A 161,914-nucleotide genomic window follows, 5' to 3' on the forward strand; every position below is an offset into this window, starting at 1 on the left:
CACAAGCAGCCGTCTGGCCCTCACAAAATGGGCCAGCGTCAACACCAGCAGTGGCAAGTCGACCCAGCATGCACTAACAGTAAACACGGATCACCCCATGGGGGCAGACCAATCCCACCTGCCCAGAAAGCATTCCAGACCTGATCAACTATTGAGCGAATTTCACCTGTGAACATGCTTCAATTTCCACCTGCTATTCCGAATCGAATTTGACATTACGCCAGTGCGTTATGTTAAAGAATACATCTCGAAATCTGGGGGGGCTGTGTCAGAATAATATGAGTTCCAATGAAGCGTTCGGTCGTGTCGTAAAGATTTTCATCACAGGGCAAGATCCGCGCAGTCTTCGCACTGTCGAGCTCGACAACTGGACAGGCGTTGCTATCACGGGGCAACCCGAGTTCTTCAAGCGAGCGCTTCAGGATGAAGTCCTTAGCCGTTCGTGCGTTTATCTTCTCATCAGATCTGGCGCTGAGGATGATTTGCCCGCAATTTATGTTGGTGAAAGTGACGAATTCTCGCAACGCTATACGAACAGCAAGTTTCCAATCGCGTTTGATACCTTCCTGATCTTCACCAGCAAGGACGACAATCTGACGCGTGCCCACGTCAAATGGCTGGAAGAGAAGCTCTGGGCTATTTTAAAAGATAATAGTGGGAAGGCACTCGTTGCCAATTCTAACCGGCCGACCGGCTCAAATTTGCCACGCGCAGACATTGCAACTATGCAAACCTATCTTCGCAACATGATCTATGTGCTTGAGGCACTTGGCTACGACTTATTCTCAGTGCAGGAGCGTATTACAGCTTCCCCGGCACCAATAAACCAAAGTGAAGTATCGGAAATAGCGCCGTTTGATCTTTATGCAACGCTACCGAACAGAAAAAACGAGAAGGCATTTTTACGCTATGAAGATGGTGCTTACACTCTCAAGGCTGGCTCAAAAATAAACGCCAGGGCTACAGATAGTTTACCGTTAAATGTCAGAAAGCTGCGTGAACAATTAATGGCTGATGGCGGCCTTATTTCACATGGGGAATATCTGGAGTTGACCCGCGATATTCCGTTTTCCAAGCCTTCACCAGCTTCATCTCTCGTAAAAGGTCGCAGCTCAACTGGATATCAGGATTGGCTGCGTGTTAGTGATGATCTGCCTTTAGGGACTTTTTTGGGAGTGATGACAAGTGTTGACAGCACCGTTGCTTTACACCGAGAGACTTGAGTAGTTTGGCGGTGGTGTCATCAAAGTTCGAGCGTAAAATCCTGAACGTGCAAAATTTGCGGATAAACCATTAGAATTTCCCAAATAGGCCATTGAAGCAATCAATCGCTTCGTTTAGAACCTCGGTATACGAGGCTCAGGCCTCCCGGTGATGCACCCGTAGCTCAGCTGGATAGAGTGCTGCCCTCCGAAGGCAGAGGTCACAGGTTCGAATCCTGTCGGGTGCGCCATTTCAGTCATTTAGCCGGTAAACATCATCCCCTCTTATTTCCGACCTCCGTGATATTGCTTGGTGTTACAAGCGCAAATGGTATCCGCTGTTGCCGAAGCAATTATCGGCCTTATGATCGGTATTTGTTTTCTGAATGCCTATCTTAAACAAAGCCAAAGGCGAAGCTGCTTGAGAGACGAATGAAAAAGTTAATCGGAATTGTCGTTTTTGCACTTTGGCTTATCCCAACAATTGCAACGGCCGCAACTGACTCTGAAATTGTGACCGAGATGGCCGAACAGTGTTGGCAATTGCCGGAAGATGCGAACTACAGCCGTGCGTCTGCAACTTTCGAAGTTACTTATGACGGAAATGGCCAACTGACGCGCATTTTAACAGTGGAGTTTCAGCCGGTTAGAAAAGCGGGACGAGAGTTTGCTGTTTCGGCACAGGATGCCATTTTAAAGTGCGCCAGCAAAACCTCGGTGCGTTCACGGACTGTGCGGGTCATTATGCGATATGTTGAGCAGAAAACAGATGGTCCTCTGATCATGAAAAGGTCGCTGCGCTAATTTAATATCAAAGATGATCCTTTGCCGCTTGCGATAAAAGCGCAAAAGAAAAGGCGGGAATGTCCCGCCTTTGTTTGTTTTATCCGACATGCAAACCGGGCGCTTCCTGCCCGGTGCTTTCGACATATTCGGTGTAACCACCACCATATTGCTGAATGCCATCGGAAGTGAGTTCCAGAACTCGATTAGACAGAGCTGCCAGAAAACGGCGATCATGCGATACAAACAGCATTGTGCCTTCATAAGCTGAAAGCGCCTTGATCAGCATTTCCTTTGTGTCGAGATCAAGATGGTTTGTCGGCTCATCAAGCACGAGGAAATTCGGCGGATCAAACAGCATTGCCGCCATCACCAGGCGCGCTTTTTCACCACCGGACAGCACACGGCATTTCTTTTCAATATCATCGCCGGAAAAACCAAAACAGCCAGCCAATGCCCGTAAAGGTGCCTGTCCTGCCTTTGGAAAACGCTGCTCCAGCCATTCAAGAATGGTGCTTTCACCATCCAGAATATCCATGGCGTGCTGCGCGAAATAGCCAAGTTTCACGCTCGCACCAAGATTCACAATGCCCTGATCCGGCTCGGTTGCACCCGTCACAAGTTTAAGCAGCGTTGACTTGCCTGCTCCGTTCACGCCCATAATGCACCAGCGTTCGCGGCGCCGAACCATAAAATCCAGACCATCATAGATCGTTCGGCTTCCATAGGTTTTGCTGACGCCCTTAAGGCTGACCACATCTTCGCCTGAGCGCGGTGCAGGAGCGAAGTCAAAAGCAACCGTCTGGCGGCGGCGCGGTGGTTCCACACGGTCGATCTTTTCGAGTTTCTTGACACGGCTTTGCACCTGCGAAGCATGTGATGCACGCGCTTTGAAACGCTCGATAAACTTGATTTCCTTGGCGAGCATTGCCTGCTGGCGCTCGAATTGCGCCTGCTGCTGCTTTTCGTTGAGTGCGCGCTGGCCTTCATAAAAGGCATAATCCCCCGCATAAGAGGTCAGCGACCCGGCATCAATTTCGATAATCTTGGTCACGATGCGGTTCATGAATTCGCGGTCATGCGATGTCATGAGCAGCGCGCCATCATAGTTTTTAAGAAAGGATTCGAGCCAGATCAAGCTTTCGAGATCAAGGTGGTTGCTTGGCTCGTCAAGCAGCATAACATCCGGGCGCATCAGCAGAATACGGGCAAGCGCCACGCGCATCTTCCAGCCGCCGGACAGCTTGCCGACATCGCCATCCATCATTTCCTGACTAAAACTAAGCCCTGCCAGAACTTCACGCGCACGGCCATCCAGCCCGTAACCGTCAAGCTCTTCATAACGAGCCTGCACCTCGCCATAACGCTCGATAATGGCATCTATCTCATCAAGACGATCGGGGTCGCACATGGCGGCTTCAAGTTCGCGCAATTCAGCCGCGACACTGCTTACCGGCCCTGCCCCGTCCATCACTTCGGCAACAGCCGAACGCCCACCCATTTCACCAACATTCTGGTTGAAATAGCCAATCGTTACACCTTTTTCGACATTGACCTGCCCTTCGTCAGGCAGATCTTCGCCGGTAATCATGCGGAAAAGCGTTGTCTTGCCAGCACCATTCGGCCCGACGAGGCCAATCTTCTCGCCGCGGTTCAAAGCGGCTGAAGCTTCGATAAACAGAATGCGATGGCTATTGGACTTGCTGATATTGTCTAAACGGATCATATGCGCGGGAGGCCTTGTGAAAACTCGGCATCCCTATGACATGGCTTGACGCCGCTGTCACGCGGCGCTGCGCAGCTTGCAGCTATTCTTTGCTTACGGAATATGATGCAGCCATTTTTCAGTCGCGAATTTTTCTTCCACGAGCTGCTCTGCTGCGGCAAATTCCTCCGGCGTAATCGTGCCGCTTACACCGCCATTAAGCGAGATGAATGTCTCCGTCATACGATCAATGACCTCGCGGCGCGGCAGGCCGGTCTGACTGCGGACAGGATCGACGCGCTTGGCGGCGCTGGCCGTGCCCTTGTCAGAGAGTTTTTCACGGCCGATCCGCAGGACCTTCACCATCTTTTCTGCATCCATATCATAAGCCATCGTGACATGATGCAGAACGGTTCCACCGGAATAACGCTTTTGAGCGGCTCCTCCGATCTTGCCTTTCGAACTCGCAATATCGTTGAGCGGCTTATAAAAAGCGTCAATTCCAAGCGAGTTGAGGGATTTCAGCACCCATTCATCAAGAAATGCATAGGAATCGGCAAAACTCATATCGCGGACCAAATCCCCAGGCGCATAAAGTGAATAGGTGATCGTATTGCCAGGTTCGACAAACATAGCACCGCCGCCGGTTACGCGACGCACCGTTTCCACGCCCATTTCTTCGGCCGAATCCATGTCCACTTCATTACGCAGTGACTGAAATGCACCAATGATGATTGAAGGACGCTCCCACTCCCAAAAGCGCAATGTGGGTGCACGGCGCCCGGCAGCAACTTCGCGCGCCAGAACCTCATCAAGCGCCAGATGCATTGTCGGGCTGAGTGGCGGAATATCAATGATCTGCCATTCGTAATCGCGCCATGTCCTTGCAACGCCGAGAGCGCGACGAACCGCAATGGTCACCGCCTCCGGGCTGAAACCAATCATGAAGGCATCGGGACGAAGCCCTTTGCGCACGGCATCCGCGATTTCTTCAGCGCACGCCGTTGCAGGCAGGCCATTCAATGCATTGCGAATATCATCAAGGGCTTCGCCGGGTTCGAGGAAAAAATCACCGGCAACCTGTACGTTGCAGAGTTTATTGTCCTGAACCTCCAGATCGATAACGACCAGCTTTCCACCGTGGACCTTATATTCACCATGCATTTCAAACGACCTTACTGACGAGAAACCTTCAGGTGCACTGTTGCGGATTCAAGACAGAAAGGAAACTGCGGCAACGGAATTTTACAATCATTTCTCTCAAATAAAACGACGCGTGCATCAAATTCAGATAGATAGAGACGTGAATTATCGTTCACTCTATATTCAATATGCGGGTTCTATATTTTTCAGCAGATCAATACTCAAACAATGGTGTTCGCATGCAGCTCTTCTGTCTAACAAACTCAGCCTGATTGCAGGCATATCAGCCTTCATCGCATCCATGTATGTGCTCGCGCCTGCCTCCGCAGAAGCAGCGCGTCTACAAAAATGTGCATCGGAAAACGGCATTTGCCAATTGCCTTACCCGACCGAGGTTATTTACGGCGCTGATGGGCAGGGTACATCGCGCTTTATCGACCGCCCGGAAGTTCGCTGTTCGAACCGCGTTTTTGGAGATCCTGCGCCTAAGAGAAGAAAAAGTTGCTCATATGTCGTGCGTGAGCGTTACGAGGATCGTCGTGATGATCGACGTAACGACTGGCGTGGTGGTAGACGAGACAACCGGGGCCGTAGTCAATGGCAGCAATGCGCCAAAGAAAATGGCTTTTGCGATTTTTATGGCCGCAAGCTCGTTCGTTATGGTGCGAAAGGGCGTTTCGTAGAACGCGTTTTCCGTGACGGCGTACCATGTAACAATCAGACTTTCGGTGATCCGGCGCGGGGTCAGGGAAAAGCCTGCTATATTCAAAATTGAAGTTAAAAAGGCGGACTTGGGGCGCTGATCTGATCCAATCAGATCGAAATGCGCTCTAAGTCCGCCTTTTTCAAATGCCATCAGTCAATAAATAAGATAGCGACTTAAAGAGAAGCTAATCGCGATTCAGCCGTTTTATCAAAAGCTTTCTGCAAACCGGAATCACGGCCATAAACATCGTTGTAAAAACGAACGGTGCCTGATGCATCAGGCCATGCGGTGAAATAGGCAATATAAACCGGAACAGGATCAGCGACTTTGATGCCGCGCTCATCCTTGCCGAAATATTTGCTCAGGTCTGCAACAGGCTTACCAAGAACCGCCGCCGCCATATCACGCGGACGCTCTAGACGAATACAGCCATGGCTTAAGGCACGCATGTCGCGGCTGAAATAAGATTTTGCCGGTGTGTCATGCATATAAATATCATGGGCATTTGGGAACAAAATCTTGAGTTCACCCAAAGCGTTATCAAGGCTTGGCTTCTGTCTGATGCCAACATGGGCTTTGCCTGCGGCAACGGCATTCCAATTAACCGCACTTGCCGAAACCTTCTTGCCGCCAACATAAACTTCATAGCCATTGCGGTCGAGATAGCTGTTATCGCGCATCACTTTGGGCAACATTTCATTCAGGATGATTGAGCGCGGCACACCCCACGATGGGTTGAACACAACGGTCTGCACCTTATTGTAGAAAAAATAGGTCTGATGCGTTGGTGAACCGATCACGACATTCATTGCCAGCTTTTCTTTGCCGTTTTCGAAATATTCAGCGCGATAGGATGGCTGATTGACCATCACATAGCGCGATCCGAAATCATGTGGCAGCCAGCGCAGACGTTCCATCGAATAGAGAATACGATCGCGCTTGATCGAATCTTGCTCACCCTGAAGCGCTGCAATCGTATTTTTGCCGATGATGCCATCAGGCGTGCTGCCCGAAAGCCTTTGATAATCCTTAATGGCCGTGGTCAGCTCCGGGTCGTAAATGGTTGTATCGGCATGGGCCTGCAACACATCGCGATGCTGTTCGATATAGCTCGACGGTGCATGATGCGTAATAAGCGCCACAACCTTGGCCAGCTGATCGCTGGTATCTCCCGGACGAATGGCTTTATCGAGTGAAATGCGAATTGGTTCGCCTGCTGGCGCCTCTGAGTTCGCCAGTTCGCGCTTCAGGGCCGAATAGGCTTCATTGTTTGGCTGAAAGCTTTTCAGATAGGCGACCGGATCAGTTTCCGTCGCCAAACGAGCAAGGACCGCCTTTGGATCGACGCGCTTACGCGGCAGGTCGTGAAAGCCACTCAAGCGGTCAGCAACAATACGCCCCTCGCCTGCGTCGATTGCATAACGCAGCGCGCGCGCTGACATGCGGATTTCAAAATCCGTGAGTTTTTGTTGGCGTTCTGCAAGCTGCGATTCATCAAAATGATCGCCGGGAATTGAAACTTCATATTCCTCGGGGTTGAACCCATCTTCATCCGACTGCGCAAAGAACGCGGCGACGCTGCGCGCCTTATCAAGAGCCTTATTATCGGCTGACCAGAGGAATTTGCGGTTTTCAGAATAGAAGCTGACGATGGCGTCCGCGATCTGCTTTTCTGCTTTCACATTAACAGTCTTGAGATAATCCGCCGCCGCATCAAAAGCTAGTTCAGCCGGTGTTTCTGTCACCTTTTTTGTTGGGCCAATCGGCGACATGCCTGATGTCAGAGGATCTGTTTGCGCAGCAGCGACAGCTGCGGTCACCTGCATATCGAGCGCGCTGAAATCGACATTAATCAAGGCGTCCGGCTTGTAATCGTATATCTGCGGTCCCTTAACCGTCACACGCTGTGCGGGCGGTATGGCGGCTCTGGGCACGGAAACCGGCTTTGCAATCTTGGGTGCCGGTGCGGCCTGCACTGGCGGTTGAACCGGTTGGGCTTGCTGCTGACGGCGCTGCTGGAACAGCTCAAGCAGCGAATTTGCTGCCTGCGCCTGCGCTGTCGAGAAAAGTGTCGATGCGGCCAGTGCGAAAGCCATCGCTTTGCGGACATAAGGACCGCGTTTGCGATTATCTTCAATGTTCCGATTCAAATTTCTGGAGAACTGCATTCCAACCGCCAATTCAGCACAACCGCTATAGCGGCCTGCGTCAATCTTCGCCCATAGAATTGATGAATCTCGTATAGAATCTTTTAACGTTAACGCAATCTCCTCATTTTTTTTCGGGCAGTTCTATCAATTTTTCTTGAGAAGCGTTTTTGCAGACACATACGAAACGATTAATTCCGGATCTGCACAAAGTGCCGCAGTGGAATCCACCCAGCATCACGCTAAAAGCCCGGCGAGAATATGTAACTGGCAAGCACGCGAGGTACCACAATGGCAGAAGCAGGCGCCGCTGATCTTTTTCCACTTGGCAAAGACAACACTCCTTATCGCAAACTGACATCTGATCATGTTTCGGTCGATATGTTTAAGGGACAGGAAGTTCTGAGCGTTGATGCTGAAGGCCTGCGCATTCTGTCGGAAGCTGCCTTTGCGGATATCAATCACCTGCTGCGCCCCGGCCATTTGCAGCAACTTGCCAATATCATGAAAGACCCGGAAGCCACCGATAATGACCGCTTCGTGGCTTATGACCTGCTGAAAAATGCCAATATTGCGGCCGGCGGTGTGTTGCCCATGTGCCAGGACACCGGCACAGCAATCATCATGGGTAAAAAAGGCCGTCGCGTCTGGACAGAAGGCGGTGATGCTGATGCGCTCGCTGCCGGCGTTCTGGATGCCTATAACAAGAAGAACCTGCGTTATTCGCAGCTCGCCCCGTTATCGATGTTCGAAGAAAAGAACACCAGGAACAATCTGCCTGCGCAGATCGACATTTATGAAGAGGGCGAAGACGCCTATAAATTCCTGTTTGTTGCCAAGGGCGGCGGCTCTGCCAACAAGACGTTCTTGTATCAGGGCACACCATCGTTGCTGACGCATGACCGCCTGATTGATTTCCTTAAGGATAAGATCTTAAGCCTCGGCACTGCGGCCTGCCCACCGTATCACCTGGCAATCGTTATCGGCGGAACCTCCGCTGAAATGAACCTCAAGACGGTGAAGCTCGCATCCACGCGCTATCTCGACAGTCTCCCAACCAAGGGTTCGGAAGACGGTCATGCTTTCCGCGATCTGGAGATGGAAGCTGAAATCCATAAGCTGACACAGTCGCTTGGCGTCGGTGCACAGTTTGGCGGCAAGTATTTCTGCCACGATGTACGCGTTATCCGCCTGCCCCGCCATGGCGCATCGCTGCCAATTGGTCTGGGTGTCTCCTGCTCTGCCGACCGGCAGGCCAAAGGCAAAATCACGAAAGACGGTATCTTCCTTGAGAAACTCGAAACCAATCCCGCGCAGTATATGCCAGAGATTGACGAGGAAAAGCTCTCATCGCATGTGGTCAAAATTGACCTCAACCAGCCCATGGAGCAGATACTTAAGGAACTGTCGAAACACCCTGTAAAGACACAGCTTTCTTTGACTGGCTCAATCATCGTCGCACGCGATCTGGCGCATGCGAAAATCCGCGAACGGCTGGAAAACGGCGAACCTATGCCGGATTATTTCAAGAACCACCCGATTTATTATGCAGGCCCAGCCAAGACGCCAACCGGTTATGCATCCGGCTCCTTTGGGCCAACGACGGCTGGCCGCATGGATTCTTATGTCGATCAGTTCCAGTCATTTGGCGGTTCGATGGTGATGCTCGCCAAGGGCAATCGCTCGCGTCAGGTCCGTGAAGCGTGTGGCAGACATGGCGGCTTCTATCTGGGTTCGATTGGTGGCCCTGCTGCCCGCCTTGCTCAGGACTGCATCAAGAAGGTTGAGGTGGTCGAGTATCCAGAGCTCGGCATGGAAGCCATATGGCGCATTGAAGTGGTCGATTTTCCAGCCTTTATCGTCATCGACGACAAAGGCAATGACTTTTTCAAAGAGCTCAATCTCGGTTAAAAATGGGGCGTTTATCGCCCCTTTTTTTATTTCGGGTCGCGTTTCAGCCCCTTTTCCACAAGCTCGTCCAGATAGGTTTGCCAGAGAGTATCCTTCTGAGTGCCCAGCTTGTGCAGATAAGTCCACGAGAACAGTCCGGTATCGTGCATGTCATCAAAAGTAATACGGACGGCATAGTTGCCGACCGGGTCCATACGCATGATTTCCACATTGCGCTTGCCGCCCACCGTGACCCGTTGTTCTGGTGAATGGCCCTGCACTTCTGCCGAAGGAGAGAGCACACGCAAGAATTCTGCTGTCAGCTCAAAACGCTCACCGTTTTCGAAAGCCACCGTCAAAAGCTTGCGATCCTTCGACACCCGCAACTCGGTCGGCCAGACATCACTCATAATTGTTCTCCGTCATTCCCGCTGCGTTTGATTCTGCAATATACAGGATGACAGTCACATAAACTGGACAAACTCCTCAAGGGAACTTATCTCTTGAAGAGGGGTGACTTTGCAGCGTTTTGAAACAATGGCTTATTCTATGAATCAATCTCAGACATTGCCTGCTGTTTCTTCGACCGGAGATATGATTGATCCGTTTGGACGCGCTGTCACCTATTTGCGCGTTTCAGTGACAGATCGCTGTGATTTCCGCTGCACCTATTGCATGGCAGAGCATATGACGTTTCTGCCGAAAAAAGACCTGCTGACGCTCGAAGAACTGGATCGGATTTGCAGCGCCTTTATCGATAAGGGTGTGCGCAAGTTGCGCCTGACAGGCGGTGAGCCGCTTGTTCGCAAAAACATCATGCATCTGATCCGCGGGCTGTCGCGTCACCTCAAAACCGGCGCATTGGACGAGCTGACGCTCACAACCAACGGGTCGCAACTTGTCCGTTATGCTGATGAACTCGCAGAATGTGGTGTAAAGCGTATCAATGTCTCGATGGACACGCTTGATCCTGATAAATTCCGTACTATTACCCGCTGGGGTGATCTTAATCGCGTCATTGAAGGTATCGACGCTGCGCAGAAGGCCGGTCTTCGCATTAAAATCAACGCTGTTGCGCTGAAAAACTTCAATGAGTTTGAAATTCCAGAGCTGATCCGCTGGGCGCATGGTCGTGACATGGACATGACGCTGATCGAAACCATGCCGATGGGTGAAATAGAGATTGATCGCACGGATCAATATCTGCCGCTTTCGCAGCTTCGTGTCGATCTTGGCAAGCAGTTCACACTAACCGACAATTCCTATCATACCGGTGGCCCTGCCCGCTATGTCACCATAAAAGAAACGGGTGGCCGGCTCGGTTTTATCACACCCCTTACGCATAATTTCTGCGAAAGCTGCAACCGTGTGCGTCTGACATGCACAGGCATGCTTTATATGTGTCTTGGTCAGAACGATGATGCGGATCTGCGCACCGCAGTGCGTGCAAGCGAAAGTGACAGCGTTCTCAATGATGCGATTGACGAGGCCATTTCACGCAAGCCCAAGGGCCATGATTTCATCATTGATCGCGACCATAATCGCCCGGCCGTTGCACGCCACATGAGCCTGACTGGCGGATAAATAATTTAAATCAATTCGCAACACATATGCATTGGACGTTATCTAAATCATAAGGTAGCGATAGAAAGTCCCAAAATCGGATTTTATATTGTGCCGCAAACTGCAAATTTTCGTGCAAGCATTTTCATGCTTCTCGCCATGGGGACATTCACCATCGGCGATTCAATTACCAAATATTTGCTGATCCATATGAACAGTGGTCAGTACATGTTCATTCGAGGAATATTTGCAACAACGGCAATCGGCCTGCTCGCATGGCGCAACGGAGCGCTTCGCAACATGTCGATGGATAAGATGACGTTGCTGCGTGTACTGGGCGAAGTGCTGGCAACAGTCACATATATCTATTCGCTCGGGCATCTTTCACAGGCTTTCTGTTCAGCCGTATTTCAGGCAACGCCCTTGGTTGTGACCGTTGGCGCCGTGCTTTTTCTGAATGAAAAAGTCGGCTGGCGGCGCTGGATGTGTATCTCATTCGGGTTGATCGGGGTTCTGATTATCATTCGTCCTGGCGCTGACACCTCAACAACGCTTGCCGCCGTGGGGATTTTGCTTTCCAGTGTCTGCTTTGCAGCGATGCGCGATATTGCGACACGCCGCGTCCCGGCACATGTGCCGACACTTTATCTCTCAACGCTCACTGCCGGTGCCATTGCACTCACAGGTGGAGCACTCATAGTGCCTATGGGCGGCTGGCAACCCATCGGCCTTGAGCCAATTCTTTTCATGGCTGTGGCGGCAGCACTTTTGCTGGTTGGCTATCACTTTATCATTTTGGCGATGCGTGAAGGTGAAATTTCATTTGTTTCGCCATTCCGCTATTCGAGCCTGCTTTGGGCGATTCTTCTAAGCACTGTGATCTTCAATGAGGCGCCAGACACTTATACAATCCTCGGATCAATTCTTGTCGTCAGCAGCGGTATTTATATGGTGTACCGCGAAAATGTTCTCAAAAAGCGGGAACACTATAAAAGCACACTGGCTGCTGCGCCCACGGGAGTAGAACCCACGTGACAGGAAAGACGCACCGTATCGCAGGTGCCATTATTGCCGGAGGCCAGTCCAGCCGCATGCAGGCGGGCGGTGTGCCGGGTGATAAATTTTTGCAAAAGCTCGGCACAAAGACAGTTCTTGAACATGTTGCAAAGCGCCTTTCACCGCAGGTCGATCAGCTTTTTCTAAACGCCAATGGCGATCATGGCCGTCTTCCAAAACTAGGGATACCTGTGACAGCGGACTCCATTTCCGCGCATGGTGGGCCACTTGTGGGGCTCAAGACAGCATTGGAATATGCCGCCGGTTTCCCGTTGCTCCTGAGTGTTGCAGCCGACTGCCCCTTTCTGCCGCTTGACCTTGTATCGCGGCTTTACGAGCAGCAAGCAAAAACCGGTGCCAGCATTGTGCTTGCGTGTTCCAATGGCCGTGTTCATCCGACTTGCGGGCTTTGGAAAACAGAGCTGCTGCAACCGCTTATTGACTGGCTGGCACGCACCGAAACGGCCAGTGTGCTTGCTTTCGCGCAAAATGTCGGTTTTGAAGAGGTGGTGTTTGCGCTCGTGGCACTTACATCCAATGGCGCAGTTTATGACCCCTTCTTCAACATCAACAGACCTGAAGATCTTGAGGTAGCAAAGCTGCTGATTGAGGCCATCCAATGACCCATAAACTGTTCGGAATCACCGGTTGGAAAAATGCTGGCAAAACCACACTGACGGAAAGCCTCGTTCAGGCGCTGACCAAACGTGGCTATCGCATCTCGACGGTAAAACACGCTCATCATAATTTTGATATTGATCATATCGGGACAGATTCCTGGCGGCACCGCAATGCTGGCGCTGCGGAAGTCGCAATCGTTTCATCTGCACGTTATGCGATCATGCATGAAAATCTTGGCGAAGAAGAGCCGTCATTACCAGTCATTGTCAGCAAGCTGGCCCCCTGCGATCTGGTTCTGATTGAAGGCTACAAAAACGAACCTCATAAGAAGATCGAACTTAGGCGTATTGGCAGCCACGAAGGGCCACCGCTTTGCGATAGCGATTCCAGCATTGTTGCCATTGCCAGCGATCATATGCAAAGCCATGAAAGATTACCGGTGTTTCATCTTGATCAAATCGAAGAAATTGCAGACTTCATTCAACAATTGATGGAGCTTTGAGGTTTTCACTAACAATTGATTATATCGACACGGAAAACACTGAAAAATATCTTTCGATCATGCCTTTTCTTTGGAAAATCCCTTTTTACGCTAAAAATTAAATTACTCAAACCGTCTTGCCATTCGATGAAAAATGGTGGGATTATGGGGTTATGGGCGGATGGATGGGCATAAGTGCGAATAATTATTGCGCGTTATCAGCTCTAGCATCTAATTATAGAAATCAGGGATCACATTGTCAGACCTGCGACCGAACAATCCTCGTCGATAATGCTCCTTAAATGCGGCTGAACCAGAAAAATAATCAGGGAGCCAGCCGAAACAAAACGAGAGGACTAAGAATGCGCGTTATTAAGCGTATCGCTGCGGCGACATCAATAGCAGCACTTGCAATTACTCTTGGCAGCATGAGCGCTGGCATTGCCAATGCTCAGGAGCCTCTGAAGCTTAAGATTGGTACAGAAGGCGCTTACCCTCCCTTCAACTTCATTCAGCCAGATGGCACGCTTTCCGGTTTCGACGTAGATATTGCCAGGGCACTTTGCGATGAAATGAAAGCCCAATGTGAATTCGTAACCCAGGATTGGGATGGCGCCATCCCTGCCCTTCAGTCGGGCAAGTTCGATGCCTTTATTGCCTCGATGTCCATCACGGATGAACGCAAGAAGCAGGTCGATTTCTCCAACAAGTACTACAACACCCCTCCCGGCATTGCGGCTCCGAAAGACACCGACATCAAAGGCGTGACCAAGGAAGACCTCGCTGGCAAGACCATTGGCGTGCAGGGATCAACCACGCATGCCAATTACTCGGAAAAAACCTTTACCGACAGCACGATCAAAGCCTATCCAACGGCCGAAGAATATCGTCTGGATCTTGCAAACGGTCGACTTGATGCCGTCAACGACGACAGCGTGACGCTTTCCGAGTGGCTCAAGACCCCAGATGGTGCATGCTGCAAGATGGTCGGCACGTTCCCGCCGGTGATCGAGATTCACGGTCCGGGTGCAGGCGTTGCATTCAAAAAAGGCCGCCCGGAACTCATCGAAAAATTCAATGAAGCCATCAAGGCAATCCGCGCCAACGGCAAGTACAAAGAAATCAATGACAAGTACTTCGATTTCGACGCCTACGGTGCAGAAAACTAAAATTTCTTAATATCAGACGCCGGTTTACGCCCACGTAAACCGGCGTAACTATTTGGGCTATAATGAGAAACTTTCAAAAGTTGTCAAATCGCATTTTCGCAATCGATTTGAAGCCCTCAGAAAGAGATTAGGCGCATGGAACATTACGCCACATTGTTAAGCTTTGGCCCTGGGGGATGGGGTAAAAGTATCGCTTGGGGATTTGTCGTCACAATCAGTCTGGCCCTTGCAACCTTGCCCGTCGGTCTTGTTCTGGGTTTTATTGTGGCTTTAGGAAAGCAGTCGAGTGAACGCTCGATGCGACTGGCCAGCAATATCTACACCACTATTTTTCGTGGCCTGCCGGAGCTCCTGACGCTTTTTCTCGTCTATTTCGGTGCGTCGCTTTTGCTCCAGCAATTGCTCACCTTTTTCAATATCAATGCGAATATTGAGATCAATGCTTTTGTAGCGGGCATGATTGCGCTTGGCTTTGTGTTTTCATCCTATTCGAGTGAAGTGTTTCTGTCGGCTTTCCGCGCCATTCCACGCGGACAATATGAAGGTGGTTATGCCGTCGGTCTTTCCTATTGGCAGACCATGCGCAAAGTCATTTTTCCGCAATTGATCCGCATTGCCCTTCCCGGCCTCGCCAATCTCTGGCTGGTTCTGCTTAAAGACACATCTTTGGTGTCCGTCATCACATTGTCGGATATTTTACGTCAGACATCGATTGCCGCACGCGTCACCAAAGAGCCCTTCCTGTTTTTTGGCGTGGCTTGTCTGCTTTATCTTGGACTTGCGATTATCTCGTCCTATTTCATAAACCGCATCGCTCGCTGGGCCGATGCCAGTAACAATGCATCGCGGGGAGCATGATTATGAGTGAAGTCATCTCTGCAGGCACTACAAAAGTTCTGGCACCGCCCCCCGTTGCAAAAGTTTGGACACGCACACGAATTGCCGGACATATCATCGTTGCCTTCTGGGCTTTGATGTTCCTCGGTCTTGCAATTTATCTCTATAACAGCTGGCGCATTGATCTTTTTGAGACCTATGGACCGCGCTATTGGTCGGGGCTTCTCGTTACCCTGCAACTGGTTGCTATTTCCATCGTGATTGGAGCGATTTTGTCGCTACCGATTACGGCTGCGCGTATGTCCAAAAACCGTTGGCTGCGCAGCCTTGCGTTTGGCTACGTCTATTTCTTTCGCGGTACACCGCTTCTGGCTCAAACCTTCCTGATCTACTACGGCTTTGGCACATTCCGCCCTTTTCTTGAAAGCGTCGGTCTTTGGGTGTTCTTCCGTGATGCGTGGAATTGCGCGATCCTCGCCTTCTCGCTGAACACGGCCGCCTATCAGGCAGAAATCCTGCGCGGGGCCATTCAAAGCGTTGGACTCGGCCAATGGGAAGGCGCTGCAGCGCTCGGCATTTCCAAACGCGTGACTTTTGTTAAAGTGATCCTGCCACAGGCTCTGATCGTTGCTCTGCGCCCTTATGGCAACGAAATCATTCTGATGATCAAGGGATCGGCTATTGTCGCGATCATCACTGTGCTCGATCTTATGGGAGAGACGCGCCGCGCTTATTCGCGCACATTCGACTTTCAGACCTATATCTGGGCGGCAGTCATCTATTTGATTATCGTTGAGTGCCTGCGACATGTCTGGGATTTCCTAGAAAGGCGCCTGACACGGCATTTGATCCGCTGAGATTACGAATAAAGAAAATTTATCGCCCCCGTTCGCCTTGCAGCTACCGGGGGCGATCTGCTTTAAATACATAGCTCTCTTAAGCGCAACGCACGTCTTTCAATCGCAAATCGACAGGCTTAATCATGCTGAAAATCTGGGGTCGAACCAATTCCACCAATGTCAAAAAGGTGCTTTGGATAGCTGAAGAACTCGGGCTCGACTATGAGCAGATCAATTTAGGCGGGCAGTTTGGTGGCCTGCAGGAGGCGAGTTTCCTCGCTCGTAACCCAAATGGTCTCATTCCGCTCCTCGAAGATGGTGACACAACACTCTGGGAATCCAATGTGATCGTTCGCTATCTTGCTGCAACGCATGCAAAGAGCGGCCTTTGGATTGAAGCCCCTGCCGAACGTGCGCAGGCGGAAAAGTGGATGGATTGGGCATCCTCCACGCTTTATGCGGATTTTCGCAATGTGATGGCAAATTTGATCCGGCTTCCCGAAGACAAGCGCGACAAGGCCGTTGCGCAGCGCGGAATTGAGGGCCTGACGCGATCGCTCAAGATTGCAGATCATGCTCTTTCCCAGCAAAAATGGCTATCGGGGGAAAGTTTCGGCATTGGTGACATACCACTTGGTTGCTATGTCTATGCTTGGTTCGCGTTTCCGATCACACGTCCGTCAATGCCTCATCTAGAAGATTGGTATCAGCGCCTTTCGCAGCGCGCGGCCTATCGGAAAACCGTGATGACGCCCCTGACCTAACCGCGGCACTTGCACAGCGACATATATTTATCCCTGCTTTTAAGCATTCTTATATTCCCTCTCGGAGGTAACAGACAATGACTGCAATTAAAGTAGCCTTCCTCGGCCTCGGCGTCATGGGGTATCCGATGGCAGGCCACCTCAAAAACAAAGGTGGCTATGACGTTACGGTCTATAACCGGACAGATGCGAAGGCGATCAAATGGGCAGAACAGTTTAACGGCAAGCATGCAGCCGCTCCGGCGGAAGCAGCGAAAGATGCCGATTTCATTTTCTGCTGTGTTGGCAATGATGATGATCTGCGAGAAGTGACGGTGGGGGCGAATGGCGCCTTCTCCACCATGAAAAAAGAAGCGATCTTCATCGACAATACAACGGCTTCCGCAGAGGTTGCGCGCGAGCTCGACGCAGAAGCGCAATCGCGCGGCTTTCATTTCATAGACGCCCCGGTTTCCGGCGGTCAGGCAGGTGCTGAAAACGGCGTTCTCACTGTAATGGTCGGCGCAGAGGAACCAATTTTCGACCGTGCCAAGCCAATCATCGAAGCCTATGCGCGCTCAGTTGGGTTGATGGGACCTGTCGGCTCTGGTCAGTTGGCGAAGATGGTCAATCAGATTTGCATCGCCGGTCTCATGCAAGGGCTGGCCGAGGGCATTCACTTCGGTAAGAAGGCCGGCCTCGACATAGAAAAACTGATTGCGGTCATTTCCAAAGGGGCAGCTGGCTCGTGGCAGATGGAAAATCGCCATCGCACCATGAATGAAGGCAAATATGACTTTGGCTTTGCGGTCGACTGGATGCGCAAGGATTTGGGAATTTGCCTTGACGAAGCAGACCGAAACGGTGCGCTTTTGCCCGTCACAGCGCTTGTTGATCAGTTCTATAAGGAAGTCCAGAAAAACGGTGGCGGACGCTGGGATACATCGTCACTGCTTGCACGCCTTGAGCAATAAAACGCTGCTCTGAACAAAAAAGCCCGGCTTCGAGCCGGGCTTTTTTGTCGACATTAAACGATCAGAACTTGACCTTGGCCGTCAGCGACAAAGCGCCCACGAAATCGTTTCCAAAATCGCCCTTAGAACCAGTCGGATTGAACTTACCATTGATATAAGTGTCGTCCATTTCACCGGACGTCAGCCAGCCAGCGGCACCAGCAAGACGAACTTCGAAATTATCCGTCGCCTTGTAGTTTGTTCCGAGACCAAACAGCCAAACGTCTGTCTGCGATGTAAGCCCGGTTGTCGTCCCGCGATCCCACGTAACCGTTGCAGCCGCAGACCACTGTTCATTGAACTTATGACCGACACCACCACTGACAGTCCAGCCATCCTGATAGTAGAGGTTCAGGTTGGTGATATTTGTTCCCTTAGGAATAACAACACCCGGTGCCAGCTGAAGGTTTGAAGAAGAATTGAATGCAACCTTCTCGACGCTTGACCAATCAGTCCATTTGACCGAACCGAAAGCAAGCCAATCCGGGGCAATACCGGTCTGGAACTTGAATTCCACTGACTGTGGCGTCGAGACATCGCCAGCAACGCTAATCGGAAGCCCACGCCCGGTAATCGGGCTTAGAGCCAGATTATCAATAGTGCCTTCAAGGGTGTATTTCACCTCCGACTGGTACACAACGCTTGCGCGGATTGCATATTCAGGGAGTTCATAGGCAGCGCCAATACGCCAGCCGAATGACTTATCTTCCACATCAAGCGAAGCCACACGGAACGAGCCACCAAAAGCCGATCCCGGTGGGATCATGCGCGTCTGCTCGCCACTAAGCTCCTGATAACTAACGCCACCGAGAAGGCGGAAAAAACCTTTTTCACCTGCGGAGAACCTGTACGAGCAGTTCAGACCATAATCATGTGAAGAAATTTTTTGCTCAATGGCCGTAAACATACGCACTGTGTCAGTGCCAACGTCGGTATGAATACCCCAAGGCTGGCGGTACTGTGCAGCACAAGCGAGGTCGTTTGTCAGATCAACCTTAGCTGAAAATTTGGGAACCCAATAACTCTTGGCTTCATCAACTTCAGTACCATAAGGCTGTCTGGTGATTGGGTTAATGCCCCCAGTTGCTGCCCCCACGGCCGAACCACGAATATTCTTGAGCTTACGTTGCGGGGCAACAAACGTTCCTGTCGTATCAACGACCGTGCCCTGCTCAAACAGGATATCAAAATCCTGCGAACTACGCTCCAGGCCGCTTGCATGTGCAACAACCGCACTTCCAAGCAGCGCAGTCGCAATACCCGCTATTTTCAGGCTGTTGGCCTTCATGAAATGTCCTCCCAAACAAAATAACGTGAACCCGAAACTTTTACTTTGACGCAAACGTAAATCAGGAATGATTCAAGCTGCAAGATGCATAAATGGAACAGGTTCGGCCTATCGGAGCCTAGGTTTATCGAAAACCCCAAAATAATGGGAGCGAGCAGGAATTCTGCTAAGTTTCCTGGAGATAAACGTTCGAGAATTGCCAATTTCGGCCACTTTTAAGCCCTTTTCCCGCCTTGTTGCTAAAGCGCAACATCAGTAAAAAACAATCGAAACCGTGGTTCGATGAGGGCACAGGCTCCTTGAAAGGGGCCATTTACCAACATGTTTAACGAAAACACCCGGCAACACAGAGCTGCCGGGTGCTTGATTCGATTTAGGCTTCAGCTGGAAGCCTGAATCAGCCTGCTTCGCGGATACGTGCCTGAGCCGTCGCGACGCGTGCGGCAGCATCCTTTAGTTCGGTCAAGCGTTCACGTTCGGCCCGAACGACCTCTTCCTTGGCATTGGCCACAAACTTCTCATTCGAGAGCTTCTTCTCGATTTTTTCCATTTCGGCGGCAATTTTACCCGCCTCCTTGGCCATACGCACTGCTTCAGCCGTAAGATCAATCAGGCTGCCAAGCGGCAGGCAGATCGTCGCTTCACCATGTACCAACTGGGCAGAACCTTTTGGCGCTTCCTGTGCAAATGATACGCTTTCAACGCGTGCCAGACGCTTGATTGCCGCATCGTGACGCGCAAACCGATCAACAGTGGCGGCATTGGCCTCGAGGACCACAATCGGAGCGACCGCGCGCGCAGGAACATTCATCTCTGCACGAACAGAGCGAATCCCCATAACAAGATCAACCAGCCAGTTGATATCGGTGGCGGAGTCTCCATCCTCGAACGTCAATTCCGGCCATTTCGCCAAAGCAAGAACCGTATCACGCTTTTCTCCCTCGCCTGCGGTCAGCGTCCAGAGCTCTTCGGTCATGAACGGCATAAATGGATGTAAAATCTTGTAGATTTCATCCAGACAGTAAGCAGCCGTTGCCTGTGCTTCCGCCTTGGCCAGTTCATCTTCACCCATGAAAATCGGTTTGAGCAATTCAAGATACCAGTCGCAAAACTGGTTCCAGACAAAACGATAAGCAGCGCCTGCCGCTTCATTGAAACGATAATTTGCAATACCATCCGTAACAGCAGCAGCTGCTTTGGTCAGTTCAGTCAAAATCCAGCGATTGACGGCAAGCTTTGCATCAGCCGGCTTGAAATTCGGGTCAAGCTTTACGCCGTTCATCTGTGCAAAACGCGTGGCATTCCAGAGCTTGGTACCAAAATTGCGATAGCCTGCAATCCGATCTGGATCGAGCTTCACGTCACGGCCTTGCGCCGCCATGATGGCAAGGGTGAAGCGCAACGCATCCGCGCCGTACTCGTCCATGAGTTCCAGCGGATCAATGACATTGCCCTTGGACTTGGACATTTTGGCGCCGTGCTTGTCGCGCACGAGTGCATGAAGATAGACCGTATGGAACGGAACCTCCTCCATGAAATGCAAGCCCATCATCATCATGCGGGCGACCCAGAAGAACAGAATATCGAAACCCGTTACCACAACACTTGTTGGATAATAAGTTGCGAGCTCAGGCGTTTTGTCGGGCCAGCCAAGTGTGGAGAATGGCCAGAGACCCGACGAGAACCAAGTATCCAGAACATCGGTATCGCGTTCAAGTTCAACCTCTTCGCCATAATGCGCGCGCGCAGCGGCTTTGGCTTCCTCTTCGCTCTTTTCAACGAAGTATTTGCCGTCTGGGCCGTACCATGCCGGAATCTGATGTCCCCACCAGAGCTGACGTGAAACGCACCATGGCTGAATGTTTTCCATCCAGTCGAAGTAGGTCTTTTCCCAATTTTTGGGTACAATCTGCGTGCGGCCATCACGAACGGCAGCCATGGCAGGCTTCGCCAGCTCTGCGGCATTCACATACCACTGATCCGTCAGATAAGGCTCGATCGGCACGCCACCACGATCACCATGCGGAACTGCGTGGGTGTGATCTTCAATCTTTTCCAGATAGCCCTGTTCATCAAGCATTTCGACAAGGCGCTTGCGCGCAGCAAAGCGATCGAGACCTTCAAACTCGCTTATCAGCGCGTTAAGTTCGGACGTCAGTTCCAGACCTTCCAGAAAGTCAACATTGTCCTTCAGCGTGATGGCAGCCGATGGTGTCAGGATGTTGATCGCGCGCAGATCATTGCGCTTGCCGACTTCAAAATCGTTGAAGTCATGTGCCGGTGTGATCTTGACGGCACCGGAACCTGCTTCAGGATCAGCATAATCATCCGCAACAACGGGAATGAGACGGCCAACAAGCGGCAGAACAATGTTGTTGCCGACAGAGGCGTGATAACGCTCATCCTTCGGGTTTACAGCAACCCCTGTATCGCCCAGCATAGTTTCAGGACGGGTTGTTGCAACCACGATAAAGGTGTGCGGGTTTTCGGGATCAAACGGAATGTTTTCCAGCGGATAACGCAGATGCCAAAGATGGCCCTTGGTCTCACGGGATTCGACTTCAATATCGGAAATCGCGGTCAGAAGCTTTGGATCCCAATTCACGAGCCGCTTGTCACGATAAATCAGTCCCTGCTTATGAAGCGAAACAAAGACTTCGATGACAGCGCGCGACAGACCTTCGTCCATCGTGAAACGCTCACGCGACCAATCGCAGGATGCGCCGAGACGACGAAGCTGATTAGAAATCATTCCGCCCGATTCAGATTTCCATTGCCAGATACGTTCGATGAACTTTTCGCGGCCCATGGCATGACGGTTCGGCTCCTGCCGTTCCGCAAGCTGACGCTCAACCACCATTTGCGTGGCGATACCCGCATGGTCGAGGCCCGGCTGCCAGAGAACATTCTTGCCGCGCATACGCTCAAAGCGAACCATGATGTCCTGAACGGTGTTGTTCAGCGCATGGCCCATATGCAGCGAGCCCGTCACATTGGGTGGCGGAATGACGACTGCAAAAGGATCAGCGCCCGGCTTTGAACCTGCACCCGCCTTGAAAGCGCCGGCTTCTTCCCAGCGTTCAGCGATTTTCGGCTCTACAGCCGCAGCGTCATAAGTCTTCTCAAGCATAGAAATATCCGGTCTGAATTCGGAATGAATTGATTGACGGCTCAATAGCAACTAACAGCCAACAAATCACCCTAAAAGTGAAAACCCGCCTGCAAGACAGACGGGTCAAATAGTCCGCTCTGGTGCAGTTTTGTTAGCGTTCGCCACGCACCACGCGTTCGATTTCTTCGCGAACGAGCCGTTCGACGAGCGTCGGCAAATTCTTATCGAGCCAGTTTTGTAGCATCGGACGCAGAATATCAGCCGCAATATCATCGAACGAACGCCGCGGTTCTGAATGCACAGCGTGGTTTAAATCCTGAAATGCGGCAGCGACCTTTCGCTCCGTACCTTCCGATAAAATATGTGCGGCACTCTGCGGCTTCAAATCGGCAGGCGGGACTTCAACCTGCGGCTTGCGTTCTTCAACTGGTTCCGAAACCTTCAGTTCGTTCGCAATCTGCGTTTCAAGTGGAGGCATATCATCGATCCTGGCGGCAGGTTTTAAAACGTCGCTACGCTTGTCATCATTCTGTGCATCCAGAACGAAATCTTCGTCGTCGTCCGCCTCCGGTGCTTCCACTGCTCTGATTTCTTTCAGTGCCGGTTCTTGAATGGAACCACGCAGTACGGTCTCTTCAGAAAGAATGCCCGGTTCGGGCAGAGTTTCCTGAAGGGAAACAGGCTTGCGAAATTTTGCAACCTCGCTACGCGCCGAAAACGAAGGCGGGGCAACAATCGGGTGGCGGGAAACATCACTGTCTTCAATGATCCGGCGAATGGAAGCGAGAATTTCTTCCATTGACGGTTCACGCGCCGCGCTTGATGTTTGTGCCATAGCTGTCCGTCTTTCCTTATTGTCAATTGCCTGCACAGGCAAAGAATCAATGGATTAAGGGTACAGAACCTTCGATGATTTGAGAATCCCTGCACAGCCATGTGCAATCCGAACCCACAGCTTTATCAATTTATTAAGAATTATGCTTTGTTTCGAGAATCAAAAACGGCGCCCTTGGCGCCGTTCGGTAAACTTTATTGCAGCAATTGCTTAACGACCATCCGGCGTACGCAGGCCGAACCATTTGTCTTTGACTGCATTGTAATGCTCTTCCGGCTTATACTGAGCAACCTGCAACTGCATATCCTGCGCTGTCATACGACCACTGGCAGCCAGAAGTGCATAACTCGCGACAATCGAGTCATGTTCTGCTTGCACAAGCGCGATCTGAACATCAACAAGAGCATTCTGCGCATTCAAAACATCAAGTGTGGTCCGCTGACCGACCTTGCGCTCTTCGATAACACCATCAAGTGCAAGCTGAGCAGCGGCAATACCGTCGCGATTAGCCTTCACAGAAGCACGCGCTGCCTCCAGCTGCGACCAAGCAGAGCTGATTGCCTGACGAACCTGATCCTGAATAACATCAACCTCAATGCGAGCCTGCCCCAACTGTTCCTTCGCCTGACGGACCTGTGCCGATGTGCGTCCGCCGGTATAAATCGGAATGCTCACACCGAGACCGACCGATGCCGAGTTGCCATCGCCTGCATTGGTGCCGGCATAAGTGTCGAGGTGGCTTGCGCTCGCGGTCAAGCCAACAGTCGGAAGCAATGCGCCTTCCTTGGCCTTGACGTTATAGCCCTGTGCGTTAACTGCATACTGAGTTGCAAGAATGCCGGGATGAATATTCTTTGCATTCGCAAAAGCCAGTTCTGGAGAACGCGGCAGGTTTTTAGCTGCTGGTGCCAGTGAAAGGCGATCAGGCTGTGCACCGACAATCTGAACATATGTCGCTTCTGCAGACTTAACGTCAGCGCGGGCTGCATTCAATTGTGCGATAGCAGTCGAACGCTGCGCTTCCGACTGAGCAACGTCAGTGCGTGTACCTTCACCAACATCAAGACGCGCGCGCGAAGCACGAACCTGCTCGTTCATAGCTGCAAGGTTTTTCTCACGCAGCACTGCAATCTGACGAAGCTGGTACACATTCATATAAGCCTGAACAGCCGATAGGAGTGTGTTCTGTTCAGTGTTACGAAGGTTTTCGCGCTGCGCAAAGACAGTGGTTTCTGCGGCTGCGACGTTATTCTTCGTCTGAAAGCCGTCGAACAGCATCTGATTGAGCTCAATGCCGTATGTGCCGGTTGTGCGATAGCCTGAAACGGGCGACTTGCTGCGGCCAACATTATAAGACCCGGTCACCTGCGGGCGATAATTGGATTTCGCAATCGCTACGTTTTCATCCTGAATACGAACGCCAGCACGCGACGAGTTGAGTGTCGCGTTGTTCTTATAGGCTTTTACGAGAGCGCCAGTCAGCGTCTCTGACAGAGCGGCCTGTCCCGATAATACGGTGCCCGACAGAAGGATTGCTGCTGCCATAAGTCCTTTGCACGCTTTGAACACCGTATACCTCATATAAGAACAAACGAATCCACAATCGAACCGATTGGTTCGGGAAGACTTAATAACGTGTAAATTCGGTTATTTCCATCTTTCCCACCAGTGCTTTCACAAACAATTTTCACATCGTTGCAGAATTGCCCCACGCGCTGGATCAAAACTCGAACTGCTCAACGCGTTCAAAACCAGGAAGCGGACGAACTGCCGTATTGAAAACGGTGCGCCCCGAAGCAATCCCGTTTTCTTTTACGTAAAGTCGCGCAATTCCGGCATTTCCACGCCCTTCGACAACGACCAGACGGCCACCTTCTTTAAGCTGATTGAAAAGTACTTCCGGTACAAAATCAACTGCACCCTCGATGAAAATCACATCGTAGGGCGCTTCTGATGCATAACCTTTATTCAGATCACCTGAAACGATCACAACATTGTCATGGCCAAGTTCCTGCAAACGAGCCGCTGCAACAGCGGACAAAGCGGAATCACTTTCAAGGCCAATAACCGAACCTGCGAGCTCAGAAAGAATAGCCGAAGAGTATCCAGTGGCGCAGCCGACATCCAAAACGACATCGTTCTTGCTCACTTTTGCGAGCTGTACCAGCTTCGCGAAAGGCGACGGCTCCATGAGATAGCGCGGCGCAGCGCCCTCGCCTTCAAGCAACTGGTCTTCGTCGATATAGGCAAGGACCTGACGGTTTGCAGGAACAAAGACTTCACGGGGAACGGTCAGAAAAGCATCAATAACCCGAAGGTCCGTGACATCCGTTGTGCGGATCTGATTATCAACCATCTTCGTGCGAAGATCCTGGAAATCGGCTACCATAGCCATGCCTTACATCCTTCTTTATCGCGGTCATGCGATGATTGTATGTTCCGATCCCCTTTTACGACCAGCCCCTGTTGGCACGGCAAAGCCGTCCCATCGAAATTCGCTGTCGCTACGGGTACCATAAACGAGATTTGTCGTTGATGTGGCAAAAAACGGCCCTACAGTCAATCAAACACAAGAAACGCACGACCGACTGCAACACTTGGTCGCCAATCCCGCATGGTCTTAGAGCGCCGTACACCCTTTTGGGTGCAGAGCACTCTCATAAAATGCCGGGCGTGTTAAAGGTCCGGCAATTGTGCTTTGTATGTTTGTGTTACGAGACACGTACAATCAAATTTATGTCAAATGATTACGCGATCGTTGCTGGATAACCGGCAGCCTGAAGCGCATCCAACACTTGCTGCTCGGATGCAACGCTGTCCAAGGTGATCTCCTTTTTATCGAGATCAACCGTTACTTTGGCTGCTTGATCAACTTCATGCAAAGCGCTTGTAACACTTTTCGCGCAGCCGCCACATTTCATCGTTGGGATTGAAAACGTCACCATTCAAATTACTCCTTGTCTGAACTTTTTCCATGATGCAGCTTTCCATCGTGGCAAGGTCAAGCCAATAATTTGACTATGGTGCTTCGCAGCTCTCCGGTACGCTTTTTTCAATTTCTATTGGCGATTTGGTCAAAGAACCCGTCATAATCTGCATTGGCTTATATGGAGGCACTGCCTGAATGCCGGGATTGGTCAGGTTGATCGTGTAGCAGCCAGTGAATACCTGCTTCTTGCCATCCTCACTCTCCGACTCTATCGCGACCGGCATACTCCAGTAGATCTGTCCTGCGCCCGGATCTGGCTCAACCTTCCGAACGGCAACCTTTACGCTCTTCGTACCCTTATAACCTTTGACGAACTTCGCGAAGTCAGGCTCACGCCCCTCTTCCGAATAATACCCGTATGCGCGGGCATATTCCTGACGGTTAATGGCGTTATAATAGGATTCAATGAGTGCCTGTGGTGTTGAGCGATCATCACGATAATCAGGAAGAATCGCACCATCAGCTACGTCTTGTGTCTGCTCTGAGGGTTTGGTTTCCTCGACAGGGTTGACCTGCTCCTGTGCGGAAGCGGCCTTTTTCGGCCCATCCTGCGCTTGAGTGCCAGATATAAAAAAAATCGTGCTGAAAACGCCGGCAACTCCGGCAAGTATCAAAGGCTGCATGCGCTTAATCGACATTCGCTTTTCCTCTTCCAGCAATTCTTTTGTTACAGCACACCAACTTGTGTAGGCCGGTTATCGCGGCTCTCTGATTTGGCGTCTTGCAGTAATGATGTTACAACACTAACTATAGTAAAAACGTGGCAACCGAACACAAAAGCGCTTTGCCTCGGGCAGATTGAATGATTCTTCAATCGTAAACCAGCACAACACCGGAAGAGATGAAAATGGGCCGTTTCTCAGTCTTGACGCTTACCGATGCAGCCGCAGCGCGCGTTCGTGAAATCATGGCCTCCCGTGAAGGCTCTCTGGGCATTCGCGTGGGCGTGAAAAAAGGTGGCTGTGCCGGTATGGAATATACAATCGATCTCGTCACAGAGCCAAAAGCCGGTGATGATTGTGTCGAAAAGGATGATGCGAAGGTCTATATCGCGCCCGAAGCTGTGCTGTTCCTGCTGGGCACCCAAATGGACTTTGAAGTGACAACTTTGCGAACAGGATTTGTTTTCAACAATCCAAATCAGACGTCGGCTTGTGGCTGTGGTGAATCTGTTGAGATTCAGCCTGCATCAGCCGAAAGGCTGCGCCAAATTCAGGACGCTGTTTAAAGCTGGATGGATGACCAATATCTTCGGGAGTTTTTTGAAGGCTTAGGTGCGATCAGCATTCGCCGTATGTTTGGCGGCAAAGGCATTTATCACCAGGGTCTGATCGTAGCGCTCGTTGTTAACGACGAGCTGCTTTTGAAGGTGGACGCACAAACTGCGCCAGCTTTCATAGAGGCCGGATCAAGACAATGGTCATATGATAACCGAAAGAGCGGTAAGCCCGTCGCAATGCCCTATTGGAGCGTACCCGATGACGCCTTTGATGACCCGGAAATCATGGCCGACTGGGTAAAACTGGCATTTGCAGCCAGTCTTCGCTCCAGTACGAAAAACTAAAGCATTTTCTGTTTGAATTGAAACAGTGGAAATGATCTAACTATTTGGTTTTCGTCATTATTCCGCTCAAAACACTTCGCACGTTTGTGGGAAATACACTAAAAAAGCCGACCTGGTTTAACCAGATCAACTTTTATTGTCTTATGCCAGAACCCCGGTGGGGATCAGCATAAATGCTGGGATATCATTGCCGAAACCAATCGGCACCGGACCGTCATCATCATCACGATCACGACGACGCTTGTGATGATCGTTTTGCGACCTGCCGCGGCGATCATCATTTGACGTACGGATCGGATCACGGCGTTCTTTGATTTCGCTGATTACCGGCTGTGGCTCATCTGCCTGAACAATCACAGGTGTCTCGACCTTCTGCTTATCTTTCGATTTGCCCCTGGCGTCTTTACCTTTGCCACGAGCATTCTTGCCCTTGCGTGACGTATCGTCAGATTCGTCAGTTGCTGGCAAGGTCGAAAGATCACCGTCATGCCATTCAACTTTTTCGCCAATCATGGATTCGATTGCCGAGAGGTATTTCGTGTCCGAAGCAGTCACCAGCGTGAAAGCTTTGCCCGAACGGCCTGCACGCCCTGTGCGACCGATACGGTGCACATAATCTTCCGAATGGATCGGAATATCATAGTTGAAGACGTGGCTGACGTCAGGAATATCGAGGCCACGGGCTGCGACATCCGAAGCCACGAGAAGCCGCAATTTACCCTCTTTGAAACCGGCAAGCATCGCCATGCGCGCGCGCTGGTCCATATCACCATGCAGAGCACCGGCATCAAACTCGTGGCGAACAAGCGAGCGGAAGAGTTCGGATACGTCTTTTTTGCGATTGCAGAAAATGATCGCATTCTTCAACGAATCGCCTTCAGCACGAATCAAATCTCGCAGCACTGCGCGCTTGTCCCAATCCTTTTTGCCAGACTTCACAAGACGCTGGGTCACTGTTTTGGCAGTTGAGGATGCCTTTGCAACCTCAATACGCGTCGGCGAATGCAGAAACTGCTCCGTCAGCTTGGTGATTTCCGGTGGCATGGTCGCCGAGAAGAACAGCGTCTGGCGGGTGAATGGGATCAGCTTGCAAATACGCTCAATGTCAGGAATGAACCCCATATCAAGCATACGGTCAGCTTCATCGATAACCAGAATTTCAACGCCGGTCAGAAGCAGTTTACCGCGCTCGAAATGGTCAAGAAGACGACCTGGGGTCGCGATGAGTACATCTGCACCGCGCTCAAGCTTGCGTTCCTGCTCATCAAACGAGACGCCACCGATCAGCAGCGCTACATTCAAACGCTGATTGACGCCATATTTAACAAAATTCTCTTCAACTTGCGCTGCGAGCTCGCGCGTCGGTTCAAGAATAAGCGTGCGCGGCATTCGAGCACGTGCACGCCCCTTTTCCAAGAGATGAAGCATTGGCAAAACGAAAGATGCAGTCTTACCCGTGCCTGTCTGGGCGATGCCAAGCACATCCTTGCGCTCCAGCGCGGGAGGAATGGCACCTGCCTGAATAGGCGTTGGCGCGGTGTAACCCGCAGCTTCAACAGCGGCGAGCACTTTCGGGGAAAGACCGAGTTCGGCAAATGTCGTCAATGGAGGCGCAGCTCTCTTTTTTGGAAATGAATTGCACCCATCCTGTCATTGCAGCCGCGTCATCCGGCGCAGGAACCAAGGCAGAAAAGGCGTCTGCAACGCAAAAAGCGTTTTCACGTAGCATCGCCTACGTCCACAGCGTGCAAAAGTCAACTAAAATACCATCAAAGAATATAAAAATGCTTATTATTTGTATTTTATTGTGCTTCCTCCAACACCAATGCGTGAATTTACTAAAATCATAGCCAACTAATGTCTAAATTGTTCTGTTAGAATTCGCTCATCCCAAGAATGATTTTGATCAAACAAGATCGCAACCTGACTGTCCAGATCTTCGCGCACTGTGACTGATCTTACTGATTTAACCTCGTTGTTATCAGCAACCGCATTCACGGGGCGCTTTTCCGTTTCAAGCACATCCATGCGCACGGTCACATGTTTTGGCAAAAGCGCGCCACCCCACCGGCGGGGGCGAAATGGGCTGACGGGTGTCAAGGCGAGTAGAGGCGCTTCCAACGGCAGAATTGGCCCCTGTGCCGAGAGATTATAGGCGGTAGAACCCGCAGGCGTGGCAACCATCACGCCATCGCAGACAAGTTCATCAAGCCGTATCTTGCCATCAATGGTGATCCGAACCTTTGCCGCCTGATAGGATTGCCTGAAAAGCGACACTTCGTTGATTGCCAGCGCCTTGAAAGGCGGCGCATCTTCCGTCTCTGCAATCATTTCGAGCGGGCGGATCGTTTCCTTTTGTGCGGCGAGAATGCGCGTGGGCAAATCCTCAATGCTGAACTCGTTCATGAGGAAGCCGACCGAACCACGGTTCATGCCATAGACAGGCACCCCGCTATTCATGAAATCTCGCAGTGCCTGCAACATGGTGCCGTCGCCCCCGAGTGCCACGACAACATCCGCATCCTCAGCCGCAACATGCCCATAGCGCTTCACCAGCTCTTTTTGTGCAGCCAGTGATTCTTCTGTTCCAGATGGTAAAAAGTGAAGCGCCAGAGATTTATCGTTCATATTATTCGGTTCCAATGCGCCCAAAAAGATGCTGTTTCCACAGGCTTAATGGCTATCATATGCAAAACCTGCTGACTATTCCCTGCTCGATGTGAATTTTTGCTTTACACGCGCCAGAATTATGCTAATTCGACGCCAGTGCTGCCCTTATAGCTCAGTTGGTAGAGCACCTGATTTGTAATCAGGGGGTCGGGAGTTCGAGTCTCTCTGGGGGCACCACTTTAAACAGTTGTGTATGAACACTGTATTTTTTCAAAAAAAATAACTTACCCTGTAATAGATGTCAGCCATTATCGCGGCTATATTTACGCTCAATACAACTATTGCCTCCATAATAATTGTATATTAAGCTTGATGAATATATCAAATGATCACTTAGGCTGATTAATCATGCATCAACGGCGTATCTGCATTTCCGTCGTCACGAGGAACAGGCCTAAGATGCTCTGTAATCTGTTTTCGTCTTTGGCTTCTATTCAGAAGCCAAACGATACAGATGTATCCTTCCTTGTCGTCGAGAATAACGCCTCCCCTACGCTTGATGGAACCATCGAAGATTTTCGTGCGCTTATGCCAAACGATCCGATCGACTATGTTGTCGAGGTCATTTTAGGCATATCATCGGCGCGTAACCGTGCGCTGAACCACGCGATTGAACAGGGCTTTGATTATCTTGTCTATGTGGATGACGACGAGTTTGTAGAGGCAGACTGGCTCGTGAAACTTTTTTCAGAGCGTGACCGGCTTGATCTCGATATTGTCGGCTCTCCAGTAAGGCCGAAGCCATTTGATGAGAACCTGACAATTGTTCAGAAACTTGTTTGGTCGGGGATCGAACGCAGTGGCTATAAATCCGAGCGCAAGTGCCGACAGAAATGCGCAATGGGGCGTGGCGATTCGATCAAAGTTGCGACGGGAAGCTGGATGGGAAAACTGGACTTTTTCCGCGAGACCGGTTTGCGTTTTGATTCCCATTTTGGCCTGACTGGCGGCGAAGACTGGAACCTCTGGACGAAAGCAAAGTCGCTTGGCGCCAAAACCGGTTGGGCTTGTGATGCCATCGTCTACGAAACCGTACCCCCGTCTCGCCTGACACTGAGCTATCATTATCGCCGCAATCGCGATCATAATATTACCGAGTTCGGTGCGCGTTATCGGGAAAACCCCAATAAGACACTTAAAAAGCTGCCGCTCAAGATTGCAGGCCGCGGGTTAAAGTTTTTAGGCGCAAGCCTCTCCATACCGTTCAGGGGCGGCCAAGGCCTTGTTTCAGCGGCCACGGCTCTCGGTGGCGTCGTTGGTCTGTTTCAGGGGTGTTTTGGAAGAAAATCTCTTCATTACGCCAATACGACTGGTTTTTAATGCCAAATAGAAAAAGCACCACGCAATGCGAGGGGCTTCTCTGTGACTATTAGAGCATGTCACGGAAAAGTGGGGACCGCCTTCGCGGGGAAATCAGTCCAACCGGACTGATTGCTATTCCCGCCACGATCCGACAACGACATGCGTTAAAATAAGAAGATAGAGTGAGCGTATCGGGTACGATTAAGCGCAACACGCTTTAGTACCAGCCGACAGCGACCTGTGCTTCTTCCGACATGCGGTCAGCAGACCATGGTGGATCGAAGGTCATGGTGACTTCGACCATGGAAACACCTTCGACAGCTCCAACCGCGTTCTCGACCCATCCCGGCATTTCGCCTGCAACCGGACAGCCGGGAGCCGTCAGTGTCATTTCGATTTTAACCGTGCGGTCATCTTCGATGTCGATCTTGTAGATCAGACCGAGCTCGTAAATATCCGCTGGAATTTCAGGGTCATAGACCGTCTTCAACGCGCTGATGATGTCATCGGTCAGCCGAAGCAGCTCTTCCTGAGGAATAGCAGAGGCGGAAAAAACAGACTTTCCATCCGCCGATGCATTCACATCATCGGCTTTGGCTTCAGTCTGTTCCTGAACTTTTTGCTCGGTCTCGGTCATCCGAAAAACTTCCTTGCCTTTTCCAAGGCTTCTGCCAGCACGTCAACTTCAGCACGGGTGTTATACATGCCAAAAGATGCACGGCATGTAGAGGTAACGCCAAAGCGTTTCAAGAGTGGCTGTGCGCAATGCGTGCCCGCACGCACCGCGACCCCTGCCCGGTCAATAACCATCGAGACATCATGCGCGTGAATGCCATCAAGCGCAAATGAGATGATCGCACCCTTATCGGGCGCATTGCCATAAATGCGCAGTGAATTGATCTTACCCAGTTGCTCATGCGCATAGTTGCGCAAGTCTTCCTCGTGGGCTGCGATCGCATGACGGCCGATCTTTTCCATATATTCAAGCGCTGCGCCTAACCCAATCGCCTGAACGATTGGTGGTGTGCCAGCCTCAAAACGGTGGGGCGGATGATTATACGTGACGTTTTCCTCCGTCACTTCTTCGATCATTTCGCCACCGCCCTGAAACGGGCGCATCTTTTCGAGCATTTCAGCACGACCAAAGAGAACGCCGATGCCTGACGGGCCGTAAACCTTGTGGCCAGTAAACACATACCAGTCACAACCCAGTTCCTGCACATCAACTGGCATATGGACAGCACTCTGACTGCCATCGACCAGCACCGGAATACCGCGTGCATGGGCCAGTTCAACGATCTTCTTGATTGGTGTCACCGTGCCAAGCGCATTGGACATATGGGTGATTGCCACAAGCTTCGTGCGTTCGGTCAGGCGCTTTTCAAATTCCTCAATATGAAACACGCCTTCGTCATCCACCGGCGCGAAGACAAGCTTTGCACCCTGCCGCTCACGGATGAAATGCCACGGCACAATATTGGAGTGATGCTCCATGATCGACAGAAGGATTTCATCACCCTCACCGATATTGGGCATACCGTAGCCGTAAGCGACCGTGTTGATCGCTTCGGTGGCATTTTTCGTAAAGACAATTTCGTCAACAGAGCCAGCATTCAGAAAGCGGCGAACGGTTTCGCGCGACTTTTCGTAAGCATCTGTGGCAGCATTCGAAAGAAAGTGCAGGCCGCGATGCACATTTGCGTATTCATTTGCATAGGCATGTGTGACAGCGTCGATGACGCTTTGCGGCTTTTGTGCAGAAGCACCACTATCCAGATAAACAAGCGGCTTTCCATGAACCTGTCGTGACAGGATGGGGAAGTCTCTGCGGATCGCTTCAACATCATAGCGCGCTACAAGCGGATTCTTATGATCCATGACCGTTCCTTCTACCCTTGAGGCAGAAAAGGCGGAGCAAGCATGACTCCGCCTTGTTCAATCAAGCGTGGGCTGCAAGCCAGTTCGAGAGCACGTCTTCCAGCGCCTCAACCAAAGCTTCGTTTTCCAGCTCTTCTATCAGTTCGGCGATGAATGCTTTAATCAGCAAGCCGCGTGCTTCATTTTCCGGAATACCGCGCGCCATCAAATAGAAGAGGTAGTCTTTCGACAGCTCGGTAACCGTTGCACCATGGCCGCAAGCCACGTCATCAGCGAAGATTTCCAGCTCTGGCTTTGCATCGAACTCGCCATCATCCGATAGAAGCAGCGTGTTGCAGGCCATACGCGCATCGGTTTTCTGGGCGATCTGTGCAACACGGATCATGCCCTGGAAAACGCCGCGTGCGCGATCCTTGACCACGTTGCGGATAATCTGGGTCGAACGCGTGTTCTCAACCAGATGTGCAACCGTCATGGTGACATCGGTGTGGGAATCGTCTGCCAGCAGATTGAGGCCGCGAAGCTCGAAATCCGAATCTTCGCCTGCCACTGTCAGATGCACTTCCTGCCGAACCAGCTTGCCGCCAGCATTGACGATGTAAAGCGTGAGCTTCGAACCTGTGCCAATGGTTGCGTTGAACTGAGCAAGCTGCGTTGCCTGACCAAAATCACGCAGAATAACCCAGATGACATCAGCGCCATCGCCAACGCTCACATGGCTGACAGAGGTTGAGAAAGCATCGCCTTCGCCACCTGACTGACGTTCAATGATCGTTGCCTTGGCGTTCGCCCCAATTTCAACAGGAAAGCGCGTGTGGCCCTGCCCGGTCTTCTGGATGTTCTGAAGTTCAAGTGGTGCTTCAAGCTCAGTGTCAGCCGCAATCGACAATCCCCAGCCGTCGCTGACATAGGCAGCGTTGATCTGGCCAATCGTATCATCGGTTCCCCGAGTGTTAAGCTGCGAAACGAGCGAACCATCAGCAAGCCGGTCACGCACGGCAGTCAAGGTCACACCTTCCGGTGCCTTGGCTGCAAGCGTTGCACCATTGCTCACCGCAATGACAGAAGAGCCTGCCAGCAATGCGGGAAGCGCATTGGTGCCTGCACTCGGGTTGAAATCAGCAACGCCTTTGAGCAACGTTCGGAAATCCGTGTAATGCCAGCTTTCAATGCGGCGCGACGGAAGACCGTTCACTTTCAACGATTCCAGCGCATTGTCACGTGCAACCACGACATCGGCATTGCCCGGAAGCTCGCCCATACGGGTCGCGAAACTGTCGATCAGTGCGCTTTCGGCTTGCGTCCTTGGCTTTGAGGTCTGGATATTCATAATCCGCCTCCTTAGGCTACTTCGCCAATAATGTCGGCGTAGCCGTTTTCTTCAAGGTGATTTGCAAGGGTCTTGTCACCCGACTTGATGACTTGCCCCTTGTAAAGAACATGCACGCTGTCTGGAACGATATAATCAAGCAGACGCTGATAGTGGGTGATCACGATCACAGCCCGGTCTGGCGAACGCAGCGCATTCACACCATCGGAAACGATCTTCAGCGCATCAATGTCGAGGCCGGAGTCTGTTTCGTCGAGAACGCAGAGGCTTGGCTCCAGAAGCTGCATCTGAAGAATTTCAGCGCGCTTCTTTTCGCCGCCCGAGAAGCCCACATTGAGCGGACGCTTGAGCATGTCCATATCGATGTTAAGGCCGCCAGCCGCTTCCTTCACGCGCTTGATGAATTCAGGAATCTTGAGTTCTGGCTCGCCGCGCGCTTTGCGCTGGCTGTTCATGGCAACCTTGAGGAATTCCATCGTGGCAACGCCTGGGATTTCCATCGGGTACTGGAACGCAAGGAAGATACCCTTGGCAGCGCGTTCAGCAGGATCCAGTTCGAGGATCGACTCGCCATTATAAAGGATGTCGCCTTCGGTCACTTCGTAATCATCCCGACCTGCAAGGATGTAGGACAATGTCGACTTGCCGGAGCCGTTCGGGCCCATGATGGCGGCAACTTCGCCCTTGTTTACGGTGAGGTTCAGACCACGGATGATTTCGGTATCCGTGTCAGCGATTTTTGCATGAAGGTTCTTGATCTCAAGCATGGGTATAAACCTTGTTCTTGTACCAGGAAAAGGCTGGTCAGAAAAATTGGAGAAAGGCAGTTAAAGCGCGTCGGATTAACCGACGCTGCCTTCAAGCGAAATGCCAATGAGCTTCTGCGCCTCGACGGCGAATTCCATTGGCAGCTCCTGAATAACTTCCTTCACAAAACCATTGACGATGAGGGCGATTGCCTCCTCTTCCGGAATACCGCGCTGCATAACGTAGAACAGCTGGTCTTCGGAAATTTTGGAGGTGGTTGCCTCATGCTCAAACTGTGCCGTGGCGTTTTTCGCCTCGATATAGGGCACGGTATGCGCTCCGCAATCGTTGCCGATCAGGAGACTGTCGCACTGGGTGAAGTTACGGGCATTTTCAGCCTTACGATGGGCTGAAACCTGTCCGCGATAGGTGTTGCTGGAATTGCCGGCCGAAATACCCTTGGAGATGATGCGGCTCGACGTGTTCTTGCCAAGATGAATCATCTTGGTGCCGCTGTCGATCTGCTGATAACCGTTGGACACGGCAATCGAATAGAACTCACCGCGCGAATTGTCACCGCGCAGAATGCAAGACGGATATTTCCACGTTACAGCGGAGCCTGTTTCAACCTGCGTCCACGAAATCTTGGAATTATCACCACGGCAATCGCCACGCTTGGTCACAAAATTGTAGATACCGCCCTTGCCGCTGCTATCGCCCGGATACCAGTTCTGAACAGTCGAATACTTAATCTCAGCGTTTTCAAGCGCGATCAGTTCAACAACGGCTGCGTGGAGCTGGTTTTCGTCGCGCTGTGGTGCCGTGCAACCTTCGAGATAAGAGACATAAGCGCCTTCTTCCGCGATGATCAGCGTGCGTTCAAACTGGCCCGTATTTTTTTCATTGATACGGAAATAGGTCGAAAGCTCCATCGGGCAACGAACGCCCTTTGGCACATAGACGAACGAGCCATCGGTGAAGACAGCCGAATTCAGCGTCGCATAATAGTTATCCGAAACAGGAACAACTGAAGCGAGATACTTCTGAACCAGTTCAGGATGCTCGCGAATGGCTTCCGAAATCGAGCAGAAGATCACGCCTGCTTTCGCAAGCTCTGCCTTGAAAGTCGTGACAACCGAAACACTGTCGAAGACCGCATCAACGGCCACACGGCCCGATGCATAAACATTGTCCGATGGATTGCCATCAATTTCACTCGGCTCGCCCTGCTTACGCACACCAGCGAGAATTTCCTGCTCGCGCAGTGGAATACCAAGCTTTTCATATGTACGCAGCAGTTCGGGATCGACTTCATCAAGTGAAAGCGGACCCGACTGATTCTTCGGAGCGGAATAGTAATAGGCGTCCTGAAAATCGATCTTTGGATAATCGACACGCGCCCATTCCGGCTCTTCCATAGTGAGCCAGCGTTCATAGGCCTTCAGACGCCACTCCAGCATCCATTCCGGCTCGTCTTTCTTGGCCGAAATAAAGCGAATGATATCTTCGTTGAGGCCTTTAGGGGCTTTTTCGGATTCGATTTCCGTCTCAAATCCGTACTTATACTGGTCCACGTCCAAGCCGCGAACCTGATCAATGGTCTCCTGCACTGCAGGCATTGGCGTTCTCCATCCTCGTCGAATTCAAGGTCCGACAGTTGCAAACGTCAGGGCGATGATAGTCACTATCCTCGCCACAATATAGTGTGCGTGACGCTTCTTTAAAACCTCTCTAAACTAAATTTCAAGCCCAGCTTTAAATTTGCCGGTAAAATTCAAGAATAATTTACAGAGATAGGCCCGATTACGCACTTAACTGGCCTTTGAGCGTTCATGACGGGCGACGATTTTTCCCAAAACGTCAAGAAACTGATCAACAGATTCGATAGGCGCATTGGGCTCAAGCGAAACACGGATCGCTCCCGGACCGTCTTCATGGCCCATAGCAGCCAGCACATGGCTTGGACCGACCTTCCCCGAAGAACAGGCTGAGCCTGCCGAGAGCGCTATGCCGCCAAGGTCGAATGCGATTTGAACGGTTTCAGCCTTTTGCCCGTCGAGCGAGAAGAATGTTGTGTTGGGCAGCCTATCAACGGATTTGCCGTGGATCGTGGCACTTGGTGCGATCTCCATAAGCCCCGCTTCAAGCCTGTCCCGCGCTTCAAACGACCAGCCATTGCCGTTCAGGCGTGCATGCGCAATATCTGCGGCGGCACCAAAGCCTGCAATCAACGGCAGCGCTTCCGTACCCGCACGATGACCTTTTTCCTGACCACCGCCACGAACGAGCGCCTTCGGCATCATAAGATCAGAGATTGCGATCACAGCACCAACGCCCTTGGGACCACCGATCTTGTGTGAGGAGATTATCAGATAATCGCCACAACCCTCTGTCATATCGATCTTAATGCGTCCTGCGGCCTGTACCGCATCAACGACAAAGATGCCGCCTGCGGCTTTCACCGCTGCCGCAATTTCGCGTATTGGCTGAATGACGCCAGTTTCATTATTCGCGGCCTGAACAGCGACAAGTGGCAAGCCCGCGCTCTTATCGTGCGCTCTCAAAGCCAGCTCCAGAGCATCAAGACGAAGGCAACCATATTCATCAACAGGAAGAATCGTGATGTTTTCCGGTGCAAATTGCCCGCCGGCCAGCACACAAGGATGCTCGGTCGCACTGACATAAAGATGGGACAGGCGTACCGGCGAACGCCCCATCATATAGACTGGTGTTAGAAGTGTGGATGCGGCTTCGGTGGCGCCAGATGTAAAAAAGACGTGGTCAGGCCTGGCATTCACGAGGGCTGCCACACTGCGACGTGCCGATTCGACCAGCCCACGCGCCATGCGCCCCTCACGGTGAACGGAGGATGGGTTGCCCACAATGCCCAATGCTTCGATAACCGCATTGCGTGCTTCATCGAGCAAAGGCGCACTGGCATTATAATCCAGATAGAGCCTCTTGCCGGTTCCGATCACCGATACTATCTCCTAAGCAACATCATAAAGTGGCCTCAAGCGCAATTTTCTTGAATTTTCAATCCAGAAAAGCCTATTAAGCCACATCAGGTACTGAACTTTGGTCCAGTCTAACGAAATTTCCAATCGGTTTTAGAAGCGGCGCACACTCACGTCAAGTTCGCCATTTTAAAGCCGATCTTCCGATCACCAGCGGAGTACACATGCCAGAAGTCATTTTCAACGGCCCTGCCGGACGCCTTGAAGGCCGCTATCAGCCTTCGCGCGAAAAGAATGCGCCTATCGCTCTCATCCTGCATCCGCATCCGCAGTTTGGCGGAACAATGAACAACAAGATCGTCTATGATCTGTTCTACATGTTCCAGCAGCGTGGTTTTACAACGCTTCGCTTCAATTTCCGTGGCATTGGCCGCAGTCAAGGCGAGTTCGATCATGGCGCGGGCGAATTGTCAGATGCTGCCAGCGCGCTTGATTGGGTGCAGGCTCTGCACCCTGATTCCAAGAATTGCTGGGTTGCCGGTTATTCGTTCGGCGCATGGATCGGTATGCAGCTTCTGATGCGTCGCCCGGAAATCGAAGGCTTTATTTCGGTTGCACCACAGCCGAATACCTATGACTTCTCGTTCCTTGCACCTTGCCCATCATCCGGCCTGATCATTCATGGCGATCAGGACAAGGTTGCGCCGCCAAAGGATGTGCAGGGATTGGTTGATAAGCTCAAGACACAGAAGGGTATCAACATCACGCAGAACACGATGCCGGGTGCAAACCACTTCTTCTCCGGCATGGGTGATGAACTGATCGACGAATGCTCGGAATATCTGGAACGCCGACTTGCTGGCGAACTGGTTGAAATTCGTCAGAAGCGTCTACGTTAAACAAATAAAATCTGACTCTTGTTAAAGCCCGGTGATTGTTTTCACCGGGCTTTTATTTTTGGTGGAAGCGCAAGAACACCGCCTGAAACAGGCTTATCGCAACCTGTTGTGTTTGGGTATGTCAGGGGCAGCCCACGCATGGAACGCACGGCCAGATAGGCCCATGCTTCCGCTTCCATCGCATCCCCATCAAAACCGGCTTTATCCGCATCCAGCACACATGCGCCTTCGCGCTCTGCAAGTGCGGTCAGCTCCGCCATAATGGCTGCATTCTTGCGTCCGCCACCACTGATCACATAGGTCCGTGGCTTTGCAGGCAGATGCGAAGCCGAGCGCAGAATGGCGGCGGCACTCACATAGCTAAGTGTGCGCGCACCTGTTGCAACGCTTGCCTCATCTTTCGCTGGTACAGCAAAATCGCCACGGTCCAGTGACCGGCGATGGTTCCCCTTGAAAAAGGCGTGATCAAGATATCTCAGAGCCAAGAGCTTATCCACGGTGCCGCTCATGGCTGTAATACCGCCGGGGTCAAAGCTACCCTGTTGGTGCAACTCCATCCATTGGTCAATCAGCATATTGCCCGGTCCACTGTCATAGGCCATCAGTGAACCATCTTCGCCAACATAGGTGAGGTTGGATATGCCACCAATATTGACGAAAACAACCGGGCCTTCGAGACCAAACGGAAGATTGGTGGCAAGCGCTGCATGATAGGCAGGAATAAGCGGTGCACCTTCGCCGCCGTGCTGCATATCTTCGGCACGCATGTCATAGACAACAGGAATGCCGGTTTCTGCCGCCAGAAGCGGTCCATCTCCGATCTGGACAGTCAGCGCCTCACGCGGACGATGCAACACGGTTTGGCCATGAAATCCGATCACGTCAATGTCTTCTGGACTGAACGAATGTGCGTATAAAAAATCCTGTATTGCGACCGCATGAAGTAATGTCTGGTCATGTTCAAGCTGTTTAAGAACACCGGGCCGCGCATGGCGATCCGTGATGCCTCGCGCATCAACAAGCGCGGCCTTCAAACGTGCCCGAAACCCGTCCGAATAAGACGCCGCACTGGATGGCCCCCGCTCAACCCAGTTTTCGCCATCGGTGGTCAAAAGCGCAATGTCGATACCATCCATGGAAGTACCGCTCATCAACCCTATTGCGCGTTTCAAATCGACCATACCGGAGTTTCCTTGTTATTCCCGCTTGAATGATGTTAAAGGCAAAATATCATAAGGCGGTAAGCACTTGATTACTGTTATTTCCATTCTCGCCTAACCAGTCAGGAAAAGGGCATGTCCGGTTTTAAATCCGATTTTCTTCGCACGCTTTCCGAGCGCGGCTTCATTCATCAAATGTCTGATGAAACAGGCCTAGACGAATTGTTGGCCAAGGAAACTGTGACGGCTTATATTGGCTTTGATCCGACAGCGCCAAGCCTTCACGCTGGCGGTCTGATCCAGATCATGATGCTGCACTGGCTGCAACAGACCGGACACCGCCCTGTAGCTCTGATGGGCGGCGGCACTGGCATGGTGGGCGATCCATCCTTCAAGGATGAAGCGCGCAAACTGATGACGGAAGATACAATTGCTGAGAATATCGCAAGTATCAAACGCGTCTTCGCAAATTACCTGAGCTTCGGCGATGGCCCAACCGATGCGCTGATGGTCAACAATGCCGACTGGCTGCGCGACATCAACTACCTTGAATTCCTGCGTGATGTTGGCCGCCACTTCTCGGTCAATCGCATGTTGTCGTTTGATTCGGTCAAGATGCGCCTTGATCGCGAGCAGTCGCTTTCGTTCCTCGAATTCAATTATATGATCCTGCAAGCCTATGATTTTGTAGAGCTCAACAAGCGCTACGACATCCGTTTGCAAATGGGTGGCTCGGATCAATGGGGCAATATTATCAACGGGATCGATCTCGGTCACCGTATGGGAACGCCGCAGCTTTATGCCCTCACCTCGCCTTTGCTCACCACGGCATCGGGCCAGAAAATGGGCAAATCGTTGGGTGGCGCGATCTGGCTGAACGCCGATATGCTCAGCGCCTACGACTTCTGGCAGTATTGGCGCAACACGGAAGATGCTGACGTAGAACGCTTCTTGAAGCTCTATACGACATTGCCAATGGATGAAATTGCAAAGCTTGCTGCACTTGGCGGCTCGGAAATCAACGAAGCGAAGAAGATACTTGCTACCGAGATCACCGCAATCCTGCATGGGCGCGATGCTGCGGAAGAAGCGGCAGAAACCGCCCGCAAGACTTTTGAAGATGGTGAACTGTCGCAGAATCTTCCAACCGTCGGCGTTCATAAGGCGACACTCAATGACGGTATCGGCGTGCTGGCTTTGATGGTGCTTGCAGAACTTTGCACCACCAATGGTGAAGCCCGCCGTCACATCGAAGGTGGTGCCGTGCGCATCAATGATGAAACGGTCACTGATCCACGTTTGAGCATCAATGCAACAGCGCTCAACGAGCAAGGCGTCATCAAGGTGTCACTTGGCAAGAAGCGCCATGTGCTTATTCGCCCTGCGTAATCCAAACTAAAGATGAAGAAAAGCCGGGTTTTGCCCGGCTTTTCTTGTTGTGATCAGAACTCAAAAATGGAACGGAAAATACCCGGCGCGATGATTGAGATCGGATTAACAATCACCTGCGGCTGCTTGGCACTGCCTTCAAGCTTAAAAGTAATACCCAAAAGACCACGATCCCGTCCATTGCCCAAAAGCGCTCCGAAAATCGGCACTTCACCAAAAATGCGGTTTACGCCATAAGCAGGCATGAATGTGCCGGTGATCGACATATTGCCGCGCGGATCATACAGCGTTCCCTGAAAAGTCGTTCCGACTGACGGACCACGGACGACGCCTTTCGAAAGCTTCATATAGCCTTCGCCCTTTTCAATCAGAGAAAAACCGCGCTCAATATCAACCCGCGACACGTCAATATCACGTTTAGCAGCCTGGCTAAGACTGGCGCCGCCCGTATTTGGAGAGCTCGTAACAATCTTTGCCAGTCGGGGCTCATTGATGATTGCAAAATTACGAGCGTCAATCTGACCGCTTAGAGGTCCATTGCCCTGTCCCGCGAGGCCGACAGTGATCTTGCCACCGCGCATTTTGTCATAAAAATCAAAGAACCGCAAAACCGCACCGGCATCATTGGATTGTAACGATACTGATCGTGCGTCACCCTGATCATTATTCGTTGCGACAAAGGTTTCGCCAGAAGAGGTGATCGCATTGACCGAAACGCCGGAAATCTTACTTCCTGCATTCTCGTAAGAAACGGCGACATTGCGCAGCTTCTCATCGTTGAAGCCAGTGACCTCATCAATCTGCGCACTCACAATCACGCGGGGGCTTTTGCCACCCGAGGCTTCAGTCTTTTTCTGAAGGTCCGACACTTGCTTGATGATCGACCGGGCATCAAACTGCGATCCGCGCACCGTTACACGATAGCCGCCCGTTCCTTTCGTCGCTTTCACGCTCATGCGATCTGAACGCGTGAGACGTATGTCGTCGAAATCAGCAGACTGCAAATCACCGCCGACAATTGACAGATTGCCCTTCGCGCCGAAGGCATGGCCGGTCAAAACCAGATTGCGAATATCGATCTTGCTATCTGCGTCACCGCTTCTAACCAAATCGAAAGTCGCCTTGGCCGGAACCCCGCTCCCCTTGCGCCAGCCAAGCCAGGGCAAATTGATCTGCGTCTTGTTCAGATCGGCTGCAACATGCCGCTTGCCATTTTCTTCCATGCCAAGATCAACGGAAATCGGTCCAGTAAACAGGTCTTTCAATCCGGGCAACACCTTGCCACGCGCATTATCGTCAAGCTCAAGCCTGATATTCTGTTCGCGTTTAGCTGGGCCAGAGCGGTCCACAGGCTCGGTCATCGATATTTTTGCAGGTACCCCGTCAAGCTTGGCATCGGCTGAGATAAGAGCAACGGATTGATTGACCTTGATGCTGCCATTTGCATTGGTAACGGTAGAGCCTCCGACCGGCTTGGAAATGGCAAGATTCGTAAATCCAATATCAGCATCCCATGTCAGCGTGCCGGGTGGCGCTCCTTTGGAAACAGCAAAGCCGACCTTAACATGGGCTTTCACATCACCTGTCGCATCTTCCGGCTTAAAAGGAACGTTTTTGAGAACATCAATGGGCTTTTTACCGGCAATCTCGGCAATCGCCGCAGCTTCGCCCGAAACGAGCAAATCAAGTGTAGCGATTACTGGCCGTTGCGGCCCCCACGGAATAATCAGCGTTCCGTCTGAAACCATCGCTTTGCGATTATCCGGAGTATAGGCAACGCCCTTTGCCAGCTTGATTGTTGTATGCGCGCCACGCACTGAAATGCTTCCTGCAACATCGCGCACCGGCGGCAGTTCTCCGATCACATCAAAACGCGTATCGGCCACATTGAAATCGGCCTTGATCTCTTCGCCTGTCAATGGCGGCGGCAAACCGGGGCCATTAAAGCGCCCCCCTGCAAGCGAAATATCAATGCGGCTGTCTTTCAACGTGCCGCCAAAGAGGTTTTTGAGAACCCATTCACGTGCACCATCGGCAACATCGATCGGCCAGAGATGTTTTGCGTCCGCAACCGGCATTTCAGGGATGCGCAGCATGAAGATCATTTCTGGCGAACCATCGCCAAACCCCATGCTGCCCTGTCCATAAAGTTCGCCATTATTCGTCTTAATATCCAGATTAGAGAATTGAAGACGCTGTTGATTAGCCAGAAAATGGCCGGCGATCCTCACGCCGAAAGCCAATTGCGGATCATTTGATTCTGCTGGCATGCTGGTGGCGGAACTGGTCACCACTTCAAATCGATAATCAGGACCGCCGCTTTTATTTGTTTCGTCCGGTTCCGGGCCGAAAGCACCATTAAAGGCCGCAGTTAAACCACCCAACTGCAAGCGCGACGGCTTGATTTCAATTTTCCCGCTGCCAACAGAATGCTCTATCAGCAGCACCGCATTTCCGCGCACATCCGAAACGCGACCAACCTCTATATTGATGTCATCAGCGATGAGTTGCGCGGTCACGTGCTCAGGCACATCCCCATTGGCAACCTTGCCAGACAAAGCAAGGCTCGCCGTGGCTTTTAAATCGAAATGCGCAGGATTGGCTCTGTTGCCATCGATAATGGCTGCAACTTCCTCCGGTGAACCCAGATCAACCGGCAAATTGCTGATCTTGATCTGAAAGCCATCCAGATCATTCTCATGGCCTTTGCGATCTATGCTGCCATCAACCGAAATTATCTGATTATGCCATACGACACTGCCGCTCACCGAGATTTTTCCCGAATCCTCGACAAGCCGAAGCTTTTTCACGTCAATGCTTTGCTGCTGATCACCGGTTTTAAAACGGATTGTGGTGTTGAGCAGCCCGATAGCCCGAGTGTTCTGGTTCTGCAGCAATTCAAGATTGCGGCGCATAGTGGAAAAAAGCTCGCCCGAAACGGCGTCGAAATCAATATAACCCCGCTTGTCATAGGGGAGCGATTTCCAGAATCCTGCCCCCTCTTGCTCTGGTAAATCGAAGGCTGCGCCATCGATCTCAAGTTCGGCAACACGAATCTTGCCCGTCAGCAGCGGCAATGGTGCCAAGCCCAGTCGCACCGATTTGATATTTTTGATTTCAATGCCCTGTCGCGGATCATTGATCGAGACGTTATTCGCCTCCATTGCAACGAGACTGTTCTGATCAAGCGATAATCCGGCACTGCCGATCGTTGCAGATGCATCTTTTCCGAGCAGAAGGCTAAGGCTCTTTTGCGCCTCGTCGCGCAGAAGGTCGCTGTTCACGCCACCACGCAGGATCACAAACCCCACACCACCAACCAGAACCATAAGGATGCACAACGATAAAACGGCGTGCGAACACCACCGCAAAAACGAACGTCGGGGACGACATAACGGAAGCACGCCGCCCTCATCGCCTTCAATGGCGAGGCGTTCGATTCTCTTCATCTCCCGCTTCGTAAAGCGAATTTTGCGCGGTTTATCTGTCAATATTTGAGCCGAACCCGTAATTTCTGCAAATGCTCACCCCTGCAATGCGGATTATAAAAACTCCATATCTATCTGTTTTTATTCCATTTATGCATATTAGCCAAACCGTTGATCGCTTTGTTTAACACCCTCGTGTCAGATGTTGCGTGGCATGGTTCGACAGGTCTGGACAGTTGCACAAGCTCACCCTGAATGCGATAGCTTTAAATGTAAATGTAACAGGCAGTTTCCCCGTTTATCCATAAAAGAAAGGCGCAGATATGGCTCGTCCCCAAGTTGGAGATCAGGCACCCGATTTCACATTGCCTTCAGACAACAGCGATACGATCACTCTTTCATCGCTGAAGGGCAAACCGGTCGTTCTTTATTTCTATCCAAAGGATGACACTTCGGGTTGCACGAAAGAAGCCATCACCTTCTCACAGCTAACGCCGGAGTTCGACAAAATTGGCGTCCGTATCATTGGCGTCTCGCCAGACAGTGCGGAAAAGCATGCGAAATTTCGCAAAAAGCATGCGCTGCGTGTCGATCTGGCAGCAGATGAAGGCAAGACTGCGCTCGAAGCATACGGCGTATGGCTTGAGAAAAGCATGTATGGCCGGAAATATATGGGCGTTGAACGGACGACGTTTTTGATTGATGCCGATGGCCGTATCGCCAAAATATGGGAAAAAGTAAAAGTCGATGGCCATGCTCAGGCTGTGCTTGAAGCAGCGCAAGCACTTTGAGTGTGAAAGCCTCGCATAAGGTTCGTTTACCATGATAGCGTGAAGTCGAATCAACAATTGAGGATGCGAAGACAGCAGGCATGGCGCAAAAGTGGAACAAGACAGAGAAAGCAAAGCGCGAGAAAGGTCACAGTGATCCTATCGCGCCGTCTGTTTCCATAAAAAGAGCGCATATAGCATTGCTTGGCTTTATGGTTGTGTGTGCGGGCATTGGAGCAAGCATCTATAGCGGATTTGAAAAGGCTCCTGACAATGAACAGGGCCTTGATAAACCAAATAGCAAGGTTGCAGCGATCTTGAAGAGGCCGACCACGATGCAGCCATTGCCCGAAATGCCTTCAGAGGCACCTCCTGGCGTCTCCGCCCGGCCCGAACTTTTCACACCTGAAGACGCGCTTATGATTAAAACGATTGATCCTATTATCACAGGCCCCCGCGCATATAAGCCACGCGCTGGGTCCAAGAATTCCTGAAAGACACAAAAAAACCGGCACAAGGCCGGTTTTTTTAAATTTTAGCCGACCAAACTCAATCAATGTCCTCGATGAGTTCCGCACCGCCATTGATGCGATGCGCAAGGGCTGCTTCCATAAATGGTGTGACGGCACCATCCAGCACTTCCTGTGGATTGGTGCTTTCAACGCCGGTGCGCAGATCCTTGACGAGCTGATAGGGCTGCAACACATAAGACCGAATCTGATGGCCCCAACCAATATCCGTTTTGCTGGAATTGGCAGCATCTGCGGCTTCTTCACGCTTCTTCAGCTCTTCCTCGTAAAGACGCGCGCGCAGCATCGACCAGGCTTTTTCACGGTTCTTATGCTGTGAACGCTCGGCCTGACACTGCACAACGATACCCGACGCAATATGCGTAATACGCACAGCCGAATCTGTTGTGTTGACGTGCTGACCGCCCGCACCCGACGCGCGATACGTATCAATGCGAACATCGGCTTCCGTCACTTGAACATCGATATTGTCATCGATGACCGGATAGACCCAGATACTCGCAAATGACGTATGGCGACGCGCATTCGAATCGTAAGGCGAAATGCGAACCAGACGATGAACACCCGATTCCGTCTTCGCCATGCCATAGGAATTATGGCCCTTGATAAGAATCGTCGCAGACTTAATGCCAGCTTCTTCGCCGTAATGAACTTCCATTACCTCGACTTTGCGTCCGCTGCGTTCAGCCCAGCGGGTATACATGCGCAAAAGCATCGACGCCCAATCCTGACTTTCCGTACCGCCTGCACCGGCATGCACTTCAAGATAGGTATCATTTGCATCGGCTTCGCCCGAAAGCAGCATATCGATCTGGCGGCGATCGACCTCCTGTTTCAGTTCACGAATCGTATTTTCGGCATCCGTGATGATCGACTTGTCATCTTCTTCTTCGCCCATGGCGATGAGTTCAATGCTGTCGTTCAGGGTCTGCCTGAGACCATTAATGCCATTGATGCTATCTTCCAGCTGCTGGCGCTCACGCATCAACTTCTGGGCTTCCTGTGCATCATTCCAAAGCGTTGGATCTTCAGCTCTCTGATTCAGATAGCCCAGACGTTTGATTGCCTGATCCCAGTCAAAGATGCCTCCTCAGCAGGCTTATCGCCTGCTGGATTTCGTCAACCAGCGTCTCGATTTCCGCGCGCATGGGCAAATCGTTCCTTCAATTATTCTGCAATTTGTGGAGAAAACAAAACTCTTAAAGAGCCAGTCTCACACCCTGAACTGAACATGCAAAGCTGTTCAGGCGCCGCGGACCATAATTAGCACGCGGCACAGTGTAAAGGGGCAGAGGTCAGTAAAGTCCGCCCGATCCAGAATTGATGGCGCGGGTTGCCTGAGGTGACTGCGGCTGAACTGGCGAGCCTTCACGATACTGGTCCATGCCGATCACGGAATAGGTATCAGAAGGACCGGTACCCGGCTTGAATGCTTCCATGATCAGATTCGGATCGCCCTGATTTGTACGCATGCCAGTCTTCCGATTGATAGCAATCAGCGTCATGCCTTCCGGTACACGGAAATCCACTTTCGGCGTGCCAGCCAAAGCCTGCGTCATGAAATCCTTGAACACAGGAGCAGCCAAACCACCACCGGTACCACCCCGGCCAAGCGGTGTTGGCGTGTCATATCCCATGAATACACCGACAACGAGATCAGGCGTAAACCCAACAAACCATGCATCTTTTTCGTCATTGGTCGTGCCAGTCTTACCGGCGAGCGGACGGTCAAGGCTCTTAAGAATCTGGGCCGTACCGCGCTGCACAACACCTTCCATCATCGATGTAATCTGATAGGCGGTCATCGGATCAAGCACCTGATCGCGATCATCGATCAATGTCGGCTCGTCCTGATTAGACCATTGTTGAGCATTACAACCTTCGCACTTGCGCGCATCATGTTTGAACACCGTCTTGCCGTAGCGATCCTGAATGCGGTCGATCATTGACGGCGTGATGCTTTTTCCGCCATTGGCGATGACAGAATAAGCTGTAACCATGCGCAGAACTGTCGTTTCGCCGGCACCAAGCGCCATAGAAAGGACGGGCAGCATCTTGTCGTAAATACCGAAGCGCTCTGCATATTCGGCTACCGTCTTCATGCCCATGTCCTGTGCAAGGCGCACGGTCATGACGTTACGCGACTGTTCGATACCATAACGAAGCGTCGAGGGACCGGAGAACTTGCCGGAATAGTTTTTGGGAGCCCATACGCCAAGGGAGCCACCCTGATTGACCTCCAGCGGACCGTCGAGAACAACGGAGGCCGGTGTGTAGCCATTATCAAGGGCTGCTGCATAAACGAATGGCTTAAAGGACGAACCAGGCTGGCGATAGGCCTGCGTGGCACGGTTGAATTCAGACTGACCGTAGGAAAATCCGCCCACCATCGCCAGAACACGGCCCGTATGCGGGTCCATTGCAACCAATGCCCCTTGCAGCTTCGGAGGCTGCTGCAAACGGAAACGGGAATCGCCCTCACCGACTTTCGACACATAAATAATGTCGCCAGCTTTCAACACGCCTTCTGGCGATTTTGCACTTCCGCGCTTGCCATCAATGTTGGTAACACGCATTGCCCATTTCATGTCATCGGCTGAAATAAATGCGCGTTTGCGTTCCTTGCTGCGCGAGCCTGAACCTTCAACGGCAGGCTGAAGACCAATATCGGCACCGGCCGCAGAAACATTGAGCACAACAGCAAGCTGCCATTCGGGCACATCTTCATAGGACTGCATATCACCGAAGGCTGTGGCCCAATCACTGCCGATTTCGACATGTTTCACGGGACCGCGCCATCCACGCGCTTCATCATAGCGAAGCAATGCTGACTGAAGCGACTTCCGGGCTTCGACCTGTAAGGTAGGATTGAGCGTCGTCCGGACAGACAGTCCGCCTTCATAAAGTGCATCAACGCCATATTTCTGAATGATCTGGCGGCGCACCTCTTCACTGAAATATTCAGACGCAAACAGGTAATGGGTTGCTGTGCGGGTCTTCACGCCAAGCGGTTCTTTTTTGGCTTCCTCAGCTTCCTGGGTGGTGATGTAGCCGTTTTCAGCCATACGGTCGATCACCCAGTTGCGGCGTTCAATCGCGCGTTCAGGGTAACGGAACGGATGGTAATTGTTCGGACCTTTAGGAAGGGCTGCCAGATAAGCGGCATCGGCAATGCTCAACTCGCCAACGGACTTATCGAAATAGGTCAGAGCTGCACTGGCGATACCATAGGAGCCAAGACCGAAGAAAATTTCATTAAGGTAAAGCTCAAGAATACGGTCCTTGGAATAGGCCTGCTCAATGCGCATCGCAAGAATGGCTTCCTTGATCTTGCGGTCATAGGTCTGATTTGACGAAAGAAGGAAGTTCTTTGCGACCTGCTGCGTAATGGTCGAAGCACCGACCGGGCGGCGACCAGAACCTATATTCTTCAAGTTGGTGAGAACCGCACGGGTAAGACCACCAAAATCGAGACCATGATGCTCATAGAAGGTCTTGTCTTCAGCTGAGATAAAAGCAGCCTTGACGCGGTTCGGAATAGCCTGAATAGGCAAATACATGCGGCGCTCACGCGCATATTCGGCCATAAGGCTACCGTCCGATGCATGGACGCGTGTCATTACTGGCGGCTCGTATTTCGCGAGCACCTCGTAATCAGGCAAATCCTTGGTGAGACTTCCAATATAAACTGCAACGCCTCCGGCAACAATCAGAGCCAGAACCGTTCCAATTCCAAAGAAATATCCGATAAGCCTTACCATTTATCCGGAATCCCGCCTTCAGATTATCAGTAAAAACAAGGGAGCATCTTTAATGCTGCCCGCCGATCAAAAACGCTTCAACCAACAGATGGGTTAGTGACCACCAAATGCGTCAAAGGCAAGATCGTTTCCAAGTTTTTACCAATTAAACCCCCACAATACGAAAAGGGTGACAAAAATACGTAAAGCTGTTGCAACCATGCATCTTATAAGCAACGCCAGATATTAAATCCTACTGAAAACTACACTATTTCAGCCTTTTGACAAAATATCAGGACGTTTTTGAATTTCAAATGCTCTGATAGCCACCGCAATGCGGTCCGCAAGCTTCCGACGCCATTCAGGATTGCTGATCAGTTTTTCGTCTTCTGCATTCGACAAATAGCCAATTTCAATCAGAACGGACGGCACATCCGGCGCCCGCAGAACCTGAAAGCCTGCAAAACGATGCGGATTGTTGATAAGGTTGACCTCGCCTTGAAGCGCACCAATGACTTTCTCGGCAAAACTGAGCGAAAATGTATGCGTTTCGCGCCGCGTCAGATCAAGCAGGATATCGGCCACTTCAGGCTGCGCTTCAGGAGTAGCACCTCCGATGCTATCGGATTTGTTTTCTCGCTCGGCCATGGCACGCGCAACGAAATCCGACGCCTTATCGGAGATCGTATAGACCGTTGCGCCGCGAATATCGCCCTGATTGATCGTATCCGCATGGATCGAAATGAAAAGATCCGCATCATGCTGGCGCGCCAGACGCACACGTTCAGAAAGACGCAGAAACCTGTCGTCATCTCGCGTCATCAAAGCTTTGATGTTCTTCTCTTTGGCCAGTCGGTCCCGTAATTCTTTCGCAAAAGCGAGTGTCAGATCTTTTTCCTTGATACCACTGAGGCTTTCAGCGCCGCTGTCGATGCCCCCATGACCGGGATCAATCATCACAACAAACGGGCGCTTGCTATCATTTCTAAGGGGAAGTGCCGTGGCACTGGCGGCGTGCTTACGTTCCGTGGAACCGGTGGCGTCATACTGGGCCGCAAGTTTTTCCGCGAATTCACGATCCGACGATGCAACAATATCAGCAACCAGGCGATAGCCGGGCGTCGTCTCATTCGGGAGAACCTGAACATTTTCGACGTTGAAAGGACCGCGCAATGTCAGAATGAGCCGGGACCGGTTTTCACTGACCAGACCATAACGCACGCGTGAAACAATTCCCCTCGCCTCAAGGCTTTTGTCATCAAAACCGAAACGTGTTTCCGGCAAATCAAAAACCAAACGATGCGGATTGGCGAGCAACAATGTGGAAAATTTCGGCTGGCGATCAAAATTAATCACAATCCGCATGCGCAAATCATCGCCCGCCATGCGATAGGTCAGCGCCATCAGCGGTGCATCCGGCGCCGCTTTCGCTGTGGCCATTTGAAAAAAGACCGCACAAATGATCGAGAAAGCCATGAAAGCAATTCGTATGGCCGACTTTTTTTGATCATCAAAATTTTGGTTCAGACATTGCATCCGTAATCGCTATCCAAACTTTATGGAATGATTTTGAGCCCGAAGCCTTCCAAATCTACCCCTACAAAATTGTGGTTAATGAAGGCTTTTCAACCCGCATTTCGGGGACTCAATCAACCAATTTCAGCTCTATAACTACCTTTCGTCAAAATTGCGATGAGGCTGTCAACTGATATTCGTACTTGTCATCGTTCAAACGAGGCCATAAAAGCTAAAGTTAGGTTATGGCATCGCTGCCAGATTCGTTTGCCGGTTTTCAAAACGGAGCGCGAGGAAAGTCAGCGAAAACAGTGGTGTAATAAGTTCGCCACCCATTAACCCGCACAGAATTCAACGGAATACGGCTCCCCTGCCATCTCCGTTTTTTAATCGGCCGACTGCGCATGGGTACGCGCTGTCGCCAGTGCTCCAGAAGAGCAAAGAGGTCGGCCCGGCTTTTTCGGGTCATATATGAGGTCGTTTCGTTCGGAACAGCTATGGGTCAAGCAAGACTGACCATTGCAAGCCTGAAGACCGTGATCGCCACGAGGCCATCGCGCGCAGCAACAGCAGCTTTTATTCCGACGAACCCAATATCATCCGGCAGATACAGCCCAGCCAGGACGACAGCCTTCAGGGTTTCGTCCGGCGCACGCGGCTTGCGTCTTCGCGCCGGCAGGAAAGACACTAATGTCCAACAAAATGCTTATAGATGCCTCCCACCCGGAGGAGACGCGCGTTATCGTAACGCGTGGCAACAAAATTGAAGAATTCGACTTTGAGTCGGAGCATAAGAAGCAGTTAAAAGGGAATATCTATCTCGCGCGCGTTACCCGCGTCGAACCCTCGCTTCAGGCTGCATTCGTGGAATATGGCGGCAATCGCCATGGCTTCCTGGCATTTTCTGAAATCCATCCTGATTATTATCAGATTCCGGTTGCTGATCGTCTGGCGCTGCTGGAAGCGGAAGCAAAAGCCGCGCGTGCAGAAGAAGACGAAGACGAGCCAAAGGCGAAAGCCAATGATCGCTCGCGCCGTCATCGCCGTCGCGGACGTCGCGATGATCAGAATGGTGATTCGTATTCCAGCAACGCCAATAACGGTCTGCCTGCGGCAGAGCCCGTCGGGCCGGCCTTTGCAAATTATGTTCCCGGAACACCTGCCATCGCCCTGATGAAGCAGAACGGCAATGTCATTTCCGAAGCCATTGATGCCGACGATGATGACGACAACGATGTCGAAAATGAAGAAGACATGGTTGAATCGGTTGGGTCCGAAGATGCAATGGAAGAACTTCCATCGCATGGTCGCACCAATCGCCGTCAATATAACATTCAGGAAGTGATCAAGCGTCGCCAGATCATTCTGGTTCAGGTGGTCAAAGAAGAGCGCGGCAATAAAGGCGCAGCTCTCACGACTTATCTTTCACTGGCCGGTCGTTATTCGGTTCTGATGCCGAACACCGCGCGTGGCGGCGGTATTTCGCGCAAGATCACCAATCCGCAGGACCGCAAGCGCCTTAAGGAAATCGTCAAAGACCTCGAAGTGCCGCAGGGCATGGGTGTGATTTTGCGTACCGCAGGTGCAAACCGCACCAAGGCGGAAGTGAAGCGCGACTATGAATATCTGATGCGCATGTGGGAAAATGTCCGCACGCTCACCCTCCAATCGACGGCACCTTCCCTCGTCTATGAAGAAGGCAGTCTGATCAAGCGCTCGATCCGTGACCTTTATAACAAAGACATCACAGAGATCCTCGTTGCAGGTGAAACTGGCTATCGTGAAGCGAAAGACTTCATGCGGATGCTTATGCCAAGCCACGCAAAAGTTGTTCAACCTTATCGCGAACAGGTTCCCGTTTTCACACGTTATGGTCTGGAAGCACAGCTTGATCGGATGCTTCTGCCACAAGTGACGCTGAAATCAGGCGGCTACCTCATCATCAATCAGACCGAAGCGCTTGTTGCGATCGACGTAAACTCGGGGCGCTCGACCCGCGAACATTCGATTGAAGACACTGCCCTCCAGACAAATCTGGAAGCAGCTGAAGAAGTTGCGCGCCAGCTGCGTCTGCGCGACCTTGCCGGTCTGATCGTTGTTGACTTCATCGACATGGAAGAAAAGCGCAATAACCGTGCTGTCGAAAAGAAGATGAAGGACTGCCTGAAAGACGACCGCGCGCGCATTCAGGTCGGTCGCATTTCACATTTCGGCCTTCTGGAAATGTCGCGCCAGCGGATCCGCGCATCGGTTCTCGAAAGCACGATGCAGGTTTGCCAGCATTGTGGTGGCACGGGACATGTTCGCTCCGACTCGTCGATGGCGCTACATATTATTCGTGGCATTGAGGACTATCTTCTGCGTCACTCGGGCTATGACATCACTGTCCGCACCCCGGTTGCATCAGCACTTTATGTGCTGAACCATAAGCGCGAATTGTTGGCTGAACTTGAAGGCCGCTTCGGTGCCGAAATCAGCATTGATGCAGACGACAGCGTTGGTCATCAGCATTTTGTCATCGACAAAGGTGCGCCGTCGACGCGTCCAGTGACAATCCAGCCTGCGCAGCCAATTGTCTACGAAGATGATCTCAACGACCCCGACATCCCGCTTGATGAGGATGACGGCGAAGAAGAAATCAAGACCGAAGCGCAGCCGCGCGAAGAAAACAGCGAAGAAGGTGATCGCAAACGTCGCCGTCGCCGCCGCCGTCGCGGTGGTCGTGATCGCGAAAATGGTGAGCAGAACGGACAGGCTGAAACGGACTCTGACGCATCTGACGAAGATGATGAAGAGAACACGGGCACTCAGCAAAGCGCTTCACAGAGCGAAGAAGATCGTCGCAAGAAGCGTCGTCGTGGCCGCCGTGGTGGACGCAAGAACCGTCGTGAAGACGATATTCAGGTCAAAAAAATACCTGATCCGGAATTTGTCGGCTACACACCGGTTATCCCGGCTAAGGTTGAAGAAGAACCGGCGAACATCGTTGCCAGCGAAGCTGTTGCTGCAGAAGCCGTTACGGTTGATGTGGTAGAAGCGCCCGAAGCGGCCAGCGTTGAAGATACGGAAAAACCCGCAAAGCCAGCCCGCAAGCCGCGTAGTCGCAAGACTGCGAAGTCTGAAGAAGTTGCTTCTGACGATGGTGTTGCAGATGAAGCAACCAAGCCTGTCCGCAAGACACGCTCGCGCAAGAAGGCTGTTGAGGAGGAAACTCCGGCAGAAGCGCCTGCGCCTGCGGAAGCCGTTGAAACGGAAAAACCAAAGCGTCGTCCACGCAAGGCGGCAGCAAAGCCGGAGGTTGAAGAGACTGCGGTCAAGGAAACTGTTGCCGAGGCAGAAGTGGCAACCATTGCAGAGCCGCAGAAGGTTTCAGAGCCCGTTGTTACATCAAGCGACGCTGAAGAACAGAAGCCGAAGCGCGGTGGCTGGTGGCAGAAAAAGGGCTTTTTCTAAGCCCTGACAAAATTCTGATGTAGAATATAAGAAAACCGGCGGAGACGCCGGTTTTTGTTTTACAATATCGATTTAGTAGCGGTCAGACTTTCTGCTGTGGAAGCCATTCTTCGAGGCGACGAACCGCTTCCTCTATTTCTCCAAGGCTGCCTGCATAAGAAAAACGCATCGTCCGGTGCCCATCGATCGGATCAAAATCACGTCCGGGTGTTGCGGCTATGTTGGTTTCAGCGATCATGCGACGCGCAAATTGCATACTGTCATTGGTAAAGCGCGACACATCACAATAGGCGTAGAATGCGCCATCCATCGGTGCCGCGAGATTGAGCCCCATGCGCGGCAAATGCTCAAGCAGGATTTTCCGGTTCTGACGATAGCGGTCTTTGACTCGTTCAAGCTCAGCGGTCGCGTTAAACGCTTCAATTGCTGCGCGCTGCGAAAGCTCCGGTGCGGAAATATAAAGGCTCTGCCCCAGACATTCGATAGCGCGTACATCGGCATCAGGCAGAACCATCCAGCCGATGCGCCAGCCGGTCATGCAATAATATTTGGAGAACGAATTGATGATCGTTACATCGTCTGACATCTGCAATGCCGTCACATCTTCCTTCTCATAGGAAAGGCGGTGATAGATTTCATCAGAAATAACGCGGATGCCAAGATCCTGCGCGGTCTCAATGATTGCTTTGAGTTCGGGCTTGTCAATCACCGCGCCCGTTGGGTTGGCAGGGCTGGCAAAAAGCACCCCTTTCAACGGCTTTTCTGCGTGGGCTGCGGCAAGCGCCTTTGCCGTCAACGCGCCGGATGCTCCGCCCTCATTGGCAATTTCCACCACTTCAAGACCAAGAGCCTTCAGGATATTGCGATAAGCTGGATAGCCCGGACGCGTGATCGCAACGCGATCACCGGGGTCGAAATAGACGAGAAATGCTAGATTAAAGGCTGCTGACGACCCTGTGGTAATCGCAATGCGTTCCGGAGAAACCGACACACCATAGTTGTGCGCATAATGCCCGGCAATCGCTTCGCGCAGTTCAATCAGGCCAAGCGCATCCGTATAACCGATGCGGCCATCTTTCAGTGCACGCTCCGCAGCCAGCCGGACGGCTTGCGGAGCCGGGTCTGCCGGTTGCCCGACTGCCATCGAAATCATCGGATGGCCCGCAGCACGACGACGATTGGCTTCCGCCAGAACATCCATGGCGTGAAACGGTTCGACTGCGCTACGGTTGGAAAGAATATTCAACTTGGCCTCCAGAAAAGCGGTGAATGCAATTCAACTCCCCCGCCCTATAATCGCCGGATTGGTAAAGCAACAGCGCTATAGTAAAAACAGCGATGAAGTTTGATTTAAGATACTTAGAGACATATGGAAGTGCTAAGATTCGCACCAAAACCCTATTAATTATAAGCCAGATTTGAGGAGAATGAGGGGCAATATGGAAAGTATGACTGCAACTTTCTCAGCCAAAGCGATTTCCTTTCAAACTATGATGCGCCGCTCAGTGGCCGCATTTGCAGCCCTCGCTGTGGCTGTGACAGGCATATCGCCTGCAGAGGCGCAGTCGCGCGGCGGCGGAGTTCCGATTGTTCGCGATGCTGAAATTGAAGCGCTGGTTGCAGATTACGCAGCCCCCATTCTCAAAGCAGCAAAACTTGGCGGACGCGGTGTCCGCGTCATCCTGGTCAATTCGCAGAGTTTCAACGCCTTCGTTGATGGTCGCCGTATTTTTATCAATACCGGTGCAATCATGCAGGCGGAAACGCCCAATGAAATCATCGGCGTGATTGCGCATGAAGCGGGCCACATTGCAGGTGGTCATCAGGACCGGCTGCGTGAACAATTAAGCCGCGCACGCACCATGGCCGTTATCGGTATGCTTTTGGGTGTTGGGGCCGGTGTTGCAGGTGCAGCAACCGGTAGCAGTGCTGCTGCTGGTGCTGGTGGCGGCATTGCTATGGGCAGTTCTGAAATGGCAATGCGTAGCCTGCTCAGCTATCAGCGCACCGAAGAAATCACCGCAGATCGGCTGGCTGTGAATTATCTCAATGCAACAGGCCAATCCACGAAGGGTATGCTGGATACGTTCCAGCGTTTTGCATCTGCGCTTTCGCTTTCCGGCACGCAGATCGACCAGTATCGCATCAGCCACCCGCTGCCGCGCGAACGCATTGCCAATCTTGAGGAGCTTGCGAAGAAGAGCCCGAATTTCAACAAGGTCGATTCACCCGCTCTCCAGCTCCGACATGACATGGCGCGCGCCAAGATCGCAGCCTATTCCAATAATATGGGCGCATTGCAGCGCATGTTCCGCGCCAATCCCGGCGGCTTACCCGCCCGATATGGCAACGCGATTACAACTTATCTGAACGGTTCCGCACGCTCCGCAATACCAAAATTCGAAGCGCTGATTAAAGAACAACCGAAGAACCCGTATTTTCAGGAAATGATGGGAGAAGTTCTGATCAAGGCGAACAATCCAGAAGCTGCTGCCAAGGCTTTCCAGCGCGCAGTCTCGCTCGATACACGCAAATCGCCATTGCTTCGCATGAGCTATGGTCGTGCCTTGATGCTCACGGGTAACAAAACCAATATGCCTGCGGCCATCAGAGAATTGAAAGCCGGCATCGCTGCGGACCCGGAATTCCCCGGCGGATATGGGTTTCTGGCGCAAGCCTACGGCCAGTCAGGGGACATGGCACGCGCAGACCTTGCGACCGCGGACATGAACTATTATTCCGGGAACCTACAACAGGCGCAGATATTTGCGATCCGTGCGCAAAAACAGCTTAAACGGGGAACGCCCGACTGGTTGCGTGCGCAGGATATTATCAACGCAAAGGCTAAAAAATAATCAGCACAGACGCTATATCAGCTAGGCTTGGCATCGATGTCCTGCACAGCTTTTCAGCACGTAAGAAAGTGAAAGTTATGAAGAACGTGATTTTGGGCTCGATCGCTGGTGGCGTTGTTGGTGCCGCCGCCCTTGCTCTGGGTTTTTATGCAGGCAGTACAGCCAATCAGGCCGCGCCGGTAGCCCCTGTCGTCGCGACGGCTAACCCCGCAATGACCCAACAGGGCATTGAGAACATTATTCGCAACTATCTGTTGCAGAACCCTGAAATCATGGTCGAAGTGCAGACCGCGCTTGAAACCAAGCAGGCAGAGGCAGCGCAGGAACAGGTCAAGCAAATCCTGGCTTCCAGCAAAGACCAGCTCTTCAATCCAGCGCATGATGCTGTGTTTGGCAATCCAAACGGTGATGTCACTGTTTATGAGTTTTTCGATTATAACTGCGGCTACTGCAAACGTGCCCTGCCCGACATGGAAGCCATTCTCAAAAATGATCCGAATGTGCGCTTCGTGATGAAGGAATTCCCAATTCTCGGCCCGGATTCCATGCGTGCACATGTCGTGGCACAAGCTTTCAGAGCTTTGATGCCCGAAAAATACGTCGAATATCATGAGCTTCTTCTCGGTGCACAGGAACGCGCAACGGAAGCGTCTGCGATAGCTGACGCGGTCAAGCTCGGAGCGGATGAAACACAGCTTCGTGAAAAGATGAAAGATCCAGCCATCACCAAGGCTTTCCAGGCAACCTATCAGCTTGCCCAAAAGCTCAATATCACCGGAACGCCGTCTTACATCATCGGAAACGAACTTGTTCCGGGTGCAATTGGTGCCGAAGGTTTGATCGAAAGAATCGCAGCCGCACGCTCGGCAAACAAAAGCTAGCCTGATTGAGATCGCGTCTTCTTGATTTTCGAGGACGCGCAATCACTTAATCAGAGCGTATAAATGACTATTTTTGCCACATATTGCGTTCATTCCACAAAGAATAGCGGGAAAAACGCGGTGGTGAAACATTAGCATTGATTTAGAGGGTTTCAGCTTGCGTCTAAGCCCTCTATATGAAATGCGAAGTGTAGTCGAAATTTCGTAATAGGCCCGTAATCCACAACGGATGAACATGGTAAAAACGGTTTTTGTTCTGAATGGTCCCAATCTCAACCTTCTGGGGAAGCGCGAGCCGGGCATCTACGGTGTGGCAACGCTCGATGATATCGAAGCGAGCTGCAAACGCGAATCTGAACAATGGGGCCTTGCTATCGATTTTCGCCAGACCAATTATGAAGGTGAGCTGGTGAGCTGGATCCAGGAAGCAGGCGAGAAAAACGCCTATGTCCTGATCAATCCGGCTGCATACAGTCATACTTCGGTTGCTATTCACGATGCCATCCGCTCGGCCAAGGTTACGGCTGTGGAAGTGCATCTTTCTAATATTCATGCGCGTGAAGCTTTCCGGCATCACTCCTATGTCTCCGCAGTCGCCAAAGGCGTTATCTGCGGCTTTGGCGCGGAAGGATACCTGCTCGGCCTGCGCGCACTCGCGGCAATTGCCAAAGAAGAAGAAAACAACGGGCAAGCGTAAAGGGGCCTGATATGTCCAGCAAATCATCCGTCATCGACAAAGAAACAATCCGCGATCTCGCGGACATTCTCAATGAAACCGACCTGACCGACATTGAAGTCGAGCATGGCGATCTGCGTATTCGCGTTTCGCGCAAGGTAACGGTTCAGGCGGCTGCCACCGTGATGCAGGCAGCACCCGCCGCGGCCCCAGCGCCTGTCGCTGCTGTTGTTGCCGCAGAGCCAACCAAGGCAGAACTCAGCAAGAACGCTGTTCCTTCACCAATGGTCGGCACCGCCTATCTGGCGCCTGCTCCCGGCGCACGCAACTTCATCGAAGTTGGCACACAGGTTAAGGAAGGCCAGACCCTTCTGATCATCGAAGCCATGAAGACCATGAACCAGATCGCCGCTCCGCGCGCCGGTACAGTCAAGGCTATTCTGATCGAAGATGCACAGCCCGTCGAATTCGGCGAGCCGCTGGTCGTCATCGAATAAGACGACGATTTGGTCAGAAGAATTTCGGCTTATTCAATGAACGGGCAGCAAAGCGCAATGTTTCAAAAGATACTCATAGCCAATCGTGGCGAAATCGCTCTTCGCGTGCTCAGGGCTTGTAAAGAACTGGGCATCAAGACGGTCGCAGTTCATTCCACGGCAGACGCTGATGCGATGCATGTTCGCCTTGCGGACGAAAGTGTGTGCATTGGACCGCCTCCATCACGCGACAGCTATCTGAATATTCATCAAATCGTTGCCGCTTGCGAAATCACAGGCGCGGATGCAATCCATCCGGGCTACGGCTTCCTGTCGGAAAATGCTAAGTTTGCTGAAATTCTTGAAGCACACGGCATTACCTTCATCGGACCAACCTCTTCGCATATCCGTATCATGGGCGACAAGATTGAAGCCAAGCGCACGGCTAAGCGCCTTGGCATTCCAGTCGTTCCGGGTTCAGATGGCGGCGTAACCGACGAAAACGAAGCCAAGCGCATCGCAAAAGAAATCGGCTATCCGGTCATCATCAAGGCATCCGCCGGCGGTGGTGGTCGCGGCATGAAGGTTGCACGCACCGAGGAAGACCTCTCAGTCGCTCTCTCAACCGCTCGCACCGAAGCGGGTGCGGCATTTGGTGACGATGCAGTCTATATCGAGAAATACCTCGAAAAGCCGCGTCACATCGAAGTTCAGGTGATGGGCGATGGTGCAGGCAATGCAATCCATCTGGGCGAACGCGACTGCTCGTTGCAGCGCCGCCACCAGAAGGTTTGGGAAGAAGCCAATTCCCCAGCGTTGAACGCTGAAGCACGTGACAAGATTGGCATGGTCTGCGCCAATGCTGTTGCCGACATGGGCTATCGCGGTGCTGGCACGATTGAGTTCCTATATGAAAACGGCGAGTTCTATTTCATCGAAATGAACACCCGTTTGCAGGTGGAGCATCCGGTTACCGAAGCCATCACCGGCATTGATCTCGTACACGAGCAGATCCGTGTGGCAGCAGGTCTCGGTCTTTCGGTCAAGCAGGATGAAGTCCGCTTCTCCGGTCATGCCATTGAATGCCGTATCAATGCGGAAGATCCGCGTAACTTTACGCCTTCACCGGGTCTGATCACGCATTACCATACGCCGGGTGGCCTTGGCATTCGTGTGGATTCGGGCGTCTATTCCGGCTACCGCATCCCGCCTTACTATGACAGCCTCATCGGCAAGCTCATCGTTCATGGCCGCAACCGCGTTGAATGCATGATGCGTCTGCGTCGCGCACTTGATGAGTTCGTGGTCGATGGTGTCAAGACGACCCTGCCCCTGTTCCAGGACCTGATTTCCAATCAGGACATCGCCAATGGCGACTACGACATTCATTGGCTGGAAAAATATCTGGCCAAGCAGTCTGAAACACCAGGTGCATAAGTAAAGTGACCGCAGGAGCCTCCCCGGACGACTATTCAATCGACCCGGAGTTGCTCCTGCGGGCCTACGCCACCGGAGTTTTTCCGATGGCAGAAGATGCGGATGACCCGGAGATTTTCTGGGTTCGTCCTGAAAAGCGCGGCATCATCCCGCTTGATGGCTTTCACGTTCCGAAAAGCCTGCAAAAAACCATCCGGCAAGCAGTTTTTGAAATCCGTCTCGACAGCGATTTCGAGGGAGTTATCGACGGCTGCGCAAGCGGCACCGGCGAACGAGCACGCACATGGATTAACGGGCCAATTCGCGAAGCTTATGGTCAGCTTTTTGATGCCGGTCATTGCCACACCGTTGAAGCGTGGCATGAGGGTAAGCTCGTGGGTGGACTTTATGGCGTTACGCTGGGACGCGCTTTCTTTGGCGAAAGCATGTTTACGCGCAAGCGTGACGCATCAAAGGTCTGCCTCGCTTTTCTGGTGGAACATCTGAAGCGGCAGGGCTTTGTGCTGCTCGATACCCAGTTCACGACCGCGCATCTTGAGCGCTTCGGTGCGATCGAAGTCCGGCGCAAGAAATATGAAAAGCTGCTCGAAGACGCGCTTCAGGGCACAGCTTTATTCTGAATCTCAAGATTATTTGCGCTGATCAGGCGGCGGGACGTCAGAAGACTGCTTGCAGTTCTTCAGCCATACGTCATAAATCGGGTGTTCAACGGCGTTCAAGCCCGGACTATCCGCAAACATCCAGCCTGTAAAAATCCGGCGGATTTTTCGGTCAAGTGTGATTTCATCAACTTCGACAAAGGCATCTGTGCGCGGTGCCTCATTCTCAGTGCGAGAATAGCAAACCTTGGGCGTTACCTGCAGCGCACCAAATTGCACTGTCTCATTGATATAAACATCAAAGGTTGTGATGCGCCCAGTGATCTTGTCCAACCCCGAAAATTCGGCAACAGGATTGGAAATGCGCTCTGCATAGGCTGTATTAAAGCTCAATGTACCAGCGAGAGCTGTGAGCAAAGCGAGTTTCACAGCACTCATTATCCAGTTCTTTCCGTTAACAGCCGTGCCGGGAGAATGCTTCGTCAAAACGGATATCCGTACAATCTGGTTAAATATAGAGCCGCAATCGTTTCTAATCGTCAATTGTGACGATTCGTAGCCCAGCTGCAAGCAACAATGCTTCGCAAGCATCTATCCTCAGGGCTTTTGCAGTGTGACGCTAAAGAAAAAGACCGGCGGTAAACCACACGCCGATCTTTTCATAAAACTTAGCTGCCCGGTGTCCAGGCATCGTATTCGCCGGTCACGCGCGGGCGTTCCGCAGGCTGCGTTCCCGGAATCGCGATAGCACCTTTTGGACGATAAGCCAGCGGTGAACCTGTCAGGTTCTGCAAATGTGGCTTCTGCCAGTCGCGCGGCTTGTAATCTTCCTTGCTTGGCGGTGTATCAACACGGTGATGCATCCAGCCATGCCAGCCCGGAGGAATAGCACTTGCTTCCGCATAGCCATTGAAAATGACCCAGCGGCGTGTACGACCTTCAGAGTCTTTACCACCCTGATAGTAAATATTGCCGAACTCGTCTTCACCAACCCGTTCGCCTTTGCGCCAGGTATGAAAGCGGGTGCCAAGTGTCTGGCCATTCCACCATGTGAAGACTTGCGTAAGAAATTTCTTCATGACCTATCCAGATCCGTTATTGCCACAGGCAGTAAAACTACCGGGTTTTCAACGCTTATGGCCCTATCAAACGCGCAACGCAAGGGGCAAGTTGCCGCTGTCACAAGAGTATGAAGCGGCAGCAACGCGTTCCTACATGCTCCAGCCTTCAAGAGACTTTTCCATAATCAGCACCGGTTCCTTGCAATTGGGATCACCCCAATCTTCACTGCGCCCAACCCGCACATAGCCTTTGCGCTCATAGAAACGAACCGACTTTTCATTGCGCTCAATCACTTCAAGGCGCATCGTGTTCACACCCGGGAAAGCCATTTCGACTTCTGCCAGAAGCATGGTGCCGATGCCCTGCACCTGCGCTTCGGGGCGCACATAAAGCTGGTGCAGCGAGGCTTTGCCTTCTCCGGTCTGGCTTGCAAAAGCCATTCCATCGATACCGCCCTCGCCGTTATCTGCAACGATAAATTCCGAATATGGCTTCTTGAGATTGGCTTTGAGTGCTGCAACCGAGTGCCATTTTCCGGTAACGGCGTCGACCGCCTCCCGGCCAAGAACGTCATCGAAGGTCGCATGCCAAGTCGAAACCAGCAACTCGTGCACAGCCTTCAGATCGGCCTCACTGGCGCTGCGCACCCACATTATTCTTCAATCCCAAGCTTGGACTTAACCAGATCATTGACGGCCTGTGGGTTGGCCTTGCCGCCTGTCGCCTTCATCACCTGACCAACGAACCAACCCGCCATGCTTGGCTTGGCCTTGGCCTGCTCAACCTTGTCCGGGTTGGCGCTAATAATATCGTCAACGGCTTTCTCAATCGCACCGGTATCCGTGACCTGTTTCATACCGCGTTCTTCAACGAGGCTCTTCGGGTCGCCACCTTCATTCCAGACGATCTCAAAGAGTTCCTTGGCGATCTTGCCGGAAATTGTTCCGTCCTTGATCAGATCGATAATGCTGCCCAACTGCGCTGGCGAAACAGGCGATTCTTCAATGTCCTTGCCAGCCTTGTTCAATGCGCCAAGAAGATCATTGATGACCCAGTTTGCAGCCAGCTTGCCGTCACGACCCTCACTCACCGCTTCGTAATAGTCAGCAATTGCCTTTTCCGAGACGAGAATCGAAGCGTCATAAACCGAAATGCCGAGCGTTTCGACCAAGCGGTCTTTTTTGACATCGGGTAACTCAGGCAAATCAGCGGCAAGCGCATCAACGAAAGCCTGATCGAATTCGAGCGGTAGAAGGTCGGGGTCCGGGAAATAGCGATAGTCATGCGCTTCTTCTTTTGAGCGCATCGAACGGGTTTCGCCCTTTACAGGATCAAACAGGCGGGTTTCCTGATCGATTGAACCACCGTCTTCCAGAATAGCAATCTGTCGACGTGCTTCAACTTCAATCGCCTGACCAACAAAGCGGATCGAATTGACGTTCTTGATTTCGCAACGCGTGCCGAATTCACCGCCCGGACGACGAACGGAGACGTTCACATCGGCGCGCATCGAGCCTTCGTCCATATTGCCGTCACAGGTGCCGAGATAACGGACAATCGTGCGCAGCTTGGTCAGATAAGCACGTGCTTCGTCAGACGAACGCAGGTCTGGCTTGGAAACGATTTCCATCAGCGCCACACCGGAACGGTTCAGATCGACATAGGACATGGTTGGATGCTGATCGTGCAGCGACTTGCCCGCATCCTGTTCGAGATGCAGACGCTCAATGCCGATCTCAACATCTTCGAACTGGCCCTTGTTGTCAGGACCAACGGAGATCATGATCTTGCCTTCGCCAACAATCGGCTGCTTGAACTGCGAAATCTGATAGCCTTGCGGCAGATCGGGATAGAAATAGTTTTTGCGATCAAAAACCGACTTGAGATTGATCTGCGCATTCAGACCAATGCCTGTACGGACAGCCTGTTTGACGCATTCAAGATTAATCACCGGCAACATGCCTGGCATGGCAGCATCAACCAGAGATACGTTGGCATTCGGATCAGCACCAAAGGATGTGGAGGCACCGGAGAACAGCTTCGACTCGGACGTAACCTGCGCATGGACTTCCATGCCGATGACCACTTCCCAGTCGCCAGTTGCGCCAGAAATGAAACGTTTTGGTTCAGGTATACGCGTATCGATAAGGGACATGCTGGCTCGCAAATATTCGGATTGAGCTAAAAACGGATTGCATACTGGCTAGAACAAAGCCCTCAACGATGCAAGCTTTTCGGCCAATCAATTGCAGGAGATGAAACGAAAAAGGCCGCGCATTGCGCGGCCTTCTCATAAAGTGGGCGTGAAAAGAATTAAGCCTCGTCGGACTTTTCTTCTGCCTTCTTCTTAGGAGCGGCCTTCTTCTTAGGCGCAGCCTTCTTGGCTGGCTTTGCTTCCGAAGCTGCATCTTCGTCTTCTGCGGTCAGCTCTTCCTTCGAGACCTTCTTGTCGGTCACGTTGATGTTTGCGAGCAGATGGTCAACGACCTTTTCTTCGAAGATTGGCGCGCGGAGGTTCGCAACGGCATCCGGCGTCTTGCGCAGGAATTCGTAGATTTCCTTTTCCTGACCTGGGTAGCGGCGTACCTGATCAAAGACAGCGCGCTGCAGTTCTTCTTCAGAAACTTCTACGCCAGCCTTTTCGCCGATTTCGGAGAGAACCAGACCGAGACGAACGCGACGCTCAGCAAGCTTGCGATACTCTTCGCGAGCAGCTTCTTCCGTGGTTTCTTCGTCTTCGAAGGTGCGGCCAGCCTGCTGCAGGTCGAAGTTGATCTGCTGCCAGATGTTGTTGAATTCGGCTTCAACAAGCTTTTCAGGGGTTTCAAACTGGTAATCGCCATCAAGCGCGTCAAGAATCTGACGCTTTACCTTCTGACGGGTGATCTGGCCGTACTGGCTTTCGATCTGTTCGCGAACAACCTGACGCAGACGCTCAAGCGACTCAATACCGAGCTTCTTAGCGGTTTCATCGTCGAGAACGAGTTCGCCAGCCTTTTCAACGCCCTTTACGGTGATGTCGAAGGTTGCTTCCTTACCTGCGAGGTGCGCTGCACCGTATTCAGCAGGGAAAGTTACGTTGATAACCTTCTCGTCGCCGGCCTTGAGGCCAATAAGCTGCTCTTCAAAACCAGGAATGAACTGTCCCGAACCAAGAACGAGCTGCGCATCGGTGTCTGCGCCGCCTTCAAATGGTTCACCGTCGAGCTTGCCGAGATAGTCGATCGTTACGCGATCTTCGTTTTCGGCCTTACCCTTCTTTGCTTCAAAGGTACGGGTCGAAGCAGCAACGCGCTTGACCTGTTCGTCAACTTCTTCTTCCGAAATATCTACGACTTCACGGGTGACAGCGATCTTCGTGAAGTCCTTGACTTCGATCGTTGGCAGAACTTCGTAGGTCAGCGAGAAAACGAAATCGGCCTTGCCGTCGAGAACCTTTTCAGCTTCTTTTTCGTCTTCCGACATCGAAACGACGGGCTGCGTTGCCGACTTTTCGTTGCGGTCCGCAAGAATCGAACGCGACGAATCGTTGAGGATTTCGTTCACGATCTCAGCCATGAAGGACTTGCCGTAGGTCTTGCGCAGGTGTGCCGTTGGCACCTTGCCTGGACGGAAACCGTTAATCTTGGCGCGACCACGCGCAGTTTCGAGCCGCTCAGAGAGCTTGGCTTCGAGATCTCCGGCCGGAACCACGACTTTAATCTCGCGCTTCAGCCCTTCATTGAGCGTTTCGGTAACCTGCATGTTCAAACCTTCACTTCTTGTCATTGTCCCGCCGTTGCCGGCCTATGTGCCTTGTCGCGGGAGAGAAATTCTGTTGCCTTGCAGCAGTTGGTGCGGATAGAGGGACTCGAACCCCCACGGTCTCCCGCCAGAACCTAAATCTGGTGCGTCTACCAATTTCGCCATATCCGCTTCTAAGCCGAAGTGCATTCAACCGAACGCACTGAATTCGTCTCAGATATTGAACTGCCCTCGAAAGCGCGCGTCTCTATATCATTCAATTTTCCCGGTTCAAAGGAAAAAAGCCTTTTTACCGGCATTGATTTGCCAGCTCTTTCAAGCCGAAGCGCTTTCGTGCTTTCTGCCCCTATATAGCGATCCTGTCGCAAGAGCCAAGCCCCTTTTCGAAAGCAGCGATATTAATAAAGCGGCTCTTCGTAAAGCGGCACACCATTATCACGCAAAGCCTTCATGACCGCTGTGCCGTTATCGTCGATGGCAACCACCGCTGTAATGCTTAAATCTCGCTGGCTGTCTTCGATCTCACGCCCCTCACCTTCGGGCACATAATAGCGTTCTATGCCGTAACGCAGGTTGATGGTGGCATCGGAATAATCAGGGATCACATAATTTGATTCCCCATGAATCTGCACTTCATCAGAAGCGAGGTCCGTGAAAGGCACGAAAGCCGCGCGTGAAAAATGCCATATGCCGTTAGCATCCGGTTTCAGCGCCACATAGACATCGCGAGCATCGCGGGGAGGTTTTCCTTGAATACGCGTCAGCGCAATCGTCGAAATATCATAGCCGAGGATGACATAATCGCCACGCATCAAATCGCGAGGATCGACTGGCTGGGTTTGCAACACCACTTCATGGCCAGACCGCAGCACAGAGGCGCGCTTTTCAATACTCGAATATAAAATGCCTGTTTGAAGCAATGCGGCCGCAACCGCACCTGCATAAAGCCATTTGCTTTTCATAACACTCATTGCTGCACCTCCGGCCCGCGCTTTCGTCCGAACCTGTTTTCCATACGGCGCACAAAAGCAGCGAGAAGAAGCACCAGAATACCGGCTGTAAGGAAAAATCCTGACGTGCCGATCATCGAACCAACCGTCGCAAAGGCCAGATACAGCACTTCAAACGAGAAGGCCGCATAAGCAATAGAACGCAAACTGCCATTGTCGCGCCCGCATATTGCAAGCGCTCCAATAGAAAGTGCGAGAACGAAGATGCCGTAAATAACATCATGCGCTATGCCCTCGGGCGTGGAATAAGAGAACATTCTGTCAACCTGCAAGATGCCAAGCGCCAGCAATGCGAGCAGCAGACCGTAAGACGCAAGAGGATGCGCAAAGCGCGTCAGCTTCTGAAGTGCATCATGTGCGAAAGCATCGGCCAGCATGAATGCCATGCCGAACAGAAGCATCAAGCCGAGAATCATACGGTTTTCATTCTCGACATAAAGAAGTAACGCCCAGCCAAGTACAAACAGGCACCACAAATGCGCCGCATGCCGGGATCGGGTATAGCGCGCCACAGCAGCGCCAATCAGCACGAGCACCGGTCCGATCAGGCGGTAACTGAGATCACCATAATTATTGTCATATACATAGGTGGAGAGATAGAAGCAGGCCACGCCCGCACCAAACGCTGTCAGAACGGACGAGCGCAACAGCAAGGCAGCGGCTAAGACGCCACCGGTCCAGACAAGTGCTGCCAAATGCACATCGCCCGACAGATGATACATCTGACCGACAAGCGCGATACCTGCACCAAATGATGCAGCGCCAACGATATAAAGGGCCTGCGGAAGCACTTTGTCGCCACGCAATTGCCGCCATGCTCCACCGAGATAACAGGCCCAGATAAGCGCGAAGACAAGACCGATCCGCATGATGCGCGGCATGTCCTGCCAGTTGGCGGCAATCAGCATGATGACAGCGGCACCGAGCAGCAGCCCCCCCAGTGTGGCCAGCACCGAGCCAAGACTGAAGCGTGGCCCCCGTTTTTTAAGATCAACATTGAGACGCGAGGCGGTTTCGGCGTCGATAAGGCCGTCATCCTGCCAACGCTCGATCAGGCGCTCTACGGAAACTGAAAACGACAAAACAACTCCTGAACGATCTATCTGTTGATGCTAAATTTAATTCAAGTGATTGGGAACATATAGGAAACTCGCCAGCTGGCAAAGAGGCAACGCAAATCAGTTTGAGGCAAATTTGTGCCCGACCAGTCTAATCGATTTAGCGTGTGTTGCAGAACCCGCAAGGCAGCTATGCAAACTCGGGCCTGCAACTAACGAAAACAATGCGTTATATCATGAGCACAGAAAAGATGAATTGAACCACAGTTCCTCAACGATGAAGGAATAATACCATGAACCTCGTACGCTCTTACAACAACTGGCGCCGTTACCGCGATACTGTCAATGAGCTCAACCAGCTTTCGACTCGCGAACTCAACGACCTTGGCATTTCCCGCGCAGACATTCCTTATGTAGCGCGTCAGTCAAAGGCTCGCTAAACAGAATTCATTTTGCTGGGCCTGAATCCTCCTCCCATCAGGCCTGGTTTGTCGCAAAGCGCTCCTCCTCCCATGCTTTGCGATACTAAGACCGGTCTCTCCTCCTCCCAATTCCGGTCTGACAATAATGGCATCCGTCGCACCTCCTCCCGCGCCGGATGCCATTTGTTTTTGTGGTACTCTTTCGGAACTGCTGGGCTCTTCTCCCATTGAAGGCGACAGGCAAAGAAGGTAAGGGATTTGCCATGTCAAAAGATACCAATCTCTCCCCCGTACATGTCGTTGGTGGCGGTCTCGCAGGCTCCGAAGCCGCGTGGCAAATTGCGCAGGCCGGCGTGCCCGTGGTTCTGCATGAAATGCGGCCGGTTCGCGGCACAGATGCGCATAAGACGGAGCAGCTTGCAGAACTTGTCTGTTCGAACTCCTTCCGCTCTGATGATGCTGAAACCAATGCGGTCGGCGTGCTTCACGCCGAAATGCGTCTTGCCGGTTCGCTGATCATGGCGTGCGCCGACGCGCATCAGGTTCCGGCTGGTGGCGCACTCGCAGTTGATCGCGAGGGCTTTTCGCAGGCAGTGACAGCGAAACTCGAAGCGCACCCGCTGATTAGCATAGAGCGCGAAGAAATCACCGGCCTGCCCCCGGAAGAATGGGGCACAACGATTGTAGCAACCGGTCCGTTAACGGCACCAGCACTTGCGAAAGCCATTCAGGAACAAACAGGTGCTGATGCGCTCGCCTTCTTCGATGCCATTGCGCCGATCATTCACTTTGATTCGATCAATATGGATGTGTGCTGGTTCCAGTCGCGCTATGACAAGGTCGGTCCCGGCGGCACCGGCAAGGATTATATCAACTGCCCCATGGATAAGGAGCAGTATGAGGCTTTCGTTGCAGCCCTCATTGAAGGCGATACGACTGATTTCAAGGAATGGGAAGGCACGCCCTATTTCGATGGCTGCCTGCCAATCGAAGTTATGGCCGAGCGTGGTGCTGAAACACTGCGTCACGGCCCGATGAAGCCAATGGGCCTGACCAACGCGCATAATCCGACGGTCAAGGCCTATGCGGTTGTGCAGTTGCGCCAGGATAATGCGCTGGGCACGCTCTATAATATGGTCGGCTTTCAGACGAAGCTTAAGTACGGCACCCAGACCGGCATCTTCAAAATGATTCCCGGTCTTGAGAATGCCGAGTTTGCGCGTCTGGGTGGTCTGCATCGCAACACGTACCTTAACTCGCCAGTGCTGCTTGATAATGTGCTGCGGTTGAAGTCTCGCGAAAATCTGCGTTTCGCTGGCCAGATTACCGGCTGTGAAGGTTATGTCGAATCATCGGCTATTGGTCTCCTGGCCGGACGTTTTACCGCTGCTGAAAAGCTCGGCAAGACGCCTGTTGCGCCACCGCAGACCACCGCTTTTGGTGCCCTGCTCGGCCACATTACGGGAGGCCACATCGTTGCTGACGACGATGAACCCGGCAAACGCTCATTCCAGCCAATGAATGTGAATTTCGGCCTGTTTCCACCAATCGACGTACCAAAGCCGGATGGCACGCGGCTGCGCGGCAAGGAAAAGACGATTGCGAAAAAGCGCGCCTTGTCTCAACGCGCACTCAGCGATTTCAAGCAATGGCTCGATAGCGACGCATAATTTCGAAAGAGATTATAAATCAAAGTGATAAGGCGGTTTTCTTACGCAGAAAACCGCCTCTTTTTAAAAATTAGCGCGAAACATCAGCCATTGTTTGCGTATGGCTGAGAGATCGGCGACCTGATCGGCAGCTTTACCACCAAGCCGTTCAACGGACTTGAGATAAGCAGGAACAAGTGCCATCGGCAGAAATGCCAGGCCGAGACTTTTAGGCAGGTTCTTTTTGGCCTTGTCAAAAATTGCCAGGTGCTCGCGTGCAAGCGCCGTCATAACAGTGATCACGCGCTCATGCGCAGATTTATCTTCATTACCGAGGAAGGCGTCACGCGTCACGCCAACCGCCTGCAACATATCCCCAGGCACATAAAGCTGCCCACGACGACGATGAACAGGCATTAGACGCAAGAGCCCTGACACCGCCTGTGCAACACCCGCATGGCCAATCGTTTCGGTATGCTGTTGAGCAGCATCACGATCAAGAATAAACCCAGCAAGCTGGATCAGTGCCGAAGCGGTTTCGCCGCAATAGCCTTCCAGATCATTCCGGCTTGGCATCGGGTCATCGTAGAGATCGAAAATGCGCGCTTCGCAATAATTATCGAAAGCCACGCGCGGCAGATCATATTTATTGATCGTGTCGATCAGGGCTGCTGCAACCGGATGCGCATCCGCGCTTCCGCGTTCTTCACCATTGATGAGATCACGCCACCATTGCAGACGCACTTCACCGGGTAGTGGCTCATGCACCAGATCTCGAATGCGGGCAATTTCTGCGTTAAAAGCATAAAGCGCTGCCAACCCGCCACGTTTGTCTTCTGGCGCATAAAGCACTGAAAGATAACGATCCCGGTCGGCTTCGCGCAGAAGCGTCAGGCAATGGTCTTCATTCTGGTTCATGGAAATCAGTCTACCGCAATGAGTGCGGCCGCAACGGCACGATCTTCCGCAAGCAGCACATTATAGGTGCGCACAGCAGCGCCCGTGCTCATTGGATCAGACGAAATACGATGCTCGCGCAGCAAAGCGCGCACATCCTCCGGAATACGGCGCAGATCCATTCCGGTGCCTACCAGAAGAATTTCGATGTCATTTGCCTGTTCGAGAATAGCGCCGAGATCATCACACGACAGGACCGGCGGCGTGTGTGGTTGCCAGCCATGAATGCCTGACGGCAAGCACAGGATCGAGCCAATATGAGACATCTCTGCAAAGCGGAAACCGCCATTGCCATATGCATCAATGGGTGCACGGCCCGGAAAGTGAGCCTCTCGAATTTCTATGCCTTTTACCATTTTAGTTATCCAGATTGAGCGACTTCGCAAGATCGTCGCCCATTGCATCATCACCATCGGCTGCACGCGGCTTGAGACCGAACTGCACGAGCAGAGGCGCTGCAATAAAGATCGAAGAATAAGTCGCTACGATAATCCCTACACTCAAAGCCAATGCGAACATGCGAATATCAGCACCACCGAACATATAGAGCGGAACATGCGCAATGAAAGTCACAAAGGCTGTTGGTAATGTTCGCGAGAGGGTTTGATTGATGGAAGCGTCAATAATCGCAGGCAGTGGCGCACTGCTGTAGCGCTTCAAATTTTCACGCACGCGGTCATAGATCACGATCGTGTCGTTGAGCGAATAACCAATAATCGTCAGAACCGCTGCTACGCTCCAGAGATTGAATTCCATACGGAAGACAATGAACACACCCGCAAGAATGATAACGTCATGGAGCGTCGAAAGAACGGCACCGAGCGCCAGCTGCCAGCGGAATCGGATCCAGACATAGACAAAGATACCAGCCAACGACAAAAACAGCGCCAAAAGACCTGCCTGGGAGAGTTGCTCGGAAACAGTAGGCCCGACAACTTCAACACGCTGGAACGAATAATCCGGCTCAAATTCGCCGCGCAGTTTGACTGCAACTGTCTGTTCCGCATCGTCGCCAACTTCCTGACTGCCGATGATCACAAGAGCCGAGCGTGGCGATTTGGCGGGAAGAACACGTGCACTGTCAATATTAAGCTCGCTCATGCGTTCTTCAATATCAGGCAGATTTGCATCCCCGCTGCGCGCCTGCAACTCCACCATCGAGCCACCACGGAAATCAATACCGTAGTTGATGCCGATATTGACGAACAGCGCGACAACGATTGCGCATGCAAGAACCGAGATGCCAAGCGTCACGAACTGAAGACGCATAAACGGAATATGCGTAACGGTTGGAACGAGCTTCAAGCGGCGCTTCGGAATTTCTTTCGGCTTTGCGGTCCGAACCCACTGGGCGATCAGCAAACGCGTAAAGGTCAGCGTCGTAAACAGCGTCGTGAGAATACCGATTGTGACGGTGAGTGCAAAGCCATGAACCGGTCCAGAGCCCATCAAGAACAGCACCAGAGCCGCAATCATGGTCGTAAGATTGGCGTCAACAATGGTTGAAAGCGCGCGATAAAAGCCCGATTCCATTGCCTGAACGACTGAATAGCCTTTGCGGCGATCTTCGCGCACACGCTCATAAATCAGAATATTGGCATCAACCGCCATGCCAATGATCAGCACGATACCGGCCACACTGGCCAGTGAAATCGATGCGCCGATCAAGGACATGATTGCCACAAGGATAATCACGTTGACGGCGAGCGCGACCATGGCGATCACGCCAAGCACGCCATAGGACAGGATCATGAACAGGCCGACAAGAAATGCTGCAAGAAGCGCTGCGGAAACAGCGGCGCTCGCATAATCATCGCCAAGCGCAGATGCAATTGTGCGTTCTTCGAGAACCGTTACAGCCTTAGGCAACGCACCGGAGCGCAAAACCACCGACATATTATTGGCAGATTGCAGATCGAATGCGCCTGATATCTGCAATTCATCCGTATCAAGCGGCTCGCTGACAACAGGTGCAGAAACAACCTGATTGTCGACAACGATTGCGAAGCTTTTGCCGATAGCATGAGCGGTCGCAGCTGCGAGATTGCGGCGCCCCTTCTCATCAAGCGTCAGCGTGATGACGGGTTCATTATCATCTTCGGAAAGCGTGGCTTTTGCATCGATGACATCTTCACCGGTAAAAACAGGATCATTTTTTACAAGATAACCAACCGGCGGATCATCATAGGAATAAATAATCTTGCTGTCGGCTGGGGGGGCTCCGCGGATCGCATCGTCGGGTGACATGCTGTCATCAACCGCACGAAACGAAAGATTACCCCGGATACTAAGAATATCTTTTAGAAGCTGAGCGTCATAAAGGCCCGGAACTTCTACGCGAATACGGTTGCGGCCCTCTTCCTCAACGACCGGGCTCCCGTAGCCCAATTCTTCAAGGCGCTGCCGCATAATGTTTTTGGTGCGATCAAGATCGCCGCTGCCAGGATTCTGCACCTGAAGAATGAGGCGAGAACCACCAGAAAGGTCGAGCCCAAGCGCCACCTGCTTTGTCGGCAAAAATCCGGGCAGATTGGCCAGTGTTTCACGCGAGAAAAAATTAGGCGACGCTATGATGAAGCTGGCAATGATTGCCAGCCAGATCAAAGCCGATTTCCAACGTGAAAAATAAAGCATCGGGCAACAAATCCGTTTCGGCTTGTATAGATCGTGCCAGAGCGCATTTCGCGAACTGCTCTCCAGCCATGTGAAAGCACCACGGCAGCTGCCGGGACATGCACGATAATGATAGAGCCCCGGTTATGGAAACCTTACCGGGACTCCATCAGTCTAATAAAATTATTTGTTTTTGTTGTCGGCGACTGGTTCGCCCTTAACGCGCACTTCCGAAAGAGCGCTGCGCAGAACGCGGATCTTAACGCCTTCAGCGATTTCAACGTCGAGTTCGCCGTCGTCATGAACCTTCAGGACCTTACCGACGATACCACCACCGGTGACAACCGTATCACCGCGACGAACAGCAGCCAGCATTTCCTGACGCTTTTTCATCTGCGTACGCTGTGGGCGGATGATGAGGAAATACATGATCACGAAGATCAAAACGAATGGCAGAATGCTCATGAGCATATCTGGTCCAGCGGCGCCGCCGGAGGCTTGTGCAAAAGCCGGGGTTACGAACATTAGGAACTCCTCTGAAGTCTCGAAGACAAATTCTTAATGGCATTACAATGGTTAGTGCGCCAATTGCAACCGACGATGACTTTACTCAGTCAAGGTCTAACACTTTTCCTGCATGCTGTGGCATGTTAAGCCCTGAGCCTCATCATCTGAGGGTATGGAATGACGACGGAAAATATACTCAGCCAGAAACTCGATCGCCTGATCGCTGCTCTGGAACGCATAGCACCGCCACAGCCGGGCGTCCCGGACCTTGAAGTCGCCGACTGTTTCGTCTGGGCACCGGAGCGGCTGACCCTTGATCCGGTCAAGCGCGTCAACCGCGTTGATATCGCGCTCATTCGCGGCGTTGATCTTGTCCGCGATCAGCTTGTCGATAATACCCGCCGCTTTGCCAAAGGTTATCCTGCGAACAATGTTCTGCTTTGGGGCGCACGCGGGATGGGCAAGTCATCGCTCGTCAAAGCAGCGCAAGCCAGCGTCAATACGGAAATGGTTGACAAACCACCACTCAAGCTCGTTGAAATTCACCGCGAAGATATCGACAGTCTCCCTGCCCTGATGAACATCATCAAGGAAGCGCCCTATCGCTTCATTCTGTTTTGCGATGATCTGTCGTTCGATCACGACGACACGTCCTATAAGTCGTTGAAAGCAGCGCTTGAAGGCGGCGTTGAAGGCCGCCCGGACAATGTAATTTTCTATGCAACGTCCAATCGCCGCCATCTGATGCCGCGCGATATGATTGATAATGAGCGCTCGACTGCCGTTAATCCATCGGAAGCGATCGAAGAAAAGGTTTCGCTGTCGGACCGATTTGGTCTGTGGCTCGGTTTCCATAAGTGCAGTCAGGATGACTATCTGGCGATGGTCGACGGTTATGCCGCACATTACAAGCTGGATTACGATCCGCAGGCGATGCATGCAGAAGCACTGACCTGGTCAACCACACGCGGCAACCGATCTGGCCGTGTTGCGTGGCAATATATTCAGGATCTCGCTGGCCGCCTGGGTCAAGCAATTTAAACACCCAAAAAAGGCGGGTTTGAAACCCGCCTTTGTTGCTTTTTAATGAAATTCCTATCAGGATTCCAGATACTTGGATGGATTGACCGGCGAAGAATTCTTGCGCACTTCAAAGTGCAGCTTTGGCGATTTCGCGTTGCCGCTCATGCCGGATTTTGCAATGTCTTCACCGCGGCGAACCTTCTGTCCGCGCTGCACGAGGATCTGGCTGTTGTGGCCATAAACCGTCACCAGACCATTGTCGTGGCGAATCAGAACCGTCTGACCAAACTCCTTCAAGCCATCGCCCGCATAGATAACGACGCCATTTTCGGCGGCCTTAACGGCAGTGCCTTCCGGCACCATAATGTCGATGCCGTCATTGACAGACGTCCCTTCACGCTGGCCAAAGCTTGCAAGAACGCGACCGCGAACTGGCCAACGCATCTGAGAGATGCCCGTCGAAGATGGTGCTGCTGACTGATCCTTTTCAGCGTCTTCGATCACCTTATTGCTCGCTTGCGGCGGCGTATAAGGCTTCACATTGGATGCTTCATTCGGTGCAATCGAAGCTGTTTTCACAGGTGCTTCTGTAGCTGGTTTTACCGGCTGGGGTGCAACTGCTGCAACCTGTGTTGTGCCACCCGCTGCCGATGGAATTGTCAGAGACTGACCGACACGGATTGCACCATTGGTAAGACCATTCGCCTGCTTGAGCGTCTCGACCGGAACATTGTGCTTTTGCGCAATCGAATAAAGCGAATCGCCTGACTTGACCGTATAGCCACCCGCTGCAACAGTCTTCGCAGCTGCGACCGGAGCTTGCGCCGTAGGCGTCGTGACATGGTTAGCAGCCGGAAGCGGAACACCGTTTGCTGTGGCCGGTAACTGCCCAAGAACTTTGGAATTTGCGTTGACTGCAGTGCCCGCGGCACTCGCCATCTGCGTTCCAGCACTGTTTACCTTATTGGCAGCAACATTTTGCGCCTGATTAATCTGATTCTTTGTCTGTGCTGTCGCCGCGGCAACAGGTGCAGAAGAAACCGGCGGCAAACTGTTGCGCTGAACCGACCCGCTTGAAACAGGTTGCGCAGCCGCCACCGGCGCATAATTATCGCTGGCTGACTGTTGCACGACGCGCTGGTTAGGCGTGGAGCCGGTATAAAGACCATCCGTGAAGCGCATTGTATCGGCGCTGCACCCTGCACCAAAACCGGCAATCAGAACGATCGCTGCATTCCGCAGAAGACGTTCGGACGTATGCTGCAATATCGGAAAACGCATGTTCAACTCGCCCATACTCTAAAACTCACTTGGACTCATTAAAACGCGTTAATGTTACTCGCTGGTTAAGAAGGCCTCTTTCTTCGAAAAAATATTCACCAATTAAATACCATAAGCACGAAAAGCCATTCCGACGCGAAATCGCCAGAGCTTCGCAGTCGTCATAAAACCGAGGAAAGGCCTTCAATAAATGGCTGATAGCGCACAGGCATAATATTTTCCTGCTCAAAGCGGCTCCCAACCTTTGCGATGCGCGTCATAACCTGCTGGCCGTCGCCGGGCCCGATCGGTGCGATAAGCACACCGTGCGTTGCCAGAAGCTCAACGAAATGACGCGGAATATCTTCGCAGGCAAGCCATATCACGATGCGATCAAACGGCCCGCCGGGCATGCCATGGCGTCCATCGGCGTGTTTAACCATGATATTTTCACGCTTGAGCGTTACAAATTGCTGCAAGGCGCGGTCACATAATTTGCGATAACGCTCAACAGTCGTGACACGGCCCGAAAGCGTCGCCATGACTGCCGCTGTAAAACCGGAGCCGGTGCCGATTTCCAAAACACGATGGCCCGACTCGAGTTGCAAAGCCGCAATCACGCGAGCCTGATCATCGATGCCTTCGATATACTCTCCGCAATCAAGCGGCACAGTCCGCTGGCTGAATGCCATATGTCCCCACGCCGACCCCATAAAGCTCTGTCGCGGCGTTAATTCAATGGCTGCAAAGAGGCGGGGATCATTGATTCCCCGCGCTCGCATACGCATGACGAAGGATGCAAATCCTTCCCTGTCCGAAAGCTGCGGGCGTTCAGACACAGCCTGATTCATGCTTCAACCCCAAGTGCCTTGCTCAGATCAGCCCGAACCTTATGCGCTGTCAGATCAAGCTGAAGCGGTGTTACAGATATATGATCATTGCGAATAGCAGCTATATCGCTGTCGACAGCAACTTCAGATTTGGCGCGGCGAAACTGCAACCAGAAATAGGGAAAGCCACGACCGTCTCGGCGCTCATCAAGACGGGCATCATGGCTGAGTTTGCCCTGCCCGGTCACGCATGTGCCTTTCACGTCGTCGGGATCGCAATTCGGGAAGTTAATATTGAGCAGCACGCCCTCCGGCCAGCCGGCCTCAATCAACTTTTTGATAAGAGCAGGCGCATGAGCCTCTGCTGTTTCCCACGGAACAATCCGGCGGTCGGCTTCGTATTCATACTCCTGCGAGAGTGCTATCGATTTAACGCCAAGAAGCGTGCCTTCCATGGCTCCCGCGACCGTGCCCGAATAAGTCACATCGTCGGCCATGTTGGCACCCGAATTGACACCGGACAGGATGAGGTCCGGTGCTTCCGGGAGAACATGACGCACACCCATGATCACGCAATCAGTGGGCGTGCCACGCAGTGCGAAATGGCGGTCATCGATCTGGCGCAGGCGAAGCGGCTCCGAAAGCGTCAACGAGTGTGCAAGACCGCTCTGGTCAGTCTCCGGTGCCACAACCCAGACATCATCAGAGAGCTGGCGTGCGATACGCTCCAGAACTGCGAGGCCTTCAGCATGGATACCATCATCGTTCGTCAGCAGAATTCGCACGTCGTCTCTCCTTCATTCAGGTCATTAACTGTTTAAATTCACGCGGCTTTTTCGATGCGCGTGAGGCCGCCCATATAGGGCTGCAATGCTTCAGGAATATGAACGCTGCCATCTTCCTGCTGATAATTTTCCATAACAGCAATCAGTGCACGGCCAACAGCGACACCCGAACCATTAAGCGTATGAACAAAGCGCGTGGTCTTCTCCCCTTCCGGCCGATAGCGCGCATTCATGCGACGGCCCTGAAAATCGCCGCATACCGAGCAGCTGGAGATTTCGCGATAGGCATTCTGGCCCGGCATCCAGACTTCAATGTCGTAAGTCTTCTGCGCACCAAAGCCCATGTCGCCCGTGCACAGAACCACGGTGCGGAATGGCAGACCGAGGCGTTTTAACACTTCTTCCGCACAAGCTGTCATGCGTTCATGTTCGGCGGCCGAACTTTCTGCATCGGTGATCGACACCATTTCCACTTTAAGAAACTGGTGTTGACGCAACATACCGCGCGTATCACGACCGGCAGAACCGGCTTCCGAACGGAAGCAAGGCGTTAAGGCTGTATAGCGCTGTGGCAGCGACTTGAGATCAACGATTTCGTCCGCAACCAGATTGGTCAGCGGCACTTCGGCGGTTGGAATAAGCCAGCGGCCATCGGTCGTGCGAAACAGGTCTTCCGAAAACTTCGGCAACTGACCCGTTCCATAAACAGCCTCGTCGCGCACCATCAGTGGCGGCATGGTTTCCAGATAGCCGTGCTCTGTGGTGTGCAGATCAAGCATAAACTGGCCCAAAGCACGTTCAAGACGCGCAAGTGGACCTTTCAAAACGGTAAAACGGGCACCGGCAATTTTGGCCGCGCGCTCAAAATCCATGTAACCGAGCGCCTCGCCCAACTCATAATGCTCTTTTGGTGTGAACGAGAAATTGCGTTGATTGCCAATACGGCGGATTTCAACATTATCCGCCTCATCCTTGCCGAGTGGCACATCATCTGCCGGCACATTTGGAAGGCTTGAGAGCGCGTCATTGAGTTCTTTCACCAAACGACGTTCTGTTTCCTCAGCTTCCGTGAGGAACGCCTTCAGCTCACCCACCTCGGCCTTGAGCTTATCAGCCGTTTCTGCATCCTTCTCGGCCATAGCCTTGCCGATTTCCTTGGAAGCAGCATTGCGGCGCTCCTGAGCGGCCTGAACCTTGCCAACATGCTCACGACGCTTTTCATCCAGCGCGATCAGTTCGGACGAGACGGCCCCTGCTCCGCGCTTTGCAAGCGCTGTATCGAAAGCTTCAGGGTTTTCGCGAATCCATTTGATATCGAGCATGGGAAAAGCCGTTTCTTGAAATTTAACAACAAGAGAGGCTGCCGGGTTGCAGCCTCTGTTTAGCATATGTCCGGATCAGGAAGCGCTGTCCTCAGCGTCTTCTTTCGCCTCACTCCGCTGCTTCTCAATCATCCGGGCCAATATGATGGAAATCTCGTAGAGAAGGATCGTCGGAATGGCAAGACCGATCTGGCTGGCAGGATCGGGAGGTGTGAGTACCGCAGCAACCACAAACGCGATAACAATTGCGTATTTTCGTTTGTCTTTTAGCCCTTCCGAAGTCAGCAAACCCGCACGTGTCAGAAGGCTGGTTATAACAGGCAACTGGAACACGAGACCAAAAGCAAAAATGAGCGTCATGATGAGGCTCAAATATTCAGACACTTTCGGCAGAAGCGAAATTTGCACTTCCCCGTTACCGCCGGTCTGCTGCATCGCCAGGAAGAACCACATCACCATCGGAGTGAAGAAGAAATAAACAAGCGCGCCGCCAATGAGGAACAGAATCGGCGAAGCAATCAGGAAAGGCAGGAACGCCATACGCTCATGCTTGTAGAGGCCAGGCGCAACGAATTTGTAAATCTGCGCAGCAATAATCGGGAATGCCAGAACAACGCCGCCAAACATGGCAACCTTGACCTGCGTAAAGAAGAATTCCTGCGGAGCGGTGTAGATCAGTTCAGCCTTTGAACGATCCATACCCGCCCAGTCAATTGCCCACTGATACGGCACGACGAGCAGATTGAAGAGATGTTTTGCAAAAGCAAAACAGAAAACAAAAGCAATAAAGAACGCCAAAATCGCCCAGATCAGGCGACGACGCAGTTCAATCAGGTGTTCGAGCAGAGGTGCGGCGCTCTGTTCAATTTCGGCCTCATCCCGTTTCACGCTTTGGTTCCTGTCTTTTCAGTCGTCTTTTTCGTGGGCTTGCTTGCTGCAGGCTTGGCCGCAGATACCTTCTTCGGCGCAGCAGGCTTTGCAACGGGTTCTGCTTTGGTGCTGGTCTTAGGCTTTGCCGCTGTCGCTTTCGTCTTAGCTGGCTTTTCAGCCAAACCTGCAGGCGAAGCCTTCTTGCGCGTTGCCTTTGGCTTGATCACAGCCGCCTCAACAGGCGCATCAACGGGAACCGTAGCACCAGTAGCTTCGACCGGCATTGCAACCTCGGCCACTTTTGCAGGTTCAGGCGGAGACATGGATGTTGTGGACTGAAGGCCAGCGCGAATATCTTCGCCAGCACTGCGAATCGGGTCAAACACTTCCGTCAGCTTGGAACGTGGATTGAGCTTACGCGCCTCATCAACGATAGTCTTCACATCCTCCAGTTCAGCTTCTTTCAAAGCCTCATTGAATTGATGTTTGAATTCATTCGCTGTCGAACGCATACGCGCCGTCGCTTTGCCAAAAGCTCTGAGCATCTTCGGCAAATCTTTTGGCCCAACCACCACGATCATGACGATCGCGATAATCAGCAGTTCAGACCAACCGATATCCAACATATTTTGCTACTCCGCGCTTTGATCGCGCGCGTCCCGTCTTTCGGCGGAAAACCGCACATTATTATGGAAAATATGCCGCGATTTGAACAATCACAGCACAATTTCACGACAGATCAGGACTTTGTCGTCTTTTTGACGTCGCTGACGGTTTCTTCCGCCTTGGCATCAATTGTACGTGTATCGGTCTTGGCGTCTTCCTTAGCAGCGTCTTCTTCAGACATGCCCTGCTTAAAATTCTTGATACCCTTGGCAACGTCGCCCATCAGTTCAGGAATCTTGCCACGGCCAAACAGAAGCAGCACAACTGCAAGAACGATCAGCCAGTGCCAGATAGAAAAGCTACCCATTTTATTCCTCTCATTGCCGTGAAATCACGGCTTATTCCTGTATTGCTGACTATGATTTAAGCGCTTTCAACAAATCTTTCAAACGGAAGTATGGCGGTGAGCGCTGTTAGATTGATTTTATTTGCTCAATCTCGACTTTCGAAAGTGTGCCGTATCTTATTCAAATCAAGCAAACCGCCTTCATCTTTGTTTTATGCATGCCCTGTTCCCACTTTCGGGAAACGCGCTTTTCACTCTGCACGCGGCGCAAGCAATCCCAGCCCTTCAAGATCAATATCTTCGAGTGGCTCTTCATCATCGGTTAGTTCATCCGGGTCAATATTGGGAACGGAAACACTAAATCCTGATGGTATGCGCGCTGACAAAAGCCCCGCGCCACGCAATTCTTCCAAACCCGGCAAATCCCGAATCTCCGGCAAGCCGAACTGGTCGAGAAAGGCGTCGGTCGTGCCATAAGTCACCGGGCGTCCCGGCGTCCGGCGACGACCACGGAGTTTGATCCAGCCTGTTTCCATTAGCACATCAAGCGTGCCCTTGGAGGTTTCAACACCGCGAATATCTTCAAGTTCTGCGCGTGTTACCGGCTGATGATAGGCAATGATTGCAAGCACTTCCATTGCCGCACGCGAAAGCTTGCGCTGCTGCACAGTCTCCCGGCTCAGAAGAAATCGAAGATCGGGTGCCGTGCGAAAAGCCCATGCTGCCCCCACCTGAACCAGATGAACACCACGCCCTTCATAGATTTTCTGAAGATGCAACACGATCGCGGGAATATCGGCATTGGCAGGCAGGCGCTCCGCAAGAGCCCGTTCGGAAACAGGCTCTGCTGATGCAAAGATTATGGCTTCCACCACACGGGCATTTTCCGCAAGCGCTGTAGAATCAGCCGGATGTTGACTATCGTCATCACCATCCCTTGAGATTTCCGCTTCAGACATTGTCGTCCTCATCCAGTTCGCGCAATCCATGTGCTGCGCGCATATAGATTGGCTCAAAAGGTGCATTCTGCCGTACTTCCAGTTTGCCTTCACGCACCAGTTCCAGGCTTGCGGCAAAAGAACTCGCGAGAGCGGAAGCCCTCTCCTGCGGCGTCAGCGCATAATGGATCAGAAAATGATCAAGAGCGACCCAGTCTGCACTTGCCCCCATCAGACGCACGAGCGCACCCCGCGCTTCCTTCAAAGACCATACAGTACGCTTTTCAATCTGGACATGGGAGACGGCCTGCCGCTGCCGTTGCGAGGCATAGGCTGTCAACAATTCATATAGTGAAGCCGAAAACTGGCTGGAGCGATCAACCACGACCAATTCGGGCATGCCACGGGCAAACACATCGCGGCCCAGACGATTGCGGTTTACGAGCTTTGCGGCAGCATCCCGCATGGCTTCAAGCCGCTTGAGGCGGAATTGCAGCGACGCAATCAGTTCCTCTCCAGTCGCTTCATCGTCATCGTGTTGCTTCGGGATCAGCAACTTGGATTTCAAATAAGCAAGCCACGCCGCCATTACGAGATAATCGGCGGCAAGCTCAAGCTGAAGCGCCTGCGCCTGCTCAACAAAGTGCAGATATTGTTCAGCAAGCGCCAAGATGGAAATGCGTGACAGATCAACTCGTTGATTGCGCGCAAGATGCAACAGCAGGTCAAGCGGGCCTTCAAAGCCCTGCACATCAATCAGCAGTGAAGGCTCGTTCTCAGCGCGGTCGGTTTCGCCCTGCCACAGTGTATCCATCGGCACGTTGGTACCGTCTTTGCCACTTGTGTTGGTTACCGATTGAGCCACCCGTTTTTCCTGACTGCTATTGTTCGTAGGCTGATCGACCAAGCTTCATTGTTTAAGCGACCACGCCGAACATTTGCCCAAACTCTTCGCGCAATTCTTCCTCATCCGAAAGATCGGGGTCGCCAGCATAAACCTCTGCGAGGTCGGCACGATTGCGGGATTTGCCTTCAAGCACCGGCACGCGCGCTGCAACTTTCACCAGCTCTTCCATCACACCCGCACAATAAAGAACAATGTCACAGCCCGCATTGGTAATACCTTCGGCAATATCGCCCAGATCGCCCGACAGAGCTTTCATGGAAATGTCGTCGCTGATGACCAGTCCGTCGAACTGAATGACATCGCGAATGATCGTATTGATCACCGTTGGCGACAAAGTGGATGGCCACTTTGGATCGATGCAATCGAAGATCACATGCGCTGTCATAGCCATTGGCAGATCATTCAGCGCCTTGAACGGTACAAAATCATGTGCGACCAATTCGGAAAGCGGCGCCCCCACGCGCGCCAGTTCCTTATGGGTATCGCTGAAGGCGCGGCCATGGCCCGGCATATGTTTGATGACCGGCAAGACACCGCCAGCCAGCAATCCTTCGGCAGCAGCGCGGCCCATCGCAGCAACATTATACGGGTTTTTGGAATAGGCCCGTGCCCCAATGACATCATGTGCGCCTTCAATCGGAACATCGAGAACCGGCAAACAATCAGCATTGATGCCGACTTTCAAAAGATCGAAGGCATGAAGGCGCGCATGCAGCCATGCGGCGCGAAGGCCAGCATCGGCATCGCGATCATAAATCGCACCAATTTCTGCTGCCGCAGGATAATTCGGAACAAGCGGTGGTCGAAGGCGCTGGACGCGGCCACCTTCCTGATCGACAAATATCGGTGTTTGCGGGCGGTCTGTCACATCGCGCAATTGCGCAGTTAAGTCCGCGACTTGCTCCAGACTTTCCACATTGCGTGCAAAGAGAATAAAACCCCACGGCCTTTCATTGCGGAAAAAGGCCACCTCGTCGGGCGTAAGCTTCGTTCCCGCTACACCGGCGATCCACGCCTTGCACTCTTTCATGCAACATTCCTTCGATCTGTTTGCGCTTGGGGTCTGGGGAGATTTAGACCAAAAAACTACTCTATGGTAGCATATGAAAAAGGGCGGCCAATGCCGCCCTCTTCAAAAATCATGTTTTGCAACACTTATTGCGTCACAAAGCAGCTACCGCCCGCACTCTTGAAACGGGCGCACAGTGCATTTGCTTCTTCTTTGGAGCCAGCCTGAACGCGCACGCGGTAATACGTCCCTTTGTTCGGAATGTCGGCACGCTTGATGTCCACTGCACGACCACCGATGACGCTGCCATAACGCTGCGCCATATTGGCATAAGACTTCTGTGCAAGTTCCGCAGAAGGTTGTGAGGCGATCTGGATGAAATAGCCCCCGCCCGCGGCAGACGCGACCTGCGCCGCAGCAGGTGCTGCAGCCGGTGTGCGCTGAGGAACATTGCCGACAATCGTCGTTGGTTGTGCAGCCGGACGGGACGGCACAACGGGTGCACGTACTGCTGGGGCAGCTTGTGTTTGCACAGTCGGTGCCGGTTGGGCTGCTGGCGTGTTCACCGTTGATTGCGGTGGCTGGCTGCCTGCTGCAATTGCAGCGATCTCATCCGTTTCAGCAGGCGGCGCAATCGGCGACGAATCATTTGTTGCTGTAGCCTGTTTCGGTGCGGGTTCTTGTTCCTGTGGCTGGACAATCGTGCCATCTGGACGAACGATCATGGTTTGAACTTCACGCGTCTTGATCAGCGGCGCATCCTGACCGGAACTGGCAGGCGCCTCAGCGCTTTGATTTGGCTCTGGAGAATCGTTCGTGCCAACATCATTATCCTGCGCGCCGAGATCAACGGGCTCCTCGCCCGAAGAAATCAAAGTCTGCTGTTCAGGACTATTCGGCAATGTGCCTGCAACGCGATCATAAACGGCCTTATCCTGATTAGGCACCGTCGCACCGCCCGGATTTTCCGGCTGAACCTTGATCGGCTGGTTATCGGCGCGAATCACAACAGGCTCACCCGATCCGCTGCCACCAATGAAATGATAGCCAATACCGCCAATGAGCACGGCAATGCCCGCAACACTTGCAAGAATGAGGCCACGACGCCCACGCACCGGACGGTTGAGATAAGCTTCAGATGCCCGGCCCAGATCATCTTCAGGCTGCATGGATGCACGCGTGCCCAAATCCTCACTTTTGATTGTCTGCGCGCCCTGTGCGGCCCAATGATTATAGAAATCATCCTGGCTTGCGCTTGTTCCAGATACAGTGTCCTGTGGCGCGGAATAACGGCCGTAAGCCGCGGCCGCTGCTCCGGCACCCAAGGCGGCCCCTGCCGCTACGCCGGCATTTGGCAGGTAGGACGAAGCGCTTTCACGGAAAATATCTTCAAAAGCCCGATCAGCTTCGCTTTGGACTTCTGTTTTTGCCGCAGTGTCATCAACATCGATTGTGCTGAACACTTCGGCGAACTCGGCTTCAAGATCGGTCAGTGAAGCGGCTGGATCTTCTTCGCCGTAATTCACGTCAGGCAAATCAAGCGAATGGGTTTGCTCAACCTTGCTGTCAGCCACGCTCAAAGTTTCGATTTCAGGAGCAGGTGCGGCAAAAGTGGAACGCGGATCGGCATAATTGGTAAAGGAAGGCGCTGTCGTCTGTTCCTGTTCATTATAGGTCGCATGCGCGTAAACAGGCTCGTCGGCAATTTCCGGCGCCAAATCGAGGTCGTCTTCGATGAAAAAATCTTCTTCAGTGAAGATATTCTCGTCTTCGACCACAGGCGGTGACGAAACATCACCGGAAGCTTCAAATCCAAAATCATCTTCATTGAACGAAATGTCATCAAGGCCAGACAGTTCATCCTCAGTTGCTTCGGCAGCAACAGACGTGAAACCTTGTTCGCTTTCCAGTGAGAAATCTTCGTCGAATGAGAAGTCATCAGCCAGTTCAATTGGCTCATCTTCATAGCCAGCATGAGCTGCGCGAACAGGTTCGGCTGAAAGCACGCCTGCCGTTGCGCCACCCGGTGCGAAATTGCTCAGGGTGTAATGCGGATAGACAGGTTCCTGCGATGTGCTTTGCGGTGCATCATAAGATTCAGGCGCGAAGCTTGTTGCCTGTTCTACAGGCTCATAGGCTTGCGGGTCTTCAAGCTGAGAGTTATCGAAAACAGGCTCAGCCTCTGTATATCGGGCAGGCTCTGCATAAGACGGTGCTTCTGCAACGCTGTCTTCATAGCGCGGCGCAAAAGATGCAGCCTGCTCTGGCTGATTCCCATAGGTTGACTGGTTTTCGAAGGTAGAACGTGGTTCGTCACTGAAAAGCAAATTTTCAAGCTCGTCCTCAAGCGACAAAGACTGATGAACAGGCTCGCCAGCAGCACTGCGTTCAAACGGTTCGGCTGACGGGATTTCCCAATTATCGCCAAACGCTGCATTCAATTCCGGTTCGTTCAAATATGCATCGCCATAAGGTGCTTCGGACTGTTGATCGGCAGCGGGGCGATAATCCACATCGTCCTGCGCCACATGTTGCGAAACGTAAGCCGCGCTGGCGTCTGAACGAACGGACTCCACGAACTCATAAGATTCGCCAGGTGAAAGCTGCTCGTTTGCATCGAGACCAAGATCAAGCTCTTCATCCAGCGCCAATGCGAGATCGTCTTCGGCACGCTGAGGCTCGGCACTCTGATAGGGAGGCGTGTCGTAAGATGGCGATTGCGAAAATGGTATTGCGTATTCTTCGGGCTCTGAAACGTCGCCGAAATCCCCCAACAACTCGCGTTCGAGATCAAAGGAAAGCGCATCATCAGCAGAATCAAAATTCGGCTCGCGCGCATCGTTGTTTCGCGCAATGTTGTTATCAGCAGGCGCGCCGAAATCCATGATCCGCGAAAGCTCCATTAGCGGATCGTCTTCGTGCAGCGGACGCTCGCCGTAATTACGGGAATTAGCACTGCTGTCCGTCATGGTGTGTTCCTAACTCAAACCCTGGACGTCACAAGACGTCTCGATACACTAAATTGTAGCGAGGCAATGTGGGCAAAAGTTGACGGAAGTTTTCTGCACCTGAAGGAAGATCGACGACTTGTACATTCGCTGATCTTCCATCTTTTTGACTTATCCACCCCCGCACAAAACCTTTGTTGATCTTGCGGGTAACGAAACCGTCTTAGCGCATTTCCGTCGGAGCATCTGCACCGATTATTGTCAAACCGGACGTCAGCACATCGGAAACCACCTGTACCAACCCTAGCCTTGCTAGAGACAATTCTGGATCGTTAACCTTAATAAAACGTAAGTCTGAGTTTTCTGTGCCTTTATTCCATTGCGAATGAAGTGCGCTCGCAAGATCATAAAGGTAAAAAGCCAGACGATGCGGCTCTTGATGGGTCGCGGCAGATTCGATCAGACGCGGATATTCTGCAAGCTTGCGGATAAGTGCAATTTCGCTCTCATCGGTCAGCTTGTGAAGATGTGCACCAAGCGAAACGCGATCCAGATCCGCGAGCCCGAGCTGGTCAATGGCCTGCCGGAAAACCGAATAGCAACGCGCCGAAGCATACTGCACATAAAAGACCGGGTTGTCCTTGGACTGCTCAGTCACCTTCGCAAAATCAAAATCCAGCGGCGCATCGTTCTTCCGATAAAGCATCATGAAGCGCACAGGATCGCGCCCCACCTCATCCACCACCTCGCGCAGTGTGATGAATTCACCCGAACGCTTCGACATGCGGACCGGCTCACCGTCGCGGAACAGCTTTACAAGCTGACAAAGCAGCACGGTGAGCTTCGCCTTGCCATCGGAAACAGCACGAGCAACGGCTTCGAGACGCTTGACATAGCCGCCATGATCGGCGCCCAGCACATAGATCATCTCATTAAAACCACGATCATATTTGTCTTTAAAGTAAGCAACGTCAGCCGCAAAATACGTGAAGGAGCCGTCGGACTTCATCAGCGGACGGTCAATATCATCGCCGACTTCCGTCGAGCGGAACAAGGTTTGTTCGCGATCTTCCCATTCTTCCGGCAGCTGGCCTTTTGGCGGCGGCAGTTTGCCCTTATAGACATGGCCCTTCAACGTCAGATCATTGATCGCGGCGCGAATAATACGTGCATGATCGGCGTGAAGCTTGCGTTCCGAATAGAAAACATCGTGATGAACATTGAGCGCCTCAAGATCGGCACGGATCATCGCCATCATCGCGTTGATCGTGCGCTCTTTCACCAGCACAAGCGCTTCTTCTTCGGGCATCTCCAGAAGTTTCTTGCCAAATTCCTTGGCAAGCGCCTCGCCAACCGGCACCAGATAGTCACCCGGATAAAGACCGGCTGGAATCTCGCCAATCGTCTCACCGAGCGCTTCGCGGTAACGCAGCATTGCAGAATTGGCCAACACATCGATCTGCGCGCCCGCATCGTTGATGTAGTATTCCTTGGTGACGTCGAAGCCTGCAAATTTAAGCAGATTTGCAAGCACATCACCGACGACCGCGCCACGGCAATGGCCAACATGCATCGGACCTGTGGGGTTGGCCGAAACATATTCGACATTGACCTTGGTGCCATTGCCGAGCTTCGAACGTCCAAAGTCTGTCCCTTCATTCAGCATCGCGGCCAATTCGCGCTGCCAATAGACATCTTTCAGGCGGAGATTGATAAAGCCTGGACCCGCCACATCGACGGTCGCAACGTCCGGGTCACCTTTCAGCGCTTCGGCGATTGCAGTTGCAAGCTCGCGCGGATTCTGGCCGACAGCCTTGGAAAGCACCATGGCCGCATTGGTTGCAATGTCACCATGCGTCGCGTCTCGTGGAGGTTCAACGCTGATACGCGACAAATCAAGCTCGCCGCCATCTTTCGCTTTCAGATCAATATCTTGCAACGTTTTTTTGATACGTGCGTCGAAATCTGCAAAGATATTCATGGTTCGTCCTGTCAGGCTTCCGTCCGGCAATTGTTGCGGTTTCCGGCGTTGGCTCGTCATAAAAATAGCGGAGACTTTGACGCATCTAAGCGCCACAACCCACTTCGTGAGGACCCGATTAAGCTAAATCGGGTGTATGGTCAAACAATCGTCGGTGTTCGCGCACGGCATAATTGTCAGTCATGCCGGCGAGATAGTCGGCAATACGGCGTGCCCTGCCCGCCTCATCAAGCGTTTCACAGCCCGATTGCCACTCGGCAGGCATGATGGATGGATCATTGAAGCAAATATCAAACAGATCCTGCACGATTTTATCTGCTGCATGTCTGCGCACCACGACGCTTTCATGAAAATACAGATTTTTGAACAGGAAGCGCTTGAGGACTTTTTCTTCATCCCGCATCGTCTCCGAGAAGCCAACAAGGGCACATGGCTGGGCATGCACATCTTCAAGCGTCTGCGGATTGGCGCCTGCGATGCGGCGCTGCGACTCAGCAATCACATCCTCAACCATGACGGTGATTTGCCGACGCACAAGCTCATGGCCTGTGCGTACCGGATCAAGCCCCGGATAGCGGGTTCTGACGATATCCAGAAGCCTTCTGGTCAGGGGCACCTCGTCTAAACCTGAAAGCGTCAGCAAACCGGAGCGGAGACCGTCGTCAATATCATGCGCATTATAGGCTATATCATCGGCGATTGCCGCGCATTGTGCTTCAAGGCTCGCAAAGCGCGACAATTCAAGATCATAGCGTGCATTGAAATCAAGAATTGGCAGCGGAACCGGTTCATCCGAATGACTCGCAAAAGGACCAATCAGCGGACCATTGTGTTTGACAAGCCCTTCCAGCGTTTCCCATGAGAGGTTCAAACCGTCAAAATCCGCATAACGGTGCTCAAGCTTGGTTACGATACGCAAAGACTGCGCATTGTGATCAAAGCCGCCATAGGGCTTCATGCGCTCATTCAGGGCATCTTCGCCGGTATGTCCAAAAGGCGTGTGGCCAAAATCATGCACGAGCGCTACGGCTTCGGCGAGATCTTCATCCAGCCGCAAAGCACGTGCCAGCGCGCGCGCGATCTGCGCCACTTCAATTGTGTGGGTCAGGCGGGTTCGGTAATGATCGCCTTCATGCGCGATAAAGACCTGCGTTTTATGCTTGAGACGGCGAAATGCGGTTGAGTGTATGATTCGGTCACGATCGCGCTGAAACGGCGTTCGTGTGGCGCTTTCCGGCTCCGGCACCAGCCGTCCACGGCTCAAAATCGGATTGCTGGCATAGGGTGCTCGTTCACGATAACCGAAGCCTATTCCGTCAAGTGACCCAATTCCTTCCGGGGACATTGCGATGCATTCCTCACTGTAATATGATTACGCTAAATTCAGGTAGACATTGACTTCCACACCTCGCGTTCATAGCTATCAGCTAAACATGAAGGCAAGTATGCGTTGGTCGTGAATTTCGAAAATTCCAACTGGGCAAGTGCAATTGCAAGCGGAACAAGGCAGATGACAGATATTACCGTTTCTGAATCCGCAGCCAAGCGGATCGCAAAAATTATCGGTTCTGAACCGGGCAAGACTGCGCTTCGCGTTTCGGTCGAAGGCGGCGGCTGCTCCGGCTTCTCGTACAAATATGATCTTGTAGATGATCAATCCGACGATGACATCGTTATTGAAAAGCTTGGTGCCAAGGTGCTCATCGATTCCATTTCCGTGCCTTACATGGATGGATCGGAAATCGACTTTGTTGATGATCTGATGGGACAATCGTTTCAGATCCGCAATCCGAATGCCACCGCATCCTGCGGCTGCGGAACAAGCTTTGCGATCTGATCAGGTCTATAACTTGAAAAGGGAAACCGGCCGCTCTGTGCAGCCGGTTTTTCTTTATCAGGCTTTGACGGATGAAACTGTCGCATCGATGTGATCGACCAGCGCATCCGGCAGACCAAGGCGCCCGGCAAGCATGTCCAGATATCCCCGTTCTGCACGGCTATCGGGATCAATGGTCAAGCGGGAAGCGGTGTAAAGCTCGACCTTCTGTTCTTCGGTCTGCGCGGCTGCAACCAGCGCATCAATATCGACTGGTTGGGCAAGTTCTTTCTCAAAGAAAGCTTCCGCTTCATTGTCGAGCCCAGAAATCTGCACCTTTTCCATAATGCGGACACGCTCTGCATCATTGATATGACCGTCAGCCTTTGCGGCTGCAATCATCGCCTGAATGAGTGTGAGTGCAAAACTATTGCTCATTGTGGGAGATTGCGGATGAAACGGAGAATCGGCTGGCGGTGGCGGAAGTAATTCCGGTTCTTTTGCCACTGGTTGCCCGGCTGCCTGCGGCTGCTGACCTGACTTATAATTTTTGTAAGCGAGATAGCCAAGACCGGCGATCGCTGCAATGCCGCCAGCAGTCGCTACATTACCGGCAAGCTTGCGCCCGGTTTTTGTGCCCAAAATTGCCGCGGCAATCGCCCCCGTAGCCAATGGGTTTTTCTTTGCGAGATCAGTGACCTGCCCTGCCTTGTCACGAACACTTCCTGACGTACCCGGTATTTGCGACCCCAGAAATTGGTCAAGAAGCTTTTTGGCGTCGAACATTCAAATCTCCTGTTTAGCTACGGTTTTATGGAGATAGGAACGCGAAAGCAGCAATACAAATGGCATTTGAATAATTATCGAGCCAAGGCGAAATTCTGTGATGGAGAGGGAGCAGCGCTTGCCCTCGCCGTCTCTTGCGCCTAATCATTTGATCATGAAAATCGCGACATGGAACATTAACGGCGTCAAAGCGCGCATCGAAAACCTCCAGCATTGGCTGAAGGAATCATCACCTGACATTGCCTGTCTTCAGGAGATCAAGTCGGTGGACGATCTGTTTCCCCGACTGGAGATTGAAGCGCTTGGCTATCATGTCGAGACGCATGGCCAGAAAGGCTTTAATGGCGTTGCCATTCTTTCCAAAAAATCACCTGACGAGGTCAATCGCGGCCTTCCCGGCGATGAAAGCGACGAACAGGCCCGCTTTATCGAAGCCGTCTTTTCGACTGATAAAGGCGTTCTTCGTGTCGTTTCGCTGTATCTACCCAACGGCAATCCGATCGATACGGAAAAATTTTCCTATAAGCTTTCATGGATGGAGCGCCTCGAAAACTGGGCGAAGAGCAGGCTTGAGCTGGAAGAGCCGCTGATTCTTGCAGGCGACTATAACGTGATCCCTGAACCCTATGACGCCCAAAACCCGCAACAATGGTTAGGCGACGCGCTGTTTCAGCCGCAATCACGCCAGGCTTTGCGCAGACTTGAAAATCTGGGCTTTACTGAAGCCGTGCGTGCGGCAACCGATGATGTGGGGCTCTATACATTCTGGGACTATCAGGCTGGTGCATGGCAGAAAAACAACGGCATTCGCATCGATCATCTGATGCTGTCGCCAGAAGCGGCGAACCATTTCGTTGCAACTGACATCGAAAAACATGTCCGCGCGTGGGAAAAGCCGTCAGATCATGTTCCGGTCACGGTTACATTAGCACTCTGATCATGAGGCCGATTTAAATTTATCAGAAATCGCCCTTGGCCGTCATATTGCTGGACAACGCAATTGCATTGCGACGATCCGCTTCACCAGCGATCGAGAAAGCCTGCTCCTGCATATCGCGAATCCACGAGCAATCTTCTGACGAACAGCGCTCAAAGGCAGCCGTCAGCAGGGCAAGGCCACGAACGGTCTTGCCAGCCTGAAACAGCATATTGCCAAGCATTGCCTGCGCACTTGCATTGCCCTTCTTGGCTGCAAGCTGGAACCAGCGGGCGGCCTGCATTGGGTTGGGTTCTCCACCCTCACCATCAAGAAGCATCTTGCCCAGTTCATACTGCGCAGCCGGATCACCGAAATTCGATGCAGCCTGCACATAGAGATTACGTGCAAACTTGGGGTTGGCATTGACTGGAGAACCTGGAATGCCGCGCTTCACATAGCCTGCAAGCGCAACAAGCGCATCCGCGACATAGGGTTCGTTCTCCGAACCCGGCTCCGCGCCATCACGGACGATTTTTTCGAAAATCTGATACGCTTCATAGTCGTTTTCAGCCACGCCGTCGCCATCGGCATACATCCGCGCAAGCTTCCATTTCGCGCCCTGATGGCCGCGTTCAGCAGCATAACGCAGCGCTTTGATAGCTTCGTCCTTGTGACCGCTCTTATAAGCAGAGAAACCGAACTTGAAGAGTTCGAACGGACTCCGCGACTTTTCAGAGTCATCGTTCAGGTCAAAAGCCAGTGCGCTGTTACAGGCAATCGCCAGTCCAAGTGCCGCGGCAATAAGGGGATATGAAAAACTGCGAATACGCATCACAACGCGGGTCTTTCACAATGGTTGGACGTGGAAAACATAAGTGACAAATTGCACTGTCTTTTCGTCAACAGTGCGACCTGATCTTGACCGAAAAAAGCTCGAACTTTACCAAAAAAACGATAGGAAGACCGTGCAGTCTTTTCGCTGCCCGAAAACGGATCGTTGTTAAACAATGCGTCTTTCCTCATTTCTTCCTGTCCTGATGAAACCAAAGCTTTCCGAAGTCGTTATTCACTTTCGCCTTTCCTTAGCGGTGACGCGCCTTTGTGGCGGGAAATGGGCAGAAAGCACCTTCCTGCTTTCTAACCTAAAGCAATGGTAAAGACTGTTGCTGAATCAACACAAACGGACTCTTCTCATCCCCAATAAATTGCGATGTTTTGTTTGAGCAAATTTAGATCGATTTCGCCCGGCGCTGGACTTGGGTTATGATCCCGCACGAGACGGGGGGCATCAAAAATGACCGGCAAATGGCGCAGCTACAGGCGACCCTACCAGCGAAGGAAGCCAGTGAGAGGGCGCGCTATACGCAGTATCCTCTTAACTTTGCTCATCTTTTTTACGCTTATTGCAATCATTGTATATCTTCCGGCCAACCGTCAGCCACAGGAATCGCTCTCGGGCAGCGTCTATGTGATTGATGGCGATACACTCGTTCTCAATAAGGCTCATATTCGCCTTCTGGGCATCGATGCACCGGAGATGGAGCAAAGCTGTCAGATTGCTGGTCATGACTACCTTTGCGGCAGAGACGCCCGTAATGCGCTGCGCACAAAAACCGATGGAGCAGCGATTCGGTGCGAGAAACATGGCTTCGATAAATTTGGGCGTACTCTTGGCCGATGCTATCGCGGTGAGGCCAATCTCAACCAGTGGATGGTGGAACAAGGCTGGGCTATTTCTTATGGCGACTACAGAACTGAAGAAGCCGAAGCCCGGCGCCACAAACGCGGAATATGGGCTGGTCGTTTTGAAATGCCTGATCAATGGCGCAAGGCGCATCAAAAGCCACATGCGGGAGCGGAAACCAGCCATGATGTGCCAGCGTTTGATGGAACACGCGGATTGATTGACTATATAAGGAAGATCATCTTCCGCTTTTTAAACATCTGATCCAGGGGAGTAGAATGGTCTGCATGGACCAGTTGCAACAACTCAGCCATTCCATAAAAAACTGCCGGATTTGCCGCGACACGCCTCTGTTTCTGCCGCCTTTGCCACACGAGCCCAATCCGGTCTGCATCATCTCGGATACCGCGCGCATTGCGATCTGCGGGCAGGCTCCGGGCATTCGCGTGCATAACACGTCCCTGCCCTTCAATGATCCGTCCGGTGATCGCCTGCGTCAATGGCTGGGCACAACGCGCGAGGAGTTTTATGATCCTGCGCTTTTTGCAATCGTGCCTATGGGCTTCTGTTTTCCCGGCTATGACAAGCATGGCGGCGATCTTCCGCCGCGTCGCGAATGTCGGCAGACGTGGCATGATCGCGTTTTTGCTGCGATGCCGCAGCTCGAATTCATTCTCGTTGTCGGACAATACGCGCTTGCCTATCATTTGCCTGAATGGAGAAAAACCAGCCTGACCGAAACCGTGGAGAACTGGCGCAACTTTATGGAAACGCCAAATGCTGCCGGGCGCACCGTGCTTCCACTGCCACATCCTTCATGGCGCAACAGCGGCTGGCTCAAGCGCAATCCATGGTTTGATACCGATGTCGTACCAGTACTTCAGCAAAAAATACGCAAACTCATTCATCCCGGAAAATAATTTTTATAACCCGCATTCTCAATAGAATATCTTTCCTGTAAGTTTAGACAAATACAATCGATAAGGTAATTAGTTTTACCTACACGGACAGTTCGGGAAACAATTTCTAATACCGGGACAAAAAACGCATGGACAGGCTAGACAGAAAAATACTGCGCTTATTGCAGGAAGACGCAACACTGGCAGTCGCTGATGTCGCAAAGAAGGTTGGCCTATCCACGACTCCTTGCTGGCGCCGTATTCAAAAACTTGAGGAAGATGGTGTTATCAAACGCCGCGTCGCCATTCTTGACCCGATACGGGTCAATACGCGGGTCACCGTGTTTGTTTCCGTTCGCACCAGCTCGCACAGCAATGAATGGCTCAAGCGCTTCTCGGAAGTGGTTCAGGAGTTTCCGGAGGTCATCGAGTTCTATCGCATGAGCGGTGATGTCGATTATCTGCTGCGTGTGGCAGTGCCGGATATTGCGGCCTATGACGCTTTCTACAAACGGCTGATCAGCAAGATCGAAATTCGCGATGTGTCTTCGTCTTTTGCAATGGAGCAGATCAAGTACACAACCGAATTGCCGCTTGATTACATGCTTCTGGATAAAGAGAGCAATTAAGCGATTGAAAATCAAACAAAAAGCAACGGTGCTGCATGCCAAGCACCGTTGCTTTTTTGTATTATTTACCAGCGGTAACGCCTGCCTGTTCAAACGTTGCCATGCCGCTATGGCAAAGCGCTGCGGCCTTTACAATGCCGGCTGCCAATGCGGCACCTGTGCCCTCTCCCAACCTCATGCCAAGATCGAGCAGCGGCTTTTTGCCCATTTTTTCGAGAAGCAGGCGGTGGCCCGGCTCTGCCGATACGTGGCCGAAAAGGCAATGATCCAAGGCAACAGGGTTGGCCGCATAAAGGACTGCTGCAGCAGCACTTGCCACAAAACCATCGACGATGACAGGAATTTTCTCCATGCGCGCCGCAAGAATTGCACCGGCCATAGCCGCAAGTTCACGGCCACCCAGACGGCGCAGGACTTCCAGCGGATCTTTTATATGGGCCTCGTGCAGTGCGACCGCTTTACGCACGGCGGCAAGCTTGCGCTCAAGAAGCTCGCCTGTTGATCCTGTGCCCGGACCAACCCAGTCTTCAGCTTCGCCACCAAACAACGCCAGCGCAATGGCTGCGGCAATGGTCGTGTTTCCGATTCCCATTTCGCCGATGCACAGAAGATCGGTGCCGCCCGCAATGCCTTCCATACCGAACGCCATGGTGGCCGCGCAGGTGCGCTCGTCCATGGCTGCCTCTTCAGTGATGTCAGCAGTGGGATGTTCCAGCGCAAGATCGAAAACCTTAAGGCCCAGATCATAAGCAATGCATATCTGATTGATTGCAGCGCCACCGGCGGCGAAATTCTCAACCATCTGCGCGGTCACGCTTGATGGAAAAGGCGTGATATTCTTTTCCGTCACACCATGATTGCCTGCAAAAACAGCAACCAGCGGCCGGTTGATTTGCGGCGTTGACTTGCCGGTCCATGCTGCAAGCCATGCGACGATCTCTTCAAGCTGTCCGAGCGAGCCTGCTGGCTTGGTCAATGTCACTTCTCGCGCACGTACAGCCGCTTCCGCATCAAGATCAGGTCCCGGAAGATTGCGGATAAGTTCTCGGAAATCGTCAAAAGGAAGGCCACTGGCGCTCATATCGTCTGGTCCAATCAATCAATGGAGGATGCAATATCGTCGTGCTCGTCCTATAAGCACTTACGCAATTTTTCAAATCACCTCTTTGCGCCATGCCTCAATGGCTGCAATTATTCCTTTCGGGAGCAAGCAGTTGCACAAGAAAAGCTTGTTAAGCGACACAATTCGGTCTCTCGGGTTTCTGAGCCGCTTGCCGCTGCCCGATGGCTGGTTTGAAGATGGAAGCGATTCGCTAAAAACAAGTGCGCGCGCTTTTCCACTTGCCGGTGCTGTTCTTGGAGTTCTGGCTGGCATAGGGCTGCTCATATCCGATTATCTCACCCTGCCATCAATTGTTTCGGGTTTTATCGCAGTCGGTATACTCGCCACCATGACCGGCGCACTGCATGAAGATGGTCTCGGAGACACTGCCGACGGATTTTTTGTCGCATCCACGCCAGAGCGGCGCTTGGCAATTATGAAAGATTCCCGCATTGGCACGTTTGCAGCACTTGCTCTCATTATCTCAACGGGTATCAAGGTCGCGCTGCTGGCTGCAATCATCGATCGCGCGGGTGCGTGTTCTGCGGCGCTGGCCTTAATTGGTGCGGAAGCTGCAAGTCGTGCTGCAATGCTCACACTTTGGCACGGCCTTCCCTCTGCCCGTCCCGGAGGCCTTGCCGACAATCTGGGGCGACCAAACTGGGAAACACTTGTCTGCGCCTGCTTGATTGGTCTGGTATTATTATTGGTGACTGTCGTTGCTTCCGTCGGCGTTTCCGGCTTTATCAAAGCACTGGTTATCAGCGGTGTGGTGCTTTTTGGCTTTGCAAGACTCTGCGTTGCCAGGATTGGCGGACAAACCGGCGATACGCTGGGCGCAGCACAGCAGATATGTGTGCTCACCATATTGCTTGGCCTTGTTATCTCGCTTTGATGAAACCACATTGATCCCATGAGTGCAGAAGCGATCGAATCTCCATGTGTGCTCGTCTGCGTGATAGACAGCGAAAGCGGTTTGTGCCTCGGTTGCGCACGCGCCCTTGATGAAATTGCCGGTTGGTCCGCTATGAAGCAGGACGAACGAAAGGCGATCATGGCGCTGTTACCGGCACGGCATGAAAAACTGGAAAAGAAAGAAGACTGATGGGGCGTTTGTTCTGGATCGTGATTGCAGCCATTGCAGTTGTTATTCTGCTGCTGATGGCAAACAATGATAGCGGCACAACGCTCGGCCTTGCCAATGATGCATTTGGTCAGGCTGCCTATATGGGTATTTGGGGCGTCGTGCTTGCGGCAGGCATATTGGGCTCCGGTATCAAACTCAGCGATTTCGCGCGCAATATGGCCGTTTGGGCCGTCATCATTCTTGCTCTGGTTGCCGCCTATCAATATCGCTACGAGCTTCAGGATGTCGGAAGCCGCATCACCGCCGGGCTTATTCCCGGCAGCCCGATTTCAGGGCGCGCGGCCGATGGCTCGCTCACAGTCACGCTCGCAAAATCGTCCAACGGTCATTTTGAGGTGAATGGTCGCGTCAATGATGCGCGTGTGCATTTCCTCGTCGATACCGGCGCATCGTCCGTCGTGCTTTCAAAACAAGACGCCGAGCGCGCGGGCATAGACACCTCATCGCTTTCCTATAACGTACCGATTAATACGGCCAATGGCAGAGCGACAGCCGCCAGCATAACCATTGCGACATTGCAGATTGGCGATATTGAGCGGCACAATATTCGCGCCATGGTCACGCAGGAAGGCCTGATGACCGGCAGCTTGCTCGGTATGAACTTCCTTCAAACACTGGGCGGATTCAGCGTTCGCGGCGATCAGTTGATCATGATGGATTAAGTCAGGCCGCTTCCGCACTGGCTTCCATGACGGAGGCATAGGCCTGACGCAGCACATCACTGTTTGCACCGGGCTTGGACGCGTCCGTTGACAATATCTGGCGCCAACGGCGTGCACCAGGTTGCCCCATAAACAGGCCGACCATGTGGCGGCTGATATGGGAAAGCCTGCCGCCATCCGCAATATGCCTGTCGATATAGGCGCACATTGCTTCGATGATTTCAGCCATATCGGTTGGCTTTTCGTCATCGCCATACATGAGATGATCAACATCAGCGAGAATGGCCGGATTGTGATAGGCGGCACGTCCGAGCATAATGCCATCGACATGATCACGATGCTCAACGGCCTCCTGCAGAGAGCCGACCCCCCCATTGATACCAATGAAGGACGTAGCAAGGCGTTGCTTCAAACGATAGACGCGATCATAATCAAGCGGTGGAATATCGCGGTTTTCCTTCGGTGACAAACCTTTCAACCAGGCTTTGCGCGCATGAACCCAGAGCGCGTCAGCACCAGCTTCAAGAGCCTGGTCGGCCAATGCATCAAGGGCTTCTTCCGGGTCCTGATCATCGACCCCGATCCGGCATTTAACAGTCACCGGCACGGAAACGGCTTCTTTCATGGCCGCGACGCAGCGCGCAACCACATCCGGTGTTTGCATGAGACAGGCGCCAAAAGTTCCTGATTGAACGCGATCAGACGGGCAACCGACATTCAGATTGATTTCATCATAGCCAAAGCCCGCACCAATCCGTGCTGCTTCCTGCAACTTGACCGGATCGGAGCCGCCAAGCTGGAGCGCAATCGGGTGCTCCGTGTTATCAAAACCCATAAGACGCTCGCGCGGTCCATGAATGGCCGCATCGGCCACAACCATCTCAGTATAGAGCAGCGCGCGCTTTGAAAACAGCCGATGAAAATAACGACAATGCCTGTCGGACCAGTCGAGCATAGGTGCTACGGAGAACCGGTGATCAGGATAATTGTGATTTTTATTTTTAATATCAGTCATTTAAACAATAATCCTGAGAATGCGATTCATGCAAGCTTGCTGGCTTCATATAAAATGCCCCGCTTCAAGTGGCGCAAAAAGCCACAAATGCTGCCAATGATCAAGTTGCCGGGGCGGCCATCTTATCCGAAAAGCGTTTCACACTTTTAGGGATGCGCTCTAAGATCATCATACACGATTCTGACCATGAAAGTTCGAGGCCCCGTTTTGACCGACCTGTCCCCCTTCAATAAAACCTTCGATGCTTTTCTGTTTGATATGGATGGTACTGTTCTAAGTTCAATAGCGGCAACAGAACGCGTCTGGGGACAATGGGCTATCCGCCATGGCATTGATCCGGTCACTTTTGTTCCAACCATTCATGGTGTTCGTGCGGTCGATACGGTGCGCAGGCTTGGTTTGCCGAATCTTGATCCCGATACAGAAGCCAAAATTCTGCTTGATGCCGAAATGGCTGATCTCGATGGGATTGTCGCCATTGAAGGTGCGCTGGATTTTGTTAACTCGCTTCCCGAAGACCGCTGGGCAATTGTGACATCCGCACCGATCGAGCTTGCACGTCGTCGCCTTCAAGCTGCCGGATTGCCGATGCCCAAGACAATTGTGTCTGCGGAAGACGTCGAACGGGGGAAACCAAGCCCGGAATGTTTCCAGCTTGGTGCAAAGCGCCTTGGTTTTGACCCGCATAATTGTCTGGTCTTCGAGGATGCGCCCGCCGGTATTGTTGCAGGCGAAACGGCAGGGGCAAGCGTTGTGGTGGTGACAGCAACACATCCGCATTCACCAAAGACGTCACATAGAAGCATCAACAGCTATCACGAGTTGAAGCTTTCGGTAGACGGCGATACCGGCCTTCTCTCTCTTGCTGATGCTGCTGCTTAATATTAAAAACGGCGCGCGTTAAATCACGCGCCGTCCTTCACGCCAGACGGTGCGGATAATCGGCACATGTTCGGCAATCTGCACACGAACCAGATCGCCACGCTTGCCAATCGCGATTTCTCCGCGATCATCAAGACCTGCGGCCTTTGCCGGATTGGCTGAGACAAGTTTAATCGCCTGCGGCAGGGTGATTTCATCCATCACCTCAGCCATAAAAAATGCCGCCTGCATCATGCTTGCCGGAATGTAATCTGACGAAATAATGTCAAGATGCCCTGCTTTCGCAAGTTCACGGGCCGAAACATTGCCAGAATGCGAGCCACCACGCACGACATTGGGCGCGCCCATCAGAACCGACATCCCCGCCTCTTTCGAGGCTTGCGCAGCCATATGCGTGGTCGGAAATTCTGCAACGCGAATGCCCTGTGTCTTTGCTTCCATAACATGATCCACTGTTGCATCATCATGGCTGGCAAGAACAATTCCACGTGCATTACAAGCACTCGCAATGGCCGTTCGGTTTGATACCGAATGCTGTTGTGACTGCCCCATACGCTTTTCGCAATAGCGGATAAATTCTTCTTCCGAGACCCTAAGCTTGCTCATATAGTAAAGCTTATAGGTCTCTAAATCCGTAAACTGGCGCTGTCCCGGCGCGTGATCCATCAATGACACCAGTCTGACCAGCGGATGCTCACCAAACCGTTCAAAAGCGCTACGGCAATCAGGAGCCGAAACCTCACAACGCAAATGCAGAAAATGGTCTGCGCGCAGCCGTCCTGCCTCGCGCCCTTCGGCGATGGCTGATGATAGCTTGCGCATATCATCAATACCGGTCTGCGCTTCTTCATCAAAGCCAATACGAAGAGCGTCAAAAACCGTGGTAATACCCGACGCCGCAATCTGCGCATCATGGGCCTGAACGGCCGCAATCGGATTCCAGCGCACTTTCGGACGCGGCGCATAATGCCCTTCAAGATGGTCGGTGTGTAATTCCACCAACCCCGGCGTCAGATAATCTCCCTCCATGTCTTTACCAGACACAGACGAGCCAGACGCAACATCAGCAATGATTCCATCAACGATTTTCACCGTGCCGCGGATAACCTCATCCGGCAGCACGATGCTTGCATTTTTCAGAATTAATTCCGTCGTCATCCCTTAAGGCCTCCCCACAGCCCGCGAGGACCGTTTGGGAATCTTATTACCACCGGTCATCGGATGTAGCGAATGAATCTCAAAAGGTGCACCTTTTTCCGTTTCAACAAACAAAGCAAGATTGGCAACCTCCACCGCATCGTCCAGAACAGGTGCGAAAAAATCATCAAGCACGCGCTCGACATGTGGGCGCTGTTTTTCTTCCACCGATCCGGTGAGCGTCATATGAAAACGAAACTCATCGAAAACATATGGGTACCCCCAGCGATCAAGATTTTGACGCTGCGCTTCGCTCAAGCGCTCGGGACGGCGCTTTGCAATTTCGGAATCACGCAGAGGCGCACGAAAACGGTCAAACGAGACAACAACATCATTGGCAAGCTGATTAAGCTCCGCAACCGGCTCTCCCGGCACCAGCGCAAAGAATGGACCTATACCCTGTACTCGCAGGCGTGGAATCATGAATGGCCGGCTCGACGATGCAAAATACATCAGGGCCGAAAGCAAATCGCTTTCATTATAAGCTGTATCCAGCCTGAACGGTGCCTTGAGCGTTGCGTGAAAGCCATAACGGCGCGGCTCTTCGGTCAACGCGGCGATATCTTCGGCTGCGAGTGTGCGAATCGCCGGAACCTTAACCGCCTCTCCACTAAATGCGCTGCGCCCCAGCCAGTTTGCCGCGACTTTCAGAAGCGCATCACCCGACGGCGGCGTAAAATAGATTGCGTAACGCATCGTGATTCCTCTTTTGCCGGGATCGTTACACGCCGAATGTGGCAAGTCGATAAAGGAAGATCACATCAATATTTTACATCCTGACAAATTCGTATAGGCGTATTCCCGGATAAAATTAGGAGATGACTATGGGTGGTTTTGCGTCGATCGGTGAGTGCATGATCGAGCTTTCAGGCAATGGTGACGATCAATGGCGCATGGGATATGCGGGTGATACGCTCAATACGGCCTGGTATGCGCGCGCACTCACGGATCAGGCCTTTCCTGTAGATTATGTTACTGCGTTTGGCGAAGACGAGTTCTCAAAAAAGCAGCGCGACTTTCTCACCTCCAATGGCATTGGTATTGCCCACAGCCCTGTCATCAAGGGCGTTCATCCGGGTCTTTACGCAATTACCCTGAACGGTGCCGAACGCTCCTTCACCTATTGGCGCAGTGACGCCGCAGCAAAGCGCCTCGCAAGCGATGAGAATGCGCTGAGATTAAGCCTCGCCAATCGTGATATGATCTATTTTTCCGGTATTTCGGTTGGCATTGTGTTTCCTGAGCACCGCGAAACATTGTTCGATATTTTGCGCGAGTGCCGTGCAAATGGCGCGCTTATCGCTTTTGATCCCAATTTCCGTCATCAGCTTTGGCCAGACCGCGAAGCCGCCAAAAAGATTATCAGCGCGGCGATGCAGATCGCCGATATTGCGCTGCCGACCTTTCCGGATGAGCAGGCGTTGTTTGGCGACGAAACTGCGCAAGCCTGTGCAGATCGGCTTATCGGCCTGGGTGTGAAGGAAATCGTTGTGAAAGACGGCACCGAGCCTGCGCTTATTATCGCTGACGGCAAACAGGCCCTTGTGCCTGCCGTCAAGGCCAATGCAGTTGATACGACAGGGGCCGGCGACAGTTTTAACGGCGGCTATCTTGCCGCCCGTCTTGAGGGCCTGTCACCCGTTGAGGCTGCGCGAAAAGCCCATGCGGTTGCTGCCCGTGTTGTTGAAATTCGCGGCGCACTCGCTCCAATGGAAGCAGCGCGCGCCGCGTATCTTAGCGAAATCAGTCACGCGTAAATGTGAAATGGCTCATCTGGGCGTATACCTCGCCCGGATGCAGGATCGACTGCGGCACATAAGAATATTCCAGCGAGCCAGGCCACAGCTGTGGCTCAAGGCAGAAGCCCGCATGTTTGCCGTAGGGCTTACCTGTCAGGCCAATGCAGTCATTGGCCATCGTATTGCCCGCATAGAACTGAACACCAGGTTCTGTGGTCGCAATATCAAGACGGATGCCAGAACGCGCGCCCTTGACGGAAGCGCAAGGGCGCAACGGTCCGCGCGCAGCTGTTAAGCAGAAATTGTTGTCATATTCGAGTTGCTTGCCGTTTTCATTAAACCGAATCGGACGAAATGCCCGGAAATCATAGGGCGTGTCTTTGACCGGCAGAATGCGGCCATCCGGTATCAGCGCTTCATCAACGGGCATATAGGCCTCGGCTTCGATCTTAAGCTGATGATCAAGAATATCACCCTCGCCACCATCATCGAGATTGAAATAACTGTGATGGAGAAGGCTACAGGGTGTTGGCTGGTCAGTGACGGCTTCAAGGCGGACAATCAGCGTGCCGTGTGCATTGAGCATATAAGTGCAACTTACCTTCAGATTGCCCGGAAAACCCATCTCACCATCGGCTGCGATCGTTGCAAGCGTCACGAAATCTGAGCCAGAGCCTGTAACCTTCCAGACCCGGTTGCCAAGACCATGACTTCCGCCGTGGAGATTATGAATGCCCTGAAAATTCGGCTCGACATCGTAGCCTTTACCATCAATCTCAAAATGAGCATTGCGAATGCGATTGGAAAAGCGACCCGCAATTGCGCCCAGATGCGGCGAATGTGCAGGATAATCGGCAAAGTCACGATAGCCTATAACCAACGGCGCATCGTGCCCTTCCATGCGCAGGTCCTGAATGGCTGCGCCCCATGTGATAATCTTTGCCTCAAGCGGACCATTGGCAATGGTCATCCGATAAACCGCCTGCCCGTCGGGTGCATATCCAAAAATTTCCGATGTCACTGTGCTCGCCCATTTTGATGTGTTTTCGAAAGCTGCATCAAATCCGCATCGTGAAGATGACGCAAGAGGGAACACCGCTCATTAAAACCGCCCAGCAAGACCCGGAAAACATAAGTTAATATTATTTTGTCAAATTTCAGCGTAATATAAATATATAACAAGTATTGATTTAATATTATCAACTAAATTAGGGGTTTTAGCGATGAAAGAAAATTTCAAAAATATTATGCCCTATATTTTCAGTGAAGAAGGCGGATATGCAGATGATCCCCGCGATCCCGGCGGGGCGACCAACATGGGAATTACCATAGCAACACTGTCTGCATGGAAGGGGCACCCTGTTTCTAAACTGGATGTTGAGAAACTTTCTCCGGCAGAAGCAACAAAAATCTATCAACAGCAATTCTGGAACAAGGTTGACGGCGACAAGCTGCCATCGGGGGTCGACTATGCCGTGTTTGATTTTGCGGTGAACTCCGGTCCGGGGCGGGCTGCAAAAACACTGCAAGGAATCGTCAATCAACCAGAAGATGCTGTAATCGGCGCACAAACCATTGCAGCAGTTTCCAATTATCCTCCAGAAGTCATTATCAATGCACTCTGCGATGCACGCGCAGCGTGGCTCAAGGGACTTTCCACGGCTGCAACCTTTGGCAATGGCTGGCTGGCGCGGGTGGAGCGGGTGCGCTCACGCGCGCTTGCATTGGCCGCAACGCCCCCTGCCACCGAACCCGCCCAGCCAAATGCTGACCCGCTACCGAAAGCCCGTCAAAGCGATACAGCCATCAGTACCGCGCTCAAACATCCAGAAGCGCTCGGCACTTTGGGCAGCGCAATATCAGGCCTTGCGGCAATCGCATCCGGCAATGGACCGGTGCAATATGCGCTCGCAATCATCATGCTTGCATGCACCGCCATTGGCCTTTGGTACTTCATCAAGCGGATCAGGAATGAACCCTGAACAAGCCCCTTCCGAAGGACATTTCAATTTTTTGTAATGGGCTTTATGTTGCGCTTGGCGCATTGTGCACCTTATATGCGCAATCAAAGTCCAGCGAAATGCCGGTGATCGTGGAACTATTATGACTTTCCCTATCATCGGAAAAACGCTAGATACGCGCAGATACTCAGACGCATGCCTGTTGTGGCATCGCCAAGAATAAAGGAATCGAAACTTGTCCTCTACTTTTGACAAAGTCGCCGACATCATTGCCGAAACAAGCGAAATCGACCGTGACACCATCACGCCCGATAGCCATACCATTGATGATCTTGGCATCGACAGCCTCGACTTCCTCGACATCGTATTCGCTATCGACAAAGAATTCGGCATCAAGATTCCGCTTGAACAGTGGACGCAGGAAGTTAACGAAGGTAAGGCTCCGACCGAAGAATACTTCGTTCTGAAAAACCTCTGCGCCAAGATTGACGAGCTGGTTGCAGCCAAGAAGGGCTGAACAGCCACGCAAGCTGACGGTATTAGAGCGCCTTCGATCTGATAAAATCAGATTGGCGCTCTAACTTATTTTTAACGCGCATCTTATCCGAAAACCGTTTCACACTTTTCGGGATGCGTTAAAAAGGGTGAACATCCCTGTTCGCCCTGATTCCGTTTCAGGATCAAGCGCAGCATTTACGGGCAGGCCGAACCATGCAAAGCAATAAAGTCGTCATTACCGGTATTGGCATCATCTCCTCGCTCGGCGAAGGGCTGGATGCGCATTGGAACGCTTTTTCAACGTCAGGTTCTCAACCGCGCCTCGAAAAGCAAGCCTTTGCGCCCTATACAGTTCATCCGCTTGGTGAAGTCGATTGGGGGTTACAGATACCCAAGCGTGGCGACCAGCGCCAGATGGAAACATGGCAGCGGCTCGGCACCTATGCGGCAGGCCTTGCGCTCGAAGATGCCGGTATCAAGGACAACGAAACCCTTTGCGCCAGCATGGACATGATCGTGGGAGCCGGTGGTGGTGAACGCGACATTACTGTCGATATGCAAATTCTCGAAGAAGGACGCATCAGCAATAATCGCGGCGAGATGCTCAACGAGAAGCTCTCGACAGAGTTGCGCCCTACCCTGTTTCTTGCCCAGCTTTCCAACCTGCTGGCGGGCAATATCTCCATCGTTCACAAAGTCACCGGTTCTTCGCGCACCTTCATGGGCGAGGAAGGTTCGGGTATTTCGGCTATTGAAACAGCGGCTGCCCGCATTCGTTCAGGACAGAGCACGCATGCGTTGGTCGGCGGCTCTTATAATGCTGAACATTTCGATATGATTCTCGGCCACGAGCTTGGCGGTTTGCTCAAGCATGATGGTTGGGCACCGCTCTGGGAGCGTGAAGGTTCAGCCGGTGGCGGCATGATTTCCGGTTCTGGCGGCGTGTTTCTGGTGCTCGAAAGCGCTGAACACGCGCAAAAGCGCGGTGCACGTGCCTATGCCGAGATTGCAAGCATTGAAAGCGAGCAAATCCGCCGCGATACTGCTGATCTTACAAACGCAATTCGCGATCTTGTGATTGCGGCCAATGGCGGCAAAGAGCCTCAATATGTGGTTTCGGGTGCTTCCGGCGCGCATGCTGCAACAACTGGTGAAAAGGCAGCACTTGAAGGCATCAATGCCGCCTATCGCGGGATTGCCGGTCTGACCGGTCATTTGCGTGAAGCACAGTTTCCGCTGGCGCTGGCGCTTGGAGCGATTTCTGTCTGGAAAGGTGAGGCTTTCACACCATCAAGCGCGGCTGAAAAAGCCATTGATGGAACAATCAGTGAAGCCATTGTCACCACCATCGGTGCAACACGCGCTGAAGGTGCCGCAAAGCTGGTGAGAGCATAAGATGACCAAATATACAGACCATCTCGGCCGCCCCATTGTTGCCATCACGGGTGCAGGCGTTGTTTCTTCGCTCGGACAGGGCAAGGAAGACAACTGGGCCTCTCTTACCGGTGGACGCTCGGGCATTCATGAAATCAGCCGTTTTCCGACAGAAAGCCTGAAAACGCGCTTTTCCGGCACGGTGGATTTTCTTCCTGAAAGCAATATTGGCTCGTCCGCGCTGTCTGAGGCGCTGGCGCGTCTTGCCGGTGAAGAAGCCCTCGCCCAGTCAGGTCTTTCAGTTACCAATTTTGGCGGCCCGCTTTTCCTTGCAGCCCCTCCCGTTGAGCTCGACTGGAAAAGCCGCTTTGCACTGGATGCCAGCATCAAGGATGAAGGCCCGGCAAGCTATCAGCTTCTACTGGAAGCCTGCCGTCGTACACGTCAGGATGAGCTCTTCAATACAACACAGTTCGGCTATATAGCAGAACGCCTGTCGGAAGCTTTTGGCACACGCGGTCTGCCGGTAACACTCTCGACCGCCTGCGCTTCAGGTGCAACCGCAATTCAGCTCGGCGTTGAGGCCATTCGTCGTGGCGAAAGTGACCGTGTTCTTTCGATTGGCACAGATGGTTCGGTATCGGCTGAATCGCTCATTCGCTTTTCGCTGCTCTCGGCATTGTCCACACAGAACGACAAGCCGGAAAAGGCATCCAAGCCTTTCTCCAAAGACCGTGATGGTTTTGCCATGGCCGAAGGCTCTGGTGCGCTGGTCATGGAATCGCTTGAAAGCGCGCTTGCGCGTGGCGCGAAGGTGCTTGGCATTCTTGCCGGTTGTGGCGAAAAGGCTGATGATTTCCACCGCACCCGCTCAAAGCCGGACGCTTCACCTGCAATTGGTACAGTTCGTGCCGCACTTAGTGATGCAGGCCTTACCGAAGATCAGCTTTCCTATGTCAATGCACATGGCACTTCCACACCTGAGAACGACAAGATGGAATATCTTGCGCTTTCAACTGTGTTTGGCGACCGGCTCTCTTCGATCCCTGTTTCATCGAACAAGTCGATGATCGGCCACACGCTGACCGCTGCCGGTGCGATTGAAGCGGTATTCTCATTGCTGACAATTCAGACAGGCACCTTGCCTCCAACCATCAATTACGACAACCCAGATCCGGCAATTCCGCTGGATGTGGTGCCAAATGTGAAGCGCGACGCACAGGTTTCTACCGTGCTTTCCAACTCATTTGGCTTTGGCGGACAGAATACTAGCCTTGTATTGACAGCAAATCCGAATTAATCGGGTCCAAAGTTATGTATTCTCGGTAATCCCGGTCAGCAGATCGCTTTCCGGGATTATGTCTTGAAAAGGATAAATTCATGCGCGCCTTGCAGCTTCTCGACGATCGTCGTCTTGAAATGACCGATATTGCTCCGCCACCTGCCCCCGGCAATGGTGAAGTGACAGTCCGTATCAAGGCCGTCGCACTCAACCATATTGACGTATGGGGCTGGCGCGGCATGGCATTTGCCAAGCGCAAGATGCCTCTGGTGATCGGTGCGGAAGCTTCCGGCGTCGTCGATGCAATCGGCCCCGGCGTATCCAATGTTCTGCCGGGTCAGCTTGTTTCGATCTATGGTGCGCGCACCTGTGGTCTTTGCAAGGCCTGCCGCGAAGGTCGCGACAATCTTTGTGAACATGTGGGCGGCGTTCATGGCTTCCATCTTGATGGCTTTGCCTGTGAAGCTGTCAATCTGCCAGCACGTTTGCTGGTTGCGGCGCCTCCCGGCGTTGATGCCATTGGTGCGGCTGTTGCTCCTGTTACCTTTGGTACGGTCGAGCATATGCTGTTTGACAATGCGAAGCTCCAGCCGGGTGAAACCGTTCTGGTTCAGGCCGGTGGTTCCGGTATCGGTACGGCTGCCATTCAGCTTGCCAAGAAGATGGGCTGCACGGTCATTACCACCGTTGGCTCGGACGACAAGATCGAGAAGGCCAAGGCACTCGGTGCCGATCATGTCATCAATTATCGCGTGGATCGCTTTGAAGGTGTTGTGCGCAAGCTCACCAAGAAAAAGGGCGTTGATGTTGTGTTCGAACATGTCGGTGCAGACACATGGGCAGGCTCAATGCTTTGCATGAAGCGCGGCGCACGTCTCGTCACCTGTGGTTCGACCTCTGGCGTTTCAACCAACATGAACCTGATGCAGCTTTTCCAGCAGCAGCTTAAAATCCTCGGCTCATTTGGCTGCCGCATGGAAAACATGGCTGATGCGATGCAGAAAATGGCGCAGGGCGTTGTTCATCCGGTCATCGACACCATTGTCGGCTTTGATGACATTGGCACCGCTCTGAAGCGCATGGAAGGCCGTGACGTGTTTGGCAAGATCGTGTTGCAGATCGACTAAGCCTGAATGTTCAAGATTAAGCTTCTTCTCTTCAAGTGGTCACGCAAGCTCAAGCAGTTTAACTACTGGCTTTGGGCGCAGGCCGTCTTTATCGCGCTGGCTCTGCTGCGTCTCCTGCCTGCGAAAAGCGCAATCCGCTTTTCTGCATGGTTTGCGCGCAAAGTAGGCCCACTCACGCCACGGCATAAGGTCGCGACCAACAATCTGCGTCATGCCTATCCTGAGAAGAGCGATGCTGAAATCGAAAAGATAGCCGTCGAAATGTGGGATTCGATGGCGCGTCTTTTCGCGGAATATATCTTTCTCGATGCGATCTTCGATTTTGATCCGAACGCTACAGAACCCGGCCTAATTGAAGTTGACGGCATTCCGATTTTCGAACGTCTGCGTGACGAGACAAAGCCGCACATCTTCTTCACCGCACATACCGGCAATTTCGAGCTTCTGCCAATCTGCGCCGGTACGTTCGGTCTGGATGTAACCGCCCTCTTCCGCCCGCCGAACAATCCCTATATTGCCAAGACCGTTCTCAAAGCACGTAAGACCAATATGGGGCATCTGGTGCCATCAAAAGCCGGCGCCGCGTGGTCGCTGGCGCGCGTTCTGGATGCTGATGGCAATGTCGGTATGCTGGTGGATCAGAAGTTCCAGCGTGGAGTTCCCTCGACCTTCTTCAACCGTCCGGTTAAGACCAATCCGTTGCTCGCAAAGCTCGCGCGCCAGTATGATTGCGACGTCTATCCGGCGCGCTGCATTCGCCTGCCCGGCGGGCGATACCGGCTTGAGCTGAAAGAGCGCATGGATCTGCCGCGCGATGAAAAGGGTGAGATCGATATCGCCGCGACCGCGCAACTTCTCAACGATACGGTTGAAGGCTGGGTGCGTGAATATCCTGGCCAGTGGATGTGGTTCCACAAGCGCTGGGGCTAGAAATCAATATCTGCGTTCGGCCAGCAAAGGTCGGACGCTTTTTGTTTGAATAAGGCAAGTGTTTGCCAAGGGAGACAACCATGCGTCCTATCGCTATCGCCCCATCCATTTTATCCGCCGACTTTGCGCGTCTGGGAGAAGAAGTCGATGCCGTGCTTGAAGCCGGTGCCGACTGGATTCATATCGACGTCATGGATGGGCATTTTGTACCGAATATTACGTTTGGCCCACAGGTGGTGAAAGCAATTCGCCCGCGCACGCCGGCTTTCTTCGACACGCATCTGATGATCGCGCCTTGCGATCCATATCTTGAAGCCTTTGCCGATGCAGGCTGTGACCTGATCACGGTTCATGCCGAAGCTGGCGCGCATACGCACCGCTCACTCCAGAACATCCGCGCTTTGGGCAAGAAATCCGGTCTGGCGCTCAATCCAGCTACCCCTGTCGAAGCATTGACCAACGTCATTGATGATGTTGATCTCGTACTTGTCATGACTGTTAATCCGGGCTTTGGCGGCCAGAAATTCATTGCGCCGATGCTCGATAAGATCAAACGCGTGCGCGAGATGATTGGCGACCGCCCGATTGATATTGAAGTGGATGGTGGGATTACGCCTGACACTGCCGGTTTGGTTGTTGCGGCCGGCGCCAATATTCTCGTTGCGGGTTCTGCTGTTTATAAAGGCAACTCAGTCGAGAGCTATGCCACCAACATCAAAGCTATTCGCGCAGCCGCAGAAGCAGCACGCTAAACAAGCCACTTTTCCGGTGGAATGCGTTGAGCAGAGCCTTACGCTCTGCTAAACACCGCGTATTCCCTCTAAATACCTGCAGCCCGGCAGACGGGCCGCCAAAACAGGATATGCCCATGATCCCGCGCTATTCCCGACCAGAAATGGTCGCCATCTGGTCTCCCGAAACAAAGTTTCGCATCTGGTTCGAGATCGAAGCCTATGCCTGCGAAGCGCTTGCTGAACTGGGCGTCATCCCGAAGGAAGCTGCAAAGACCATCTGGGAAAAGGGTGATGCCGCCAAGTTCGACGTTGCGCGCATCGACGAGATCGAAGCCGTCACCAAGCACGACGTCATCGCGTTCCTCACGCATCTCGCTGAATTCATCGGTCCAGACAGCCGTTTTGTGCATCAGGGTATGACCTCGTCGGACGTGCTCGACACAACGCTTAATGTGCAGCTCGTTCGTGCCGCTGACCTGCTTCTCGCAGACATGGACCGTGTGCTGGCAGCGCTTAAAAAGCGCGCATTCGAGCATAAGGATACCGTTCGTATTGGCCGCAGCCATGGCATTCATGCCGAGCCGACCACAATGGGACTGACTTTCGCCCGGTTCTACGCCGAAATGGTGCGCAACCGTGCACGCCTCGTTGCAGCACGCGCGGAAATCGCGACCGGTGCTGTATCGGGCGCTGTTGGCACCTTCGCCAATATCGACCCGCGCGTTGAAGAATATGTCTGTGAAAAGCTTGGTCTTGAAGCAGAGCCAGTTTCAACGCAGGTTATCCCGCGCGACCGTCACGCCATGTTCTTTGCAACACTCGGCGTTATTGCCTCGTCGATTGAGAACGTCGCCATCGAAATCCGCCACATGCAGCGCACGGAAGTTCTGGAAGCGGAAGAATTCTTCTCGCCCGGCCAGAAAGGCTCTTCCGCAATGCCGCACAAGCGCAACCCTGTTCTGACAGAAAACCTGACCGGCCTTGCCCGTCTGGTTCGTATGTCGGTTGTGCCTGCCATGGAAAACGTTGCTCTCTGGCATGAACGCGATATTTCGCATTCAAGCGTTGAGCGTGCGATTGGCCCGGATACCACGATCACCCTCGACTTTGCGCTCAACCGTCTGGCTGGCGTTGTCGAAAAGCTGGTGATCTATCCGGAAAACATGCTCAAAAACATGAACAAGTTCCGTGGTCTTGTGCATTCGCAGCGCGTTCTGCTGGCACTCACGCAGGCTGGCGTATCGCGTGAAGATTCCTACCGCCTCGTGCAGCGCAATGCCATGAAGGTCTGGGAACAGGGTGCAGACTTCCTCGAAGAACTGCTTGCTGATCAAGAAGTTCGTGCAGCGCTTTCCGAAGAACAGATCCGCGAAAAGTTCGATCTTGGCTATCACACGAAACACGTCGATACGATTTTCAAACGGGTTTTTGGTGAAGCATAAGCCTTCATAAAACGAATCCGAAAAAAGCCCCATGTTTCTGTAAACATGGGGCTTTTTGACATTCAAATCAGGCGCTCTTTTTGATCGTATTGATCACATTGCCCCATGGGTCTTCAAAGACGTGGTTATTACCACCACGCGTATCTTCCAATTCGACCCATGCCAAACCAGTACGATCTTTATCGCGCAAGCCAGCACCTGAACTCTGCCAGGCATTGGCACCAATGTGGTGGTGATAGCCGCCAGTGGACAGGAACACGGCCTTGTCGCCATAGGTTTGAACAGTGTCAAAGCCAAGCTGCTGATGCCAGAAGGTTTCCGCATCCTGCGCGTTGCCGACGCGCAGATGAACGTGACCGACCACTGTATTCTGTGGCGCGCCGATCCACTCACCGCCTTCGCGATCAACAACGTCGAGAAGGTTTTTGACGTCGAGCGCTTCGGTGCCCATCTTCACGCGATCACCATTCCACTGCCAGGTATCGTGTGGACGGTCGGAATAGATCTCAATGCCGTTGCCTTCGGGATCGGTCAGGTAAAAGGCCTCGCTGACATTATGATCCGAAGCACCGGCGACAGGCAGCTGCTTATCGATAGCGCGGCGTGACCAGCGTGCGAGATCGCCACGGGTCGGCAGCAGGAAAGCCGTATGGTAGAGACCAGCGCTGCGTGGATCATCAGGCTTTGCAGCCGAGAACTGCTCGATTTCCATCAACTCACGGTCGCCTGCGCCCAGTACAATAGAAGCGCCACGGCGTGTCATTTCACGTAAGCCCACGACATCGCGGTAATACTCGGCCAGCGCCTCCGCATCACGTGCCTTAAGGCCCACGCGTGCGACACGCACCGGTGTTGTCATTGCGAAAGGCAAAGGAGCGCTCTTTTCAGCAGTCGCCATATTCAGTGTATCTGTCATTTTATTCTCCTTCGGCGGCATGTCCGCACGCACGGAAAGAATATTGCTCATCACAGCAGCGCCTGCAGAACCAAGTATCGTTCTTCTGCTTATGGTCATAGCCGTGGAACCCTCTCCGTAATTATCTTCCCTCCAAAGATCACAATTTAGCGAGCGTTTCACAAGATAGCGATCAGCGAACAAGCTGTTCATCATTTGCATCACCTACGCTCGTAAAACAGCGCTATAGCCCAGCTTGAAGATGCATTGAAACAGCTCTAAATAGGGGTCATGAAAGTCAAAGACGCAGATATTCTCATTATTCCCGGCTACACCAACTCAGGCCCCGATCACTGGCAAACCCGTTGGGAGAAAAAACTCTCCACGGCAAGGCGGGTTGAACAGGCGGAATGGTCGAAGCCAGTCAAAGACGATTGGGTTGCACAGGTGGTCAAAGCCGCCAATGAAGCAACGAAGCCAGTTGTGCTCGTTGCTCATTCACTTGGCGTTGCCACAGCTGTTCATGCCATTCCGCAAATTCAGCACAAGGTTGCTGGTGCATTTTTTGTTGCACCTCCCGATGTGGCGAATGAAAAAATCCGACCGAAGCACCTCATGACATTCGGCCCTTATCCACGTGTGCGTTTGCCGTTTCCAACGATTGCCGTTGTCAGCCGCAACGACCCCTTCTCCAGCTTTGAAGCCGCAGAAGACGTGGTGAAGGATTGGGGTGCAATGTTGATTGATGCCGGTGATTCCGGCCACATCAACGCGGACTCAGGTCACGGACCATGGCCCGAAGGCACGATGGTTTTTGCAGAGTTCATGACCAATCTGCAACCACCAAAATCACATTAAATCAATATGTTGTATGCTTTTCTAAACAAAAAGATTCAATTTAACTTTTGAAAACGGCAGATGAAAAATCTGCCGCTTTTCTTTATGAACGAACAGCATCTATCAGTGTTTTTGCGCCAAGACGCAGATAGCCACCGTCATTTCCAAGTGTCAGAAACTGGAAGCCAAGCGGGATATAACGCCGCGCGAATTCTGCCGAAGGCGAATAGATACCGGCGAATTTTCCAGCGGCAGCCGCCTTGCGGGCAATTGTGCTGATTGGTTCAATGATGGCTTCGGAATTCGGATTGGCTTCGCGGCCATTGCTCCAGGCAATCGAGAAATCCGCAGGGCCAACAAAAACACCATCAATGCCACGCACATCAAGAATGGCATCCAGTGCATCATAAGCATCGCGTGTTTCAATCATCGCAAAAGCAAGTGTGTCCTGATTGGCCGTGACAAGATAGTCATTCGAGCCCGGTGCGCCGTAATCGGCATTGGCGCGGAACACGCCCCAAGAACGCTCACCTATTGGCGGATATTTCATTGAAGCGGCAAATTTGCGCGCATCTTCAACCGAGTTAATCATTGGCGCGATAATGGCTTGCGCGCCAAAATCGAGCGCACGGCTTGCCATATCGAAGCGTCCAACAGGAATACGAACAACCGGCGGCTTGCCCGCATTCAGAATCAAGCCAAGACTGCGCAGAACGCTCTGCTCATCATGGCCACCATGCTGCATATCAAGCGTGACCGCTTCAAAGGCGCTATGCGCCAGAACTTCTACAGTGAGTGCTTCCGGCAAGGATGACCATGCAGAAAGAACTGTTTCTCCGGCACGAAGACGCGAAGACAAAGACATGCTTATTCCCCATTACAAATATTCAGGGCGGAAATGCTATCTACATTTCCGCCCCGACATACTGATTAGTCTTTCTGCACTTGCTGAACTGCTTCCTCAAGGAAAGCGAACATTTTTTCACGAATGGTTTCGTCTTCCACCTTCACCCCAGCCGCATCAAAATCAGCACGCAGCTTGCGGAATACGTCTTCATCACCTGCTTCTTCAAAGTCGGCTGCGACAACGTCACGAGCATAGGCTTCTGCATCTGCGTCGTGCTTGCCCAACAGTTCTGCGGCCCAAAGACCAAGAATCTTGTTACGGCGCGCTTCTGCCTTGAAGCGAAGCTCGGCATCATGTGCAAACTTGCTTTCGAAAGCGTTGCGGCGTTCATCCATGCCAGTGGCCATTCATACAACTCCCAAGCTGTTAACTTATATAAGATCGTTATCTGTTCTCTTGCCTAAAGCTGGCAAGGAGAGCAAGATTATACAAGTGCCAAACATCACTTTCTTGATTAATATGACCGTTAAACGCTTAAAACGGGGGAACGGGTGTAAAGCAGGATTGTTAAAAGCCCACAATTGCTATACGTAGCCCGCGAGAATAGCGGCACAAGCCGATCATCACATTTTTGGAAATCCGAGAAAAGCCATGAACCGTCGCCGCCGTATTTACGAGGGCAAGGCCAAGATTCTTTATGAAGGCCCTGAACCCGGTACTCTTGTCCAGTTCTTCAAAGATGACGCAACCGCGTTCAACGCGAAGAAGCATGAAGTTGTTGACGGAAAAGGCGTGTTAAACAACCGCATCTCCGAGCACATCTTTACCCAGCTTAATCGCATTGGTATTCCAACCCACTTTATCCGCCGTCTCAACATGCGTGAGCAGCTGATCAAGGAAGTGGAAATCATCCCGCTTGAAGTCGTTGTGCGCAACGTTGCGGCTGGTTCGTTATCCAAGCGCCTTGGTCTGGAAGAAGGCACGGTTCTGCCGCGCTCGATCATCGAGTTTTATTACAAGGCAGATGCGCTTGATGACCCTATGGTCACCGAAGAGCACATCACCGCTTTCGGCTGGGCAAGCCCTGCGGAAATCGATGACATTATGGCTCTTGCCATTCGCGTCAACGATTTCCTGACCGGCCTGTTCCTCGGCATCGGCATTCAGCTTGTTGACTTCAAGATGGAATGCGGACGTCTGTTTGAAGGCGATATGATGCGCATCGTCGTTGCTGACGAAATTTCACCAGACTCAGCACGTCTTTGGGACATCAACACCAATGACAAGCTTGATAAGGACCGCTTCCGCCGCGATATGGGCGGACTGGTTGAGGCTTATCAGGAAGTGGCGCGTCGTCTCGGCATCATGAACGAGAACGAATCGCCCCGTCCTTCCGGCCCTACGCTTGTGAAGTAAAAATCCGCACAGCCCGGCAACTCGCGTTCCGGGCTGTTTTCATTGTCTTTGTTACAGATCAGCAGGAACTACCAAGTGATCAAGGCACGCGTCACCGTTACACTGAAAAACGGCGTTCTCGACCCGCAGGGCAAAGCTATTGTCGGCGCGCTCGGCAGTCTGGGCTTCGAAGGAATCAACTCAGTCCGTCAGGGCAAGGTCTTTGATCTTGAACTCGAAGGCACGGACAAGGCGAAAGCTGAAGCCGAAATCAAGGCCATGTGTGAGAAGCTGCTCGCCAACACGGTCATTGAAGATTACGCAATCGTCATCGCCTGACGCACTGCGGCTGAAACCAAGTTTTTTGCGCGCCTTCAACTCGCTTAAGCAACGATTTTGAAGGGCACTCAAATCAAAGAGACGTAAAACGCCATGAAAGCAGCAGTCGTTCTTCTTCCGGGCCTCAACCGTGACCGCGACATGATTGCGGCCATCACCAAGATTTCCGGTCAGGCACCAATCACCGTATGGCAGACAGATACTTCCATCCCTGACGATGTTGATCTGATCCTCATTCCGGGTGGTTTCTCCTATGGCGATTACCTGCGTTGCGGTGCAATTGCAGCACGTATGCCGGTGATGCAGGCTATTCGTGAGAAAGCCGACAAGGGTGTCATGGTTATCGGCGTCTGCAATGGCTTCCAGATTCTGGTTGAAGCCGGAATGCTGCCGGGTGCGCTGATGCGCAACACATCACTGAAGTTCGTCTGCCGCGAAGTGAAGCTCGAAGTCAGCAATGCAAACACCGCATTCACGCGCGGCTATCAGCCGGGCCAGATCATCCGCTGCCCGGTTGCGCATCATGACGGCAACTATTTCGCCGATGCTGAAACGCTGAAGCGCCTCGAAGGTGAAGGTCAGGTTGTGTTCCGTTATGCCGAAGACACCAACCCGAATGGTTCGGTCAATGATATTGCTGGTATCGTCAATGCACGCGGTAATGTTCTTGGCATGATGCCACATCCCGAGAACCTGATTGAAGCGGCCCATGGCGGCAGCGATGGCCGCGCGCTTTTTGCAGGCGCTCTTGGTATTGCCGCCTGAGCCTGAAAATAATTACACTCATCGCAAAACGGCCTTCGGTTAAACCCGGAGGCCGTTTTTTTATTTCCCGTTTAAACCGATACTCAATCCTCTGGCACTCTTTGAAAATTCATGCCAGCTTATGCGGTGGATACTTCCTGCGGCAACCGAATCGGGGAACGATACCGATGCAATTATATTCACGCCCTCTCTCCCCTTATTCCGCTTTTGTGCGCGGCGTTCTTTATCTCAAAGAGCTGCCATTCAAACCGCTCAATCTGTTTTACCCATTTCCTGCTGATTTTGGCGATGTGACACCGCTCAAGCGTGTTCCTGTGCTGATTACCGGCTCGGGCGAAACGCTGTTTGAAGCAATCGTCATTGCTGAATATCTTGAAGATCATTATCCGGACACGCCTGTCCTGCCCGGAAGCCCGCGCGAGCGCGCTCTGATCCGGCTTCTGGCACGTATTGCTGAAATCGATATACTCGAACCGGCAATGAAGCTCTTTATTCTTCAAAGCAAACCAGAACGAGACGCGGCAACGATCGAGCGGCTTTTCACGAAGCTGCATAAGGGCCTGAGTGTTGTTGAATCGCGCCTGACCGATCATGATTTCGCACTCAATGATGCGCCGACACTTGCCGATGCATGGCTGCTGCCCGTGCGTTTTCTCATGGAGCCACTCAAGAAGCTTTCTGGAAAAGATGATTTGCTGGCGACTTACCCAAAATTCGACACATATGCCGTGAAAGCAACGCGCGACCCTGCATTCGAACTCATATGGAATGAAATGAGTGACGGATTAAAGGCTTTCATGCCGCAACTTGCTTGAATGATCTCACCTGACACAATGTGAGCTTTTAGGGTTCGCGTTAACACCTTGTTTCTACACGCTTATCGGCTGGCCAATTTTCTGCGCTCTGCCGAACGCGTTTTGATGGAGTCTTCCTTGAAGAATAAGACCATTGCGCTTGTCGCTCTGCCTGCTCTTGCGCTTTTTTCAGCCTGCTCGCCAACGCCTGCCCCCGGCCCTGTTGCCCTTGATTCGAATAAGGCAGCGCTGCCAACCATGGAGCGCATTGCGCTCGGCGCCAACAGTTGCTGGTTTAAATCAAAGGACAAAGGCTTCCGCGGTTATGCATTAGCGCCGGAGTTGAATTCATTTACTGGCCGTCCGCGTATTCTGGTGGTTCCGTCGCGCAATCTTGCAGGGCGTCCCTTGCTCGTTGTTCAGGCCCAGGGCAATCCAGCCCGGATCGAGGCCTTTGGTCCTATGATGCAGCAGAGCCATGGCAGCCGGATCGCCACGGATATCAATCGCTGGGCATCAGGCGAAAAGGGCTGCTGACCGGATAAATAATTAGCGGATATGGAAGCGTACCTTGCGCGCTTCCATGTCAGCGTCCACCCGCGTAATACCAATATCGCGCAACTGATCGTCCGTGAGGTTCATCAATTGAATGCGGCTGCGGCGCAGCATGGCACGCAATTTCCACCATTCAACAAAGCGCTGCCAGACAGAGCGGGAAGCATAACAAAATTCGCTTTCCCGCGCGATGATTGTATCAATTGTATCTATTTCATCATGCTTAATTGACGTATATGTCATAGCAAAAAGCCTTTTATATGGGCAAAACCGCTATTTCAAGTTCGTGTGACGCTTGAATGCTCAAATACAATTGACTCAAGAACCGACACAATGCTTATATTGTGACCATGACAAATTGGCTCCCCGATCTCACCGGCAAGTCCGGTCCGCTTTATCTGCAACTCGCTGATGCGATTGAAGAGGCAATTGCTAACAACTCTTTGCCAGCGGGGCAGAAACTGCCACCCCAGCGCAACCTGGCCTTCGATCTAAAGGTGACAATCGGTACAATTGGGCGCGCTTATGCGCTTGCGCACGAACGTGGGCTTGTAACCGGCGAAGTTGGCCGCGGAACCTATGTGCTCGGCAAGGCTGATCGAAAAGATGCGCCCCTCGCCTATTCCAGCGATGGCATAGCGGGCACGCGAATTCAGGATGCCCCGCTCGACAAAGGGCGCTTTGACACGACAGCGGCACCGGATATTGGACAGAACGCGGCGCTTGAGCCACTTATCACGTCTGTTATCCGCAATTTCCCGCATGAAATCGTTAATTACACGCGGTATTTTCCGCAACACTGGCTAGAGGCCGGTCGCCAATGGCTCAATCAGGAAAATGCGCCCGCCGATGCGAGCAACATTGTGGTCACCAACGGCGCGCATGCGGGTGCAGTTGCGGCAATTACGGCCTTTACCGCACCCGGTGACAGGATCGTTTTTGAAGATCTCACTTATACACAGGTGAGCCGCTCCGTCCGAATTACCGGGCGACGCATTGCGATTGCCGCAAGCGATGAATACGGAATGATCCCGGAAGAATTTGAGCGGGTCTGCAATCAACAGCATCCGACAATGGCATTTCTGATGCCAAGCATCCACAACCCCACACTTGCAACCATGCCCTATGAGCGCCGGGTTGCAATTGCCAATATCGCAGCGCGGCACAATGTCTGGCTGATCGAAGACGACACTTACGGGGTCATGACTCGATCAAATATCCCGAAAATTGCAGACATTGCGCCAGAGCGCACCTTTCTCTTAGGCAGTCTTTCAAAAGCGGTAACGGCTGGTTTGCGTTGTGGCTGGGTGGCCTGCCCTCCGCATTGTGCGCAGCGTTTGAGGGTGACCCATAAACTGATGACTGGCGGCGTGTCCTTTCTGCTCGCTGAAACGGCTGCTCAAACCGTGCTTTCCGGTCAGGCGAATGCCCTGCTGGACAAGTGCTCTGCGGAAATCGAATGGCGCGAGCGGCTGGCCCGCGAAATCTTTGCCGGTTACGACTTCGTTTCTTCACCGCATGTGCCTATCCTCTGGTTGAAACTGCCCGAGCCCTGGCTTGCCAGCACGTTTAAAGCCGCGGCCTATGAAAACGGATTGCTGATCGATGATGAAGACGAGTTCAAAGCCGGGCGTATCGATCGGACATATCATCGGGTTCGCATCGCTTTTTCCTCGCCGGCCGACCGCAGTGATGTCGAAAATGGCTTCACAGCCCTACGTCAGCTGCTGGAAAACGAACAAGCAGGCTATGAAGGCAGCATTTGAGCCGGGAAATCGGCATTTTCCTGTCGCGCTTCCAACAGAGTTAGGTTAAAGAGGCCCCTTGAAACCTTAGGTGTCCGCCCTTCGGCAGAAGTTTCCGGGTACCGCAGCCTGCGACGGGGTCCCTCATCTCCATGACTATTTCCAATAAGCGCGATATCACGCCGGAACTTATCTCTGCCCACGGCCTCAAGCCGGACGAATACCAGCGTATTCTTGATCTGATCGGACGCGAACCAAGCTTCACGGAGCTCGGAATCTTCTCGGCAATGTGGAATGAGCATTGTTCCTACAAGTCGTCGAAGAAGTGGCTGCGGACGCTGCCAACGACTGGTCCCCGCGTACTTCAGGGCCCCGGCGAGAATGCCGGCGTTGTGGATATTGGCGATGGCGACTGTGTCGTCTTCAAGATGGAAAGCCACAACCACCCATCTTACATTGAGCCTTATCAAGGGGCTGCGACAGGCGTTGGCGGCATTCTGCGCGATGTTTTCACCATGGGCGCACGTCCGATTGCAGCCATGAATGCGCTGCGGTTCGGCGAGCCTGATCATCCGAAGACCCGCCACCTCGTTTCCGGTGTTGTTTCCGGCGTTGGCGGGTATGGCAATGCCTTCGGCGTTCCGACCGTCGGCGGCGAAGTGAATTTCGACAAGCGCTATAACGGCAATATCCTCGTCAATGCTTTTGCTGCCGGTCTTGCCAAGCATGACGGCATCTTCCTGTCAGAAGCCAAGGGCGTTGGCCTCCCGGTTGTCTATCTCGGTGCCAAGACGGGCCGTGATGGCGTGGGCGGTGCCACCATGGCATCGGCCGAGTTTGACGAATCGATTGAAGAAAAACGCCCGACCGTTCAGGTTGGTGACCCATTCACCGAGAAGTGCCTGCTCGAAGCCTGTCTTGAGCTGATGGCTTCGGGTGCGGTTATCGCTATTCAGGATATGGGCGCAGCTGGACTCACCTGTTCTGCCGTTGAAATGGGCGCCAAGGGCGACCTCGGTATCGAACTCATTCTCGATCATGTTCCAGTTCGTGAAGTGAACATGACGGCTTATGAAATGATGCTGTCAGAAAGCCAAGAGCGTATGCTCATGGTGCTCAAGCCAGACATGGAAGAAGAAGCACAAGCGATCTTCCGCAAGTGGGGCCTTGATTTTGCAATCGTCGGCAAGACCACTGATGATCTGCGCTTCCGCGTCATTCATCAGGGTGAAGAAGTTGCCAATCTGCCGATCAAGGAACTCGGCGACGAAGCTCCTGAATATGATCGTCCGTGGATGGAGCCGGGCAAGCACGCTCCGCTACCAGCAGCCAATGTGCCGCAGGTTGAAGACTATTCCGATGCGCTGCTCAAGCTCGTCGGTTCGCCGGATGGTTCGTCGCGCCGCTGGGTTTATGAGCAGTATGACACGCTCATTCAGGGCAATTCATTGCAGCTTCCGGGTGGTGACGCCGGTGTGATCCGCGTTGAAGGTCATCCCACCAAGGCACTCGCTTTCTCGTCTGACGTAACGCCACGCTATTGCGAAGCTGATCCGTTCGAAGGTGGCAAGCAGGCGGTTGCTGAATGCTGGCGCAACATTACCGCAACCGGTGCTGAGCCGCTCGCTTCGACCGACAACCTGAACTTCGGCAATCCTGAAAAGCCGGAAATCATGGGTCAGCTGGTCAAGGCAATCGAAGGTATCGGCGAAGCTTGCCGCGCGCTCGATTTCCCAATCGTTTCGGGCAACGTCTCGCTCTACAATGAAACCAATGGTGAGGCGATCCTGCCAACTCCAACCATTGCAGGTGTCGGCCTTATTCCTGACTGGTCTCAGATGGCCAAGATCGGCGGCATGCAGGATGGCGACACGCTGGTTCTGCTGGGTAGCGACGGCTCACATCTCGGTCAGTCGATCTATCTGCGTGATCTGTTTGACCGCGCGGATGGTCCGGCACCAGCCGTTGATCTTGGGCTTGAAAAGCGTACCGGCGAATTTGTTCGCTCGGCGATCCGCAATGGTCAGGTGACAGCCTGTCACGATCTATCCGACGGCGGCCTTGCTGTTGGTGTAGCTGAAATGGCAATCAAATCTGGCAAGGGCGCTGTACTTGATGCCGGTGACGGCCTGCCACATGCAACGCTCTTTGGTGAAGATCAGGCACGTTATGTCGTCGCAGCTACGCCTGAAATGGCAAAGCTGATTGCGCTCAATGCTGAAGGTGCGGGCCTGGCATTCCGCATACTTGGAACAGTTGGCGGTGATCGTCTGAAATTCGGCACGATCATCGATGTTTCGGTCGCAGACCTAACTGCTGCCTTTGAAGGCTGGTTCCCAAGCTTTATGAGCGGCGAAGCTTCGGTCGATAACTAAGCGTTATTGGTCGGCACTGTTACCAATTGACGCCCGGCCGGGAACTCTGTGCCGGGCGTTTGCTTGTCGCTCATTTAAACGTTAGACAGTTGAAGATTGACGTATCACGATGATGCGTTACGATTCGAAACGAACAAGAAGAAGCCCTGAAAGGCAGGAGATTTTGCATGGCTATGGACGCACATGAGATCGAAAAACTGATACGCGAAGGTATTCCCGGCGCAAAGGTGACGATCCGCGACCTTGCCGGAGATGGAGACCACTACGCTGCTGAAGTTGTTGCGGAAAGTTTCCGTGGCAAGTCACGCGTGCAGCAGCACCAGATGGTCTATGACGCACTTAAAGGCAATATGGGCGGCGTTCTTCATGCGCTCGCGCTCCAGACCAGCATACCAGAATAACACATCAGCGCCGCCCTTGATGCGCTTTCAGAAGGCAATATGTGGCGGCGCTATGTTACTGCGGCAAGATGTTGCCCCCAGAACAGCCTGTTTTCGCGCTAATTTGACTTGCTTTCACCTTTAGAGGGTGATTACCAAAGCTCAACTTACTATATTGGGGCAGAACCTCTCCCTACGCGGGCCGGGACTTGAACCGGCATCCTGAAAGGAATTAAAATGACCGGAATCAACGATTTCATCGACAATGAAGTGAAGACCAACGATGTTGTGCTGTTCATGAAGGGCACACCAGGTTTCCCGCAATGTGGTTTTTCCGGTCAGGTCGTGCAGATCCTCGACTATCTTGGCGTCGATTATAAGGGTGTAAACGTTCTTGCATCCGACGAAATCCGTCAGGGCATCAAGGACTATTCCAGCTGGCCAACCATTCCTCAGCTCTATGTAAAGGGCGAGTTTGTTGGCGGTTGCGACATCATCCGCGAAATGTTCCAGTCCAACGAATTGCAGACACTTTTTGCCGATAAGGGTATTGCTACCAAAGCCGCTTAAGGATTAATTATCCCCTCATACGGCTTTTAAAGCTCACCTTTTCTAAAAGGCGCCATGAAACGGCGCCTTTTCTATTGCCTGACGCATCGTCATGACAGGCATCTGTTTTATAAATTCCGACTGCTCCACCGGCGATCCTCTGACCGGTGTGCCGCTTATCGAGGACTACCCTAATGCCAACCGATATTCAGAAAAGCTCATTGGACCAACAGACGCCCGCGGGTGCACGTGGTGAATTTATTGCGCTTATTGCTGCAATCATGGCGATCAATGCGCTGGCAGTGGACATCATGTTGCCCGGTCTACCACAAATCGGCACGAGTCTCGGTATTCTATCGGAAAATCATGCTCAATATGTCATCACCGCTTATCTGCTGGGCTTTGGCGTATCACAGCTGTTTTACGGTCCGCTCAGCGATCGCTATGGCAGAAGACTTCCACTTTTTGGCGGCCTGCTGATTTACATTCTGGCAGCACTCGGCGCGGCTTTTGCCACCGATTTCACGACGCTGATCGTGCTGCGTGTTTTGCAAGGCTTCGGCGCGGCAGCAACGCGTGTCATTGCCGTTTCGGTTGTGCGTGATCGTTTTGCAGGCCGTCAGATGGCTGAGGTCATGTCACTCGTGATGATGGTGTTCATGATCCTGCCGGTGATTGCGCCTGCAACCGGCCAGCTGATCATGCTGTTTGGTGAATGGCATCTGATATTCCTATCCATGGCGGTGATGGCTGCGATCGTTGCTATCTGGGCCTATATCCGCCTGCCGGAAACTTTGCCCGTCAACCACCGTCGCCCATTGACGCTGAAAAGCATCATCGGTGGCTTCGGCATTGTTTTGTCTAACCGCATAGCGCTTTTTTACATGTTGGGAACGTCATTCATCCTTGGTGCGCTGTTTGGCTACATCAACTCGGCGCAGCAGATCTTTGTCGATATTTACAATCTCGGCACAATGTTTCCGCTGGCCTTTGCAGCGGTGGCCATGACGCTCGCTCTTGCATCCTTTCTTAATTCACGTCTGGTCGGACGTTATGGGATGCGCCGCATTTCGCAGACGATGCTGCTGGTTTTTGTTGGCTTCAGCCTGCTTTGGGTCGTGCTTTCCCTTAGCCTGAGCGGACCGGTACCATTCTGGATGCTGATGATGATCTATATGACAATCATGTTCTCGTTCAGTTTGGTAACGTCGAATTTCAACGCGCTGGCAATGGAGCCACTCGGCGAAGTCGCTGGTACAGCGTCTTCTGTTCTCGGCTTTACACAGACCGTGATTGGTGCAGCGCTTGGAGCGATCATCGGTCAGGCATTTGACGGAACGACAACACCCGTTGCGGCAGGCTATTGTGTGCTGGGTTTTATCGCATTCATCTGTGTGTTGATTGCCGAACGCGGCAAGATGTTCAGGCAGCATAACAAGCCACTCTGACGAACCGTTGGAAAAGCCCGCCATTTGGCGGGCTTTTTTCATTCTGCAAAAAGGGCCGACTGAATTGCTTTCCAGCTTTCCTTGTCTGGCGCCACCAGAAGGCCGCCGCCTGTATGCGATGGCAGGTAATCGCTCTCATCCCAGCGCGCAAGATAACCGCCTGCTTCCTGATGGATGAGTGCGCCGGGCAAATGATCCCACGGCATCAACTTGTTGTAGCAAGCGAAATGCGCGCCACCCGTCGCGATGATACGATATTCGTGGGCCGCGCAACGATAGCCAATCTGCGACAAAAATTTCGTATGATTACGCGCAAGGCGCGACCGAACTGGTTCAGCCGTATATTGCCAGGAAACCGATCCCGTCATCTGCGAAATATCCGCTGATGCTGCGACCTTCACAGGGCTCATTGAGCCATTGGCATAGCGGATATGGCTACCGCTGCCCTTTGAAGCGAGAATCCAGTCTTTACCGACAGGATCATAGATAATACCGGCAACCGTCTCGCCTTTGACAACAACGGCCAGCATCACGCCAAACAGCGGAACGCCTGAAGCGAAATTAAACGTACCGTCCACCGGATCAATAGTGAATGCGAGCTCTGCATCACCAAGACCATTGAGCAATGTTTCATCATCAGAACAGGCTTCTTCGCCAACAATCAGCGCATTGGGAAAGCGCTCCTTGAGACGTGCAGTGATAAAGCGTTCTGCATTCACGTCAGCTTCGGTAACGAGATCGGCAGCAGACGTTTTCTGGCGAATATCACCCTGCCCCAGTTGGCGGAAGCGTGGCATAATCTCAGCATTTGCGGCTTCGGCCAGAAGGTCTGCCAACCAATCAACCTGCTTTTCGTTAAACTGCACTGGTATTCTCCACGTCAGAACTGGTCATGAGACTTGCGAAATCAAACAATTTGCGATCCAGCAGATGGCTTGGCCGAACGTTGGTCAGGGCGCGGATCATCGTGTCCTTGCGGCCCGGCATCCGCTTTTCAATATCGATCAACATTGCCTTCATTGCATTGCGCTGAAGCCCTTCCTGACTGCCACAAAGATCGCACGGAATGATCGGGAACTGCATGGCTGTCGCAAATTTTTCCATATCTTCTTCCGCCGCATAAGCAAGCGGACGGAACAGCATCAAGTCGCCTTCATCATTAAGAAGCTTTGGCGGCATGGCGGCAAGTCGCCCGCCATGAAACAGATTCATAAAGAAGGTTTCGAGGATGTCTTCGCGGTGATGGCCGAGCACAATCGCCGAACAACCTTCTTCACGCGCAATGCGATAAAGATTGCCGCGGCGCAAACGCGAGCAAAGCGAGCAATAGGTGCTGTTTTCAGGCAGCTTTTGCGTGACGATCGAATAGGTGTCCTGATATTCGATGCGATGTTCGATGCCGTACCGGTTCAGGAAGTCCGGCAGAATATGCTTTGGGAAATTGGGCTGCCCCTGATCGAGGTTGACTGCCAGCAGCTCCACTGGCAACAGACCACGCCATTTGAGATCAAGCAGCAGTGCCAAAAGACCATAGGAATCCTTGCCACCAGACAGACAAACCATCCAGCGCTCGCCGGGTTTAACCATTGCAAAATCTTCAATGGCCTGACGTGTCAGCCGCAGCAAACGCTTGCGCAGCTTGTTGAATTCAACGGAGGCAGGGACATCGCGGAAAAGCGGATGACAGCCATCAGTGCCGGAATCCTCCGCACTATTGGGATCGAAAGCGTTCATTATGCTTCCTGTACATGAGAGAAACAGATTAACGTCTACATACAGAAAAGCCGCCCTCGGGAAAACCGAGGGCGGCTATTTATTTTTGCTTTCACGCATTCCCCCACGCAAAACCGCTTCGCACTTTTGCTGGAAATGCTCTGAGCCAGAGGCTCAGAATTAACGCGAATAGAATTCGACGACGAGGTTTGGTTCCATCTGAACTGCGTATGGAACGTCAGCCAGGGTTGGAACGCGGGAGTAGGTCGCAACCATCTTGTTGTGATCAACTTCAACGTAGTCAGGAACATCGCGTTCAGCGAGCGCAACAGCTTCGAGAACGATGACGAGCTGCTTCGACTTTTCGCGAACTTCAACAACGTCACCAGCCTTGAGGCGGTAGGACTGAATGTTGACGCGGCGGCCGTTTACGTTAACGTGACCGTGGTTGATGAACTGACGTGCAGCAAAAATCGTTGAAACGAACTTTGCGCGGTACACGACAGCATCCAGACGCGATTCGAGCAGGCCGATGAGGTTTTCACCAGTATCGCCCTTGCGGCGAGCTGCTTCGTCATAGGTCTTGCGGAACTGTTTTTCCGAAATATCGCCGTAGAAGCCCTTGAGCTTCTGCTTTGCACGGAGCTGTACACCGTAGTCGGAAAGCTTGCCCTTACGGCGCTGACCGTGCTGGCCTGGGCCATATTCACGACGGTTTACAGGGGACTTCGGACGACCCCAAATGTTTTCGCCAAGGCGGCGATCAATTTTGTACTTAGCGGATTCGCGCTTGCTCATCGCATTTCCTTTAAAAAGTTGATGCGCCTTACGGCGCAGACAGGAAACGCGCCCTCCTCTGCCCCTGTTTTCCAGAGACTGACAGAATGAAGCGCGCAGCTGCGATCTTCATCCACGGGACACGTCAAATGAAACGCCGGAGCGATGAAGCTCCAGCGATGGCGGCTTGTAGTCATTAGCGTGTCATCTTGTCAAGGCTTGAGCCCGGATTTTAAGCCATTTGGCCATATATAACCGTGCGCCACGAAGCGTGAAGGAACGACAACTGCCTTATCGACATTAAACCAGGGTGCGTCATATCAAAAGAGGCAAACATGGCCGTTTCTTTCTCTTTCTTTCCCAAAGCGATAACGACCCTCCTCCTCGCATGTTCGATTACGTTGATTTGCGGCGGGAACTGGCCCAGGACTGGAACAGCAAATGCGCAAAATCTTATTGAACGCGCATTAAGCGGAAACACAAAGAAGACCACGCCTCAAAAACGCACCAAAAAGAAACGCAGCACCAGGCAGCAACGATCAAAGCCGCAGTCAGCGCCAGTCACTGTGATTCCAGTTCCCACGCCAGCGCCAGGACGAGAAGCGGATGCGCCACGACGCGAAAAAGAGCCGGCCCAATCGGCAGAACCGGCTAAAAGCAATGTTGAAACACCAAGGCCAGAGAAAAACGAGCGCATCTATCAGGTTGCCTGCCCAGCCCTCATGCAAGGCGACGTGGAGGGAAAGCTCTCCCCACCGATCAATGATGGTCCTCAATGCAGCGCGCAGTCGCCGCTTTCGCTCACTGCAATTGGTAAAGCCCAGCCCCTGAAGTTCCCAAATCCTGTCACAACAAATTGCGCAATGGCTGTTACGCTTGCCAAATGGTCGGAGCATGTCAGTGAAGCCGCAAGCAAGATCTATGGCAACGATGTGAAAGTCACAGAAGTTGGCACGGGGTCCGACTATCAGTGTCGCAATGTCAATGGTGCATCAGAGGGGCGCGTGTCCGAACATGCATTTGCCAATGCGCTCGACATCATGTCGTTTAAGTTTTCGGATGGTTCTGTGACCGAATTGAAAAGTGGCTGGAACGGATCGGAAAAGGAAAAAGCCTTTTGGCGTGCGGTTCATGATGCAAGCTGCAAACTTTTCATGACGGTAATCGGGCCTGAAGGGGACGCCGCGCACATAACAAACATGCATCTTGATCAGGGATGTCATGGAAAAACCTGTCTTGCCCGAATCTGCCAATAAGATATTCTGCACGCAGACAGCGAACATAAAAAATTCAAACTGCCTCACTAATATTATCTTCATTATCGATTTTGCTAACCGCCGATTGGTGCGGTAGCTTTTCCAAGGAAGCAAATCATGAAATCGACCAAGATCATACTTTCCGCAATTTTCGCTTTCGGCGTAGTCGGCGCCGCCCATGCCGACAGTGTTCCGAAGCGTTCAAAAGATTTTACTGCCAATTATCAGACACTTGTCAAGGATCAGCAGGCGTCACCACAGGTGGCTGACTGCGTTGCAAGTGCTTATGATTATGTTAAAAAGAGCAAGAAATATGATCGTCTTGGTTTTACAAAAGATGATATTTCCGCGGCAACAACAAACGACAAATCTGCGAAATTCAGCACAAAAGATGCACGTAAAGTTTCTGCCGTCATTTCCGTACCCGGAGAAGCACGGCGCAAAACTGGCGGCACGCAATGGGACACGATAACCTTGCGCTGCGGAATTAGCGGCGGCAAGCTCAAAGCCATCGAATTTGTGCCCGCAAACGGCGCGAAGTAAGCGCTTAACAGATCATAGAAGAAGAGCAGCTGATGAGGAGTCAGCTGCTTTTTTTGTCTGAGACGTGCTCGGGAAGACCTTTGTGTTTGGTCTCGGCAAACTCTTCGAGCTCTTTCTCCGTCATTGTTTCATACATTTCTTTTGAGGCGCCAAAGAGTTCACTCTTGTCGATTTCGCCGCGCTTTGCGGCAAGTGCAGCACCCGCTGCTTTTTGCTGTGCTTTTGATTTTGCAGGCATGTTTCATTCTCCTTTGTTGAAACGAGTAACGAGCATTCCGGCATCCGGTTCGTTTGGCTCTGACCCCATTTATTAAAGGGGGCTTGAGCCTAATCTTCTGCAGCGGCATCAAAACGCCGACGGGCATCGCGCATTTGTTCCCGGTTTTCGACAGCCCACTGCCCCAGCACATCAATCGGCACAGCAAGTGAATGTCCAAGTTCGGTCAGGGAATAATTCACTTCCGGCGGCGACGTTGGGCGCACATGACGCGCCACAAGGCCATCGCGCTCAAGTGAACGCAGCGTCACGGTCAGCATTCTTTGTGAAATACCCTCCACAGATCGGCGCAATGCATTAAACCGCATTGATCCCATTTGCAGATTAAAAATAACGAGGATGCTCCACGTATCGCCCACCCGGTCGAGCACTTCACGAATGGGGCAAAGCCCCTTTCCATCGGGCTCCGATTGAAAAGCAGCCGTCGATGATAGAAGCGGTGTTCCGTTATCCGGTTGGGTCGTGATTTTCATTTTACTTCCCTAAGTGGCCTTGTCGGGCATGCAGTTACCTCCATGTACCCTAATCATGAAAAAGTGCGTTCTTCACAAGGTTTATCATATCGACTACGTAGTTACTATAAGGAACCTGATTATTAAATATCACTTCAGTGACTGATTTGAAAGGAACATGAAATGGCTAAAATCGCACTCATCGGCGCTACCGGCTTTGTCGGCGCTGCAATTCTCAAGGAAGCACAATCGCGCAGTCACAGCGTCACAGCACTTGTCCGCCATACAGATAAGGTTGCGAAACTCGACAATGTTACCGCTGTAAAGGCCGACGTATTCGACACGGATGCGCTCGCCAAGCAAATTGCAGGCCATGACGTGATTATTTCAGCCTTTAATCCCGGCTGGACAGACAGCAATATCCGCGAAAACCACATCAAGGGCAGCCGTTCCATCAACGAAGCTGCCAAGAAAGCAGGCGTGAAGCGTCTCATCGCAGTTGGCGGCGCCGGAAGTCTGGAAATCAACGGCCATCAGCTGGTGGATTCGCCGGATTTTCCCGCCGAGTGGAAAGAAGGCGCGCTTGGCGCACGCCAGGCACTCAATGAACTGCGTGAAGAAAAAGACCTCGACTGGACCTTTGTTTCGCCCGCAATCATTCTTCAACCCGGCGAACGCACCGGCAAATATCGTCTTGGCGCAGACGAGCCAGTCTTTGATGACAAAGGCGAAAGCAAAATCTCGGTTGAAGATCTGGCCGTGGCGATTGTCGATGAAGCAGAACAGGGCAAACATATCGGCAAGCGTTTCACTGCTGCTTACTAAAACATGGAAAAAACCGGCCAATTCTAATTGGCCGGTTTTTAGAGCATTTCCTGCTTTGTTTGAATCGCTGGAAATGCTCTATATTTTTTACGCATTATCCCACGCAAAATCGCTTCGCACTTTTGCTGGAAATGCTCTATTTGTTGTCACGCATTATCCCACGCAAAACCGCTTCGCACTTTTGCTGGAAATGCTCGGTTTGTTGTCACGCATTGTCCTACGCAAAACCGCTTCGCACTTTTGCTGGAAATGCTCTAGACCAGCTCGACGTCAACAACGCCCGGAATAGCTTTCATGGCACTCGCAATCTGTGGACTGACGCGATAGCGGTGTGGAAGTTCGATCTCCACTTCACGCTGCCCCTCTTCCTTGATTACGATCAGGCTTACCTGTCCATCGCCGCGCGTGTTAAAATGCGGAACGATACTTTTCACCGCTTCAGCCGAGCGTAGATAAAGCCGCAATGCCTTTTGCATTGCGCAAGCCCGATCCTCCAGCGATTGCACGGTCTGGATGCGAAGCCCGATACCCTCCGGGCGATTTTCTGCGGCAACCGTAATAACGACAGACTTACCGCTTTCCAGAAGATCACGATATTGCGCAAGACCTTCCGAGAAAAGGACCGCTTCAAACTGGCCAGTGGCATCGGACAACTGCACAATGCCCATCTTATTGCCTGTGCGGGTCTTGCGCTCCTGCCGTGTCGTCACCGTACCCGCCAGACGCCCGGCATTTGCGCCGCGCTTGACTGCTGCCGAGAAATCAGCCCAGCTCTGTACACGCATGCGATCAAGCACCTGACGGTATTCGTCAAGCGGATGCGCAGAAAGATAAAAGCCAACCGCCTGAAACTCGCGATGCAGCTTTTCCGAAGGCAACCAAGGGGCTGCCTGCGGAAGGATCAGGGTTTCCTTGGGCGCGCCGGAAAGACCGAAAATATCCGACTGACCGCTGGCCGCATTTTCCTGTGTGCGTTGGGCAAACCCCATGATGCGGTCCATGCCAGCGCTCATCGCCGCACGGTCGCGACCGAAACAATCGAGAGCGCCTGCATTGATCAGGCTTTCCGTCACACGGCGATTGACAATTTTCGGATCAATCCGCTCAAAGAAATCTTCAAGGCTTTCAAACGGCTTTTCGGCCCGCACACTGACGATATGATCAACGGCGGCTTCACCAACACCTTTGATTGCGGCAAGCGAGTAGAAGATCTTCTTCTCGCCAACTTCGAAGGGACGAAAAGACGTCATGACCGATGGCGTCACCACATCGATCCCCAGACGATTTGCATCGCGGCGAAAATCATTCAGCTTATCGGCGTTCGACATATCATATGTCATTGAAGCGGCGAGAAACTCAACCGGATAATGCGCCTTCATGTAGGCGGTCTGATAAGATACAATCGCATAAGCAGCAGCGTGCGACTTGTTGAAGCCATAGTCGGCGAACTTGGCCAACAGGTCGAAAATCATATTCGCCTGCGCCTTGTCGACACCGCCTTCAATGGCACCGTCCACGAAGCGGACGCGCTGCTTGTCCATTTCTTCGCGGATTTTCTTACCCATGGCGCGGCGCAAAAGATCAGCTTCACCGAGCGAGTAGCCCGAAAGAACCTGCGCGATCTGCATCACCTGTTCCTGATAAACGATAACGCCCTGCGTTTCTTTGATCAGGTCATCAATCTTTGGGTGGATGGAGGCAATCTCCTCCTCACCGTTCTTGCGCGCGTTATAGGTCGGAATGTTTTCCATCGGACCCGGACGATACAGCGCCACGAGCGCAATAATATCCTCAATGCGGTCCGGGCGCATACCGAGCAGCGCCTTTCGCATTCCGGCACTTTCCACCTGAAACACGCCGACCGTTTCGCCACGCGAAAGCATTTCATAAGTCAGTTGGTCATCCAAGGGCAAGCGCGACAGGTCAATCTCAATGCCTTTACGCGCAACAAGCTTCACTGCCGTCTCAAGAACCGTAAGCGTTTTCAGACCAAGAAAGTCGAACTTGACCAGACCGGCCTGTTCGACCCATTTCATATTAAACTGCGTGACCGGCATATCCGAGCGCGGATCGCGATACATCGGCACCAGTTCAGACAATGGGCGATCACCGATAACGATACCGGCTGCGTGCGTCGAGGCGTGGCGATAAAGCCCTTCAAGCTTGAGCGCCATATCGAGAAGACGGCCGACAACCGGCTCTTTCTCACGTTCCTCATTAATCTTGGGTTCTGTTTCAATGGCCTGCGCCAGAGACACCGGATTGGCCGGATTCTGCGGCACAAGCTTGCAGAGACGGTCGACCTGCCCGTAAGGCATTTCGAGAACGCGACCCACATCACGCAACACAGCGCGCGCCTGAAGTGTTCCGAAAGTTATGATCTGTGCGACCTGATCGCGACCGTACTTTCCCTGCACATAGCGAATGACTTCTTCGCGCCGATCCTGACAGAAATCGATATCGAAGTCTGGCATCGATACGCGGTCAGGATTGAGGAAGCGCTCAAACAGCAGCGAAAAGCGCAACGGATCAACATCAGTAATCGTCAATGCATAAGCGACGAGAGAGCCCGCACCCGAACCACGACCGGGGCCAACAGGGATCCCCTGCTGCTTGGCCCATTTGATAAAGTCCGCAACAATGAGGAAGTAGCCGGGGAACTTCATACGCGTGATAATGCCGATCTCATAATCGAGACGCTCGGCATATTGTTCTTGCGTATACCCTTCAGCAAGCCCGGCTGTTTCCAGCCGCATCTTCAAACCTTCGCGCGCCTGTCGCGCCAGTTCTTCGGCCTCCGCCTGAACTGCGGCTTCGGGATCGTCGGATTCACCCGTGAAACGCGGCAGGATTGGCGCTCGTGTCTGGGTGAACCAGCTGCAACGTTCCGCAATTTCAATCGTGTTTTCGAGCGCTTCCGGCAAGTCCGCGAACAGAGCCGCCATTTCTGCGCGGCTTTTCAAGTGGTGGTCCGGCGTCAGACGACGGCGATCATCATTTGAAATAATTTGTCCTTCGGCGATGGCGAGCAGCGCATCATGCGCTTCAAAATCCGCTGCCTTAAGGAAGAAAGCTTCATTGGTCGCAACGAGTGGCAATTCCATTGCATAAGCAAGTTCAACGGTCTTCGCCTCAAGCGCACGATCATAACCTGCCTGCCGCTGCAACTCGACATAAAGCCGGTCACCGAATGCTTCTTTCAGAAAAGCCAAACGGCTTTCTGCACGATCCGGGCGATCAGCGGCAAAAGCGCGTCCGATTGGTCCAAGAGGGCCACCGGAGAGAACAATCACATCTTCTGACAGGCCAGCCAGCCACCCAGCATCGACATGCACAGGGTCGCCCGAAGGCGTGTCGAGAAATGCACGGCTGACGAGCCGGACAATATTCGCATAACCTTCCTCGGTCGAAGCGAGGAAAACCAAGGGTGCCAAGTCGAGAACCAGACGGCGATTGGCACTGCGGCTGTTATCATTGTGATCGCCGAATGCAACATCGAGCTGGCAACCGATGATCGGCTGCAAACCATCCTTAGATGCCTTCTGGGCGAACTCCAAAGCACCAAACAGATTGTTGGTGTCAGTTATCGCGATGGCCGGTGCCTGATCGGCAATCGCCTGTTTGATGATCTTGCCAACAGGCAAGGCGCCTTCAAGCAAGGAATAAGCAGAATGCACTCGCAGATGAACGAAACGAGGTGACGTCATATCCTCGCCCGCACGCATGCTTGCTGTATCATTCATATTCATTCCCCGATCTTTGCAGAGCTGACTGCGCCGCAACACCATGATAGCGAAATCATGTTTTCAGCGCCATCCGAGTGCTGCTCACGATATGAGATTTGCACAGGGTAACGGGCGACTCTTATCGCCCATCGTCACACTTTCGGGGAATACGGTAACGATGTCCAGAGTGAGCGCCGTTACTATCAGCGAGGTTCACAGAAGAACCCGCTTTGCGCTTTCAGATTGCACTCACCCATATGGCGAAGGTCGCAACGAAAAGGCTGATGGAGACGAAAGACAAAACGTCGTAGACGAGATCGGTCATTGGAATAACTCCTCTTTGTTCACGTATGTTTATTGTTTGTTCCATTTCTGTTCCAAAGTCAACACCCATGTAAGCGATCGCGTGTATTTAAGGTTTATGAATAATAAACATGCAAACGCCGGCGGCATGGCCACCGGCGCTCTATAGGGCGATTGAACGAAAAGCTTAGAGCGACGTCAAAGCGCTCTCAAAGATCGACGACTTTGCCGTCTTTTAACGTCACACGACGATCCATCCGACGCGCCAGCTCGTGATTATGCGTCGCAATCATCGCAGCCAGTCCCGACTGCCGCACCAGTGCTTCCAGCGCACCAAAAACATAAGAGGATGTTGTCGGGTCAAGATTGCCGGTTGGCTCATCGGCCAGCAACACCAGAGGTGCATTGGCAACTGCGCGCGCAATGGCAACGCGCTGCTGCTCGCCGCCCGACAGCTCCGATGGGCGATGCGAAGCACGTTTGCCGATCTTCATATAGTCGAGCAACTGCTGCGCGCGAACGGACGCTGCCTTTTGTGGCAGGCCACGGATCATCTGTGGCATCATCACGTTTTCAAGTGCCGTGAACTCCGGCAGAAGATGATGGAACTGATAAACAAAGCCAACATCGTTGCGGCGAACGGCTGTGCGCTCATCCTCTGAAAGGGCACTGCAGGAGCGGCCATCGAGAAAAACATCACCCGCATCCGGGCGCTCCAGCAAACCGGCCGTATGCAGCAATGTCGATTTACCAGCACCAGACGGGGCAACCAGTGCAACCATCTCGCCACGATGCAGTGTAAAACTCGCATCTTTCAGGATGACCAGTTCGCGATCAGCTTCCTTATAGGCGCGGCTGACATTTTCCAGACGCAGAATGACTTCAGCCGCCATTATTCGTACCTCAATGCTTCGACCGGATCGAGTTTAGCAGCGCGCCAGGCCGGAAAAATGGTGGCAATAAAGGAAAGGATCAGAGCCATAGCTATGACGGAAACCGTTTCGCCGACATCCATCTTGGCCGGAAGCGTGCTCAGGAAATAGAGCTCTGGATTAAACAGGGTCGTGCCGGAAAGCCAAGAGAAAAACTCGCGCAGACGTTCGACGTTGAGGCACACAACCACGCCTAAAACCACGCCTGCAAACGTACCCGTGACACCAATGGCTGCGCCTGTCATAAGGAATATTCGCATGATAGCCCCACGTGTGGCGCCCATGGTTCGAAGGATCGCGATGTCACGGCCCTTATCCTTCACCAGCATGATCAGGCCGGAAATGATATTAAGGGCTGCGACGAGCACGATCAGCGTCAGGATCATGAACATGACATTGCGCTCGACCTGCAAAGCCGAGAAGAAGGTCTGGTTGCGCTGGCGCCAATCGACCATGGAAATCTGACGAGCCGCAACTTCCTCGACCGGTGCGCGCATCGCATCCACCTTGTCAGGATTATCGACGAAGATTTCAAGCGACTGCACTTTGCCTTCCTGATTAAAGAAAAGCTGGGCTTCTGAAAGCGGCATCATGACAATCGACGCGTCATATTCCGACATGCCAATTTCGAAGATTGCAACGATAGGATAGGCTTTAACCCGCGGATTGACGCCAAACGGTGTCACATCACCATCGGGTGAGATAACGCGGAGCGTATCACCGACAGAAAGACCAAGATTTTCAGCCATACGCGTGCCAATGGCCACGCCTCCGCTTTGATCAAAGCCTTTCAGGGTGCCTTGTTTGATATTGTCCGAAACAAGCTTGAGCTTGTCGAGGTCTTCTTCACGAAGCCCTCGAACCAGAGCACCGGTGCCTGCGCCAATATTGCCCTGCACCAAAGCCTGACCTTCAACCACCGGAATGGCAAATTTTACGCCGGAAATACCGTCAATACGTGTAATCAGGCTCGCATAGTCATCCAGCGGCCGATCTATCGGCTGCATGATGAGATGGCCATTAATACCGAGAATTCGATTGAGCAGCTCGGCGCGAAAACCGTTCATCACCGCCATGACGATAATGAGCGTTGCAACACCGAGCATGATGCCCGTGAAAGAGAAACCGGCAATGACCGAAATAAACGTCTCGCGGCGGCGCGCTCGCAAATAGCGCCATGCGATCATCCGCTCATAAGCGGAGAAAGGACCTGAAGAAGGCGCCTTGTTAGGCACCTTCTGCTTGCCGTCAGATTTTGCTGCCGCCGCATTGCTCATGGTTATGCCGTCAAAAGGTTGATTGCTGCCTCAATGGTGAGGTTTTGACGCTCACCAGTCTTGCGATCCTTGACTTCAACTTCACCGGCAGCAACGCCACGCGGACCAACAATCACCTGATAAGGCAGACCGATCAGATCCATCGTTGCAAACTTCGATCCCGCACGGTTATCCGTGTCGTCAAGCAGTGGATCAAGACCGGCATTGGTGAAGGCAGTATAGAGCTTTTCGCTCACGCCATCGCAAGCCTCATCACCGGGCTTCATGTTGACAATGCCAACACCGAAAGGCGCAATTGCCTTGGGCCAGATGATACCAGCTTCGTCGTGGAAAGCTTCGATTGCCGCTGCAACCAGACGCGAAGGACCAATGCCGTAAGACCCCATCGATACAGCGTGTTCCTTGCCATCAGGCCCCTGCACTTTTGCGCCCATCGGCTCAGAATACTTCGTGCCGAAATGGAAGATGTGGCCGACTTCAATACCGCGCGCTGAAACCTGATCATCAGCTTTTACAGCTGCCCATTCAGCCTCGTCGTGCATCTCGTCGGTTGCTGCATAAGGCGTTGTCCAGCGCTTGACGATATCGGTCAGTTGCTCATCGTTACGGAAATCCGTATCTGCGCCCGGAACAGCCAGTTCAAGATATGCCTTATCGCAATAAACCTGACTTTCGCCGGTTTCGGCGAGAATGATGAATTCGTGGCTGAGATCGCCGCCAATCGGGCCGGTATCGGCACGCATTGGGATCGCCTGAAGACCAACACGCGCAAATGTACGCAGGTACGACACGAACATGCGGTAATAAGCCATTTTCGCGCCCTCGTAATCGAGGTCGAACGAATAGGCGTCTTTCATAAGAAACTCACGCGAGCGCATCACGCCAAAACGCGGACGCACCTCATCGCGGAACTTCCACTGGATGTGATAGAGGTTCAGCGGCAGATCCTTGTAGGAGCGCACATAAGAACGGAAAATATCCGTGACCATTTCTTCATTGGTCGGACCAAAGAGCATTTCGCGCTCCTGCCGGTCCTGAATGCGCAGCATTTCCTTGCCATATGCATCGTAACGACCGCTTTCGCGCCAAAGATCGGCGGACTGGATCGTCGGCATCAGAATTTCGCTGGCGCCTGCACGGTTCTGCTCTTCACGAATGATGTTGCAGACCTTGTTGAGCACTTTCAGGCCAAGCGGGAGCCATGAATAAATGCCTGCCGACTGCTGACGGATCATGCCCGCACGCAACATCAACCTGTGAGAGACAATTTCTGCCTCTTTTGGGTTTTCCTTCAGAATGGGCAAAAAATACTGCGACAGACGCATCGTGACCACCGATCAAGAGAGAGATTGCCTGAATAGCAACCGACTGTGTGTAGAATCAGGCAAAAATTAAGCAAACTTGCTGGCTTCATAACGGGTTATACCGCTATTGAAAACCCGCCTCCCCGTGCTTTGATCAGAAGGTTTTTTCCCATCCACAGCCATCACCGCCAGAATGACGAAAAAGATCATTTAAGAAAGGCGCCGAGATTCATTTTAAATTTCAATGTATTATGCATATCGCACACGAGAGGCGGCAAAATTGCGAAGGAAATATGACATCACAAAAGATTTTTGGTGACAAAAGCTATGCAGTCCGCTATTTTTTTCATCAATAAGCATAACAACGGAGCTAACCGTTGTTTCACGCGGTCAAAGTCTTGGGAGGATGGATCCAGGCGCGTTAATTCGCAGCCGCCTGTAATACGGAAACGGATCGAACGCGTATTCGACTAGCAAGGCGAAAGCCTTGCTTTTTTTTTGGCTTTGCCGTGCCTTCAAGAGAAAAAGCTCTCACCTGGCAAAATAAGCCTTTGATATTTTTCAGTTTTTCAATGCAAAGCGCAGCGTCACAGGCAAGCTTTCCAAAGCTCAGAGCATTTGCTGTTTTGAGTGGATCATTGGAAATGCTGTCTCAATTTTTATCACGCATTGTCTTGCGCGAAGCCGTTACGCGCTTTCGCTGGAAAGGCACTAAATTTCTTTCTTTTCAAACCGTTATAACGGATTGATACATTTTAGATTCAACGCATGATCTTGACGCAAGCGACAAAAATGCCGCCTCAAAAAATAGCGCCTAAAAAATAGGCACTATGTCTTGCAGCGCTTCATTTATCGAGAAACAGAATGTCCGATTTTACTTCAGATCGGGAAAAAAATGCGGAATATCATCAAGGCTGAAGCCCTGAACCTGCGTCAGGTAATAATAGATGCAGAAGATCGCGGTGGCGACAAACGTGGTACGCAGAAATGCAAGTCCGATGCGTGGTTTGGCTGGCGCGCTCGCGACCGTTCCCAATGTCACGTCATTTTCTTCCGCCTGCGTGCGCAATCCAACCGGTAAGAGCGCAAATAGTGTTATCCACCAGAAGATAAAATACATCGCGATACCGGAAACAATCGTCATCTCATGCCTCCTCAAGCTCGATCAAAGTGCCATTGAAGTCTTTGGGATGCAAAAACAGCACCGGCTTGCCATGGGCGCCAATCTTTGGCTCACCATTACCGAGAATGCGTGCCCCTTGCGCCTTGAGATGATCGCGTGCGGCTAAAATATCGTCAACTTCTAAGCAAAGATGATGCATTCCGCCCGAAGGGTTCTTTTCCAGAAAACTCGCAATGGGCGATCCCTCTCCCAACGGTTCCAGCAATTCGATCTTGGTGTTCCCCACATCAATAAAGACCACCGTCACCCCGTGCTCAGGCAAAGCTTGCGGCGCGGTCACGTTCGCACCAAGCTGTCCTGTGTAAAGCGCAGAGGCGGACTTTATATCTGGAACCACGATTGCGACATGGTTCAGGCGTTTGAGCATCTATCTTCCTCCTCCGAAAACAGAGCTACTTTATCCGGTTGATGAAGACTGTCACCACCGGCTTTTTGCCCCATGCTTCATTTGTCGCAGCACGAACCGCACGGCGAACCGATTCACGGACCACTTCAATATCCTTGCGGCGCGCCCGTGGAATGCTGTCGATCGCTTCGATTGCCGCATCAAGCAGAATATCTTCGATCAAATCGCCCTGCCTGTCTTCTTCAGGCAGGCCAAAGGCAACCAGATCGGGCTCATCCATGATCTTGAAGTCACGGTCGAGCAGCACAGAAACAGCGACATGGCCGACATAAGCGAGCTTGCGCCGCTCAACCATGCCGATTTCGTCTTCGTCGCCGATCAGCTTGCCGTCCTTATAGATACGGCCAACAGGTGCTTCATCGATGATTTCTGCTTTGCCTGGTGCCAGGCGCAACATGTCGCCATCGCGCACCTGTGCAATCTCTTCAATGCCCTCCATAGCACCGAGCGCCCCTTGCGCGACAAGATGCGCTGCCTCGCCATGAACGGGCACGAGAATCTTCGGACGCACCCAAGAATACATGCGCCTTAGCTCACTGCGGCGCGGGTGGCCGGAAACATGCACAAGCGCATCATCATCACTGATCAGCTTAATGCCCTGATCAATGAGCTTGTTCTTGATGTCGAGAATAGCCTTTTCATTGCCCGGAATCGGGCGCGATGAGAAAATAACCGTGTCGCCTGCCGACAACGCGATGCTGCGCATTTCATCACGCGCAAGCTTGGCCAGCGCTGCACGTGGCTCTCCCTGGCTGCCCGTCAGGATCATTACGACATTTTCGCGCGGGATATAGCCGTAATCATCTTCGCTGAGGAACTCCGGCAAGCCTTCCATATAGCCAAGCTCGGTCGCAACCGCGATTGTGCGCTTCATCGAACGACCGACCACCAGCACCTGACGACCAGCATCGCGCGCCGCTTCTGTAATGGAGCGGATACGGCCAACATTGGATGAGAACGTTGTAATCGCCACGCGACCACGCGCGCCTTCAATAAGCTCGCGCAAGCTTTCACCGACCTGTCGCTCAGACGGTGATTCACCATCGCGCATCGCATTGGTGGAATCGCAGATCAACGCCAAAACGCCCTGATCGCCGATTGCACGGAAACGTGCTTCGTCAATCAACGGTCCCATGGATGGATCAGGGTCCATCTTCCAGTCGCCCGTGTGAATGACTGTACCAAGCGGTGTGGTGATGGCGAGCGAAACAGGCTCTGGAATCGAGTGCGTAACCGCAATCGCTTCTATCTTGAAGGAACCAACCTCAAAGGTCTCACCCGCTTTGAATATGTTGACCGGAATTTCCGGTGCACCAGATTCCGACTGACGCTTGGCTTCCAGCAAGCCTGCCGTAAACGGCGTGGCATAAACAGGCGCCTTCAGACGCGGCCAAAGATCAAGCAAGGCGCCATAATGGTCTTCATGCGCATGGGTAATGATAATGCCGCGCAGATTATGCTTCTCAGCTTCGAGAAAGCGAATGTCTGGCAGGATCAGATCCGCGCCCGGATGCTCCGGGCCAGCAAAGCTTACGCCCATGTCGACCACGATCCATTCGCGTTTGTCCTCAGGACCAAAGCCATACATGGCAAGGTTCATGCCGATTTCGCCGACACCGCCAAGCGGCAGGAAGACAAATTGTGTCGATGGTGAGCGGGGCATAATGCCTCCCTGTTCTTTACTTAGAATTTATTATGCCCCTGTTGAACCGCCTGCCGATAGTTTGCAAGCCCGGAACAACCCGCACAGCGTTCAATTGTGCACAATTATTCAATCAGGAAACGGGTTTAACAGAGGCTGCCGTTCCAAAATAGACGTCCCCGGCAGTTACCGGCACACGTGTACCGTCATCTTCGCGGATAACAAGGCGGCAGTCCGAATCGATGGTTTCAAAAACACCTTCAACAATACGGCCATTCAACTGCATCATAACGGGCAGGCCCAGCCCATGCGCGCGCTTGAGCCAGCGCAGACGGATTTCATTCAGCCCTCGCCCAGCATTCCATATTGAATGATAATGACACCATGCATCCGAAAGTGCCAAAAACAATGTCGCTGCATCGACCTGACTGCCAAGTTCACGCAAGGATGTCGCGGGGTAAGGCAAGCCTTGCGGAGAGGCGACAACATTTGTGCCCATGCCCACCGCAAGACCAAAACGACCGTCAGAAAGCAGCGTCGATTCAAGGAGAATACCGGAGAGTTTTGCGCCATCAACCAGCACGTCATTGGGCCATTTGAGCGCAACAGTCACGCGCGAAGCCACAGCTTCCGGCAAAACCGCATCAACGGCATCAGCAAGCGCAAGTCCTGCAACAAAGCCAAGCGTGGCTGCAATTTTCGGATCAAAGCGATCGACGAGAAGAAGCGTTGCCGCAAGATTGCCTTCGGGAGCAGTCCATGTACGGCCCCGGCGCCCTCGTCCGCTTTCCTGTTTCGGAGACACGAACCAGAGGCGCCCGGCATCGCCGGCAGTTGCCCGATCAAGCGCCTCTGCATTGGTAGAACCAACGACGGGAAAAAACTCCAGCCGATAGTTGTCTGCTAAAGCCGCAGGTGCCAGCGTGAAACCATTGCCATCACCTGCGGCCTTATTGATAGTCATGCTCAGAAGAAAGTCTTTGCTGCAGTTTCAGCAAGACCGCCAAGCCAGCCGCCAATCAGTGCATAGAAGAGAACAAATGCACCTGAAACAAGCAGCACGAGACGCAGCTCAATTGCTGCCGGAACGAAAGTCGTCACCGGCTCATCGAACCACATGATCTTGATCATGCGCAGATAGTAGAACGCGCCAACAACCGAAGCGACAATACCGATGATCGCCAGCGGATAGAGGCCCACTTCAACGGCTGCAACAAAGGTGTACCACTTACCGAAGAAGCCAGCGAGCGGCGGAATACCTGCAAGCGAGAACAGCATGATCGTCATGATAAAGGCCATAAGCGGATTGCTGCGCGACAGACCTGCGAGATCGTCAATCTGTTCAACATTGCCGTCCTTGGTCCGCATGGACAGGATGAAGGCAAAGCTGCCGAGCGTCATGACGAGATAAATCGCCATGTAAAGTGCGACGCCACGCACGCCGACAACGGTACCCGCAGCCAGACCAACAAGGGCATAGCCCATGTGGCTGATCGACGAATAAGCCATCAGGCGCTTGATGTTGCGCTGACCGATTGCAGCAAAAGCACCCAGCACCATCGAAGCGATTGCAACGAAGGTGATGATCTGCTGCCAGTCATGGGTAACAGGAGCGAAAGCGCCTTCAGCAACGCGAACGATCAGCGCCATTGCTGCCATTTTTGGAGCAGCGGCAAAGAATGCGGTTACAGGTGTCGGTGAACCTTCATAAACATCCGGCGTCCACATATGGAATGGAACGGCGGAAATCTTGAAGCAAAGACCTGCAAGGATAAACACCAGACCGAAGACCAGACCAAGCTGACGTTCGCCGCCGGTGATCGCGTTTGCGATTTCGGCAAAACCGATATGACCGGTGTAACCGTAAACAAGGCTGATACCATAGAGCAACATGCCCGACGAAAGTGCACCAAGCACGAAGTACTTGAGGCCCGCTTCAGTCGAACGAACGCTATCACGGTTGAAGGCTGCCAGCACATAAAGTGCCAAAGACTGCAATTCGAGGCCCATATAGAGTGTGAGCATGTTCGATGCCGACACCATGATGAGCATGCCGAGTGTTGCCAGCACGATCAGAACCGGGAATTCGAACTTATCGAACTTGTCTTCACGCGCAAAGCCAACAGACATGATCAGCGCCACGATGGAGCCGATCAGTGTCAGCACCTTCATGAAACGTGCGAAAGCATCACTCACAAAGGCACCGCCAAAGGCGCTGCCATTGTGCGGGAAGATAACGACAAGAGCGAGTGCTGCAATCAGAACGGCAACAGCAAGCCCATTGACGAGAGTGGAGGCGCGCTCTCCGGAGAACACGCCGATCATGAGCAATGCCAGTCCGCTCAGCGCGAGGAGAACCTCGGGAGCTGCGAGAGACAGGGAAGCAATCAGGTCGGTTTGCATCAAGCCTACGCCTTTACTTACTGCGCCAGCGTAGCGCTAGCGGCATTTGCCAGCGCTGCGTCATAATTAGTAACCAGTGCATGCACAGCGCTTGCGGTCACATCGAAGACCGGCACCGGATACACACCGAAGAAAATGGTAAGGATCACAAGCGGATACAGGATCAGCTTTTCACGCGGGCTGAGGTCGAGAAGGCCCTTGAGGCTTTCCTTTGTCAGCGCACCAAACACCACGTTGCGATAGAGCCACAGCGCATAGGCTGCCGACAGGATCACACCCGATGTTGCGAACAGTGCTACCCACGTATTGACGCGGAAGACACCGAACAGCGTGAGAAATTCACCGATAAAGCCAGACGTACCCGGAAGACCGACATTCGCCATCGTCAGGATGAGGAAGGCCACGGCATATTTCGGCATATTGTTGACGAGACCGCCAAAAGCCGAAATTTCACGGGTATGCATGCGATCATAGATTACGCCCACGCAAAGGAAGAGCGCGCTCGCGACGATGCCATGCGAGAGCATCTGGAAGATTGCACCCTGCACGCCCTGCTCGTTGGCTGCAAAGATACCCATGGTGACATAGCCCATGTGCGCAACCGACGAATATGCGATCAGTTTCTTGATGTCTTCCTGTACCAAGGCGACGAGCGAGGTGTAGATGATCGCAATCGCAGACAGGGCAAAAATGAACGGAGCGAAATCAGCGGATGCCAGCGGGAACATCGGCAACGAGAAGCGCAGGAAGCCGTAGCCACCAAGCTTCAGAAGAATACCCGCCAGAATAACCGAACCTGCTGTCGGCGCTTCAACGTGCGCATCCGGCAACCAGGTGTGAACCGGCCACATTGGCATCTTCACTGCGAAAGACGCGAAGAATGCCAGCCATAACCACGTCTGCATGCCTGCCGGAAAATCGTACTTCAGCAATTCGACCACATTGAGTGTACCGGCCTGCCAGTACATTGCCATGATCGCGATCAGCATCAATACGGAGCCGAGCAGCGTATAGAGGAAGAACTTGAAGCTTGCATAAACGCGGCGCTTGCCACCCCAGACACCAATGATGATGAACATCGGGATAAGGCTTGCTTCAAAGAATACATAGAAAAGGAACAGATCCAGCGCGCAGAACACGCCGATCATGAGCGTTTCCAGAATAAGAAACGCGATCATGTATTCCTTGACGCGCTTTTCGATCGCAAACCAGCTTGCCAGCACGCAGAACGGCATGAGGAAAGCTGACAGCACGACAAACAGCATCGAAATACCGTCGACGCCCATGTGGTAGGAAATGCCACCACCAAGCCAGTCAACCTGTTCGACCATCTGGAAGCCCGGATTTGAATTATCAAATCCGGCCCAGATAACCAGAGAGAGAATGAAAACGAAAACCGTGGTTAGCAGCGCAACATTCTTGATGTTGCGACGCGAGGCTTCGCTGTCATCCTTGATGAGAAGGATCAACAAGGCGCCGACGAGCGGCAGGAATGTGACCGTAGAAAGAATTGGCCAATCGGTCATCAGAAAGAGCTCCCGAGCATCATCCAGGTGACGAGCGCGGCGACGCCGATAAGCATCGCGAATGCGTAGTGATAAAGGTAACCCGACTGCATCTTCACAACGCGACCTGTAACATCAAGGACACGTGCAGCGACACCATTAGGACCATACCCGTCAATAATCTTGCCGTCGCCAACCTTCCAGAAGAAGCGGCCAAGCCAACGTGCAGGACGGACAAAAATGAAGTCATAAAGTTCGTCGAAGTACCACTTATTGAGAAGGAACTGGTACAGACCGCGGTGACGCTCTGCGAGTGCCTTCGGAATGTGTGGCGCACGGATATAGAAGACCCATGCCGTTACCAAACCGATCAGCATAGCGATGAACGGCGACAGCTTAACCCACAGCGGAACATGATGATAATGTTCCAGGATTTCGTTGCCTGGCAGTGTGAAGAGCGCACCCTTCCAGAACTCGGCATAATCGTGGCCGAAGAAATATTCCTTGAAAACCACACCGGCAAACAGCGCGCCAACAGCAAGGATCAGCAGTGGCACAAGCATGACAGGTGGGGATTCATGCACATGATGCATGACTTCAGCGGAAGCGCGTGGCTTGCCAAAGAAGGTCATGAAAATCAGACGCCATGAATAGAAGCTCGTGAACAGAGCTGCAACCACCAGAAGTGTGAAGGCATAACCGGAAGCAAGGCTGTGCGATGCAAAGACCGACTCGATGATGGCGTCTTTCGAGAAGAAGCCAGCCGTACCGATAATCGTGCCCGGAACACCCAGACCCGTAATTGCAACAGTACCGATCATCATCATCCAGTAAGTGACCGGGATCAGCTTACGCAGACCACCCATGCGACGCATATCCTGTTCGTCAGAAACGGCATGGATAACCGAGCCTGCGCAAAGGAACAGAAGCGCTTTGAAGAAAGCGTGCGTGAAAAGGTGGAAGACAGCTGCACCGTAAGCGCCGACACCCAGAGCCGCAAACATGTAACCAAGCTGCGAACAGGTCGAATAAGCGATAACGCGCTTGATGTCGTTCTGCACAAGCGCAACGGTTGCGGCAAAGAATGCCGTCGTTGCACCGATGATCGTGATGATCAGAAGAGCCGTGTGCGAGAGTTCAAAGATTGGCGACATACGCGCAACCAAGAACACGCCCGCGGTCACCATGGTTGCCGCATGAATAAGTGCGGAAACAGGTGTCGGGCCTTCCATCGCGTCAGGAAGCCAGGTGTGCAGCAGGAACTGCGCCGACTTACCCATCGCGCCCATGAAAAGCAGCAGGCAGACAACGGTGAGTGCTGTTTCCTTGTGCAGTTCATAGCCGAGGAAGTTCAGAACAACAGCACCAGCATCCGCTGAACCTTCAGCTGGCAGATAGTTCGCAGCAGCCGCGAAAATTGTGTTGTAATCGACCGACTGGAACAGCGCAAACAGTCCAAAGATACCCAGAAGGAAGCCAAAGTCACCAACGCGGTTGACCACGAATGCCTTCATTGCAGCGGCATTTGCCGAAGGCTTCTGGAACCAGAAACCGATGAGAAGGTAAGATGCGAGACCCACACCTTCCCAGCCGAAGAACATCTGGATCAGGTTGTCCGACGTTACCAGCATGAGCATGGCAAAGGTGAAAAGCGACAGATAGGCAAAAAAGCGCGGACGATGTGGATCGTGGTGCATGTATCCGATCGAATAGATATGCACCAGTGCCGACACCGAATTGACCACGACGAGCATGACGCCGGTCAGCGTATCAATACGCAGAGCCCAGTCAAAAGACAACGAACCGGATGTAACCCAATGAAGAACCGGGATACGCACCGTTTCGGCATCAACGCCGAGCGGGATCTTGAAAAAGACGACCCAAGACAGGATCGCAACGATCACCATCAGGCCGGAAGTGATGTATTCACTCGCTTTGGCACCAATCTTGTTGCCGAAGAGACCAGCAACAAGAAAGCCAATAAGCGGAAGGAAGACGATCGCGTTATAGAGCATTTGCCCGTCAACCTTTCATAACATTGACGTCTTCCACCGCGATAGAACCGCGATTACGGAAGAAAACAACGAGGATTGCCAGACCGATAGCTGCTTCAGCAGCCGCAACAGTCAGAACGAAAAGCGCGAAAACCTGTCCGACCATATCGCCTAGTACAGATGAAAACGCCACGAAGTTGAGATTGACCGAAAGAAGGATCAATTCGACAGACATCAGGATAACGATGACGTTCTTGCGGTTTAAGAAAATACCGAAAACGCCAAGGGTGAACAGGATGGCCGAAACGGTCAGATAATGAGCAATACCGATTTCCATATTCTTTTCCTCAGATGCCCTTGCCCGGTTCGACCTTCTTGATCTCGATCGCCGTCTCAGGCGTACGAGCAACCTGATCCGGGATCGACTGGCGCTTAACATTCGGCTTATGCCGCAGCGTCAGAACGATCGCACCGATCATGGCAACGAGAAGGACCAATCCTGCAATCTGGAAGTTGAAAACGTAGTCGGTGTAAAGAATGTCACCGAGGGCTGCTGTGTTGGTGCGTTCAGCAATATCCGGGATCGGCACCGCGCCCTGCCCCAGCTTTGGTGAGAACACCGAACCCGCAAATACAACAATCAGCTCGCCCAGCAAAATGAGACCGACCAGAGCGCCAACCGGCGCATATTGCAGTGCGCCGCGCTTCAATTCGGAGAAGTCAACATCCAGCATCATGACGACGAAGAGGAAGAGAACCGCCACAGCACCGACATAAACGACGAGCAGGATCATGGCGAGGAACTCGGCCCCCGTCAGCAGGAACAGCGCCGCCGCATTGAAGAAAGCGAGGATCAGAAACAGCACCGAATGCACGGGGTTGCGTGCCGCAATCACCATGAACGCACTTGCGATCATGATAAAGGCGAACAGATAGAAGAACGCTGCCGCAATACCTGTCAGCATGGGGATCCCCCAACACCTTTCCGTGGACAAAGCCCTATTGCTTCATCCGCTTTAGTCTTTGTTTGCCGCGAATAATCGCGAAACTTAAATTCCAGCAACAAGACGGGCCGCCCCTTCCTGTTGCCGCTTTCCAAACCGGATGCTGAAACAACGGTTTCAGCAAAACCAATCAGCGATATGGCGCATCCATCGCAATGTTGCGCGCAATTTCGCGTTCCCAGCGATCGCCATTGGCAAGGAGCTTGTCCTTGTCATAGTAAAGCTCTTCGCGGGTTTCGGTCGCAAACTCGAAGTTCGGACCTTCAACGATTGCATCCACCGGACAAGCTTCCTGACAGAAGCCGCAATAGATGCACTTCACCATGTCGATGTCGTAACGCACTGTGCGGCGCGTGCCGTCATTGCGGCGCGGACCCGCTTCAATGGTGATTGCCTGCGCCGGGCAGATCGCTTCGCAGAGCTTGCAGGCAATGCAGCGTTCTTCGCCGTTGGGATAACGGCGCAGCGCATGCTCGCCACGAAAACGCGGCGAAACAGGACCTTTTTCATGCGGGTAGTTCAGTGTTGCCTTCGGCGCAAAGAACTGACGCATGGAGAGGAAGAAAGCGCCGACGAATTCCTTGAGAAGGAGGGATTTCGCGGCCTGTGCGAATGAAGCCATTTGTCTTTCTCCTTACACCAGACCGAAGACTTTGATGACAGTCGCGGTCAGCACAACCATTGCCAACGAAATCGGCAGGAACACTTTCCAGCCCAGACGCATCAGCTGGTCGTAGCGGTAACGCGGTACGAAAGCCTTCACCATGGCGAACATGAAGAAGCAGAAGCAGAGCTTGAGCATGAACCAGATGATGCCCGGAACCCAGTTGAGGAACCATACGTCAACCGGAGGCAACCAGCCACCGAGGAAGAGTGTGGTCATCAGGGCGCACATCAGCGTGATTGCCACATACTCGCCCAGGAAGAACAGAAGGAACGGCGTGGACGAATATTCGATCATGTGACCGGCCACGAGTTCGGATTCAGCTTCGACAAGATCGAATGGCGGGCGGTTCGTTTCAGCAAGCGCTGAAATAAAGAAGATCACGAACATCGGGAACAGGACCAGCCAGTTCCAGTCCAGGAACGAAGCAGGCAGACCGAGCGATGTACCCAGACCCGTATTCTGCGACAGCACGATATCCGTCAGGTTAAGCGAGCCAGCCGTCAGAAGAACAGTAACAATTACGAAACCGATCGACACTTCATAAGAGACCATCTGAGCTGCCGAACGAAGCGCGCCCAAAAACGGGTACTTCGAGTTGGAGGCCCAGCCGCCCATGATCACACCATAAACTTCAAGCGAAGAAATGGCGAAGATATAGAGAATGCCGACATTGATGTTAGCAATCGCCCAGCCTTCATTGACCGGGATGACCGCCCAGGTTGCCATTGCCAGAACCGCAGAAACAAACGGTGCAAGAAGAAACACACCCTTGTTTGCGCCCGAAGGAATGATCGGTTCCTTGAAGACGAACTTCAAAAGATCGGCGAAAGCCTGAAACAGACCCCATGGACCAACAACGTTTGGACCACGGCGAAGCTGTACAGCTGCCCAGATCTTACGGTCTGCATAAAGCAGGTAAGCCACGACGATCAGCAATACGACAAGCAGAACGACCGACTTCAGCGCTATAATCAGCGCGGGCAAGACGTAAGCTGCAAAAATTCCGTCCATTATTCCGTCTCTCTCTCGCTTACTCAGCTGCCTGTTGGAAGCTGCCGGCCGCAAGCGCCGAGCACTCGGCCATGACGGCGGAAGCGCGCGCGATTGGGTTCGTCAGATAGAAATCCTTGATCGGCGAAACAAAAGCAGCGCCGCCAGAAAGGGTAGTTGCTTTTGCTGCAAGTGCCGACAGGTCGTCTGCGTTCGCAGGAGCAATCGTGTCGATTGCCATCATATGCGGGAAGTCTGCATAGAGCTTGGCGCGAAGCTGTGCGAGGCTGTCAAATGGCAGACGCTTGCCGAGCGTGTCGGAAAGAGCGCGCAGAATTGCCCAGTCTTCCTTGGCTTCGCCCGGAGCAAAACCTGCACGATTGCCAAACTGCACGCGGCCTTCGGTGTTGAGCCATGTACACGATTTTTCGGTATAGGCTGCACCGGGAAGGATAACGTCAGCAGCATGTGCACCGGCATCCCCATGTGTACCAATATAAACGATGAAGCTCGAGCCCTTAGCCGTCATGTCGAGTTCGTCTGCACCAAGCAGGAACACAACATCAAGATTGCCGAGCATATCAGTTGCTGCCTTGCCGCCCTCACCCGGAACAATACCGAGATCAAGAGCACCAACGCGCGAAGCGGCAGTATGAAGAACAGAGAAGCCGTTCCACTCAGCGCTGATTGCACCAACATCCTGCGCAAGCTTCGCAGCGGCTGCCAGAACAGCAGCACCGTTTTCGCCGGTAAGCGCGCCCTGACCGATGATGATCAGTGGGCGTTCAGCCTTTGCCAGCACGTCACGGAATGCGTTTTTGCCGGAAACAACTGCGGAAAGTGTGTCTGCGCCCGCGCCCAGATATTCATAATCGTAACGCAGCTCAGCCTGTTCGCCGATCAGAGCGATCGGGAAATGGCCCATACGCTGGCGCTTGCGAATGCGCGCATTCAGAACAGCAGCTTCAACACGTGGGTTGGAGCCGATAATCAGAAGAGCGTCAGCATTTTCAATGCCTTCGATCGTTGTGTTAAAGAGATAGCTTGCACGTCCCAGAGCCGGGTTGAGTGCTGCGCCATCCTGACGGCTGTCGATATTGTTCGAGCCGAGCGATGCGATGAGGCTTTTGAGAGCATAGAGTTCTTCAACCGAAGCCAGATCGCCTGCAACTGCACCAATCTTGTCAGCGGATGTTGCCGAAACCTTTGCAGCGATTGCCGCGAAAGCTTCAGGCCACGATGCTGCAACCAGACGGCCATCCTTGCGAACATAGGGGCGATCAAGGCGCTGGGTGCGCAGACCATCCCAAATGAAGCGGGTCTTGTCGGAAATCCACTCTTCGTTCACCGCTTCATTCACGCGCGGCATGATGCGCATCACTTCACGGCCACGCGTATCAACGCGGATGTTCGAACCGACCGCATCCATCACATCGATGGTTTCAGTCTTGTTGAGTTCCCACGGACGAGCCTGGAATTCATATGGACGCGAAGTCAGCGCACCAACCGGGCAAAGGTCAATAACATTGCCCTGAAGCTCAGAAGTCATGGCGCGTTCAAGATAGGTGGTGATTTCAGCATCTTCACCGCGACCGATCAGGCCGAGTTCAGAAATGCCAGCCACTTCGGTCGTGAAGCGGACGCAGCGCGTGCAGTGAATGCAGCGCGTCATCACGGTCTTGACAAGCGGTCCAATATATTTGTTCTCAACCGCACGCTTGTTTTCGCGATAGCGCGAGCCATCGGTACCAAACGCCATTGCCTGATCCTGCAGATCGCACTCACCTGCCTGATCGCAAATCGGGCAATCGAGCGGATGGTTAATGAGCAAGAATTCCATCACACCTTCGCGGGCCTTTTTGACCATAGGCGTGTTGGTGAAAATTTCCGGTGCTTCGCCATTCGGGCCGGGGCGCAGATCGCGCACGCCCATAGCGCAGGACGCTGCCGGCTTTGGCGGTCCACCCTTCACTTCAACAAGGCACATGCGGCAGTTTCCGGCGATGGAAAGCCGTTCGTGGAAACAAAAACGCGGGACTTCAGCCCCCGCGGCTTCGGCAGCCTGAAGGAGCGTATAGTGATCGGGTACTTCGATCTCTGTGCCGTCAACCTTAATATTTGCCATCGCTTATCCAAACCTGCGGCTCTTGCCGCATCTTCCAGATGTCAAACTCTAAAGTCCGCCCTTCCCGGGCGGACATACAACGTATTCTTCCGCTTACTCAGCCGCTTCGAGGCGGATGTTGCGGCTCTGAACAGCGTTGCGTGTATAATCGTCAATGCGCTTTTCAATTTCCGGACGGAAATTGCGGATCAGACCTTGAATAGGCCATGCAGCGGCATCACCAAGCGCACAGATCGTATGACCTTCAATCTGCTTGGTTACGTCGAGAAGCATGTCGATTTCGCGCTTCTGCGCGTTACCCTTGACCATGCGCTCCATGACACGCCACATCCAGCCCGTACCTTCACGGCAAGGCGTGCACTGGCCGCAGCTTTCATGCTTGAAGAAAGCTGAAAGACGGGCAATTGCCTTGATGATGTCAGTGGACTTGTCCATGACGATCACGCCACCCGTGCCGAAAGAAGATTTGAGCTCACGCATACCATCGAAGTCCATGATGGCATCCATCATGTCTTCACCCTTAACGACAGGGCACGATGCACCGCCGGGAATGACTGCAAGCAGATTATCCCAGCCACCGCGAATGCCGCCAGCGTGCTTTTCGATCAGCTCGCGGAAGGTGATGCCGAGGCTTTCTTCAACGGTGCAAGGGGTGTTCACGTGACCAGAAATCTGGAACAGCTTGGTGCCGACATTGTTTGGGCGACCAATCGAGGAGAACCATGCACCACCGCGACGGAGGATCGTCGGGGCGACCGCAATCGATTCAACGTTGTTAACCGTCGTCGGGCAGCCATAAAGACCCATATTGGCAGGGAAAGGCGGCTTCAGACGTGGCTGGCCCTTCTTACCTTCCAGGCTTTCAAGCAGAGCGGTTTCTTCGCCGCAGATATAAGCACCGGCACCGTGATGGAGGAAAATATCCATATCCCAGCCGCACTTATTGTTCTTGCCGAGAAGGCCAGCGTCATAGCACTCATCAATCGCTGCCTGTAGCGCTTCACGCTCACGCATGAATTCGCCGCGCAGATAGATGTATGCGGTGTGGGCGTTCATGGCACAACCGGCGATCACACAGCCTTCGATCAACGTATGCGGATCGTGGCGCAGAATTTCGCGGTCCTTACAGGTGCCCGGCTCTGATTCATCGGCATTCACGACGAGGTAATGCGGACGATCCGTCACTTCCTTCGGCATAAACGACCATTTCAGGCCAGTCGGGAAGCCCGCGCCACCACGTCCACGAAGGCCGGACGCCTTCATTTCGTTGATGATCCAGTCACGGCCCTTCTCGATGAAGCCCTTGGTATTATCCCAATGGCCGCGCGACATGGCGCCCTTGAGCGACATATCTTTGAAGCCATAGATATTGGTGAAGATGCGATCTTTATCAGCCAGCATGTCTCACCTGCTTCCGTCTTTGGTTGCAGCTTCAGCTTCGGCCTTAGCCTTGGCTTCAGCTTCTGCCTTGGCTTTGGCAACGGCTGCGTCCGATGCCTTACGGGTTTCCAGACCAACTTTTTTGTAGTCCAGATCTTCGGTCAGAGCCGTCAGTCCGCCCATAGGTTCAGACGTGATACGGCCATCCTGTGGACCCGGCTTAACAGTGTCGCCCTTGCCTGCTTCAAATGCATCGATGATTTCAGCAAGGCGTTCCGGCGTCAGGTCTTCATAGGCATCCTTGAAGATCATGACCATCGGCGCATTGACGCAAGCACCCTGACATTCAACTTCTTCCCACGACAGTGTACCATCGGCATTGAGCTCGAAAGGATCGTGGTGGATCTTATGACGGCAGACATCCATCAATGCTTCCGAGCCACGCAACATGCATGGCGTGGTGCCGCAAACCTGAATATGCGCGCGTGTGCCAACCGGCTTCAGCTGGAACTGCGTATAGAAGGTTGCAACTTCAAGAACGCGGATCAGCGGCATTTCAAGCATATCAGCGACATGCTCAATAGCTGCTTTTGTGACCCAGCCTTCCTGCTCCTGCGCACGCATGAGCAGCGGAATAACAGCCGACTGCTGACGGCCTTCCGGATATTTTGCGATCGTCTTGTGCGCCCAGGCCTGATTTTCCGCGTTGAAAGCGAAACCAGCCGGCTGGACGGCATCATCTGCGAGACGGCGAACGGACATCAGCGGTCAACCTCACCAAACACGATATCGAGCGAGCCAAGAATTGCCGACACGTCAGCCAGCATGTGGCCGCGGCACAGGAAATCCATAGCCTGAAGATGGGCAAAGCCCGGCGCGCGCAGCTTGCAGCGGTAAGGCTTGTTGGAGCCATCCGATACGAGAAAGACGCCAAATTCACCCTTCGGCGCTTCAACGGCTGCGTAAACTTCACCGGCAGGCACATGGTAGCCTTCCGTGTAAAGCTTGAAGTGATGGATGAGCGCTTCCATCGAGCGCTTCATCTCGCCGCGCTTTGGCGGCACGATCTTGTTATCAGTGCTTGAAACAGGACCGACACGTTCCTTGCCGAGCAGAAGATCAACGCACTGGCGCATGATGCGAGCCGACTGGCGCATTTCTTCCATACGGATCAGGTAACGGTCATAGCAGTCACCGTTCTTGCCGATTGGAATATCGAATTCCATTTCGTTGTAGCATTCATAAGGCTGCGACTTGCGCAGATCCCATGCTGCACCCGAACCGCGAACCATGACGCCGGAGAAGCCCCATGCCCATGCATCTTCAAGTGAAACAACGCCAATATCGACGTTACGCTGCTTGAAAATACGGTTTGGCGTGATCAGATCATCGAGGTTCTTGAGCGTTGTCGTCAGGAACGGATCGATCCATTTACCAATGTCTTCAATCAGCTGATCCGGCAGATCCTGATGAACGCCACCCGGACGGAAATAAGCTGCGTGCATACGAGCGCCGCAAGCGCGTTCGTAGAACACCATCAGCTTTTCGCGTTCTTCAAAGCCCCAGAGCGGCGGCGTCAGCGCGCCAACGTCCATAGCCTGTGTGGTCACGTTGAGAAGGTGGTTGAGGATACGGCCGATTTCCGAGAAAAGCACGCGGATCAGCTGGCCACGCTTCGGCACTGTAATGCCAAGCAGACGCTCAACAGCCAGAGCATAGGCATGTTCCTGATTCATCGGCGCCACGTAGTCGAGGCGGTCGAGATAAGGCACAGCCTGAAGATAGGTCTTCGTTTCCATCAGCTTTTCGGTGCCGCGATGCAGCAGACCGATATGCGGATCGACGCGTTCCACGACTTCGCCGTCGAGTTCAAGAACAAGACGCAAAACACCGTGCGCAGCGGGATGCTGCGGACCAAAGTTGATATTAAAATTGCGGACCTGAGTCTCAGCCATGTTCAGCTTCCTGTCGCTCAGTTCGTCTTGGCTTTCTCATCACCCGGCAGGACGTAATCGGTCCCTTCCCATGGCGAGAGAAAGTCGAAATTGCGGAATTCCTGTCGCAGCACAACAGGCTCATAGATAACGCGCTTTGCTTCGTCGCTGTAGCGAACCTCAACAAAACCAGTCGTCGGGAAATCCTTGCGCAGCGGATGACCTTCAAAACCGTAGTCAGTCAGAAGACGACGCAGATCAGGATGGCCGGAGAACAGAACTCCATACATGTCGTAGGTTTCACGTTCGAACCACTCAGCACCGACATAAACGCCGACAGCAGACGGAACCAGCGTGTCTTCATCGGCCTGAACCTTGACGCGAATACGAAGGTTCTGGCGTGGAGACATGAGCTGATAGACAACATCGAAGCGCTGTGCGCGCTGCGGATAGTCTACACCGGAAATATCCGTCAGGTTCACAAACTGGCACTGCACGTCATCGCGCAGGAACGTCAGAACGCTGATCAGGCTCTTGACCGGAACAGCAAGCGTCAGCTCACCATAGGCCAGCTTCGCCTCTTCGATCGCATCGCCGAGACGTTCCTTGATATAGCCGGAAAGTTCATTAAGAGCTTCTTCGCTCATATCTCTAACTTCCTCTTTCAGAACCCTGCCCACCCTTGGGAAAACAGACCGGGCTCCAATAAACCTCTTGCACTGCTCGAACCGGAAAGGCCCGATCAGCGCTCGATCGTACCCGTGCGGCGGATCTTCTTTTGCAGCATGAGAATGCCGTAAAGCAGAGCCTCAGCGGTTGGCGGGCAACCGGGAACATAAATATCGACCGGAACAACGCGGTCACAGCCACGCACTACAGAATAAGAGTAGTGGTAATAGCCGCCGCCATTCGCGCATGAACCCATCGAAATAACATAGCGCGGCTCAGGCATCTGATCGTAGACCTTGCGCAGAGCCGGAGCCATCTTATTGGTCAGCGTACCAGCAACGATCATCACGTCTGACTGACGCGGAGACGCGCGCGGCGCGATACCAAAACGCTCGGCATCATAGCGCGGCATGGAAATATGCATCATTTCCACAGCACAGCATGCGAGACCAAAGGTCATCCACATCAGCGAACCTGTACGCGCCCAGGTGATCAGAGCGTCAGCAGATGTGACGATGAAGCCCTTGTCGGACAGTTCGCTGTTCAGATCATTGAAAAACGCATCGTCGGAGCCAACAGGCTTGCCCGTGCGCGGGTCGAGAATACCCTTTGGCTGCGGGGCAATGAGCGTCGAACCCGATGCCTGGTTTGTGCCGGTCAATCCCATTCCAGCGCTCCCTTCTTCCATTCATAGATGAAGCCGATGGTCAAAACACCAAGGAAGAGCATCATCGACAGGAAACCAAACCATCCAATTGCACCGAAGGACACAGCCCACGGGAACAGGAAAGCGACTTCAAGGTCGAAGATAATGAAGAGAATCGACACCAGATAGAAACGGATGTCGAATTTCATGCGAGCGTCATCAAAGGCATTAAACCCGCACTCGTAAGCTGAAAGCTTTTCCGGGTCGGGCTGTCTGTACGCGACTAGAAACGGCGCAACCAGAAGGGCTACACCGATTACCATTGCAATGCCGAGAAAGATGACAATCGGCAAATAGGAACTTAAAAGCTCGTTCATGATCCTTATCCGGCTTGAATACGAGGCTGCGCCGCCTGTAATAAGCTTTTTAGAGCTTACCACCATGCGACACATTGCATCTCTTGCGACCTCGTCGCCTCAAGCAGCTTCAAAGGGCATGCCGTGCGAACTTAAGTATTTGGCCGGACGGTTAGCGCAGCATGCACGCAAGCGCAACCCCTCCAACGCGAACAGACGGGTATAGTGTGTTCCAGACGCTTAATAAGCGACAACATCAAGCCTGAATACGCACCCAAACCCTGTATAGCATGAAAATATCATAATTTCGTGAGCAAAAGCTGCGGACCTATCTTTCGCCATTATTAAGCGCGTAGAATCAATCGACCCAGATGCGGCAGACAGAATCGAAGCTGGACTTCGTTCGATCAAGACCAGGCTTGGATTGCGCTCAGAATCGCCTCTCAACCACTCAGCAAGCCGGCTGACCTTGCTGGATATAGAGAGCTCAGAAATTGCACCTATATATAAAGTGCAAAACACCCCTTCCGTTTCCTTCTGGTGACATGTCGCGGCTGATAGAAATTTCGCATCGCCAGAAGGGCGATTCGTAAAATGAAAAAGCAGTGGCACTTTGATCTGTAGTCCTGCTTGCCTTCAGCAATCCGTTACCGGCTTTTAGAATTCCTCTTGAACGCAATCGCAGTGCGCACCGCCAACCGGGATCTGAGTTCAACAGAGCGGTAGCGCAAAACACCTCACCCCTCGACATAAAAGTGAGGCACAAGGAAAGGATGGGGGTTTGAGCGCATATTTGCTCACGAGCGGCGACGTCCTGGTCATTTTGGCCGGGATTTTCTCTGTCGCCTATCTGTCCTGGAAGCGCAAAGCGAAATAGTTCAGCCCAAAACCATTAATGATGTCGATAAGCTGGTTCATGCGCGCAATGAGAACCGCAATGATTTGCATCAACAAACTCAAGAGTGCATCTTAAATTAATGATATTCTGGGGAAATAAGTCAAAACGCGAAGAGCGCCATTTTCACAAGATTTATTGGCTAATTCTTGAATGAAAATGGCGCGAGTGACGGGGCTCGAACCCGCGACCTCCGGCGTGACAGGCCGGCACTCTAACCAACTGAGCTACACCCGCGCATTTCATTTTCAGCCATTTGGCTGGTCAGTCACCAACGTTTCCGTTCGGTGTGAGCGGTCGTTTAAGGGGTTCTCTCACCACTGTCAAGCGAGTGATCTGAAGAAAAAACAAGAATTTCAAATTTATTTTAAAAGCCGCCCTTTTGCGGGCCTTTATAGTGATCTGCTTTTATCCACCCTTCTGCATATTTCACCGGAAAGCATTCAAATTAAATGGAAAATGGAATCACACGGCGAGCTCAAACGAATGAATCTCACGTCCACATGCAGTTCGATAGAGGGTGCCTATGTGAGTTATCCCCAGCGAGCCCGACGTTTTTAGCCGAACAAATAAAAAAATGCATTTTTGTAATTTTTACGCTTGCACTCTTCAAACGAACAGCCTAAACGGCTCTCACAGCGGCTGACAAGTCAGTCGGGCGATTAGCTCAGTTGGTAGAGCGCTTCGTTTACACCGAAGATGTCGGGAGTTCGAGTCTCTCATCGCCCACCATTTATCCCTTTGAAATCATTGATATAATTTACCAAGACCCTGGCGGCTCTTTTCTGTGTTTTCAACCTAGCAACAGGCTAGCAACTACACAAAAGCTAGCTACACGCTGCGTCTATGTATCCTGAAAATTTGAAGTTCCTTATTTATCCCGGATTTTCCGCCCAAATAACTTTGTAGGGCATTTGCATGTTTAAAACGCTCGAATCGTTATTCGATATTTTATTATCCGTAGATCCCGCAATTTCCCCGAATATCCTGCTGCACAAAATTCGTTATTGAGAAGTGAGCTTAAGCTAGCAACAGTTGCTAGCGCTGTTTCGGCTTGCGTCCAGCACGAATAGGCTTTGGCTGTTCAGCTCCTTCAGGCACCCTACTCACCAATTCCACTATGTCGACAGCAAGAGCTTCAGCAAGCCGCTCGAGCAAATCAATCGTGGGATTGTAGTCACCCCGCTCAATACCGCTGATCGCTGTACGATCAACATTTGCATCGACCGCAAGGTTCTCCTGCGTGATGCCATTGCTTGAGCGTATTCGCCTTAAATTCCAGGCAATTCGTGTGCGTGCGTTCATATGTGAACGCGACCACCTTGACCCCCTTTAATCCATCGAATATATTCAACATATTAAATATCAGCGGCACCTCATGGCATTTACTCACAGCTATGGGCGTGCCGTTTCTCGCATTTAGGTGTCATCAGGGGGATTTCATGCACTACTATACCGATGCAATGCGCAACTATGCCGTGTTTTCAGGGCGTGCCAGCCGTTCGCAATACTGGTTTTTCAGCCTGACATTTTTCATCATGCTCGTAGTGGCCATGGTCATTGACCAAATGGTGGGCGACACGACGCGCGATGAGCCTGCAGGGCTTTTCACGGCGATTGTTTACTTGGCGCATTTGCTGCCAGCCTGTCCGACATCAACGCCCATGAGACCAAATTGTATTAATTGAGAAGAGAGGGTTTTTGGCTCATCATAGCTTTATCAAAGGACGCAAAGATGAGACAGAAACCCGTTCCCC

The 161,914-nt window shown here is 52.6% G+C and carries 153 protein-coding genes and 5 tRNA genes; 66 read left to right on the forward strand and 92 right to left on the reverse strand.

The genetic code is table 11. The features are described from left to right. The first annotated feature begins 278 nt into the window (after nt 1–278). The 3 genes from ABE527_RS13280 (at nt 279) to ABE527_RS13290 (ending at nt 2,006) form a co-directional block, all read left to right on the forward strand. The gene (locus ABE527_RS13280; protein ID WP_499697187.1) at nt 279–1,223 is read left to right on the forward strand and encodes a DUF4357 domain-containing protein; all 945 of its coding nucleotides are present in this window, start codon (nt 279–281) and stop codon (nt 1,221–1,223) included. Nucleotides 1,224–1,376: 153 nt separating this feature from the next. Further along, nucleotides 1,377–1,453: transfer RNA gene (locus tag ABE527_RS13285), tRNA-Arg, on the forward strand. Nucleotides 1,454–1,634: 181 nt separating this feature from the next. Next, entirely contained in the window at nt 1,635–2,006 is a 372-nt protein-coding gene (locus ABE527_RS13290) for a hypothetical protein (protein ID WP_499694137.1), read from the forward strand. 79 nt (nt 2,007–2,085) lie between these two features. Here ABE527_RS13290 and ABE527_RS13295 read toward each other — a convergent pair whose 3' ends face one another. Then, nucleotides 2,086–3,711 (reverse strand): ABC-F family ATP-binding cassette domain-containing protein, encoded by a 1,626-nt coding sequence (locus ABE527_RS13295; RefSeq protein ID WP_499697188.1) that lies wholly within the window; start codon nt 3,709–3,711, stop codon nt 2,086–2,088. Nucleotides 3,712–3,804: 93 nt separating this feature from the next. Further along, nucleotides 3,805–4,854 carry a lipoate-protein ligase LplAB gene (gene lplAB, locus ABE527_RS13300; RefSeq protein ID WP_499697189.1) on the reverse strand — a complete coding sequence of 350 codons (1,050 nt, stop codon included), beginning with the start codon at nt 4,852–4,854 and terminating at the stop codon, nt 3,805–3,807. A 139-nt stretch (nt 4,855–4,993) separates the two neighbouring features. Here lplAB and ABE527_RS13305 point away from each other — a divergent pair, with 139 nt between their 5' ends. Beyond that, a complete protein-coding gene (locus ABE527_RS13305) occupies nt 4,994–5,608 on the forward strand; it encodes a hypothetical protein (RefSeq protein WP_499697190.1) in 615 nt (204 codons plus the stop codon). A 104-nt stretch (nt 5,609–5,712) separates the two neighbouring features. On the opposite strand, the gene ABE527_RS13310 is transcribed toward ABE527_RS13305, so the two are convergent. Then, nucleotides 5,713–7,707: a L,D-transpeptidase family protein gene (locus tag ABE527_RS13310; RefSeq protein WP_499697191.1), complete on the reverse strand. Its 1,995-nt coding sequence runs from the start codon at nt 7,705–7,707 to the stop codon at nt 5,713–5,715. 270 nt (nt 7,708–7,977) lie between these two features. On the opposite strand from ABE527_RS13310, the gene ABE527_RS13315 reads away from it, so the two are divergent. Next, nucleotides 7,978–9,597 (forward strand): fumarate hydratase, encoded by a 1,620-nt coding sequence (locus ABE527_RS13315; RefSeq protein ID WP_499697192.1) that lies wholly within the window; start codon nt 7,978–7,980, stop codon nt 9,595–9,597. 26 nt (nt 9,598–9,623) lie between these two features. Here the strand turns inward: ABE527_RS13315 and ABE527_RS13320 are convergent, their stop codons facing one another. Further along, complete coding sequence (locus ABE527_RS13320) at nt 9,624–9,986, reverse strand: gamma-butyrobetaine hydroxylase family protein (RefSeq protein WP_265983783.1); 363 nt, start codon at nt 9,984–9,986, stop codon at nt 9,624–9,626. 139 nt (nt 9,987–10,125) lie between these two features. Here ABE527_RS13320 and moaA point away from each other — a divergent pair, with 139 nt between their 5' ends. The 9 genes from moaA to ABE527_RS13365 all read left to right on the forward strand — a co-directional run bounded on the left by moaA (nt 10,126) and on the right by ABE527_RS13365 (nt 17,859). Continuing rightward, nucleotides 10,126–11,160, forward strand: a complete 1,035-nt coding sequence (moaA, locus tag ABE527_RS13325; RefSeq protein ID WP_499697193.1) for a GTP 3',8-cyclase MoaA — start codon at nt 10,126–10,128, stop codon at nt 11,158–11,160. 126 nt (nt 11,161–11,286) lie between these two features. Next, nucleotides 11,287–12,174, forward strand: coding sequence for a DMT family transporter (locus ABE527_RS13330; RefSeq protein WP_265983889.1), 888 nt, complete (start codon nt 11,287–11,289; stop codon nt 12,172–12,174). Next, entirely contained in the window at nt 12,171–12,818 is a 648-nt protein-coding gene (mobA, locus tag ABE527_RS13335; RefSeq protein ID WP_499694140.1) for a molybdenum cofactor guanylyltransferase MobA, read from the forward strand. Before ABE527_RS13330 ends, mobA begins: the two co-directional genes overlap by 4 nt. Then, a complete protein-coding gene (gene mobB / locus ABE527_RS13340; RefSeq protein ID WP_499694141.1) occupies nt 12,815–13,318 on the forward strand; it encodes a molybdopterin-guanine dinucleotide biosynthesis protein B in 504 nt (167 codons plus the stop codon). The genes mobA and mobB overlap by 4 nt, the downstream gene beginning before the upstream one ends. A 341-nt stretch (nt 13,319–13,659) precedes the next feature. Continuing rightward, on the forward strand, nt 13,660–14,466 hold the full coding sequence (locus ABE527_RS13345; RefSeq protein ID WP_265983780.1) for an ABC transporter substrate-binding protein: 807 nt from the start codon (nt 13,660–13,662) through the stop codon (nt 14,464–14,466). Nucleotides 14,467–14,601: 135 nt separating this feature from the next. Further along, the gene (locus tag ABE527_RS13350; RefSeq protein WP_265983778.1) at nt 14,602–15,324 is read left to right on the forward strand and encodes an ABC transporter permease; all 723 of its coding nucleotides are present in this window, start codon (nt 14,602–14,604) and stop codon (nt 15,322–15,324) included. A gap of 2 nt (nt 15,325–15,326) precedes the next feature. Beyond that, nucleotides 15,327–16,160, forward strand: a complete 834-nt coding sequence (locus tag ABE527_RS13355) for an ABC transporter permease (RefSeq protein WP_499697194.1) — start codon at nt 15,327–15,329, stop codon at nt 16,158–16,160. Nucleotides 16,161–16,285: 125 nt separating this feature from the next. After that, the gene (locus ABE527_RS13360) at nt 16,286–16,906 is read left to right on the forward strand and encodes a glutathione S-transferase family protein (protein WP_499697195.1); all 621 of its coding nucleotides are present in this window, start codon (nt 16,286–16,288) and stop codon (nt 16,904–16,906) included. A 77-nt stretch (nt 16,907–16,983) separates the two neighbouring features. After that, nucleotides 16,984–17,859 carry an NAD(P)-dependent oxidoreductase gene (locus tag ABE527_RS13365; RefSeq protein WP_499697196.1) on the forward strand — a complete coding sequence of 292 codons (876 nt, stop codon included), beginning with the start codon at nt 16,984–16,986 and terminating at the stop codon, nt 17,857–17,859. 61 nt (nt 17,860–17,920) lie between these two features. On the opposite strand, the gene ABE527_RS13370 is transcribed toward ABE527_RS13365, so the two are convergent. The 7 genes from ABE527_RS13370 to ABE527_RS13400 form a co-directional block, all read right to left on the reverse strand. Next, on the reverse strand, nt 17,921–19,186 hold the full coding sequence (locus ABE527_RS13370) for an OmpP1/FadL family transporter (RefSeq protein ID WP_499694145.1): 1,266 nt from the start codon (nt 19,184–19,186) through the stop codon (nt 17,921–17,923). A 397-nt stretch (nt 19,187–19,583) separates the two neighbouring features. Beyond that, complete coding sequence (locus tag ABE527_RS13375) at nt 19,584–22,316, reverse strand: valine--tRNA ligase (RefSeq protein ID WP_499697197.1); 2,733 nt, start codon at nt 22,314–22,316, stop codon at nt 19,584–19,586. A 133-nt stretch (nt 22,317–22,449) separates the two neighbouring features. After that, nucleotides 22,450–23,133, reverse strand: coding sequence for a PopZ family protein (locus ABE527_RS13380; RefSeq protein WP_499697198.1), 684 nt, complete (start codon nt 23,131–23,133; stop codon nt 22,450–22,452). A gap of 210 nt (nt 23,134–23,343) precedes the next feature. Continuing rightward, complete coding sequence (locus ABE527_RS13385) at nt 23,344–24,714, reverse strand: TolC family outer membrane protein (RefSeq protein WP_499697199.1); 1,371 nt, start codon at nt 24,712–24,714, stop codon at nt 23,344–23,346. 139 nt (nt 24,715–24,853) lie between these two features. Beyond that, nucleotides 24,854–25,522 carry a protein-L-isoaspartate O-methyltransferase family protein gene (locus ABE527_RS13390; RefSeq protein WP_499697256.1) on the reverse strand — a complete coding sequence of 223 codons (669 nt, stop codon included), beginning with the start codon at nt 25,520–25,522 and terminating at the stop codon, nt 24,854–24,856. 358 nt (nt 25,523–25,880) lie between these two features. Then, nucleotides 25,881–26,078, reverse strand: a complete 198-nt coding sequence (locus ABE527_RS13395; protein ID WP_499697200.1) for a heavy-metal-associated domain-containing protein — start codon at nt 26,076–26,078, stop codon at nt 25,881–25,883. A gap of 73 nt (nt 26,079–26,151) precedes the next feature. Then, on the reverse strand, nt 26,152–26,760 hold the full coding sequence (locus tag ABE527_RS13400) for a Cif family virulence factor (protein ID WP_499697201.1): 609 nt from the start codon (nt 26,758–26,760) through the stop codon (nt 26,152–26,154). A gap of 209 nt (nt 26,761–26,969) precedes the next feature. Here ABE527_RS13400 and sufA point away from each other — a divergent pair, with 209 nt between their 5' ends. Together sufA and ABE527_RS13410 are read left to right on the forward strand one after the other, a co-directional pair. Beyond that, nucleotides 26,970–27,350 (forward strand): Fe-S cluster assembly scaffold SufA, encoded by a 381-nt coding sequence (gene sufA, locus ABE527_RS13405; protein WP_265983768.1) that lies wholly within the window; start codon nt 26,970–26,972, stop codon nt 27,348–27,350. Nucleotides 27,351–27,356: 6 nt separating this feature from the next. Further along, complete coding sequence (locus ABE527_RS13410; protein WP_499697202.1) at nt 27,357–27,686, forward strand: TfoX/Sxy family protein; 330 nt, start codon at nt 27,357–27,359, stop codon at nt 27,684–27,686. Nucleotides 27,687–27,827: 141 nt separating this feature from the next. Here the strand turns inward: ABE527_RS13410 and ABE527_RS13415 are convergent, their stop codons facing one another. Beyond that, nucleotides 27,828–29,291 (reverse strand): DEAD/DEAH box helicase, encoded by a 1,464-nt coding sequence (locus ABE527_RS13415; protein WP_499697203.1) that lies wholly within the window; start codon nt 29,289–29,291, stop codon nt 27,828–27,830. Nucleotides 29,292–29,540: 249 nt separating this feature from the next. Next, nucleotides 29,541–30,314, reverse strand: coding sequence for an NAD kinase (locus ABE527_RS13420; RefSeq protein WP_265983765.1), 774 nt, complete (start codon nt 30,312–30,314; stop codon nt 29,541–29,543). A gap of 143 nt (nt 30,315–30,457) precedes the next feature. On the opposite strand from ABE527_RS13420, the gene ABE527_RS13425 reads away from it, so the two are divergent. After that, nucleotides 30,458–30,533 (forward strand) — tRNA-Thr (locus ABE527_RS13425). A 171-nt stretch (nt 30,534–30,704) separates the two neighbouring features. Further along, complete coding sequence (locus ABE527_RS13430) at nt 30,705–31,676, forward strand: glycosyltransferase family 2 protein (RefSeq protein ID WP_265983764.1); 972 nt, start codon at nt 30,705–30,707, stop codon at nt 31,674–31,676. A 199-nt stretch (nt 31,677–31,875) separates the two neighbouring features. Here the strand turns inward: ABE527_RS13430 and ABE527_RS13435 are convergent, their stop codons facing one another. The 6 genes from ABE527_RS13435 to ABE527_RS13460 all read right to left on the reverse strand — a co-directional run bounded on the left by ABE527_RS13435 (nt 31,876) and on the right by ABE527_RS13460 (nt 38,591). Beyond that, complete coding sequence (locus tag ABE527_RS13435; RefSeq protein ID WP_265983763.1) at nt 31,876–32,295, reverse strand: SUF system Fe-S cluster assembly protein; 420 nt, start codon at nt 32,293–32,295, stop codon at nt 31,876–31,878. Next, the gene (locus tag ABE527_RS13440) at nt 32,292–33,536 is read right to left on the reverse strand and encodes a cysteine desulfurase (RefSeq protein ID WP_499697204.1); all 1,245 of its coding nucleotides are present in this window, start codon (nt 33,534–33,536) and stop codon (nt 32,292–32,294) included. Before ABE527_RS13440 ends, ABE527_RS13435 begins: the two co-directional genes overlap by 4 nt. A 61-nt stretch (nt 33,537–33,597) precedes the next feature. Further along, a complete protein-coding gene (gene sufD, locus ABE527_RS13445) occupies nt 33,598–34,866 on the reverse strand; it encodes a Fe-S cluster assembly protein SufD (RefSeq protein ID WP_265983761.1) in 1,269 nt (422 codons plus the stop codon). 11 nt (nt 34,867–34,877) lie between these two features. Continuing rightward, nucleotides 34,878–35,633 (reverse strand): Fe-S cluster assembly ATPase SufC, encoded by a 756-nt coding sequence (sufC, locus tag ABE527_RS13450; RefSeq protein WP_265983760.1) that lies wholly within the window; start codon nt 35,631–35,633, stop codon nt 34,878–34,880. A gap of 75 nt (nt 35,634–35,708) precedes the next feature. Continuing rightward, a complete protein-coding gene (gene sufB, locus ABE527_RS13455; RefSeq protein WP_265983759.1) occupies nt 35,709–37,232 on the reverse strand; it encodes a Fe-S cluster assembly protein SufB in 1,524 nt (507 codons plus the stop codon). 192 nt (nt 37,233–37,424) lie between these two features. Beyond that, nucleotides 37,425–38,591 carry a cysteine desulfurase family protein gene (locus ABE527_RS13460; RefSeq protein WP_499697205.1) on the reverse strand — a complete coding sequence of 389 codons (1,167 nt, stop codon included), beginning with the start codon at nt 38,589–38,591 and terminating at the stop codon, nt 37,425–37,427. 203 nt (nt 38,592–38,794) lie between these two features. Between ABE527_RS13460 and ABE527_RS13465 the strand changes: the two genes are divergently transcribed. Continuing rightward, nucleotides 38,795–39,469, forward strand: a complete 675-nt coding sequence (locus ABE527_RS13465) for an alpha/beta hydrolase (RefSeq protein WP_265983757.1) — start codon at nt 38,795–38,797, stop codon at nt 39,467–39,469. Between the two features lie 41 nt (nt 39,470–39,510). Here the strand turns inward: ABE527_RS13465 and ABE527_RS13470 are convergent, their stop codons facing one another. Further along, nucleotides 39,511–40,650, reverse strand: a complete 1,140-nt coding sequence (locus ABE527_RS13470) for an anhydro-N-acetylmuramic acid kinase (RefSeq protein WP_499697206.1) — start codon at nt 40,648–40,650, stop codon at nt 39,511–39,513. Between the two features lie 114 nt (nt 40,651–40,764). Between ABE527_RS13470 and tyrS the strand changes: the two genes are divergently transcribed. Then, nucleotides 40,765–42,018 (forward strand): tyrosine--tRNA ligase, encoded by a 1,254-nt coding sequence (gene tyrS, locus ABE527_RS13475; RefSeq protein ID WP_265983755.1) that lies wholly within the window; start codon nt 40,765–40,767, stop codon nt 42,016–42,018. Nucleotides 42,019–42,071: 53 nt separating this feature from the next. On the opposite strand, the gene ABE527_RS13480 is transcribed toward tyrS, so the two are convergent. After that, nucleotides 42,072–45,467: an RNA-binding protein gene (locus tag ABE527_RS13480; protein WP_499697207.1), complete on the reverse strand. Its 3,396-nt coding sequence runs from the start codon at nt 45,465–45,467 to the stop codon at nt 42,072–42,074. 302 nt (nt 45,468–45,769) lie between these two features. On the opposite strand from ABE527_RS13480, the gene bcp reads away from it, so the two are divergent. Continuing rightward, entirely contained in the window at nt 45,770–46,237 is a 468-nt protein-coding gene (gene bcp, locus ABE527_RS13485; RefSeq protein ID WP_499697208.1) for a thioredoxin-dependent thiol peroxidase, read from the forward strand. A gap of 80 nt (nt 46,238–46,317) precedes the next feature. Next, nucleotides 46,318–46,710 carry a hypothetical protein gene (locus tag ABE527_RS13490; protein WP_499697209.1) on the forward strand — a complete coding sequence of 131 codons (393 nt, stop codon included), beginning with the start codon at nt 46,318–46,320 and terminating at the stop codon, nt 46,708–46,710. 55 nt (nt 46,711–46,765) lie between these two features. Here the strand turns inward: ABE527_RS13490 and prfB are convergent. From prfB to ABE527_RS13510, 4 genes are all read right to left on the reverse strand, one after another. Next, nucleotides 46,766–47,894, reverse strand: a protein-coding gene (gene prfB / locus ABE527_RS13495) for a peptide chain release factor 2 (RefSeq protein ID WP_265983752.1) whose coding sequence is annotated in 2 segments (ribosomal slippage) — nt 46,766–47,824 and nt 47,826–47,894 — 1,128 coding nt in all. Because the reading frame shifts where the segments join, the coding sequence is not laid out codon by codon here. 147 nt (nt 47,895–48,041) lie between these two features. Continuing rightward, entirely contained in the window at nt 48,042–50,507 is a 2,466-nt protein-coding gene (locus ABE527_RS13500; protein WP_265983751.1) for a penicillin-binding protein 1A, read from the reverse strand. Between the two features lie 252 nt (nt 50,508–50,759). Continuing rightward, nucleotides 50,760–51,926, reverse strand: a complete 1,167-nt coding sequence (locus tag ABE527_RS13505) for an N-acetylmuramoyl-L-alanine amidase (RefSeq protein ID WP_499697210.1) — start codon at nt 51,924–51,926, stop codon at nt 50,760–50,762. Between the two features lie 577 nt (nt 51,927–52,503). Beyond that, nucleotides 52,504–52,689, reverse strand: a complete 186-nt coding sequence (locus ABE527_RS13510; protein ID WP_265983748.1) for a hypothetical protein — start codon at nt 52,687–52,689, stop codon at nt 52,504–52,506. Between the two features lie 2 nt (nt 52,690–52,691). On the opposite strand from ABE527_RS13510, the gene ABE527_RS13515 reads away from it, so the two are divergent. Next, nucleotides 52,692–55,454 (forward strand): Rne/Rng family ribonuclease, encoded by a 2,763-nt coding sequence (locus ABE527_RS13515; RefSeq protein WP_499697211.1) that lies wholly within the window; start codon nt 52,692–52,694, stop codon nt 55,452–55,454. 82 nt (nt 55,455–55,536) lie between these two features. Here ABE527_RS13515 and ABE527_RS13520 read toward each other — a convergent pair whose 3' ends face one another. Continuing rightward, nucleotides 55,537–56,700, reverse strand: a complete 1,164-nt coding sequence (locus ABE527_RS13520) for a pyridoxal phosphate-dependent aminotransferase (protein ID WP_499694159.1) — start codon at nt 56,698–56,700, stop codon at nt 55,537–55,539. Nucleotides 56,701–56,893: 193 nt separating this feature from the next. On the opposite strand from ABE527_RS13520, the gene ABE527_RS13525 reads away from it, so the two are divergent. From ABE527_RS13525 to aat, 6 genes are all read left to right on the forward strand, one after another. Beyond that, the gene (locus tag ABE527_RS13525) at nt 56,894–58,309 is read left to right on the forward strand and encodes a M48 family metalloprotease (protein ID WP_499697212.1); all 1,416 of its coding nucleotides are present in this window, start codon (nt 56,894–56,896) and stop codon (nt 58,307–58,309) included. Between the two features lie 77 nt (nt 58,310–58,386). Beyond that, entirely contained in the window at nt 58,387–59,190 is an 804-nt protein-coding gene (locus ABE527_RS13530; RefSeq protein WP_396996638.1) for a DsbA family protein, read from the forward strand. A 235-nt stretch (nt 59,191–59,425) separates the two neighbouring features. Then, nucleotides 59,426–59,887 (forward strand): type II 3-dehydroquinate dehydratase, encoded by a 462-nt coding sequence (gene aroQ, locus ABE527_RS13535; protein WP_265983741.1) that lies wholly within the window; start codon nt 59,426–59,428, stop codon nt 59,885–59,887. 11 nt (nt 59,888–59,898) lie between these two features. Continuing rightward, nucleotides 59,899–60,363 (forward strand): acetyl-CoA carboxylase biotin carboxyl carrier protein, encoded by a 465-nt coding sequence (gene accB / locus ABE527_RS13540; protein WP_396996641.1) that lies wholly within the window; start codon nt 59,899–59,901, stop codon nt 60,361–60,363. 57 nt (nt 60,364–60,420) lie between these two features. Then, nucleotides 60,421–61,779 (forward strand): acetyl-CoA carboxylase biotin carboxylase subunit, encoded by a 1,359-nt coding sequence (gene accC, locus ABE527_RS13545; protein WP_265983739.1) that lies wholly within the window; start codon nt 60,421–60,423, stop codon nt 61,777–61,779. A 50-nt stretch (nt 61,780–61,829) separates the two neighbouring features. Further along, on the forward strand, nt 61,830–62,399 hold the full coding sequence (gene aat, locus ABE527_RS13550) for a leucyl/phenylalanyl-tRNA--protein transferase (RefSeq protein WP_499697257.1): 570 nt from the start codon (nt 61,830–61,832) through the stop codon (nt 62,397–62,399). A 9-nt stretch (nt 62,400–62,408) separates the two neighbouring features. Here the strand turns inward: aat and ABE527_RS13555 are convergent, their stop codons facing one another. The 8 genes from ABE527_RS13555 to ABE527_RS13590 form a co-directional block, all read right to left on the reverse strand. Beyond that, on the reverse strand, nt 62,409–62,864 hold the full coding sequence (locus ABE527_RS13555) for a DUF2155 domain-containing protein (RefSeq protein WP_499694162.1): 456 nt from the start codon (nt 62,862–62,864) through the stop codon (nt 62,409–62,411). A gap of 182 nt (nt 62,865–63,046) precedes the next feature. Then, complete coding sequence (locus ABE527_RS13560; protein WP_265983735.1) at nt 63,047–63,457, reverse strand: NADH:ubiquinone oxidoreductase subunit NDUFA12; 411 nt, start codon at nt 63,455–63,457, stop codon at nt 63,047–63,049. 132 nt (nt 63,458–63,589) lie between these two features. Further along, a complete protein-coding gene (locus ABE527_RS13565; protein WP_499697213.1) occupies nt 63,590–64,093 on the reverse strand; it encodes a GNAT family N-acetyltransferase in 504 nt (167 codons plus the stop codon). Then, entirely contained in the window at nt 64,093–65,595 is a 1,503-nt protein-coding gene (gatB, locus tag ABE527_RS13570; protein ID WP_499697214.1) for an Asp-tRNA(Asn)/Glu-tRNA(Gln) amidotransferase subunit GatB, read from the reverse strand. The genes ABE527_RS13565 and gatB overlap by 1 nt, the downstream gene beginning before the upstream one ends. 158 nt (nt 65,596–65,753) lie before the next feature. Then, complete coding sequence (gene tig / locus ABE527_RS13575) at nt 65,754–67,184, reverse strand: trigger factor (RefSeq protein WP_499697258.1); 1,431 nt, start codon at nt 67,182–67,184, stop codon at nt 65,754–65,756. A gap of 88 nt (nt 67,185–67,272) precedes the next feature. Then, nucleotides 67,273–67,355: transfer RNA gene (locus tag ABE527_RS13580), tRNA-Leu, on the reverse strand. Between the two features lie 227 nt (nt 67,356–67,582). Next, nucleotides 67,583–68,155, reverse strand: a complete 573-nt coding sequence (locus tag ABE527_RS13585; RefSeq protein ID WP_499697215.1) for a GDYXXLXY domain-containing protein — start codon at nt 68,153–68,155, stop codon at nt 67,583–67,585. After that, the gene (locus ABE527_RS13590) at nt 68,152–69,276 is read right to left on the reverse strand and encodes a DUF2157 domain-containing protein (protein ID WP_499697216.1); all 1,125 of its coding nucleotides are present in this window, start codon (nt 69,274–69,276) and stop codon (nt 68,152–68,154) included. Before ABE527_RS13590 ends, ABE527_RS13585 begins: the two co-directional genes overlap by 4 nt. 269 nt (nt 69,277–69,545) lie before the next feature. Between ABE527_RS13590 and ABE527_RS13595 the strand changes: the two genes are divergently transcribed. Both ABE527_RS13595 and trmFO read left to right on the forward strand, forming a co-directional pair. Continuing rightward, entirely contained in the window at nt 69,546–69,692 is a 147-nt protein-coding gene (locus tag ABE527_RS13595; RefSeq protein ID WP_265983650.1) for a DUF1127 domain-containing protein, read from the forward strand. A 245-nt stretch (nt 69,693–69,937) separates the two neighbouring features. Then, nucleotides 69,938–71,344, forward strand: coding sequence for a methylenetetrahydrofolate--tRNA-(uracil(54)-C(5))-methyltransferase (FADH(2)-oxidizing) TrmFO (trmFO, locus tag ABE527_RS13600; RefSeq protein WP_499697217.1), 1,407 nt, complete (start codon nt 69,938–69,940; stop codon nt 71,342–71,344). Nucleotides 71,345–71,407: 63 nt separating this feature from the next. Here trmFO and ABE527_RS13605 read toward each other — a convergent pair whose 3' ends face one another. From ABE527_RS13605 to yajC, 4 genes are all read right to left on the reverse strand, one after another. Next, nucleotides 71,408–72,241, reverse strand: coding sequence for a phytoene/squalene synthase family protein (locus ABE527_RS13605; protein WP_499697218.1), 834 nt, complete (start codon nt 72,239–72,241; stop codon nt 71,408–71,410). 5 nt (nt 72,242–72,246) lie between these two features. Next, nucleotides 72,247–72,636: an Mth938-like domain-containing protein gene (locus ABE527_RS13610; RefSeq protein ID WP_265983644.1), complete on the reverse strand. Its 390-nt coding sequence runs from the start codon at nt 72,634–72,636 to the stop codon at nt 72,247–72,249. Between the two features lies 1 nt (nt 72,637). Next, nucleotides 72,638–74,914 carry a protein translocase subunit SecDF gene (gene secDF / locus ABE527_RS13615; protein WP_499697219.1) on the reverse strand — a complete coding sequence of 759 codons (2,277 nt, stop codon included), beginning with the start codon at nt 74,912–74,914 and terminating at the stop codon, nt 72,638–72,640. Nucleotides 74,915–75,076: 162 nt separating this feature from the next. Then, on the reverse strand, nt 75,077–75,418 hold the full coding sequence (yajC, locus tag ABE527_RS13620; RefSeq protein WP_265983640.1) for a preprotein translocase subunit YajC: 342 nt from the start codon (nt 75,416–75,418) through the stop codon (nt 75,077–75,079). A 159-nt stretch (nt 75,419–75,577) separates the two neighbouring features. Here yajC and ABE527_RS13625 point away from each other — a divergent pair, with 159 nt between their 5' ends. Further along, nucleotides 75,578–76,441 carry an ATP-binding protein gene (locus ABE527_RS13625; protein WP_499697220.1) on the forward strand — a complete coding sequence of 288 codons (864 nt, stop codon included), beginning with the start codon at nt 75,578–75,580 and terminating at the stop codon, nt 76,439–76,441. A gap of 57 nt (nt 76,442–76,498) precedes the next feature. Here the strand turns inward: ABE527_RS13625 and dipM are convergent, their stop codons facing one another. The 13 genes from dipM to ABE527_RS13690 all read right to left on the reverse strand — a co-directional run bounded on the left by dipM (nt 76,499) and on the right by ABE527_RS13690 (nt 91,570). Next, a complete protein-coding gene (gene dipM, locus ABE527_RS13630; RefSeq protein WP_499697221.1) occupies nt 76,499–77,719 on the reverse strand; it encodes a cell division endopeptidase DipM in 1,221 nt (406 codons plus the stop codon). Nucleotides 77,720–77,865: 146 nt separating this feature from the next. Next, nucleotides 77,866–78,534, reverse strand: a complete 669-nt coding sequence (locus ABE527_RS13635) for a protein-L-isoaspartate(D-aspartate) O-methyltransferase (protein WP_265983636.1) — start codon at nt 78,532–78,534, stop codon at nt 77,866–77,868. Continuing rightward, on the reverse strand, nt 78,531–79,298 hold the full coding sequence (surE, locus tag ABE527_RS13640) for a 5'/3'-nucleotidase SurE (RefSeq protein WP_265983634.1): 768 nt from the start codon (nt 79,296–79,298) through the stop codon (nt 78,531–78,533). Before surE ends, ABE527_RS13635 begins: the two co-directional genes overlap by 4 nt. 38 nt (nt 79,299–79,336) lie before the next feature. After that, complete coding sequence (serS, locus tag ABE527_RS13645) at nt 79,337–80,620, reverse strand: serine--tRNA ligase (RefSeq protein WP_499697222.1); 1,284 nt, start codon at nt 80,618–80,620, stop codon at nt 79,337–79,339. A gap of 75 nt (nt 80,621–80,695) precedes the next feature. Continuing rightward, entirely contained in the window at nt 80,696–81,508 is an 813-nt protein-coding gene (tatC, locus tag ABE527_RS13650) for a twin-arginine translocase subunit TatC (protein WP_265983630.1), read from the reverse strand. After that, a complete protein-coding gene (tatB, locus tag ABE527_RS13655) occupies nt 81,505–82,116 on the reverse strand; it encodes a Sec-independent protein translocase protein TatB (protein ID WP_499697223.1) in 612 nt (203 codons plus the stop codon). Before tatB ends, tatC begins: the two co-directional genes overlap by 4 nt. Before the next feature lie 113 nt (nt 82,117–82,229). Continuing rightward, a complete protein-coding gene (locus ABE527_RS13660) occupies nt 82,230–82,463 on the reverse strand; it encodes a twin-arginine translocase TatA/TatE family subunit (RefSeq protein ID WP_265983627.1) in 234 nt (77 codons plus the stop codon). A gap of 230 nt (nt 82,464–82,693) precedes the next feature. Further along, nucleotides 82,694–83,401 (reverse strand): SMC-Scp complex subunit ScpB, encoded by a 708-nt coding sequence (scpB, locus tag ABE527_RS13665; protein ID WP_499697224.1) that lies wholly within the window; start codon nt 83,399–83,401, stop codon nt 82,694–82,696. After that, a complete protein-coding gene (locus tag ABE527_RS13670) occupies nt 83,394–84,194 on the reverse strand; it encodes a segregation and condensation protein A (RefSeq protein ID WP_396996704.1) in 801 nt (266 codons plus the stop codon). The genes scpB and ABE527_RS13670 overlap by 8 nt, the downstream gene beginning before the upstream one ends. Nucleotides 84,195–84,297: 103 nt before the next feature. After that, nucleotides 84,298–85,317, reverse strand: coding sequence for a beta-N-acetylhexosaminidase (nagZ, locus tag ABE527_RS13675; protein ID WP_265983622.1), 1,020 nt, complete (start codon nt 85,315–85,317; stop codon nt 84,298–84,300). Nucleotides 85,318–85,442: 125 nt separating this feature from the next. Next, the gene (locus tag ABE527_RS13680) at nt 85,443–88,265 is read right to left on the reverse strand and encodes an SPOR domain-containing protein (protein ID WP_499697225.1); all 2,823 of its coding nucleotides are present in this window, start codon (nt 88,263–88,265) and stop codon (nt 85,443–85,445) included. A 202-nt stretch (nt 88,266–88,467) separates the two neighbouring features. Next, nucleotides 88,468–90,225, reverse strand: coding sequence for an arginine--tRNA ligase (gene argS / locus ABE527_RS13685; RefSeq protein ID WP_396996658.1), 1,758 nt, complete (start codon nt 90,223–90,225; stop codon nt 88,468–88,470). A gap of 118 nt (nt 90,226–90,343) precedes the next feature. After that, nucleotides 90,344–91,570 (reverse strand): deoxyguanosinetriphosphate triphosphohydrolase, encoded by a 1,227-nt coding sequence (locus ABE527_RS13690; protein WP_499697226.1) that lies wholly within the window; start codon nt 91,568–91,570, stop codon nt 90,344–90,346. A 165-nt stretch (nt 91,571–91,735) separates the two neighbouring features. On the opposite strand from ABE527_RS13690, the gene erpA reads away from it, so the two are divergent. Then, the gene (gene erpA / locus ABE527_RS13695) at nt 91,736–92,062 is read left to right on the forward strand and encodes an iron-sulfur cluster insertion protein ErpA (RefSeq protein ID WP_007874671.1); all 327 of its coding nucleotides are present in this window, start codon (nt 91,736–91,738) and stop codon (nt 92,060–92,062) included. 57 nt (nt 92,063–92,119) lie between these two features. Here erpA and ABE527_RS13700 read toward each other — a convergent pair whose 3' ends face one another. Further along, nucleotides 92,120–92,827 carry a tellurite resistance TerB family protein gene (locus ABE527_RS13700; protein WP_499697227.1) on the reverse strand — a complete coding sequence of 236 codons (708 nt, stop codon included), beginning with the start codon at nt 92,825–92,827 and terminating at the stop codon, nt 92,120–92,122. A 154-nt stretch (nt 92,828–92,981) separates the two neighbouring features. Between ABE527_RS13700 and xth the strand changes: the two genes are divergently transcribed. Further along, the gene (gene xth, locus ABE527_RS13705) at nt 92,982–93,764 is read left to right on the forward strand and encodes an exodeoxyribonuclease III (protein WP_499694241.1); all 783 of its coding nucleotides are present in this window, start codon (nt 92,982–92,984) and stop codon (nt 93,762–93,764) included. Nucleotides 93,765–93,786: 22 nt separating this feature from the next. Here xth and ABE527_RS13710 read toward each other — a convergent pair whose 3' ends face one another. Further along, nucleotides 93,787–94,578, reverse strand: coding sequence for a tetratricopeptide repeat protein (locus tag ABE527_RS13710; RefSeq protein ID WP_265983616.1), 792 nt, complete (start codon nt 94,576–94,578; stop codon nt 93,787–93,789). Between the two features lie 462 nt (nt 94,579–95,040). On the opposite strand from ABE527_RS13710, the gene ABE527_RS13715 reads away from it, so the two are divergent. The 3 genes from ABE527_RS13715 to ABE527_RS13725 all read left to right on the forward strand — a co-directional run bounded on the left by ABE527_RS13715 (nt 95,041) and on the right by ABE527_RS13725 (nt 96,958). Next, nucleotides 95,041–95,694, forward strand: a complete 654-nt coding sequence (locus ABE527_RS13715; RefSeq protein WP_499697228.1) for a thermonuclease family protein — start codon at nt 95,041–95,043, stop codon at nt 95,692–95,694. Nucleotides 95,695–95,717: 23 nt separating this feature from the next. Continuing rightward, nucleotides 95,718–96,350: a uracil-DNA glycosylase family protein gene (locus ABE527_RS13720; protein WP_499694242.1), complete on the forward strand. Its 633-nt coding sequence runs from the start codon at nt 95,718–95,720 to the stop codon at nt 96,348–96,350. A gap of 128 nt (nt 96,351–96,478) precedes the next feature. Further along, nucleotides 96,479–96,958 (forward strand): Lrp/AsnC family transcriptional regulator, encoded by a 480-nt coding sequence (locus ABE527_RS13725; RefSeq protein ID WP_265983613.1) that lies wholly within the window; start codon nt 96,479–96,481, stop codon nt 96,956–96,958. 61 nt (nt 96,959–97,019) lie between these two features. On the opposite strand, the gene cobT is transcribed toward ABE527_RS13725, so the two are convergent. Then, nucleotides 97,020–98,039, reverse strand: a complete 1,020-nt coding sequence (cobT, locus tag ABE527_RS13730) for a nicotinate-nucleotide--dimethylbenzimidazole phosphoribosyltransferase (protein WP_265983612.1) — start codon at nt 98,037–98,039, stop codon at nt 97,020–97,022. A gap of 100 nt (nt 98,040–98,139) precedes the next feature. Here cobT and ABE527_RS13735 point away from each other — a divergent pair, with 100 nt between their 5' ends. Genes ABE527_RS13735 through ABE527_RS13745 form a run of 3 tightly spaced genes read left to right on the forward strand, consistent with a single transcriptional unit; the run spans nt 98,140 to nt 99,869 of the window. Continuing rightward, nucleotides 98,140–98,955 (forward strand): adenosylcobinamide-GDP ribazoletransferase, encoded by an 816-nt coding sequence (locus ABE527_RS13735; RefSeq protein ID WP_499697229.1) that lies wholly within the window; start codon nt 98,140–98,142, stop codon nt 98,953–98,955. 18 nt (nt 98,956–98,973) lie between these two features. Next, nucleotides 98,974–99,165 carry a DUF1289 domain-containing protein gene (locus tag ABE527_RS13740; RefSeq protein WP_499697230.1) on the forward strand — a complete coding sequence of 64 codons (192 nt, stop codon included), beginning with the start codon at nt 98,974–98,976 and terminating at the stop codon, nt 99,163–99,165. Beyond that, nucleotides 99,165–99,869, forward strand: coding sequence for a TIGR02281 family clan AA aspartic protease (locus ABE527_RS13745; protein ID WP_265983609.1), 705 nt, complete (start codon nt 99,165–99,167; stop codon nt 99,867–99,869). Before ABE527_RS13740 ends, ABE527_RS13745 begins: the two co-directional genes overlap by 1 nt. Nucleotide 99,870: 1 nt before the next feature. On the opposite strand, the gene dusA is transcribed toward ABE527_RS13745, so the two are convergent. Beyond that, the gene (gene dusA / locus ABE527_RS13750) at nt 99,871–100,884 is read right to left on the reverse strand and encodes a tRNA dihydrouridine(20/20a) synthase DusA (protein WP_499697231.1); all 1,014 of its coding nucleotides are present in this window, start codon (nt 100,882–100,884) and stop codon (nt 99,871–99,873) included. A 207-nt stretch (nt 100,885–101,091) separates the two neighbouring features. Here dusA and ABE527_RS13755 point away from each other — a divergent pair, with 207 nt between their 5' ends. Further along, nucleotides 101,092–101,766: an HAD family hydrolase gene (locus ABE527_RS13755; RefSeq protein WP_499697259.1), complete on the forward strand. Its 675-nt coding sequence runs from the start codon at nt 101,092–101,094 to the stop codon at nt 101,764–101,766. Between the two features lie 18 nt (nt 101,767–101,784). Here ABE527_RS13755 and ABE527_RS13760 read toward each other — a convergent pair whose 3' ends face one another. Together ABE527_RS13760 and ABE527_RS13765 are read right to left on the reverse strand one after the other, a co-directional pair. Continuing rightward, on the reverse strand, nt 101,785–102,924 hold the full coding sequence (locus ABE527_RS13760; RefSeq protein WP_499697232.1) for an alpha-D-ribose 1-methylphosphonate 5-triphosphate diphosphatase: 1,140 nt from the start codon (nt 102,922–102,924) through the stop codon (nt 101,785–101,787). Nucleotides 102,925–102,927: 3 nt separating this feature from the next. After that, the gene (locus ABE527_RS13765) at nt 102,928–103,659 is read right to left on the reverse strand and encodes a DUF1045 domain-containing protein (protein WP_499697233.1); all 732 of its coding nucleotides are present in this window, start codon (nt 103,657–103,659) and stop codon (nt 102,928–102,930) included. Nucleotides 103,660–103,787: 128 nt separating this feature from the next. Here ABE527_RS13765 and ABE527_RS13770 point away from each other — a divergent pair, with 128 nt between their 5' ends. Next, nucleotides 103,788–104,720, forward strand: coding sequence for a sugar kinase (locus ABE527_RS13770; RefSeq protein ID WP_499697234.1), 933 nt, complete (start codon nt 103,788–103,790; stop codon nt 104,718–104,720). Here ABE527_RS13770 and ABE527_RS13775 read toward each other — a convergent pair. Next, the gene (locus tag ABE527_RS13775) at nt 104,707–105,723 is read right to left on the reverse strand and encodes an aldose epimerase family protein (protein WP_499697235.1); all 1,017 of its coding nucleotides are present in this window, start codon (nt 105,721–105,723) and stop codon (nt 104,707–104,709) included. The two genes, ABE527_RS13770 and ABE527_RS13775, sit on opposite strands and share 14 nt — an antisense overlap. A gap of 202 nt (nt 105,724–105,925) precedes the next feature. On the opposite strand from ABE527_RS13775, the gene ABE527_RS13780 reads away from it, so the two are divergent. The 8 genes from ABE527_RS13780 to purB all read left to right on the forward strand — a co-directional run bounded on the left by ABE527_RS13780 (nt 105,926) and on the right by purB (nt 114,050). Then, nucleotides 105,926–106,684 carry a glycoside hydrolase family 108 protein gene (locus ABE527_RS13780; protein WP_499694187.1) on the forward strand — a complete coding sequence of 253 codons (759 nt, stop codon included), beginning with the start codon at nt 105,926–105,928 and terminating at the stop codon, nt 106,682–106,684. 214 nt (nt 106,685–106,898) lie between these two features. Continuing rightward, nucleotides 106,899–107,180, forward strand: a complete 282-nt coding sequence (locus ABE527_RS13785; RefSeq protein ID WP_024897522.1) for an acyl carrier protein — start codon at nt 106,899–106,901, stop codon at nt 107,178–107,180. A 194-nt stretch (nt 107,181–107,374) separates the two neighbouring features. Beyond that, on the forward strand, nt 107,375–108,556 hold the full coding sequence (locus tag ABE527_RS13790) for a beta-ketoacyl-ACP synthase (protein ID WP_499697236.1): 1,182 nt from the start codon (nt 107,375–107,377) through the stop codon (nt 108,554–108,556). Nucleotide 108,557: 1 nt separating this feature from the next. Further along, entirely contained in the window at nt 108,558–109,835 is a 1,278-nt protein-coding gene (locus ABE527_RS13795; RefSeq protein ID WP_265983597.1) for a beta-ketoacyl-ACP synthase, read from the forward strand. An 80-nt stretch (nt 109,836–109,915) separates the two neighbouring features. Further along, nucleotides 109,916–110,944, forward strand: coding sequence for a zinc-binding dehydrogenase (locus ABE527_RS13800; RefSeq protein WP_499697237.1), 1,029 nt, complete (start codon nt 109,916–109,918; stop codon nt 110,942–110,944). A gap of 6 nt (nt 110,945–110,950) precedes the next feature. Continuing rightward, a complete protein-coding gene (locus ABE527_RS13805; RefSeq protein ID WP_499697238.1) occupies nt 110,951–111,874 on the forward strand; it encodes a lipid A biosynthesis lauroyl acyltransferase in 924 nt (307 codons plus the stop codon). Between the two features lie 80 nt (nt 111,875–111,954). Then, entirely contained in the window at nt 111,955–112,626 is a 672-nt protein-coding gene (gene rpe / locus ABE527_RS13810) for a ribulose-phosphate 3-epimerase (RefSeq protein WP_499697239.1), read from the forward strand. A gap of 116 nt (nt 112,627–112,742) precedes the next feature. Further along, complete coding sequence (purB, locus tag ABE527_RS13815) at nt 112,743–114,050, forward strand: adenylosuccinate lyase (RefSeq protein WP_265983593.1); 1,308 nt, start codon at nt 112,743–112,745, stop codon at nt 114,048–114,050. Between the two features lie 67 nt (nt 114,051–114,117). On the opposite strand, the gene ABE527_RS13820 is transcribed toward purB, so the two are convergent. Continuing rightward, nucleotides 114,118–114,987 (reverse strand): VOC family protein, encoded by an 870-nt coding sequence (locus ABE527_RS13820; RefSeq protein ID WP_499697260.1) that lies wholly within the window; start codon nt 114,985–114,987, stop codon nt 114,118–114,120. A gap of 249 nt (nt 114,988–115,236) precedes the next feature. Between ABE527_RS13820 and ABE527_RS13825 the strand changes: the two genes are divergently transcribed. Beyond that, nucleotides 115,237–115,803 carry an RBBP9/YdeN family alpha/beta hydrolase gene (locus ABE527_RS13825; protein ID WP_499697240.1) on the forward strand — a complete coding sequence of 189 codons (567 nt, stop codon included), beginning with the start codon at nt 115,237–115,239 and terminating at the stop codon, nt 115,801–115,803. An 82-nt stretch (nt 115,804–115,885) separates the two neighbouring features. On the opposite strand, the gene ABE527_RS13830 is transcribed toward ABE527_RS13825, so the two are convergent. Both ABE527_RS13830 and ABE527_RS13835 read right to left on the reverse strand, forming a co-directional pair. Continuing rightward, the gene (locus ABE527_RS13830; protein ID WP_499697261.1) at nt 115,886–116,653 is read right to left on the reverse strand and encodes an HpcH/HpaI aldolase family protein; all 768 of its coding nucleotides are present in this window, start codon (nt 116,651–116,653) and stop codon (nt 115,886–115,888) included. 59 nt (nt 116,654–116,712) lie between these two features. Continuing rightward, on the reverse strand, nt 116,713–117,036 hold the full coding sequence (locus tag ABE527_RS13835) for a DUF1476 domain-containing protein (protein ID WP_265983590.1): 324 nt from the start codon (nt 117,034–117,036) through the stop codon (nt 116,713–116,715). A gap of 244 nt (nt 117,037–117,280) precedes the next feature. Here ABE527_RS13835 and purC point away from each other — a divergent pair, with 244 nt between their 5' ends. The 5 genes from purC to ABE527_RS13860 all read left to right on the forward strand — a co-directional run bounded on the left by purC (nt 117,281) and on the right by ABE527_RS13860 (nt 120,459). Continuing rightward, nucleotides 117,281–118,045 (forward strand): phosphoribosylaminoimidazolesuccinocarboxamide synthase, encoded by a 765-nt coding sequence (gene purC / locus ABE527_RS13840; protein ID WP_265983589.1) that lies wholly within the window; start codon nt 117,281–117,283, stop codon nt 118,043–118,045. Between the two features lie 75 nt (nt 118,046–118,120). Continuing rightward, nucleotides 118,121–118,363: a phosphoribosylformylglycinamidine synthase subunit PurS gene (gene purS, locus ABE527_RS13845; protein ID WP_265983588.1), complete on the forward strand. Its 243-nt coding sequence runs from the start codon at nt 118,121–118,123 to the stop codon at nt 118,361–118,363. Between the two features lie 93 nt (nt 118,364–118,456). Continuing rightward, on the forward strand, nt 118,457–119,128 hold the full coding sequence (purQ, locus tag ABE527_RS13850; protein ID WP_265983587.1) for a phosphoribosylformylglycinamidine synthase subunit PurQ: 672 nt from the start codon (nt 118,457–118,459) through the stop codon (nt 119,126–119,128). A 167-nt stretch (nt 119,129–119,295) separates the two neighbouring features. Continuing rightward, the gene (locus ABE527_RS13855; RefSeq protein WP_499697241.1) at nt 119,296–119,943 is read left to right on the forward strand and encodes a glutathione S-transferase family protein; all 648 of its coding nucleotides are present in this window, start codon (nt 119,296–119,298) and stop codon (nt 119,941–119,943) included. 117 nt (nt 119,944–120,060) lie between these two features. After that, nucleotides 120,061–120,459: a hypothetical protein gene (locus tag ABE527_RS13860; RefSeq protein ID WP_265983585.1), complete on the forward strand. Its 399-nt coding sequence runs from the start codon at nt 120,061–120,063 to the stop codon at nt 120,457–120,459. A 12-nt stretch (nt 120,460–120,471) separates the two neighbouring features. On the opposite strand, the gene ABE527_RS13865 is transcribed toward ABE527_RS13860, so the two are convergent. Beyond that, nucleotides 120,472–120,720 carry a DUF1127 domain-containing protein gene (locus ABE527_RS13865; protein ID WP_265983584.1) on the reverse strand — a complete coding sequence of 83 codons (249 nt, stop codon included), beginning with the start codon at nt 120,718–120,720 and terminating at the stop codon, nt 120,472–120,474. Between the two features lie 107 nt (nt 120,721–120,827). Between ABE527_RS13865 and ABE527_RS13870 the strand changes: the two genes are divergently transcribed. The 5 genes from ABE527_RS13870 (at nt 120,828) to ABE527_RS13890 (ending at nt 126,974) form a co-directional block, all read left to right on the forward strand. Then, nucleotides 120,828–122,243, forward strand: coding sequence for an aminotransferase-like domain-containing protein (locus ABE527_RS13870; RefSeq protein WP_499697262.1), 1,416 nt, complete (start codon nt 120,828–120,830; stop codon nt 122,241–122,243). A gap of 131 nt (nt 122,244–122,374) precedes the next feature. Then, nucleotides 122,375–124,597: a phosphoribosylformylglycinamidine synthase subunit PurL gene (gene purL, locus ABE527_RS13875; RefSeq protein WP_499697242.1), complete on the forward strand. Its 2,223-nt coding sequence runs from the start codon at nt 122,375–122,377 to the stop codon at nt 124,595–124,597. A 167-nt stretch (nt 124,598–124,764) separates the two neighbouring features. Next, nucleotides 124,765–124,998, forward strand: a complete 234-nt coding sequence (locus ABE527_RS13880) for a BolA/IbaG family iron-sulfur metabolism protein (RefSeq protein ID WP_134153339.1) — start codon at nt 124,765–124,767, stop codon at nt 124,996–124,998. A gap of 216 nt (nt 124,999–125,214) precedes the next feature. After that, nucleotides 125,215–125,547, forward strand: coding sequence for a Grx4 family monothiol glutaredoxin (grxD, locus tag ABE527_RS13885; protein WP_499697243.1), 333 nt, complete (start codon nt 125,215–125,217; stop codon nt 125,545–125,547). Between the two features lie 173 nt (nt 125,548–125,720). Next, nucleotides 125,721–126,974: a multidrug effflux MFS transporter gene (locus ABE527_RS13890; RefSeq protein WP_265983580.1), complete on the forward strand. Its 1,254-nt coding sequence runs from the start codon at nt 125,721–125,723 to the stop codon at nt 126,972–126,974. Nucleotides 126,975–127,012: 38 nt separating this feature from the next. Here the strand turns inward: ABE527_RS13890 and ABE527_RS13895 are convergent, their stop codons facing one another. From ABE527_RS13895 to rpsD, 3 genes are all read right to left on the reverse strand, one after another. Next, nucleotides 127,013–127,840 carry an inositol monophosphatase family protein gene (locus tag ABE527_RS13895; protein ID WP_499697244.1) on the reverse strand — a complete coding sequence of 276 codons (828 nt, stop codon included), beginning with the start codon at nt 127,838–127,840 and terminating at the stop codon, nt 127,013–127,015. Continuing rightward, entirely contained in the window at nt 127,830–128,708 is an 879-nt protein-coding gene (ttcA, locus tag ABE527_RS13900; RefSeq protein ID WP_499694195.1) for a tRNA 2-thiocytidine(32) synthetase TtcA, read from the reverse strand. The genes ABE527_RS13895 and ttcA overlap by 11 nt, the downstream gene beginning before the upstream one ends. A gap of 159 nt (nt 128,709–128,867) precedes the next feature. Next, on the reverse strand, nt 128,868–129,485 hold the full coding sequence (gene rpsD, locus ABE527_RS13905; protein ID WP_499694196.1) for a 30S ribosomal protein S4: 618 nt from the start codon (nt 129,483–129,485) through the stop codon (nt 128,868–128,870). 314 nt (nt 129,486–129,799) lie between these two features. On the opposite strand from rpsD, the gene ABE527_RS13910 reads away from it, so the two are divergent. Continuing rightward, nucleotides 129,800–130,720, forward strand: coding sequence for an extensin-like domain-containing protein (locus tag ABE527_RS13910; protein WP_499697245.1), 921 nt, complete (start codon nt 129,800–129,802; stop codon nt 130,718–130,720). Between the two features lie 117 nt (nt 130,721–130,837). Then, on the forward strand, nt 130,838–131,263 hold the full coding sequence (bspC, locus tag ABE527_RS13915) for a type IV secretion system effector BspC (RefSeq protein ID WP_499694198.1): 426 nt from the start codon (nt 130,838–130,840) through the stop codon (nt 131,261–131,263). Between the two features lie 40 nt (nt 131,264–131,303). Here bspC and ABE527_RS13920 read toward each other — a convergent pair whose 3' ends face one another. Next, entirely contained in the window at nt 131,304–131,501 is a 198-nt protein-coding gene (locus ABE527_RS13920; protein ID WP_499694199.1) for a DUF3008 family protein, read from the reverse strand. An 89-nt stretch (nt 131,502–131,590) separates the two neighbouring features. Next, nucleotides 131,591–132,013 (reverse strand): winged helix-turn-helix transcriptional regulator, encoded by a 423-nt coding sequence (locus tag ABE527_RS13925; protein ID WP_265983572.1) that lies wholly within the window; start codon nt 132,011–132,013, stop codon nt 131,591–131,593. Between the two features lie 162 nt (nt 132,014–132,175). Between ABE527_RS13925 and ABE527_RS13930 the strand changes: the two genes are divergently transcribed. Then, nucleotides 132,176–132,817 (forward strand): NAD(P)-dependent oxidoreductase, encoded by a 642-nt coding sequence (locus ABE527_RS13930; protein WP_499697246.1) that lies wholly within the window; start codon nt 132,176–132,178, stop codon nt 132,815–132,817. Between the two features lie 254 nt (nt 132,818–133,071). On the opposite strand, the gene dnaE is transcribed toward ABE527_RS13930, so the two are convergent. The 24 genes from dnaE to ABE527_RS14050 form a co-directional block, all read right to left on the reverse strand. Beyond that, nucleotides 133,072–136,560 (reverse strand): DNA polymerase III subunit alpha, encoded by a 3,489-nt coding sequence (dnaE, locus tag ABE527_RS13935; RefSeq protein ID WP_499697247.1) that lies wholly within the window; start codon nt 136,558–136,560, stop codon nt 133,072–133,074. 220 nt (nt 136,561–136,780) lie between these two features. Continuing rightward, nucleotides 136,781–136,912 (reverse strand): hypothetical protein, encoded by a 132-nt coding sequence (locus ABE527_RS13940; protein ID WP_265983567.1) that lies wholly within the window; start codon nt 136,910–136,912, stop codon nt 136,781–136,783. Nucleotides 136,913–137,054: 142 nt separating this feature from the next. Further along, a complete protein-coding gene (locus tag ABE527_RS13945) occupies nt 137,055–137,738 on the reverse strand; it encodes an ABC transporter ATP-binding protein (RefSeq protein WP_265983566.1) in 684 nt (227 codons plus the stop codon). Next, nucleotides 137,738–139,054 (reverse strand): lipoprotein-releasing ABC transporter permease subunit, encoded by a 1,317-nt coding sequence (locus ABE527_RS13950; RefSeq protein ID WP_265983564.1) that lies wholly within the window; start codon nt 139,052–139,054, stop codon nt 137,738–137,740. Before ABE527_RS13950 ends, ABE527_RS13945 begins: the two co-directional genes overlap by 1 nt. A gap of 2 nt (nt 139,055–139,056) precedes the next feature. After that, nucleotides 139,057–140,379 carry a proline--tRNA ligase gene (gene proS, locus ABE527_RS13955; RefSeq protein WP_499697248.1) on the reverse strand — a complete coding sequence of 441 codons (1,323 nt, stop codon included), beginning with the start codon at nt 140,377–140,379 and terminating at the stop codon, nt 139,057–139,059. A gap of 853 nt (nt 140,380–141,232) precedes the next feature. Next, entirely contained in the window at nt 141,233–141,502 is a 270-nt protein-coding gene (locus ABE527_RS13960; RefSeq protein ID WP_265983560.1) for a DUF1467 family protein, read from the reverse strand. A gap of 1 nt (nt 141,503) precedes the next feature. Next, nucleotides 141,504–141,908, reverse strand: coding sequence for a methylmalonyl-CoA epimerase (mce, locus tag ABE527_RS13965; RefSeq protein WP_499697249.1), 405 nt, complete (start codon nt 141,906–141,908; stop codon nt 141,504–141,506). 25 nt (nt 141,909–141,933) lie between these two features. Next, nucleotides 141,934–143,610, reverse strand: coding sequence for a ribonuclease J (locus ABE527_RS13970; RefSeq protein WP_499697250.1), 1,677 nt, complete (start codon nt 143,608–143,610; stop codon nt 141,934–141,936). 112 nt (nt 143,611–143,722) lie between these two features. After that, nucleotides 143,723–144,553: a biotin--[acetyl-CoA-carboxylase] ligase gene (locus ABE527_RS13975; RefSeq protein WP_499697251.1), complete on the reverse strand. Its 831-nt coding sequence runs from the start codon at nt 144,551–144,553 to the stop codon at nt 143,723–143,725. Nucleotides 144,554–144,555: 2 nt separating this feature from the next. After that, nucleotides 144,556–145,992 (reverse strand): NADH-quinone oxidoreductase subunit NuoN, encoded by a 1,437-nt coding sequence (nuoN, locus tag ABE527_RS13980; RefSeq protein WP_265983554.1) that lies wholly within the window; start codon nt 145,990–145,992, stop codon nt 144,556–144,558. 17 nt (nt 145,993–146,009) lie between these two features. Next, entirely contained in the window at nt 146,010–147,518 is a 1,509-nt protein-coding gene (locus tag ABE527_RS13985) for an NADH-quinone oxidoreductase subunit M (protein WP_265983553.1), read from the reverse strand. After that, a complete protein-coding gene (nuoL, locus tag ABE527_RS13990) occupies nt 147,518–149,512 on the reverse strand; it encodes an NADH-quinone oxidoreductase subunit L (RefSeq protein ID WP_265983552.1) in 1,995 nt (664 codons plus the stop codon). The genes ABE527_RS13985 and nuoL overlap by 1 nt, the downstream gene beginning before the upstream one ends. A 7-nt stretch (nt 149,513–149,519) precedes the next feature. Next, nucleotides 149,520–149,828: an NADH-quinone oxidoreductase subunit NuoK gene (gene nuoK / locus ABE527_RS13995; RefSeq protein WP_140905091.1), complete on the reverse strand. Its 309-nt coding sequence runs from the start codon at nt 149,826–149,828 to the stop codon at nt 149,520–149,522. Nucleotides 149,829–149,838: 10 nt separating this feature from the next. Continuing rightward, nucleotides 149,839–150,456 (reverse strand): NADH-quinone oxidoreductase subunit J, encoded by a 618-nt coding sequence (locus ABE527_RS14000; protein ID WP_265983549.1) that lies wholly within the window; start codon nt 150,454–150,456, stop codon nt 149,839–149,841. Between the two features lie 169 nt (nt 150,457–150,625). Beyond that, nucleotides 150,626–151,117: an NADH-quinone oxidoreductase subunit NuoI gene (gene nuoI, locus ABE527_RS14005; RefSeq protein WP_007874549.1), complete on the reverse strand. Its 492-nt coding sequence runs from the start codon at nt 151,115–151,117 to the stop codon at nt 150,626–150,628. Nucleotides 151,118–151,129: 12 nt separating this feature from the next. Continuing rightward, a complete protein-coding gene (nuoH, locus tag ABE527_RS14010) occupies nt 151,130–152,173 on the reverse strand; it encodes an NADH-quinone oxidoreductase subunit NuoH (RefSeq protein WP_265983548.1) in 1,044 nt (347 codons plus the stop codon). 19 nt (nt 152,174–152,192) lie between these two features. After that, a complete protein-coding gene (nuoG, locus tag ABE527_RS14015) occupies nt 152,193–154,277 on the reverse strand; it encodes an NADH-quinone oxidoreductase subunit NuoG (RefSeq protein ID WP_499697252.1) in 2,085 nt (694 codons plus the stop codon). A gap of 93 nt (nt 154,278–154,370) precedes the next feature. After that, nucleotides 154,371–155,678: an NADH-quinone oxidoreductase subunit NuoF gene (gene nuoF, locus ABE527_RS14020; RefSeq protein WP_265983545.1), complete on the reverse strand. Its 1,308-nt coding sequence runs from the start codon at nt 155,676–155,678 to the stop codon at nt 154,371–154,373. A gap of 3 nt (nt 155,679–155,681) precedes the next feature. Next, nucleotides 155,682–156,419 carry an NADH-quinone oxidoreductase subunit NuoE gene (nuoE, locus tag ABE527_RS14025; protein ID WP_499697253.1) on the reverse strand — a complete coding sequence of 246 codons (738 nt, stop codon included), beginning with the start codon at nt 156,417–156,419 and terminating at the stop codon, nt 155,682–155,684. Further along, a complete protein-coding gene (locus ABE527_RS14030; RefSeq protein WP_265983543.1) occupies nt 156,419–157,612 on the reverse strand; it encodes an NADH-quinone oxidoreductase subunit D in 1,194 nt (397 codons plus the stop codon). Before ABE527_RS14030 ends, nuoE begins: the two co-directional genes overlap by 1 nt. Nucleotides 157,613–157,629: 17 nt before the next feature. Then, a complete protein-coding gene (locus ABE527_RS14035) occupies nt 157,630–158,238 on the reverse strand; it encodes an NADH-quinone oxidoreductase subunit C (protein WP_499694208.1) in 609 nt (202 codons plus the stop codon). Nucleotides 158,239–158,333: 95 nt separating this feature from the next. Further along, entirely contained in the window at nt 158,334–158,927 is a 594-nt protein-coding gene (locus tag ABE527_RS14040) for a NuoB/complex I 20 kDa subunit family protein (RefSeq protein WP_024897475.1), read from the reverse strand. Beyond that, nucleotides 158,918–159,283, reverse strand: coding sequence for an NADH-quinone oxidoreductase subunit A (locus ABE527_RS14045; protein WP_007874537.1), 366 nt, complete (start codon nt 159,281–159,283; stop codon nt 158,918–158,920). Before ABE527_RS14045 ends, ABE527_RS14040 begins: the two co-directional genes overlap by 10 nt. Before the next feature lie 1,034 nt (nt 159,284–160,317). After that, nucleotides 160,318–160,394 (reverse strand) — tRNA-Asp (locus ABE527_RS14050). Nucleotides 160,395–160,813: 419 nt separating this feature from the next. Between ABE527_RS14050 and ABE527_RS14055 the strand changes: the two genes are divergently transcribed. Then, nucleotides 160,814–160,889: transfer RNA gene (locus ABE527_RS14055), tRNA-Val, on the forward strand. Nucleotides 160,890–161,195: 306 nt separating this feature from the next. Here the strand turns inward: ABE527_RS14055 and ABE527_RS14060 are convergent. Next, nucleotides 161,196–161,462: a helix-turn-helix domain-containing protein gene (locus ABE527_RS14060; protein WP_499697254.1), complete on the reverse strand. Its 267-nt coding sequence runs from the start codon at nt 161,460–161,462 to the stop codon at nt 161,196–161,198. A gap of 137 nt (nt 161,463–161,599) precedes the next feature. On the opposite strand from ABE527_RS14060, the gene ABE527_RS14065 reads away from it, so the two are divergent. Then, entirely contained in the window at nt 161,600–161,845 is a 246-nt protein-coding gene (locus ABE527_RS14065) for a DUF805 domain-containing protein (RefSeq protein WP_499697255.1), read from the forward strand. Nucleotides 161,846–161,914: the final 69 nt, after the last annotated feature.

Source organism: Brucella sp. TWI432, assembly GCF_039674445.1.
Taxonomy (GTDB): Bacteria; Pseudomonadota; Alphaproteobacteria; order Rhizobiales; family Rhizobiaceae; genus Brucella; species Brucella chromiisoli.

What these genes read in the sequence shown, in the direction of transcription:
- ABE527_RS13280 (WP_499697187.1), top strand. Translation starts at nt 279, where the DNA reads ATGAGTTCCAATGAAGCGTTCGGTCGTGTCGTAAAGATTTTCATCACA.
- ABE527_RS13290 (WP_499694137.1), top strand. Translation starts at nt 1,635, where the DNA reads ATGAAAAAGTTAATCGGAATTGTCGTTTTTGCACTTTGGCTTATCCCA.
- ABE527_RS13295 (WP_499697188.1), bottom strand. Translation starts at nt 3,711, where the DNA reads ATGATCCGTTTAGACAATATCAGCAAGTCCAATAGCCATCGCATTCTG.
- lplAB (WP_499697189.1), bottom strand. Translation starts at nt 4,854, where the DNA reads ATGCATGGTGAATATAAGGTCCACGGTGGAAAGCTGGTCGTTATCGAT.
- ABE527_RS13310 (WP_499697191.1), bottom strand. Translation starts at nt 7,707, where the DNA reads ATGCAGTTCTCCAGAAATTTGAATCGGAACATTGAAGATAATCGCAAA.
- ABE527_RS13315 (WP_499697192.1), top strand. Translation starts at nt 7,978, where the DNA reads ATGGCAGAAGCAGGCGCCGCTGATCTTTTTCCACTTGGCAAAGACAAC.
- ABE527_RS13320 (WP_265983783.1), bottom strand. Translation starts at nt 9,986, where the DNA reads ATGAGTGATGTCTGGCCGACCGAGTTGCGGGTGTCGAAGGATCGCAAG.
- moaA (WP_499697193.1), top strand. Translation starts at nt 10,126, where the DNA reads ATGAATCAATCTCAGACATTGCCTGCTGTTTCTTCGACCGGAGATATG.
- ABE527_RS13330 (WP_265983889.1), top strand. Translation starts at nt 11,287, where the DNA reads ATGCTTCTCGCCATGGGGACATTCACCATCGGCGATTCAATTACCAAA.
- mobB (WP_499694141.1), top strand. Translation starts at nt 12,815, where the DNA reads ATGACCCATAAACTGTTCGGAATCACCGGTTGGAAAAATGCTGGCAAA.
- ABE527_RS13345 (WP_265983780.1), top strand. Translation starts at nt 13,660, where the DNA reads ATGCGCGTTATTAAGCGTATCGCTGCGGCGACATCAATAGCAGCACTT.
- ABE527_RS13350 (WP_265983778.1), top strand. Translation starts at nt 14,602, where the DNA reads ATGGAACATTACGCCACATTGTTAAGCTTTGGCCCTGGGGGATGGGGT.
- ABE527_RS13355 (WP_499697194.1), top strand. Translation starts at nt 15,327, where the DNA reads ATGAGTGAAGTCATCTCTGCAGGCACTACAAAAGTTCTGGCACCGCCC.
- ABE527_RS13360 (WP_499697195.1), top strand. Translation starts at nt 16,286, where the DNA reads ATGCTGAAAATCTGGGGTCGAACCAATTCCACCAATGTCAAAAAGGTG.
- ABE527_RS13365 (WP_499697196.1), top strand. Translation starts at nt 16,984, where the DNA reads ATGACTGCAATTAAAGTAGCCTTCCTCGGCCTCGGCGTCATGGGGTAT.
- ABE527_RS13370 (WP_499694145.1), bottom strand. Translation starts at nt 19,186, where the DNA reads ATGAAGGCCAACAGCCTGAAAATAGCGGGTATTGCGACTGCGCTGCTT.
- ABE527_RS13375 (WP_499697197.1), bottom strand. Translation starts at nt 22,316, where the DNA reads ATGCTTGAGAAGACTTATGACGCTGCGGCTGTAGAGCCGAAAATCGCT.
- ABE527_RS13380 (WP_499697198.1), bottom strand. Translation starts at nt 23,133, where the DNA reads ATGGCACAAACATCAAGCGCGGCGCGTGAACCGTCAATGGAAGAAATT.
- ABE527_RS13385 (WP_499697199.1), bottom strand. Translation starts at nt 24,714, where the DNA reads ATGAGGTATACGGTGTTCAAAGCGTGCAAAGGACTTATGGCAGCAGCA.
- ABE527_RS13390 (WP_499697256.1), bottom strand. Translation starts at nt 25,522, where the DNA reads ATGGTAGCCGATTTCCAGGATCTTCGCACGAAGATGGTTGATAATCAG.
- ABE527_RS13395 (WP_499697200.1), bottom strand. Translation starts at nt 26,078, where the DNA reads ATGGTGACGTTTTCAATCCCAACGATGAAATGTGGCGGCTGCGCGAAA.
- ABE527_RS13400 (WP_499697201.1), bottom strand. Translation starts at nt 26,760, where the DNA reads ATGTCGATTAAGCGCATGCAGCCTTTGATACTTGCCGGAGTTGCCGGC.
- sufA (WP_265983768.1), top strand. Translation starts at nt 26,970, where the DNA reads ATGGGCCGTTTCTCAGTCTTGACGCTTACCGATGCAGCCGCAGCGCGC.
- ABE527_RS13410 (WP_499697202.1), top strand. Translation starts at nt 27,357, where the DNA reads ATGGATGACCAATATCTTCGGGAGTTTTTTGAAGGCTTAGGTGCGATC.
- ABE527_RS13420 (WP_265983765.1), bottom strand. Translation starts at nt 30,314, where the DNA reads ATGAACGATAAATCTCTGGCGCTTCACTTTTTACCATCTGGAACAGAA.
- ABE527_RS13430 (WP_265983764.1), top strand. Translation starts at nt 30,705, where the DNA reads ATGCATCAACGGCGTATCTGCATTTCCGTCGTCACGAGGAACAGGCCT.
- ABE527_RS13435 (WP_265983763.1), bottom strand. Translation starts at nt 32,295, where the DNA reads ATGACCGAGACCGAGCAAAAAGTTCAGGAACAGACTGAAGCCAAAGCC.
- ABE527_RS13440 (WP_499697204.1), bottom strand. Translation starts at nt 33,536, where the DNA reads ATGGATCATAAGAATCCGCTTGTAGCGCGCTATGATGTTGAAGCGATC.
- sufD (WP_265983761.1), bottom strand. Translation starts at nt 34,866, where the DNA reads ATGAATATCCAGACCTCAAAGCCAAGGACGCAAGCCGAAAGCGCACTG.
- sufC (WP_265983760.1), bottom strand. Translation starts at nt 35,633, where the DNA reads ATGCTTGAGATCAAGAACCTTCATGCAAAAATCGCTGACACGGATACC.
- sufB (WP_265983759.1), bottom strand. Translation starts at nt 37,232, where the DNA reads ATGCCTGCAGTGCAGGAGACCATTGATCAGGTTCGCGGCTTGGACGTG.
- ABE527_RS13465 (WP_265983757.1), top strand. Translation starts at nt 38,795, where the DNA reads ATGCCAGAAGTCATTTTCAACGGCCCTGCCGGACGCCTTGAAGGCCGC.
- ABE527_RS13470 (WP_499697206.1), bottom strand. Translation starts at nt 40,650, where the DNA reads ATGGTCGATTTGAAACGCGCAATAGGGTTGATGAGCGGTACTTCCATG.
- tyrS (WP_265983755.1), top strand. Translation starts at nt 40,765, where the DNA reads ATGTCCGGTTTTAAATCCGATTTTCTTCGCACGCTTTCCGAGCGCGGC.
- ABE527_RS13480 (WP_499697207.1), bottom strand. Translation starts at nt 45,467, where the DNA reads ATGAAGAGAATCGAACGCCTCGCCATTGAAGGCGATGAGGGCGGCGTG.
- bcp (WP_499697208.1), top strand. Translation starts at nt 45,770, where the DNA reads ATGGCTCGTCCCCAAGTTGGAGATCAGGCACCCGATTTCACATTGCCT.
- ABE527_RS13490 (WP_499697209.1), top strand. Translation starts at nt 46,318, where the DNA reads ATGGCGCAAAAGTGGAACAAGACAGAGAAAGCAAAGCGCGAGAAAGGT.
- ABE527_RS13500 (WP_265983751.1), bottom strand. Translation starts at nt 50,507, where the DNA reads ATGGTAAGGCTTATCGGATATTTCTTTGGAATTGGAACGGTTCTGGCT.
- ABE527_RS13505 (WP_499697210.1), bottom strand. Translation starts at nt 51,926, where the DNA reads ATGGCCACAGCGAAAGCGGCGCCGGATGCACCGCTGATGGCGCTGACC.
- ABE527_RS13515 (WP_499697211.1), top strand. Translation starts at nt 52,692, where the DNA reads ATGTCCAACAAAATGCTTATAGATGCCTCCCACCCGGAGGAGACGCGC.
- ABE527_RS13525 (WP_499697212.1), top strand. Translation starts at nt 56,894, where the DNA reads ATGGAAAGTATGACTGCAACTTTCTCAGCCAAAGCGATTTCCTTTCAA.
- ABE527_RS13530 (WP_396996638.1), top strand. Translation starts at nt 58,387, where the DNA reads ATGAAGAACGTGATTTTGGGCTCGATCGCTGGTGGCGTTGTTGGTGCC.
- aroQ (WP_265983741.1), top strand. Translation starts at nt 59,426, where the DNA reads ATGGTAAAAACGGTTTTTGTTCTGAATGGTCCCAATCTCAACCTTCTG.
- accB (WP_396996641.1), top strand. Translation starts at nt 59,899, where the DNA reads ATGTCCAGCAAATCATCCGTCATCGACAAAGAAACAATCCGCGATCTC.
- accC (WP_265983739.1), top strand. Translation starts at nt 60,421, where the DNA reads ATGTTTCAAAAGATACTCATAGCCAATCGTGGCGAAATCGCTCTTCGC.
- ABE527_RS13560 (WP_265983735.1), bottom strand. Translation starts at nt 63,457, where the DNA reads ATGAAGAAATTTCTTACGCAAGTCTTCACATGGTGGAATGGCCAGACA.
- ABE527_RS13565 (WP_499697213.1), bottom strand. Translation starts at nt 64,093, where the DNA reads ATGTGGGTGCGCAGCGCCAGTGAGGCCGATCTGAAGGCTGTGCACGAG.
- gatB (WP_499697214.1), bottom strand. Translation starts at nt 65,595, where the DNA reads ATGTCCCTTATCGATACGCGTATACCTGAACCAAAACGTTTCATTTCT.
- tig (WP_499697258.1), bottom strand. Translation starts at nt 67,184, where the DNA reads ATGCAGGTTACCGAAACGCTCAATGAAGGGCTGAAGCGCGAGATTAAA.
- ABE527_RS13585 (WP_499697215.1), bottom strand. Translation starts at nt 68,155, where the DNA reads ATGAGTGTTATGAAAAGCAAATGGCTTTATGCAGGTGCGGTTGCGGCC.
- ABE527_RS13595 (WP_265983650.1), top strand. Translation starts at nt 69,546, where the DNA reads ATGAACCTCGTACGCTCTTACAACAACTGGCGCCGTTACCGCGATACT.
- trmFO (WP_499697217.1), top strand. Translation starts at nt 69,938, where the DNA reads ATGTCAAAAGATACCAATCTCTCCCCCGTACATGTCGTTGGTGGCGGT.
- ABE527_RS13605 (WP_499697218.1), bottom strand. Translation starts at nt 72,241, where the DNA reads ATGAACCAGAATGAAGACCATTGCCTGACGCTTCTGCGCGAAGCCGAC.
- ABE527_RS13610 (WP_265983644.1), bottom strand. Translation starts at nt 72,636, where the DNA reads ATGGTAAAAGGCATAGAAATTCGAGAGGCTCACTTTCCGGGCCGTGCA.
- secDF (WP_499697219.1), bottom strand. Translation starts at nt 74,914, where the DNA reads ATGCTTTATTTTTCACGTTGGAAATCGGCTTTGATCTGGCTGGCAATC.
- yajC (WP_265983640.1), bottom strand. Translation starts at nt 75,418, where the DNA reads ATGTTCGTAACCCCGGCTTTTGCACAAGCCTCCGGCGGCGCCGCTGGA.
- ABE527_RS13625 (WP_499697220.1), top strand. Translation starts at nt 75,578, where the DNA reads ATGACGACGGAAAATATACTCAGCCAGAAACTCGATCGCCTGATCGCT.
- dipM (WP_499697221.1), bottom strand. Translation starts at nt 77,719, where the DNA reads ATGGGCGAGTTGAACATGCGTTTTCCGATATTGCAGCATACGTCCGAA.
- ABE527_RS13635 (WP_265983636.1), bottom strand. Translation starts at nt 78,534, where the DNA reads ATGAATCAGGCTGTGTCTGAACGCCCGCAGCTTTCGGACAGGGAAGGA.
- serS (WP_499697222.1), bottom strand. Translation starts at nt 80,620, where the DNA reads ATGCTCGATATCAAATGGATTCGCGAAAACCCTGAAGCTTTCGATACA.
- tatB (WP_499697223.1), bottom strand. Translation starts at nt 82,116, where the DNA reads ATGTTGGATATCGGTTGGTCTGAACTGCTGATTATCGCGATCGTCATG.
- ABE527_RS13660 (WP_265983627.1), bottom strand. Translation starts at nt 82,463, where the DNA reads ATGGGTAGCTTTTCTATCTGGCACTGGCTGATCGTTCTTGCAGTTGTG.
- scpB (WP_499697224.1), bottom strand. Translation starts at nt 83,401, where the DNA reads ATGTCTGAAGCGGAAATCTCAAGGGATGGTGATGACGATAGTCAACAT.
- ABE527_RS13670 (WP_396996704.1), bottom strand. Translation starts at nt 84,194, where the DNA reads ATGGATACACTGTGGCAGGGCGAAACCGACCGCGCTGAGAACGAGCCT.
- nagZ (WP_265983622.1), bottom strand. Translation starts at nt 85,317, where the DNA reads ATGAAAGAGTGCAAGGCGTGGATCGCCGGTGTAGCGGGAACGAAGCTT.
- ABE527_RS13680 (WP_499697225.1), bottom strand. Translation starts at nt 88,265, where the DNA reads ATGACGGACAGCAGTGCTAATTCCCGTAATTACGGCGAGCGTCCGCTG.
- argS (WP_396996658.1), bottom strand. Translation starts at nt 90,225, where the DNA reads ATGAATATCTTTGCAGATTTCGACGCACGTATCAAAAAAACGTTGCAA.
- ABE527_RS13690 (WP_499697226.1), bottom strand. Translation starts at nt 91,570, where the DNA reads ATGTCCCCGGAAGGAATTGGGTCACTTGACGGAATAGGCTTCGGTTAT.
- erpA (WP_007874671.1), top strand. Translation starts at nt 91,736, where the DNA reads ATGACAGATATTACCGTTTCTGAATCCGCAGCCAAGCGGATCGCAAAA.
- ABE527_RS13700 (WP_499697227.1), bottom strand. Translation starts at nt 92,827, where the DNA reads ATGTTCGACGCCAAAAAGCTTCTTGACCAATTTCTGGGGTCGCAAATA.
- xth (WP_499694241.1), top strand. Translation starts at nt 92,982, where the DNA reads ATGAAAATCGCGACATGGAACATTAACGGCGTCAAAGCGCGCATCGAA.
- ABE527_RS13710 (WP_265983616.1), bottom strand. Translation starts at nt 94,578, where the DNA reads ATGCGTATTCGCAGTTTTTCATATCCCCTTATTGCCGCGGCACTTGGA.
- ABE527_RS13715 (WP_499697228.1), top strand. Translation starts at nt 95,041, where the DNA reads ATGACCGGCAAATGGCGCAGCTACAGGCGACCCTACCAGCGAAGGAAG.
- ABE527_RS13720 (WP_499694242.1), top strand. Translation starts at nt 95,718, where the DNA reads ATGGACCAGTTGCAACAACTCAGCCATTCCATAAAAAACTGCCGGATT.
- ABE527_RS13725 (WP_265983613.1), top strand. Translation starts at nt 96,479, where the DNA reads ATGGACAGGCTAGACAGAAAAATACTGCGCTTATTGCAGGAAGACGCA.
- cobT (WP_265983612.1), bottom strand. Translation starts at nt 98,039, where the DNA reads ATGAGCGCCAGTGGCCTTCCTTTTGACGATTTCCGAGAACTTATCCGC.
- ABE527_RS13735 (WP_499697229.1), top strand. Translation starts at nt 98,140, where the DNA reads ATGGCTGCAATTATTCCTTTCGGGAGCAAGCAGTTGCACAAGAAAAGC.
- ABE527_RS13740 (WP_499697230.1), top strand. Translation starts at nt 98,974, where the DNA reads ATGAGTGCAGAAGCGATCGAATCTCCATGTGTGCTCGTCTGCGTGATA.
- ABE527_RS13745 (WP_265983609.1), top strand. Translation starts at nt 99,165, where the DNA reads ATGGGGCGTTTGTTCTGGATCGTGATTGCAGCCATTGCAGTTGTTATT.
- dusA (WP_499697231.1), bottom strand. Translation starts at nt 100,884, where the DNA reads ATGACTGATATTAAAAATAAAAATCACAATTATCCTGATCACCGGTTC.
- ABE527_RS13760 (WP_499697232.1), bottom strand. Translation starts at nt 102,924, where the DNA reads ATGACGACGGAATTAATTCTGAAAAATGCAAGCATCGTGCTGCCGGAT.
- ABE527_RS13765 (WP_499697233.1), bottom strand. Translation starts at nt 103,659, where the DNA reads ATGCGTTACGCAATCTATTTTACGCCGCCGTCGGGTGATGCGCTTCTG.
- ABE527_RS13770 (WP_499697234.1), top strand. Translation starts at nt 103,788, where the DNA reads ATGGGTGGTTTTGCGTCGATCGGTGAGTGCATGATCGAGCTTTCAGGC.
- ABE527_RS13780 (WP_499694187.1), top strand. Translation starts at nt 105,926, where the DNA reads ATGAAAGAAAATTTCAAAAATATTATGCCCTATATTTTCAGTGAAGAA.
- ABE527_RS13790 (WP_499697236.1), top strand. Translation starts at nt 107,375, where the DNA reads ATGCAAAGCAATAAAGTCGTCATTACCGGTATTGGCATCATCTCCTCG.
- ABE527_RS13795 (WP_265983597.1), top strand. Translation starts at nt 108,558, where the DNA reads ATGACCAAATATACAGACCATCTCGGCCGCCCCATTGTTGCCATCACG.
- ABE527_RS13800 (WP_499697237.1), top strand. Translation starts at nt 109,916, where the DNA reads ATGCGCGCCTTGCAGCTTCTCGACGATCGTCGTCTTGAAATGACCGAT.
- ABE527_RS13805 (WP_499697238.1), top strand. Translation starts at nt 110,951, where the DNA reads ATGTTCAAGATTAAGCTTCTTCTCTTCAAGTGGTCACGCAAGCTCAAG.
- rpe (WP_499697239.1), top strand. Translation starts at nt 111,955, where the DNA reads ATGCGTCCTATCGCTATCGCCCCATCCATTTTATCCGCCGACTTTGCG.
- purB (WP_265983593.1), top strand. Translation starts at nt 112,743, where the DNA reads ATGATCCCGCGCTATTCCCGACCAGAAATGGTCGCCATCTGGTCTCCC.
- ABE527_RS13820 (WP_499697260.1), bottom strand. Translation starts at nt 114,987, where the DNA reads ATGCCGCCGAAGGAGAATAAAATGACAGATACACTGAATATGGCGACT.
- ABE527_RS13825 (WP_499697240.1), top strand. Translation starts at nt 115,237, where the DNA reads ATGAAAGTCAAAGACGCAGATATTCTCATTATTCCCGGCTACACCAAC.
- ABE527_RS13835 (WP_265983590.1), bottom strand. Translation starts at nt 117,036, where the DNA reads ATGGCCACTGGCATGGATGAACGCCGCAACGCTTTCGAAAGCAAGTTT.
- purC (WP_265983589.1), top strand. Translation starts at nt 117,281, where the DNA reads ATGAACCGTCGCCGCCGTATTTACGAGGGCAAGGCCAAGATTCTTTAT.
- purQ (WP_265983587.1), top strand. Translation starts at nt 118,457, where the DNA reads ATGAAAGCAGCAGTCGTTCTTCTTCCGGGCCTCAACCGTGACCGCGAC.
- ABE527_RS13855 (WP_499697241.1), top strand. Translation starts at nt 119,296, where the DNA reads ATGCAATTATATTCACGCCCTCTCTCCCCTTATTCCGCTTTTGTGCGC.
- ABE527_RS13865 (WP_265983584.1), bottom strand. Translation starts at nt 120,720, where the DNA reads ATGACATATACGTCAATTAAGCATGATGAAATAGATACAATTGATACA.
- ABE527_RS13870 (WP_499697262.1), top strand. Translation starts at nt 120,828, where the DNA reads ATGACAAATTGGCTCCCCGATCTCACCGGCAAGTCCGGTCCGCTTTAT.
- purL (WP_499697242.1), top strand. Translation starts at nt 122,375, where the DNA reads ATGACTATTTCCAATAAGCGCGATATCACGCCGGAACTTATCTCTGCC.
- ABE527_RS13880 (WP_134153339.1), top strand. Translation starts at nt 124,765, where the DNA reads ATGGCTATGGACGCACATGAGATCGAAAAACTGATACGCGAAGGTATT.
- grxD (WP_499697243.1), top strand. Translation starts at nt 125,215, where the DNA reads ATGACCGGAATCAACGATTTCATCGACAATGAAGTGAAGACCAACGAT.
- ABE527_RS13890 (WP_265983580.1), top strand. Translation starts at nt 125,721, where the DNA reads ATGCCAACCGATATTCAGAAAAGCTCATTGGACCAACAGACGCCCGCG.
- ttcA (WP_499694195.1), bottom strand. Translation starts at nt 128,708, where the DNA reads ATGAACGCTTTCGATCCCAATAGTGCGGAGGATTCCGGCACTGATGGC.
- rpsD (WP_499694196.1), bottom strand. Translation starts at nt 129,485, where the DNA reads ATGAGCAAGCGCGAATCCGCTAAGTACAAAATTGATCGCCGCCTTGGC.
- ABE527_RS13910 (WP_499697245.1), top strand. Translation starts at nt 129,800, where the DNA reads ATGGCCGTTTCTTTCTCTTTCTTTCCCAAAGCGATAACGACCCTCCTC.
- bspC (WP_499694198.1), top strand. Translation starts at nt 130,838, where the DNA reads ATGAAATCGACCAAGATCATACTTTCCGCAATTTTCGCTTTCGGCGTA.
- ABE527_RS13920 (WP_499694199.1), bottom strand. Translation starts at nt 131,501, where the DNA reads ATGCCTGCAAAATCAAAAGCACAGCAAAAAGCAGCGGGTGCTGCACTT.
- ABE527_RS13925 (WP_265983572.1), bottom strand. Translation starts at nt 132,013, where the DNA reads ATGAAAATCACGACCCAACCGGATAACGGAACACCGCTTCTATCATCG.
- ABE527_RS13930 (WP_499697246.1), top strand. Translation starts at nt 132,176, where the DNA reads ATGGCTAAAATCGCACTCATCGGCGCTACCGGCTTTGTCGGCGCTGCA.
- dnaE (WP_499697247.1), bottom strand. Translation starts at nt 136,560, where the DNA reads ATGAATGATACAGCAAGCATGCGTGCGGGCGAGGATATGACGTCACCT.
- ABE527_RS13940 (WP_265983567.1), bottom strand. Translation starts at nt 136,912, where the DNA reads ATGGAACAAACAATAAACATACGTGAACAAAGAGGAGTTATTCCAATG.
- ABE527_RS13945 (WP_265983566.1), bottom strand. Translation starts at nt 137,738, where the DNA reads ATGGCGGCTGAAGTCATTCTGCGTCTGGAAAATGTCAGCCGCGCCTAT.
- ABE527_RS13950 (WP_265983564.1), bottom strand. Translation starts at nt 139,054, where the DNA reads ATGAGCAATGCGGCGGCAGCAAAATCTGACGGCAAGCAGAAGGTGCCT.
- proS (WP_499697248.1), bottom strand. Translation starts at nt 140,379, where the DNA reads ATGCGTCTGTCGCAGTATTTTTTGCCCATTCTGAAGGAAAACCCAAAA.
- ABE527_RS13960 (WP_265983560.1), bottom strand. Translation starts at nt 141,502, where the DNA reads ATGACGATTGTTTCCGGTATCGCGATGTATTTTATCTTCTGGTGGATA.
- mce (WP_499697249.1), bottom strand. Translation starts at nt 141,908, where the DNA reads ATGCTCAAACGCCTGAACCATGTCGCAATCGTGGTTCCAGATATAAAG.
- ABE527_RS13970 (WP_499697250.1), bottom strand. Translation starts at nt 143,610, where the DNA reads ATGCCCCGCTCACCATCGACACAATTTGTCTTCCTGCCGCTTGGCGGT.
- ABE527_RS13975 (WP_499697251.1), bottom strand. Translation starts at nt 144,553, where the DNA reads ATGACTATCAATAAGGCCGCAGGTGATGGCAATGGTTTCACGCTGGCA.
- nuoN (WP_265983554.1), bottom strand. Translation starts at nt 145,992, where the DNA reads ATGCAAACCGACCTGATTGCTTCCCTGTCTCTCGCAGCTCCCGAGGTT.
- ABE527_RS13985 (WP_265983553.1), bottom strand. Translation starts at nt 147,518, where the DNA reads ATGACCGATTGGCCAATTCTTTCTACGGTCACATTCCTGCCGCTCGTC.
- nuoL (WP_265983552.1), bottom strand. Translation starts at nt 149,512, where the DNA reads ATGCTCTATAACGCGATCGTCTTCCTTCCGCTTATTGGCTTTCTTGTT.
- nuoK (WP_140905091.1), bottom strand. Translation starts at nt 149,828, where the DNA reads ATGGAAATCGGTATTGCTCATTATCTGACCGTTTCGGCCATCCTGTTC.
- ABE527_RS14000 (WP_265983549.1), bottom strand. Translation starts at nt 150,456, where the DNA reads ATGCTGACAGGTATTGCGGCAGCGTTCTTCTATCTGTTCGCCTTTATC.
- nuoI (WP_007874549.1), bottom strand. Translation starts at nt 151,117, where the DNA reads ATGGCTTCATTCGCACAGGCCGCGAAATCCCTCCTTCTCAAGGAATTC.
- nuoH (WP_265983548.1), bottom strand. Translation starts at nt 152,173, where the DNA reads ATGGACGGAATTTTTGCAGCTTACGTCTTGCCCGCGCTGATTATAGCG.
- nuoG (WP_499697252.1), bottom strand. Translation starts at nt 154,277, where the DNA reads ATGGCAAATATTAAGGTTGACGGCACAGAGATCGAAGTACCCGATCAC.
- nuoF (WP_265983545.1), bottom strand. Translation starts at nt 155,678, where the DNA reads ATGCTGGCTGATAAAGATCGCATCTTCACCAATATCTATGGCTTCAAA.
- nuoE (WP_499697253.1), bottom strand. Translation starts at nt 156,419, where the DNA reads ATGTCCGTTCGCCGTCTCGCAGATGATGCCGTCCAGCCGGCTGGTTTC.
- ABE527_RS14030 (WP_265983543.1), bottom strand. Translation starts at nt 157,612, where the DNA reads ATGGCTGAGACTCAGGTCCGCAATTTTAATATCAACTTTGGTCCGCAG.
- ABE527_RS14035 (WP_499694208.1), bottom strand. Translation starts at nt 158,238, where the DNA reads ATGAGCGAAGAAGCTCTTAATGAACTTTCCGGCTATATCAAGGAACGT.
- ABE527_RS14040 (WP_024897475.1), bottom strand. Translation starts at nt 158,927, where the DNA reads ATGGGATTGACCGGCACAAACCAGGCATCGGGTTCGACGCTCATTGCC.
- ABE527_RS14045 (WP_007874537.1), bottom strand. Translation starts at nt 159,283, where the DNA reads ATGAACGAGCTTTTAAGTTCCTATTTGCCGATTGTCATCTTTCTCGGC.
- ABE527_RS14060 (WP_499697254.1), bottom strand. Translation starts at nt 161,462, where the DNA reads ATGAACGCACGCACACGAATTGCCTGGAATTTAAGGCGAATACGCTCA.
- ABE527_RS14065 (WP_499697255.1), top strand. Translation starts at nt 161,600, where the DNA reads ATGCACTACTATACCGATGCAATGCGCAACTATGCCGTGTTTTCAGGG.